The following is a 227,586-nucleotide window of genomic DNA, read 5'->3' on the forward strand; positions in this document are numbered from 1 at the left end:
ATGGCGGGGTGGAAGCTGGATAGGTCCAATTCCAGCCGATAGGTCTCGGACAGCGCCTCGTCCAGCGTGAATTCGATGACGTCGAAGTCCAGCCCGCGGCCGGAAGGCGTGAAGGTGAAGCGCAAATCGGATTGGCGGGGCATGGCGGCTTCCTGAGCAAAGGCGCGGCGAATCGCGCGCTACCGCTCTAATGCAACATCCGTGCCAGCTTTCGCTTCACGCTTTTAACCTCAATGGAATCAACGACATACATCGAATCCCGCAACGCGATGCCAACCGACCTTGCCCGCTTTTCGCAGAAAACAGCGCGTTTGCCGTGAATACCGGGCCAGATTTGACTCGATAATTTTTAAACCCTTGATTCATAAGCATTAATAGGCGGGTCAAATCTGGCCCGATCGGGTCAAATTTGGCCCGCGCACGCGGAGATCTGCTTCTCAAGCCATCTCCACACGCCATCCCCACTCGCCATCCCCACTCGCCATCTCCAACGGCCATCTCCACACGCCATGCGCGTTCCGCATGGCCCCGTTCAAAACCGGCATATCCGCTACGCCTCTTTCGTCCCTACCATGAGTTCCACCGATGCGGCGCATGCCGCCGGCCAACAAGACAACAACACAAGGGGCAGGACATGAGTGAAACCGTCCAGGCGGTGCTGCGGGCCGGCACGCTGACCGGCGTGCGCGATAACGACGGCGTATGCCGCTACAGCGCAATTCCCTATGCGCAAGCGCCCGTGGGCCGTTTGCGTTTTGCCCCGCCCGAACCCGCAACGTGGCGCGCAGACCGCGACGCCACCCGCCCGGGACCCGTTGCGCCGCAGATTCCGTCGCGCTTGCGCGGCGCGATGGGCGACTTCGACGTGCCGCAATCCGAAGACTGCCTGCATCTGACCGTCTGGACGCCGGGCGCCGACACCGCGCGGCGGCCCGTCGTGGTGTGGCTGCATGGCGGCGCATGGCAAAGCGGTGGCGGCGCGCTGGACTGGTATGACGGCGCGCGCCTTGCGGCAAGCGGCGACATCGTGGTCGTGGCCGTCAACTATCGGCTGGCGGCGCTGGGATGGTTGTATGTGCCGGGCGAAACGGCCAACGTCGGCCTGCTGGATCAAGAGGCCGCCATCGATTGGGTGTTGAACAACATTGAAGACCTGGGCGGCGACCCGGAACGCATCACGGTGATGGGTCAATCGGCGGGCGCGTCATCGATCTGCGCGATGCTGGCGCGGCGGCCGCGCTTCTCACGCGCCATTCTGCAAAGCGCGGCGCTGGGCCGGGGCTTTCGCACGGCCGCGCAAGCCGAAACCTTGGGCCGCGCTTTCTTGCAAGCGGCCGGCGTTGACTCGCTGGAAGCGGCGCGCAAACTTCCGGTGTCCGCGTTGCTCGCCGCGCAGCAAGCCCCCGCGGTGGCCGAGGTGTTGCAAGCCGAAGGCAGCCGCCGCAGCCAATTCTGCCCGGTGCTGGATGGCCACGTGCTGCCGCAAGACATTGCGCCCGCGTTGAAGACCGCAGCGTCCCGCGCCGATGTGCTGGTGGCTTACACCCGCGACGAGATGGCCGCCTTTCCCGGCCACGCGGCGGATGCGGCCGGCCTCGAAGAAAGCGAGCAGGTGTTCGGCGCCCCCTCGCGACGCTGGGCGTCAGAGGCCGCCGGCCAGGGCCGGCAGGCGTGGCTGGCGCGCTTTGACGTCGCACCGACAGCGCGCTTTGGCGCCTGCCATTGCATCGAACTGCCATTCGTCTTCGGCACCATCGACGCCTTCGCCGCCGCGCCCATGCTCGCGGGCTTGGCCAGCGCCCGTGCCGCGCAACTGACACGGCAGACGCAGAACGCCTGGATCGCATTCATCCGCGGCGAGACGCCAGGCTGGCCCATGGCGCCGCATCAGCAGATCCTGGGTTGAACGCGGGCGGCCAGGGGCATCAGCCTGCGGCCATCGTTTGAGTCCATTGTTTGAGTCCACCGCTTGGGGTCCATCGCTTGGAGTCCATCGCCTGAATTCACAGCCGCCGTACACACCAACAACACAAGGGGAATTCCATGATCAAGCACATCGCGCTGACGCTGGCGCTGCTGGCGCCATTGGCCGCGCACGCCGCCTATCCCGACAAGCCCGTCAAGATCATCGTGTCCAACCCGCCTGGCGGGCCAGTGGATGTGATGCTGCGCGTATTGGCCAGCAAGCTGGGCGCCGCCTGGGGGCAGCCGGTGGTGGTGGAAAACCGGCCGGGCGCCTCGGGCATCATCAGCACCAGTGCGCTGGTGAAGTCCGCGCCCGACGGCTATACGCTGGGCATGGTGGTGGCGTCCACCGTCACCATCGTGCCGTTCGCGGTCGACAGCCTGCCGTTCGATACGCAGAAAGATTTGCAGCCGGTGTCGCTGGTGGCGCGCACGCCGTTCATCTTCATTGTTCCGAAAGACAGCCCCATCAAGACCTGGGATGACTTCGTCCGCGAAAGCAAGACGCGCAACCTGAGCGTGGGCTCGTTCTCCATCGGCACGGCGTTTCATCTGGTGTGGGAACAAACGGCGCGGCGCGCCGGCATCAAAGCGTTGTACGTGCCATCGTCGTCATCCGGCAAGACGCAGAACGATTTGATCGGCGGGCAGTTGGACGTGGGGCTGGATGCGCCGTCCAGCTCCAAAGGCCTGATCGATAGTGGCCGGCTGCGCGCGCTGGCCATCACCAGCCCCGAGCGTTTCGGCGGCCTGCCTGACACGCCCACGTTGAAGGAGTCGGGCCTGAACTACGCGCCGCAACCGTGGATCGGCCTGATGGCGCCTGCGGGCGTGCCGGCAGACCGGGTCGCCCTGATCCAGAAATCAGTGTCGGAAATTCTGAAGGAACCCGCCATGCGGGCGCAGATGGAAACGCTGGGCATGATTCCCATCGGCAGCACGCCGGATGTACTGGCCGCCACGATTAAAGCGGATCGCGCCGAGATGGCGCCCTTGATCAAGGAGCTGGGCATCAAGCTGCAATAAGACTGGGCGCCTTCCCGTCAGCGGCATGGCGCCTTGCCCGCTACGGGATTGCGCCATGTCCGCTAGGCGATTGCGCGATGTCCGTTAGGCGATTGCGCCTTGCCCGCCGCCATCGCCGCCATCGCGAAAATTCCATCGGCCGGAATCAAACCGCGCTGATTTTAAGCATCCGTAACAAACACGCCGGCGGCGTGGCGCTTGGGTAAGATCCTCACCCAATAACAGGTTAACAACCACGAGGAGACCCCCATGCAAGCACGCAAGACGCTGTTCCGCCTGGCGCCGTTGGCGCTGGCCGCTCATCTGCTGATGGCCGGCCCCGCCGCCGCGCAAAGCGCGCCCGGCACGCAAGGCCCGTTGCCGCCCGCGCCCAATGCAGCGCTGTCCGAACAGATCGACCAACGCGCACGCGCCATTGAAGACAAGCTCATCGCCTGGCGCCGCGACATCCATCAACACCCTGAGCTGGGCAATCAGGAAACGCGCACGTCCAAGCTCGTCGCCGACCATCTGCGCGCGCTGGGCATGGACGTGAAGACGGGCGTGGCGGGCACGGGTGTGGTCGCCGTGCTCAAGGGCGGCAAGCCCGGCCCCGTAGTGGCGTTGCGTGCCGACATGGACGCGCTGCCCGTAAAGGAACAGGTTGACGTGCCTTTTGCGTCCAAGGCCAAGGGCACGTATCTGGGCAAGGAAGTGGACGTGATGCACGCCTGCGGCCACGACACGCACACGGCCATCCTGATGGCCACGGCCGAAGTGCTGGCCGGCATGAAAGACCAATTGCCTGGCAGCGTGAAGTTCATCTTCCAGCCCGCCGAGGAAAGCCCGGCCGATTTCGAACCCGACGGCAAGAAGATCTGGGGCGCGAAGATGATGGTGCAGGAAGGCGTGCTGGAAAATCCCAAGGTGGACGCCATCTTCGGCCTGCACGTGTCCAGCGCCTATCCGGCTGGCTGGCTGTCGTGGCGCAGCGGCCCCGCCATGGCCGCGGCCGACCAGTTCTGGATCGACGTGACCGGCAAGCAGACGCACGGCGCGCGGCCGTGGTCGGGCATCGACCCCATCGTCGTCAGCTCGCAGATCATTCTGGGCTTGCAGACCATTCCCAGCCGCCAGATCAACAGCATGCTGGAGCCGGCCGTCATCACCGTGGGCGCCATCCATGGCGGCAATCGCATGAACATCGTGCCGGACAGCGTGGCCATGACGGGCACCATCCGCACGTATGACGAAGGCATGAAGAAGGACATCCACCAGCGCATCGCCCGCACCGCCGACATGATCGCGCAAAGCGCAGGCGCCAAGGCCGATGTGCGCGTGGTCGAGCTCTACAACGCCACCGTCAACAACCCCGCGCTGACCGAAAAAATGGGCTCGACGCTGCGGCGCGTGGCGGGTGAAGGCAACTACGGCCTGCAACCGAAGTCCACCGCGTCGGAAGACTTTTCGTTCTATCAGGAAAAAGTGCCGGGCATGTTCTTCTACCTGGGCGTCACGCCCAAGGGTACGGACGTGGAGAAGGCCGCGCCGAATCACTCGCCGCGCTTCTATGTGGATGAATCGGGTTTGATCAACGGCGTGCGCGCCTTGTCGAACCTGACGGTGGACTACATGGCGCGCGCGCAGCAAGGCGGTTGAACTTGCGCGGGCAAGACGTCGGAGATACGTCGTACGAGATGTAGTGCAACGTGCAGTACGACGTGTAGTGCGGCGGGCAGTACGGCGGGTACTGCTCGCTGCCCGCTGCGCCATCGTGCGGCGGGCGGGCATAACGCATAAGCAAACGGCTACAAATTCTTTGTCAGCCGATGTGCGGTTTTCTACAGTACGCCCCTTTGCCGCCCGCGCGGCGGCTCTGTAGAACCCACGCCATGCCGATCTCCCGACGAACATTCATGCTTGCCAGCGCGCTGGCGCTGCCCTTGGCGCGGCCGCGCATCGGACGCGCATCAGCGTGGCCCGACCGCCCGATCCGGCTCGTCGTCACCTTCCCGCCGGGCGGCGCAAGCGACATCGCGGCGCGCATCGTCGCGCCCGTTCTGGCCGAACGCTTAGGCCAGCCCATCGTCATCGAGAACAAGCCGGGCGCAGGCTCCACCATCGGCGCGAACCTGGTGGCGCAAGCGCCGGCCGATGGCTACACGCTGCTGATGTCGAACTCGGCGCCCTTGTCGATTTCACCCGCGCTGCTGCCGCAAGGCGGCTATGACGCGATTCGCAGCTTTCAGCACGTGGCCTATCTGGGCGCGGTGCCCACCGCGTTTGTGGTGCACCCGTCGGTGCCCGTGTCTGACTTCGCGCAACTGACGGCGTGGATCAAGGCGCAGGATGCGCCCGTGCAGTACGGCAGCGGCGGCCTGGCGTCGGTGGGGCAGATCGTCGGTGAACTCTATGCCCAGCAAACCGGCGCGTCGCTCCAGCACATTCCGTACAAAGGGTCGGGCGCGATGCGCAATGATCTGCTGGGCGGCCAGATCCGCTTTGCGGTAGATGCGCTGCCGCAGAATCTGCCCTTCCTGAAGTCCGGCCAATTGCGGCTGTTGGCGGTAACGACCGAGCAGCGCGTGCCGCAAGCGCCCGGCATTCCCGCGGTGGGCGAACTGGGCTACCCGGGCTTGATTGCGGAGAACTTCATCGGCGTGTCCGGTCCGGCCGGCCTGCCCGACACCGTGTCGCAACGCTTGAATGACGAGATATCGCACGTGCTGGACACCCCCGGCATCCGCAGCAAACTGGAAGCACAGGGCTTTGTGCTGGGCCACAAATCGCCCGCGGAATTCACCGACTTCGTGCGCCGGCAAGCCCAGGCCTGGGCGCCGGTCGTGCGCGCCACGGGAGCCAGCCTGTGAGCGCCCGCCGCATCCTCGTGCTGTTCGGCCACGCGGGCCGGGGCGGCTTTAACGAAGCCGCGGTAGAAGGCGCGGCGCGCGCCGCTCAGGCTGGCCTGCCCCTACAAGTGGAATGGATCGCGGACAACGACATCCCCACGCGCACGCAACGGCTTGCGCAGCTGTGCGGGAGCCGCCCCGACCTGGTCGTCGTGCATGGCGGCCAGGGCGACGCGCCGGTGGCGGACGTGGCCCCGCGCTTTCCCGGCACGCAATTCGCCATCACGCAAGGCCATCACACCGCCGCCAACGTGGCGTCGTACGAAATCCTGCAAGAGCACACCGCGTTTCTTGCGGGCGTGTTGGCGGGTTTGCGCGCGGCCAACGGGCGCGCCGCGCATCTGTCGGGCGAGCGCGTCCGCCCGGGCCTGAAGGGCCGCGCCGCCTATGCGGACGGCGTCAGGCGCGTGACGGGCCAAGACCCGCTGACCGCATTTTGCGGCAATCAGCACGACCCCGAATTGGGTGCGACGTGGACCCGCGCGTTGGCGGGACGCGGCGCCCGCGTGGTGTTCGCGATGATGGACGGCGGGCGCGATGGGGTCACGCGCACGTGCCGCGATACCGGCGTGTGGCAGATCGGAAACGTGCTGGACTGGGTGGCCCGCGACCCGCAGGTCTATCTGGCTTCGGCCCTGGCCGACTCCGGCCTGTGCGTCGAACGTGCGGTAGCCGACCATGCGGCGGGCGCGTTGGCGGTGGGCCGCGTCACCCGTTACGGATTGGAAGAGGCGGCTGCGCTACGGCTGGTGCTGGGCGCCAAGGTGGGCGCGGAAGAACGCCGCACGCTGGATGCGTGGGCGGACAGGTTGGCCTCGGGGGATATCCACGTGGCGACGGACTACGCGGGCGCAGAGTTTGCGTTGTCGGCGTAGGAGTAGGCGGTGACGGTCGCGGTGACGGTGGCGATGGCGGTAACGGTAACGGTGACGGTGGCGATGGCGGTGACGGTGGCGGTGACGGTGGCGGTGGCGGTGGCGGTGGCGGTGGCGGAATGCTGCCATTATCGCCACGCCGCCTTCGCGGCTGCCCGCATTGCGGCCATTCCGCATTGACGCCCGCGCGGGCGCTGGATAAAGTGGCCGGCAACCTTGCGCCATCGGTGTCGATGGCGTTTTCTTTGATGCAGGGCTTGCGGTGCGCCGCAGCCTCACACGGGACTCTCCATGAACAACATCCGCGTCGGCATTGCCGGCTTCGGCGCCATCGGCCAGGCCGTGGCGCAATCCCTGGATGCCGGCCTGCCCGGCCTGACGCTTGCCGCCATCGGGGTGCGCGATCCCAGCGCCGCCCCCACCGTCGCGTGGAAGAACGCCGCGCCGCGTTTCACCACCATTGACGCCTTGCACGAATACTGCGACGTGGTCGTGGAATGCGCCCCCGCTGCGGTATTCCGCAACATCGCCGAACCCGTGCTGCGCGCCGGCAAGAAGCTGGTGGTGCTTAGCTCCGGCGCGCTGCTGCGCAACGATGACCTGATCGAACTCGCCCGCCAGCATCATGGCCAGATCATCGTGCCGTCGGGCGCCATCCTGGGGCTGGACGCCATTACCGCCGCTGCCGAAGGCGTTATCCATTCCGTCACGATGATCACCCGCAAGCCGGTGCAGGGCCTGCTGGGCGCGCCCTACCTCACCGACAACAACATCGACATCGCCGGCATCACCGAACCGCGCCTGATCTTCCGCGGTTCGCCGCGCGAAGCCGCTATCGGCTTTCCCGCCAATCTGAACGTGGCGGTCAGCGTGTCGTTGGCCGGCATCGGGCCTGATCGCAGCACCCTGGAAATCTGGGCCGACCCGTCGCTGGAACGCAATGTGCACCGCGTGGAAGTGGTGTCTGACGCCGCCACGTTCTCGATGGAAATCCAGAACATTCCGTCCGCCAATCCGAAGACGGGCCGCATCACTGCGCAAAGCGTCGTCGCCGCCTTGCGCAAGCTGTCCGGGCCGTTGCGCGTAGGCACCTGATCAGGCCGCCGCCCGCAGCGGCGTTCCGGCGGCGGGCGGGGCCATCGGGCCGGCCGTCCAGCCGCCCGCGCCATCCAGGTCCAGCCGATGCGTATGGAACGGGTCCAGCGTGCTGCGATGCCCCACGCTGACCAGCATGCAATCAGGTAAGGCGCTGCGCAGCAGGCTGTACAGCATGTGCTCCAGCCCTTCGTCCGTGGCGGATGTGGCTTCGTCCAGGAACACAATGGCGGGCCGGTTGAACAACACGCGCGCAAACGCCACGCGCTGCTGTTCGCCAATGGACAAGATGCGCGACCAGTCCGCCACCTCGTCCAGGCGCGCGCTTAAATGCCCCAGGTTGACCTGGCGCAGCGCATCGGCCAGCCGCGCGTCATCTTGCGGCATTGCCACCCCCGGGTACGCCACCGCGCTACGCAAGTCGCCCAAGGGCAAGTACGGCCGCTGCGACAAGAACAAGGCCTGCGCGCCTTCCGGCCGGCGCACATGGCCTTGCGCATACGGCCACAGGCCGGCAAGTGCGCGCAGCAACGTCGTCTTGCCGCTGCCCGACGGACCTTTGATCAGCAAGGTCTGACCGGGACGCAAGCGCAGGTTCAAGGTGTGCAGCAAGACGCCGCCGTCGGGCCGGCGAACGGTGACGCTATTGATGTCCAGGCCATCAGGCAAGGGTTCCGTCTGCACCGACGGCAAGGCGCGCGCCGCTTCATTGGCGTCAAGAAACCCATTCAGACGATCCAGCGTGGCGCGGTATTGCGCAAAGGTGTCGTACGACGTGCGAAAGAACGACAACGCGTCCTGCACCTGCCCGAACGCTTGCGACGTTTGCATCACGTCACCCAGCTTGATCGCGCCGCTAAAGAAACGCGGCGCTTGCAAGATGAATGGAAACACCACCGCCACCTGGCTCACCGACAGGTTGAAGCCATCGAACTTCAAGCCCCGGTAAACGCGCGCCCACAAGTTGGCGATGTAAGCGGTGAAACGCGTCCACAGGTTGCCGCGCTCGACGGCTTCGCCTTGGTAGAACGCGACGTTCTCGGCGTTCTCGCGCAAGCGCACCAGCGCATAACGGAAGTTGGCCGTAAGCCGCTCTGACAGGAAATTCAGTTTGATGAGCGGCCGCCCGATCTTGAAGGCGAACCAGGTGGCGACGATCACATACAGGAATACGACAAACACCATGGCGCGCGGAATCTCCACGCCCGCCACCGTCAACGGGCCTGACAAACCCCACAAGATGCCCGTGAACGCCACCAGCGACACCAATGCGCTCAACGCGCCAATTGCCAGCGTGCGTGAACCCGTCACGAACATCGTGATGTCTTGTTCGATGCGCTGGTCGGGGTTGTCGACCGGTTCGTTAACGAAGTGGCCACGGTAGTACGCGCCCGCGCCCAGCCAATCGCGCGTCAGGTGGTCGTTGAGCCAAACGCGCCAATGGATATCAAAGGCCTGGCCCGCGTAACTGTCGGCCAGTGTGCGCACCACGTGAACCGTGGCCAGCACGGCGAAGATGCCCAGAAAGCGCCAGAACGCGCTCTGGTCCAGCGCTTGCAGCGCGCTGTAGAAGCCGTTGTACCAAAACGAGAACAGCACCGTCATGCGCACGGCCGCCATCGCCAACAGCAGCAGCAACGCCAGCGTCAGTAACGGACGCCAACTGCGGCGCGGGGTCAGATAGGGCCAGGCCAGGCGCCAGAATTTGCGCCCCCAATCGGTGGTGCGCGCGAGCACCACGGCAATCACCGCCATGACAACCGCCGTGATGCCGAACGCACGCGCCAGCCAGATGGCGCTTTCCATCAGTTGTTGCTGCCAGTTCAGATCCATGGACACCCCCATCGTCGTTTTTGGTTAGACGAGGCCGGCGTGGCAGGTTCCGAAGAAAATGCCGTTTTAAGCCAGGCTTAAGCGTTCTGGCAGGGCAACTGAATGCGCAGTGAAAGGCTGCACGGCAATCAGCGTGCGGCCAGGTCCAGGTTGGCGAACATATCGGCCAAGGTGGGGACGGAACGGGCGGGCCAGATGGCGCTCAGGTCGAAGCTGGGCAGCGTCTGCCCGTCGCGCACGTCGCAGAAACGCACGCCGCCAAAATTCATCGTGCGTATCCAGCTGGGCAACAAGGCCACGCCGCAACCGCCCGCCACGCAAGACAGCACCGTTAGCGTGCGGTTCGCCTCTTGCGCCACGTGCACATCGTGGCCGCCCTTACGCATGGCATCCAGAATGCCCGCATAGAACGCGGGCAATTGCGCTTGCGGGTACATCACCAAGCCGGCCTTTGCGATTTGCGCCATCGACACCTTGCCGTCTTCGGCAACGTCGAACTCGTCTGGCACGGCGGCTACCAAGCGGTCGCGCAGCAGTTGCCGTTCGCGCATGCGCCCGCCCACCGCCACCGGCGTGTGCATCAGGCCGATATCGATCTCGCCCGTCTGCAAGGCTTCGGCTTGCTCGGCGTTGCTCATCTCTCGCAAGATGACGCGCACGCCCGGCGCTTGGCGGCGCATCTCGCGCAAGGCGCGCGGCAAGGTATCGAATAGCGCTGACGACACCAGCCCCACCGTCAGCTGCCCGGCGCTGCCCCGCCCGATCTCGCGCGCCCGGTGGGCGGCTGCGTCGATGCGCGCCACGCTAATGCGCACGTCTTCCAGAATCGCCAAGGCCGCGGGCGTGGGCGCGGCGCCCTGGCGCGAACGCTCGAACAGGCGCACGCCCAGGTCTTTCTCCATGCGGCCCAAGGCCTGGCTCAGCGCGGGCTGCGCGATGCCCAGCCACTCCGACGCGCGGCTGACGCTGCCATGGTCCACCACTGCCAGGAAGTACCGCAGGTGCCGGGTTTCCATATCGTTCCGATATATATAAAGCCTATTTAATGAATGGAAAACTATACCCCGAGTTCCTAGAATCCCGGCTAACAGAAGCGCGCTGGCCCACGCCCGACAAAGCGAATAGACGCCCCAGGCACCGCCCGCCACAGAGAAAAGAGAAGCGTCCGGCCACGCCCGGCGCTCAAACCAGGAGACCGCTTTGCCCTTGCATTCGACCGGCCTCGCCGTCGACACCCACGCGCACGTGTTCCGGCCCGGTTTGCCCCTGGCGGACGCGCGACGCCACACCCCCGATTACGACGCCACGCCCACGCAGTATCTGGCCCTGCTGGATGCGCACGGCCTGTCTCACGGCGTGCTGGTCCAGCCCAGTTTTTTGGGCACCGACAACCACCACATGGTGGACGCGTTGCGCGCGGCGCCCGACCGGCTGCGCGGCGTGGCCGTGGTGTCCCCCGACATTACCGACGCCGCGCTGCAAACGCTGGCCGACGCCGGCGTTGTGGGCATCCGCCTGAACCTGATCGGCCTGCCCGTGCCCGAACTGCACACGCCCGCCTGGCAAGCCTTGCTGGCCCGCGTGAACGCGTTGGGCTGGCATGTTGAAGTCCATCTGCAAGCCCAGCGCCTGCCGGACGTCATGCCCGCCCTGCTGGCGGCCGGATGCCGCGTGGTGGTGGACCACTTTGGCCGGCCCGACCCGGCGCTGGGTGTGTCCGACCCGGGCTTTCAGTATCTGCTGCAACAGGCGGACCGCGGACGTGTCTGGGTCAAGCTGTCCGCGCCGTATCGCAACTGGCAGGCTCCGGCCTGCGCAGCCTCGGGCTGGCAGGCCACGCAACAACTGCTGCAGGCCTTTACCCCCGAACGTTTGATGTGGGGCAGCGACTGGCCCCACACCGAGCATCGCCACGTGGCGTCCTACCCTGCCGCCCGGCAGTGGCTGGACGCGTGGATCGACGACCCCACGCAACGGCGCATCGTGCTTGCCGATACGCCGTTGCAGCTATTCCAATTCCAAGGAGACAAAAAATGAACCCTCTGCTCAAACGCCTCGGCGTGCTGGTCGCAGCCGGCCTGTTGGCGGGCGCCGCCAGCTCGGCGTCTGCCGCCTATCCTGACCGCGCCATCACGCTGGTGGTGACCTATCCGCCCGGCGGCACCGTGGACGTCGTGGCCCGCTTGATCGGCCCCAAGCTCGCGGCCGAACTCGGCCAGCCCGTCGTGATTGAAAACCGGGGTGGCGCAGGCGGCATGATCGGCGGCGCGGTGGTGGCCAAGGCGCAACCCGACGGCTACACGCTGATGCTCGACGCCTCCAACCATGCGCAGAACCCCGCGCTGCATTCCAAGATGCAGTTCGACACGCTGACCGCGTTTGCGCCCGTCTCGCTGCTGCTGCGTGTGCCGAACGTGCTGGTGGTGACGCCTTCGTATGAAGTGAAAACGGTGGCTGACCTGATCAAGCTGGGTCAGCCCGGCGCCAAGGATCATGTGTACTTTGCGTCGGCCGGCCCCGGCTCGGCACAGCATCTGGCGGGCGAATTGTTCAACCTGCTGGCGAAAACCCAGCTGCAACATGTGGCCTACAAGGGCGGCGGCCCGGCCATGATCGACGTGATGTCGGGCCAGGTGCCCGTCATGTTCGCCAGCATGGGTTCGGCGTGGCAGCACGTGAAGAACGGCAAGCTGCGCGCCGTGGCCGTGGGCGGCCTGGAACGTTCGAAGACCGCACCCGATCTGCCCACCATTGCCGAGTCCGGCGTGCCGGGCTACGAGACCTATGAATGGAACGCGGTGTTCGCCCCCGCGGGCACGCCGCCCGCCATCGTCGACCAGGTGTCGCAGGCGCTGGCCAAGGTGCTGAAAGACCCGGCCATTGCCGAGCAATTGGCGGGCATTGGCGCCGAGCCCATCGGCTCGACCCCGGCCGAGCTCGATACGTTTCGCCGCGCCGAAATTGCCAAATGGCAGCGCGTGGTGAAAGAAGCGAATCTGAAATTGGACTAAGCCGCGCGGGCGTTCACGCCCGATGAACGGAGTTTGCAATGGCGCCCTGCGGGGCGCCATTTTTTCGCCGGGTGACGCACGGCGCTATCATTGCGCCTTGGGCAAACGCATTGCAGACCGCACATCGCAGAGAGCAGCAAGATGGACAAGATTCGACTCGACAAATGGCTATGGGCCGCGCGCTTTTACAAGACGCGCAGCCTGGCCGTGCAAGAGATCGGCAAGGGCCGGGTCTTGGTGAACAACCAAGCCGCGAAGCCCGCGCGCGAAGTCGCACCCGGCGACCGCGTCACGATCCGCAAAGAAGACCCGGCGCTACAGGTGCAGGTCGTGGCCGTCAGCGGCGTGCGTGGCCCCGCCCCCGTCGCGCGCCTGCTCTATGAGGAAACCCCTGACAGCATCGCCGCCCGCGAACGCGCCGCCGAAATGCGCCGCCTGGCGCCGGAACCGGCGCTAGGCATCGAAACCGGCCGCCCGACCAAGCGCGACCGCCGCCTGATCGATCAGATGCGAGGCAAGTGATGAAGCGCAGTTCAAGCGGCGGGCTCGTCTATTCCACCGAAAGCGGCCGCATGTGTCCCGAGTGCCGCCAAGCGCTTGCGCAATGCCAGTGCAAACCAGCCGCGCGCGCTGTGCCTGCGGGCGACGGCGTGGCGCGGGTCTCGCGCGAGACCAAAGGCCGGGGAGGCAAGAGCGTCACGCTGGTGCGGGGGCTGGCGCTGGAACCGATGGCGCTTGCGCTGCTGGGCAAGGAATTGCGCACGGCCTGCGGGTCGGGCGGCACCGTGAAAGACGGGGTGATCGAAGTGCAGGGAGACCACTGCGACCGCATCATCGACGCACTAACCACCCGCGGCCACCGCGCCAAGCGCGCCGGCGGCTGAACCTGACGAGACAACCATGAATGATCTGGCGGTAAGCGGCGTGGCCAGTTGGCACGCCCACGTGTACTTCGATGCGGCCAGCCGCGATGCCGCGTATGCGTTGCGCGAACGGGTGATTGCGCAGTTCGACGGCAAGATGGACATGGGGCGCTTTCATGAGCGCCCCGTCGGCCCGCATCCGCAATGGAGCTACCAGATTGCGTTCACCCCGGCGCACTTCGCCGAGATCGCAACCTGGTTAACGCTGAACCATGGCGAGCTGGATGTGTTCATGCATCCCAACACCGGCGATTCGCTGCGCGACCACCGCGACTGCGCGGTGTGGATTGGCCGCAGCTACACGCTGAATCTTCAGGCGCTGGGGGGCTGAACGCCCGCGCCCAAGCCGCTTTACAGCGCCCGCCCCACGATCAGCGAATCCAATGCCATATCGGGTTCGCTGCTTTTGCCTTCATACGGCAGGCGGCTCAGCACGTAGCGCATGGCGTTGAGCCGCGCACGCTTCTTGCAGTTCGACTTCACCACGATCCACGGCGCGTCCGCGGTGTCGGTATGCGCAAACATTGCTTCCTTGGCGCGCGTGTAGTCGTCCCATTTATCCAGCGACGCCAAGTCCACCGGGCTCAGCTTCCATTGCTTGAGCGGGTGCACCTTGCGTTGCAGGAAGCGGCGGCGCTGCTCTTCCTGGCTGACCGAGAACCAGAACTTGATCAGGTGGATGCCGCTGGACACCAGATGGCGTTCGAAGTCAGGCACCTGACGCAGAAAATCCAGATACTCCTGCTGCGAGCAAAAGCCCATCACGCGTTCCACACCGGCGCGGTTGTACCAGGACCGGTCGAACATTACGATCTCGCCCGCCGTGGGCAAGTGCTGCACATAACGCTGGAAGTACCACTGGCCCTTTTCGGTATCAGACGGCTTTTCCAATGCAACCACGCGTGCGCCCCGCGGGTTCAGGTGTTCCATCATGCGCTTGATGGTGCCGCCCTTGCCGGCCGCGTCGCGCCCTTCGAACAGAATCACCACGCGCTGCCCGGTCGCCTTGACCCAGGCTTGCAGCTTCAGCAATTCCACCTGGAGTTGATACTTCTGTTTTTCATAATTGCGGCGCAGCATGCGGTGGCGATACGGATAGATGCCTTCGCGCCAATCGGTGGCCAGCTCTTCATCAGGGTTGCGGCGGCTGCCCGGCACTTGCGTGTTGGCGTCCAGCAGCGCGCGATGCACGGCGCGCGCATCGTCCGCCGACAGTTCCTCGATCACCGAACGCAGCGCGTCGTGCGCTTGCGTATCCGCGCCGATGGTGTAGCGGCGCGCAATGTCCGACAGCACCGACACCGCTTCCTGACGCGCCGCGTCTTCGCGCGCCGCCACTTTCTTGCGCGCCTGCAATACCGGTTCGATGGCGGGTTTGGCCGGCGTGCGGCGCGAAGCCGTGCCGCTGTCTGCGCGCACCGTGCGTTTGGCGGCGCCCTGCGTGCTGCGTGCGCGCGGCTTCGGGCTGATGGCGGTGTCTGATTCGGCGGCTTGCGGTGTCTTGTCTGTCATGTGTCCAGTCCTTGCTGCGCTTGTCGTTTTGCCCACGCCGGCCGGCCAGTCGCCGGCGACCTGCGAGGCAAAGGCAACACCCTAACGCGCGCCTTCAGGCGTGGATTTGACGAGAATCAAACGTTGTAACATCTATTGCGATTTCATTGCAGCGGCGCCGTCCGATACACTGCCCGATCCGCCTTCCGCCTTTCGCCTTCATCCTTGCCATGTGGTCACGCATCAAGCGGTTCTTGATCGGCCCGCCCCCGCCCGAAGATCCTTTCCGCAAAACCGTGCGGTTCGACGACACCGGTTTCACGCGCCAGTGCGAATTGGCGCGCGCGATGGGCTTGCAGGAGTTCTGGCCGTGGAGCGATGTCGAGGAATTCGGGTTCGCCTTCAGCAAGGCGATGTTCCCCGACCCCTGGTATGGCGACTACATGGAAAGCCTGTGGTTTCTGCGCTTGCGCTGCGAAGACGGTGATCTGATGCGCGTGGATCTGGAAGAAGACCAGCTCGCCATCGACCAGTTGCCGCCCGCCCTGCTGCGCCATCTGCCCGGGCTGGATGTGGACGTGCTGCGCGAAGGCCTGGCCGTGGCGCGCCGGGGGCTGCGGCACTTCGATGGCGAAGGCGTATGGGTGGCATGGCGGCGCACGCCGGCCCCTACACCCGATCCAGACCCTGCTTGAGGTCCGCCAGAATATCTTCCGGCGTCTCCAAGCCCACGGACAAGCGCAGCAGGCCTTCGGACAAACCATACTTCTCGCGGTCTTCGGCCGAATAGCTGGCATGCGTCATCGACGCCGGATGCTGGATCAGCGTTTCCGGGTCACCCAGGCTGACGGCGATACGCGCAAGCTTCAGGCTGTTCAGCAGATTGCGCCCCGCCGCCAGTCCGCCCTTCAACTCAAACGCCACCAAACCGCCGCCCGCCGCCTGTTGACGCAGCGCGATGTCTGCACCCGCCGTACCGGCCAGCCCCGGATAGAACACATCCGCCACTGCCCGATGCTCGCGCAACAGCTTGGCCACCTGCAAGGCGGATTCGCTATGGCGCTGCACGCGCAGTTCCAGCGTCTTGATGCCGCGCAGCACCAGGAACGCGGTGAACGGCGACAACGTCGCCCCCGTGAAGTAGCGCAGGCCTTGCAGGCGGATGGCGTCAATGTGCTCTTTGCGCCCCACCACCGCACCCGCCAGCAGGTCGCCATGGCCGCCCAGGTATTTGGTGGCCGAATGCAGCACGATGTCCGCACCATGTTCCAGCGGCCGTTGCAGCACGGGCGTGGCGAAGGTGTTGTCCACGATGGTCAGCAATCCCTTGCCGCGCGCAATGGCGGACACGGCGGCGATGTCGACCAAGCGCAAGTTCGGATTGGCCGGCGTCTCGAAATACACAGCGCGCGTCTTGGGGCCGATGGCGGCGGCTACCGTCTCGGGGCGCGTGAAGTCCGCAAACACGGCCCGCACGCCAAAGCGCGTCAGCCCCTGTGTGAACAGGGTGAAAGCGGTGCCGTAGACAATCTGGTCCACCACGATTTCGTCGCCGCTTTGCAGCAGCGAAAACAGCGTGGCCGAAATGGCCGCCATGCCTGAAGCCGTGACCACGCCCGCCTCGGCGCCTTCCAGCGATGCCAGCCGCTCCTCCAGCAGCGCCTGCGTGGGGTTGCGCGTGCGTCCATAAACATAGCCCTGCTTCTCGCCCAGACGAATCTGGTCGAAGGCTTCGATACTGTCCTGCGTGTAAGTCGACGTCAGGTACAACGGCGGCGACAAGGCGCCTTGCTCATCCAGCGGGTCATAACCCAGGTGTATGGCGCGCGTGGCGAAGCCTGGCTTGAAGGTGTCAGACATGTGAACTCCTGTCATCAGATGGCGCAAAGGCATCCCGCCCTTGCAAGAAATTGCACGCTCCCGGCGCTGTCCGCAGGCGTTGACGGGTGCAGATCCACTCGTTACATTGCAAAGCAATGTCCCCAATTTTTGGTGCGCCATGACGTCGCAGGAATCGTCCCCGGAGAGCTCGCCGCCGTCGCCCAAGGGCGGGCCACGCCGCCTGCGCATCGCCCTCGCGGTGGGCGTGGTGGTGCTGATCGCCGCTGCGGTGACCGGGCTGAACCACATGCGCGACCGCGAACAGGAACGCGTGGCGACCGGCGAAATCCGCAAGGTGGCCGACACGCTCAACCTGATGGTCAGCGGCGCCGAAAGCGAATCCGGCGAACTGCCGCCCATCGACCCCACGCCTAAGGCCACCGGCTTCTACGGTGAGATGGAGCGCGCCTTCAAGACCATTGCCAGCGAACGCCTTGCGCAGCACAAAGCCTATGTGCAAGAGCTCAAAGCCATCGGCATGCCCCGCCTGCTGGATGCGCACCGTTTGGCGCATGACGCCGGCCTGATCGAAAGCCGCATGATTCTGGAACAGGCCGAACGGCTGGTGCCGAAGTACCGGCAGCAAAGCCTGCAAGTGTTGAACAACATGCCCGCGCTGATCCGTTCGCTGGCCATCCGCGAACCGGAAAAGCAGAAGATGCTGCACACGCTCGATACGTCGCTGGCGCAACGCAACGACAGCCTGGAACAGGTCTGGCGCCTTGAAGCGCGCATCCTGCAAGAGTTCGGCCAGATGATCACGCTGCTGGATGACAACCGCCAATACTGGTATGCCGACCACGACGAACTGATGTTTGTGCGCGATGCCGACCTGACGCGCTTCCATCAGCATCAGGCCGCGATTGGCCAGATGGCGACGGAGCAGGAACAGCTGGGCAAGCGGCAATTGGCCAACGTGTTTTCGGCATTGCGCTAGGTGCGCGCGCATCATTCGCCCCGCGCTAGCGCTTGTGGTCGGCCCGGCGTGACAGCCATTCGCCGGTGAACTGCACGATCGACACCAGCGCGATCAGAATCACGATCACTTCAAACATCACGCGCGTTTCATAGCGTTCGTAGCCGTAGCGGATGGCCAGATCGCCCAGGCCGCCCGCGCCCACCGCACCCGCCATCGCCGACGCGTTGATCATCGCGATGATGCTGACCGTCATGCCGCCAATGATGCCGGGCAAGGCCTCGGGCAGCAGCACGTGGCGCACAATGTGCCAGCGCCGGCATCCCATGGCGCGCGCCGCTTCCACCAGCCCGTGGTCCACATCGTTCAGGCTGACCTGCGCGATGCGGGCAAAGAAAGGCACCAGGTTGGCCGACAGCGGCACAATGGCCGCCCACGTGCCCAATGTGGTGCCCACCAGAAAACGGGTGAACGGCAACATGGCCACCAGCAGAATGATGAACGGGATGGCGCGGAACGTGTTCACCGTAATCGACAGCGCCTTGTTGAAACGCGGCTTGGGGTACAGGTTGCCGGGCGCGGTCACCGTCAGCACCACCGCCAGCGCCAGGCCCGACACGATGGCGATGACGGCGGACACGCTCACCATCGCCAGGGTCTGCAAGAACGCTTGCAGGTATTTATCAAGCATCGGCAGCGACATAACCCAGCACCTTGATCTGATCGGCCACCAGCGCGGCGCGCGCGGCCTCTTCCTGTAATGCGCCCGCTGGCACGGAGACCAGCAGGCTGCCTTGCGCGTGGCCGCTTAAGCGGTCCAGGCCGCCATGCAGCAGCGTTGCGCCCGGCCCCATCGCGGCCAAGGCTTGCAACGACACGCCTTCTGGCCTTCCCTGCCCCGTGAAGCGCAGCCGCAAGATGGCGACGCCATCGCGGCCTTGCAGATCGGGCACCAGACGCGCCGCCAGGTCCGCCGGCAGCTCGTGCTGCAAGGGGCGCAGCAAGGCGCGCGTGGCGTCCGCCTGGGGGTTGCCGAACACGCGCCAGACGTCGCCCAGCTCAACCTTGCGGCCGCCGTCCAGCACCAGCACCCGATGGCAGACTTCGCGGATTACCGCCATGTCGTGCGTGATCAGCACCACCGTCAGCCCCAGCTTGCGGTTGATGTCCTGCAATAGCGTAAGAATGGATTGCGTGGTCTCGGGGTCGAGCGCCGACGTGGCTTCATCGCACAGCAGGATTTCGGGCTCATGCACCAGCGCGCGCGCAATGCCCACGCGCTGCTTCTGCCCGCCCGACAGCTTGGACGGGTACACGTCGGCCTTGTCGCGCAGGCCCACCATGTCCAGCAAGGCCTCAACGCGGGCCCGCGCGGCGGCGGGCTTCACGCCGGCCACACGCAGGGGCAGCGCGACGTTTTCGGCAACCGTCTTGGCGGACAGCAAATTGAAGTGCTGAAAGATCATGCCGATGCGGCGGCGCAGGCCCACCAGCGCATCTTCATCCAGCTGGCCCACGTCCACGCCATCCACCTCGACGCGGCCTGCGGACGGGCGTTCAAGCATGTTGATGGAACGCAGCAGCGTGGACTTGCCCGCGCCGCTGCGCCCGATGATGCCAAACACCTCGCCGCGCGCCACGGAGAACGACACGTCGGCCAGCGCCGTCACCACGCCTTGCGCGCTTTGGTATCGCTTCTGCAATCCGTCAAAGACGATGTGCGCGTCAGGCGCGGAATGGTCACCGGCCGCCCGCGACGTCGCGGGTTGGGAAAATTCGTGTTGCATCATGGCCTTGCCCGGCTTAGAAAACCGGGATCACCGAGCCTTCGTACTTGCTCAGAATGAACTGGCGCACTTCCTCGGAGTGGTACGCCTTGACCAGCTCGGGCACCCACGGCGCGTTCTTGTCCTTTTCGCGCACGGCAATGATGTTCACGTAGGGATTGTTTTCTTTCTTCTCCACGGCAATGCCATCACGCGTGGCGATCAGGCCGGCCTGGTACGCAAAGCTGTTCACGATGGCGGCCGTGTCCACATCCGGCAATGAACGCGCCAGCACCACGGACGCGCTTTCCACGAAGTTCAACTTCTTGGGGTTGGACGTGACGTCCGCCAGGGTCGCCGTGCCGGTAGCCGGGTCAAAGCCGTCTTTCAAGGTGATCAGGCCCTGGTCGCGCAGGATGACCAGCGCGCGGGTCTGGTTGCTGGGGTCGTTCGGAATGCCCACCTTGGCGCCGTCCGGCAGTTCTTTCAGCGACTTGTATTTCTTGGAGTAGAAGGCGATGGGCGAGATCAGCGTGTTCGCCACCGGCACGATCTTGTAGCCGCGCTGCTTGATCTGGTCGTTCAAAAAGGGAATGTGCTGGAAGGCGTTGGCTTCCAGGTCGCCGTTGTTCAGGGCCTCGTTGGGGCTGGCGGTGCCGGTAATGATCACGGGCTCCACCGCCAGGCCATTCTTCTTGGCGACTTGCGTCACCACTTCCCAGATCTGCTCGTCCACGCCGCCACGCACGCCCACTTTCAGCGGCTTGGGGTCGGCCGAGAAGGCGGGGCCATGGAACATCGCCGCCGACGCCAGCACCGCGCCCACCAGCGCTTTCAGAAAGACGCGCGTGCGCTTGACGGATGGCGATGCGCCGTGCTCGGACGCCGCAGCTAGAAAACGGGTAGTCATGATGGAATCGCCTCTAAGTCAATGCAGTTATGAGTGAGACGATTCTAGGGACGGCCCTGGCGGCCACGAACGAATACTTCGTTGAGTCCTTATTACAGGGATCTTTGGATATGGCCGGGCGGCATAAGCGATGCGCGCGGCCAGGGTGCGCGGAAGGTTGGCGCGTGGTTCAGGTCAGCACGTGCTTCAGGTCAGCGCTGGGTTCAGGTCAGCACGTGGCTCAGGTCAGCGCTTCTTAGTCAGCGATTCGCTTAGAAGGGCTTGACCACCACCAGCGTCACGATGACCGCGCAAGCGATGACGGTGAACGGCGCATACAGGTCGATCATCGGCGGGCGCTTCAGATTGCCCTTCACCATGCGGCGCAAGGCGGCGCTCTGAATACCTAGCAACGCCGACAACGCCAGCGCGAAGCCCAGCTTGACCCAGATCCAGTTCATGGCGAACCAGCCGAAGGTGATCGCCAGATGCAGGCCGATCAGCCAGGTGATGACCATGGCGGGGGTCGTGACCCACAGCGTCCAGCGGCGCAGCGCGCCTAGCATCTTGCGTTCTTTGGGCGCCTCGTCACCGTCTTGCGGTTGCGACGACAAGAGGAACAACGAGACGAACAGCGAGCCGACAATCCACGCCACGACAGCGGCGACGTGGGCCATTTTTAATAGTTGATAAGTCATGGCCGGCATTATCGCCGGACGCTCGGCGCGGGCAAGCGGGGCGCTGAACGCCGGTTTGCGTCAGCGCAAACCGGACGGAGCGGTCAGGCGCCGGTGGCGGGCGTATGGGAAGCGGCGGTAAATTGCCGGTGGCTGGCGTATGGAAAGTGGCGGTCAATTGCCGGTGGCGGAGGCCGGGGCACCCGCCGCTGCCGGCGTCGACACGGCAGGCGTCGCAGGCGTGGCCGCCGGGGTCGCCGTCGGGGTGGTGGTCGTCGGCGAAGGGGTCGCCGGGGTCGTGGCCGAGGTCGCAGCCGGGGTCGCAGCCGTCGAGCCGGATTCCGTATTGCCTGCAGTGGACGGCGGCGTGGCATGCGGCGCTTCGGCTGCCGGCGCGGCCTTGTCCGGCGCGGCTTCCGGGGCCTTTGCCGCCCCAGGCGCCGGAGACGGGCCGTTCGCCGCAGCCGGGTTCAAGGTATCGGCCGGCGCATCCGGCGACACGACCGGGTCGGCGGGAACCAGCGGTTTGGATTGCGATCCGCGGGCGCGGCTGGGCGTTGGCACATGCGGGGCGGCGGCGGCTTCGGCATCCGGCAGGAAGCGCTGCAACAGCTGGAAGAAGCCTTCGTAGAACTTGGGCCGCGACACGGTCTGGCTGGCCGTCTTCACCAGCGAATCGTCGCTAGAGCCAAACGGCATCGACACCTGACCCAGCACGCTCACGCCCACGCTGGCCGAACTGGTGGTGCGCTTGATCGAGTAGCGGTCCTGCACGGCATTGGCGAACACGGTTGCGCGCTGGTTGGCGCTGCCATCGGAGGCGCAATCGATATTGAAATTGATCTGCGTGTGCTGCCCGTCTTCGCCCTGGAAATTCTTGTGTCCGGACACGCGCGCCGGATCGAAGCGGTCGATGTTGTAGCCCTGGCTCAGCAAGGCGCGGCGGCCCGCGTCGCAGGCCGTGTTGCTGGCGGTGGGAAAGGTCCGGGAAAACACGTCGTTCTGCGCGAAGTCTTCTCTTTCGTAGGCGGCCTTGGGCGACGCGCAACCTGCCAAAATTGCCGAAATGCACACGAGCAGGGGGACAGACAAACGACGGGTAACGCAGGGCATGAGGGGTCCAGCTGTTGGCGTAAAGGGGGCATTATCGGCCACGAAGGGGGCATCTGGCGAATGGCCCGCTACGGGCGGTGATGGGTTGAAACAGGTTTAACGGGGCCAGGGTGCGCCGCCATGCTCCGACCCTATTTTCCGCCCCTGTATTCCGCTCCTCTTTCGCCCCAGTTTTGCCAGCCCCCGACGCCCGGGTCGAACACCGGTCCCGAGCGGCGCTGCCCCCCCATTCCGCCCTACGCCGCCCCGCTACCCAACGCTGTCCAAGCCCCGCCGCCCACCCACGCTCTCTACGCCACGCTTTCTGTTCCCGCCCTACGCCACCCGGACGCAGCGCACCTCATGCCCCGCCGCCACCGGCACGATGTCCGGCACGCTCGCCAGGCATCGCGCTTCCGCCAGACTGCAACGCGGCGCAAACGAACACCCCGGCGGCAAGGCGGCCAGGTCGGGCGGGGAGCCTGGAATGGTTTCAAGCCGTTGCCCTTTTTGCATGGCCCCATGCGCGCGGCCCTTCAGCAACGCCAGCGTGTACGGATGGCGCGGGGCGCGCAACAGGTCGGCCATGCTGCCCTGCTCCACAATGCGCCCGCCATACATCACGGCCACGCGGTCCGCAATTTCGGCGGCGGCGCCGATGTCATGGGTAACGAACACAATGGCCAGCCCGAGCTCGCGTTGCAGTTCGCGCAGCAACAGCAGAATCTGAATCTGCACGGTGGCGTCCAGCGCGGTCGTGGGTTCGTCGGCCAACAACACCTTCGGGTTACAGGACAGCGCCAGCGCAATCATGGCGCGTTGGCGCATGCCGCCCGACATCTCATGCGGGTACGCCTGCAACCGGCGCTCGGGGCTGGGAATGCGCACGCGTTCGAATAGCGACAGCGCCCGCGCGCGCGCCTCCGCGGCGCTCTTGCCGGTATGCCGGCGCACCATTTCCTCGATCTGGCGGCCCACGGTGTAGACCGGGTCCAGCGCCAGCAGCGGCTCCTGGAACACCATCGACACCACCGGGCCGCGCATGGCGGCCAGCTCGCGCGCGTTCATCGCCAAGACGTCGCGGCCGTCCACCACCATTTCACCGCGGATGCGTGTGCGGCGCGGCGGATGCAAGCGCATCAGCGCGCGCAGGGTCACGCTCTTGCCAGAGCCCGACTCCCCGATCAGCGCCACCGCTTCGCCCCGCCCCACTTCCAGGTTCACGCCGTTTAACGCATGCACGGTCTTGGCGCCCGCCTGAAACGCCACTTCCAGGTTGCGGATGCTGACCAAGGGGGATGTCGTCGCGGTCATGCCAGCGCTCCTGATGCGGCGTAGCCGGAATCGGGTTGATGAATCAGGCAACGCACGGCGTGGCCGTCTAGCTGCGTCATGGCGGGCGCTTGTGCGGCGCAGGCCGCGCGCGCCAACGCGCAACGCGTATGGAAACGGCAACCCGGCGGCGGATCAATCGGGTTGGGCGGGTCGCCCGACAAGGGCGCCGATTCCGTGCGCTGCCCGGGTTCCATCGACGGCATCGAACGCAGCAGCGCCTGCGTGTAGGGATGACGCGGCGCGTCGAACACCTGATCCACCGGCCCCAGCTCCACGACTTCGCCCAGGTACATCACCATGACGCGGTCAGAGATGTAGCGCACCACATTCAGATCATGGCTGATGAACATATACGTCAGCCCGAAATCGTCTTTCAGGTCCAGCAGCAGGTTCAGCACCTGCGCTTCGACGGACTTGTCCAGCGCCGACACCGCCTCATCCAGAATCACCAGCCGCGGATGCAAGGCCAGCGCGCGCGCGATGTTCACGCGCTGGCGCTGGCCGCCCGACAGTTCGTGCGGATAGCGGCCGGCAAAGCGTTGCGCGTCCAGCCCCACGCGGCCCAGCAGCCCGCGCGCCACCGCAATGGCGTCGCGCTTGGCGCTGCCATGCACCAGCGGGCCGAACGCCACCGAGTCTTCGATGGTCATGCGCGGGTTCAGTGACGAATAACTATCCTGGAACACCATCTGCGTCTGCCGCCGGAATTCGCGCAGCGCCAGCGCGCGCGACCCCACGGCCATGCCGTCAAACACCAGCTCGCCCTGATCCTGCTTGATCAGCTGCATGACCAGCCGCGCGGTAGTCGACTTGCCGCAACCGGATTCGCCCACCACGCCCAGCGTTTCCCCTTTCTTCACATCGAAGTCCACGCCGTCCACGGCGCGCACGGCGTTGCCGCCCCGGCCGCGCGATAAGGGGTCGCGCTTCAACGGAAAATGTTTGATCAAACCGCGCACGCTCAGCAAGGGCTGTGCGGGGCCGCCCACGTCTTCATGCGTGACGCGCGCCGCGTCGATGACAGCGTTCATTCCTTGACCTCCATGGCCGAGCGCAGTCCGTCGGACAGCAGGTTGAAGGACATCGACGTGATGAAGATCATCACGCCCGGCAACGCCGCCACCCACGGCTGCGTGTAGATGGCGGTGCGCAAGGTGTTCAGCATCAAGCCCCATTCCGGCTCAGGCGGACGCACGCCCAGCCCCAGGAACGACAGGCCCGACGCCAGAATCATCGACACCGAAATCAGGCTTGTGGAATACACGAAGATGGGCCCCAGCACGTTGGACAGCACATGCGCGCGCACGATGGTGAAGGGCGATGCGCCGGATGCGCGCGCCGCGTCCACATAATCGCTGCGCCGCACCTGCGTGGTGACGCTTTCGGCCACGCGCACAATCTGCGGCACGAACACGATGGTCAGCGACAGAATGGCGTTGAAGATGCCCGCGCCCAAGGTGCCTGACAGCGCAATGGCCAGCAGCACCGACGGAAACGCATAGAACACGTCCACCACCCGCATGATCAGCGTGCTGGTCCAGCCGCCCGCATAGCCCGCCAGGATGCCGATGGCGCTGCCCACGACGAACGCGGCAATCACCGGCACGATGCCCATGAACAGCGACAGGCGCGCGCCCAGCATCAGGCGGGACAGCATGTCGCGGCCAAGTTCGTCGGCGCCCAGCGGGTAGCCTTCAGTGCCGATGGGCCGCAGGCGTTTCAGCATCGACGCCTGGAACGGGTCGGCCGGTGTGATCCACGGTGCCAGGATGGCGATGATGATCAGCGCCAGGATGACGCCGCCCGCGGTCAGCGCCAGCGGGTCGCGCCGCAAGCGGCGCAACACGTTGGACCAATAGCCCGGCGACCGCGCCACGGGGGCCGTGACGGCCGCCGCGGTCAGGCTGGCAACGGATTCCGTCATATCAGCTCCTTTCGATACGAGGGTCGAACAGCCCTTGCAGGATGTCGACCGCCAGGTTCAGGATCACGAAGAACAACGCCAGCACCAGAATCGTTCCCTGCAACAAGGGCAGGTCGCGCTGGAAGATGGCGGCGTTGAGCAGGAAGCCCGTGCCGGGCCACGAGAACACCGTTTCGATCAGGATGGAGCCGCCCAGCAGATAGCCCAGTTGCAGGCCCATCACGGCCAGCGCCGTGGGCGCGCAGTTCTTGACGACATGCAGGAACACGCCCAGGTCGGTCAGCCCGCGCGCGCGCAAGCCCACCACGAATTCCTGCGACAGCGTCTCGGCCACCAGCGCGCGCACGGTGCGCGCGATGATGCCCATCGGAATCACCGACATCGTCACGGCCGGCAGGATCATGTGGCGAAAATGCGCCCAGTCCGCCGTCCACTCGCCTGACCCGCCCGGCCCCGCGCCGGTCGGCGGCAGCCACATCAGTTGCGTGGAAAAGATGATGACCAGCACCATGCCCAGCCAGTAATGCGGCACGCTGACGCCTATGACCGACACGAAGGACGCCACGCGGTCCATTACCGAATTGCGGTAGTAGCCGCCCACGAACCCCAGGAACGCGCCCACGATGAAGCCCAGCAAGGTCGCCAGACATGCCAGCCGCAAGGTGTTGCCCACGGCCTTGAAGACCTCGGCGGCCACGGGCCGGCCAGTGGCAATCGACGTGCCCAGATCGCCATGCAGCGCGCGCCATAACCAAGCGGCGAATTGCTCCACCAGCGGGCGGTCAAAGCCGTAGAGCTGCATCAGCTGCCGTTGCAGGTCAGCAGACGCGTCAGGCGGAAGAATGGAGACCAGCGGATCGCCGGGCGCCAGATGAATCAGCAGAAAACAGAGCAGCGCGACCCCCACCATGATGGGCAGGGCGTACGCGATGCGCCGGATAAGGTAAGACAGCATAGGCGTCACCGGCTAGGGCGCTGGACGCCGCAGCGCGGCGTCCAGCGCGTTCAAGATCAATCCATCGACATCGTGGCGATATCGATGAACCAGCTCTTGGGCTGCACCACGCCCTTGACCTTCGGCGAGATGGCGCGCGGGCCGACGTCATGCGCAATCCACACGAACGGCGCTTCTTCCACCACGCGCGCGTGCAGCTTGGCCAGCGCCGCGTCGCGCTCGGCGGGTGCGAAGGTGGTGCGCGCATCCTTGATCAAGCCGTCGATCTCGGCGTTACCGAAGTAGCCCCAGTTGTTGGAGGCCGGCGGAAAGGTCTTGGTGCTGACAAAGCGCACGATGGCAAAGAACGGGTCCATGGCCGCGAAGCTGACGTTGATGGCGTCGCTGCCGTTGGCCGACGGGTCCTTGGCGCCCTTGCGCCAATTGGTGAACAGCGTGTTCCACTCGACCACGTCAAAGCTCACGTCGAAGTAGCAGTCTTTCAGGTTCTGCTGCACGAACTCGTTCATCGGCAAAGGCTGCATCTGGCCGGAGCCGGACGCGGAGGTCTGCACCTTCACCTTCACGGGCTTGGCCTTGGAGAAGCCGGCTTCCGTCATCAGCTTGCGGGCCGCGTCCGGGTCGTACTTGATGTCGAATTTGGGGTTGCCCCACCACGGATGGCCCGGCGGCACCGTTCCCTTGGGCTCGGCCATCATGCCGCCCAGCAGCTGCTTGAGTTCGCCGCGGTTCACGCACAGGTTGGCGGCCTGACGCACGCGCGCATCCAGCCACGGCGAGCCTTCCTTGAACGACAACTGCCACGGCCACACGTGCGGCTGCTCGTTGGAATAGATGATGAAGCCGCGGCCCTTGATCGTGTCGAACGCATCGGGCGCGGGCGCTTCAATCCAGTCCACCTGCCCGGACATCAGCGCCGCGGTGCGCGAGTTGGCTTCCGGCAGGGGCAGCATCACCACGCGGTCGATCTTCGGCCGGCGTTTTTCATCCCAGTACTGGTCGTTCTTGACGACTTCCAAGCGCTCGCGCGGCACGAACTTGGCCATCTTGAAGGGGCCGGTGCCGGACGCGTCCGCCGCAAACGCGGCCCAAGCCTTCTGCGAACGCTCGGCGGCATCGGTCACCGACGCAGGCACGTCCGCCAGCTTCTTGTTCCAGTGCGCGGGCGACGCCATGTACAGATTGGTCAGGTTGATCGGCAGAAAGGAATCCGGCTCGGTGGTGACTAGCTCTACCGTCAGGTCGTCGATCTTTTTCGCCGACTTCAGCGTGGGCATGCGCGAGGCCGTTACGCCCACCTGGCTGGCGTCGAACTGCGGGGCGCTCTTGTCCAGCACCTTGCCCACGTTCCACACCACGGCGTCCGCATTGAAGTCGGAGCCGTCGTGAAACTTCACGCCGGGTCGCAGCTTGAACACCCACTTCGTCTTGTCCGCCGCATCCACCTCCCACGACACGGCAAGGTCCGGTATCAACACGCTGGGGCCGTCCTTCTGCGACAGGTCCCATTGCGTCAGGCCGTCGTACATCGGAATGCCGGTGAAGCGATTTCCCTCGAACCCCTGGTCTGGCTGACCCAGCGTGCGGGGGATGTCTCCCGCGGTCATGCCAATGCGCAAGACCTTTTCGGCGTGCGCCGACGCGGGGGCAATGGCGGCGGCGCCGGCCGCCGTCAGCGCAAGCGCGGCGGCGAGGGATTTGATGCGGAAACTCCGTGTCTGCATTGTGGTTCTCCAATGTCTTGCATGGCGAGGAGCCGGATGAAGGAACCAACCCCGAACGCGCATTCCCCGCGAGGGTGTCAAGCGCGTGAACAGAGTTAGTACACAGAATTTGTATAAGCAATATCTGTGCCATTTTGAGAACTTCGCAGCGGTGTCAGGGATAGTCCCGAGCGGCCCGGCACGGTGCACGCGACGTCACACACGCGGGCGCGGGCAGCAGCACTGGCGGAGCGCTATCGGTCAGAGGGAATACCAGCATGCGGCGCAGGCGCGCCGATGGCGCAGAGAAGGTACGCCGCAAGCCAGTGGAGAGCGCCTGGCTGCGGCGTAGCGCGCCTGAACGGCACCAACGCAGCGCCGCGTGCGCCGCCTTGGTGCAGCCTGCACGTCAACGCATCATGCGACCCGCGCTTGCGCCAACATGGCGCGCAGCAGGACGTTGCATCCCGCTTCCAGGTGATCGGGGCGCGCGTCCTCGATTTCGTTGTGGCTGATGCCGTCCTTGCACGGCACGAAGATCATCGCGGTAGGCGCGACGCGGGCCACATACACCGCGTCGTGCCCGGCCCCGCTGACCACATCCATTGCCGACAAGGACAAATCGCGCGCGCCGTCCCGCACCGACTGCACCAGCGCAGGCGCAAAAGGTTGCGGCGCGAAATACACCACCTGCTCGACGTCCGCCTGCACGCCCCGGTTATCGGCCGCGGTTTGCACCGCCGCGCCCAAGGCGGCGTCCATGGCGGACAGCGTCACGTCGTCAGCCGCGCGCAAATCTACCGTCAGGCGCACTCGGCCGGGGATGACGTTGCGCGAATTGGGAAACACATCCATCCAGCCCACCGTGCCGCGCGCATCGGGCGCATGCGCCAGCGCAATCTGGTTCACGGCCAGCACCAATTCCGACGCCGCCAACAAGGCGTCGCGGCGCAGCGGCATCGGCGTGGGGCCGGCATGCGCTTCAACGCCCGTCAGCACCACGTCGTACCAGCGCTGCCCCAGCGCGCCGGTCACGACGCCGATCACGGTATCGGCCGCTTCCAGCACCGGGCCTTGCTCGATGTGCGCCTCGAAATAGGCGCCCACTTCGTTTGGCTTGGACGGCGGCACGGCGGCCTTGCCGTTGTAGCCGATGGCGCTCAGGGCATCCCGCACGCTGACGCCCTCGCGGTCTTCTTGCGACAGCGCATGCTCCAAGGTGAACGCGCCCGCGTACACGCCTGAGCCCATCATCACCGGCACAAAGCGCGAGCCCTCTTCGTTGGTCCACACGGCCAGCTCCAGCGGGGCGTCGGTCTGGATGTTTTGGTCGTTCAGCGTGCGCAACACTTCCAGACCCGCCAGCACGCCATAGTTGCCGTCGAACTTGCCGCCGGTGGGCTGGGTGTCGATGTGGCTGCCCGTCATCACGGCGGGCAAGTCGTTGTTGCGGCCCGGACGGCGCGCAAAAATATTGCCGATGGCATCCACGCGCACCTCACAGCCCGCCTCGCGCACCCAGCGCACGAACAGGTCGCGCCCCTGGCGGTCAAGCTCGGTCAGCGCCAGCCGGCACACGCCGCCTTTTTCCGTGCCGCCGATCGCGGCCAAATCCATCAAAGACTGCCACAAGCGTGCGCCATCCACGCGCAGGTCGGCCAGCGTTTCAGGTGCGGGGGCAAGGCTCATGGGGACTCCTGGTGACAAGTCGGCCGCGACACCTCGCGGCAAAGGTTCGCCCGATTCTGCGCTGTGTACCAGCCCGATGCAAACGCCGCCCTACAAGGGATTCCCCTCACCTTCCTCGCGCGTCAGACTCTGCCGATAGCTGCTGCAGCCCGCCGCCAGCAGCCCCACACACAGCACCGCGGCCCCGCCAATCAACAGCGACAGCGACTGCCCCACCGCGCCGGGATTCATGAACAAACGGTCGGTCAGCAAAGCCACCGCCGTCGTGCCCAGCCCCAGACCGATCAGGTTCGATATCAGCAGGAACAGCGCCGACACCTGCGCGCGAATCTGATTCGGCGGCAAGATCTGCATCGCCGCGGTCGATGTAGGCATCGGAAACGACGCAAAGAACATCGCGGGCAGCAACAGCGCCACCGACACCCCCACGCTGTCCACCTGCGTGAACGCCACCGCCGGCAACGCCATGCCCACGGCGCCGATCACCCCTGCGCGCAGCGGCGCATCGCGGTAGCCGCGTTTGGCCAGCGCATCCGTCAGCCAGCCTCCGCAGAACACCCCGGCGGTGTTGGCCACCAGCACCACCACACCCAGCATGTACCCCACGTCCACGGGCGACATGCCGAACTTGCGCATGTAAAAGGCGGGCGTCCAGCCCAGCAGCGCGAACAGCACCATGGCGTAAAACGAAAAGCCCAGGTAGTGGCAAAAGAAAGTGCGGCGGTGGCGGCCCAGGAAGCGGAAGGTATCGCGGATGGTTGGCTTTTTCGCCTGGCCATCGGCGCTGCGGCGCAGGCCCAGCCGCTGCGGGTCGCGCACGGTCAATAGAATCAGCAACGCCACCAGCAAGCCCGGCAAGCCCACGATGAAGAACGTCACCTGCCAGGGCCGCATGGCGCCTATCCATGGCACCACCACGCTGTCCACGCTCTTGAGCAAGTTGATGACGTAGCCGCCAATCAAAAACGCCATGCCGCCGCCGATGAACGAGCCAATCGAATAGATGCCCACGGCGCGGCCCAGCTTGTCGCGCGGAAACATGTCGCTCAGCATGGAGTAGGTGGCGGGCGACAGCGCGGCCTCGCCCACGCCCACGCCGATGCGCGCCAGGAACATGTGCGCGAAGTTGCGCGACAGGCCACAGGCGGCCGTCGCCAGGCTCCAGAACGCCACGCCGATGGCGATGATCTTCGGGCGCGAATAGCGGTCGGCCAGCAGGGCGACGGGGATGCCCATTACCGCGTAGAACAGCGAAAACGCCAAGCCGTGCAACAGGCTGAACTGCGTGTCTGACAGCTGAAGATCGTGCTTGATCGGTTCGATCATCAACGCCAGGATCTGTCTGTCGACGAAGGAAAATATGTACGCTAGCATGCATATCACGACGACGTACCACTCGTAGGCGTAGCTTCGTTTCGTCACTTGCGGCAGCGTGGCGTCAGTCATTTTTTTCCCTGGTAGTTGTCCGTCTTTTGTAGGTCTTTGCGCAGCCAGGCTCTATACGCCGGACGCAATGACTGTTCCCACCGCGCAGGAAAGCATGTTCAACGACACCTATCCGCTGAACCGCCATTGCTTGCTGAACTCGGGCAACGCCGCCGAGGTCAAGGATCAGGTCAGCCAACATCTTTGGTCGCATCGCATGTGCGTCGCCCAGGGAAAACCCTTGCAGTCGCGTCTGTACGGCGTGTTCTTCGGCAACGCGGCGCTGTTTGATCTGCACTACGGCGCCGAAGTCGAGATCGACGCCGGCGACATCGCCAGCTACTACCTGATCCGCATCACGCTGCAAGGCTCGGGGCTGGTGACGCTGGGCAAGCGCAGCGCGTTGATGCAGGCGGGCAGCCTGACGATTTCGTCGCCATCCGAGCCCAGCGTGATCAGCATTGGCCGAGACTGCCGCAACCTGATCCTGCGTGTCGAGCGCCAAGCGCTAGAGCACCAACTGCAACGCCTGCTTGACCGCCCCATCAAGCAGGCGCTGGTATTTGATCTGGAAGTGGATGCCGACGCGCCGGGCCTGGCCGCCGTGCGCGAAACGCTGGACTATCTTTGCCGGCTGTACCAGCACCCTGCCATTGATGGCGTTACGCAGACGCTGGCGGCGGGGTTTTCCGACTACCTGCTGGCCTTGCTGCTGACCCAACTGCCCCATAACTATTCCGAATCGCTGCGCGCCCAGCGCGGCCAGCCGCTGCCCCAGCATGTGCGGCGCGCGCGGGAATACATCGAGCATCATCTTGACGAGGCCATCTCGCTGGCGGATCTGGCCGCGCATTGCGGCGTGTCGGTGCGCACCTTGCAGAACGGCTTCACGCAATTCTTGAAGCAAAGCCCCAGCGACTATGTGCGCAACCAACGCCTGACGCTGGTGCATGCCGCGCTGGAAGCGGCGCGCGCGGGCGACAACGTCACCGACATCCTGCTGCGCCACGGCGTCACCAGCTTCGGGCATTTCGCCACCCATTACCGCAAGCGTTACGGCTGCCTGCCGTCGGATACCTTGCGCCAGCACAGGGCGTAGCGTAAGCGGCGCCTGCTCGGCCTGCGCGGCCCGACCTACGCGGCCCGCCCTATTCCCTTGCCGGATTGGAATGGCGGTTGCGCGTTTGGCGCAGCGTCGCGTGGCGCCCCGCCGCTAGGATCAAGGCTCTATCGAAGGAGCTTTGATCATGCGAATCAGCGTAATAGGCGGCGGCCACGGCTGCTACGCGGCGGCGGCCGAACTGGCGGAACGCGGGCACGAGGTGCGCTGGTGGCGCCGCGACGACGCCGCCTTCCAGGGCTTGCGCGACGCAGGCGCGCTGACCGTCACCGACTATCGCGGCACGCGCCACGTGCCGCTGGGCAAGGGGCCAGGCCAACTGGCACTGAGCGCCTCGCTGCCAGACGCGGTGGCTGACGCCCAAGTGCTTGTCGTGCCCCTGCCCTCGACCACGCACGACGCGCTGGCGCCGCTGCTGGCGCCGCTGTTGCAAGACGGGCAAGTGGTGTTCCTGCCGCCCGGCACGTTCGGCAGCTACGTCTTTGCGCGCGCCCAGAAAGACGCCGGCAATACCGCGCGCGTGGCCTATGCCGAAACCGGCACCTTGCCCTATCTGGCGCGCAAGCACGGGAACACGGTCGTGATCAGCGGCTACGCCACGCGGCTGCCCACGGGCGTATTCCCCAGCTGCTTGTCGGACGACGCGTTGGCGCGGTTGAAGCAGGCTTACCCCAGCATCGAACCCATTGAAGACGGCCTGTCGGGCGCGTTGATGAACGCGGGCCCCATCATCCACCCGCCGCTCATCATGATGAACGCCGGGCCACTTGAACATTTCGATAAGTGGGACATCCACAACGAAGGCACACAAGCGTCCATCCGCCGCGTCACCGACGCGCTGGACGCCGAACGCATCGCCATCCGTGTCGCGCTAGGCTACGCCGCGCCGCACTTCCCGCTGGCCGACCATTACGCCACCGAGGGCGACGAATGGATGTACGGCCGCGGCGCGCACGGCAAGCTCACCGACAGCGGCGACTGGCGGGAAACCATCGACCTGCACACGCATCGCTACATGCTGGAAGACACGCGGCTGGGCCTGTCTTTCCTGGTGTCGATGGGCCGTTGGGCCGGCGTGCCGACCCCGGTTGCGCAGGGGCTGCTTAGCGTCGCCAGCGCCATCACCGGCCGCGATCTTTATGCCGAAGGCCGCACGCTGGAACGCCTGGGGCTGGATCGCCTGTCGCGCAGCGGCATGGCCGAACTGCTGGCGCAAGGATGCTGAACATGGACGACAGAATCTGCGTGGTCGGCGCGGGGCGCATGGGCGAAGGCATTGCCTTGTCTTATGTGCATGCGGGGCGGGACGTGACGCTGATCGACATCAAGCCCCGCAGCGCGGCTGAGCAAACGGAGCACGACGCGCGCGTGCGGGCCAATCTGCAACGCGAACTGGCCACGATGACGCGGCTAGGCCTGCTGGACGCCTCACAAGCTGACATCGCAATGCGCCGCGTGCGCCTGTGCGGCCGCGATAGCGCGGCGGCTGACCTGCATGCGGCACGCATCGTCTTCGAAGCCGTGCCCGAGCGGCTGGACGTCAAGCGCGATGCCTTCCTGTGGCTGGGCCAAGCCTGCGCGCCCGACGCCGTCATCGCGTCCACCACATCCACGTTCCTGGTGACCGAACTGGCGGAACTCGTGGCGGGCCCCGAACGATTCCTGAACGCGCATTGGTTGAACCCGGCGCATCTGATCCCGCTGGTAGAAGTGAGCCGCGGCCCGAAGACCTGTGACGACGCGCTGCACCGCCTGCTGGACGTCTTGCGGCAAGCCGGCAAGGCGCCGGTGCAATGCGCCCCTGCTGCGGGCTACATCGTGCCGCGCATTCAGGCCTTGGCCATGAACGAAGCTGCCCGCATGGTCGAGGAAGGCGTGGCCAGCGCCGAAGACATCGACACCGCCGTGCGGCTGGGCTTCGGCCTGCGCTTCTCGGTGCTGGGCTTGCTGGAATTCATTGATTGGGGCGGCGGCGACATTCTTTACTACGCGTCGCGCTACCTGTCCGCCGAAATCGGCCCGCGCTTCGCCGCGCCCGATGTCATCGCCCGCAACATGGAGCAAGGGCGCAACGGCTTGCGCGATGGCCAGGGCTTTTACGACTACGCCGGTGTCGACGTGGACGCCTACAAGCTGAAACGCCTGGGTGAACTGTGCCAACGGCTGGAGGTGATGGGGCTGCTGCCGCGCTTTGATGCAGCGCGTGCCCGCCGCCCCCACGAAGCAGGGTCTTGACGCCCCGCTCGGACACTATTTGATCAGCACTTCCAGAATCTGATACGCCAGCCGTACGCGCGCTTCGTTCGGATAGTTCTTGTTGGCCAGGATCACGACCCCCACCTTCCTGGCCGGCACGAACGCCACGTAACCGCCGAAACCATTGGTCGACCCCGTCTTGTTGATCCACACATCATCGCGCGGCGCGGACGGCGGCGTCAGCGCGGTGGCCGGGTGGCTATGGCTATTCAGCGTGCCGGCGTTTGCCGCCAGCAGCGCGTCCAGCGTGGCGGGATACGCCAACTGCTCCCACGCCAGGTCCTGCACCATGTCGCCCACGCGGTAGTACCCCACATGCGTCTGGCGAATCGCGCGATGAATGGCATCGTTGCCTGCGGCGTTCATGTTGGCATCGACGAAATGAATCAAGTCGCGCGCGCTGGTCTTCACGCCATACGCCTCGGCCGCCAGCACGCCCGGGTTCACGCGCACGGGCGCATCCTGCTTGTTGTAGCCCTGCGCGTAATCGCCCATCTTCGCCGCCGGCACGTCGATGTAGGTGTGCGACAAGCCCAGCAACGGAAACAGCGTCTTCTCCATGGCCTGCGTGAACGGCTGATCCAGGCTCTTGGCCGCCACCACGCCCAACATGCCGATACTGGGATTCGCGTACGTGCGTTGCGTGCCGGCCGCGTACTGCGGCGTCCAGGCTTTCAGATAGGCGATCAGCTGCGCATCATTGCGCACCGCGTCCGGCACCTGCAACGGAAAGCCGCCGCCCGTGTGCGTACCCAAATGAATCAGACTGAGCTTGGCAAATTCCGAACCCTGCAACGCAGGCACAAAACGCGCCGGGCTGTCGCCAAGCGACAGCTTGCCCAGCGCTTCTGCATAGGTGGCCAAGGTCGCCGTGTAGGTCTTGCTGATCGAGCCAACTTCAAACAGCGTGTCGGGGCTGACCTTCGCCTTTGTCTGCCGCGAGGCCACACCGTAGGGATGGAACTCGTGACGGCCGTCGCGAGTAATGGCGATCACCAGGCCCGGCACGCCGTGCTCCTGCATCAGCGCCTGCGCTGCGGCGTCGATCTTGCGGTTCGTGTCGGACGGCGTCGCAGCCTCGACCTTGCGGCCGGTGTCGGACGGCGCCGCCATCGCAGGCGGCGCGAACGCCATCGATGACAAAACTGTCATTGCCAAGAACATCGTGCGTCGCATCGCAGGAAAGCGCATTCTTATCGTCCTATTTTGATCAGGCAGCCACGTGCGCCGCCGGCAACATAGTACTAACCCTGAATCAAATGCGACAGAAACTTGGCTATTCTGTACCCCGTCGTTTTAAAACCGCGTAGAAGAGACTGGCCCTTGCGGCCAGCGCCGACGGAGCAACCGCCCCGGAAACTCTCAGGCAACAGGACTGCGCGAGTCTAGACAATCTGGAGAGAGGCGCCGTGCGCGCCCACCGAAGGGGAACCCGCCGCCGTCAGCGCCGCGGGTGAAGCTCTCAGGTACAGAGACAGATGGGGTGCTGCGGCCTACATGGGCCGCTGCCACACCGTCTGGAGCCATCATGCCCCGCATCGCCATCATTGGCGCCGGTATCACCGGCGTCACGTCCGCCTATGCCTTGTCCAAACTGGGTTACGACGTCACCGTCTACGACCGCCAGCGCTACCCCGCCATGGAAACGTCCTACGCCAACGGCGGGCAGCTATCGGCCAGCAACGCCGAAGTCTGGAACAGCGCCGCCACCATCCTGAAAGGCCTGCGCTGGATGCTGCGCAAGAACGCCCCGCTGCTGCTGAACCCCAAGTTCAGCTGGCACAAGTATTCGTGGCTGGCGCAGTTCATGGCGCAAATTCCGAACTACCGCGACAACACCATCGCCACCACCCGCCTGGCCATCGAAGCCCGCCAACACCTGTTCGACATGGCCGACGCAGAAGGCATCGATTTCGACCTGGAACGCCGGGGCATCCTGCACATCTATCACGACGCCGCCAGCTTCGACACCGCGCGCCGCTCGAACGCGCTGCTGGAAGCAGGCGGGCTTGAACGCTACGCGGTGTCCAGCAGCGAAGCGCGTGACATCGAACCCACCCTGCAAACCGGTTGCTACGGCGGCTTCTACACGCCCTCCGACGCCACCGGCGACATTCACAAATTTACACGCGGCCTGGCCGCCGCCTGCGAACGCCGCGGCGTCACCTTCGTGCAAGACGCCGACATCGACACCATCAGCCGAGACAGCCGCGCCCGCGAGAGCCGCCCCTATACGCTCGACATCCTGCGCAACGGCGGCACACAACGCGAGCAACACGAAGCGCACGCCATCGTCGTCTGCGCCGGTGCGGCCAGCCGCAAGTTCGCCAGGCAACTGGGCGACTCGCTGAACATCTATCCGGTCAAGGGCTATTCCATCAGCGTCCACCTGGACGACGCAGAAAGCCAGGCCGCCGCGCCGCGCGTCAGCCTGCTCGACGAAGCCGCAAAAATCGTCACCAGCCGCCTGGGCGACCGCTTCCGCGTGGCCGGCACGGCGGAATTCAACGGCTTCAACATGGACATCCGAGCCGAACGCGTCCAACCCCTGATCGACTGGACCCGCAAGCACTTCCCCAACGTGAAGACCGCCCGCGTGGTGCCCTGGTGCGGCCTGCGCCCCATGACCCCCAACATGATGCCGCGCGTCGGCCCAGGCAAACGGCCCGGCGTGTTCTACAACACCGGCCACGGACACCTGGGCTGGACGCTGTCAGCAGCAACGGCGCAGATGCTGGCGGCGAGTGTGGGGCGTGCGTTGCCGGTGGGGTGAGGGATGGGGATTGCGGTAAGCCGAGGCTAGCGGGCGGGGCGGGAGGGGGGCATGATCGGTGTTCACTTCTCTGCGCCACGGCGGTCATGACCGAATTAAGACTACAAGCGGTCCACCCGTCTGACAGGAGAATCCGGTCATGAAGTACTCAACCCAGGTCAAACCCATTTCCTATCTCAAAAGCCACGCTGCCGAGATCGTTGCCACTCTCACGAAGACACGGGAACCCATGCTGATTACTCAAAACGGTGAAGCCAAGCTTGTCGTCATGGACGTCCAAAGCTATGAAGAGCAGGAGCAGACAATCGCCCTGCTTCAACTGCTTGCCCACGGACGCCGGGATATCGAAGACGGACAAGTCGTCTCGGCTTCGGAAGTGTTCGCAAGAATCGATGCCTTGGACAAGGCAGACGAAGCGTGAAATACAAGATTGTCTTTCTTCGTTCCGCGGAAGACGATCTGCTGGAAATCCGACGCTACATCCGACGGCACTTTTCACAACGCACGTGGTTAAACGCCTACGCCAAAATTCGAAGGGCGCTTGAGAATCTCGAAGCATTCCCTTTGTCCGGACACGCACCACCCGAACTGCCCGCCACGCATTTCCTTGAAATTCTGGCTGCCAACAACCGCGTGATTTCCGAGGTTATTGGCACAACTGTGTACGTCCACATCCTCTGCGATGCCCGGCAAGACTTCACGACGCAACTGTCGCGCCGGCCGATCCGCTCTCTTCGCAAATGATCATCCCCCGCGGAAGGCATTGCACCTTCCGCAGGGGGCCACACGCTAGCCGCGCGTGATCAATACCGCCACGTCACGCCGACGGTTCCGGCGTTCTCGCGATTGCCGCCGCCGTACTGGCCGCTGTACGTAATGCCGATCGTGGCGGAACGCGATACGGCTACGTCCACGCCCAGTTCGGCAAACGCGGCGTTGCGTGCCAAGGGCGCACCCGCCACCGTGAACGGCTGGCTGCCATCAAACGCCAGGGTCGAGCGCGCGGTGACGTCGCCAAATGCATGGCGCCAACCGGCCGCGGCGCGCAACACGCCTTCCGTCTTGCCAGCGGTGAAGGCTGTCTTGCCGCGCAGGCCCAACGTGGTGGTGGTCAGCGAATTGCGGCTGCTTTGACCGCTTAACGCCGCCAAGCCGCCCGACTCCTGGAAGCCGCGCGTACGCGTGTCCGACCACGCAACGCCCGCAAAGGGTTCCAGTTGCGCGCGTTCGGCCACCGGCAGTGCATAGCCCAGTTCGGTGAAGATCTGGCCCGTGCTGGCGCCGTAGTCCGCCGTCAGCTTCTCAGCTTGGCCCGCCACGGCGACATTGCGCGTGGTGGAAACGTTGTGCCACGTATAACCCGCGCCCACCAGCCAATTGATCTTGCCCGGACCCGCCGAGAACGCCTTGCCGCCATAGACCGTGGCGCTGTAGCTATCGACATCCGCTTTCGAAGAATTGGCGTCCACGCGGATGCGGCTGTCGGTATAGCCCAGCGCCCCACCCAGGCGCCAACCGCCGCCCACGGCGTGATCGGCGCCGACGAACACGCCGCCGGTGCGCTGATCCACGCGCGATGCGTTGTCGTTGCCATTGAGCGTTTGCCAGTTGCCGACCAACTCTGCCCACGCCGGCTGCGCCTTCGATCCCGGCAACGCAGACGCAGGCGTAACACCCCCTGCCTGCGCCGTGGCCGCACCCGCTTCCAAACCTGCGTCCAAATTCGTGCGCAGGCTCTTGAAGGGCAGGTTCCGCGACAAGCCGTTAAGGTTATTCAGGCTGGACGCCACGCTGGCGTGGGTTTCGCCAGACAGGCTGTTGAACACGCCAGCAGGCGCACCTTCCGGCAGCGTCAGCACGTACTGGTAAAGCGGGTTCGCGCCCGACAGGCTATCCAACGCGTTTGCGGTGGCGCGCTGGTTCGGTGTCGCCGCCGCATCGGCAAAGCGCATCGGACGCGTTTCCGGCGTCGTCGGCTTGCTTGGCGTTTCCGGCGCCTCGGGCGTCAGGGGCGTCGACGGGTCGACCGGCACCTGCTTGCGGTCCAGCCGCAACGTGACGTCCTGGGTGTCGTAGCCCAGATTGGCCTCCAGATACGCGAACGACGAAGAGGCCGATTCGAACGTGCCGTTCACGCGGTTGGCGCTCAGGATGGTGTAGGTTCGCTCGCCGGCCAGGTTGCCATCAGGGCCGACATGCAGCACCGACCCCGCCAGATTGGCGGCGCCGCTGACCACGATGCGGTCGCTGTTATTCGACGTCGGGTCGGCTTCAACGCGGTACACGGAGCCCGCTTCCAGCGTCAGGTCGCCTGCGACGTGCAAGGTGCCGATGGAGTTGCCCGGCGCAATCGTGGCGCCCGAACGGATGACCGTCGAGCCCACGGTACCGGTGCCTTGCAAGGTTGCGTCACGCGCCACGGTGATCGTGCCGCCCAACTTGCCTTGGCCATTGATGCCGACAGACAGCACGCCTTGGTTGACCGTGGTGGCGCCGGTGAACGCGGAACTGTCGCCCGTCAAGGCCAGCATGGCTGCGCCGGTCTTGGACAACGCTCCCGCCCCCGTCAACACGCCAGAGTAGGAAGACGTCTGAGCGGCATCCAACTGCAAGGCACCCGGCGCGCTCACGTCCACATTGCCCGACAGCGCGCCAGCCGATGCGGCCAGCGTGCCGCCCGCGACGCGCCAATCTTGCGCGCTGCGTCCGGTCAAGGTCAGCGTGCCCGCGCCCGTCTTGGTTGATGCACCCGCGCCCGTGATGTCGCCGGCAAACGTTCCGTTCTGCGCCTGGTCGAACACCAGACTCGCCTGGTTGAGCACATTGCCGCGAATCGAATCGGTATTGCCTACGAGCGTGCCCGCCTCGACGCGCGTGTTGCCATACGCATTGACGCCGGTCAGCACCAGCGTGCCTGCGCCCAGCTTGACGAGGTCGCCCGTGCCGGACAGCGCTTGGTTGACGGTAAAGCGATTGGCTGCCGAAGCAATATCAAACGCCCCGCCCTGCGCACCCCATTGCACGCCGCGCGACGTCTGCGAGAAGCTCTGCCCCGTCACGCGCAGCGTGCCGCCATTGAAGATGAGCCCGCCCGCGCCATCGCCCAAATTGGCATCCTGCGCCACGCTGAGCACGCCGCCGGACAAGCGTGTGCCACCGGTGTAGCTATTGACGCCCTCCAACACGAGCGTGCCGTCACCTGTCTTGTCGACCGCGCCCGCGCCTTGAATCGGCGCGCCGATCGTGGCCGAGGTGCCGGCCAGCACGCGCAGCTCGCTGCCGTCGATGGACGTCTGCAAGGCGCCACCGTTGGCGTGCTGATTGAGCTGCCAGCCGTCGGACACAAACTGCAAGCCCTTGAACGATTGCGGGCCGTCAATGCTGACCGTGCCAGCAGGTCCGTTGAACACGGCATGCTGTTGCCCCCACGCGCCAGACCAGTTGGCTTGGCTATCGGACTGCCATTGCATGCTGCCAGCGCCCCAGGTGCCAGAGCCGCCGTTCCAGGTCAACAAGGTGTCGGGCGCGGCATTGGCGGCGGCAACACGCAGATCGACAAAGCCGGTGCGCGAGGTGTCAACAGACACCTGATCCCAGGCGTGACCCGCTGGCACCGCTTCCAGCACCAAGCCCGAGCCGCTCAACGCGCCGCCGTAAGTGAACAGGCGGTAGTAACCCAGGGTGGGCTGATTATTCGGCCGGACCTGCAACTTGGCGCTCAGCTCGAGATTGCCGGTGACGGACGTCGTGCCGGTGGTGCCGGCAGAGGCGCCATCCAGGCCGGGATCGCCCAGGTAGTAGCGCACCGTCGACCCTTCTTTCAGCGAAAGATCGCCGTTGACGCGCAGCTTGGTATAGCCGGAACTGACCAACATGCCGCCCGCCAAAACCTCCGTCGTGCCGACATTGCCATTGCCTTGAATGCGGCCGCCACGGTTCACAGTGACCGTGCCGCCAAGTGAGCCGCCCCACATCATCAACTCGCCGCCATTGATGACAGTCGTGCCGGTAAACGCGGAACCGTCTGCGTAGAACCACGCTTTTCCAGCGCCAAGCTGCTTCAACGTGCCGCTGCCGGTCAGCGTGCCAGTGAACGAAATATCATCGGAATGGTTCAGGCCAAGTTCCGCGTCTTTTGCCACATTGATCAGCTCAATGCCGAGCGTCCCACGAGTTCCGCCGTCACCAAAATGCAGGCCGCCCTGTCGAATGTCGACGCTTCCATTCAGCGTTCCCACCCCGCCCAGCACGGTCATTTTTCCGGTGCCGGTTTTGATCAGCGTGCTCTCGTAGACGGAAATCACACTATCTACCGCGAACGCATCACTACGATTGAAAATCAAGGTCGAACCCGACCCAGTAATGATGCGCCCACCGCCAGCTCGGCCCGACGTTCCGCCATTGCCGATTTCCAGCGTGCCCCCGCCCACGACGGTGTCGCCCAAGTAGGTGTTGTCTGCTGTAAGCACTACGGTTCCGGTGTTGGTCGTATTGAGCAGTCCCGAGCCGCTTATCAAATTATCAACAACCACGTGTCCGGTGTACTGGAGGGTAAGTTCACCGTTGTTGATCACGGCACCCGTGCCAAGCGGACGGCTGCCGGCTTGAAATCCGATTCCGTCAAAGGCGACCACATTCGAGCCGGCATCGATGGTTGTCGTTCCGCTGTAACTGTTTGCGCCGCTGAACGAGAGCCGCGATTGCCCTGTCACATGAATGTCTCCACTGCCCGAGACATCCCCCAACACGCCACCGCTGAACTGATCAAATACCAATGACCCGTTGTTCACGACACGGGAAGCGCCGGGGTTGCCGACCGGCCCTTGATTGGTGAACTTCAACGTGCCCTCGGAGATGGTGATGGGCCCCAAGTAGCCCTGCGAGCCAGACAGCGTCAGCGTACCCGCCGAGATTTTTTGCAGTTCGCCGCGCCCTGTGATCTCACCCGCAAAGCTGCCTTGCTCAATCACTAGAGGCTGTGCAAGGCCCACGTTGGTCATCACGACCCCGTCGCCCTGCAGGTTCTTGATGTGTCCGCCGCCCGCGGCAAAGTTGAGCGCGGCGTTTGCCAAGACCCGTGTCTCCGACGCCTGCCGCGTCAGGTCGCTCAGCGCTTGGCTGCCAGAGACGCTTTCAAGCCAACCGCCTGCGACGATCACGCTGGCGTTAGCGCCGACCGTCACGGGACTCGTTCCCGTCAGCCGCACAATGCCCTGTTGATTCGCCAAACCAAATTGGGCGGTGCCTTGCACATTCAGGTTCGTGCCGACTTCAAGCATGCTGGTCGATTGCGCGGCCACCGTGCTGGTGGTGCCAGCTTCGAAGATCAGGTGTTGCATGGGCGCAAGCGTCACCCTCGCGAAGGGCTCCACCAGCAGCATTCCCCCTCGCAAAACAATGTCGTCATTATCCAGAGCCTGGCTGGGGATAATGCGAACATCTCCGGCGTTGAGTACCGTCGCTTGCGCCATCATCGGGCTGAGCAACGCCGCACTGCCCGCCACCCAGAAAGGCGCAAGAATTTTCGCGATTGCGGCTGCCAGCGGACGCGGAGTCAGCGCCGGCGCTCTCGATCGTTTGGAAACACCCTCAGTCAATCTATTATTCGAAACGTTCTTATTAATTGTTTGCATACCGGGATTTTTTTATAACCAGATCGTTGTTCATTCAGGCAGTGCCTGATACCGTGTCAATCCAATTTCGCAAGCGCTGGGATAATAGCCTACAAAACGACACGTTTATTATCATTACGATACATGGCGGCCGAAATCACAGACGTGGGGTGGCAGATGCCCGGTGCATCGCCTGCGATGGCTGGAGCGCTATCGCTTAGCGCTGAAAGCTAAAAATCGGAAAAAGCCCTACCCCTGCAGCGCCTCAAAAAACAATTCCGCGTCTGATTCATCCCCAAGCACCATGGCGGCTTCACGTATTGCTGCCTTGCGATACTCGGGTTTCAGTTCCCAATCATCGTCGCGCAGGTCTTCATCGGCGTGGTGAAACACCACACCGATCGCCGCTGCCGCCGCCACGAACGTCAGCAGGTCGGGCGCGAACTCATCCGCGTTCCAAGAACCCGCGCCGTGGCGCGCAAACAATATCTGCCCGGTCTGGGTATCCAGAATGAACGGGTCGGCGTTCATATCGGCGATGACCAGCCATTCATCCCGCCAATCAGCAACGCGCTGCCCGTTTGACGCATCCCATCGATAACCCGCTTGCAGGTTCCATAAACGATGCAGCGGCGGAAAACTGATGGCGGTCTCTGACAATGTGATGCCTACCGGGCCGACGTTCTCGTGATAGGTCTTGCCCCACGGGCCGATCTGCTCGTAGAACTCCGCCAAGGGTTCGGGCAAAGGAATATCGCCCGACCACGCGCTGCGGGGTTGCGGGCGCAGTTCGCCGAACAGGGAAAATTGTTCTCGGACTTTGGGAATGGAAATCATGGCGGCGATGGGCAAATGCGGAATGCGAATGCCGGGGATTATCGCCGCTCGGTGACGTTGCCAGAAACTGAAGGGGCCGCCATCAGTAAGTTGTAGGGGTTGATTGCGCCGCCGTCATAGATGCCATAGTGCAAATGTGGCGGCGTGCCTTTGGCGTTGCCGGTATTGCCCACGTACCCCAGCACATCGCCTGCGGCGACCAATTGTCCGCGCTGAATGTCCGCATAGCCGTCCAGGTGTGCGTAGTAATGCCGCTGGCGGCCCGGCCCCAACACCCACACCACCTGCCCGCCCAGATTGTTGGTGCCGACCTGCATGACGACGCCTTCCGTCGTGGACAGCACGGGCGTCCCGCGGGCTGCGAAGATGTCGATGCCTTCATGCCGCCGCCCGCCCGCGCGCGCTGCGCCCCACGTGTCGGCCAGGCGCGCAGGCGTGACGCCCTGCACCGGAACCGGCAAAGCGGCAGGCGCTTCCTGCCATGCCAGCCGCGCCATATGCCAAGGCGCACGTGCCGCATCCGGCAACCGCGGCCACGCCCAAACTGCCAGCGCGGCAACGAAAGCCAGGACGACGACACGCCGCAGAAAACGCCATAGGGGATGTGCATTCATGAAAGGTTCGACGCGAGGCGGTCCGCGGGGTTCCCCACCGGACTTCTACGCCGTCATCACACGAACACCAAACAAACCGGCGTCGACACCTGGGCGACCACATCCGGGTTGCCCAAGCGTCCGGTCGCAGCGTCTACGCGCAAGCGCAGGATCGAATCGCCTTTTTGGTTTAGCGCATACACGCTGCCGCCGTCTGGCGACAGGCTTAGCGCGCGCGGGAAGCGTAGCCCTTCGGTCCAGGTTTGCAGCGGCGTCAGCGCGCCATCTGCGCCGATGCCAAAGACGGCGATGCTGTCGGCCTGCGGGTGGTCGTTCTGAACGCGGCGCGTGGACGCGTACAGGTAGCGGCCCGACGGGTGGATCAGCAACGCCGCCGCATTGGCCGTGCCGGTAAAGCCTGCGGGGGTGGCCGGCACGGTGTGGCGCGGTTCCAGGATGCGGCCTGCACGGGCGTCGTATCCCAAGCAGGCGATGGTGGCGTTCAGCTCGTTGACGACATACAGCAGCCAGCCGCCAGGATGCAGCGCGAGGTGCCGGGGGCCGCTGCCGGCCGGCAATGGCGTGCGGCTGGCAAGCGTCAGGCGGCCGTCTTTCAGGGTGAACAGATTGAGGCGGTCGCTGCCTAGGTCAGTGGCCAGCACGCGTTGGCCGGTGGGGTCGAACAGCACCATGTGCGGATGCGCGGATTCCTGTTCGGGACGCGGGCCGGAGCCGGCCTCTTTGACAATGCCCGAGACCGTGCCCAATGACCCGTCGCGTTGGATCGGGAACACGTTGTAGGTGCCGCCCAAGTATTGCGCGGTGACCAGATGGCGGCCGTCGGGCGATACCGCCAAGTGTGCGGGCGCGGTGCTGGCCAATGATAGCGGCTGCCGGTTCAGCAAGTGCAAGGTGCCGTCGTTGGCGTTGATGGCATAGGCTTCCGCAGTGCCTCGGGGCAGGCCTTCCCAGTGATCGATTTCATTGATGGCGTAAAGAAAGCGCCGTGACGGGTGCACCGCAAGAAACGATGGGTTGACGCTTGGCGCCACTTGAACCAGACGCCATTCGTCACCGCGCAGTGCGAAAACGTGTATGCCGATTGACGGCGGACCGCCTGCGGTGCCGCCCGGCGCGTCGTGCGTGTACGTGCCTACGTAGGCGAAGCGGACGGCGTCGGGCGCGACCGCTGGCGCGCCCACCGCAGACAGCCACGGGCCTATCGCCCCCGCGGCCGATATGCCGCCGGCGAACTGGATGAAGGATCTGCGCGGCGCACTCGAAAGAGAGTTCATGACACATTCCGGCAAGGCAAGCCGCGCGCCATCATGGGCGCACCGACATTGCGTGGTGGAAGATATTGTTGGGATCGTAGCGGCGCTTGACCTGTTGCAGGAAGGGGTACAACCCGCCGTCGCCGTAATACAGCTGCGGCCAGAACGGATAGGCCAGCATGTCGCGGTCGGGGTAGTTGATGTAGCAACCCTGATAGCGGCTGCCGGGATACGGCGTGCCTGCGTAGGCCGCGCCCTGCCCCGGGCCGGTATAGACATCGCGATAGAAATCCGCCATCCAGCGCAAGTGCATGGCGTCGTGTTCGAGGTTGTTCCAATAGGTTTGGTACTGAAGCTTCATGACGGAGTCGCGCTGATGAACGGCCGTATCTCTTAAGCGTTCAGGCCGGTTGATGGCGCCGCCATACGAATCCACCTGCAACAGCGACTGCCGCAGATCGGCGCCGGGCATGTCACGCGTCAGGTGCGCGTAAATGCGCGCGGACTCGTGCGCCGTGAAGTTGCCCTTCATATAGGCCGATTTGTATTTGCCGCGCTGGTTCGGCCCCGAGCCGTTCAGCGTTTGCGTGGCCGCGAGCCAGTCATAGCGGATGACGGTGTGGGGTTCGCTACAGAGCAAGTCGCCACCCAGGCGCGGACGCGGCAGGCCGGGCGTGGCGGCGCGCGCGGCAACGGGCGCACATGGGCGAAAGCGGTCAAGAAAGTCTTGCAGCACGCTCAAGTTACGGCACGTGCCATCCGGATTGCAGAACTGCACAACCATCACGATCTGCCCGGCTGACTGGTGCGTGAGTTTAAGCAATGCAAACATGCCCCAGGTGTCGGCATCCCTGCCCCGCGTGTCCCAGTAGTTGCCGTAGATATCCAGCAGCTGGGCAAAGCGGGCGGGCGTCATGCCCGCCCAGTCGAACGCAACGGTGGCGATAGCCACTTCGCGCGGCGCTTGCGGCAGCGTGGCGAAACCGTAGCTGGTGATGACGCCAAAGTTTCCGCCGCCCCCGCCCCGGCAGGCGCGAAACAAGTCTGCATCGTGCGTGGCGTTGACGGTACGCGGCACGACTTGGCCGCTGGCGTCCACGGTCAGGATGTCGACGGCGCTTAACCAATCGGACGCCAACCCTTGCAGGCGTGACAACAAGCCGTAGCCGCCGCCGCTGATGTGGCCGCCCGCCCCCACCGAATAGCAGGAACCGCCGGGCAACGACACGCCGTAGCGCTTGTACAAGTCTTGATCGCCATTCCAGTTTTGTGAGCCGGCCGCAATGCGGAGCAAGCCGTCGGCCGATGGCGGCACGCGGTCTAGCAGGCTCAAGTCCAGGATGGCGCCGCCCGGGTTGTTCGAGACGAAGTCTTCGTAGCAATGGCCGCCGCTGCGCACCGTCGGGCGCATGCCCGCGGCGACGATGCGGGACAACACAGCGGCCGCGTCGTCGGGGGTTTCACAGAGTTCGATGCGGGCGGCGGCCTCGGCGGGCTGCGCCGGCCACCGCAGGTTGAAGCCCTTTTTAAGGGTGATGTAGCGGGGATCGCCTTGCGTCACGCTGATGCTCATCTTGACTCGCCTCCCGGGCCGCATGCTTGGCCACGACGCGTCAAGGATAGGCCGGGAGCCCGCCGAAGATCTGTAAGAGGAGTCCGATTTTTCAATCGTTATATGCATGGACGGCCGATGCGCCGGCCTCCGCTGCCTCGCCCGGCCCCTTGCCGCCGCTACTGATACCGCTCGCGATATCCCACCGGCGACATGCCGCAGTACTTGTTGAAGATATCTCGAAACGCTTTGGTGTCGTTGTAGCCGACTTCATACATGACTTCGGCCACGCTGATGCGCGAACTCTCCAGGCGCTTCTTCGCCGCTTCCACGCGCACACGCTGCACGTATTCGACGATGCTGTTGCCGGTGGCTTGGCGAAAGCGGCGTTCCAATGTGCGGCGGCCCAACGCGTGACGATCCGCCAGATCTTCGACCGTGATTTTTTCTGTATAGCGCCCTTCGATATACGTCTGCACGGCGCGCACGACCTCGTCAGCGTGCGCCTTCTGGCCCATGAACACGGCGAACGGCAATTGGCTTTGCCGGCTCCAGTCCAGCTGGAAATACTTGGCGCACCAGATGGCGGTGTCGCGGTCGGTGTATTTTTCGATCAGGTGCAAGACCAGATGCGCAGCGGAGAACGCACCGCCGCTGGTGTAGACGCCGTTCTCGGCCATGACGACGCGGTCGCTCGTCCACTGCACATTGGGGAACAGGCTGGCGTACAGATTCTGCGCCACCCAATGCACCACCGCCTGTTGGCCGTCCAGCACGCCGCCCGCCGCCAGCAGCGCGGCGCCCATGCACAGGCTGGCCACTTCGCCGCCGTTGCGGTGATGGCGGGCCAGCCATTCGATCAGTTCGCGGTTGGACAACACGGCGTCGGACACCGCGCCCAGCAAGGGCGGCGCAATGCAGATATCCACGTCTGGCGCATCGGCCAACACCATATCGGCCTGCACCCGGATGCGCCCGTCATCCAGGCTGACTTCGCGCGTAAGCGCCAGCGTGCGCACCGTGAACTGGGGCGGGCGGCCATGCGCGGCAAGGTATTCGTTGGCCACCAGGAAACCGTGGCGCGCAGTTTCCAGCGAGGCGATATTCGCACCCGTCGGCAGAAGAAAGGCGACGTTTTTCATGCCGATAAGCATACGCCTGAGAGGTGTCGCAATCCACCCGCAAGAATGTCGCAAATCCCTATCTGAAACGGCCGCCAATCCCGATAAAGTGGCATCTACCGGCTGTCAGGCCGGGCGGGCGCCGGCCATGACCAGCGGGCGCGGCCGGCGCCCGTAGAACAACAAGGATCAAAGGAGTGGAAGATGGAAAAGTACATAGATGGTTACCTGCTTGCCGTGCCAAAAGCGAACCTGCCGACGTATACCGAGATGGCCAACAAGGCCAAGGCGGTGTGGCTGGAACATGGCGCGCTGGATTACCGCGAATGCGTGGCCGACGACATCGATAAGGAAGGGTTTGCGTCGTTTTCGAAGGCGGCGGGCGCGCAGGACGGCGAAACGGTGGTGTTCGCCTGGATTCTTTACGAGAACAAGGCTGAACGCGACCGCATCAACGAGAAGGTGATGGCCGACCCCCGCTTGAACGACATGGCCTGCGAGGGCGTGTTCGATTTCAAGCGGATGCACTGGGGCGGGTTCAGCACTTTGGTCGCCAAGTAAAAAATAAAACGGGCAGCGTGTCGATTTCGGCACTGCCCGTTCGTCGTAGTAGCAGGAGGACCCGCCCCCGCATTGCATTGTGGCCGGCCCGGTCCGTCCCCCACCAGTCATTCAACAATTCTGGAGACACACCATGGCTACCCCTGCAACGCAACCCATTCCCCAAGGCATGCACACCGTCACCGCGCACATCGTGTGCGAAGGCGCGGCGGACGCCATCGCGTTCTACAAGAAGGCGTTCAACGCCGAAGAGCTGGCGCGCCTGCCCGGCCCCAATGGCAAGATCATGCACGCGGCCATTCGCATCGGCGATTCCGTGGTGATGCTGATGGATGACTTTCCCGAATGGGGCAGCCTGGGGCCGAAGGCGCTGAAGGGTTCGCCCGTGACGCTGCACCTGTACGTCAAAGACGTGGACGCCGCCATGAAGCAGGCGACGGATGCGGGCGCCACCGTGGCGATGCCCGTGGCCGACATGTTCTGGGGCGACCGCTATGGCCAGGTGATTGACCCCTGCGGCCACCGCTGGTCGATCGCCACGCACAAGTTCGATTATTCGCCCGAAGAAATCCAGCAGAACATGGCGAAGATGGGCGAGATGAGCGGTTGCGGCGACGCGGCTAAAAAATAAGCGCCGCCCCACGGCCGGCACGACGCCGTCCCGGCCGTAGATAGCCGCTTACTGAGGCGTGTACGGCCCCAGGAAGTCGAGCTTGCCGATCTTTACGCCCGCGTTGCGCAAGATCGCATACGCGGTTGTCACGTGGAAATAGAAGTTGGGCAGTGCGAAGGTCAGCAGATACGTATCGCCCTGGAACTCGGGTTTGAAGTCGCCGAAGTTCACGACGATTTTGCGGGATTCCGCGCCTTCCACCTGCTCGGGCGTCACCGTTTTCAGGTAGGCGATGGTGTCGGCGATGCGCTGCTGCAACTGCGCAAACGTGGTTTCCTCGTCCGGAAACTTGGGCGCCTGGCCTTGCGACAAACGCTGAACGGCAAATTTTGCGGCGTCGCTGGCGCGCTGGATCTGGCCGGACAAGGGATACATATCAGGCGCAAGCCGCGCGTTGACGAGTTCGGACGGATCGAGCCCGGCGGCGGCGGCGTGCGCCTCTGCTTTTTCCAGCAACGAAGCCAGCACGGACATGCCGCGGATGAAGACAGGCACAGACGCCTGATAGACAGAAAGAGTCATGGCAATGGATTCCAAAATTGGCCCGCGCTTGGGGCCGGCCTGAACGGCGCCCACGCGGGCGCTATAGGGATCAGGGATGCGCAGATCTTACTGCCGCGCCATGCCGAATCCCGGGCGTGGCGGCCGACATCAGCATTCTCAAAAGACGAACAATCGACGAAAAAAACGACGACATTCCGAAGCATCGCCGCGGCTATGGCGCGGCCTGCCCGGCCCCCGCGCGGCGCAGGCTTTGAAAGAACCGCCAGACCAGCGCCGACGCATCCGGCCCGCCGCGCGCGTGGTACTTCACCGTGGCATCGCCGCCACTCCAGGCGTGTTCCAGCCGCGTGATCTCGCATAGCCGCAGCACGGTCTTGCGGCCGCGCATCATGTCCAGCCGACGATACGCCTTTTCGGTGCCCAGGCCCAGCACGCGTTCCATCGGCGTATCTTCCGGGCGCAAGCCATTCAGGGCGCGGAATTGTTCGAACAATTGCTTGGCATTGCGGGGGGCTACCGCCGGGTCCAACTGACCTTGCAGGATCAGCGCGGGCATGCCCAGTTGGAACACGGCGGGGTCCGCCACGCCTTCCAGGATGGGCAGCAAAGGCTTGACCGACCCGCGCCGCATCGTGCTGATGCCGTTGGCGGCGGTGTGCGCGTCGCCCACGACCGGGCCGGAATGCATGGCCACGGCGGCAACCAGCGACGGATGCCGCAAGGCGACAAGGGCCGCCATGCCGGCCCCTGCCGACATCCCGGCGACGTAGACACGTTCGGGGTCCAGCCCATGGCGCGCGACCTCGGACCGGATCAACGCCGCGATCAGATCAGCCTCGCCGCCGCCATGCGGGTCATCGGGCTGAAACCAGCGCCAACAACGCTGCACTTGGCGCGTCATGGACTGTTGCGGATACAGCACCATGAAGCCGCCAGCGTCCGCCCATTGGTTCATGCGCGTGCCACGCGCAAACGACAGCGACGTCTGCCGGCAGCCGTGCAGCATCACGACAACCGGCAGACCGGTCTTGGCCGCGGCAGCGGGCGTGTAGCGCGCAAAAGCCAACTGCCGCCCTGCCCCATCAGAGAACTGCCGCGACGCTTCCCAGCGCCCGCCGCCCAGCGATGAAACTGCGGGCATACGTGACGGGGTGCTGGCGGATGCTGTGCTGGTGGATGCTGTGCTGGCAGATGACGGATTGCCCGCCGCTGGCTTGGCCGTCGTCTTGCGCGCCGCAGGGCGCTTGCGGGCGGGCTTGGGCGACGCCATGCGTAACGCGGCGCGCTGGAGCTTGCTTAATTTCTTGGCGGCTTTGAAAAACAGACTGGTAAAACTGCGTGCCATTGCTAGGCCTCGGCCAGTAAACCTTCTCTTAGAACCTCGGGGCCGGGCCGGGACCGCCTGTCAGCAAGTGCAGACAGGACATCAATGCGACGGCGATGGTAAGGATGGACAATACCCTGAGCACTTTACTGGAGTCGGGACGCGTCAACACCGCTGTCATGCGTGTGATGATGTAAGCCCCTACCATTAAGCCAATTGCCGGAATCATGGTGCCTCCCCTTGGAGATCTGTTTGCGGACGGGCTCGTGCGCTGCCGCGTGTGCGAGCCCAGAAAAAAGAACGTCTGCACCGCCTCTTGGGGCGGATCATTTTGTGCGTGAAATGTATCACACAGTAACTTTCGCGCCGCACCTCAAACGGTGATCAACGCCGCCTCGCTTGCCCTACATCAAGCGGGCCGCGCATCCTGGGCAACGATAGGCGCCGTGCACTTGAGCACGTGCCGCAAAGCGCCTAAGGTGGACACTTCGCATCAACAAGACGCATTCATGTTCCCCAACGACAGACCCCAGACTCTGGGCGAAGAAATCGCCAACACCATCAGCCATGGCGTGGGCGCGGCCGCCGCCGTCGCCTCTGCCCCCATCCTCATGATTGCCGCCGTGCGTCAGGGCGACGCCGCGTTCATCGCGGGCGCGGCGGTCTTTGCGGTGTCGATGTGCCTGCTGTATCTGGCCTCCACCATCTATCACGCGCTGCCGCGGTGCCGCGCCAAACAGATTTTCAATGTGCTGGACCACTCGGCCATCTACCTGCTGATCGCCGGCACCTATACGCCGTTTGCCTTGGGTGCGCTGCGCGGGCCTTGGGGATGGACGCTGTTCGGTCTGGTGTGGGGGCTGGCGCTGGTGGGCGTGGGGCTGAAGGCCAGCAAGCGCCTGAACCGGCCCGCCATTTCCACCGGCTTGTATCTGGCGATGGGGTGGATCGTCGTCATTGCGGTGAACCCGCTGATCGAACGCGTGCCCACGGGGGGACTGTGGTGGCTGGTTGCGGGCGGCCTGGCATATACGGGCGGCGTGGTGTTTTTCGTGTTCGACAACCGCTGGCGCTACAGCCATTTCATCTGGCATCTGTTCGTGCTGGCCGGTACGGTCTGCCACTTCTTCGCGGTGCTCTGGTACGCCGCATAACGCACGCGTCGTGGCGTCCTCCGCATAACGCACGCGTCATAGCGTCCGCCGCAACGCGCGCCGCTACCCCAAGCCCTGGCGCAGGAACTCGGTTGGCGAGCGGCCCAGCACCCGGCGGAACATCGTTGAGAACGCCGCGGGGCTCTGGTAGCCGAAGTCCAGCGCAATAGCGGTTACTGCTGCGCCCGCCGCCAGCCGCGCCAGCGCCTGCACCACGCAGGCGCGCTGGCGCCATTCCGAAAACGACATCCCCGTTTGCTGATGGAAATAGCGGCTGAACGTGCGCGCGCTCATGTGCAGGCGGCCGGCCCAGGCGTGCGGAGGCTGACGGGCATCGGGCGCGGCGATGAAGGCGCGGCACAAGGGCGCCAGCCGCTTGTCGCGCGGCACCGGGATGTGCAAGGGCAAGACGCAAGCCCGGTCCACCTCGTGCACCAGCAGCGCGGCCAGCGCGCCGTCGCGGCCCGCCAGCTCGTAGGCGGCGGGCATATCCACCGCGTCCAGCAATAACTGCCGCAGTAGCGGCGACACCTCGATCACTTCACACGCGGTGCGCTGCGCGCGCGCCGCCCCCGGTTCCAGGTACGCGCTGCGCGTGCTGACGTCCAGCATGCGCACCTGATGCGTGACGCCTGCCGGTATCCACACGGCGCGTTGCGGCGGCACCACCCAGTTGCCGTCACGCGTGGTCACCTGCATGACGCCGGTTGCGCCATACAACAGTTGCGCGCGCCGATGCGAGTGCGCAGGCAGCAGCGTGCCGGGTGGATAGTCGTTGCCGATGGCGACGACCGCGCGGTCCAGGGAATCGTAGTGGTCGATATGCGTATTGCGCATGGCAGACGATGACGCGTTGGCCGAAACGCAAACATTATTGTCCAATCCTCGAAAGCAGGCCACGCCGCGCCGCCGTATCGTCGTTTCTTTCCCGCGATCGGACGAACGGCATGCTGTATGTGATTTTGGCGATATTTGGCTGCGCAAGCGGCGTTACCACGGTGCTGTTTGGCTTTGGCGGCGGCTTTGTGGTGGTGCCTGTGCTGTATGGCGTGTTGACGGCCACGCATGGCGCGAACGACGCCATCGGCCAATCGGCCATGCATATCGCGGTGGCCACTTCCACCTGCGTGATGATCGTCAATTCCCTTGCCGCCACGCGCAAGCATCAGCGCGCAGGCAATATCCTGCGCGCCTACGTGTGGCCGCTGGCGGGCTTTATCGCCGTGGGCGCCTTGCTGGGCGCATGGGCCGCCACGCGCGCCAGCGGCGATCTGGTGCGCGTGGCGTTCATTGTCTATCTGGGCGTGACGATTCTGGACTGCGTGCTGCGCCAGGGCTTCATGGCGCAACACGATGCGCAAGCCCCCCGGCCGCTGGGCCAAGGCGTGGTGGTGGGCGGCGGCGTGGTCATCGGCGCCATCGCCACGTTTCTGGGCGTGGGCGGCAGCGTGATGACCGTGCCGCTGTTGCGCCGCCGCGGCTTGCCCATGGCCAAGGCCGCCGCGATGGCCAACCCGTTGACGCTGCCCGTTGCGCTGGCGGGCACCGTCGCCTACATGGCGGCCGCGCGCAACCTGCCCGCGGCGCTCGCGCCCTGGATCGTGGGGTATGTGGATTTGCTGGCGTTCGCCGCTCTGGCGCTGGGGTCGCTGATCGGCATCCGCCTGGGCGCGCCGCTGATTCCGCGCATTCCCGACCGCTTGCATGCGCGCGTCTACATCCTGCTGCTGGCGCTGGTGATGCTGAGCATGCTGCTGATTTAAGCGGGTGACGGCAAGCGAGGGCGGCTGCAAGCGGCTGACAACAAGCGGCATACTTCAAGCGGGTCACTTCAAGCGGGTCACTTCAAGCAAGTGACAGCAAGCGAAGCGAGCCGCTCATCCGACCACGCCGCACCGCGAATTTCCGCGCGTCGCGCGCGGTTATCTGGCTCGGCCCCCACACCTAAGGAAACATCGCGGCCAGCAGCGACTACGAAACCGCGCAAAACGTTTCCGCGCCGCCTCCAGGGGCCGCCCTCCTGGCGCGGCAGCCCATATCGTGGTCTGCCGACACAGGAAAACACATCGCGAAACTTGTCCCGCGCCCGGTCACGTCGTCATCATGGTCGGACACTTAACCGGAACAAGGAGGTTTCATGCAGCGTTCCACTTACGCATTCCTATCCGCCGCGATGTTGACGACGGCGTTGTCCGGTGCTCCCGCCCTGGCGCAAAACGCCAGCCAGCCGCCGGCGGCTCAACCGCAAATGGCCCCCGCCATCGCCCAGCCCACCGACCAGCAGTTGCAGCGCTTTGCCTCGGCGTCGCAGAAGGTGTCGGGCGTGGTTGACGAGTACCGTCCCAAGGTCGAGGCCGCGAAAACGGACGACGCCAAGCAAAAGGTAGTCCAGGAAGCGGACGCCAAGATGGTGCAGCTGGTGCGTGCCGACGGGCTGACCGTCGAAGAATTCAATGGCATCGGCCAGGCCGTGCAGCAAAACCCGCAACTAAAGCAGCGGGTCATGAACTTGAGCCAGGGCGCGCCCAAGCAGTAAGGCTGGACCGGGGATTGTCCGGCCTGCGCCACGCGCCCCTCGGGGTACGTGGCGCTTTTTATTGCCCGCGCCGTCTGGCCGCGTCTGGCCGCGTCTGGCCCCGTCTGGCCCCGTCTGGCCCCGTCTGGCCCCGTCTGGCCTGTACGCAGCGTCATCGCAACGCTTGCCGCTCGCGCGGCCTGCCCCGCCCATGGCGCGATCGCAGTATGCTGGCTGCGGTTCTCACCCCGAAGACACCTTCAAGGAGCGCGGTATCTTGACCCCGGACCTTACCCTGTACGACCTGGCGGGCGCTGATGCGTCGCTACGCTTCAGCCCGCATTGCTGGAAGACGCATATGGCCTTGGCTCACAAGGGCCTGTCCGCCAAGACGGTGCCGTGGCGCTTTACGGAAAAGGAAGCAATTGATTTTTCCGGGCAGAAGCTTGTGCCGGTGCTGGTGCACGACACCCACGTCGTCAGCGATTCCTGGCAGATTGCCTGCTATCTGGAAGACACGTTTCCAGAACGCCCGTCGCTGTTTGGCGGCGCGGGCGGGCGCGCGGTGAGCCTGTTTGCGAACAGCTGGGCCGACACCACGCTGGTGCCGGTGCTGGCGCGCCTGCTGCTGCCCGCCATCCATGGCCTGATTCACGAGAAAGATCAGGACTACTTCCGCGCCTCGCGCGAGAAACGCTTCGGCAAGCTGGAAGACCTGCCCGCGGGTTACGCCGACCAGGTCGCCGCATTGCGCGCCGCCCTGCTGCCGCTGCGCCATCTGCTGGGCAAGCAGCCCTACCTGTCGGGCAGCCAGCATGCCTATGCCGACTACGCGGTGTTTGGCATGTTCATGTGGGCGCGCTGCACGAGTTCCCTGGAACTGCTGGCGGAAGACGACCCCGTGTACGCGTGGCGCGAACGGCTGCTGGATGCCTTTGACGGCCTGGCGCGCCGCGCGCCGACCGCAGCGGCGTAAGCAGCGCGGCCAGGGCGAGCCGCGCACCGGGCAATGGCAATCGGGGTAATCAGCGCACCGGGCAATCAGCGCGATCAGGTCTTCAGGCGATAACCCGTCTTGAAGATCCAGCGCACGCCGATCAAGCATGCCAGCAGGAACACAAGGGTCATGCCCACGCTGACCCCGACGCTCACGTCCGACACGCCGTAGAACGCCCACCGGAAACCGCTGACCAGATAGACCACCGGGTTGAACAACGTGGCGGTCTGCCAGAACGGCGGCAGCATCTTGATGGAATAGAAGGTGCCGCCCAGAAAAGTCAGCGGCGTGATGATCATCAGCGGAATGATTTGCAGCTTCTCAAAGCCATCGGCCCACACGCCGATGATGAAGCCGAACAGGCTGAACGTGACGGCCGTCAGCACCAAGAAGCCCAGCATCCAGATCGGATGCGCGATCTCGAACGACACGAACAGCCGCGCCGTCGCCAGCATGATCAGCCCCAAAATGATGGACTTGCTGGCGGCCGCGCCCACATAGCCCATGACGATCTCCACGTAGGAAATCGGCGCGGAGTGGATTTCGTAGATGGTGCCCGAAAACCGCGGCATGTAGATGCCGAACGACGCATTGGCGATGCTTTGCGTCAACAGCGACAGCATGATCATGCCCGGCACGATGAACGCGCCGTAGCTCACGCCGTCGATCTCGACCATGTGCGAGCCGATGGCCGAACCGAACACCACGAAGTACAGCGACGTGGAAATGACGGGCGACAACACGCTTTGCATCAGCGTGCGCCAAGCGCGGGCCATTTCAAACAGATAGATAGCGCGAATGGCGTAGAAGTTCATGATTGACCGTGTACCAGGCTGACAAAAATATCCTCGAGCGAGCTTTCCGATGAATTCAGGTCGGTGAATTCAATCTGGAGCCGGCTAAGGTCGTGCAGCAGCTGGGAAATCTGGCCGCCGCCCTGGTTGTCGTAGGTGTAGACCAGCTTGTAGCCGTCGGCCGACAAGTCCAGCTGATAGGCGTCAAGCGCGGTGGGAATGCCCGGCAGCGGCGCAGTCAGCGTCAGACTCAGCTGGCGCTTGCCCAGCTTGGCCATCAGCGCGTTCTTTTCTTCGACCAGAATGATCTCGCCCTTGCGGATCACGCCGATGCGGTCGGCCATTTCCTGCGCTTCTTCGATGTAGTGCGTCGTCAGGATGATCGTGACGCCGCTCTCGCGCAGGCGCCGCACCATTTCCCACATGCCGCGCCGCAGTTCGACGTCCACGCCTGCCGTGGGTTCGTCCAGGAACAGAATGGCCGGCTCGTGCGACAGCGCTTTGGCGATCATCACGCGGCGTTTCATGCCGCCCGACAGCGCCATGATGCGGCTGTCTTTCTTGTCCCACAGCGACAAGTCGCGCAGCACCTTTTCGATATACGCGGGGTTGGCCGGCTTGCCGAACAGGCCACGGCTGAACGTCACCGTGTTCCAGACGCTTTCAAAGGCGTCGGTGGAAATTTCTTGCGGCACCAGGCCGATCTTGGAGCGCGCGGCGCGAAAGTCCGACACGATGTCGTGGCCATCGGCCAGCACCCGGCCGTCGCTGGGGTTGACGATGCCGCAGATGATGCTGATCAGCGTGGTCTTGCCCGCGCCGTTCGGCCCGAGCAAGGCGAAGATCTCACCACGTTGAATTTCCAGGTTGACGCTTTTCAGCGCCTGGAATCCCGAGGCATACCGTTTGGATAAACCCTGAACTGAAATGACAGGCTGCACACGCGCCCCCAACTTGATCGATAGTCAGGGATTTTACCCGCCACGACGGGGGCCGCTTGGTCGACGTGGCGGAACGCTGTGTTCGCGATTCGGGAATTACCGGCCCCAGCGCAGCACCAGCGGGTCCAGCCGGCGGGCGGTTTCCAAGAGGCCCTGGCGGACCTCGTCGCGCATGGCGGGGAACGGATGCCGGGGCGCGTCGCACGCGATCACCCCGCCCGCCTTCATCAGCGCCTTGGCCGTCAGGATGCCGCCCTGGCGGTTCTCGTAGTTGATCAGCGGCAGCCAGCGTTCGTACAGGCGGTAGGCCTCGTCGCGCTGGCCCGCCCGGTGCGCCGCGATGATGGGGCGGATGCCGTCAGCAAAACCGCCCCCCGTCATCGAGCCCGTGGCGCCTGCGTCCAGGTCCGGCAGCAAGGTAATGGCCTCTTCGCCGTCCCACGGCCCTTCCACGGCCGCGCCGCCCAGCGCAATCAGGTCGCGCAGCTTGGACGCTGCCCCAGCCGTTTCAATCTTGAAATACGACACCTGTTCAATCTCACGCGCCATGTTCGCCAGCAGCGCCGCCGACAGCGGCGTGCCGGCCACCGGCGCGTCCTGGATCATGATGGGAATATCCACCGCGTCCGACACCTGCTGAAAGAAGGCTTCGACCTGCGATTCGGATACGCGGATGGTGGCGCCGTGATACGGCGGCATGATCATCAGCATGGCCGCGCCCAGGTCCTGCGCGCGGCGGCTGCGCGCGGCGCACACGCGGGTGCTGAAGTGCGTGGTGGTCACAATCACCGGCACGCGGCCCGCCACGTGTTCCAGGATGGTGCGCGTCAAGACGTCTCGTTCGTCGTCCGACAGCACGAACTGTTCGGAGAAGTTGGCCAGGATGCACAGCCCGTCCACGCCCGAGTCGATCATGAAGTCCACCGCGCGTTTCTGGCTGGGCAGGTCCAGCTCGCCCGACTCGGTGAACGGCGTGGGCACCACCGGGAATATGCCGCGGTAGCGCGGCGCCTGCGCAGCCGCCGACGCCGGCATCGGCGCCGACGTTGTGGAGGTCGCGGGCGTTGTTGTCGTCGTCATGGCGGGCCTATTCGATGATGTTGAAATCGTTCAGGTATTCGGTCTTCAAGGTCAGGCCCAGGCCCGGCTTGTTGTCGTCCAGGTCGATAAAGCCTTCCTTGGCGACGGGCTCGCCGTCGAAGATGTAGTAGAACAGCTCGTTGCCCACTTCCACGTCGAACATCGGGAAGTACTCGCTCATGGGTGACGCCAGCGTGCTCATCGTCAGATGGTAGTTGTGCATCTGCCCCGCGTGCGGAATGACCGGCACGCTATAGGCCTCGCATAGCGCATTGATCTTGTGCGCCGCCGTGATGCCGCCCACGCGGTTGGTGTCGTACTGCACGACAGACACGGCCTTGCGGTCCAGCAGCTGTTTGAACCCGTACAAAGAAAACTCGTGCTCGCCGCCCGAAATCGGAATCGACGTCAGCTGGTTCAATTCGGCATAGCCGTCGATATCGTCAGCAATGACGGGTTCTTCCAGCCAGCGTGGTTCGAATTTTTCCAGCTTGGGCAGGATGCGCTTGGCGTATTCCAGGTTCCAGCCCATATAGCATTCCAGCATCAGGTCGGTGTCATAGCCGATGACTTCACGCACCGCCTCCACCGACTTCAAGTTCTCGGACACGCCCTTTTGCAGATGCGCCGGCCCGTAGCCAAAGCGCATCTTGAACGCGGTGAAGCCTTGGTCCAGATAGGCCTGCGCCTCGTCCTGCATGGCCTTCAAGTCGGTGCGGTAGAGCTTGGAGTAATAGACCGGAATCTTTTCCTTCGTGCGCCCGCCCAGCAGCTTGAAGACGGGCTTGTTCACGGACTTGCCCAGAATGTCCCAGATGGCCAGGTCCACGCCCGAAATCGCCGCCATCGTCACGCCCTTGCGGCCCCAGGCGTGGGTGGCGCGGTACATGCGCTGCCACAGGTATTCGTAGTCCCAGGGGTCCTGGCCCACCACCAGCGGCGCCAGGTATTGGTCGATGATGGCCTTGGCCACGCGCGGGGCCAGCGCCACATTGCCCAGGCCCACGATGCCGTCGTCGGTTTCCACTTCCACCACGGTCCAGCCGTGAAAGCGGAAGGTGCTCATGGTTTCCTGCTTGGAATACAGCAGGTCCATGGCGTTAGAGCAGAAATTGCCTTGCGGCGGCACGGTCTTGCCGGTCCATTCGAAGACGCGGGCGCGGACGGATTTGATCTTCATGGGGAATCCAACCTTATTGGGAAAGGGAACGATGCGACCGGCCCATGCGGCAGGCGATCAGAAAGGCCTGCCAGGTGGCGTCCACATTCGCGCGGCCCTGGCCCGCGATGTCGTACGCCGTGCCGTGCGCGGGCGTGGTGATGGGAATGGGCAGGCCGCCCTGCACGGTCACGCCGCGCGAAAAGCCCAGCAGCTTGATGGCGATCTGCCCCTGGTCGTGATACATGGTGACAATCGCCTGGAACTCGCCGGCCTGCGCTTTCAGGAAGATGGTGTCGGCCGGGAACGGGCCTTGCACGGGCAAGCCTTCTTCATTCAGCTGGCGCACGGCGGGCGCGATGATGTCGACCTCTTCGCGGCCGCACGTGCCGCCGTCGCCGCCATGCGGGTTGAACGCCGCCACCGCCACGCGGGGCGCGTCGATGCCGTTGGCCTGCAATGACCGGTAGATGAGCCTTGTCGCCGCCTTGATGCCGTCGATGCTGAGCGCGGCCGCCGCGTCCTTCAGCGGAATGTGCGACGACACGCGAGACGTCCACAGATCGCCCAAGGTATTGAATTCACAGAAATAGCCGGTGACGCCCAGGTACTGCGCAAAGTGGTGCAGCTCGTCGTCGTGCTGCAAGCCGCCCTGCTTCATGGCGTACTTGTTCAGCGGCGCAAAACAGATCGCGTCGACATGGCCATCGCGCGCGGCGTCCATGCAGGCGTTCAGCACGCGCAGCACCGATGCGCCGCCGGGCGCCTGCGCCTGGCCCACGGTCACCTGATCGGGCCGCACCGTGTCCATCGCCAGCCAGGCGGGCAGATGGGTATCCGCGCGGTGGCGCACGGCCTCCAGGCTGTCCACGGCTTGGGTCGCGACGGTCACGCCCGCCACGCGCTGGCCGGCTTTCCACAGCCAGGCATCGCCCACCAGCACGATGTTGGCGTGCTCGCAGGCGTCGGGGCGCGCCAGCAGGCGGGCGATCAATTCAGCGCCGATGCCGGCGGGGTCGCCCAGGGTCAGGGCAATTACGGGGAGTTGCTGCGGCGTCATGCTGGTGTCATTCCACGGAAATGTTGTTCTTCTTGATGATGCCGGCGTAGCGCTGGTTCTCGGTCTTGTGGAACTGCGCAAACTGTTCCTGGCTCAGCGGGGTGATGTCTGCGCCAATCGCCAGCAAGCGCGTCTGCGTTTCGGGCAGCGCCAGGATCTGGTTGACGTCGTCATGGATGCGTTTCTGGATGCCGGCAGGCGTGGCGCTGGGCATGTAGATGCCGTACCAGGCGCTCATTTCCACGCCTGGCACGCCGGCTTCGGCCATCGTCGGCACGTCGGGCAGCTGCGCATTGCGGCGGGCGCTCAGCACCGCCAGCGCGCGCACCTTGCCGCTCTTGATGTGGGGGATGACCGACGACGCGGTTTCAAAGGCGATCTGCACCTGCCCGCCCATCAGGTCGACCATGGCGGGGCCGCTGCCGCGATACGGGATGTGCGTCATCTGCACGCCGGTGGCGTCCTTGAACAGTTCGGCCGCGATGTGCTGCGTGCTGCCCGAGCCGCTGCTGGCGAAGTTGTATTCGCCCGGCTTGCTCTTTAACAGCGCGATCAATTCCTGCACGGTCTTGGCCGGCACCTGGTTGTTCACGACCAGGATGTTGGGCACCGCGCCCACGAATACCACCGGAGTCAGGTCGCGGTCGTTGTCGTAGCCCAGCTTCAGCAGATGCGGCGCGATGGCGTGCGCCGTGGACACGCCCATCACCATCGTGTGGTTGTCGGCGGACTTCGCGGCCAGATCCGCCGCCAGCGTGTTCGACGCGCCGGGCTTGTTCTCGACGACCACGGTCTGTTTCAGCATCGGCCCCAGCCGGTCGGCCACGGCGCGCGCCATGGCATCCGTGCCGCCGCCCGGGGCCGAGCCCACCAACAGACGCAAAGGTTTCGTGGGCCAGCCGGCAGCTGGGGTTTGGGCGGCGGCTGGGGCCGGCGCCATTGCCGACAGGCACAGGGCGCCCGCCGCCATCGCGGCCAATACGCGGATCTTCATGGTTGTCTCCTTGGGGTTTTCTTTGCCGCTGACGGGCATTTCTTATGGGTTCATCTTAGGGATTCGGTTCGTTTCCGTAAAATGAAACTTTTGCACCAATCGTTCACCACAGGCGATCAATCATGGAACGCACCCTGAACGTCCCCGCGCTGCTGTCGCGCTTGCGCATGCGGCAAATCGTGCTGCTGCTGGCGATTGACGAACGCGGCACGCTGCGCGCGGCCGCCACCCAGCTGAACATGACCCAATCGGCCGCCAGCAAAATGCTGCACGAGCTTGAGCTGGCGCTGGGCCAGCCGCTGTTTGAACGCGTGGGCCGTGGGCTGGCGCTGACACCGGCCGGCGATTGCGTCATGGGCTATTTCCGCGGCATGCGCGGCACGGTGTCATCGCTGGCGCGTGAACTGGACGAGCTGCGGCTGGGCAGCGCAGGCAAGCTGTTCATTGGCAGCATCATGGCGGCGTCGCCCGGCCATCTGACCGACGCGCTTTTGCGGTTAAAGCAAACCTATCCGCTGCTGGCCGTGGAAATTTCTACGGGCACCAGCGATCTGCTGATTGCGCAACTGAATGAGGGCAAGCTGGATGTAGTAATTGGGCGCATGCTGACCGCGTCCGACCGCAACTACGTGTTCCGCCCGATCGGCGACGAAGCGCTGTCCGTGATCGCGGCGGTGGATCACCCGCTGGCGGGCCAGAAGCGCGTGAGCTTCGAGGCGATGCAGGACTACGCCTGGATACTGCAACCGCAGGGCAGCCCCATGCGGGACGTGATCGAACAGGAATTCCGGTCACACCGCATTGCCCTGCCCCCGGGGCTGATTGAATCCGCGTCCATCCTCACAACGACCAACCTGGCGATGAAGTCACAGATGCTGGGCGTGATTCCGGAATCCGTCGCCAGCCGCTACGCGCGCCACGGCTTATTGACCATCCTGCCGTATCAGATCCAGCAGTCGCTGACCGCATTTGGCAGCATCGTTTCGCGCGACCGCCCGCTGACCGCAGCCGGACAGCATTTTGTCGACTTGCTGCATGAAGATAAGCGATGATAAATGCGCGTTCGGCGCAATTTTGCCTGCCTGGCGCAGTACAATCGCCGATTGCGCTTTTTGCGTTTTTCTCTTGAGGTCTATCCGTGAGTGCTCTGCCCGCGTGTCCGAAATGCCAATCCGAATTCACCTACGAAGATGGCAGCACGTATGTCTGCCCGGAATGCGCGCATGAATGGTCGGCCCAAGACGCCGCGCCCGCCGACGACGATGCCCGCGTCTACCGCGACTCGGCCGGCAACGTGCTGCAAGACGGCGACACCGTCACCGTCATCAAGGACTTGAAACTCAAGGGCTCGGGCGGCGTGGTGAAAATGGGCACGAAGGTCAAGAGCATCCGCCTGGTGGATAGCGACCACGACATCGACTGCAAGATCGACGGCTTCGGGCAAATGAGCCTGAAGTCGGAGTTCGTCAAAAAGGTCTGACGCAGCGCCGCTCGCCTTGCCGGTGTTGCCCCGCTCGCCCTGCGCCAGTTGTAAGCCTTACGCCACTTGCCCGGCATGAACGCCGGGCAAGCGCGGGCCACCCGCAATCACATGTCTTCGTCTTCTTGCTGCTTGGGCATCAAGTACGCCGTCAGTGTGCTGGACAGCCCCGCCATGACCCACAGCACAAAGAACGACACGGTGTAAAAGCCCACGCGCCCCGTGGGCACATGCCCGAAGATCGCCACATCCAAGGGGTCGATCAGCGCGAATATCAACGCGCTGCCCATCGCGGCCGCCAGGAACGACGGCCACAAAATCCACATCAATGAACGCAGGCCCATCTGTGCTCTCCCTGCTTTAAGGCTTGGCTTGCGCGGCGCGCGCGCCCTCGCTCGCCTTGGGTGCGGCCTGTTCGATCACCAGGCCGCGCTTGACCACGCCCTCCTGAATCGGCTCGTGGGTGAAGTTGCTATACGCGAAGTAGATCGTGATGAAGCAGCCGATCATGGCGGCGGCAGGACCCGCCATCAGAATCCAGGGCCACGGCTCCTGATACCAGGGCTTGGGCTTGGGCTGGAGCGTCGTTGCGGTTTGGGCGAGGGTCATGGCAGTGTCCTTCAGGCTTAATCAGGTACGTAAAAACTGGCGGCTTCATCGGTCTCGATGGAGCGGTTTTCGCCGTCGTGGCCGCGCGCGCGCAGCGTGATGGAATGCGCGCCGGGTTCCGCGCCTGCCGGCGCGCGAATCACCATCGGCACCAGCTTGTTGGACGCGGCCTCCACTTCCACGGTGTCCGAGCCTTGGCGGCCCGCCATCACCGCCAGCCCCGGCATGCCGTCGGCCGACAGGCGCAGCCGCATTGGGGTGTCCGACGTATTGATGATCTGCAAGCGGTAAACGTTTTCGATCTGTCCGCCCGCCACTTCACGGCCCAGCGCGCCACGGTCGCGAATGACGTCCACCCGCAGCGGGTTGCGCATCGCCAGCGACGCCACGAACGCCACGGCCAGAATCAGGATCAGCGTGCCGTAGATCAGCACGCGCGGGCGCAGCAGATGCGAGCGCGCGCTTTGGGTGCTAAGACCATCGAGCATTGCGCGTTCCGACGTGTAGCGGATCAGGCCGGGCTCGTACTGCATCTTGTCCATGACCTGTTCGCAAGCATCGATACAGGCGCCGCAACCGATGCACATGTATTGCAGGCCTTCGCGGATATCGATGCCGGTGGGGCAGACTTGCACGCACAGGCTGCAATCCACGCAATCGCCCATGCCGGCGGCCTTGTGGTCCACCTTGCGCGAACGGCCGCCGCGCGGATCGCCCCGGCGCTTGTCGTAGGTGACGACGAAGGTGTCCGGGTCCACCATCACGCTTTGAAAGCGCGCGTAGGGGCACATGTATTTGCACACGGATTCGCGCATGAAGCCCGCGTTGCCCCACGTGGCAAAGCCATAGAACAGCATCCAGAACCATTGCCACGGCCCCAGTTGCAGCGTGAAGAGTTCATGCCCCAGTTCACGGATGGGTGCGAAATAGCCGATGAAGGTGGAACCCGTCCACCATGCCAGCGCAATCCACAGCACATGCTTGGTGACTTTCAGGCGCGCCTTGCGCAGCGTCCACGGCGCTTCGTCCAGGCGGATGCGCGCAATGCGGTCGCCTTCAACCTTGCGTTCGATCCACATGAAGATTTCTGTGTAGACCGTTTGCGGACAGGCATAGCCGCAGAACAAGCGCCCTGCCACCGCGGTGAACAGGAACAGCGCCAGCGCGGATATCACCAGCAGCACCGCCAGGTACACCACGTCTTGCGGCCACAACACCAGGCCAAACAAATAGAACTTGCGCGCGCCCAGGTCGAACAGCACGGCCTGCCGGCCGTTCCATTGCAGCCACGGCAAGCCGTAGAAAATCAGCTGGGTGATAAACACGAACGCGATGCGCCAGCGGGCGAAATTGCCACTGACGGATCGCGGATAGATCTTGCTGCGCACCCCGGCGAGCGTCTGCTCCAGCGTTTCGGCCCCGGGGCGCGGCGGACGCGTATGCGGGCGCCAGGGCGGCGGGTCGCCGCCAGGCGGCGTGCCGACGCTTGCGGTTGACCCATCTTCCATATGCTGCTCCGTCCTGTAAGTCCGATGATGTGAGAGGCGCGCAAGGCGTCCTCCCACTTAAGTCCTGCTGACTGCCTTGCAGCCCTGCCCGCCGCGTTACTTGGCCACGGCCGCCGTGCTGGCCGCCGCCGTATCCACCACCGCCGCTTGCGCGCCGCCTTCCGGCTTGTTCGACAAGCCCCAGACCCAGGCCGTCAGCACCTTGATCTGCTCGGGGTTCAACACGTGTTCCTGCGCCGGCATGCGGTTGTCGCGGCCATCCAGAATGGTCTTGACGATCGATGCTTCGGAACTGCCGTACAGCCAGACGTCGTCGGTCAGGTTGGGCGCGCCCACGGCCTGGTTGCCCTTGCCATCCACACCGTGACAGGCCACGCAGAAGTTGCCGAATTCGCGCTTGCCGCGGAATACGCGCACCGGGTCCGCCGTCAAGCCGGACAACGACCGCACGTACTGCGCGATGTCGCCGGCCATCTTGGCGTCGATGGCGGCCTTCCAGGGCGGCATCACGCCATGGCGGCCCTTCTTGATGGTCTCCATGATGATTTCCGGCGTGCCGCCGTGCAGCCAGTCGCCATCCGTCAGGTTCGGAAAGCTGGGGCCGCCTTTGGCGTCGGAACCGTGGCATTGCGCGCAGTTGTTCAGGAACAGGCGTTGGCCGATTTCACGGGCGCCCGGGTCCTGCGCAATCTGCGGCACCGTCATGGTTTCAAAGCGCGCGTAGATCGGGCGCACGGCCTCGGCCATCTTGGCCTGATGCTGCGCCACTTCTTCGGTGCTGCTGTAGCCAAGCTGGCCCTTGTACGAACCCAAGCCGGGCATGAAGAACAGATAGCCCAGCGCGAACAGGCAGGCTAGCAGGTACATCCACGTCCACCAGGTGGGGACGGGGTTATTGAGCTCGGTCAGGTCGCCGTCCCAGACGTGGCCGGTGTCTTCGACTTGGCCGCTGGCGGGCTTGGCGCCCAGCCAACGGCGCTGCGTGTACAGCAGCCACAGGCACCAGACCACGCCGCCCACGGCGACGACCGAGATGAAATACCCCCAGAAGCCATTAACGAAATCGCTCATGACCGATTCGCTCCATCTTGTTGTGCCTGGCCGAACTCATCGGGCAGGGCGAACGGCAACATGGCCGATTCGCGGTTGGCGCTCTGGCGGCCACGTGAGCAGGCCCACCAGACAATGCCGAAAAAGGTCGCCATCGAAATGGCGGTAACGATTGCGCTCAGGTAACCCAGCATGATCAGCCTCCCGTGGCCGCTTGCGCGGCAGGTTGCACGGCGGATTCCGCCTGCTTGGCTTCCGCAGCCTGCTTGGCCTTGCGCACCCCCACTCCCAAGCTTTGCAGGTACTCGACCAGCGCGTCCTCTTCCGTCTTGCCTTCAATGGCCTTGGGCGCGTCGGCGATCTGCTGATCCGTGTACGGCACGCCCAGCATCCGCAGCGCACGCATGCGCTCGGCCACGTTCTCGCCGGTGATCACCGTCTTTTGCAGCCACGGGTAGGCAGGCATGTTCGACTCGGGTACCAGCTTGCGCGGGTCGCGCAAATGGATGCGGTGCCAGTCGTCGGAGTAACGCTCGCCCACGCGCGCCAGATCGGGACCCGTGCGCTTCGACCCCCACAGGAACGGATGGTCGAAGACCGATTCCGCCGCCGTCGAGTACGGCCCGTAGCGCTGCACTTCGGCGGCCAGCACGCGCACCTGCTGCGAGTGACAGCCGACGCAGCCTTCGCGGATGTACACGTCGCGGCCCATCAGCCGCAGCGGGCTGTAGGGTTCAACGCCCGCCACCGGCTGGGTCGTGCTGTGCTGGAAGAACAGCGGAACGATCTGGACCAGCCCCGCGAAGGACACCACCAGGATGCTCGCGATGATCATCCAGCCAATGTTCTTCTCAAGCGTCTGGTGAGAAAAGAAGCCAGTTTTCTTGTTGGCCATGATGTCCTCTCGTCAAACAGTGGCCGGCACGGCGGGCGCGACGGCGACCGGCGGGCGAGCGGCATGGGGATCGTCCAGCGGAATGGCGGGGTTGACCGGCTGCGCACCGCGCACCGTCTTCCACACGTTCCAGGCCATGACGAACACCCCCGACAGGAACAACGTGCCACCCAGCAAACGGATCAGGTAGTACGGAACGCGCGTCTTCAGTTCTTCGACGAAGCTGTAGACCAGGGTGCCGTCGGCGGCGGTGTCGCGCCACATCAGGCCCTGCTGCACGCCGGCGATCCACATGGCGGCGATGTACAGCACCACGCCGATGGTGGCGATCCAGAAGTGCAGTTCGATGGCGCGCACGCTGTACATCTTTTCGCGGCCATACAGGCGCGGGATCAGGTAGTAGAGCGAGCCAAACGAGATCATCGCCACCCAGCCCAGCGCGCCGGAGTGCACGTGGCCGATGGTCCAGTCCGTGTAGTGCGACAACGCGTTGACGGTGCGGATCGACATCATCGACCCTTCGAACGTGGACATGCCGTAGAACGACAGAGCCGTGACCATGAACTTCAGGATCGGGTCGGTGCGCAGCTTGTACCAGGCGCCTTGCAGCGTCATGATGCCGTTGATCATCCCGCCCCACGACGGCGCCAGCAGAATCAGCGAAAACGTCATGCCCAGCGATTGCGTCCAGTCAGGCAGCGACGTGTACAGCAGATGGTGCGGGCCCGCCCACATGTACGTGAAGGCCAGCGCCCAGAAGTGAACGATGGACAGGCGGTACGAATAGATCGGGCGGCCTGCCTGCTTGGGCACGAAGTAATACATCATGCCCAGGAAGCTCGTCGTCAGGAAAAAGCCCACCGCGTTGTGGCCATACCACCACTGCACCATGGCGTCCTGCACGCCGGCGTAAGCCGAGTACGACTTCCACATCGACACCGGCATTTCGATGTTGTTGAAGATATGGAGAATGGCGATGGTGAGGATGTACGAGCCGAAGAACCAGTTGGCCACGTAGATGTGTTTGGACCGGCGCTTAATGATCGTGCCGAAGAACACGATGGCGTAGGCCACCCAGACCAGCGTGATCAGGATGTCGATGGGCCATTCGAGTTCGGCGTATTCCTTGCTGCTGGTGAACCCCATCGGCAAGGTGATCGCGGCGGCCACGATGACGACCTGCCAGCCCCAGAACGTGAAGGCCGCAAGCTTGTCGCAGAACAGCCGCGCCTGACAGGTGCGTTGCACGACGTAGTACGACGTCGTGAACAGCGCGCTGCCGCCGAACGCGAAGATGACCGCGTTGGTGTGCAGCGGGCGCAGGCGGCCGTAGCTGAGCCATGCGGTGTCGAAATTCAACTGAGGCCAAATCAGCTGCGCGGCGATAAAAACGCCCACAGCCATGCCGACAATGCCCCACACCACCGTCATGAGCGCGAACTGCCTCACGATCTTGTAGTTGAAGGTATCGGCCTTGCTTGCGATTGCGGCGCAATCGTTCATCACCCTTCCCCTAAAGTAACAAATAGCTCCAGGCTTGAATGATGGGACTAGTCACCGGAGTCGGCGTTGATATGGATCAAGCGCCAGAGGGCTGGTGCGGGAACGCTGCGCCTGCGCAACGCAGCATCAGCTGCGGCTGGCAGGGCCGCTGTCGTCGTCGCGCAAGATGGCGGTGCCGGCGTTGTCGGTGTCGTCGTACTGGCCGTTGAAAACGGCCCACCAGAGCGACACGCCTATCGCCAGCACGAACAGCAAAGACAAGGGCAATAGCAGGTAGAGGATGGTCATGGCGCGGCTTCCAGCGCAGCCGGCGACGCGATGGCGCCCGACCAGTCGCGGCGGCACAAGCGCCACGAGTTATAGGCCACGGCCAATGACGACACCAGCATCGTGATGGCGGCCAGCCACGGCTGCACCCAGCCCATCAGCGCAAGCGGCGTCATGAGCAGGTGCCAGATCAGCGAGCCATACAGGTTCTGCCGCGCCTTGTGGCGCGCCTGTTGCAAGAGTTCGTCCAGCGCGGCGTCCGGCATCGAGGGATGCGCGGCCAGCGCCGAGTGCGCGGAGGCCATCGCGGTAGGCACCGCCATCGACATCGCGCACGGGCAGCTCATGACCAGCAACGCCACCATCACCGGAATGCTGTGCGCGGCATCGATATACGCCCAGCCCGCGGCGGCGGCCAAGGCCAGCGCCACCTGGATCATGACGAAGCGTGACGCCAGCCGGTCGGCGCGCGCGCCAAGGTCCAGCCGCTGCGCCTCGACGCGCTGATGGCGCTGCCCGCCCGCCGCACCGCCAAACGATTGGCGGGCGCACAGTTCCAGGTAGCGGGCCGTCAGCAAAAAGGCCACGAACATCGTGACCGAATCAAAATAGACTTCACCGCGCCCCGTCCACGTGGCATGAACGCTGGGGATGAACGCGGCGACAATGCCAAGCGCCACCGGCACGTCCATGCCGGCGCGCCCGTGACGCAGGTTGTCGCCGGCATGGCGCCAGATGGGCCACGCTGAATACAGCACCACGGGAATGGTCAGCGCGAAGCTGGCCCAGTTCATCAGCACGATGGCCCAGTCCAGCGTTTCCAGCGCATCGGCGGGCATGCTGTCGTGACGCAGGTAGCCGGGCCACGCGAACATCATCACCTGCATCATCGCCAGCCAGGCCAGCGACAGGCGCACCAGGGCATGGCGGCGCTGCTGGCGGTCGGTATCTGACAGGCAGGCCGGGACGGCGAAGATCGATTTTGCTCGCATGCGCCGATGGTAACGAGCGCCCCCGCCTGCCGCCTTGATCTGGATCAAGCCGCTTTTTATGGCTTGCCCGCGAACCGGATCAGGGGCGTTGCTGGCGCAGCACGCTCACCACCGCGCGGATCAGCGTGGCCAGTTCGTCTTCGGTGATCGTCAGCGCGGGCGTCAGGTACACAACGTTGCCAAAGGGGCGCACCCAGACGCCTGCTTCGACCAGCCGCCGCTTCAAGGCTTCGCGGTCAGTGATGCCATCCAGCTCCACCACACCGATCGCGCCCAGCACGCGCACATCGCGCACCCAGGGCAGGTCGCGGCACGGTTCCAGGCCCGTCGCCAACGCCCGCGACAGCGCCTGCGCCTGCGCCAGCCGGGGTTCGGACTCGAACAGATCCAGCGAGGCATTGGCCGCCGCGCAGGCCAGCGCATTGCCCATGAAGGTGGGGCCGTGCATCAGCGCGTGCGCCGGGTTGTCGGACCAGAACGCGTCGAACACCCGGTTGCTGGCGACGGTGGCGGCCAGCGGCAGCGTGCCGCCCGTCAGCGCCTTGGACAACGTGATGATGTCGGGCTTGATGCCGGCCTGCTCAAACGCGAACATCGAGCCCGTGCGCCCGAAGCCGGTGAAGATTTCGTCGAAGATCAGCAGCAGGCCGTGGCGGTCGGCCAGGCGGCGCAAGCGGCGCAGCACTTCGGGGTCATGCAGCAGCATGCCGCCCGCGCCCTGCACCAGCGGTTCGACGAGGATGCCCGCCAATTGCGGCCCGCGCGTTTCCAGGAACTGGTCCAGCGCCGCCAGGGCGGCGTCATCGCGCGGCAGGTCCACGATGTCGTGCTCGGCCAGCATGCCCCGGTACAGGCTGTGCATGCCGTCGTCGGGATCGCACACGGCCATGGTGCCGAACGTGTCACCGTGATAGCCGCCCCGAAACGCCAGGAAGCGGCTGCGGCCGCGCTCGCCTTGGTTCAGCCAGAACTGCACCGCCATCTTCATGGCGACTTCCACCGCCACGGACCCGGAGTCGGTATAGAAGACGCGGTCCAGCCCCGGCCCCAACAGCCCGGCCAGCCGGCGCGCCAGCGTCAGCGCGGGCTCGTGGGTCAGGCCGCCGAACATCACATGCGGCATGGCGTCCAGTTGCGCGCGCACGGCCTGAGCGATGTGCGGGTGGTTGTAACCGTGACAGGCCGTCCACCAGGACGCCACGCCATCGATCAAGCTGCGCCCATCGGCCAGTTCCAGCCGGCTGCCGTGGCTGCGCACGACGGGCAGCGGCGGCGTCACCGTTTTCATTTGGGCATAGGGGAGCCAGATGTGGGGCTGGCCCTGGGCCACCCAGTCGGGCGTGTGCATGTTTGAGCTCCGAAAAAGCAGGCGCCGCCGCAGGCATTCCCGGCGCCTGGGACGCCGGAAAGCGCCGCGCGCGCCTCCACTACAATGGCCCGCATTCTACGGCTTGGCGCGGGCATTGCCCTTGCCCGGCCGCTGCCGGAACGATTGATGTCTAAGCTGGATTCCCTGTTTTTCTCTGCGTTGGCCGACGCCGACACCCGCCGCGTACGCCGCCGCCTGCGCACCGCCACGGCCGCGCCGCCCGGGCGCATCGTGCTCAATGGCGCCCCCGTGCTGAACTTTTCCAGCAACGATTATCTGGGCCTGTCCAAGCACCCGCTGCTGATCGAACGTGCGCGCGAATGGGCGGCCCGCCATGGCGCGGGCGCGCAAGCGTCGCGGCTCGTGTGCGGCAATCTGGACTTGCACGAACAGGTGGAAGCCAAGCTGGCCCGCCTGAAAGGCACCGAGGCCGCGCTGCTGCTGGCGTCAGGCTGGCAGGCCAATGCCGCGGTGCTGCCCGCCCTGCTGCGCGCCGCCGCGAGCCAGGGCGACATCGAGCTCTACGCCGACAAGCTGAACCACGCCAGCCTGCATCAAGGCTGCCAGGCGGCTGGGGTCAAGCAGATCCGGTTCCGGCACAACGACCTGGACCATCTGGAAAGCCTGCTGGCCGCCAAGGCGGCCACCGGCGCGGGTACGAGCAAACCAGTGACCCGCTTCATCGTCACCGAAAGCGTGTTCAGCATGGACGGCGACCGCACCGACGTCGTCCGGCTGTCGGACCTGGCCGACCGCTACCAAGCCTTTGTCTACCTGGACGAAGCGCACGCGACCGGCGTATTAGGACCCGGCGGCATGGGGCTGGCAGGGCTGGCTCCCGGGCGTATCGATCTGGCGATGGGCACGTTCAGCAAGGCGCTGGGCGGGTTCGGCGCGTATGTGGCCGGGTCGCGCGCGCTGTGCGACTACCTGATCAACACGTGCTCCGGCTTTATCTACACCACGGCATTGCCGCCCGCCGTGCTGGGCGCCATGGACGCCGCATTGGACCTGGTGCCGGCCCTGGATGCCGAACGCGCCCGGCTGGGCGCGAACGGCGACCGGCTGCGCGCCGCGCTGCAAGACATGGGTTTGGACACCGGCAATTCCTCCACGCAGATCGTGCCGGCCATCGTGGGCGACGAAGCGCGCGCGCTGGACATGGCGGCCAGCCTGGAACGCCGTGGCCTGCTGGCCGTGGCCATCCGCCCGCCCACGGTGCCCGCCGGCACCAGCCGCTTGCGCCTGACGCTCAGCGCCGCGCACCGCGACGCCGACGTCGCGCAGCTGATCGACGGCATCAAGGCGGTGCTGGCATGAGTACCCTGCGCACCACCCTGCTTTTCGTTCACGGCTGGGCATTCGACGCGTCCATCTGGACGCCGCTGCGCGCCGCCCTTGGCGACTGGCCGCAAGCGGTTTATGACGCGGGTTACTTTGGCGCCGGAGAAGCGGCCGCAGAGAGCCGATCGGTCACCGGCGCCGTCAGGGATTCCGTCATCAGTCCCGTCGCCAGCCCTGCCGGCGATCTCGTCATTGCCGCCGACACCGGCCCCGTCATCGCCATCGGCCATTCACTGGGCGTGATGCGCCTGTTGCGAGACCTGCCGTCGAATTGCGTAGGCGTGGTGTCGATCAACGGCTTCCCCCGCTTTAGCGCCGCGCCGGACTTTGACGCCGGGGTGCCGCGCCGCATGCTCGACCGCATGATGAAACGCTTGTCGGCCGAACCGGCCGCCGTCGTACAAGACTTTCGCGCACGTTGCGGCGAGGCATCCGCATGGGGTGAACCGCGCCTGGCACCGCTGGCCCGCGACCTGGAACGATTGCGCGACGACGACCAACGCAGCGCGTTGGCGGCGCTGGCCGTGCCGCTGCTGATCCTGGCCGGCAAAGAGGACCCCATCGTTCCCCCCGCCATGACGCAAGCCGCGTTCGGCGGCCGCGTGGGTGACGAACGGCACGAGCTGGAACAAGGCGGCCATTTGCTGCCAGTGTCGGCCGCGCTCTGGTGCGCGCGCCATATCGCCGGCTTCATCGCCCGCGTGGCGCCAGCGGCTTGATGCCTTGCGCAAGGAAAGCCCTTCTATGCCAGCCGTAACACCCGCCTTGCCGCCCGCCGTTACTCAAGCCCCGCCACGCAACGCCCGGGTCGGCGCCCGCTTCGGCGCCGCCGCCCATCGCTATGACGGCCATGCGCCCATCCAGCGCATCACCGCCGAACGGCTGGCCAGCGATATCGCCCGCTTGAACTTGCCCGCGCGTCCTCGCATCCTGGAAATCGGTTGCGGCACCGGGTTGCTGACCCAGGCTCTGGCGCGCCGGCTAGGTGCGGCAGACTGGACCATCACCGACATCTCACCCGCCATGCTCGCCACCGCCCAGCGCGGCCCGGCGCTACCTGGCTCGGCGCGCTACCTGGTGCTGGATGGCGAATACCCCCAGGCGCTGGATGGCGAGTACGACCTGATCTGCTCCAGCCTGGCCGTGCAATGGTTCACGGACCTGAACGCCGGCCTGGGCCGGCTTGCTGCGCGACTGGCGCCCGGCGGCTATCTGGCCGTGGCCACGCTGGCGGCAGGCACCTTCGCCGAATGGCAGGACGCACATCGGGCGGCGGGTTTCGTCGCCGCCACGCCCCCCTACCCGCCGTGCCCGCTCATCCGTCCCGCCATGAGCAATCTGGCCGGTGGCGTGCGCAGCGAACGGCTGATACAAAATCATCCTGATGGCCTTGCATTTCTGAAGGGCCTGAAAGGCATGGGCGCCACCACGCCCGCCCCCGGACGCCCGCCGCTTTCTGCGGCGGCGCTGCGACGGGTGTTGGCGGCGTTTGACGAACAAGGAGCCACGGTGACGTATCACCTGGCCTACGGTATGTGGAAACAATCGACGCAACGCCCCGCCGGGGTTTTCGTGACCGGCACTGACACCGGCATCGGCAAGACGCTGGTGTCCGCCATCCTGGCGCGCGCCTGGAATGCCGACTACTGGAAGCCGGTGCAAACCGGCGTCTCCGAAGAACCGGGCGACACCGGCACCGTCGCCCAGCTGGCGCAACTGCCGCCCGAACGCCTGCACCTGCCGGCATACGTGCTGCAAGCGCCGCTGTCGCCCTGGGCCGCGGCCACACTGGAAGACACCGTCGTCGACGCCACCACCATCGTGCCGCCCGCCACCACCGCCCCCCTGATTGTGGAAGGCGCGGGCGGCCTGTACGTGCCGATCGACGACACGCACATGATGATCGACCTGATCGCCCGCCTGGACATGCCCGTGGTGCTGGCCGCGCGCAGCGGGCTGGGCACCATCAACCACACGCTGCTCAGCGTAGAAGCCCTGAAGCGTCGCGGCATCCCGATTCTAGGCGTGGTGATGAGCGGCCCGCTCTCGGCCGGTAACAAGGAAGCCATCGAACGCTTTGGCGGCGTCCGCGTCCTGGCCGAAATCCCGCCCCTGGCGCACGTTGACGCAGCAGCCGTCGCAAAGCTGGCGCAAAGCATCCCGCCGCTGGAGGAATGCCTGGCCGCGCTAGGCGCAGCGCCGGCGGTGGCGGATTAAGGGGACTGCATCACCCCAACGCCCCCCCTGCCCGTAACGCCTCGGCCCGTTCCGGCGATATCCCTGCTTCCGCCAGCACCGCCTCGCTATGCTCGCCGAACGCGGGTGCGGCGCTTGGGGCGCCGGGCGCGGTGCGGCCGAACTTGATGGCTTGGGCGAAGCCGCGGTAGCTGCCGACGACGGGGTGGGTGAAGGTCGAGATCATGTTTTCGGCTTGCACTTGCGGGAAGTCGAACATGTCTTCCACGCCGCGCGCGGCGGCGCAAGGCACCGCTTCGCCGAACCAGGCTTCCCATTCCAGCGCGCTGCGGGCGCGCAACGCCTCGTGCAGGCGCGGCACGATTTCGTCGCGGTGTTCGGCGCGCTTGCGCACCGAGTCGTAGCGCGCATTTGCGGCCAGATCTGACAAGCCGGTTTTCTCGCACAGGGCCTGCCAAAAATGCGGCGTGTTCGCAGAAATGTACAGATAGCCCTCGCCCGTGGGGTGGATACCCGTGATGCCGCCCGAGCGCATGTCGCGCCCGATGTGGCGCGGTTCGCCTTCGGCCCAGATCAGTCTTGCCGATTGCAGGGCCAGCGCGCTGCGCAGCAACGACACGCCCACGAACTGGCCACGCCCGCTGCGTTCACGTTCGTAGAGCGCCGACGCCACGCCCGCCGCCACCATCGACGACGCGTAGTAATCCACCACCGATCCGTACAGGATCTCGGGCGGCCCATCGGCCTTGCCCTGCAACGTGCACATGCCCGTCATCGTTTGCAGCACCTGGTCGTAGCCCGCCTTGTCCTTCAAGGGGCCGGACTCGCCATAGCCCGACACGGCGCAATAGATCAGGCGCGGGTTCAGCTCGGCCAGCTGTTCATAGGCGATGCCAAGACGCGCCGGCACGCTGGGCCGAAAGTTGTGGACCAGCACATCCGCCTGCCGGGCGAGCTCATGCAGCACGGCCAGCGCGTCGGGATTTTTCAGGTCCAGCACCAGGCCGCGCTTGCCCCGGTTCACGCCCAGAAAGGCGCGGCTTTCAGCGTCGAGCGTGGACGGATATTTGCGCAGGTTGTCGCCCGAGGGCGGCTCGACTTTGATGACGTCCGCGCCCTGGTCCGCCAGCAAAGTGCAGCCATACGGGCCGGCGATGTAGGCGCTAAGGTCCAGCACGCGCACGCCCGCCAAGGGGCCGCCTGTGCCTTGCGCCGCGGTGGTTGCTGCGCCCGGCATCATTGCGCCTCCGCGTTGACCAGACCCAGCCCCGAGGCCGCGCGCAAAATCGCTTCGGCGCGGCGCAGGAAGGGGCCGTCGATCATGCGGCCGTCCACGACGAACGCCGCAACGCCCTTGGCAGAGGCCTCGCGCGCCGCCAGCACCACGCGGCCCGCGTGGGCGATTTCTTCGTCTGTGGGGCGAAACGCCGCATTGGCCAACTTCACCTGTTTGGGGTGAATGCAGCTCTTGCCCAGGAAGCCAAAGCTGCGCGCCAACGCCGCTTCGGCGCGATAACCCGCTTCATCTTCGATATTGGCAAACGCCGAGTCATAGGCGAATACGCCCGCCTCGGCCGCGGCCATGCGCAAGGCGAACATGGCTTGCTGCACGGCGGCAGGTTCGCGCCGGCCAATGCCTGCCGGCTCGAACAAGTCGCCCAAGCCCAATTGCAATCCGGCCACGCTGGGGTGCGCCGCCGCCAAACTTGCCGCCCGCCGCAACGCGCGCGGCGATTCGATGTTCAGCAGCAAGCCCACCGCGTCATTCACGCCATTGGCGATACGCGCCTGTTCAATTGCGCTGGCTGCCGCCACCACATCTTCTTCGCGCTCCGCCTTCGGCAGGTTCACCAGATGCAGCCCCGGCCGCACAACCGCCTGCACGTCCGCATGAAAGTGGCCGGAGTCCAGCGCATTGACGCGCACGATCAGCGTCTTGCCCGACGCCGCCGCTTCCGGCCCCGCGAGCATACGGGCCAGATGGCCGCGCGCCTCGTCCTTGCGCGAGTCGGCCACGGCGTCTTCCAGGTCGAACGACAGGGCATCGGCGTCGCCATTGAAAGCCTTGGCGAACAACTCGGGACGCGATCCCGGAACGAACAGTTTGCTTCTCATGCGTGAACTCTTTGGGAAATGGGAATCGGGGCCGATAACGCGCTTACTGGATGGAGATATTGCGGTCGCTCGCCACCTGTTTCCACTTGGCCGCATCCGCCTGGACCAGGGCCGCAAACTGCGGCACGGTCAGTTCGGCCGGCACCGCGCTTTCCTCGGCGAACATGGCGCGCATCTTCTGGTCATTCACGATGCCGCGGATTTCAGCGTTCAGCTTGTCCACCAGGGGCGCTGGCGTGCCTGCCGGGGCCAGCACACCCCACCAGAGTTCCACCGAGTAACCGGGCTGGCCTTCGCCTATCGTGGGCAGCGCCGGATAGAACTGCGAACGCTCAGGCGACGTCACGGCCAGCACGCGCAGCTTGCCGCCCTTGAGCAGTGACGCCGTGGATGCAAAGCTGCCAATCACAAAGTCCACGCGGCCACCCGCCAGGTCATTCAGCGCGTGCGACATGCCCTTGTAGGGCACATGCGTGAAGGATGTTTTCTCGCCGCCGGCCAGAATTTCGCTGGCCATCTGGTTGACCGAGCCCAAGCCGGCGCTGCCGTAAGTCAGCTTGCCGGGTTCCTTGCGGCCAGCGGCCAGCAGATCGGCCATGGACTGATACGGCGAGTCCTTGCCCACCACCAGCGCCATCGGGCTGCGCGCCAGCATCGCCACGGGCGCAAAGCTGCGCACCACGTCGTACTTCAGATTGGTCTGCACGGCGGCATTCGTCGTCAGCGTGGACGACGACAGCATCAGCACCGACCCATCCTTGGGCGCGCGCGCCACGTACTCCGCGCCAATCGCGCCGCCCGCACCGGGGCGGTTTTCGACGATGACGGTGGTGGACAGCTTGGCGCCCAGCTTCTCGGCCAGCACGCGGGCGAAGACGTCATTGCTGCCGCCAGGCGGAAACGGCACCACCATCGTGATCGTGGCCGGTACGGCGGGCGCGGCTTGCGCCACAGACACGCCCGGCGCGCCCAGCGCCACGGTCAACGCCAACGCGGGCAATAAGGCGGCGCGTGCGCCGGCCAGGATCTTGTTCATGCGGTGTCTCCTCGGTTGCGGTCTGGCCGGCATGGCATGCCTGGCGTTCAGCCGCTTGTCGTTGTGGTTGAAGCGGATACTAGGACGGCGCTCTGGTGATATAAAGCGAGGATTCTTAAAACACTACGTGAGGATTTCTGATGAAGATCGAGTCTTTCCGTACGCTTAACGCCGTGCTGCGCGGCGGCAGCTTTGCGGCGGGCGCGGCGGATATGAATCTGTCGCCCAGCGCGGTCAGCCTGCAAATGAAGCAGATGGAGGAATACTTCGGCCAGCCGCTGTTTGACCGTTCGGCGCTACAGGTGCGCCCCAACGCGTTTGCGGCCGAGGTGGACGCGGTGTTGCAAGAGGCGCTGGCGCGTCTGGACGAATTGCGCCGGCGCAGCACGCCGGCCGTTGAGGGCCGCGTCCGCCTGGGCACCATCGAACCGTTGCAGGTCACGCTGCTGCCTCCGCTGCTGCGCAAGCTGCGCGAACGCTATCCGCTGCTGGACGTGCGGCTGGTGCGCGGCCGCGCCACCGAGCTGACAGAAAAATTGAAGCAAGGCGAGATCGACGCGGCCATCATCACGCAGCCGGAAACGGGCGGCTCGCGCCGGCTGGCGTGGACGCCGCTGTTTCGTGAAACGCTGGTGCTGATTGCACCGCCCGATTCGCGTGAGACGCGCGTGGCGGAATTGTTCCAGCAGTACGAGTGGATTCGTTTCGACAAGACCACCATCGGCGGGCGCCTGGCCGCGCGCTATGTGGCGCAACACGCGCCGCACGCGCGTTGCCGCATCGAAATGCAATCGCTGGCCGCGTTGACGGCGCTGGTGTCCGCCGGGCTGGGCGTGTGCGTGTTGCCGGAACCCGGGGCCAACTTGCTGAACGTGCACCCGGTGCGCGTGCTGCCGCTGGGCAAGCATGCGCCCTATCGCCAGATTTCATTCGTCTGCCGCCAGACCGACCAGGACAACCGCCTGGTGCAAGCGCTGCTGGAAGGCGCAAGGCCGTAATACCAAAACCCTACGCCCCGCCTTCCACCTTGGCCATGTCGATGAACGCCCGCAACGCTGACGACACGCGCCGTTGCCGCGGGTAATACAGCATGAAGCCGGGAATAGTCGGGCACCAATCTTCCAGCAGCCGCACAAGTTTGCCGGCGGCCAGCAATTGCGTCACATAGGTTTCCGGCACGCTGCCAATGCCGATGCCGTCCACTGCGGCGCGCACCTCGGCGTGCACATCGCTCAGCGAAATGCGGCCAGGCACATCCAGCTCGATCGCCACGCCGTCCTTTTCGAATTCCCACTTATAGAACCGCCCGCTGGCAAAGCGATAGCGCACGCATTCGTGCTGCATCAAATCATTGGGATGCCGGGGCGGTTCGCGCCCTTCCAGATACGCGGGCGACGCCACGACCGCCGTGCGCAGGCGCGGGCCGATCTGCACAGCCACCATGTCTTCGGGAACGGCCTCCAGCAGACGCACTCCCGCATCAAAGCCCGAGGCCACGATATCGACAAAGTTATCGTCTTCACCGATTTCCAGCCGGATATCCGGGTACGCCGTTAAAAAGCGCGCCGCAAACGGCATCAGCAACATGTAGGACGCCGCGCGCGAGGTGTTGATGCGCAGCGTGCCAGACGCCGACCCGCGAAACTGGTTCATTTCTTCGAGCGCATCGCCCAGGTCATGCAGCACGGGCAGCATGCGCTCGGCCAGCCGCTGGCCCGCGTCGGTCAACGCCACGCTGCGCGTGGTGCGGTTGAACAGGTTCACGCCCAGCCGCTCTTCAAGGCTGCGAATAGCGTAGCTGACGGCGGAGGTCGACAAGCCCAGTTCCTCGCCCGCGCGGCGAAAACTACAGTGGCGGGCGACGGCGGCGAACGCGGCCAGGTGGGACAGGTTATCGGGCAGCATGATTGTGCTATTTGATCGAACAAAGCATGCGGAAATTCTAGCTTGATCCGGCATTTCCACCGGAATATTGTGAACACCTGCTTAACAAATTCAGTCGAGATACCCCATGATTCAAGCCCGTGGCTACGCCGCCCATAGCGCCGACGCCCCCCTCGTACCGTTCAGCTTCACCCGCCGCGAGCCGGGCGACGACGACGTGCTGATCGAAATTCTGTACAGCGGCATCTGCCATTCCGACTTGCATCAGGCGCGCGGCGACTGGGGCAATTCCGTGTACCCCATGGTGCCGGGCCACGAAATCGTGGGCCGCGTCACGCAAGTGGGCAAGAACGTCAGCAAGTTCAAGACGGGCGACTACGCCGGCGTGGGCTGCATGGTGGATTCCTGCCTGCATTGCAAAGCCTGCCGCTTGAACCTGGAGCAATACTGCGAGGAAGGCGCAACGCTGACCTACAACGACAAGGAACGCGGCAGCGACCAGCTCACCTTCGGCGGTTACTCCGACCGCATCGTCGTGAAAGAACACTTTGCGGTGAAGGTGTCCGACAAGCTCGACCTGAAGGCCGTGGCCCCGCTGCTGTGCGCGGGCATCACGACCTATTCCCCGCTGCGCCACTGGAAGGTTGGCCCGGGCCAGAAGGTGGGCGTCATCGGCCTGGGCGGCCTGGGCCACATGGGCGTGAAGTTCGCCCACGCGATGGGCGCGCATGTCGTCATGATCACCACGTCCGCCGACAAGGGGCGCGACGCCAAGCGGCTGGGCGCTGACGACGTGCTGGTGTCGCGCGACGCCGAAGCGATGGCGGCGCACGCCGGCACGTTCGACTTCCTGCTGAACACCGTGCCCGTCAGCCACGACGTGAACCCGTACCTGGCGCTGCTGGGCTTGAACGGCACCATGGCGCTGGTCGGCGCGCTGACGCCGCTGGACCCCATCCCGGGCGCCAACCTGATCATGGGCCGCAAGTCGATTGCGGGCTCGGCCATCGGCGGCATGGAAGAAACGCAAGAGATGATGGACTTCTGCGCCGAACACGGCATCGTCAGCGATGTGGAAATGGTGCCGATCCAGTCCGTCAACGAGGCCTATGAACGCCTGATCAAGAACGATGTGAAGTACCGCTTCGTCATCGACATGGCGTCATTGGCCGAGCAACCGTTGGCCGCTTAAGCTTGCGTTCTGCGCAGAGCTTGCCCTCTGCGCAGAGCTCGCAGCTACACAGAACTTGCAGCTGCGCAGGGTGAAAAAAAGGGTGCCCGAAGGCACCCTGAATCCACCCTACAACAGCACCTACAACTGCAAAGCAATCAATTCAATCAAGCGCGCAAGGCTGCTTACGCCGCCTTCTGCGCCTTGCCGTGTTCAAACTGCGCCTCTTCCGTCGAGCCGGTCAGCGCAGTCGTCGACGACTGGCCGCCTTCGATCGTCTGCGTGACGGCGTCGAAGTAGCCGGTGCCCACTTCGCGCTGGTGCTTGACCGCGGTGAAGCCCAGGTCGGCGGCGGCGAATTCCTTCTGCTGCAATTCCACGAAGGCGCTCATCTGGCGGCGGGCGTAGCCGTGAGCCAGTTCGAACATGCCGTAGTTCAGCGCGTGGAAGCCTGCCAGCGTGATGAACTGGAACTTGTAGCCCATGGCGCCCAGCTCGCGCTGGAACTTGGCGATGGTGCCGTCGTCCAGGTTCTTCTTCCAGTTGAACGACGGCGAGCAGTTGTACGCCAGCAGCTTGCCCGGGAATTGGCGATGGATGGCGTCCGCAAACTTGCGGGCGTATTCCAGGTTGGGCGTGGACGTTTCGCACCAGATCAGGTCGGCGTACGGCGCATAGGCCAGACCGCGCGAGATGGCCTGGTCGATACCGGCCTTGGTGCGGAAGAAGCCTTCCACGGTGCGTTCGCCGGTGATGAACGGGCGGTCGTTTTCGTCGACGTCGCTCGTCACGAGGTCGGCCGCGTCGGCGTCGGTACGGGCCAGCAGCACGGTGGGCGTGCCCATCGTGTCGGCCGCCAGACGGGCGGACACCAGCTTGGCCACGGCCTCGCGGGTGGGCACCAGCACCTTGCCGCCCATGTGGCCGCACTTCTTCACGGAAGCCAGCTGATCTTCAAAGTGCACGCCCGAGGCGCCGGCGTCGATCATGGCCTTCATCAATTCGAAGGCGTTCAGCACGCCGCCGAAACCGGCCTCGGCATCGGCCACGATGGGAGCGAAGTAATCGATGTAGCCCTCGTCGCCCGGGTTCTTGCCTTCCATCCACTGGATCTGGTCGCAGCGGGCCAGCGAATTGTTGATGCGGCGAACCACTTGCGGCACCGAGTTGGCGGGGTACAGCGACTGGTCGGGATACATTTCGCCGGCCAGGTTGGCGTCACCGGCCACTTGCCAGCCAGACAGGTAAATCGCCTTCAGGCCTGCCTTGACCTGCTGCATGGCCTGGTTGCCCGTCAATGCGCCCAGCGAATTCACGAAAGGCTCGCTATGCAGTTGCTCCCACAGACGGGTTGCGCCACGCTGGGCCAGCGTGTGCTGCACGCTGATGGAGCCGCGCAGGCGGATGACATCTTCGGCGCTGTAGTCGCGCTTGACGCCCTGCCACCGGCTGTTCTCGGCCCAGTCTTTCTGCAGATTGCGGATTTCGGTTTCGCGATTGCTCATGGTGATGCTCCTGGTCAGTGATGAGAAGACTTCAAAAGATTCGCGTCTTGCATTGCGTGAATCGTTGGACAAAGTCTATGCCTCTGCTGCGGAGCAATGCAGGCTGATGTCTTATAGAAGATGAAAAATGTTTTGCTTATAAATCATTGACTTATAAGTACGGTTTCGCATTACGAAACGATATTGTTATCTGTGAAATGCGCCCTCGTTGCACAGCAGCAGGAACTTTCACATGACGAGGCTTACATTTCATAATGCGAAAAAATGGCCGTTTTCGAAGCGCCTACAATGCCTCCATTCCGATGATTTCCATGGTTTCGCTATGACCCTGTCTCACGGCCCGTTGGGCCAGAGCGTGGCCTACGCCTCGCAATACGACCCGTCCCTGCTCTTTCCCATTGCGCGTTCGCACAACCGCGCGGCGCTGAATCTCACCGCCGGCAGCCTGCCCTTTACGGGCGTGGACTTGTGGAACGCCTATGAGCTGTCGTGGCTGGACGCCAAGGGCAAGCCGCGCGTCGCCATGGCGACGTTCTCGGTGCCGGCCGACAGCCCCAACATCATCGAGTCGAAGTCGTTCAAGCTCTACCTGAATTCGTTCAACCAGACGCGCCTGGTGAATTCGGCCGCCTTGCGCGGGCGCCTGGAACGTGACCTGAGCGCCGCCGCGGGTGCGCCCGTGGGCCTGGATTTTTTCCTGCCGCAGCGCTTTTCTGAATTGCAGATGGGTGAGATGGACGGCATCTACATCGACAAGCTGGATATCGAAATCGATACCTATGAGCCCGCGCCCGAGGTGCTGCGCACGCGGCCCGGCGATGTGGTCGAGGAAACGCTGGCGTCGCGCTTGTTGAAGTCAAACTGCCCGGTCACCGGGCAACCCGATTGGGCCAGCGTGCAGATCCGTTATCGCGGCGCGCCCATCGACCGCGAATCGCTGCTGCGCTATGTGGTGTCGTTCCGCCAGCACGCTGAATTCCACGAGCACTGCGTGGAACGCATCTTCAGCGACATCATGCAAGCCTGCGCACCAGAACAACTGACCGTCTACGCACGCTATACGCGCCGCGGCGGGCTGGACATCAACCCCTGGCGCAGCAACTTCGAAAACGCGCCCCCGGCCGACGTCCGCACCGTCCGCCAGTAAGCGCGCGTTGCCCGCCGCCCGGCGGGCGGCATCAACGCGCCGCGTCACGCTGACAAGCAGTTACAGAAAGCCTGCTTCGAATCGATATCGTTTATTGTTGCCCCGGCATCCAGGCGGGCCTTCGGGCCCGCCGCCACATCCGAACCGCAGTCATTCAACTCCCCACAGGAGGCCGTAATGCAAGTCCGTGATTGGTTTGTCGAGCGTCAACCCGAATTTGCCCAGTGGCGGCAAGACATCCATGCCCACCCCGAATTAGGCTTTCAGGAACATCGCACGGCAGAAGCCGTGGCGTCCAAGCTGGCGCAATGGGGGCTGGAGGTGCATCGCGGCGTAGGGCGCACCGGCGTGGTGGGCGTGCTGCGTGGCGAACGCGCAGGCAAGCGCAGCATCGGCCTGCGCGCCGACATGGACGCGCTGCCCATGCAGGAGAAAACCACGCTGCCCTACCGTTCCACGCACGACGGCAACTTCCATGGCTGCGGACACGACGGGCACACGGCCACGCTGCTGGCCGTGGCGCTGCACCTGTCGCAAAACCGCGATTTCGCGGGCACCGTCAACTTCATCTTCCAGCCCGCCGAAGAAACGCTGGCCGGCGGCGCCGCGATGCTCGAAGACGGCCTCTTCACCCGTTTTCCCTGCGACGAAATCTACGGCCTGCACAACAACCCCATGGTGGGCAAAGGGCGCGTCGCCGTGCGTGAAGGCGCGCTGCTGGCAGCCTGTGACGGCTTCACCATCCGCGTGCATGGCGTGGGATGCCACGGCGGCATGCCGCAGCAAGGCAACGACCCCGTCGTCATCGCCAGCCAATTGGTGGGCATGCTGCAAACCGTGGTCAGCCGTTCGCTGGACCCCTTGGTGGCGGGCGTGCTCAGCGTGGGCATGATGAACGGCGGCACCGCGCGCAACGTCATCCCCGACCTGATGGAATTGCAAGGCACGGTGCGCACGCTGAGCATCTCGGCGCGCGAAACCGCCTTGCGCCGCGTGCGTGAAATCTGCGACGGCCTGGCGGCCAGCCACGCCACCCGCATCGATTGCGAATTCGACCTGGGTTGCCCGCCCACCATCAATGCGCCCGGCCCCACCGCCACGGTGGCCGCCGCCGCCGCGCGCGTAGTCGGCCAAAACCTGGTTGACGCGCAGATCACGCCGCTGATGGCGTCTGAAGACTTTTCGTATCTGCTCCAGGCGTGCCCCGGCGCGTATTTCTTCGTCGGCCAAGACGGCCACTTCTGCCACCACCCCGAGTACGACTTCGACGACGACATTCTGCCCATCGGCGCAAGCGTCTTTGTTGAAATCGTGCGCGACCGGCTGAGCTGACCCGCTCCCGCCTTTTTCGCGTCTCGGGTTTGGGCTGACCGCCCTTCCCCCCTTCTTTTGAATTCCCGGAGCGTGGCGCTTAAACGCCGCGCGCCGCGCCCCCTTGCGCGTTCGCCGCGCTTGCAGGAGTCCCTGATGACATCTGATTCCGCTTCCTCTTATACCGTTTCGGCCAGCATGCGCCGCCGCGTGGTTATCGCGTCGGTGCTGGGCAATGCCTTCGAATGGTTCGACTTCGCCATCTACGGCATGTTCGCCACGGTGATCGCGAAGCTGTACTTTCCCACCGGCGACAACGAAACGTCGCTGCTGTTGGGGCTGGCCACGTTTGGCGTGGCGTTTGCCGTGCGCCCGATCGGCGGGTTGGTGCTGGGTTTGTATGCCGACCGCTACGGACGCCGCCGCGCGCTGTCTTTGATGATCTTGATGATGGCGGGCGGCACCGCCATGATCGGTGTGCTGCCCACTTACGCATCCATAGGCGTGGCCGCCAGCGTGCTGATGCTGGTGGCGCGGCTGATTCAGGGCTTTTCGGTCGGCGGCGAATACGCCAGCGCCAGCGCCATGCTGGTGGAATTCGCCCCGGCAGGACGCCGCGGCCTGTATGGCAGTTTTCAGATGTGCTCGCAGTCGCTGGCGTTTTCGATTGGGGCGGGCGTGGTGCATCTGCTGTCGTCCAACCTGTCAGCGGCCGACCTGGAAAGCTGGGGTTGGCGCATCCCGTTCCTGTTTGGCGTGCTGATTGGCCCCATCGGCTATTACCTGCGCACGCAGGTGGATGAAACGCCCGAGTTCCGGCGCTTTCAAGACCAGCGCGTCAAACCCCAACAAACCACGTTCCGCACCTTGTTTTCACGCTATCCGCGCGAGCTTGTCGGATCGTTCTGCATCGTTGTCACCGGCACGGCGTCCAACTACGTCATGCTGCTGTACCTGCCCATCTTCGCCGTGCGGGAATTGGGCCTGACGATGGGCGACGCGCAACTCAGCAGTGCGCTGGCCGGGGCCTTGCTGCTGGTGCTGTGCCCCTTGTCGGGCGCGTTGTCTGACCGGCTGTCGCGCCGTGCGCTGATGCTGCCGGCCACGCTGGCCTTTGGCATCGTCACCTGGATCATGATGGCGCGCGTGCTGCACAACCCGTCCTTCGCCACGCTTGTGCAAGCGCAACTGCTGGCGGCGGCGTGCATGGGATTCATGTGGGGGCCGACGCCCGCGCTGATGACCGAAATCCTGCCCGTCAACCTGCGGTCCACGGGCGTATCGCTGTCGTACAACCTGGCGGTGATGTTGTTCGGGGGCCTGGCGCCGTTCCTCAACACGGCGCTGATCCAGTACACCGGCGACCGCATGGTGCCGGCGTATTACGTCGGCTTGTGCGTGGTCATCGGACTGGCGGGCTTGTTGTCGCTGGGACGGTTCAGGGACGCGCCACCGCGCCCCCAGCCGTCATCGGCTCGGCGCGGCGCGCCTGCACCGCAATCCATTGCGCCAGGAAGGCAGCAGCCGTGAACGCCACGCCCGCGCCCACCCACGGCCCCTGCCGCATGCCGGCGTCCAGCAGCAAACCAAACGCCAGCGGGCCCAGCGCCGAACCTACGTCCATGCCTGAATACACCAGGCCGTAGACAGACCCCGTCGACCCCTTGGGCGTTACGCGGCGGATCAGCATGTCGCGCGACGGCGCGGCCACGCCCGAGCAGAAGCCGGCCAGCGCCACCACCGGTGCCGCAAACGCGGCCGGCACCAGACCCAGCGCCAGGACGACAAGCGTCAGGCCCGCCAGAATCAACGCCACCATCACCGTGCGTTCGGTGCGCGGGTTGGCCGACACCAGGAAGCCGCCCGCCGCCATCCCCACGGCCGACGCCACCATATAGCCAGACAAGGCCGAGCTGGCGGCCACCTTGGACAAGTCGTACAGCTGGCCCAACAGCGGAATCGTGTAGTTCTGCACCGACGACAGCGCAATCGACGTGCACGCAAAGAACAGGAACGCGCCCCACAATGCGGGCTTGGACAGCAAGGTGGCCAGCGTGGTCAACACGCTTTCCTGGGGTTTGGCGGCAGCCGGCTTGGCGGATTTGGCGTCCGGCTGAACCTCCAGCGGCGACGGGCCGCCGATGAGATTTCGGCCGATTACCGTCAGCAGCAGCACCGCCGCCACCAGCCCCGCGGCGCTATAGGCCGCCACGCGCCAATCGGCCAGCAAGGTGATCGTCGTCATGAAGACCGGCGTCAGCGCCCAGCCCAGGTTGCCCGTCAGCCCGTGCGCCGAAAACGCATGGCCCAGACGCGGCGCGGTAATCCGATGGTTGATGATGGAGTAGTCCGCCGGGTGGAACACCGAATTGCCCACGCCGCCCACCACGGCGGCGGCCACCAACATCGTGTAGCCCGTGGCCGACCCGATCAGCAGGCCCGACACCACAAAGCACGCCAGCCCGAACCACAGCACCGGCCGCGCGCCGATGCGGTCCACCACAAAACCCGACGACGCCTGGCCGATGCCCGACACCACATAGAACGTGGACACCAGCAAGCCCAGCCGGGCGAAGTCCAGCCCGAACTCGTTGCCCAGCGACACGTACAGGGAAGGCAAGACCAGTTGGAAGAAATGCGACGAGGCGTGCGCAACGCCAATCAGCAGGATGATTTTCCAGTCGCGCCGGCGGACGTCGGCATCCGAGGGCAAAGCAGTGGCAGCGGTGTTCATTGCAGAAGGCCGCGGGCAGCGGCGGAAGGCGCCCGCCAAAGGCGGTGCAAGGTTGTCTCCGGCAACGTCCGGAAGATCCGGGCGTTGAGTGCTTGGCGATGTGGTCCGGCGGGCCGGCCGATCGCTCTTGAAATATGACGGCGGCCGTCTTGCGCGAGCCGGGCCGCCGGCGTGTTGCGAAACCAAGGGTTGGGGCAAAACAAACATGGCCGGTACTTTCGTACCAGCCATGGTCATGCATTTACAGCGCTTTCTCGCGGATGGCGGGCCAGGCGCGTTGCAGGTAATACAACATCGACCACACCGTCAGCACCGCCGCCACGATGATCAGCACATCGCCTAACAGCTTGGTGCTGACGCCGTAGATCGGCTGGTTGTACAGCAGGCACGGAATCGCCACCATCTGGGCGGCGGTTTTGAACTTGCCCAGCCGGTGCACGGCCACGCTGGCGCTGGCGCCGATCTTGGCCATCCATTCGCGCAACGCCGAAATGGTGATTTCGCGGCCGATGATGATCAGCGAAATGAAGGCGTCGACGCGGCTCAAGTCCAGCAGGACGATCAGTGCGGCGCACACCATCAGCTTGTCGGCAACCGGATCCAGGAATGCGCCAAAGGCCGAGGTCTGGTTCCAGCGGCGGGCCAGCCAGCCGTCGAACCAGTCGGTCAGCGCGGCGATGATGAATGCCCAAGCGGCAAAGCTGTCACGCGTGGGGACCGACATCCAGCTCTCGGGCAGGTAGAACAGCCCGACCACCAGCGGAATCATGGCGATGCGCAGCCATGTCAGGATAATGGGTACGTTAATTGGCATAGTGTCCGTATGCTACATCAGCCGGGTGACGCTGGCTGTATCGGCGCCTTGGCATGACCGCCCGCTGGCCGCATGGGCGAACCGGGCTACCCACGCAACGCCTCGTAAATGCGTTCGGCCAAGTCCTGGGAAATGCCATCCACCGACGCCAGATCTTCGATGCTGGCCGACGCCACGCCCGAAAATCCGCCGAAACGGGCCAACAAGCGTTGACGCCGGCGCGCGCCCACGCCTTCGATTTCCTCCAACCGCGACACATTGCGCGTCTTGGCGCGCCGCGCGCGCATGCCGGTGATGGCGAAACGGTGGGCTTCGTCGCGCACCTGGGCGATCAGCATCAGCGCGGCCGACTCGCCGCCCAACGCCACCGGGGGCCGTTCGTCGGCGAACACCAGCGTTTCCAGGCCGACCTTGCGCCCTTCTCCCTTGGCCACGCCCACCAGCGTCTGGATGTCCAGCCCTAATTCCACGAACACCTTGCGGGCCACTTCCACCTGCCCCTTGCCGCCATCGATCAGCACCAGGCCCGGCATTGGCGCGTCGCCATCCGCCACCTTGGCGAAGCGGCGCGTCAGCACCTGGCGCATGGCGGCGTAGTCGTCCCCCGGCGTGATGCCGGCAATGTTGTAACGGCGGTACAGGGATGGCTGCATGTCGTGGTGTTCGAACACCACACAGGATGCCTGCGTCGCTTCACCCGCCGTGTGGCTGATGTCGAAACATTCGATGCGCAACGCGTCCAGCGCGGCTTCATCGGTATCCAGGTCCAGCGCTTCGGCCAGCGCCAACGTGCGGCCGGCGCGCGCGCCCGATTCGGTCAACGCGCGGGCCAGCGCCATTTCGGCATTCTTGCCCGCCTGTTCCAGCCACGAACGGCGCGCGCCCTGCGGACGCGTCAGCAAGCGCGACGGCCGCCCGCCCGCCTGTTCGACCAGCAGATCGATCAGGTCCGGGTCGGGCAAGGCGTGCGAACAGACCAGCACGGGCGGCATGGCGTTGTCGGTGTAATGCTGCGCCACAAAGGCTTCCAGCACTTGCGGGGCGGCCTCGCCCTCGGCGTGCGTCGGAAAGAAGGGCTTGTCGCCCAAGTGGCGGCCGCCGCGCACCATCGCCAGATTGACGCAGACTTTGCCGCCCGCCACCGCCACGGCGATGATGTCGGTGTCTTCGCCGCTGGTGTTCTCCATGGTCTGCTGATGCAGCACGCGCGCAAGCGATCCCATCTGGTCGCGCAGCGCCGCGGCTTCTTCAAAGCGAAGTTCGCCCGCCGCCTGCTGCATGCGGGCTTCGATTTCGCCCATCACGTCCTTGGCCTCGCCATTCAGGAAGCGCACGGCGCGTTGCACGTCGCGTTCGTATTCGGCGGCCTCGATCGCGCCCACGCACGGCGCCGAGCACCGCCCGATCTGATGCAACAGACAGGGCCGCGAGCGGTTGGCAAACACCGTGTCTTCACAGGTGCGCAGCCGGAAGACCTTTTGCAGGATCTGGATGGTTTCGCGCACCGCCCAGGCGTTGGGAAACGGGCCGAAATACTGGCCGCGCTTGTTGGTTGCGCCCCGGTAGTAGGCGATGCGCGGCCATTCGTGGCCCGTGATCAGCAGGTAGGGATAAGACTTGTCGTCGCGAAACAGGATGTTGTAGCGCGGCTTCAGGCTCTTGATGAGGTTGTTTTCCAGGATCAGCGCTTCGGCTTCCGAGCGCGTGACGGTGACCTCCAGCCGCGCCACCTTCGACACCATCTGGGCGATGCGGGGGCTGGCCAGGTTCTTCTGGAAATACGACGAGACGCGCTTCTTCAGGTCGCGCGCCTTGCCGACATACATGACTTCACCGGCCGCATCCAGGTGCCGGTAGACACCTGGAAGATGCGGCAGATCAGCCAGGAACGATTTGAGATTGAAGTCGTCGGGCATTCTGATAACGGCTTTCGGCCTGCAAGGTGTCCCAGTCGAGCGCATCGAAACGCGGCATGAGGCGGCGGATGCGTTCAACCGATTCCGGGGCATGGTCGAACTTCAGGCGCGACAGCAGATCGTCGGCCAGATCGGGGCGGTTGCACACCAGCACCATATCGCAACCGGCGCGCAGCGCGGCGTTGGCGCGGTCCAGGATGTCGCCCGCCACCGATGCGCCTTCCATCGTCAGGTCATCCGAAAAGACCACGCCGTCATAGCCCAGGCGCTTGCGCAGAATGTCCTGCACCCAACGCTTGGAGAACCCGGCGGGATGCTTATCAACCTTGGGGTAGATCACGTGCGCAGGCATCACGGACGGCAGCACGGCGTCGCCCAGCCAAGCGTATGGTGCGGCGTCGTCTTTCAGGATGTCGTCCAGGCCGCGCGGGTCCACGGGAATTTCGTGGTGCGAATCCGCCTCAACAAAACCATGGCCCGGGAAGTGCTTGCCGCAAGCCGACATGCCGGCCAGCGCCAAGCCTTGAACCAGCGCGCGCGACAGCATCGTCACCACGCGCGGGTCGGAATGGAAGGCGCGATTGCCGATGACTTTGCTGACGCCGTAATCCAGATCGAGCACGGGCGTGAAGCTCATGTCCACCCCGCAGGCGCGCAGCTCGGCGGCCAGCACATAGCCGGCTTCCGTGGCCAGGCGCATGGCCTGAAGGGGGTCGCGGTCCCACAGCGCGCCCAGGTCGCGCATCGCGGGCAAGACGGTGAAACCGTCTTCGCGGAAGCGCTGCACGCGGCCGCCTTCGTGATCCACCAGGATCAGCAGCGGTTCCTTGCGGGCCTTGTGAATCTGGCGCGTCAGCTTGGTCAGCTGCTTGCGGCTTTCGAAATTGCGGGCGAAAAGAATCACGCCGCCCACCAGCGGATGGCGCAGGCGCGTCTTCTCTTCTTTTGTCAGCGTGAAGCCCGCCACGTCGACCATCACGGGGCCGGGGGGCAGGACTACCTTGGATTTTTTCTTGGCCATGAGGCTGTCCTTCTGTCTAGGTATGGCAAGCGGGCGTCGCGCGGGGCGGCGGCTCAGGGCTTGCGTTCGACCACCACATACGCGGCGGCCATGTCGGATTCGTCGGTGATGGATACATGCGCCGCGCCGAAACGCTGCGTATACCAGTCAAGCAGCTCGGGCGCGATGACGAGCACCGGGCGGCCGCCCGGCGCGTTCAGCGTTTGCACACGCCGCCACGTCATGGGCATGCGCATGCCCAGGCCGATCGCTTTGGAAAAGGCTTCCTTGGCCGCAAAGCGCGTCGCCAGAAAGCGCAGGCCGCGCACCGGGTCACGGGCGCGGCGCGCATGGAATTTCTGCAACTCTTCCACGCCCAGAATCTTTTCGGCGAAGCGGTCACCGTGGCGTTCCAATGCGCGCTCGATGCGGTCGATGCGCAGCAAGTCCATGCCGATGCCGGCGATGGCGCCAGCGGGCGCGGGGGTCTTGGGCGTGTCAGACATGAGCATCAACCAAAAACAACGCCGCCGAAAAAGCGGCGCGGGGTTCCATCATGCAGCCTGCGGTCACAGGCCGCGCAGCGCTTGCAGCCGGGCCTGCACCATCAGCGCTTTCATGTCGCGCACCGCCTTTTCCCAGCCATCAAACACCGCCTGCGCCACGATGGCGTGGCCGATGTTCAGCTCGGAAATACCGTCAATGGCGGCAATGGGCGATACGTTGCCCACATGCAGGCCGTGTCCGGCGTTCACGCGCAGGCCATGGCGCAAGCCTTCGGTCACGGCCAGGCGGATGCGCTGCAACTCGGCCTGAACGGCGTCGCCCTCGGCTTCGGCGTAGGCGCCGGTATGCAGTTCGATGACCGTCGCGCCCGCCTTGGCCGCCGCGGCGATCTGCACCGGGTCCGCGTCGATGAACAAGGACACGCGGATACCGGCTTCGGTCAGCAGGGCCACGGCGTCCGTCACCGGCCCCATGGCGCCCGCCACTTCCAGGCCGCCCTCGGTCGTGAGCTCGGTACGCTTTTCAGGCACCAGGCAGACGTCGTTGGGTTTGACGGCGCAGGCAATTTCCAGCATTTCCGCCGTGATGGCGCATTCCAGATTCATGCGCGTGCGCAGCTGCGGACGAATGGCGTAAACGTCCGCGTCTTGAATGTGGCGGCGGTCTTCACGCAGATGCAGCGTGATCAGGTCGGCGCCGGCATCCTCCGCGCGCAGCGCGGCGGCCACCGGGTCCGGGTACACCGTATGGCGTTGTTGCCGCAACGTGGCAACGTGATCGATATTTACACCAAGTTCTATCATTGAGCGGTCGTCGTCACTTTGGTCGGTTCTTTCGTGGTTTCTTCCCAGCCGCCGCCCAACGCCTTGTAGAGCTCCACGCGGTTGATCAGCGCGGCCAAACCGGTTTGCACCAGCGAAAGCTGGGCATTGAAGAAGTCTACCTGAGCGGTCTGCACTTGCAGGTAGCTGTCGATGCCATTGGTATAGCGCAGATTCGACAATTCCAGCGTGCGCGAAGACGATTCCTGCAACGCGCGTTGCGCATCCAGCTGCGCGCCATACGTGGCTTCGCCCGCCAGCGCGTCCGACACTTCGCGGAACGCCGTCTGGATGGTTTGCTCGTATTGGGCCACGGCGATGTTGTCGCGCGCCTTCGCCAGATTCAGCCCTTCGCGGATACTGCCCCCGGCAAACAGCGGCGTCGTGATCGACGGCGAGAAGCTCCAATACCCTTGGCCGCCCTTGAACAGATCACCCAGCGACGGACTGGCCACGCCCAGCAGGCCGGTCAGCGAAATCGTCGGGAAAAACGCCGCGCGCGCCGCGCCGATGTTGGCGTTGGCGGCCTTCAACTGGTTTTCTGCGGCCAGAATGTCGGGGCGGCGCTCGAGCAGGTCGGACGGCAGGCCGGAAGGCACCGTCGCAAGCAGCTGGTCGCGGCCGAACGTGGCGGGCGCGGGCAGGTTTTCCGGCAACGGCGTTCCCACCAGCAGCACCAGCGCGTTCATGGCCTGCGCCCTGGCGCGGGCCAATTGCGCCAGGTCAGACGACGCCGTATCCAGCAGCGACTTCGACTGGTTCAAATCCAGTTCCGAGGCCACGCCGCCATCGAAACGGCGCTTGACGAGGTTGTAGGACTCCTGGCGCGAAGCCAGCGTGCGCTGCGTCAGGTCCAGCTGGACTTCGGCCGCGCGCAGGTTGAAGTACGACTGCGCCACGGAACCCACCAGCGTGATCTGCACGCTCTTTTGCGCCTGCTCGGTCGACAGATACTGCTGATACGCCGCTTCGGACAAATTGCGCAAACGGCCGAACAGATCGATTTCGAAGGTCGTCAGGCCGATACCGGCCTGATAGGAACTGGAAATCGAACTGGAATCGGGGCCGCCTGCCCGCATGTTGGCGGGCAAGTGCTGGCGCTGGCCCTGAATGCCGGCGCCGATGCTCGGCCACTGCGCGCCGCGCTGCACGCCGTACTGCGCACGCGCCTCTTCGACACGCTGAACGGCCACGCGCAGGTCGCGGTTGTTCTCAAGCGACAAGGCGATCAGGCTTTGCAGGCGCGGATCGCGGAAGAACTCGCGCCAGCCCAGGTCGGCCGCGGGCGTGCCGTCTTGCGGCATCACCGACGTTGACGGCTGCGTGCCCAGCGTTGAAGGGTTGTTGTACGCGCCGTACTGCACCTTGGGCTGGTCAGGCCACGTGCCGGTGACCGGCGCATCGGGGCGCTTGTAGACAGGCGCCAGCGAGCAGCCGGCCAACGCCACCGCCACGAAGGCGGACAAAGCGGTCTGTTTGATCATCAGGGCTTTCATGCCTTGCCCTCCGGGCCACCGTTGGGTTGTGCGGGAGTTTGCGCAGCGTGGGGCGAATCAGCGGTGGGTTCGCCAGCCGCCTTCTTGGCCGCCTGCTCTTCCTCCCAGGCCTTCAGTTCAGCGCCCAACAGACGCGGGCGGGTCTTGAACAGGCCCAGCACCACGACGAAGAACGTCGGCACGAAGATGACGGCGAACGGGGTGGCGGCCAACATGCCGCCCAGCACGCCCAGACCCACTGCGCGCTGGCTGGCGGCGCCTGCGCCGGTGGCCATCGCCAACGGCACCACGCCCAGAATGAACGCCAGCGACGTCATCAGAATCGGCCGGAAGCGCAGCCTTGCGGCTTCCACCGCGGATTCATATAGCCCCATGCCCCGCGCGTACTGATCCTTGGCGAACTCCACGATCAGAATGGCGTTCTTGGCCGCCAGGCCGATCACGGTCACCATGCCCACCTGGAAGTACACGTCGTTCGACATGCCCAGCGCGCTGACCAGCGCCACCGCGCCCAACATACCCAGCGGCACCACCAGCATGACCGAGATCGGGATGGCCCAGCTTTCATACAGCGCGGCCAGCACCAGGAACACGATCAGCAGCGACAGGCCCATCAGGATCGGCGCCTGGTTGCCCGCTTGGCGTTCCTGATACGACAGCCCCGTCCATTCGTAGCCGAAGCCTTGCGGCAACTGCGCGACGAGGCTCTGCATTTCCTCCATGGCCTGGCCGGTGGTGTAGCCCGCCGCGGCGCTGCCGCCGATACGCATGGACTCGTAGCTGTTGTAGCGCACGACCTGAACCGGGCCTTGCACCCATTCCGCCGACACGAACGTCGACAGCGGCACCATCCCGCCTTGCGTGTTGCGTGCGTTCAGCTTCAGAACGTCAGACAACTGCATGCGGTACGGCGCATCGGCCTGGACCCAGATGTTCTGCATCCGGCCCATGTTCGGGAACTTGCTCAGGTAGGCCGAGCCCACCGCCGTCGAGATCAGCGAGGCCGCCTCGTTGAAGTCCACACCCAACGCGGCCGCCTTGTCGCGGTCGATGTTCAGCGTCAGTTGCGCGCCAGCGGCCAAGCCCGTGATACGGACTTGCGACAGCACCGGGCTCTTCATTGCCGCGCCCATCAACTGCGCGGTTGCCGCGGCCAACGCTTCCGTGCCGCCCGAACCGCGGTCTTGCAAGCGCAAGTCAAAGCCGGTGGCGTTACCCAGAGACGAGATGGCGGGCGGCACCAGGGTGAACACCATGGCGTCATGCACCCCCATCAACTGCTTCTGGAAAGCGTTGAAGGCAATGGCGCCGGCGGAGTCCTGGCGTTCTTTGCGGTCTTTGAAGTCTTTCAGCGTGGTGAACGCAATAGCGGCGTTCAGGCCGTTGCCGTTGAAGCTGAAGCCCTGCACGGCGATGATGTTTTCCACCGCGGGAATATTGCGGAAATATTCCTCGACCTGCTCGATGACCTCGACCGTACGGTTGGCGCTGGCGCCCGTGGGCAGCTCGATGTTGCTGATCACGTAGCCCTGGTCTTCTTCGGGCAGGAACGACGACGGCAGGCGCAGGTACAGCCAGCCCAGCAGCAGCACCAGCACCAGGAAGGCCAGCATCATGCGGCCGCCCTTGTGCAGAATGCGCGACACCCAATTCTGATAACCGTGGGTGGTGGCGTCGAACTTGCGGTTGAACCAGCCGAAGAAGCCCTTTTTGTCTTCGTGGTGGCCCTTGGCCACCGGCTTGAGAATGGTGGCGCACAGCGCCGGCGTGAAGGTCAGCGCCAGCAGAGCCGAGAAGAAGATGGACACGGCCATGGCCACCGAGAACTGACGGTAGATCACGCCCACCGACCCGCTCATGAAGGCCAGCGGCAGGAACACCGTCACCAGCACCAGCGTGATGCCGACGATGGCCCCGCTGATCTGCGGCATGGCTTTCTTGGTGGCCTCTTTGGGCGGCAAGCCTTCGGTGGCCATGATCCGTTCAACGTTTTCGACCACCACGATGGCGTCGTCCACCAGAATCCCGATGGCCAGCACCATCGCGAACATGGTCAGCACGTTGATGGAGAACCCCAGCGCCAGCATCACCGCGAACGAACCCAGCATGGCCACCGGCACAACGAGCGCCGGGATCAGCGTGTAGCGCACGTTCTGCAGGAACAGGTACATCACCAGGAACACCAGCACCATGGCTTCGGCCAGGGTGTGCAGCACCTGCTCGATGGACACCTTCACATAGGGTGCGGTGTCGTAGGGGATGGCGTACTGGATGTTGCCCGGGAAGTACTTGGACAGCTCTTCCATCTGTTGGCGCACGCCCTGGGCGGTGGCCAACGCGTTGGCGTCCGGCGACAGCACGACGGCGAACGCGGCCGTGGGCTTGCCGTTCAAACGCGCCCCGAACTGGTAGTTGTCGGCGCCTACTTCGATACGGGCGACGTCGCGCAGCAGCACCTTGGAACCATCGGTGTTGGCGCGCAGGACGATCTTGCCGAAGCCGTCCACGGTACTCAACTGGCCGTTGGCGGTGACGGTGGCCGTTATGCGTTGGGAATCCGGGTTGGGCGGCGCGCCGATGCTGCCGCCGGAGATCAGGACGTTCTGGCCGGAAATCGCCTGGTTGACTTCGGCCATGCTCAGGTTGAAGCCCACGAGCTTGGCCGGGTCGACCCAGACGCGCATCGCGCGCGGCGCGGCGAACAACTGGAACTGGCCCACGCCGGCCACGCGCGACACCGGGTTCTGCACGTTACGCGTGATGTAGTCGGCCAGTGCGGTCTGATCCAGCGAGCCGTCTTCGGACGACAACGTCACGATCATCAGGAAGCCGGTACTGGTCTGCTCGTATTTCAGGCCCTGTTGCTGCACGGCGCCCGGCAACTGCGCAATCACGTTGGACACGCGGTTCTGTACGTCCACCTGCGCCAGGTCAGGGTCGGTGCCCGGTGCGAACGTGGCGGTGATGGTCGAGGTGCCGTAAGAGTCGCTGACCGACTCGTAGTAGATCAGGCCCTTGGCGCCGTTGAGCTTGTCTTCGATGATGCTGGTGACCGATTCCGCCACTTCCTTGGCCGATGCGCCAGGGTAGGTTGCGGTGATCGTGATCGCGGGCGGGGCGACGTCGGGGTACTGCGCCACCGGCATGTTCGGGATGGCCAACACCCCCGCCAGCAGAATGAACAGGGCAACTACCCAGGCAAAAATTGGTCGATCAATGAAAAATTGCGGCATGTGGGCTGACTCTGAAAGCGATGCTCACCAAAGGGGAACGCGGCGCTGGTTGCGCCGCGTGCCGCTCAAGATTTCTGGCCTGCTGCCTTGTCCTGCTGGGCAGGTTCGGCAGGTTTGGGCGATTGCTCGGGCGCGGCCGGCTTGCCGCCGGGTTGCGCCGCGGGCTGTCCGCCTTTCGCGGGGGCCCCGTTCTTGTTCCATTGGCTGACCTGCACCGGCGCGCCGGGGCGGATTTTCTGGAATCCTTCCACCACGACAACGTCGCCGGCCTTCAGGCCGCTGGTGATCAACCAGTTGTTCTTGATGGCGCCGCCGGTCGTGACAGCCAACTGCTCGATCTTGTTGTCCTTCACCAGCATCAGGCTTTGCGAGCCGTCGGCCGTGCGTTGCAGCGCCTGCTGCGGCACGACCAGCGCCTTGTCATCCACGCCCTGCTCCAGCCGCACGCGCACATACATGCCGGGCAACAGGATGCCGTCGGGGTTGGGCACTTCGGCGCGCAGGTTCACCTGGCCCGTGGACGGGTCCACGGTGATGCCGGTGAACAGCAGCTTGCCGGCATGCTCGTATTCGGAACCATCTTCCAGCACGACGGTGGCGCGAGCGGTGTCTTTGCCCACTTGCTGCAACTGGCCGCTGGCGAATGCGCGGCGCAGCGTCGCCAGTTCGGACGTGGACTGCGTGAAGTCAACATAGACCGGGTCCAGCTGCTGCACGGTCGCCATTTGCGTGGCGGACGTGGCTTCCACCAGCGCGCCTTCGGTGACCAGCGGCTTGCCGATGCGGCCCGTGATGGGCGACGTGACATCGGTGTAGCCCAGGTTGATGGCCGCGTTGTCCTGGTTGGCCTTGGCGGCCGCCACCGACGCATCCGCCTGGCGGAACGAGGCCACGGCGTTGTCGTATTCCTGCTTGCTGACGGCGTTGGCCTTGACCAGCGGCGCGTAGCGGTCAGCCAGCAGCTTGGCGCTGAACAGATTGGCCTGCGCCTGCTTTAACTGCGCGGTCGCTTGATCGTACGCCGCCTTGTAGGGCGCCGGATCAATCTTGAACAGCAGTTGGTTTTCTTTGACGTCACCGCCTTGCTCGAAGGCGATTTTCTGAACGATGCCGGTGACACGCGAACGGATCTGCGCATCACGCACGGCGTCCACGCGGCCGGGCAATTCAGAAACGATAGGCGCACGCTCGGGCTGGACGGTAATAACGCTGACCTGGGGCATGCCGGGATTCATCTGTGGCTTTTCGCCGCAGCCCGCCAACATCAGCGCGAGTACGCCACCGGAAACAGCCAGACCTGAAACACGTTTAGGCGAAAACCGCATTGAAACCCCCGCGCGTAGCGTAGTGACCCGTGAATAGCCCAATAATGTAACTCAGTTATTGGGGAAATCACGTATTTTCAAGCTGCTCAACGATGCGCGGGAGAGACAAATCCGTAACAGCCTCAGCAGTTGGGAAGCGCTCTGAGATTGCCCAGGAACACGTAGCCCACGCCGTGCACAGTATGCAGCGGCAAACGGGTGCCTGTCTGTAGAACTTTGCTGCGCAGCCGGCAGATCGCCACATTGAGCGTGCGCATGTTGGTGCTTTGGCGCACGGCCATCAAGGCTTCGCGGCGCAATTCGCGATGCGGGCTCTGCAACAGGCAGACAAAGCAGGCGCGTTCGATTTCGGTCAGGTCGATACGCGCGCCGCTGGGCGCAAGCAGCGTCCACCCTTGATACATCAGGCTCCACCAGCCGTCGACCCGGTCGGACGCGAGCGTTGCCGGGGTACTGACGGTGATGGACGGCGGCACGCGGCCGCCGCGTGGCGGGGAGAGTTCAGGACGGGCAAGCGCAGGATGGGCAAGCGCGTGAGGAGCAAGTACGACAGGAGCAAGTACAACAGGAGCAAGTACGTCTGGGGCAATCATGGCAGGTCTCCATCGGGCGGGTTCCGCCTGGCGTGGCGGCAGCCCGAACCCGGAACAAGGTTGCTGTTTGTCCCCGAAGACTACCGGCGCGAACGGCTTCTGGCTGCCGAATGGGCCAATTATCAGACCAGTCTTACGCGCCTTGCTTTTCTGCCGATGCCCTGTCTTTTCTGTGCGCCCTGTCTGTTGATGGCCACCCTGCCTATTTATGCGTGCCGTTGCGATGAATATCGTGCGTCACAAAGCAGCTGTTCTCAGTGGGCCGCGCCAGAATGCCGGGCTTGGCCAGCGTTTGACGGATATCGGCCAAACCAGATTCCCAGTGCTCGCGCATGGCCTCGGTGCCGAACTCGTAGTCCTTGGAGTAACGCTCCAGGTGCTTGGATTCGTAGATAAGGTTGATGATGTTGGTGGCGGGCGTGTGCGACAGCTTGCGGATGTCGGCGAACTCGGGCGCGTTGCGCTCGGACTCGGGCAGGCGTTCAAGCAGGCGCTGCAAGCCATGGCGCAGCTTCAGCACCCGCCGCAGCTGATCCGTGACAAGGCGGGTTCGGCTGGAATACTGAATGTCTTTTTGGCGCTCGGCCACTTCTTCAAGCGAGGTCGGCAGCCCGCCGCGCGCCGGCCATAAATCAACCTGAAACGCCAAGGTGTCGCGCATGTTGTCGGTGGTCAGCACCTGCGCCAGCGGCGTGTTCGACACGATGCCGCCGTCCCAATAATGTTCGCCATCGATCTCCACCGACGGAAACCCCGGCGGCAACGCGCCTGAAGCCATGATGTGCTCGGGGCCCAGCTTATCGGTCTGGCTGTCGAAATACGCAAAGTTGCCACTGCGCACATTCACCACGCCGAAGCTTGCGCGCACCTTGCCGCTATTGAGCACATCGAAGTCGACGAACTGGCGCAACGTGGCCGCAAGCGGCGTGGTGTCGTAAAAGCTGGTGGACGCAGCCCCCCGGCCGCTGGCCCAGTATGGCGGCGGAAAGCGCGGCTTGAAAAACCCCGGCTGCCCGGAAAACAGCGCCTGAAACGCAGACAGCTGGCCGTTCATGGCAGGCGAGCCAAAGCCAAAGGGGATGCCTTCGAACATGCCCGCCAACGTGTCGCCCCACGGCACCGAGGCAAAACCGGCCGGGCGGCAAATGCTTTCCCAGAAGCCCCTCAGCCGGTCAACGCGCTCGTCTTCGGGCGAACCCGCGATGATGGCCGCGTTGATCGACCCGATGGAAATGCCGGATATCCAGTTGGGCCGAATGCCCGCTTCGTGCAAGCCTTGGTACACCCCCGCCTGATAGGACCCCAGCGCGCCCCCGCCTTGCAGGACGAGGGCAACGGTTTCGTACGGAGGCGTGTCGCCGGTATCGGTGGACGGGGCCTTGCGGCGAGTGGTCATTCGGCTACCTCTGGCTAGGGTTTGCTTTTGTCCGGCAATTGCGGCGCGGCGACGCCGGCCCGGAAAGGATACTTGGCGAAGATTTGCGCCACCGCCTTGTCCACGTTCTGCGAGGTGTTGGCGGTATCGGGATTCTGCACTTCACCCACCGCCACGCCTTCCCACACCAGCTGCTTGCGGCGGGGGTCGACCAAGTCGATGTTCAGCGTGCCTTCGGTGTATTGATAGACGTCGTCGCCCCAGCCGTAGCCGGGCCAGCCGCCGTAGAACCCCGTGCGGTAGCCATAGTAAGGCCCCATCGGCGGCGCGGCTGGCGTGACCTGGGTTTTTTGCTGGAGCTTGGCGCCGAAGTTGACGAGCAGATCGGGGTTGGCGGCGCTGTACGTATAGCCGCGCATTTCCATCTGGCCGCGCGTGGCGTCCTTGAGCCGTTCGGTCAAGAGGCTGCTATAGCCCGACTTGTCCGTGCCTAGCGGGTTCATGAAAGCGAACGTGCGGTATTGCGCAAAATCCGCCTGGTGATCGTAATCGCCTTTCACGGTGGGGCCGGATGCGCAGGCTGCAAGCAATGCCGTCATGGAACCGGCCGTCAACCATTTCAACGCTGGAAACGCTTTCATGTCGATTTCTCCGAGAGCTCAAGGCTTGAACATAGTGCCGCGAAGGCTGCAAAGTTTCAACAGAATCTCATTCGCATCCCCTCGCCTGCTGTCCATTACACTCGCAGCTGATTCATCCCCCTGACACAGACCCAAAACAGCATGTTGGAACTCGACGGCTCAATCTGGTTTCGTTCCGGCGCCCAGACCTGGGGCGGAAAGAACCGCATCGACCTGCTCTCCCAGATCGACGCCACCGGCTCAATCACGGCCGCTGCGCGCGCCGTGGGCATGAGCTACAAGGGCGCGTGGGACGCCATCGACGCCATGAACAACCTGGCGGGTGAACCGCTGGTGGTACGGGCCGCGGGCGGCAAAGGCGGCGGCGGCACGCAGCTGACCGACCGCGCCCGCCGGCTGATCGGCACCTTTCGGGCGTTGGAAGCCGAACACCGGAAGTTCATGGACAACCTGACGCGCGCGGGGCTGGACGCCAGCGGCGACATCGACCTGATGAGGCGTTTCATGCTGAAGACCAGCGCGCGCAATAAATTCCTGGGCACCGTCATCGAGATCCGCACAGGCGCCGTCAACGACGAAATCCTGTTGCGCATCGCGGGCGGCCATACCGTCACCGCGACCATCACCCGTGAAAGCACCACGGAATTGGGCCTGGAGCCGGGCAAGGAAGCGATTGCGCTGGTGAAGGCGTCCAACGTCATCGTCGGCGCACCCGGGCCAGGGTTACGCCTGTCAGCCCGCAACCAGTTGTTGGGCACGATCAGCGCGGTGCGTCCGGGCGCTGTCAACAGCGAAATCCTGATTGCCATGGACGGCGGCGCGACGATGGTGGCGATCGTCACCAACGACAGCGCGACGGAACTGGGCCTGGCCGAAGGCGAGCCCGCCGTGGCGATTTTCAAGGCGTCCAGCGTGATTCTGGGCGTGCTGGACTGACGCGCGGCGCGTCTGCGGTCTGATCGACGATTTTCCCAAGGGTCTCAGATTGATCTTCTGCCCCCCCCTTCGGACCCAGGCCTAAGATCACACCCGGGAACAGCCTCCCCAGCGATCAAACCCCCGGGTCATCCGCGCGGCGGCGCACCTTGCCGTCGCGCACTTCGAACACTTCATCGGCCAAGGCGTCGACATCCGCCGGGTCATGCGTGATCAGCAGCATCGGCACGTCAAGCTGCCGCTGTAGCGCATTCAGTTCCTGGCGCATCTTGCCGCGCAGTTGTGAATCCAGCGCAGAAAACGGTTCGTCCAGCAGCAGGATGTCGGGCTGCAACGTCAACGCGCGCGCGAGCGCCACGCGCTGCTTCTGCCCGCCGGAAATCTCATTCGGATAACTGCCGATGATGGCGCCCAGCTCAAACGCATCGACCCAGCGCTTGGCCTCGGGCGCAACGCCGCGTTTGGGCGGGTTGAGCCAGCCGCGCCGCATGCCGAACGCGATGTTCTGCGCCACGGTCAGATGGGGAAACAGCGCGTAGTCCTGAAACAGATAGGCCACGCGCCGCGATTGCGTTGGCAGGCTGACGCCCGCTTCGCTATCGAACAGCACGCGCCCGTTGATATCGATACGGCCGGCATCCGGCCGCAGCAAGCCCGCCACGGCGCGCAAGGTCAGGCTCTTGCCCGCGCCCGACGGCCCGAACAAGGCAATGCGCTTGGACGAAGACGTGAACGCCACGTCCAGATCGAACTGCCGGTCGCCCGACACCATGCGCTTGGCGACCTGGATGTGGATGCTCATCGCCCGCCCCCGTTGCGTTGGCCCGCCCCGATGGGCACCAGCTTGCCCGCCACCAGCAACACGATGACGCAGGTAACGGACGTGACCAGCACCAGCAGGTTTGCGGTGCGGTCGTCGCCTGCCTGCACAGCTTCGTAGATGGCCACCGACAACGTCTGCGTGCGGCCGGGCAGGTTGCCCGCAATCATCAACGTGGCGCCGAACTCGCCCAAGGCGCGCGCGAACGCCAACAGCACGCCTGCCGCAATACCGCGCGCCGCCAACGGCAAAGTCACGCGGAAGAACACGCCAGCTTCGGGCACACCCAACACCCGCGCCGCATTCTCAAGCTGCGGGTCCACGTTTTCAAACGCCGCGCGCGCCGACTTGAACACCAGCGGAAACGCCACGACGGATGCCGCGATCACCGCGCCCTGCCAGGTGAACACCAGTTCAATGCCCCAGCCCGCCAGCGTTTCACCGATGACGCCGCGCCGGCCCAGCAAAACCAGCAGGTAATAACCCAGCACGGTAGGCGGCAACACCAGCGGCAGCGTCAGGATGGCGTCCAGCAGATCGCGGCCCGGCCAGCGCCAGCGCGACAAGCCGAACGCCGCGGCGGTGCCGGCCACGGTCGCCAACAATGTTGCCCAGCCCGCCACTTTCAACGAAAGCAGCAGCGGCACCCAAACCGGATCTGTCATCAGTTCAACGCATCAGCAATATCAGGGCTTCTGAAAGCCGTAGCGCGACAGAATAGCCTGCCCTTCGGGCGACAGCACATAGGCGACGAAGCTTTCGGCTTCTTTCGCTGCGGCTTCACGCGTGGTCACGGCGATGGGATACGTCACAGGCGTTTGCGACGGCACGCGCACCGCCACCTTGACCTTGTCAGGCATGACGGCGGCATCGGTGGCGAACACAAAGCCCGCATCCACTTCGCCGCGCGACACGTAGTCCAGGCTTTGGCGCACGTTCTGCGCCAGCACGCTCTTGGCTTGCACCGCCGTCCACAACCCGGTGGCTTCCAGCGCGCCTTGGGTGTAGCGGCCCACCGGCACCGAGGCCGGGTTGCCATAGGCGATGCGCTTGATGTCGTCGCGCGTCAGGTCTTTCAGCGCGGTGATATTGGCCTTGCTGTCCGTCGGCACGATCAGCACGATCTGGTTGGCAGCGAAGTCCACGCGCGATGCCGGCTTGACGGCCTTTTCTTCCACGGCCTTGTCCATCGCCTTCTGGTCGGCCGATGCGAACACATCCGCGGGCGCGCCCTTCACGATCTGCTGCAGCAGCACATCGGACGCGCCGAAGTTCAGCACGACCTTGGTGCCGGGATGCGCTTTCTCGTAGCCTTGCGCCACTTCCTTGAAGGCGTTGGTCAGGCTGGCGGCGGCAGACACCACCAGGTCGCCAGCGTGGGCGCTCGCGCCCCACAACGTGGACAGCGCCAGGGACAGCGCCAAAAGCGGGCGTTTGCAGGACATGATTTTCTCCTCGGGTATCGCCATATCGGTAACGAAATATATAGAGGTATATAACGCTCGTCAATTTGGGTCCCGGGCGTCGCTTGCGCCAGATCAAACGGGCAAAAAAGGGGAAAGATCAGCCGCGCGCGACCGTTGTGACGTGCACCGATTCCGGCGCCAGCGCGTCTTGCAGCCAGGCCAGCGCCAGCTCGGGCCGCGCCGTGCCGCACATGAAGATGTCCAGCGCCGCGAACTGGTGCTCGGGCCAGGAATGGATGCTGATATGCGATTCGCTCAGCATGACCACGCCCGTCACGCCCGCGCCTTCGCCAAAATGGTGGAAATGCGCGCTCAGCACATGCGCGCCGGCGGCCTGCGCCGCAGCGATCAATTGCGCTTCCAACGCGGCAGCATCCGTCAACCGCAAGGCGGGCACGCCGCGAAAATCCGCCAGCACGTGGCGGCCCGGCGTGGCATGCAACGTCGTCACTTGTGCGATCCGCCCGATGACCAGCCCGAACTGCCCGACGAGCTGCTGCCCCAGCTGCTGCTACTGCTGCTGCCCCCGCCTCCGCTTACGATGCGGGCGCCGGGCGAACTGGCCCCCGTAGCGGCCAGCACCACCACCACGGCATACACGGCATACAGGAACTTGCCCATCGGCCTACTCGTCCTTTCCAGAAAACTTGTCCGCCAGCTTGGCGGGGAACCACAGGAACGCCAGCCCGATCAGCACGGCAATGAAGCGGCCATTCAAGATGTTGCTCATGTTCAGGAACACCATGCCGATGGTCGCGGTCCAGGCCCATTTGGCATAGCCGCCCCGCTTGCCGGCCATGGGCAGCGATTTCTGCTTGGCCAGTTGCGCATCGCCAAACCACTCCGCCAACTGCGCCGGGGCGATGGGCGCGGACGCCGACCAGCCCAGTTCGTTCGCTGCGAGTTCACGCGTTAGCTTCAGCGTGCCGGCCTTGTAGTCGGTAATCTTCGTGGTGTCGCCCGCCTTGACGCGCCAGTTGAACGCGCCCAAGGGCATCTCGACCCGCGAGGTGTAGTCGTACAGCTTCTGGTACAGCTTTGACCGCCAGCGCACGCTGGTCGCGTTGTTCAGGCTGGGCCAGGTGTCGCAGACCTGCACGCGTTCCCAGCCTTCGTCGGTTTCCACCAGCCAGATAAAGCCCTTGGCCGGGTTGAACAACAGATACTCGATCCAGTCGGACGGTTCGTCGGGATCGGGGTCCGCGCATTTCATCAGGCCGATCAGCGTGAAGCTCGCGCCGTCGATCTTGGCCACCGCGCCCAGCGACAGCGTCGTGGTGATCGCCTTGACCTTGCGCCCTTTCTCAATGACTTCGGCCGTGGGGCCCGAGCAATCCACCGCCGATGCGCACGACGGGCAGACGACGTGGGTGGCCATGGCCGCCACGAAGCTGATCGGCGCGCCGCAGTTGGGGCACTCCAGCGCCTTGATCTGGCCACGGAAGCGGCCCGCGGTTTCCTCGACCTGCTCGTTGGTGCGCAACGACCCCGCCTGCATGGCGGACAGGTCGAAGGCTTTGCCAATATAAAGTTCAGGTTCGGGCGCGTCGGAAAAATCCAGCGTCAGGAACGCGTCCAGGCTGCGGTAGTCCGCCACCTTTGCTTCCCAGCCATCGCCCGGCACGAAGGGCAGCTCGCCCTGCGCGCCGCCCGCCTGCGCAGTGCGGACATCGGCGGCAACAAAGCGCTGCCCGTCCAGCTTGAGCTCGTCGCCTGGCGAAATGTCGGTAAACGCCGGCATGCCTTGCAGGGACTTGACCTTGCGGCGGCGCGTCACGGCGTACTGGCCCGAAGCGTCCGACAACCAGCCGTCGGAACCATCTTCGAACCACACGTACCACTCGTTCCAGAAGCCCTCGTCAAAGCGCAGCTGGATGCGGCCGATGACGTCAAAGCGCTTGCTGTCGAACTTGCCCGTCGCGCCCAGGCACAAGGGCGAATAGTCTTCCAGCACATCGGCCATTTCGCCAATGCGCTTGACCGATTCGGCATCCTTCAACAAGGTGCTGCGGCAAGCGCCGCAGACCGCCATGACGGATGCGGTGGACGTGAACTTGACCGGGGCGCCGCACTGCGGACACAGAACCTGCTGCATAAGTCCTTAGCTGGTAAGTTTCTTCAGCACGTCGGCCTTGGCCGAATCGTAGTCCGCGGCGGTGATCAGCCCTTTGTCCAGCAAGTCCTTCAGCTGTTGCAGGCGCGCGACCGGATCGGCGCCCGCCGCGGCAGGCGCCGCTTGCTGCGCGGGCTGCGGCGGTTGTTGTTGCGGGGCTTGCTGCGGCTGGCCCTGCCCCACGCCCAACCCCGCCGCCATCGTCTGGCCCAGCGCGGCGCCGGCCGCCAGGCCCGCGCCAATGCCGGCGATGCCGCCTTCGTTCTGCGCCGCCAGCGGAATCGACGTGGCGGTCTGGTACTGGGTGAATTTGCCCAGGTCGCCCGCCATGCCCATCGAAATCCGCGTGTCCAGCGCCTTTTGCAGCTCTTCGGGCAGGGACACGTTTTCAACGGTGAAGTTGTCGAGCTTCACGCCATAGCGGTCAAACACCGGGGCCAGTTGCTCGCTGATGCTTTGCGACATCAGCCCCTGGTTGCCCGCGATGTCCAGGAACGGCACCTTCGAGCCGCCCAGCGCCGTCGTCATCGCGGCGACCACCATGTTGCGCAGCTGCGCTTCCAGGTCGTCCACGGTGTATTCATCACGGGTGCCGCTGATTTCCCGGTAGAACTTGGCCGGGTCGGAAATCTGATACGAATACACGCCGAATGCGCGGAGGCGCACCATGCCGAATTCGCTGTCGCGCAGCGTCACCGGCTGCGCCGTGCCCCAGCGCCGGCCCAGTTGCAGGCGTGTGCTGAAAAAGATCACGTCCGACTTGAAGGGCGACTCGAACAGCTTGTCCCAGTTCTTCAGGTACGTCAGGATCGGCAGCGTCTGCGTCGTCAGCTTGTACATGCCGGGGCCGAACACATCGGCCACCTTGCCTTCGTTGACGAACACCGCCATCTGCGATTCCCGCACGGTCAGGCTGGCGCCGTACTGGATTTCGAAATCCTGCATCGGATGGCGCCAGGCGAGCACGCCGTCGCGATCCTCGTTCCATTGCAGGATGTCAATAAACTGCTTGCGAATAAATGAACCGAGACTCATGGCAAGTTCTCCCGTGTCAGATCGAAATGCGCGCCGGCCGTCAGGTCAGGCAGGCGGCGTTGACGACGCCGGCGGCCAGCGAGATCGAACCGATCAGGCCGCCCATGGCGATATTGTTTTGTTCGATGGCCTCGTTCATGCCGCGTACGGCCTGGGCGATCACGACATACACGACGATCTGCACCACCATGGCGGCGGCGCCCCACACCAGGAACATCACGAAGCTGGCGTGCACGGCAATGCTGGAGCACAGCGTGAAGCTGAAACCGACCAACGCGCCGCCGTAAGACAGCACCGCGGCGATGTTGCCTTCGCGGATCAGGTCGAATTCCTTGTAGCGGGTCACGGCGGTATAGACCGCGGTGAAAACGCCCAGCATGACTAGCGCCGAGACGATATAGATCAGATAGGTCACCGCCGGATGCATCGCTTCTCCCATTGCCACCCTCCTAATTGCGCGCAGTATATACGCGGCGTTCGATATACTGCGAACGCATTTTTCGCCCCGGACACCTCATGCGCGACCGCGTTCTCATCCTATCGGTATTGATCGTTGCTTCCTGCGGTTTGGGCTATGAGCTCATCAGCAGCGCGCTGGCCAGCTATTTACTGGGGGATTCCATCCTTCAGTTCTCGTCCGTCATCGGCTGCTATTTGTTCGCGATGGGCATCGGTTCGTGGTTGTCAAAATATGTAAAAGACGAAGACGTTTTGAATCGGTTCATCGACGTCGAACTGCTTGTCGCGCTGTTGGGCGGCGTGTCCGCCGCCGTCTTGTTCCTGGTGTTCGCCTGGCTGTCCGCCCCCTTTCGCGCGGCCTTGTATGTGGGCGTGTTCGTTATCGGCCTGATGGTCGGCATGGAAATTCCGCTGGTGATGCGCGTGTTCAACCAGCGCAAGGCCGAATTCCGCGAGATCGTCAGCCGCGTGCTGACCTTTGACTACCTGGGCGCGCTGGCCGTCTCCCTGATCTTCCCGCTGCTGCTCGCCCCCAAGCTGGGCCTGCTGCGCACGAGCTTTCTGTTCGGCATCCTGAACGCCAGCGTCGCGCTGTGGACGACGTGGCTGTTTCGCGCCGAGGTCCGCCGGCCCGGCGAGAAAGCCATCCGCGCCTGCGTGGTGATCGGCTTTCTGGCGCTGGGCTTCATCTATTCCACCGCAATGACGGCCTGGGCGGAAAAGGGTTTGTACGGCGACGACGTGGTGCACGCCGAAACCACGCCGTATCAGCGGCTGGTGGTCACGCGCTGGCATGACGACCTGCGCCTGTACATCAACAACAACCTGCAATTCTCGTCGCGCGACGAACATCGTTATCACGAGTCGCTGGTGCATCCGGGTTTGCAGACGCTGCCCTGGGCGCGCAACGTGCTGGTGCTGGGCGGCGGCGACGGGCTGGCGGTGCGCGAAATCCTCAAATACAAGAACATCGAACACGTGACGCTGGTGGATCTGGACCCGGCGATGACGGGCTTGTTCTCGCGCTCGGAACCGCTGGTGGCGTTGAACCAGGGCGCGCTCAAAGACCCGCGCGTCACCGTCATCAACGACGACGCCGGCCGCTGGCTGGAAACGCACGCCGAGGTCTATGACTTCATCGTTGTGGATTTTCCGGACCCGTCCAACTTCGGCCTGGGCCGCTTGTACTCGGTGCCGGTCTACCACCTGATGGCGCGCCACCTGGCCGAAAACGGCTACATGGTGATCCAGTCGACGTCGCCCTACTTCGCGCCGCGTTCGTTCTGGAGCGTGGACGCCACGTTGAAGGAAGCGGGCCTGAACACCTGGCCGTACCACACCTATGTGCCGTCGTTTGGCGACTGGGGTTTCATTCTGGCCAGCAAGCGGCGCGACTACACGCCGCCTGACAAGATCACCGTGCCAACGCGCTATCTCGACCCGGCCACCACGCGCGAACTGTTCCACTTCCCCGCCGATATGCCGGCGCTGGCGATGCCGCCCAACCGCTTGAATGAGCAGTCGCTCGTGCGCTATTTCGACGAGGACTGGCGCAAGGTTATCCGCTGATGCGCCGCCGCAGCTTCCTGCTGGGCGCGGCCACGGCAGCGGCCGCCGGCACCGCGGGCTGGTACCGGTCGCGCATCGTCGAGACCCCGGCCAGCGTTCACTACCCGGGCATGCAAGCCGGACACGCCTTGCGCGATGGCGCGGCGTTGCCCGCGCCGTCGGCCCACTATGCACACCAAGTCGCCATCCTGGGCGCAGGGGTGGCCGGCCTGTCATGCGCGTGGAAGCTCGCGCGCGAAGGCTTTACCGATTTCGTGGTGGTGCAAGGCCCGGAATTCGCAGGCAATGCGGCGGCGGGCAAGCGCGATGAGCTGGACTATCCGCTGGGCGCGCACTACCTGCCGCTGCCTTCAATGGCGTCTACCCATGTGCGTGAAATGCTCGCCGACTTCGGCATCATCGAACGCGGCGCGGGTGACGTGCGCCCGACGTACGACGAAGCCATGCTCGTCCATTCGCCGCAGGAACGGCTGCTGCGCAACGGGCGTTGGGAAGAAGGCCTGCTGCCCATGACCGGGCTGCCGGACGAAGACGTGGCGCAGCATCACCGCTTTCTGGCGCTGATCGACCGGCTGCACACGCAGGTGGGCAACGATGGCCGCAAGGTGTTCAGCATTCCGCTTGTGCTGTCATCGCACGACCCGGCGTGGCGCGCGCTGGACGCCATCCCCTTCAAGCAATGGCTGTCGCGCGAGGGCTATACCTCGCCCGCGCTGCACTGGTATCTGAACTACTGCTGCCGCGATGATTACGGCGCGCAGTACGACGTGGTTTCGGCCTGGGCCGGCCTGCACTACTTCGCCAGCCGCGACGGCCACGCCGCCAACGCCGGCGAAGGCGCGGTGCTGACGTGGCCGGGCGGGCTGGCGGTGCTGGCCGAGCGCATGCGCGACGCCATCACCCAGAAGCTGGGACACAGCCGCTGGCTGATTCCGGGTACTGCGGTGCGCGTGGACGACACGCCCGCCGGCCCGCGCGTGACGTGCATCACGGGTACGCAGGGCGCGGCCAGCCCCGCCGCCAGCCCCGCCGCCAGCCCCGCCGCCAACCCCACCGCCTACACGCTGCAAACCCGGCGCACCGTCTGCGCCATGCCCTTGTTCGTGGCGCAGCGCATCCTGCCCGACATCCGCGCCTACGGTTACGACCCGGCCATACACACGTCGTCGCACGCGCCGTGGCTGGTGTCCAATTTCGTGTTGGAAGGCTATCCGCTGGAAGCGCCCGGCGAACCGCTGTCGTGGGACAACGTCGTCTACCAAGGCCGGGCGTTGGGCTATGTCGTGTCTACCCATCAGCTGCTGCGCGTTGCGCGCTCACCGCGCACGGTGTTCACCGCGTATCACGCGCTAAGCGGGCAAGCGCCGCAAGCCGCACGGCAATGGCTCAGCACGGCAAGCCCCGAGGCCTTGCGCGACGAGGCGGCGGCTGATCTTGTTGCCGCTTACGGCAGCGAGTTCTGGCGCAACGCGCGGCAATTGGACATCACCGTGCGCGGCCACGCCATGGCCTCGCCGCTGTGCGGTTATTTATCCAACGCGGGCTTGGCCGCGCTGCGCGAAGTCGATGGCCCGGTGCTGTTCGCGCATGCGGACCTATCGGGCTATTCCGTATTCGAAGAAGCGTCGTGGTGGGGTGTCGTGGCGGCGGGCCGCATCCTGGGGCAAAAGCCGGCCACTTGACGGGGCATGCCAAAGCTGGCGGCGCGTCCCCAGGAAGCCCCCCCCATGCATGCCGACACTACGGGCCGGCACTACGGGCCGACACTACGGACCGGCACTACGGGCCGGCACTACGGGCCAGCACTACGGCCCGGCACGCTGAGCCCGCAGCAATACGCGACGCCAACACGCCGCTGCAATACAATCCCCGGCCTTGACGCTTCGAATAAAAAACCATGGGAAAGCACGTCATTGTTCTGGGCGCGGGCATCGTCGGTGTCTGCTGCGCGTTGGAGCTGTTGCGCCGTGGCGCCACGGTCACCTTGGTCGACAAGCGGGAACCGGGCATGGAGACGTCAATGGGCAACGCGGGCGTGCTGGCGCGCAGCTCGCTGATGCCGTTTAACCACCCGGGCTTGTGGCCGCAACTGCCCCGGCTGCTGAAAAACAATACCGTCCAATTCCGCTATCGCCCCGCTTTCCTGGCAAAGCATCTGGGCTGGGCGGCGCGCTTTCTGCTCAACGCCCGGCCCGCCGTCTTCCGCGAAACCGTCAACGCGCTGGACGGGCTGATCCGGCTGTCGGCCCCTGAACACCTGAAGCTGCTGGACGAGGCCGGCGCGCGCCATCGCCTGCGCGATACGGGCTGGGTGTTCCTGTACCGCAACGAGGCCGCGTGGCAGGGCAGCGAGCTGGCGCGCAAGACCTTTGCGCAATACCAGGTGCCCACCCAGACGCTCAGCCCCGCCGAGCTTGCCCAGATGGAACCGGCGCTTGCGCCCATCTTCCATCGCGCCTTGTGGATTCAAGGGTCGTACTCGGTGGATGATCCGCATGCGGTGGTGGCCGCGTACGCCGGCCTGTTCCTTCAAGCGGGCGGCACGCTCAAGGGCATGACGGCCACCGCCCTGCGCCGCGACGGCCAGCGCTGGACGGTGCAAGGCGCGCAAGACTCGGAATCGCTATCCGCGGATCAGGTGGTGGTGGCGCTGGGCCCGTGGTCCAAGACGCTGCTGAACACCACCGGCATCGACTTGCCCATGGCGTTTGAACGCGGCTATCACATGCATTACCGCGGCGCGGACGGCGCGCGCGTCAGCCGGCCGGTGTATGACACGGGTGGCGGCTATGTGTTGTCGCCCATGGCGCGCGGGCTGCGTTTGACCACCGGCGTCGAACTGGATGCCTGCGACGCGGCCCCTCGGCCCGTGCAGTTGGAGCTGGCGGAACAGCGTGCGCGCGAAGCCTTTCCGTTAGGCGAACGGCTGGATGCCGCCCCTTGGCTGGGCCGCCGCCCCACCCTGCCCGACAGCCGCCCGATGATTGGCGAAGCGCCCCGCCATCCCGGCCTGTGGCTGGCGCTGGGGCATCAGCACATCGGCTTCAGCACCGCGCCTGGCAGCGCGAAACTGCTGGCGGAATTGATGATCGATGGCCGCGCTACGGCCTTGCACCACGCGTTCCGCCCCGGCCGCTTTTTGTAAATTGCCCGGCTGCTTTGTGTAAATTGCGCGGGCTGCCGGCTCAAAAGCCGGTCAGCCCGGGGGCAATATTCAACCCAGCAGCAACGCGTCGTCCGACAGCTTTTCACCGCGCACGCGTTCGAACATTTGCAGCAGGTCAGGCACGTCCATGCCGCGGCGCTCGTCGCCCGACACATCCAGCACCACCTGGCCCTGATGCAGCATGACCGTGCGGTCGCCCACGTCCAGCGCCTGACGCATGCTGTGCGTGACCATCATCGTCGTCAGCTGGTTTTCGGCGACGATGCGCGCCGTCAGCTGCAACACGAAATCTGCCGTGCGCGGGTCCAAGGCGGCGGTGTGCTCGTCCAGCAGCAGGATGCGCGAAGGCTGCAACGCCGCCATCAGCAAGCTCACCGCCTGACGCTGGCCGCCTGAGAGCAGGCCGATGCGGTCGGTCAGCCGGTTTTCCAGGCCCAGGCCCAAGGTGGCCAGACGTTCGCGAAAGCCATCTTTCATTGACGCCTTCACCGCGCGGCCAAAGCCGCGCCGCACGCCGCGCATCTGCGCCAGCGCCATGTTTTCTTCAATGGTCAGGTCTTCGCAGGTGCCGGCCATGGGGTCCTGGAACACGCGGGCCACGCGGCCCGCGCGCGCCCACACGGGCTGGCGCGTGACGTCCACGCCATTGATGTCGATGCGGCCGGAATCAATCGGCAGGTCGCCCGATACGGCGTTCAGGAACGTGGACTTGCCCGCGCCGTTGGAACCGATCACGGTCACGAACTGGCCCGACGGAATTTCCAGCGACAGGCCGCGCAACGCGCGGGTTTCGATGGGCGTTCCCGCGTTGAAGGTAATTTTCAGATCTTTTGCGGACAACATATCAGCGCCCCTTCTTGCCGACCAGGCGGCGCTTGAGCATCGGAATGACCAGGGCGACCGTGACCAGCACCGCGGTAACGAGGTTCAGGTCTTGCGCCTTCAGGCCGATGAAATCGCTATTCAACGCCAGCGCGATGAAGAAGCGGTAAACGATGGCGCCGATGATGACGGCGAGTGTCGCCAGCACCAGTTTGCGCGACGGCAGAATGCTTTCGCCGACGATCACCGCGGCCAGGCCGATCACGATGGTGCCGATGCCCATCGAAATATCAGAGCCGCCTTGCGTCTGCGCAAAGAGCGCGCCCGCCAGGGCAACCAGCGCGTTCGACAGCGCCATGCCGCCCAGAATCATGCGGCCCGTGTTCACGCCTTGCGCACGGGCCATGCGGCCATTGGAACCGGTGGCGCGCACGGCCAGCCCGGTCTGCGTGGCGAAGAACCAGTCCAGCGCCAGCTTGGCCAGAATCACAATCACAATCAGGATCAGCGGACGCGCGACGTAATCGGAAATCCAGCCCGGCTGCAAAATGGTGAACACCGTGGGTTCGGTGATCAGCGGAACGTTGGGCTTGCCCATGATGCGCAGGTTGACCGAGTACAGCGCAATCATCATCAGGATGCTGGCCAGCAGATCCATGATCTTCAGCTTCACGTTCAGCCAGCCCGTGACCAGCCCTGCGGCCGCGCCGGCGAAGGTGGCGATGATGGTGGCCGAAAACGGATCGGTGCCAGACGCGATCAGCGTGGCACAGACGGCGCCGCCCAGCGGGAAGCTGCCGTCAACGGTCAGGTCGGGGAAGCGCAGCAGGCGAAAGGAGATAAACACGCCCAAGGCCACCAGGCTGAAGATCAGCCCGATCTCCAACGCGCCTAACAACGAGAACAATGACATGGGTTAAATCCAATCAGGGTAAGGATGGTGCATATTAAAGACTTGAAACGTCGGGTTTCTTGCGTTTGGGGGTCAGTTTTACCCCAGCTTTCGCAACAAACGTTTCCCGGCGCGCCATTTTCGCTTTTTTTCTGCCAAAGCGCCGCCACGCCTGCGGACAGGGCCGCAAGCGCAGGTGGTCAAACGCGTCGGTGAAAAAAAACCCCGCGCACACCTAGCCGGCATGGCGGGGTTGGTGCGGCGCCGTTTTACTTCACAACCACGGCGGCCGACTTGATGATGGCGTCAGACAAGGTCACGCCTTGCTTGGCGGCGGCGCCCGGGTTCACGTAGAGCTCAAGCTTGGAGACCACTTCCGACGGGATGGCGCCGGGCTTTTCGCCCTTCAGGATGCGCACCACCACTTTGCCCGTCTGCACGCCCAGGTCGCGGTAGTTGATGCCCAGCGCAGCGATGCCGCCGCGCTTGACGCTGTCGGTGTCCGAGGCGATCAGCGGAATCTTGGCGTCGTTGCCCACCTTCACCAGCGATTCATACGCCGACACAACGTTGTTGTCGGTGTTGGTGTAGATGACGTCGACCTTGCCGATCAGGCTGCGCGCGGCAGAGGCCACGTCAACCGAACGCGGGGCGGCGGCTTCCACCAGGCTCATGCCCGACTTCGGCAGAATTTCCTGGAGCTTCTTCACGACCACCACCGAGTTGGCTTCGCCCGGGTTGTAGACGATGCCCACGCGCTTGGCGTTGGGAACGATTTTCTTGATGAGGTCAACCTGCTTGTCCAGCGCCAGCAGGTCGGACACGCCGGTCACGTTGGTGCCCGAGGCGTCCATGCTGGCCACCAGTTGGGCGGCAACGGGATCGGTCACGGCGGAATACACCACCGGCACATCCTTCGTGGCGGCCACCACCGCCTGGGCCGACGGCGTTGCGATGGCGACGATGGCGTCAGGGCGGTCGCCGACGAACTTGCGGGCGATCTGTGCGGCGGTGCCGTTGTTGCCCTGCGCGCTTTGGTATTGCCACTTCAGGTTCTTGCCGGGTTCATAGCCGGCTTGCTTCAGCGCGTCTTGCACGCCGTCGCGCACGGCATCCAGCGCCGGGTGCTCGACGATGGCGGTCACCGCCACCGATTTCTGCTGCGCGGACACCGGCGCGGCGATAGCCATTGCCAGCGCCATGGCGCCAGCCGTCAGAAAATGTTTTTTTCCGATCAGCATTACTTTGCTCCTTGAACCCTTGGTATATGTTCGTCGGGTATTTGTTCGTGGTTACGGCGGCGCCGGCGGCTTCCCGACGGCTTACGCTCGCCGTAAAGCCGTATAGTCTAACTTGCCGCCACGCAAAAGAATTTGGGGGGAATCCCTGAAATGGTGCATGCCGGAAGTGGCGCGCCCCACGCCGGGGCACGCGGCGCCAATATACTAAATCCGCGCGGCCGCCCTTGCCCCAAGGCCGGCCGCCGTATCCAAAGGCCACATCATGATCAAACGCGCATTGGGCCGTTCCGGCCTGCAAATTCCCCCCCTCACGTTCGGCGGCAACGTCTTTGGCTGGACCGTTGACGAGGCCGGCACGTACTCATTGCTGGACGCGCTGGTGGACGCCGGGCTGAACTTCATCGACACCGCCGACGTGTACTCGCGATGGGTGCCCGGCAACCAGGGCGGTGAATCCGAAACGCTGATCGGCAAATGGTTAAAGCGCTCTGGCAAGCGCGACCGCGTCATGATCGCCACGAAGGTCGGCATGGAAATGGGCCCGGACGCCAAAGGCCTGGCGCCTGCCTACATCCGCCGCTCGCTGGACGCATCGCTGGCCCGGCTGCAAACGGATTACGTGGACCTGTACCAGTCGCACAAGGATGATCCCGACACCCCGCTGACCGACACGCTGGCCGAATACGCCAAGCACATCGAGTCGGGCAAGGTGCGCGCCATTGGCGCGTCAAACTACACGGCGGTGCGCCTGTCGGAAGCGCTGATCACCGCCGAACGCCATGACCTGCCGCGCTACGAAAGCATCCAGCCGGAATACAACCTGTACAGCCGCGAGCCCTTTGAATCCGGCCTGCAAAGCCTGGTGAAGACGCAGCAGATGGGCACCATCAACTACTACGCGCTGGCCAGCGGCTTTCTCAGCGGCAAGTACCGCAGCGCCGCCGACGTCAGCAAGAGCGCGCGCGGCCAGAAGATTGTGGACACGTATCTGAACGAGCGCGGCTTTCGCATTCTGAAGGCGCTGGACGAGGTCTCGGAAGACGCCGGCTGCACGCCTGCACAGGCGGCGCTTGCCTGGCAGATTGCGCAGCCCGGCATCACGTCGCCCATCGTCAGCGCAACGTCTATCGCCCAGCTTGACGAACTGGTCAAGGCCGCCAGCCTGACGCTGACGCGTGACCAGTTGGCCAAGCTCAGCCAGGCGAGCGACTGGCGATAACGCCTGGGCTAAAAGCGCTGCGTCAGCGTGAGCAGCGCGGTGCGGCCTTCGCCATAGAAGACCGAGTTGTAAAAGCCCATCGAGCGGTAGTACTTCTTGTCGGCCAGGTTGCGCACATTCAGCTGCAACTGCGTCTTGTCCGTGAAGTTGATCTGCGCCATCAGATCAAACAGCGCGTAGGGCTTTTGCACGATCGAACCGGACGTCAGCCCGTAGTACGTCTGTGCGCTGGTCTGGCTTTGCCAGCGCACGCCGCCGCCCACCGTCACCTTGTTCAACGCGCCAGGCAGGCGGTATGCGGTGCTCAGCTTCAGCAGCTGTTCGGGCTGGGTCGTCTGCACCTTCTTGCCGTTGTTGTCCTTGGACTGGCGATACGTATAGCCCAGGAAAACATTCCAGCCCGGCATCACTTCGCCCGCCACTTCGGCTTCGAAGCCGCGCGTGCGCGTGCCGTCCAGGATGTAGTACCAGCCGTCGTCGTGCGCATAGTCGTAGCCGCCGTACTCGGCCACGTCCTTCTGGTCGGTCTGGAACACGGCAACGGATGCGTTGACGCGGCCATCCAGATACGCCGCCTTCAGGCCCATCTCGTAGTTGTGGCCATAGGCCGGGCCGGCCATGTCCCACGTCTGCGTTTTCACCATCTGCGGCTGGAAGATGTTGGTGTAGCTGGCGTAGGCGGTGTAGGTGTCGTTCAGGTCATACGTCACGCCCACATACGGGGTGACCTCGGAGTACGTGTGCGAATAGCCCGTCACGCCCCCGCTGGTTTCGGTGGATTCCCAACGCGTCCAGCGCGCGCCGGTCAGCAGATGCAGCCGCTCAGTCAGGCCCAGGCGCAGCGTGCCGTAGATGCCCGTCTGCTTGTTGCGGTTGGTTTGCGACAGCGCCAGGATGTCCCAGTTGGGCGCGGGCCAATCGCCCGTCCAGTGGTGCACGTCAGGGATGGGATAGGTGTCCTGGTCTGTCGTGTCCCAGCTCTGGTTCCAGGCCTTGATGTCGGAATGCGAGAAGCCCACGTTGAACTGATGCTGCCGGCCAAACGCGTCGAAGCCGCCGTCCATCGAGCCGCCTACCACGTTCTGGTCGCTGCCGCCCACGAATTTGCGCAGCAATGGCGGCGTGGAAAAGCCATCGATGGTGACGGGCACGTCTGACGTGAACAGCAGCGGCGCGTCGAACTTGTTTTCCAGGCGCGTGAACGACAGGCGCGCGTTCCAGCCATTGGCAAAGCCGTGGTCCAGCTGCGCGAAATACTCGTGCGAGTCCGTGTCCCAGCGCGACCACTTCGCGCCCATGGCCTGGCCCTTGGGCCAATCGATGGGTTTGCCGTCGGCATCGAGCGCGGGCAGCCCGCCCCAACTGATGCCGCTGGGCCGCGTGCGTTGCACCGACGCGCCCAGGCTGACCGTGGTGGCGTCGGCAATGTCCGCTTCGACAATGCCGTAGAGCACGTCGCGCTTTTTCTTGTAGAGGTCCATCGTGTCGCCCCGCCGTTCTTTCGCGCCGACGATGCGCCCGCGCACCGAGCCTGATTCATTGAACGGCGTGGACAAATCCACTTCGCCACGATAGGTGTCTTCGGTGCCGGCCGACAGCTTGATGTCGCCCTGAAATTCGCGGGTGGGACGCTTGCGGATGAAGTTGACCGAGCCGCCGGGGTTGCCCGTGCCGCTCATCAGGCCGGTCGCGCCGCGGATGATTTCCACGTGGTCGTAGATGACCGGGTCCAGGTTGCCATCGCCGAATTGGTAGATGCCGTTCAGCGGCTTGACGACACCGTCGAACTGGAACGTGTCCATGGAAAAGCCGCGCGAGTAATAGGTCAGGCGCTCGGACTCCGCCTGCTGCACATTCATGCCGGTGGCGTTTTCCATGACGTCGCGCACGGACGTGATGGAACGGTCGTCCATTTGCTGGCGCGTCAGCACGCTGGTGGATTGCGGGGTTTCACGTTGCGACAGCACCAGGCCGTTGGCCGACCGCATCCAGTCTGCCGTGTATTCGCCGGTGCCTTCGGTGGTGGCGCCTGCGCCCAGCACCACCACGGGCGCCAACTGCGTGGCCTGCGCGCCACCCACGCGCTGCAATTGGTAGTCGCCATCGGCGCGGCGCAACACTTCCAGGCCCGTGCCTGCCAACAAGGCCGCAAAGCCCTGGTCGACGTCATAGCCGCCTTGCAGGCCGGCCGTCTCCATGCCTGAAGTCAGCGCCGGGTCGAACGACAGCAGCACCTGCGTCTGCTGGGCAAAGCTGGACAACGCAGCGCCGAGTGCGCCGGCCGGTATGGTCACGGAATGGCGGATGGTATTGGCGGCGCGCGCTTGCGCCTGCGCCGTCGTGGGCGACAGCGCAGCGCCCGCCATGGCGGCCAGCACCAGCGCGGCAAACGCCTTCATGCGCAGGCCCGCCGGCGCGGCGCAATGAGAGGGGAAAAACGGCAGAGACATTTCGTTGGGTTCCAGGCGAAGAGAATCGAGGCTTCACCCGTATGCCAATCGAGAATGCAAAAGTGACAGGGCCGCGCAGAAAATTATTGGAATCACCCTCGCGGGCGGATCGTTACCCAGTAGCGCGTGAACCGATCGACGCGCACAGGCAGCGCACGTTCGACGGCGGCCAGGATGCGGTCGGTGTCGCCCAGCGGGTACGAGCCCGAGATGCGCAAGCCCGCCACGGCCGGGTCGCACACGAGCCTGCCCGGCCGATGCCGGCTGAGCGCGTCAACGAAGGCATCTAGCCGCATCGCGTCGGCGTACAGCGCGCCTTGCACCCAGTCGTCCGCGTGCGGCGCGGGGCGCGCGGCTTGTACCGCGCGGGCATCGAAGTGCGTGCCGGCGCCGGCGTCCACCACGCGCGCCGCGCCCGCGCCGCCTGAGACCGGTGCGATTCTGACTGCGCCCTCGGTCACCGCCACCCAGGCCTCGTCGCCCAACAAGCGCACGACAAAGCGCGTGCCGAGCGCGGTGATGCGGCCCAGGGGCGTGGCCACCACCAAGGGCCGCGCAGGCGCGTGCAGGTCGGGGTGGGACGCGATGTGCACTTCGCCCCGGCGCAACACAATCTGGCGTTGCACGGCGTCAAAGCGCACGTCGGCCGCGCTGTCCGTGTTCAGGCTCAGCACGGTGCCATCGGCCAGCGTGGCGACGCGCCCTTCGCCCACTGACGTGGTGAAGTCGGCGCTCCAGGCGCGCCACGGCAAACCCGCCGCCGCCAGCCCGCCCGCTCCCAGCACCAGCGACAAGGCCTTCAGCGCCTGACGCCGGCCGCGGGAGGGCGTGCGGTCCAGCGCCGCCAGACCGGCTTGGGGGTCCACCTGACCGAATTGGCGTCCCAACATTTCCACGCGTTCCCATGCCAGGCGATGCAAGGGGTCGGCGTCGATCCAGCGGCGACAGGCCGCGCCGTCGGCCGGCGTGGCCTCTTCGGCGCCCAGGCGCACAAACCAGTTGCTGGCTTCGCGGATGACGGCGGGCGGTAATTCCACCCGCCCCGTGGCGCGCGCGCTCACCACGCCGCCAGGCAATGCTGCATGGCGCGCGCCAGATACTGGCGCACCGAGCTCACCGACACCGCCATGCGTTCGGCGATCTCGCCGTGGCGCAGCCCTTCCAGCTGCGACAGCAGAAACGCCTTGCGCACCTTGGCGGGCAAGCCGTCAAGCAGCCGGTCGATTTCCAGCAGCGCTTCCAATGCCAGGGCGCGCCGTTCGGGTGACGGCGCGTGCGCGTCCTCAACCAGCGCCAGGCTGTCCAGATACGCACGTTCGATATCGCGGCGGCGAAACAGATTCACCATCAAGCCGTGCGCAATGGTCGTCAGATACGCGCGCGGCTCGCGCAGGGCGCGCGTGTCGTCCTCGCGGACCAGCACTTTCAGATAGGTGTCGTGGGTCAGGTCGGCCGCATCGAATGGGCAGCCCGTCTTCCTGCGCAGCCAGTCGCGCAGCCAGGATTGATGCTGGATGTAGAGCCCTTCGATGGGGGCAGGCGTACCGCTTGGATTCATGGCGTTCGACGGACCGGAATGCAGATTTACTAATGATAACGATTATCAATAGTAATCTGAATCCGGCCCGGCAAACACATCAATCCAGCTTCACTCCGGAATCCTTGACGACTTTCGCCCAGCGATCCACCTCGCTATCGACGAACTTACCGAAGTCTGCGCCCGTCAATGTCGGCACCGCGGAACCGTTGCCGGCCCAGGTTTCCTTGATCTTCGGCGCGTTCAAGGCCTTGGTGATTTCCACCGCCATCTTGTCGACCGCTTCCTTCGGCGTGCCGGCCGGCGCCCAGATGGCGTACCAGGTCGACACGACGTAGTTCGGCACGCCCGCTTCGGCGGCGGTGGGCACGTCGGGCAACGAAGCCGAGCGTTCGGTCGCGGCCACGGCCAAGGGCTTGATGACGCCCGCGCGTATATGGCCTGACGACGACCCCAGCCCGTCGAACGCCAGATCCACCTGGCCGCCGATCAGCGCCGACAACATAGGCCCTGCCCCCTGATATGGCACATCAACTAACTTGATGCCGGTCTGCATGGCAAACAACTCGCCCGCCAGGTGGTGCGTGCTGCCTTTGCCGGCCGTGCCGTAGTTGATTTCGCCCGGGTGCTTCTTGGCGTAGTCGATGAATTCCTGCAAGGTCTTGACCGGCAGCTTGCTGGCGTTGATAACCACCACCTGCGGCGGCTGCGCCACCAGCGCAACGGGCACGAAGTCCTTCTGGATGTTGTAGTTCAGGCTTTTGTACAGCGACGGGGCCAACGCGTGATGCGCGCCGCCCATGAAGAAGGTGTAGCCGTCGGGCCGGGCCTTGGCGGCCACGCCCGCGCCCACCGTGCCGCCTGCGCCGCCCTTGTTGTCGATCACCACCGTCTGGCCAAGCTGCATGGTCAGTTGCTGGGCCAGCGGACGGGCAAAGGTATCCGTGCCGCCGCCTGCGGGGAACGGAACGATCAGCGTGATGGGGCGCTCAGGCCATTGCGCGGCGGCCACACCGCCAACACTCAGGGCTGCCACGGCGAATACGGCTGCGGCGGTCGTGCGAACTCTCATAGTGTCTCCTCTTGCTGCATCATGGGGACGGCGCGGTTATGTGCGTCTCGTCTCTTGGATTTTTTATGGAATGAAGCTGCCAGGACTGCGTTCACATTGAATGGGGATGATCTCCTTGGGATAAAAAAATGCCGGCCCCTGGGGACCGGCATCCTCGCCTGGCGTCAAAGCGCCTTGTACGTTTCGCGCAGCACGTTCTTCTGCACCTTGCCCATGGTGTTGCGCGGCAGTTCGCCAACGATGTGCACGCGCTTGGGCACCTTGAAGTTCGCAATGCGTGACTTGAGCTCAAGCTGCATCGCCGCCGCATCCAGCGACACGCCGTTCTTGGGCACCACCACCGCCACCACCGCTTCGCCGAAGTCGGCGTGCGGCACGCCGATCACCGCCGATTCCGCCACGCCGGGCATGTCGTCGATCAGCGTTTCGATCTCTTTGGGGTAGACGTTGAAGCCGCCCGAGATGATCAAGTCCTTGCTGCGGCCCACGATGGACAGATAATCGGCCGGCACGTCGCGGCCGGCCGATACGCCGCCCCAGCGGCCGACGTCGCCCGTCTTGAACCAGCCGTCTTCGGTGAATTCTTCGCGGGTCTTTTCCGGCATGCGCCAATAGCCCGAGAACACATTGGGGCCGCGCACCTGCACGTTGCCGATTTCACCCGGCGCCAAGGCGATGCCCGCATCATCCACCACGCGCACCTGCACGCCCGGCAGCGCGCGGCCGACAGTGCCGGCCAAACGCTCGCCCAGCTTGGCGTCGTAGGGGTTGGACGTCAGCATGACGGTTTCGCTCATGCCGTAGCGTTCCAGAATGGCGTGGCCGCTGCGCTGTTCGAAGTCAGTAAACGTTTCGGCCAGCAACGGCGCCGATCCCGAAATGAACAGGCGCATCTTCGCGCACACGTCGCGGGTAAAGCGCGGGTCGGCCAAGAGGCGCACGTAATACGTCGGCACGCCCATCATCACCGTGCTTTGCGGCAGGTAATGCAGCGCTTGATCCGCGTCCAGCTTGGGCAGCCAGATCATCTTGGCGCCGGCAAGCAGCGCGCCGTGCGAGGCCACGAACAAGCCGTGCACATGGAAGATGGGCAGCATGTGCAGCAGCACATCGTCTTCGCGCCAGCCCCAGTATTCATGCAGCACCTGCGCGTTGGCGGCCAGGTTGCCGTGCGACAGCATGGCGCCCTTGCTGCGGCCGGTGGTGCCGGACGTGTACAGAATGGCGGCCAGGTCATCGGCCTGGCGCACTACGGTCTTGAAGGTTTGCGGCAGGCTGCCCGCGGCTTCCAGCAAGGTGCCGGTGCGGTCTTCATCCAGCGTGTAGACGTGCGCGCAGCCCGCTTTGTCGGCGGCGCGTTGCACCCAGTCGCGGTTCTTGCTGGCGCACACCACCACGGCCGGCTCGGCATTGCCCAGGAAGTATTCGATTTCGGCTTCGCGATACGCCGTGTTCAGCGGCAGGTACACCAGCCCAGCGCGCAACGTGGCCAGATACAGCAGCAGCGCTTCGGGCGATTTTTCCACCTGCACCGCCACGCGCGAGCCGTCGGGCAAGTCCAGCGAGGTCAGCAGGTTGGCCAGGCACGCGGTGGCGCGGTCGATGTCATCCCAGGTGTATTGCAGGTCGGGCGTTTCCAGCGCGACTTTGCTGCGGTCCTTGGGAAAGCCGCCTTGCAGGACGGCATAGAGGTTGGCGTTGCTCACCTTGGTCAGTCTCCGGAAAAGGAAGGGTCTACGCCGGCCAGGAAAGCGCGCACGCCTTCCTTGTGGTCCCGGCTGTCGGCATAGGAGAAATAATCTTGATATTCGGCTTCGGTCAAGGCGCCGCCTTGGGCGAGCCTTGCGGACAAGCGTTTATTGATACGGGCGGCGATTGGCGCGCCCTGGGCGATGCGCTCGGCGCTGCGGCGGGCGGCATCGGCCACCTGCTCATCCGGCACGATGCGCGTCAACAGGCCCAGCGCTTGCGCTTCTTCCGCGCCGAACACGCGGCCTTCAAGCAGGATGGCGAGCGTGGCGGCGCGCCCGGCCAGCGCCAACAGGCCGCGCATTTCGTCAGGCGCCATGGGAAAGCCCAGCCGGTTGATCGGCACGCCAAAGCGGGCGGATGCGCCGGCAATGCGCAGGTCGCACTGGCTGGCGATTTCCAGCCCGCCGCCCACGCACACGCCTTCAATCTGAGCAATGACAGGGTGCGGGCATTGCGCCACGGCTTGCAGCGCGGGCGCCAGGATGTCGCGGTGATAGCGCTGCACGCCGGCCATGTCGGCGCGCTGCTGCGGGAATTCGCGGATGTCCGCGCCCGCGGCAAAATTGCCGCCTTCGCCGCGCACGATCACGCAGCGCAGGCTGTCATCCGCGGCCAGCTGCGTGAACACGTCGCGCAGTTGCCCCCACATGCCTACCGTGATGGCGTTCAGCCGCCCCGGGTGCGATAGCGTCACCCAAGCAAAGCCCCCGTCACGTTCCAGCCGCACACGGCCGGCGTCGTCTTCCTTCATGTCCCCTGCCCTTCTTATGGATGGATGGCGCCGTGTATCCGGCGTTCAGGCCACGCGTCCCACGCTCCGGCTCACCTGGGGCTTGCCTTCGCCTAGACGCGCCAGGTTGGTGTCGAGCTCGTCCAGGTCATACAGGTAATTGACCATCAGCGCGCACGACTGCTTCAGGCCCTTGGGCGAAGTGTCCGCCGCCCAGTTCAGGCGTTCGATGCGCGCGCCGTTGCCCAAGTGAAAGCGCGCCACGGCGTCCACCGGCAAGCCGTTCTTCATGGATTGCAGATACGCTGCCGCCAGCTTGAAGCCCGCGCGCTTGACGACATCAGACGCCTTGCCCTGCGCGGCCGTGGCCAGGCGGGCGACCCAGCGCTGGCCGTCCGGCACGCCTTCGCGCTTGCGGTCTTTGGCGCGCGACTTGTCTTCGCGCACGATGGCTTCCACGGCGTCGGCATCCAGCTTGCTCAGCCAATCCGAGAACCCGGGAATCGGCGACAAGGTCGCAAACGCCTTCAGCTTGGGCAACTCTTCCAGCAGTTGCTCCACCACGCGTTTGAGCAGGAAATTGCCAAAGCTGATGCCCTTCAAGCCCGGCTGCGTATTCGAAATGGAATAGAAGATGGCCCAGCGCGCCTTGTCCAGATCCTGCGGCGGCAGCGTGCTGTCCAGCAGCACCTGCACGTTATCGGCCATCTGGCTGGCGAAGGCGACTTCCACGAAAATCAGCGGCACGCCCGGCATTTGCGGATGGAAGTACGCATAGCAGCGGCGGTCGGGCGACACGCGGCGGCGCAGGTCATCCCAGGATTTGATCTCGTGCACGGCTTCGTACAGGATCAGCTTTTCCAACAGCGACGCGGGCGAATCCCACGTCAGCGGACGCAGCTCCAGCAGGCCCACGTCGAACCACGCCGACAGCAGCGCTTCCAGTTCCTTGTCCAGCCCCTGAATGCCGGACACCTGCTTGCGCCAGCGCACCATGTCGGCGCGCAGTTCCACCAGGAAGCGCAGGCCCTGCGGCAAGCCGTTGAATCGCTTGAAAAGACGCGTGCCTTCGCCGCCGTCGCCGGCATACGTTGCGCGCACCTGCGCCAAGGCGGCCAGCATCAGCCGGCGGTCTTTGCCGTCGGCGGCGCTGTATTGCTCGCACCAGCGGCGCGCCAGCTTGTTGGCGGCGACGTCGGTCAGGCGCGCTTCGAACAGGCGCCGGACTTCGGATTCGCTGGGCAGGCGGCCGCGTTCCCACAACCGGCCCAGCCGCGTCATCAGGCTGGCGCTTTCGGCCGCCGTTGCGGCGTCAATCAGTTCGGCCTCGGGCTCAGGCGTGCGTGCGCCCCGCGCGGGCGCGAGATTGGCGGGGTCGGACATGGGCGGGCTCCTGGATAACGATGGGATCGGATAACGCCGGATCGGCGGCGTCTTCATTGGCCAACACGCGCAGCGCTTCCAGCTGCCGCATCAGATGAGTGTGGGCAAGCGCCTGCGCGGCGTCGCTGTCATGCGCCTTCAGCGCTTCGAAAATGGCCAGGTGTTCGGTGCAGGATTGTTGGATGCGCCCGGGGCGCGCCAGGCTGCGGTGGCGCGACAGGCTGAGCACCTTGCGCAGATTGCCAACCATATCAGACAACCATTGGTTGCCGGCCAGCGCCTGCACGGCTTCATGGATCAGGTAGTTGGTTTGGTAGTAGGCGTCGATGCGGCCGGCCTGGGCGTGGCCCGCCAGCTCGGCGTGCAGCGGCTCCAGCGCCGCGAGTTCCGCGTCGGTGGCCTTGCGGGCGGCCTCGAAGGCGCAGCGCCCTTCCAGCATGGCCATCAGCGGGAAGATGTCTTCCAGGTCTTGCGTGGACAGCTCATTGACGAAGCAGCCGCGGCGCGGTTCCAGCCGCACCAGCCCTTCGGTGGCCAGCACCTTCAGGGCCTCGCGCAGCGGCGTGCGCGAAATACCCATTTCGCCCGCCAGCCGAAGCTCGTCGATCCATTCGCCATTGCTTAACGCTCGCGCATGGATCATGGCGCGCAGGCGATCCGCGACTTCCAGGTACAGGGCTTGACGGACGATGGGTTGGCTCATGGATGAACGGCTTGAACTACGCCGTAATTCATAATTATGAATAAGGCCATGATAGAGCCCGCCACGGAAAAAGGTAAACCCCCTTCCGCCCCCGTACCTACCCTAATAGGGAAACACGCCCGGCAGAACGCCGGGCGATCGCCTTAGAAATGCAGCACGCCGTCCACGGCGTGACTGGTCAGCGCCCGCGCCCAGCGTCGCGCCGGCAAGCCGTACTTCGATTCCACCACCTCGGCCCGCGCCAGCAGATCCGCCGGGGTCACGGCCAGACGCGGCCCGGAGAATGCCAGCACGATCTGGTTGCCCGCGTCGACCTCGGGCAGCAGCACCACGCGGTCGTCAAAGGCCTTGGACAGGTTGTCGATGTTCTTGCCAAAGCTCTCGTGGCGGCCGAACAGGTTCACGGCCAGCACGCCGACGTCGCCCAACACGCGGCGGCAATCGCGGTAGAACTTCACGCTGTCGCGCACCGGCCCTTGGGCGGCCGCGTCGTACAAGTCCACCATCAACACCGGGCAACGCCCCGCGTTCATGGGGTCGGCCACCCAGGCGCCTGCGTCCGCGTGCTCGACCTCGAGTCGGTTGGCCCCCGGCAGCCGGAAGAACATGTGGCAGGCCGCCGTCACGCGCGGGTTCCACTCCACCGCCAGCAAAGGGCTGCGCGTGTGCTTGACGCAGAACCGCACGAGCGACCCCGCGCCCAGGCCCAGCATGCCGATGGCGCCTTCCTTGGGCGGCTCCAGAAACAGCAGCCAGGCCATCATCTGGCCGGTGTATTCCAGCACCAGTTCCGACGGGTTCTTGATGCGCATGGCGCCCTGGACCCATTCGGTGTTGAAGTGCAAATAGCGCACGCCGTCCACTTCGGACAGCGTCGGCTGATCAAGTTCAGAGGGGAAGTTCGATTTATGCATGGCGGGATTGTAGGGCGGACGCCGCGCGGCGTCAGGCGCGGCGGCCCCGCTTACGCCGCTACTGCCGCGCCGCCTTCCCAGATTCGTTCCAACAGTTCCGTGCACGACGCCTCGGCATGCAGCGCCGCCGCCAGCCGCAGCACGCGCTTCAGATACAGATGCGCATCGCATTCCCACGTGATGCCCATGGCGCCGTGGGTCTGGATGGCGTTTTGCACGGTGCGGCGGCCGCCTTCCACCGCCAGCAGCGGCACATAGAGCGCATCGAGATCCGCGTTTTCGGAACCGGCGTCGTGCGACGCCACCGCAGCCATGCCGGCCAGCCGGGCATCATCCAGCGCCATCCAGTCGTCCGCCAGCCGATGCTTGATGGCCTGGTTGGCGCCGATGGCGCGGTCGAATTGCCGGCGTTCCCGGGCGTAGTCCGCCGCCATATCCAGGGCCGCCGTAGCCGCGCCCAACAGTTCGGCCGAACGCAGCAGCGTCAGCCGGGTTCGCAAGCGGCGCGCGGTTTCCGCGCCAATGGGCAGTTCGATGCGATCCAGCACGTCGGGCCGCGCGGCCACCGCCACCGGCATCGTCGGGTCCAACCCTGCCAAGCCGCCAACGGGCGCGTAGCGTTCCAGCAGCAAGGCGTTCGGCCCCGTGCAGCGTACGGACAACGCCGACACCCCCTCGCCCGCGCCTTCGATGAAGATCGACCCATCGGGGCGTACCGACGCGTCCGCAAAATAGCGGTCGCCCTGCATCACTTCACGCGCCCATTGCGCCGCCAGCCCGTTGATGCCCGCATCCAAGAGCGTAGGCAGCACGACCATGTTGGCCGCCAGCGGCAGGCTAAGCAGATGACGGCCAGCCGCCTCAGCCACCACCCACGCGTCGGACAAACCCAGACCCAGACCCATCCCCAAGCCATCCTGTCCGGCGGAGGCCAACAGCGCCGGCCAGCCTTGCTCGGCCAGCTCGCGCCATTGCGCCAGACGTTCAGCGTGCGTGCGCTCCGCCGCTTGCCGCGCCCATGACAGCGGATGGCGTTCCGACAAATAGCGGTGCGCCGCGTCTTGCAGCATGCGCTGGTCTTCAGTCAGCAGAAAAGTCATGGTGATGTGCGTAGGGGTTTCAGATCGGGTTTCAAAGCTTGGGCAAGCCCAGCATCTGCTCGGCAATGATGTTGCGCTGGATCTCGGAGGTGCCCGCCAGAATGGTCTCGGCGCGCGACCACAGGTAGGCGTGCGTCAGCGTGGCGGCCTGCTCGTCGGCGCCGTCGGTCAGGCAGGCGGATTCGCCCAGCAGCTGCATCGACAATTCCAGCAAGCGCTGATGCGCTTCGCTCCAGTGAATCTTGGTGGACGAACCCTCAGGCCCGGGCGGATCGCCCCGCATGGCGCCCGCCAACGCGCGCTGCGACTTCAACGCCAGCACATGGCTGTCCGCCGCCAGCCTTGCCCACTTGTGGCGCACCGAAGCGGACGAGGCCGGCACATGACCATAGGCGTCGGGGCGCAGCGCCAACTGGCGCACCGTGCCGAGCTCTTGCGCAAAGCGCACCAGACGCGGGATGAAGTAGGTGCCGCGTTCAAAACTGGCCGCCGCCATCGCCACCTTCCAGCCCTGGTTCTGTTCCCCCAGCAGCAAGTCCTGCGGCACGAAGACATTTTCGAAGAACACTTCGCAGAACTCGGCCTCGCCCGTGATCTGGCGGATGGGCTCAACCCGCACGCCGGGGCTGCGCATGTCTACCAACAAGAAGCTCAAGCCTTTGTGCTTGGGCGCTTGCGGATCGGTGCGCGCCAACACGAAGCACCACTGCGCGCGGTCGGCGAACGAGGTCCATATCTTGTGGCCGTTCAGCCGGTAGCCGCCGTCAACGGGCTCGGCGCGGGTGCGCACGGATGCCAGATCGGACCCCGCGCCCGGTTCCGAATAGCCCTGGCACCAGACTTCGCGGTTGGACAGAATGCCGGGCAGGAAGCGGGCCTTTTGCGCGTCGGTGCCAAAGTGCAGCAAGGTCGGCGCCAGGATGCCGTGGCCAATCAGGTTCACGCCCAGCGGCGCGCCAGCGCGCGCGTGCTCTTCATGGAACACGGCTTGGCGAGACAGCGGCAAAGCCTGTCCGCCGTGCGCCTTGGGCCAGCCCAAGCCCGACCACCCGTTGGCGCACAAGGTGTCTTCCCAGGCGCGGCGAAAGTCCAGGTCGCGCGGGGCCGCGCCGCCCGGCCAGTCCCGGGCGAACCGGGCATAGGCCGAGGCCAGCCACGCGCGCAACGACAGCCGAAATGCGGCGTCGTCAGGCGTTGCGCTATCGCACGCGGGGTTGCCTATGGGGATGCATGCGGGGATGCATGCGGGGTTGCACGCGGGGTTGCCTGCGGGGTCGCCTGCGGGGTTGCGTGCGGATTGCACTTCACTCATTCCTGCTACTCCAGGCGAATATTCGACTCGCGCGCCACCTTGGCCCACGTAGTCACGTCCTGCCGGATGAAGGCGGCAAACGTCTTGGGGTCGCTGCCGATGATGTCCAGCCCCAGCCCCACAAACTGCGCCTTCACATCGGGCTGCTCCAGAATCTGCGCCAGGTTCTGGTAGAGCTTGTCGATCACCGGTTGCGGCGTGCGGGCCGGCGCCACCAGGCCCAGCCACGGCATCGCGGAATAGCCCGGCAGGCCCGAGCCCGCCACCGTGGGCAGATCCGGCACAGAGGCCGACGGCCGCGTTGTGGTGACCGCCAGCGCGCGCAACTTGCCGTCCTTGACGAAGGGGCCGGACGAGGCCCAGGCATCGAACATCACCTGGATGCGCCCGGCCACCAGGTCATTGAGCGCGGGCGCGCTGCCCTTGTACGGAATGTGCGCCATCTGCACGCCCGCCATGCTGTTGAAGAGTTCGGCCTCTAAATGCGTGGAGCTGCCCGTGCCCACCGAGCCATAGCTGACCTTGCCCGGGTTCGCCTTCAGGTAGGCGATGAGTTCGCCCACGTTCTTGGCCGGAATCGACGGATGCACTTCCAGCACGTGCACCACCGACGCCACCTGGCTGACCGGCGCGAAGTCCTTGATAGGGTCGTAATTGACCTTGGCGTAGATGCTGGGCGCAATCCCCAGCGACGAGGCCGCCATCAGCAGCGTGTAGCCATCGGGCTCGGCGCGCGACACATAATCAGACGCGATCATCGTGCCGCCGCCCGGCTTGTTTTCGACGATGACCGTCTGGCCCAGCTTCGCCGTCAGCCGCTCGGCCAGCAGCCGGCTCATGATGTCGGCCGCGCCGCCCGGTGAAAACGGCACCACGATGCGCACGGGCCGGCTGGGATACGGGTCCTGGGCGTACGACGGGTTCGCGACGCCAATGCAGGCCAGCGCGACGCCGGCCAATAGTCTCTTCATCATGCTTGTCTCCTCCTGGGGATGCGCTGCGCGGGTTGCGCGATGGCGCTACGGGGTTGTGGGCAGGATCAGGGCGTCCAGTACCGCAACGCCTTGTCCCGCCTCTTTGATCAGCAACGGGTTCACTTCAATTTCCGCCACGTGGGCGGGCGCGGCAAGCAGCGCATTGCCAATTGCCACAATGCTGCGGCACGCCGCCGCCAGATCGGCGCGGGGCTTGCCCCGATAACCGTCCAGCAGCGCAAACGCCTTGAGTTCATGCAGCATCTGCAAGGCGATGTGCTCGTCCACCGGCAGCAAGCGATGGCTGGTGTCTTGATAGATCTCGGTCAGCACGCCGCCCAGGCCCACGGTCAGCACGGGCCCAAAGACGGGGTCGCGCGTGGCGCCCACGATCAGCTCTGCCACGCCGCGTTCCATCTTCTGCACCATCACGCCGTCGATGCGAGCGCCCGGCTGCGCTTGCGCAGCGGCTTGGCGCACCCGATCGAACGCGGCGCGCACGGCGTCGTCGCCGGACAGCCCCAAGGCCACGCCGCCCGCTTCCGTCTTGTGCGCGATGTCGGCGCTTAGAATTTTCAAGGCCACGGGGTAGCCGGCTGCTTGCGCCTGGGCCACGGCTTCATCGGCATCGCGGGCGCAATGCACACGCGCCTGCGGCAAGCCAAACGCCGCAACGTAGGCGCGCGCGTCGGCTTCGTTGCAGGGCAACGGCGGCGCTGGCATGGCCTTAAGCGGCGGCATCGGCGCAATGCGCGGCTTCCCACGCGCCTCGCACCACAACAGATACGGCGCCAGCGCGGACACGGCCAGGCCCAGGTCATCGAACACGGCCACTTCGGCCTCGCGCAAGGCGGCGCGGCTTTGCGCAAGCCCCGTGTCGACGGCGATGAACAGGCGTTGATGCTGGCGCGAGGCCTCGGCCAGCGCATCCGCCATGCGGTCGAGCATGTAGCCGGGCGCATAGACGACGACTGCGTCAATCGCGTCGGTGGTGGCCAGCGCCTGCAACACCGTGCGCACAAAGTCGGGGTCGTTGACGACATTGCCGGTCACGTCCACCGGGTTGCCCACCATGCCGTAATCGGGAATACCGCCGCGCAACACGGCTTGCAAGGCCTCGGGCAGATCAGGCAAGTCCAGCCCTGCGCCGATGAATTTATCGGCCAGGATGGCGCCCAATGCGCCCGACATCGTCAGCACCGCCACGCGTTTGCCCGCGCTGCGATGGCGCAGCGTGGCCAGGCTGGCCAGGTGCGCCATCTGGGCGAAGTCCGATGCCTCGATCACATTCAATTGCCGGAACGCCGCCGCGTACACGCGCCGGTCGCCCGCCAGCGCAGACGTATGCGAACGCACGGCTTGCGCGCCCTTGTCCGTATTGCCGGCCTTCAATGCAATCAGCAGTTTCCCTTGGCGTTCAAGCTCGCGGCAGGCGCGCACAAAGCGTTCGCCATCGCGCAGTTGCTCGATGTAGCCCAACACGATTTCCGTCTGCGGGTCGGCCGCCAGATATTCCAGATACTGCGAAAAATCCAGGCACGCTTCGTTGCCCGTATTGATGAAGTGCGAGAACGGCAAATCCAGCTTGCGCGCGATGGCGTACACCGCTGCGCACACATTGCCGCTTTGCGTCAGCAGGCTGACCACGCCCGGCCTGCTCTGGGCAGGCGCGGTCTTGAAGACAGACGCAAACGCCGTGTGCGCCTGCGTGTTCAGGTTGGCAAAGCCCATGCAGTTGGGGCCGGCCACCGCCATGCCGCTATCCGCCACGAAGGCTTCCAGTTCGTCTTGCAAACGCTGGCCCTCGCCGCCCGCTTCCGCGAAGCCGGCGGCGTACACGATGGCCGCGCGCACGCCCTTGGCGTGGCAGCGGCGCAGCATGGGCGTGACTTCTGCCGCCGCAATCGCCAGCACTGCCAGGTCCACGGGTTCCGGGACGGCTTCGATGTTGGGCCAGCAGCGCTTGCCGAACACTTCCTGGTACTTGGGGTTCACGGGATAGATCCCGCCCGCGTAGCCAAAGCGCGTCAACAATTCCAGCGGCATGCCGCCGATGCGCCCCGCGTTGGCGCTGGCGCCGATCATGGCGATAGACCCCGGATTCAGCAGACAATCCAGCGCGGCCCTCATGCCGTTTCGCCCTTCTTGTTGCGCTGAATGGCTTGCGCCAGACCGCGCTCTCGCACCGCTTGAAACTCTTCGCTCAGGTGCGACAGCTGGTGCGTGTCGAAGTGCGCCGACAACGCCGTGCGGAAACCCTGCGCATCGGCCGTGCGGTTCAGCGACCGCTTGATCAGCCGCAGCCCAAACGGCGGGGCCTGCGCAATGCGGCGAGCCAGCGCCAAGGTGGCTTCATCCAGTTCGGCTTCCGGCACCACGCGGTTCACCATGCCGATGCGCAAGGCTTCCTGCGCGTCGACCTTCTCGCCGGTGTAGAGCATTTCCTTGGCCTTGCGCAGCCCCATCACCCAGGGATGGATCAGCACTTCGGTGGCGGCGGCCGCCAGCGTGTGGCCCACCGGATCAGAGAAATACGCGGTGTCTGAGCAGACCACCAGGTCGCACATATTGGCGATCATGAAGCCGCCCGCCACGCAGGCGCCTTGCACCTGGGCGATGGTGGGTTTCGGGAAATCCCAAATGCGCAGGCAGTAGCCGTAGTAACGGCGCGACTCATAGTCCCAGCGTTCTTCCACGGTGAAGTCGGCACGCTTGGCCTGCGCTTCCTTCAGGTCATGGCCCGCCGAGAAGTGCGCACCGCGCCCGGCCAGCACCACGACCCGCACGGCATCGTCTTGCTCGGCGCGCGTCAGGGCGTCATCCAGTTCGTCCAGCATCTGCTGGCTTTGGGCGTTGCGCGCAGATTCGCGCGCCAGGCTGATGCGGCATACCGAGTCGAGCCGTTCGACGGCCAGGGTGGCGTATTCCATAGTCTCCTCAACGCTTGCTATGCCCGCGCTCGACGGATGGCGCGGATCGATTGAATTGAATTAACGCACCTCAAATCCTAGAATACAAAATATTCAATCAACTTTTCCCACAATATGAACAAATCCACGGCAACCGGCGGCACCCAAAGCATGCGGCGCGCGCTCGGCCTGCTGCGCGTGCTGGCGCAGCACCAGGAAGACGGGCTGGATCTGCAAGGGGTGATGAATGCGACGGGGCTTGAGCGCTCTACCGCGCATCGGCTGCTGAGCTGCCTGCTGGAAGAACAATTCGCCGAACGCGACGGCAGCACGCGCCGCTACCGGCTAGGCGTGGATTCCATGCAGCTGGGTTTTGCGGCGTTGCGGCGCACGCCCTTGCTGGACGCGCTGCGCCCCTTCGCGCAAAAACTCGCGCGGCTGTCGGGCGACACGGTCTTTCTCGTAATTCGCCAGGGCGACTACGCGCTGTGCCTGCTACGCGAAGCCGGGTCGTTTCCGGTGAAGGTATTCACGATTGACCAGGGCGAACGCCGCTTGCTGGGCGTGGGCGCGGGCGGCCTGGCGCTGATGGCGAGCCTGCCCGATGAAGACATCGCTGCGCTCTATGCGCGGCATGCGGCCAGCTATGCGCAGATTGGCGTGTCCAGCAGCGCGTTGATGAAGGCCGTGAAACAGACGCGCGCCACCGGCCATGCCGAAATTGTGGACACGATCACGCCAGGCGTGTCCGGCGTGGGCGTGGCGTTTCCGGTGTCGGAACTGACCTGGGTAGCGTTCAGCTTCGGCGCCATCAGCAGCCGGCTGGACGCGCCAAGACGCGCGGAGATGGGCGCGTTGCTGCATGCCGAATGCCTGGCCTGGGCGAAGGACTATCTGGGGGATGCGTAGAAATGCAGGCAACGCGTAGAGGTCCGGCGCGGCTCGTACAAGTCCGAGGCGACGCGTAGACATCCGGGGCTAAGGGTAGAAATTCCGGGCGCAGCCAAAAAAGCGGCCTGCGCCATTACTGGCGCAGGCCGCTTGGGATCAAACGCTTAAATACGTTCGAAGATCGCGGCGATGCCTTGGCCGCCGCCGATGCACATCGTCACCAGCGCGTAGCGCCCGCCCACGCGTTGCAGCTCGTGCAGCGCCTTGACGGTGATGATCGCGCCGGTGGCGCCGATGGGGTGGCCCAGGCCAATGCCGCTGCCGTTCGGGTTGACCTTGGCGGGGTCCAGCTTCAGCTCGCGCGACACGGCGCACGCTTGCGCAGCGAAGGCTTCGTTGGCTTCGATGACGTCCAGCTGGTCCACCGTCAGGCCGGCGCGCTTGAGCGCGGCTTGCGTGGCCGGTACCGGACCGATGCCCATGATGTCGGGGTCGACGCCCGCGTGCGCGTAAGCCACCAGACGCGCCAGCGGCTTGATGCCGCGCTTGGCGGCAACCGACGCGTTCATCAGCACCACGGCGCCCGCGCCGTCGTTCAGGCCCGACGCATTGCCCGCCGTGACGGTGCCGTTCTCTTTCTGGAAAACCGGCTTCAGTGCGGCCATGGTGGCGGCCGACACGTCGCGGCGCACGTGCTCGTCGGTGTCGAACACCACTTCGCCCTTGCGCGTCTTTTGCACGACGGGAACGATCTGGTCGCGGAAGTAGCCCGCGTCGATGGCGGCGGCAGCGCGGCGATGCGATTCGGCGGCCAGCGCGTCCTGGTCCTGACGGCTGATGCCAAACTTGGCGGCCACGTTTTCGGCGGTAACGCCCATGTGCATGCGGCCGAACGGGTCAGACAATGCGCCCGTCATCATGTCCAGCATGACGCTGTCACCCATGCGGGCGCCCCAGCGCTGCGACGGCACGATGTACGGCGCGCGGCTCATGCTTTCGGCGCCCGCGCCGATAGCGATATCGGCATCACCCAACAAGATGGTTTGCGCCGCCGACACGATGGCCTGCAAGCCCGAACCGCACAGGCGGTTGACGTTGAAGGCCGGGGTTTCCTTGGCGATGCCCGCATTCATGGCGGCCACGCGCGACAGGTACATATCGCGCGGTTCGGTGTTGATGACGTGGCCGACCGCAACGTGGCCGACCTCGTCGCCCTGGACGCCCGCGCGTTCCAGCGCGGCGCGGATGACGGTGGCGCCCAGGTCGCACGGCGGCACGTCTTTCAGCGCGCCCCCGAAATCGCCAATAGCGGTGCGGACGGCCGAAGCGACGATGACTTCATTCATGGTGTTTCCTCCTTGTAATGCGCACCATCATACTGCCGCCTACCCCCTCTCTGCCTAGCCGCCCGACGGGCGTCCCGCTTTGCGCGCGGCGCGTTGTGCGATGAAATTTTCCACCGCCTCCGCGTGCGCGGGCGTCTTGTGCGCCAACGCCTGATAGGCGGCCGACAGCTCCAGCAAGTGGTCCAGGCGGGCATGCTGGCTTTCGCGCAACAGGCGCTTGGTCAGGCGCACGGCGTCCGGCGAATTCGCCGCCATGCGGCTGGCCAGCGCGTGCGCGGCAGGCAGCAATTCGGCCGCCGGCACCACGCGCGACACCAGCCCCCAGTCCAACGCGGTTTGCGCGCTGATGGCGTCGCCGGTGAACGACATCTCGGCTGCGCGCGCCATGCCGATCAAACGCGGCAGGAACCAGGCGCCGCCGTCGCCAGGAATCAAACCCAGCTTCACGAAGCTCTCCGCGAACGATGCGCCTTCGGCGGCGATGCGCACGTCGCACATGCAGGCCAGGTCGCAGCCCGCACCGACGGCGGCACCGTTCACGGCGGCGATCGTCGGCACTTCCAGCGCGTGCAACGCCAGCGGCAAACGCTGGATGCCGTGCCGGTACTCCTGACGCAACGCGGCGCTGCCGACGTCAGGGCCAATCTGCCGCTGCATGTCGTGGATGTTGCCGCCCGATGAAAACACATCTCCCGCCGCCGTCACGATCAGCACCCGCACGGCGGGGTCGCGTTCGATGCGTGCGAACACATCCAGCATCTGGTCCACGATGGCGCTGCCCGTCAGCGCGTTGCGCGTAGCCGGGTCGTCCAGCGTCAACGTTGCCACGCCCTGCGCGTCTCGTTCGTAATGCACAAGTTCCGTCATGCCCGCTCCTGATAGTGAAAGGGTGAATCACCGCAGCGTAGGCGCGGGCGTCGCTTGCCGTCCAATATTAGTTTTCGCGCGGGTGATACGAGATTCGTATCGAAACGCCCAAAAATAATATTGGACGCACGCCGCCCCACGCCGCGATAGTCCGCTTTCGAGCCGCCTTTGACATAGCGGGACCGCACCGGAGCGACGCATGATCGACACGCTGGAACTCACCGCCATCCCCGCCGCCGATGAAGCCTTGCGCGCCGAGGTGCGCGACTTTCTGGCCGAGACGCTGGACGGCCTGGAACCCGATGAACGCGCGCGTTCGTGGATGGGGTTCGATGCAGGCTTCAGCCGCCAACTGGCCGAACGCGGCTGGCTCGGCCTGACCCTGCCGCGCGAATACGGTGGCGCGGCGCGCGGGCATTTCGCGCGCTTCGTGCTGTCGGAAGAATTGCTGGGCGCGGGCGCACCGGTGTCGGCGCACTGGATCGCCGACCGCCAAAGCGCGCCCCTGATCCTGAAGTACGGCACGCCCGCGCAGCAGGCGTTCTACCTGCCCCGCATCTGCCGCGCCGACGCCTTCTTCTGCATCGGCATGAGCGAACCCGGTTCAGGCTCGGACCTGGCCAGCATCCGCAGCCGCGCCGAGTCCACTGCGAACGGCTGGCGCTTGAATGGCAGCAAGATCTGGACAACCAACGCGCACCGTTCGCACTACATGATTGCGTTGGTCCGCACATCCGGCACGGCGGAAGACCGGCATCAGGGCTTGTCGCAAATCATCATTGACCTGTCGCTGCCCGGCGTGTCGATCCGCCCCATCGAAGACCTGGCGGGCGACGCGCATTTCTCGGAAGTGTTCTTCGACAACGTGGAGTTGGCGGACGACGCGCTGATCGGCCAGGAAGGCGCGGGCTGGGCGCAGGTGAATGCCGAACTCGCGTTTGAACGCAGCGGGCCAGAACGTTTGTATTCCAGCATCGCGCTGCTGGAATGCTGGCTGACGCATTGCCGCCGCCGTTCGGGTCCGGCGCACCGCGCGGATGCTCCGCACCACACGAACGATCATGCCGTGCTGGGCAGCATCCTGTCGCAAATGGCGGTGCTGCGCGCGATGTCCCTGGCGGTGGCGGGCAAGCTCGCGGCGGGGGCCAGCCCGGCCGTCGAAGCCGCACTGGTGAAGGACTTGGGAACCGAGCTGGAACAACAGATTCCGCGTCTGATCGGCGACGCGCTGGGCCGCCATCCCGATGCGCCGATTCCCGTGCCGGTATTGCGCACCTTGGCGTACCTGGAGCAGGTGGCGCCCACATTCTCGTTGCGCGGCGGCACGCGCGAAATCCTGCGCGGCATCATCGCGCGCGGGCTGGGACTTCGATAAGGACGATCACGATGGACACCTTGCTTGGCGACGCCGCCGAACGCCTGTTCGCCCACACCTGCACGCCCGCGCTGTTACGCGCCGCGGAACAAGGCCATAGCATTGCCGCCGCCTGGCAGGCCTGCGAAGACGCAGGCTTTGCGGATGCGCTGGTGCCCGAAGCGCAAGGCGGCGCGGGCCTGGATTTGGCCGATGCGCTGCCCGTGGTATGGGCGGCCGGGCGGCATCTGTGCCCCTACCCCATCGCGCACACCGTGCTGGCGCGCGCCTGGCTCGCACGTGCGAGACACCCCGTGCCTAAGGGGTCCATCGCCATCGCCGCGCAGGGTTTGGCGATGCAGCAGGATCGCATTACTGGCGTGAACGTGCCGTGGGTGCGCGTGGCCGATCACGTTCTGGCGCAGGTTGACGGGCACGTCTTGCTGCTGCCTGTTGCGGCCGGATGCATCGCGCCCAACGGGGTGCACGGCAGTCTGGATGGAGAGGCGTCTTGGAGCTTACGTACCGCCGTCCGCGTGGATGGCGAAGCGTCTGTGGCGCCCCGTACCGCCGTGCGCGTGGATGGCGAAGCGTCTGTGGCGCCCCGTACCGCCGTGCGCAGGACTGGCGAAGCATCCGAGGCCTTGCTTGTTGCCCACCGTGAGCATGGCGGCACGGCGTTGGAGGAACTCGCCGCCATCGCGTATGCCGGACTGATGGCCGGCGCCATGGACCGCGTGTTGGCGATGACGCTGGACTATGCCAACCAACGCACGCAGTTCGGCAAAGCCATCGGCCGCTTTCAGGCGGTGCAGCAACAGATCAGCGTGATGGCGGAACACGTGTGGGCTGCGCGCATGGCGGCGCAATTGGCGTTCCAGGGGCGCGGCGGCCAACCGCAAGCGTTAATGGCCGCAGTGGGCAAAGCGCGCACCAGCCAGGCCGCGCCGCTTGTCGCCGACATTGCGCACGCGGTGCATGGCGCCATCGGCATCACGGCGGAATTCAACTTGCAGTGCTACACCAGACGGTTGCGCGACTGGCGTCTGGCGGGCGGGTCGGAATCGTATTGGCACGCGCGGATCGGCGCAGCGGCGTTGAATAGCCATCGGGATGCGCTGACGTACTTGCGTACGGAACTGCAAGGCGCAGCGGCCTGATACCGGCCGGCCTGATACCGCTTGGTCTGATACCGTCCTGCCTGATTCCGAAGGGATAGCACCGATGCCGAATCCGATACGCGGGCCGTATCATCGTGGGCAACCCTCGCCCCGGACCGCCCCCATGGATTTTCGCCATCTTCAGCAGTTCCTGGTTCTTGCCGACACGCTGAACTTTCACCGCGCGGCCGAAAAGCTGCACGTGTCGCAGCCGCCGTTGTCGGTGTCGATCCGCAAGCTTGAAGAGATGGTGGGCGTGCCCTTGTTTGTGCGCGGACGCCAGGGCGTGCAGCTGACCGAAGCCGGCCTGGCGGCGCGCGACGAAGCGCGCCGCGCGCTGTTCCATGCCGAGCAGTTTCGCCTGGCGGCGCGCGCGGGCGCGGCGGGCGAAGGCGGCACGGTGCGCGTCGGCTTCGTGGGTTCCGCCACGCATGGCATCCTGCCCCGCATTCTGCCCGCGTTTCGCCAGCGTTATCCGGGCGTGACGGTGGTGCTGCGCGAAGCCACGTCAATCCGCATCATGCAGGACCTGGCCGAAGACGCGTTGGAAGTCGGCATCGTGCGCGTGCCGGTGGCCATGGGCTCGAACGTTCGCCTAACCCCTCTGACCACCGAGAACTTTGCGCTGGCCGTGCCCAAGGGCCATCCGCTGGCGCGCCGCGGCCGCATCCGGCTGGCTGATCTGGCGGACGAGGCCTTCATCATGTACACCGCCACCGAAGCCGCGGGGCTACGCATGGCGGCGATCAACGCTTGCCAGTTGCGCGGCTTCACGCCCCGCATCACGCAGGAAGCCGTGCAGGTGCAAACGCTGCTGAGCCTGGTTGAAAGCGGCTTGGGCGTGGCGCTGGTGCCGGCCGGCAGCCGGCGCCATCCCGGCCCCAATGTGGTCTACAAGACGCTGGCGGACTTTCCGGCGGACGCATCCATCGGCATTTCCCTGGCGTGGAACCCGGATATCGAGCGCAGCGCCGCCCGCAACCTGCGCGAACTGGCAAGCCAGTCGTTCCGTGACAAGGGTGTCAAATAAGCGGCGCCGCGCTTGCGGCAAGATGGCCCGCAGGCTTAGGATGGAGCATGGTTGCGCCGCGGCGCCCCGTCAGACCAAGGGCGCGACGCGCGGCCGGCGTTTGAACCTTGTCAGCGATCCGGGAGCACATCGTGAAAACAGTTGCTGAGATTCTTAGGGAAAAGTCGAACAATTCCGTCGTGACGGTTTCACCGGATTCTTCGGTGTTCGACGCCATCAAGACCATGGCCGAACGCAGCATCGGCGCCGTCGTGGTGGTGGAAGGCGACACCGTGCTGGGCATGCTCTCCGAGCGCGACTACGCCCGCAAAGTCGTTCTGCAAGACCGCTCGTCGCGCAGCACCAAAGTGCGCGACATCATGACCGACTCCGTCTATTACGTAAGCCCCACCGACACCCGGGAACACTGTATGGCCATGATGACGGAACGGCATTTTCGTCATCTTCCGGTCATCGACAACGAAAAGCTGATTGGTCTGTTGTCCATTGGCGACTTGGTCAAGGACATCATGAGCGAGCAGAAATTCATCATCCACGAACTCGAACGCTACATCAGCGGCGGCCACGGCTAGCCCGCCGCCAGTATCCGCGCAGCCGGCACAATCAGCCCCATGCCGGCTGCCAGCAACAGCACGAACACCATGCGCTTGACGGTCTTCATCGACCCGGCCGTGCTGTAGCGGCGCGCCACCCACGTCACGCCTATCACCACCGGCAACGCCTGCAAGCTCAGCCAGAATGACGACGCCATGAACGCGCCCTGCCCGGTCACCAGCGTCAGGCGCACCACGGCATTCAGCGAAAACAGCACCAACAGGCTGTTGCGGATGGACGCCAGCGGCAAGGGCTGGCGGTATAGGTGATACACCATGGGCGGCCCGGCGCTTGAAAACAAGCCGCCCAGCACGCCGGAAATTCCGCCGAAAAATACGAATGATGCTTTGGACGACAAGCGTTCCAGCGGCTTGGCGCGCGCCACCAGCAAGATGGCGCAGGCCAGAATCGTGACGCCCAACAGCAGTTGCAGCAAGACGGCCATTGACCCGCTGATCCACGTCAGCGCGGCAACCCCGACGCCCACGCCCACCAAACTGGCGATCATGGCCGGCCGCATCAGCGACCAGTTCACTTGCGGCTTGGCCCGCGCCAGCGTTACCGCGGCGTTCACCAGCGACAACACGCTGACCACGTTGGCCACTTCCGACACCGACGCCAGCTGGAACACACCCGACAAACCGAGAAGCACGAGTCCGAACGCAAAGCCGGTCATGGTCTGGGCATAGGTGGCGAGCGCCACGCAGGCCAGGAACAGCAAGTGATGGGAGAGGCTCATGCGCTTGAAGGGTTTGGGGTCGCGGCGATGATATCACCGGGGTGCTGGCCACCCGCCCGAGGCGGGCGGGTCAGCATGCCGAATCACATATCTTGTCACAACTGGAAGCGTCCCTGAACCCGGCCACTGCGTGCTGCCGCTATTCTTGCCGCCCTGTCCGTCCTTGCCGGAAAGCTCGCGCTCAGAATGACGCCCCCATGACGCCTAAACACACCACCATCAACACGGTAACCCTGACCTGCTCGACTTGCGGCAGCGCGGCGTTCACCAAATTGGCTCCCAATGAATACCGCTGCAACCACTGCCATGCGCTGACGCTGGTCGAGGATGACGTTGCCCAGCGGCTGGAAAAGATTCTGCGCGGCATGCAGCAGCCCACGCAGCACACAGCGATCAAACCCGGGGCGCTGGCTGCGATCGCTTTCGTAGTGGTGGCCGCGGTGGTCGTGCCGCTGGTGATATCGCTGGCGTCTTCAAACCGGACGTCTACACCCTATCGTGCGCCTGCCGTCACGCCGCCCATCGACGCCTCGCTGGTGAAGCTGACCGATGTGCGCGAGATCCCGGTGCGCAGCAGCAAAGAGCTGGTCATGATCATGCGCAACGAAACGGGCAAGAAGATCGACCCGCCGCGCGTCACGGCCACCTTCTTTCAGGGTGAGCTGACGCTGACGTCGTCCTGGGCTTCGCCCTCGGCGCGTTCGCTTCAGCCGGGCGAGTACGCGCCCCTGCGGATCTCGGCGCCGGACAAAGCCTATACGCGCTACACGCTACAGGTCGCCACCCCTACGCCCGCCCGCGGCAAGCCCAACGATGTGGTGGCCAGCCGGGTGCAGCTGGTTAAGAACGATGGCGCGTACCGGCTGGTGGGATTGCTGAAGAATCAAGGACATGGCGACGCCAACGGCACCCAGATCACCGTCATCCTGTATGGCGAAGATGGCGCCATGATCGGCACGGGCAACGGCTACGCCACCGCCGGCACGCTGGCCCCGGGCGCCATGTCGGCGTTCGATGCCCGCTGCGAAATGTTCGGCGACGGCAAGGTCGCGTCCTACGACTACATGGTGCAAAGTGAAAGCTGATCGTCGCGGCGCCCAGCCGCTGTCCTGGCCGGCCAAGGCCGTATTGGTGCTGATCATTCTGGCGGCCGCCGGGTTTGCATTGATGAAGTACACCGCCGCCGGCCCCTGGGCCATGAGCCAACTCGGCATGCAAGACGGGCCGGGCCATGACGCGCAGAGCATGGAAGCGGCAAAGGTGGAGACTGCAAAGGCGGAAGCGCCCAAAGAAGCCGCCCCCGCCACCCGCATGGTGCGGGTCAGCCCGGCGGATGTGCGGGTGATCGACCATGTGCGCCTGACCACCGAAGAACTGCTGGACCCCGGCTTTGCGCTATTCGACACCAAAGCGCTGACCTTGTCCGCGCCGCGCCGGCTGCTGGATGAAATCGACCGCCCGGTCATGTACGCGGAAGTCGTCAACACCAGCCCGGACTATGTGGCCCTGTCGCCCAAGGCGCAGATCACCGTGTTCGACGGCTCGACCCCGCTGAAGGTCCGGCAGGACTGGACCTTGCCCGCCTATCTGTATCCGGGCGAGCGCGTGCCGGTAGCGCTGGTGGGCGGCAACTACGAACGCTACACCGAGTTCAAGACCGACTGGATGCCCGCCAAGCGCGCCGCCCTGCCCGGCCCCCGGCCCAAGCTGGACATTTCCGTCGACAACACCGAGGCCGGCGTCGGCACCGGCACGCTGAACTTCAGCTACCGCTACCGTTACAAGTACGTCACTGTGACAGGCCGTGTGCGCAATGAAGATCAGGCGGAAGTGAACAACGTGCGGGTCTGGGTCAGCCTGTATGACGCCCAGGACAAGCTCAGCGGCGCCACCTTCAAGGAACTGCGCCTGCCCAAGCTGCAACCCGGCGAAAGCGCCCCGTATGAAGTCGTCGTCAAGCAGTACGGCGGGAATTTTGCGCGGGTTGGCGTGGTGTACGACGTCACGGCGCGCTAGCTCGCCCCTGCCCCCGCCCGTGGCGCGGCCCCTGTGCCGCGCCTGCGCCACCCTGCTCCGCGTCGCCGTATCGCAACAGCTATCGGCTCAGGTCTTATATAAGATATAAGACATTTGCTAGCGTCTTCTGTTGCCTCTACAATTCCGGTCGAAAACCATTCTTCCAACCCGACTTTGAGCAGGCCTCACATGCTGGATAACTACCGCCAACACGTTGCCGAACGCGCGGCTCTGGGGATTCCCCCGCTGCCCCTTACGGCTAAACAAACCGCTGAACTGATCGAACTGCTGAAGAACCCGCCCGCTGGCGAGGAGCAGAATCTGGTCGAACTGCTGACCCACCGTGTGCCGGCCGGCGTGGACGATGCCGCCAAGGTGAAGGCGTCCTACCTGGCCGCCGTGGCGCTGGGCAAGGAAGCTTGTGCGCTGATCAGCCGTGCCAAGGCGACGGAACTGCTGGGCACGATGCTCGGCGGCTACAACATTGGCCCGCTGGTCGACCTGCTGGACGATGCTGAAATCGGCACCATCGCCGCCGATGCGCTGAAAAAGACCCTGTTGATGTTCGACGCCTTCCACGACGTGAAGGAAAAGGCGGACAAGGGCAACGCCAACGCCAAGTCCGTGCTGCAAAGCTGGGCCGACGCCGAATGGTTCACCAGCCGCCCGGAACTGCCGGAAAGCCTGACCATCACCGTCTTCAAGGTGCCTGGCGAAACCAACACCGACGACCTGTCGCCGGCGCCTGACGCCACGACCCGCCCCGACATCCCGATGCACGCCCTGGCGATGCTGAAGAACAAGCGCGACGGCGCCGCGTTCGAACCGGAAGAAGACGGCAAGCGCGGCCCGGTCAAGTTCATTGAATCCCTGAAAGAAAAGGGCCACCTGGTCGCCTACGTGGGTGACGTGGTTGGCACGGGTTCGTCGCGCAAGTCGGCCACCAACTCGGTGCTGTGGTTCACGGGCGAAGACATCCCGTTTGTGCCGAACAAGCGCTTTGGCGGCGTGTGCCTGGGCAACAAGATCGCCCCGATCTTCTACAACACGATGGAAGACGCCGGCGCGCTGCCGATCGAACTCGACGTTTCCAAGATGGAAATGGGCGACGTCGTCGAACTGCGCCCCTACGAAGGCAAGGCGCTGAAGAACGGCGAAGTCATCGCTGAATTCGAAGTGAAGTCCGACGTGCTGTTCGACGAAGTGCGCGCCGGTGGCCGCATTCCGCTGATCATCGGCCGTGGCCTGACCGCCAAGGCGCGCGAAGCGCTGGGCCTGGCGCCGTCGACGCTGTTCCGCCTGCCGAAAGATCCGGTCGACACCGGCAAGGGCTACACGCTGGCGCAGAAGATGGTTGGCCGCGCCTGCGGTCTGCCGGATGGCAAGGGCATCCGCCCGGGCACCTACTGCGAACCGAAGATGACCTCGGTCGGCAGCCAGGACACCACCGGCCCGATGACCCGCGACGAGCTGAAGGATCTGGCTTGCCTGGGCTTCTCGGCTGACCTCGTGATGCAGTCGTTCTGCCACACCGCCGCCTACCCGAAGCCCGTGGACGTCAAGACGCACCACACGCTGCCGGAATTCATCAGCACCCGTGGCGGCGTGTCGCTGCGTCCGGGTGATGGCGTGATCCACTCGTGGCTGAACCGCATGCTGTTGCCCGACACCGTCGGCACCGGCGGCGACTCGCACACCCGCTTCCCCATCGGCATTTCGTTCCCGGCCGGTTCGGGCCTGGTCGCCTTTGCCGCCGCCACCGGCGTGATGCCGCTGGACATGCCGGAATCGGTGCTGGTCCGCTTCAAGGGCAAGCTGCAACCCGGCGTCACCCTGCGTGACCTGGTCAACGCCATCCCGCTGTACGCCATCAAGCAAGGCTTGCTGACGGTGGCCAAGCAAGGCAAGAAGAACATCTTCTCGGGCCGCATCCTGGAAATCGAAGGCCTGCCGGACCTGAAGGTCGAGCAAGCTTTCGAACTGTCGGACGCTTCCGCTGAACGTTCGGCCGCCGGCTGCTCGGTGTTCCTGAACAAGGAACCGATCATCGAATACATCAACAGCAACATCGTGATGTTGAAGTGGATGATCGCCAACGGCTACGAAGACGAACGCACGCTGGGCCGCCGCATCAAGGCCATGGAAGCCTGGCTGGCTGACCCCAAGCTGCTGGAGCCGGACGCCGACGCCGAATACGCCGCCGTCATCGAAATCGACCTGGCCGACGTGCACGAGCCCATCGTGGCCTGCCCGAACGACCCGGACGACGTGAAGACGCTGTCGGAAGTGGCTGGCGCCAAGATCGACGAAGTGTTCATCGGCAGCTGCATGACCAACATCGGCCACTTCCGCGCAGCTTCCAAGCTGCTGGAAGGCAAGCGCGACATCCCGGTCAAGCTGTGGGTGGCCCCGCCCACCAAGATGGACGCCACGCAACTGACCGAAGAAGGCCACTACGGCGTCTTCGGCACCGCGGGCGCCCGCACGGAAATGCCGGGCTGCTCGCTGTGCATGGGTAACCAGGCACAAGTGCGCGAAGGCGCAACCGTCATGTCGACCAGCACCCGCAACTTCCCGAACCGCCTGGGCAAGAACACGAACGTGTACCTGGGTTCGGCCGAGCTGGCCGCCATCTGCTCGAAGCTGGGCCGCATCCCGACCAAGGACGAGTACATGGCCGATATGGGCGTCATCAACAAGAGCGGCGACCAGATCTATCAGTACCTGAACTTCGACAAGATCGCAGACTACAAGGACGTGGCGGACGTGATCGAGGTGTAAGCCTTGCACGCTAGCCAGGCGTCTTAGCCCTGCTTGCAGTACGAACAACGGCCCCGGAGCAATCCGGGGCCGTTTGCTTTGGGGGTGTTTGCTTTGGGGGTGTTTGCTTTGGGGGCCGGGTTTCCAAGGGCAGGTTTCAGCCGTTGCCCCCTGAACGCTCGAGCAAGCCTCCGAACAGGAAACTTTTCCGGCGATACGTTTTCATACAATCGCGGTACCTTGTGACACTTGCCCGGCGCAGCATCCCGTTTGCGCCCTGACCCAAAGGAGGAAGCCCGCCAATGACCCGGCTTTTGCTGCCGCCGCTGCTACTGCTGGCGCTTGCCGGTTGCGCCACGGCGCCGCCATCGAACCCCGAGAATATTTGCGCGATCTTCCGAGAAAAGCCGGACTGGCACGACGCCGCCCTGAAGGTGCAGCAAAAATGGGGCGCCCCCGTTCCCGTGCCCATGGCGATGATGTACCAGGAGTCTTCCTTCAAACAGGACGCCGTGCCGCCCCGCTATTACTTCCTGGGCATCATCCCCTGGGGCCGCGTCAGCTCCGCGTATGGCTACGCCCAAGCCAAGGACGAAACCTGGGCCGACTACAAAAAAGAAGCCGGCGGCTGGGGTTCCAGCCGCGACAACTTCGCCGACGCGCTGGACTTCATGGGCTGGTACATGAGCAAGTCGCAACGCATCAACGGCGTGTCCAAGTGGGACGCCTACGGCCAGTATTTGAACTACCACGAAGGCTGGACCGGCTACCGCAACCGCAGCTACGACCGCAAGGCATGGCTGAAAACGGTGTCGCAAAAAGTGCAGGCCCGCGCCGAGAAATTCACGTCCCAGTACAAGAGTTGCGAAGGAGATTTAACGCGCGGGGGGTGGTTTTGGTGAGGGGTTGATCAACGCTATTCAAGAAGCCGCCTGACCTCCCGCTGCTTTCCCGCAAACAAAAATCCCGGCGCCAGGCCGGGATTTTTGTTGCGTTCCGGCCAAAGCCGGATGCGATCAGAAGTCCATGCTGGCTGACAGCAGGAACGTGCGCGGGCCGCCCAGCACCAGGTAGCCGTTGCCGGGGTATCCGCCCACCGACGACCAGTAGTTGCGGTTGGCGATGTTTTCCACGCGGGCGCGCACCGTGACCAAGTGGCCGCCCACGTCCGTCATGTAGCGCACGCCGGCGTCAAAGCGGGTCCAGCCGGGCACCTTGAGGGTGTTGGCGTCGTTCGCGTAAGACGAACCGGTGTAGACGACGCGGCCGTCCACGGCCAGGCCTTGCACGCCGGGGATGTCCCATTCCACGCCCATGTTGGCCTGGAAGCGCGGCACGCCGATTACGCGGTTGCCGTCCAGCGACGCGTTGCCGGTGGAACGCTGCTCGGCATCCAGCCAGGTCAAGCCGCCCAGAACGCGCACGCTCTTGATGGGCTCGCCGTAGACGGTCAGTTCCGCGCCTTGGTGGCGGTCTTTGCCGGACGTGGTCAGCTCGTTGCTGGCGTTGTACATCGCGCGCGGCTTGTCGGTGGAGAACAAGGCCAGGCCGGCGCCCAGCCCGTCACCCTCGTACTTCACGCCGATTTCCTTTTGCTTGGAGACGTACGGTTGCAGGCTTTGGCCGACGTTAGGCACGGGCTTGCCGTTCGCGTTGGCCGGCGCGGTCGGCCCGGCGACCAGGGCTTCGATGTAGTTGGCATACAGCGACACGCTGGGCGCCACCTTGAAGACGATGCCGGCGGCCGGCGAGTTGCGGCTGGCGTCATAGGCGCCGCTTTCTTTGCCCGTGTTGTAGGCGTAGTCACGCTGCGACAAGCGTTGATGGCGGATGCCCAGGGTCAGCAGCACCTTGTCGTCCAGGAACGACAGCGTGTCGCCCAGGGCGTAGCTGCTCATGCGCGTACGTCCTTGCAAGGCGGGGTTATCAATATCGTTGCCGCGCAATGCACCCGCGCTGAAGGCGGGCTTGTCGTAGGAGACCGGGTCATAGATGTTGGTCGCAAACGTGTTTGCGAAATCCATGATGTAGGCGTTCTTCTTTTTCAGATCAAAGAACGATGCCGACGCAACGATTTCGTGGCCGACCGGGCCGGTGCGCACTTTGGCGCGCAGGCCGAATTCGCCCGTGTTGACGCTATCTTCGCGGGTGTTGTCGAAGCGATAGAAATTGCCTGCACCCGTGCTGCCGTTCGTCAACGTGACGTTGCCCAGCGAGTTCGCTTCATCGCTGCGGCGGAAACCATACGCCGCCCAGCCGGTCAGCTTGTCGCTGAAGTCATGTTCCGCGCGCAAGGTGCCGAACACGTCCCGTTCGTTGGAGTACGACCACGGTTGCGCGTAGTTGGAGCTGGCGTCCGGGGCGTCGGGAACCGTGGTGACGCCGGCGCCCAGCGTCACGTTCGGACGCGCGCGCTTGAGCTTGTTTTCCTGCCAGCCGATATCGCCCGACAAGCGCGTGTCCGCCGAGCGCCAGTCTATGCCCAGCGACACCAGGCTGGTGCGGGAATGTTCATCATCAATGGCCGTATCGCCGCTGCGTTGCGCGGCGTTCAGGCGGATGCCCGTGCTGTCGTCCGGGCCAAAGCGGCGGGCGATGTCGGTGGAAAGCTGAAATTGGCCACCGCTGGAAATACCGGTCGTGACACGGGTCAGCGGATCGTTCGGCGCGCGCTTGGGCACCAGGTTGATCACGCCGCCAATACCGCCGCCGCCGGGGGTCGCGCCGGTCAGGAATGCCGACGCGCCGCGCAGCACTTCCACGCGTTCGAACAGTTCAGTGGCGATGTACTGGCGCGGCAGCAGGCTGTACAAGCCGTTGTAGGCGACATCGTCCGAGCTCAGGATGAAGCCGCGAATGAAGTACGACTCCTGGAAGTTGCCGAAGCCGCGCGCCACGCGTACGCCGGAGTCGTTTTGCAGCACGTCGCCGACGCTGCGCGCCTGCTTGTCCTGGATCAGCTCATTCGTGTAGCTGGTGATGCTGAACGGCGTGCTCAAGTTGTCTTGCGTGCCCAGAATACCGACGCGGCCGCCGGTGGCGACTTGGCCGCCCGCAAATGGGGCCGCCAGGCCACCTGCCGACGCATCCGCGCTGGCTTCGACCTTGATGGCTTCCATGGATACGGTGGCGTCGCCAGGTTGGGCAGCCGGGGCCGTCTGGCCATAGGCCGCGCCCAGGCACGGCAGCGTGGCCGCTACGCAAGCTAGAGTTCTGATTTTCATATCGGGATCGATCGGCAAAAAAAGGCGCGTCACCGCGCGAAGAAACACCAAATCCCGATGGGGTCACGCGCGGAAAACGGCTTATCTGCTTGCACTACCGCAAGGCTGTAAAACGGCCCTGCCGAGCCCGTTCACCATGGGGTATTGAGGTCTGAAGACGAAAATGTTATCAAACCGAGAATCATTCTCATACCATTTCCAACGTAGAAAAACCCACCCGTTGCCCTGCCGCAACAAGCAGGGTTCGTTAAGGTCAAGGTCAGGATCAGGCGGCTAAATCGGGCTGCGGCAGGCGCAAATCCCCGGCGTTGCAGGCAGCGGGAGGCGGCATCGCCCCCTGCCGCCCCGGCGTCGCAGCGGCGGCAGGCACGCCCAACGGAACCTCAACCGCGCAGCCAGCAATCAGCACGAAATGCGCCGGCACCCGGCCTGCAATCAAGACCAGCACGCCGTGATCGTCCTGGTCAGAGGCCGAAGCCACCAGGGCTGAGCCGGCCGGGACCACGGCGAAATCCGGGTCTCCGCCCGGACGCTTGGGCAATGGCGGCGCGCCGGTCAAGCAATGTCTGGCACGGACGCCAAGATCCCCCTGCACCGCGAACATCCAGGCATTCCACCCGGGGGCCAGCGGCACCAGCTGCGTCGCCCCAGGACGCAGCCAGGCGTCCAGCAGCATCAGGGGTTCGGGCGTCGCCAGGGGCGACTGCCAGCCCTCGTGGCTGCCGGCCGCCACGCGGATACGGCCCGCGCTGGTCTGGATCACCGGCATTTCCCACCCGCGCAGCAACGCAATGGCGGGCGGCGCAGCGCGCTGCCGGTCGGGCAGCTTGAACCCGATCCGCAGCCCGTGCAGCCGGTCTTGCCCCGTCGGCTGATGCACGCGCAATATCCCTTGGCCCGCCTGCGTCCAATGCAGATCGCCCGCCCGGATTTCGTGGTCGTCCTTAGTGCTGTCCAGGCTTTGCATGACGCCCTTGGAGTCTTCCAGCAACAGCGTCGCGGCGCACAGGCCGGCGGCCGGCTCAGGCGCCGTGGCAGGCCCCGTCATGACGAAATGGTCCACGCTCACCACGGGTGACGCACTGCGGGAAAAATCGGTGTGGCGAAACGAACGGATGGTGCAGGCCTCGCCTGCGGACTGGACCGGGCTGGCGACGACGTTGCTGAGATGAATAGTCAAAAAAGTGCTGCCTGGGGAGGTGGTAACGCTGGCTGACGCCAAGCTTATGAGTTCCACCTGGCGGACAGTAGAGGCCAATTTCAGGAATATTTGTCCTGCCTTGCAGGACAATTCGCGCTCTTTTCCTTCGCACCACGCTAAAACCCCCATGCAAGCGCACCTTCACCACGTCGACGACCTGCTGCTCTTTAGCGAGGTCGTTGAAAAAGGCGGCTTCTCCGCCGCCGCGCGTGTGTTGAATATGCAACGTTCAAAGCTCAGCCGGCGCGTGGCCGAGCTGGAAGCGCGCCTGGGCGTCCGGCTGCTTCAGCGCAATACGCGCCGGGTATCGCTGACGCCGATGGGGGAACAGATCTATGTGCATGCGCAGACGATGGCCCGCGAAGCCCGGACGGCGTTCGATCTGGCGGCGTCCATGGGCGACACCCCCAGCGGCCTGCTGCGCATCACCGCGCCGTCTCCGCTGGCTGTGACCTTGTTGGGGGACATGGTGGCCCGCTTCTGCATGGCGCACCCCGGGGTGCGGGTGCTGTTGGACACGCGGGACGAAATTATCGACCTGGTCGGCGAAGGCTATGACCTGGCGTTTCGCGCCATGGGCTCGGCGCTGACGGATTCCCGGCTGATCGGCCGCGAACTGGCGCTGGTGCCGCTGACGCTGCTTGGCGCGCCGGCGCTGGCCCAGGCGCGGCCGCGCCACCCCCGCGACCTGGCCGCCCTGCCCTTGCTGGCGCACGCCACGCAAGACAACCGCCACACGTGGCGCTTTACCGGGCCGGCCGGTGAAATCGAGACATTGGAATTCCAGCCGCGCTGCCTGAGCAGCAACATGGCCACGTTGCGCTCGATGGCGCGCAGCGGGCTGGGCGTGGCGCTGCTGCCGCACTACCTCAGCGCAAACATGATCGCCAAGGGCGAACTGGTTCCCATCCTGCCCGGCTGGCAGGCCGCGCCCTCACGCATCTACGCCATCATGCCCGCCCGCCGCGGCGAACCCCTGGCGCTGCGCCGCTTTCTGGAACTGGCGGCGGCGGAGCTGCCCGCGCTGCTGGCTTGATGCGCTCGCCTGATCGCCGTCGCATAAGCGCGCGCGCCTAATCCAGCTTGATGTGATTCGCCTGAATGACGGCGCCCCACCGCTCGCGGTCTTCCGCCACATAGCGGTCGGTTTCCGCCTGATCACGCGGCTCCTGGATCACCAGCCCCAAGGTCTGGAAACGTTCGCGGAAATCCGGTTGGGCCATGACGCGCGCCACCGCCTCCTGCAAGGCCCGCCCCTCGGCGGCCGGCGTCGCTTGCGGCACGGCGATGCCAAACCAGGTAGCGGCGCGGAACCCCGGAAACCCGCTTTCCGCCACCGTCGGCACATCGGGCAGCACGGGCAGGCGTTCAGCCGTCGTTACCGCCAAGGCCTTGATTTTGTTCTCTTTCACCAACGGCAGCGACGTGCTGATCACGTCCACCATCAGTTGCGTGTCGTTGGCCATCAACGAGCTCAGTGCCGGCGCGCTGCCGTTGTACGGGATGTGCGCAATGTCGACGCCGGTGCGCGACTTGAGCAATTCCGTCGCCAGTTGCAAGGGGTTGCCGATGCCAACCGACGCGTAATTCAGCTTGCCCGGACGCGTCTTGGCGTAGCTGACGAATTGCGCCAGCGTGGTGGCCGGCACCGCATTGTTCGCGACAACCACCAGCGGCAGTTCAGCCACCACCGACAGCACGCGGAAATCACGCGCGGCGTCGTAGGCGATCTTCTGATACAGCAGGGGGTTCAGCACCATGCTGGCATTGCTGGCCAGAAACAGGGTGTAGCCATCGGGCTGGGCGCGGGCCACCTGGGTCGCCGCGATCATCGTGTTGGCGCCCGGCTTGTTCTCAACCACGACGGGCTGGCCGAGTTCGCGCGACAGGCGCTCGGCCAGCACGCGCGACAACTGATCCGCGGCGCCGCCCGGCGTGTAAGGCACCACCAGTTTCACCGGGCGGTCAGGAAACGCCGCCCACGCCTGGGGCGCAATGGCCGCGCAAGCCAGCACGGCGGCCGCGGCGCGGCTCAGCCAACGATTCATCTTCAACATGCTTGTCTCCCGAGTCTTGAACGACTCTTGTAGTGGGTACTGCTGGGGTAAGGGCGTGACGTTCGCCGCTACAGTTCGCCGCTACACCTTGCGCGCCTGCCCCTCCCAGAACTCGGCGCGCAGGCGGCGTTTGGCGATCTTGCCGTTGTCGTCGCGCGGCAAGGCCGGGCGCAGTTGCAGGTCGCGCGGGATCTTGTAGCGGGCGACGCGGCCAGCCAGCCATTGCAGGGCGTCCTCGACATTCACCGTGGCGTCCGGCGCGGGTTGAATCAAGCCCAGCAAGCGTTCCCCGAACTCGGCATCCGGCACGCCAAACACGGCGCAATCGGCCACGCCCGGGTACTGCGTCAGGTGGTGCTCGATTTCGGCGGGATAGATGTTCACGCCGCCCGAAATGACCAGGTCCGATTCGCGGTCGCAAACGAACAGATAACCGTCTTCGTCCACATAGCCCAAGTCACCCAGGCCGATCAGGCCGTCGCGCTCAACGGCCTGGCGTGCCTCGGGGTGGTTGCGGTAAGTGAAATCGGCGTACGCCGGCTGGCGCACGTAGATGCGGCCAACCTCGCCGGGCGCGCATAGCGACCCATCTTCGCGATAGACGCGCACCTGCGCCGGCCCGATGGGCCGCCCCGCGCTGCCGGGCTTGGCCAGCGCCTCGTGGGAGTCAATCACGGTCACCATGCCCGCCTCGCTGGACGCATAGGTTTCATGCACCACGGGGCCTAGCCAATCGATCATGGCCTGCTTGAGTTCGGGCGCGCACGGCGCTCCTGTCGACGCCACGAAACGCAACGACGACAAGTCGAACGACGCTCGCGTGCGCGCATCCAGCTTCAACAGCCGCACATACATGATGGGCACCAGATAGATGGTGTCGATGCGATGCCGTTCGATCAGGCGCAATACCTCGATGGGATCAAAACGCGCGGTCAGCACCAGCGTGTCGCAGACGCGCAGCGCCACCTGGGCGAACACGCTGGGCGCGCTGTGATAGACCGGCGCGGGCAGCAACGCGCGGCATCCGGGGCGCAATCCGTAGGCTTGTTCCACCACGGCTTCGACGGCCGCCAGGTGCTCGGGCAGACGCGCCACCGGAAACGGCTGGCGCACCACGCCCTTGGGCCGGCCGGTTGTGCCAGAGGTATAAGCCATGTGCCCGCGGGGCGCGACGAGCGGCCCGTCGTAGCGCGGTTGCGCGTTGCGCCAGGTCTCGTAGTTGTTGGCTTCAAAGTCGTTGGGGTCAGAGGCGTTCGGGTCAGACGCGTTGGGGTCAGACGAGTTGGAGTCAGACCCGTTGGCGGCTAACGCCGGGTTGCCGCCAACCGCATTTCCGCCGCCCATCACCCGCAGCGCGGGCAGCCCCTTGGGCAGCGCGGTCCAAACTTGCCGCCACAAATCGTCTTCGGCAATCACCAGCTTGGCGCCACTGTCGGTCACCAGAAACGCCACTTCCTCGGCGGTGTAATGCCAGTTGATCGGGCAGTAATAGCAGCCCAGCCGCTTGCAGGCCTGGATGATTTCCAGATACGGCATGCCGTTGCGCAGCAGCACCGCAATCACATCGCCTTCGCGCACGCCCATCGCCGCCAGGCCGGCCGCCACTTGCTCGCCGCGCGCCACCAGTGCGTCACGGGTCAATTCAATGCCGCCCGCAATGATGCGCCCGCTCATGCCGGCTTCCCGGCGCGCTGCGCCTTGTCTTGCGCGGTGCGCGCCTCGATGGCGGCGCGGGCGGCCGCCCAATCGGCGTCGCTCCATTCGAAGTACTGCTTGAAGTACGCGCCGTTTGCCAGGTAGTCGCCGCCGTCCAGCGCAATCGTCTGCCCGTTGATCCAATCGTTGCCCGGCCCCAGCAGGAAGGCGGCCAATTCGCCGATGTCGTGCCCGGTGCCCAGACGGCGCATCGGGTTTTGTTGGGTCAGCGCGTCCTGGCCATCGCCGTTGGGCCGCAGCCTTGCGGTTGCGCCTTCGGTGGGAATCACGCCAGGCGCAATGGCGTTCAGGCGGATACCGTGGCGGCCCCATTCCACCGCCAGCGACTTCGTCATGGCGTCGATACCCGCCTTGGACATGGCCGACGGCACCACAAACGGCGAACCCGTCCACACCCACGTCACCACGATAGACACCACCGCGCCGTGCGTGCCGGTCTCGATCCAGCGCTTGCCCACCGCCAGGGTCATATAGAAGGTGCCGCGAAACACCGTGTCGGCAATCGCATTGAAGCCGCGCGCCGACAGTTTTTCGGTCGGGCTGATGAAGTTGCCCGCGGCATTGTTGATCAGGCCGTCCAGGCCGCCATGCTCGCGCCAGATGCCGTCCACCATGGCGTCCACGGCGTCGGCGTCGCGGATGTCGACGGCATGCGCATGGGCTTGGCCGCCGTAACGGGCGCGCAGCGTGGCCGCGGCGGCTTCAACGACCGACAGCCGGCGTCCGCACAGGTGCACGGTGGCGCCCAGCGAGGCCAGTTGTTCGGCCATGGCGTAGCCCAGCCCGGTTCCTCCGCCGGTAACCAGGACGCGCTGGCCGCGGAACAGATCCGCGCGGAACATGCTTTGAGCCATGAGTTGTCTCCCTGATGTCGTTATGAATTGGCTTTGGACCGAGAGTATCAACGTCAAATTGCCGCGACAATCCTTCGGCTTGCGTAAACTATGTTTCCTCTCAGGCAACAATCGATGACGCCCATGTCCGCCTTGCCCGCGCTAGACCTGAACCTGATCCAGCTGTTCGTCACCATCGTCGAAGCCGGCACGCTCAGCGAAGCGGCCTTGCGCCAGGGGGTAACGCGGTCGCACGTCAGCCGGAATCTGCAAAAGCTGGAGCGCACGTTCGGCGCCCAGCTGATCCGGCGCACCACCCGCCGCCTGGAACTGACGCAGCAAGGCACGGTGCTGTATGAGCACGGCGCGCGCATGTCGCGCGAGGTGGAATCGGCGCGCCATGCGTTGCAGAAGCTGGGCGCAGAACCCACGGGCCATGTCCGGCTGTCCTTGCCCACCGGGCTGGGCGAGCTGGACGCGCTGCGCCCGCTATTGGTGCGATTCGCGCTGGAGCACCCCAGCCTGAGCCTGCGGGTGCTGTTCTCCAACCGGGTCAGCGACCTGATTTCGTCAGAAATCGACGTGGCGCTGCGGGTGATTTCGACGCCGCCGCAGGACTACGTGGCGCGCGAGCTGGGCGAGGTGAAATGGCATCTGTGCGCCGCGCCTGGCTACTTGCAGCGCGCTGGCAAACCCGTTCACCCGCGCGACCTGGGCCGGCTGGATTTTCTTTGCCCGCCCGGCCCCAAGCCCCAGACCACGCTGCGCCTGACCCGCAAGGGCCAGGTCTACGAAGCCAAGCTCGCGCCCCGCCTGCAATCCGAATACTTCCCCTTTCTGGCCCAGGCCGCGCGCGACGGCGCCGGCATCGCGCTGCTGCCCGCCTATATCGTGCAGCCCGATCTGGAAGCCGGGCGGCTCATTGAAGTGCTGCCGGCCTACAAGGCGCAAGGACCGGGCGACAAGCTGTTCATCCTGACCTCCCCCACGCCCTACCCGTCGACCGCCCAACGCGCGCTGGTCGACTTTTTGAAATCCGAACTGGAACCGCTGCTGCGCGGCTTCCTGGCCTGATCTGAAATTTTCCTGACCCCATCCACGCCGCATTCCGGCCTGATCTGAAATTTTCCTGACCGCCGCCACGCCACCGTAGAACTTCCCTGTTAAAAACGCGGGGTCTTGCAGGCTTGGCTCATGTCCGCCAAAGTAGGGGTTTTGCAGTGCGGGGAGTGCCATCCCGGTGTCTTGCCGGAACTAGGACGGAACTTTGACGTGCGCCCCAAGTCTTATATAAGATATAAGACATGCAGCCGCGCAAGGGCTTGTCTCCCCTACAATGACAACCGCGCAAAATCGCCAGAAAATGCCGCCTGCGCCTGGGCACATACAGTCGGGCAAAACAACGGAGTCCATCATGCCGCACAACACTCTAGACACCCTCAAGAACTTCAAGATCGGCAATAAATCCTGTCAGTACTATTCGCTGCCGGCGCTGGGCAAGTCCCTCGGCATTGATGTGCAGCGGCTCCCGGTTTCTATCCGCATCGTGCTGGAATCCGTGCTGCGCAACTGTGATGGCAAGAAGGTCACTGAAGAGCACGTGAAGCAGCTGGCCAACTGGCAAGCCAATGCCCGCCGCGAAGACGAAATCCCCTTCGTCGTGGCGCGCGTGGTGTTGCAGGATTTCACGGGCGTGCCGCTCCTGGCTGACATCGCCGCCATGCGCTCGGTCGCCGACAAGATGGGCAAGAGCCCCAAGAGCATTGAGCCGCTGGTGCCGGTTGACCTGGTCGTTGACCACTCGGTCATGATCGACTACTTCGGCACCAAGAACGCGCTGGACTTGAACATGAAGCTGGAATTCAAGCGCAACCAAGAGCGCTACCAGTTCATGAAGTGGGGCATGCAGGCGTTCGACACGTTCGGCGTCGTGCCTCCGGGCTTTGGCATTGTCCACCAGGTCAACCTGGAATACCTGGCGCGCGGTGTGCACCAGGACAAAAAGAACAACGTCTATTACCCCGATTCGCTGGTGGGCACCGATAGCCACACCACGATGATCAACGGCATTGGCGTGGTGGGCTGGGGCGTGGGCGGCATCGAAGCCGAAGCCGGCATGCTGGGCCAGCCCGTGTACTTCCTGACCCCCGACGTGGTGGGCGTGGAACTCAAGGGCCAGTTGCGCGGCGGCGTCACCGCCACCGACCTGGTGCTGACCATTACCGAAATGCTGCGCCGTGAAAAAGTGGTGGGCAAGTTCGTTGAATTCTGCGGCGAAGGCACCGCCAGCCTGACCGTGGCCGAACGCGCCACCATCGGCAACATGGCGCCGGAGTACGGCGCCACCATGGGCTTCTTCCCCGTTGATGAACGCACCATCGACTACTTCCGCGGCACCGGCCGCACGGAAGCCGAAATTGCCGCCTTTGAAGCCTATTTCAAGGCGCAGAAGATGTTCGGCATTCCGGCCGCCCAAGACATCAACTTCACCAAGCTGCTGACGCTGGACCTGTCCACCGTGGCCCCGTCGCTGGCCGGCCCCAAGCGCCCGCAAGACCGCATCGAAATCGGCAACGTCAAGAACACGTTCATCGATCTGTTCTCCAAGCCGATCGCCGAAAACGGCTTCAACCAGCCCGCCGAAAAGCTGGCCGAAACCTTCACCACCAGCACCGGCACCAAGATCAAGAACGGCGACATCCTGATTGCCGCCATCACGTCTTGCACCAACACGTCGAACCCGAACGTGCTGCTGGCCGCGGGCCTGTTGGCCAAGAAGGCGGTGGAAGCCGGCCTGAAGGTGCCCAAGCACATCAAGACGTCGCTGGCCCCCGGATCGCGCGTCGTCACCGACTACCTGACCAAGACGGGCCTTCTGCCCTACCTGGAAAAGCTGGGCTTTGATGTGGCCGCCTACGGCTGCACCACCTGCATCGGCAACGCGGGCGACCTCACGCCGGACCTGAACGAAGCCATCACCAGCAACGATCTTGTCTGCTCGGCCGTGCTGTCCGGCAACCGCAACTTCGAAGCGCGCATCCACCCGAACATCAAGGCCAACTTCCTGGCCTCGCCCCCGCTGGTCGTAGCCTACGCGCTGGCCGGCACCGTCACGCGCGATCTGATGACCGAGCCGGTTGGAAAGGGCAAGAACGGCGACGTCTGGCTGGGCGACATCTGGCCCACGTCCGAAGAAGTCGAAGCGCTGATGAAGCACGCGCTGGACCCGAAGGTGTTCGAGGCCAACTACGGCCAGGTCAAGAGCAACCCGGGCAAGCTCTGGGAAAACATCAAGGGCGTGAGCGGCGACACCTACAACTGGCCCGACTCCACCTACATCGCCGAGCCGCCCTTCTTTGAAGGCTTCGACATGACGCCGGCCGCGATGCCCACCGTCAAGGGCGCACGCGCGCTGGGCGTGTTCGGTGATTCCGTCACCACCGACCACATCTCGCCCGCCGGCTCCATCAAGGAAAGCTCGCCCGCCGGCAAGTGGCTGAAGGAAAACGGCGTCATGAAGGCTGATTTCAACAGCTACGGCTCGCGCCGCGGCAACCACGAAATCATGATGCGCGGCACGTTCGCCAACGTGCGCATCAAGAACCTGATGATCCCGTCCTTGCCGGACGGCAGCCGCTTCGAAGGCGGCGAGACCCTGTTCCAGCCCACCGGCGAACAGATGTCGATCTATGACGCCGCCATGAAGTACGTGGCCGACGGCACGCCCACCGTGGTGTTCGGCGGCGAAGAGTACGGCACCGGCTCGTCGCGCGACTGGGCGGCCAAGGGCACGCAGTTGCTGGGCGTGAAGGCCGTGATCACCCGCAGCTTTGAACGCATCCACCGCAGCAACCTCGTCGGTATGGGCGTGTTGCCGCTGCAATTCAAGGGTACGGACAGCGTGCAGTCGCTGGGCATCACCGGCGAAGAAACGTACGACATCTCGGGCCTGGAAAACGGCATCAAGCCGATGCAGGACGTGACGCTGACGATCACCCGCAAGGATGGTTCGAAGCAGGACGTGACAGTGCTGCTGCGCATCGACACCCCGATTGAAGTTGACTACTACCAGCACGGCGGCATCCTGCCCTTTGTGCTGCGCCAGTTGCTCGCGGCCTAAGTTCTGCGCCCGTCACGGCGTCGCGCCACGCTGAGCGCGATGCAAAAAGCCCCGGAGCCTTACGGCTCCGGGGCTTTTTTACTGGCCGAAACTGGCCGGCCTCAGCCGCCGGACGACTACGCGCCAGCCGCGTGAGGGAATCGGCCTAGTCGTCGAACTGATACGCGTCCATCGCCAGCGCGCCGTACGAGATCTCGTCGTTCAGGCGCTTGGCCGATGCGCCCGCCGCGCCGCCCGCCCCCAGCGCCACATACAAAGGCATCAGGTGATCGTCGTGCGGATGGGCCTGCAACGCGCCCGGCGCTTGCGCCTGCCAGTCCAGCAGCGCCGGCACATTATGCTCGGCCAGATTGCGCGCATACCACTCCTGAAACGCCGGCACGTATGGCGCCGCCGGTGCATTTTGCGGCATGCGTACATGGCGCAGATTGTGCGTCAGCGAACCGGAGCCGATGATCAGGATGTCTTCATCACGCAGCGGCGCCAACGCCTTGCCCAGCGCCAACTGGCCCGCCGCATCCCGGCCCATGTCCAGCGACAACTGCACCACCGGCACGTCCACGTCGGGATACAGGTAGCGCAACGGCACCCAGGCGCCATGGTCCAGCGGGCGGCGCGGGTCGCGGTCGGCGGCGATGCCCGATTCGGCCAGCAGCGCCTGCACGCGCGCGGCCAGCTCGGGCGAGCCCGGCGCGGCGTATTGCAGCGTGTAGAGTTCCGGCGGGAAGCCGCCGAAGTCGTGCCAGGCCACCTGTTGATCACGGGTGGACAGCGCCAGGCCTTCGCCCATCCAGTGCGGCGACACCACCAGAATGCCGCGCGGCTTGCGGCCTTGCGCCGCACTCCAATCCGCCAGCACGGGGCCGGTCAGGCCCGGTTCAACGGCCAGCATGGGCGAGCCGTGGGAAACAAAAAGCGTAGGCCAACGCATGGCGAAGCCTCCAGAGAATAAGTTGATAAAAGCATTTTCGATCGTTTCCGATCAGCAATAAACCCCCACAGCGGGGATGATCTGTTGCCATTCCAGCATCAATGTGCCGAAGCGGCTGCCTCGGTCGCCGTATGGCTCTATTACCTGCTAATGCCCCGCCGTCATGCCGGGGCGCGCGGCGGGCGTTAAACTACGTCGTTACACACTTACTGGACGTCCCTCGAAGTTATGGCCCGATCCCGCAGCCAATCCGCTCCCCGCATGACCCGTGACGCTACCCGCCTGGTTGCGCTTGCCCAAGCGCTGAACCGCTCGGGCAGCCGCGTCGAAGACGTGTTCTGGGAGAACCAGCTTGGCGAGGCGATTCCCAAGCTGCTGAAGGCCGGGCAGGATGCCCCGCTGGAAGCGGCCCTGGACCACCTCGCGCAAAGCGACATAGGCGCTTACGAGGTCTTGATCGAGCAGGCCGAAACCCTGTCTGAATCGATGAAGATCGAAAAAGACGGCGTCCAGTACGACGTATTGCTGATCGTCGCGCCCATCGTCGCCTGGACCCGGTACGCCATTCCCACCGGCCCCGTTTCCGCCACCGCCCAACAGGCGCTACTGGCTCAATTGCACGGCCACGTGTTGTCCAGCCAGGCCCGCACGGCGTTGATGCCCATGCTGGTCAGCGTGGACCAGATGCCGCGCACCTTCGGCGAAACCTGGCAGTGGTTGCAACGCCTGGGCTCGCAGGCGCTGGGCGCCGAAGCGACCAAGCCGACGCTGAACACCGAAATCGAAACCGCCAACATGCTGGCCGACACGCGCTACATCATCGGCGCGGTGGCAGTGCCCGAAAACGCGCCGATCTTCCGCTGGCAGGAAAGCATGGGCGATGCCGACGCCACCCGCGACGCCTGCCAGGCGCAATGGGCGGCGCAAGCCCAGCCCACGCTGGCCGCGTTGCTGCCGGGCTGCGGTTTCGAAGCGCTGTTGCCCGACGCCTATTACGTCAGCAACCGCGAAGCCGACCGCCGCGTGCGTCCCCTGTCGCTACGCGCCGCCATCAGCTGGCTGGAAGGCGCGGTCAGCCTCGAAGCCTCGCAATTGCGGGCGGTCGTGGCCGGCTGCGGTGAAAGCCGCATCGACGAATACCGCATCAGCTTCACAGCGCGCAGCAGCAACGACGTCTACTACGGCTGCGTGTGGCCGCTGTACGGCCGCGAAGAAGAGCTGCCGTCCGACGAAGGCCAACCCGATGTGGTCGACGAAATCGCCGCACTGCTGAAGGAATATGGGGTCACCGACGTGCGCCGCATTCCCGGCGTGCTGCCGGCCGAATACTGCGAAGATTGCGGCGCGCCCTACTTCCCCAACCCCTTGGGCGAGCTGGTGCACGCCGAACTGCCCGAGGACGCCGAGGCCGCGCCCGCCAAGTTCCACTAAGCGGCCATGCAAGCGGACATCTTCTGCCGGGTCGTCGACAACTACGGCGACATCGGCGTGTGCTGGCGGCTGGCCCGCCGGCTTGCGCAAGGCCGTGGCTGGGATGTCCGCCTGTGGGTTGATGACCTGGCCAGCTTTGCGCGCATCCAGCCGGGCATCATCGTATCAGCCCCCCGCCAGCAGTTGGGCGGGGTCGACATTGTGCATTGGTCCGACACGCCTGACCCGGCGCTCGCCGCCCGCGACGTCGTCATCGAAGCCTTTGCCTGCGACCCGCCGCCCGCGTTTTTGGATAGCATGCGCCAGGCGCATCCCGCCTGGATCAATCTGGAATACCTGAGCGCGGAGGCCTGGGTGGAAAGCTGCCACGGCCTGCCCTCGCAGCGGCCCGACGGGCTGGTCAAGCACTTCTTCTTTCCTGGTTTCACGCCAGCCACTGGTGGCCTGCTGCGCGAACCCGGCCTCTCTGCCGAGCGCGACGCGCTGCAAGCGTCGATGGACCAGCAAAACGCCTTTCTGCGCGCACTTGGCGTGGACGAGGCCGTGCTGTTGCGCCGGCAAGACGGCGCCCGCACGGTGTCTCTGTTTTGCTACCCCTCCGCGCCTGTCGATGCGCTGGTGCACGCCTTGGCGGCCGACTCGCGCGCAAGCGTCCTGCTTGTGCCAGAAGGCATCGCCCCCGGCCTGGAAGCGGCGTGTTCGACGCCCGGCGCGCCGCTGCTGGCGCGCCTGCCGTTCGTGGCGCAACCGGATTTCGACCGCTTGCTGTGGAGTTCGGACCTGAATTTCGTGCGCGGCGAAGATTCCTTCATCCGCGCCGCCTGGGCCGCCCGGCCGCTGGTGTGGCAGATCTACCCGCAAGACGAAAACATCCATCTGGAAAAGCTGGACGCCTGGCTGGCCCGCTATCCGGCCCCGGATTCTGCCCACGCGCTCATCCGCGCCTGGAACCAGCCGGAAACCGGCCAAACGCAAGCGGCTGCCGCCGCAGCGCTTGCGCCCGCCGCCTGGCAAGCCTGGGCCAACGCCGCGCGCGACTGGGACGCCAGCCAGGCCGCGCGCCCGGATCTCGCTGAAAATCTGGCCGACTTTTGCGCAGACTTGGCCAAGAAACGTTAGAATAGAGAGTTTTCTGAGTCGCCCTGAATGTGTCGGGCCTCAACTATGACGCCTCCCGGGGTGTGCATGAAACGTCGCGAGCTTGGGTAGCCATCAGCAACACGCTACCGAGCGCCAGCGGTTTTTTGCAAGCACGGCGAGTGCACCTATCACCCCCGGAGTTTTATCGATGAAAACCGCTCAGGAATTGCGAGTCGGCAACGTGGTCATGGTCGGCAAGGACCCCCTCGTGGTCCAGAAAGCCGAATACAACAAGTCTGGCCGTAACGCTGCTGTTGTGAAGCTGAAGTTCAAGAACCTGCTGACCGCCTCGGCCAGCGAATCGGTCTACAAGGCCGACGAAAAGTTCGAAGTCGTTCAACTGGATCGCAAGGAGTGCACCTACTCCTACTTCGGCGACCCGATGTACGTCTTCATGGACGAAGAGTACAACCAGTACGAAATCGAAGCCGAAAGCATGGGCGACGCCCTGAACTACCTGGAAGAAGCGATGCCCGTGGAAGTGGTCTTCTACGACGGCCGCGCCATCTCGGTTGAACTGCCCACCACGCTGGTCCGCGAAATCACCTACACCGAACCCGCCGTCCGTGGCGATACGTCGGGCAAGGTCACCAAGCCGGCCAAGATCAACACCGGCTACGAACTGAACGTGCCGCTGTTCTGCGCCATCGGCGACAAGATCGAAATCGACACCCGCACGAACGAATACCGCAGCCGCGTCAACAACTGATCCGGCAGCAGGTACGAAAAAGCCAGGCCCTGTATTCAGGGGCCTGGCTTTTTTTATGCGGGTTCACATCACCGCTTGACTGCGCCGCGGCGCCTGCCAACGGTGACTAGGCGGTGACTAGGCGGTGACTAGCCGGTGACTAGCCGCGGCGCCGGGTGGCGCTTGCCCGCTTTTACTGCAAGCGTTCGTCGTCCAGAAAATCCGGCACGGCCATGACGTCGATACCGTCTTCGGCCAGCGCTTGGCGTTCTTCAACCGTGGCCGTGCCGCGAATGGGCCGCTCATCGGCGTCGCCATCGTGAATGCGGCGCGCCTCTTCGGCAAAGCGCGGGCCCACATTTTCGGTGTTGCGCAACAGCGCACGCACCTGCTTCATCACCAACGCCTGCACCGCCGCCATCTTCTCGGCGTCGGACGCGCCAGCCGGCACGGCGGGCGCTTGGGCCGCCGGGGCGTGCAGGTGCGACACATTCAAGCGCGGAGCCGACAGGCGCTTGGTGATGGTGGCCGAGCCGCAAACGGGGCACGTGACCAAGCCACGCGCCGTTTGCGCGTCATAGTCTTCGTGCGAACCGAACCAGCCCTCAAAAATGTGGCTGTGTTCGCACTGGAGATCGAAAACTTTAAGAGCCATGGTGGCTATATGGGGTCCGGGCGCAAGATATCAAGCATCCCGCTAGCAAGCGCCATTCCCGCAACGATGGAATAAAGGGTGCGGGCTTGCAAGAAAAAACGGGCCCGAAGGCCCGTCTTCGTCTTGGCGTAAGCCTGCGCTTATTTGCCGCGCTTGGACGCCGGGCTGGCGTCGATTTGCGCCTGCTGCGCCTGCAGGGAATCGATCTGGCGTTGCAGATCACGCAGTTGCTGACGCACATCCTTTTGCTGATCGGCCAACGCGGTGGCTTCCTGGCGCGACTGTTCCTGGCGCGCCGCCACTTGCTCTTCCTGCTGCATGCGCAGCGTGCGGTCGGCTTGCAGCGTGCTCAGTTGCGCGCTGCGGGTGGCCAAGAGCTTCTCGGCATTGGCGTATTCGGCTTGCAGCTTGATGCGCTTGATGTCCACTTCGGCCAGCTCGGCCGATTGCGTGGCGAAGGCGCGATAAGTCGCCTCGGCCTGCTTTTCCGACACCGTTTTCAGCACGCGCCAGAAATCCTTCTGCTGGAACAGCGCGACGTAATACGTCAGATCGTCCGGCTTGAACAACAGGCTGGCGCCGTACGTGCCGTTGTAGGCAGTGCGCAGCTCAGAGACCTGACGATTCTGGATCAGGCCTTGCAATTCAGCCACGGTCGATGACGGCCGCGCGGCGGCGGGTGCAGGCGCGGCGGGCGGGGTCACCGGCGTTGCGGCCGGCTGCTTGTCTTCGACCTGCTTAACCGTGGGCCGCGGCGCTTCGGATTGCGCGCTGGCGCAAGCCGCCAGGCCGGACAGCGCCGTGCCCAACAGCGCCATGCGAGTGGCGGCACGGATAAATTGGACGTTCATGCCTTCCCCAAAAAAATCGTTGCGGAACTATAGCAATTTATTTCGCTCGCGGCTGTTCCACTTACATTGCCGGCAAGCAATTTGTCGCCCGATACGGGCCTTTCCCTATTGCGTGATCAAGATGCCTCGACGATTCCTTCCGCCGTTTCGCCTTGGCCGCCGCCCAGATGCAGTTTGCGCATCTTTTCCCACAGCACTTTGCGGCTGATGCCCAAGGTATTGGCGGTGTCTTGCCGGCGCCATCCATTGACATCCAACGCGGCCAGGATACGGGCGCGTTCGGCGCGCTCCGCATCGGTGAAGACGGGCGGTTCGCACAGCGTGCTGGCGCCGCCCAACGCCCCCGCTGCGCGCAGCGGTTCGGCAATCTGATCAAAAATGCGTTCGATACGGGGCTGGTCCCAGGTTTTGAACTGCTTCTGCATGATGGCCACGCGTTCGGCCACGTTGGACAATTCACGCACGTTGCCCGCATAGCGGGTACGCGCCACGCGCTCCAGCAGCCACGCCGGCGGCTCCCCTTCCCCGCCCAGGCGCTCAAGCAGCGAACGGAAAATAGCCACCTTTTCTTCGCCGCCACGCTGTTCCAGGTTGGGAATACGCAGCTCGATCACCGCCAGGCGGTAATACAGATCGGCGCGGAATTCGTCTTGCCCCACCAGCACGCGCAAGTCTTTATTGGTGGCCGCGACCAGCCGGAAGTCCACCGGCACTTCCACGGTGGAACCCAAGCGTGTCACGGTGCTTTGCTCCAGCACGCGCAGCAGCTTGACCTGTTGGTACAGCGGCAGATCACCGATTTCATCCAGGAACAGGGTGCCGCCGTTGGCCTGTTCGAAATACCCTTTGTGCGCGCCCACCGCGCCCGTAAAAGCGCCTTTCGCATGGCCGAAGAAATGCGCTTCGAACAAACCTTCCGGAATCGCCCCGCAATTGACGGCCACAAACGGCCCGTCAGACCACGCCGCGCGGTCGTGCAGCAGACGCGCGATGCGCTCCTTGCCCACGCCGGTTTCGCCGTGGATCAGCGCATTGCTGCGGCAGTCGGCAAACATCTCGGCTTCAGCCAACAACGCCCGCATGGGCTCAGACACCGCGATCAGCGGCTGCTCGCGCTTGGGCGCGGTGCGATTGAACTGGTCCAGCGTGCCAAGCAGTTCGAACAGCAGCTTGCGCAGGTCTGCCGTGGTGAAGGACAGCGGCAAGGTGTACGAGTATTCGGGCGGGTAATAGCGCGAGTCGCGCCCGCGCGTTTCGGCCGACACCCAGATGACCGGCATCGCCTGCACCGATAGCCAGTCATAGCCGCTGAAGCGGTTGTCGCCCATCACCGAAACCGACACCAGCGCGATGGCCGGCCGCGTCGGATCGCGCGGCGGCGGAAACGCGGTGCCGGCGTCCGCCCGCACCAGCGTCACGTCCATGCCCGCCAGGCAGCGCTCCGCACGGCTGGCAATATCGGAAGTGCCTTCCCAGACGTACACATCGAACTCGTCGCGCGCGAATTTTTGAGTCATCAGTACACCAAGCGAGGCTGCCCGCAATCCACGGACAGCAGCGAAACGTCGGTCTGGCCCACGCTCAGACCCAGCAGGTCCAGCAGTTGCTGCAACAGGGTGGACAGCGGCGCCAGCACGGGTTGCAACAGGTTCACCACAATCGACAGCACGCCGCTTACCTGCGAGCTGCCGCTAAGCGCCAACGAGGCGACGGAATTGATACGGCACTGGCGGATGGCGCTGGGCGTCAAGCCCAACGCGCACACGACGTCGTTCACGGGCGCCAGCAACAACGAGCTCAGGACATTGCCGACCAGTTGCAACGTGCCGCCCAGCACGCCCGTCAGGCCGCCCGTGGTCAGACGCGCGCTTAACTGGTTCAGCGCGGTCGTGGACCACTGCAAATTATTGACCACCTGCGTGATGGAGTTGCCGGCGCTGCTGCCGCCGCCGCCCACCAAGTCTGTCGCCAACGCCGTGCGCTCGGCTGCCGACAGCGGCGTGCCGGTGTTGAAAAGATCGCCCAGAATGCCGCCGATCAAGGCGTCTGACAGGTTTGACGCCAGCGCGCCCAGGTTGATGGACGTGGCCGTCACGGTCTGCGTGGACGGCGTGCCGGGCGGTTCGGTCAGCGTCACGGACACGGGCGCCGTTGAATTGAATACCGGCAACGTCACCTTGGCCGTCAACGGCAAGATGCCCAGCACGTTCAGCACCTGATAGCGCTGGATCGCCGAAAACGAACTGACCTGGCAGCTATTGGTCAGCGACACGAAGTTGGCGGCGGTTTGATCGGTGCTGGACGTCATGCCCGGGAACCGACCCAGGCAGATGTTCGCCACGGACGACGTCACCGCGATCGTGGCTTGCGACTGCGTCAACGGCGCCTGGCACAGGTTCGTCAGCGTACCCGTGGATTGCGCCACGTCTACGATGATGGGCAGGTCCACCTTCGTGCCCAGCGTGTTCGCCAACAACGGCCCCACCAGCGGAATGTTGCTGGTGTTCACGCGGATGTACACGCGTATGCCCGCGCTGGTGGCCTGCGTGCCAATGCCGCCCACCGCCAATGTGGGCGGTTCCACCACGCGCACGCGCGCGTCCACGCCTAACAGCGGCACGCTCAGGCCCAGGTTGATCAGGTTCTGGCCATTGGCCACAACCAGCGCGGTTTCCAGCAGATTGAGCGCGTTGAGATTCGCCGACAATGCGCCCGTGGCGTCGCCCCCCACCACCGACAAGTTCAGCACGCCGCCATTGCCGAACAGTTTGACTGGCAGGTTCAACGGCATCACGGCCAGCACCGTGTTGATGGCGTTGCTGATCAGCCCGACATTCGCCCCGGCCGTGCCGCTTTGGTTGACGACCGTCAGCGTGGCTTGCAGCAACTGGCCCAATGTCAGGTTGTTGACCGCGGCCAGCTCGGCGGGCGTACCCACGCCGGTCGCCACCGACAGCGGCAAGCCCAGCGCCTTGAGCAAACCCGACGGCGTGATGTTGACGCTGGCAAGCCCCGCGGCATCCAGCACGTCCAGCTGGGCGGGCGTGGCGCCCACACTCGACAGCAATTGCGACAGCAGGCCGCCGCGTTGCAAGCGCAGCAAGCGCGAGCCCACCATGAACGCCGCAACGGGCTGGGTATTGGTGGCCACCGCGTTCACCGACACCGTCGTCCCCAGGCCCAAGACGCCAAACAGGCTTCTCAAGTCCTTGCGGATGGTCAGGCGCACCGCGTTGAGCGTCTGCGTGCCGGTGGGATCGAACACATGCATGCCCGTGGCGTCGGCGCGGGTGGAGTCCCAGAGCTTGCATTCCACCGTGACGTCGGCCGCCGCGAAGGTATCGAAAATGTTGGGCACATTCGCCAAAGCCGACGTGCGCCCGGCCGTGACGGCGCGCGCGCAGTCGGCGGCCGAGCCCATGCCCAGCACCTGCACCGCAGACAGCGCGGCCAGGTCGGCCGCCTTCTGCATCTCGCGCTTCATGTAATAGCCATAGCCCAGCTGCGCCACGCCCAGCAACAGAATGCCCACCAGCACCGCGAACACCACGGCGATGGTCATGCTGCCGCGCTGAAGCTGCGGCGAAACACGAAGAGGAAGGGCTGGCATGACGTTAGCAACCTTGGAGGAGATTCGCGCGAGGGCGCCACGGGTCCACGCTTAATTGGTGTTCTTTGTCTGCACGCGCTTTTGAAAATATTCCGGGATGGGATGCGAGAAGCTTTCCAGATAGCGGTTCCACGCCGCGGTGGACACCGGCCCCAGGACGGGTAACGCGCCGCCCGCCCGCCGGCCGTCCGCCTGCGCCGCGAGCAACGCGCGCGTGACATCGCCGAAGTTTTCTTCAACCGCCGCAGGCGCCGCCGCCTGCGCGGCTGCCGCTTGGGGGGATGCCGCCGAAGCAGCGGGAGCAGCGGGAGCACCCTGGGCCGCCGGCTGCGGCATCGGCGTCTGCACCTGCTGCACCACCGGCCGCTGCGGCAGTTGCGCTTGGGGCAGCGTGGACGCCGGGGCCGCGGCCCCGGCTGCCGGCGCGCCGCCCGTCATGTTGCCAGTGAGCGGCGCGTTCGATTGCGCCAGGCATGCCAGCGGCGCCAACGCGGCCAGCGCTGCGGTCAACGTCAAAGATCCCGCGCGACGGGAATAGGACATGCGGAAACGAGACATGGTTGGCTTCCTGAAATCGCAGTTAACGCACGATGGGGCCATTGCTCAGCCCTTCCATCATCGGACTCATCATCGGCATGACAATGCCGCCGCCGCTGGACACCCGCGTCGCGGCCGAGTCCGCCGATACGGCGGACACCGCCGGCACGGCCCCGTTCGATGCCGACGGCGGCAGCATGCGCTGGCTGCGGATGTCACTGGCCAAGCGCAGCACCTGGCCGCGCGCCTCATCGCCCAGCCTGGCCTGATCCATCAAACGCTGGGCGCGCACGGGCTCGCCCTCCACCAGCAACAGCACCGCCAGATTGGCCAGCACCTTGCCGTTATCAGGCGCCAGTTCGGCCGCCTGCCCCAGCGGCACACGCGCCCCCGACGGGTCACCGGCGCGCAAGCGCGCATAGCCCAGGTCGCCCAGAATGCGCGGGTCCATCGGCGACAGCTTCGCCGCGCGCGCAAAGTCGTCAGCCGCCTGATCGAACTGCCCGCGCGACCCTGCAATCAGCCCCAAGCCATGCCAGCCGTCGGCGGCCTGATCGGTGCCGAGCAGCGCGCGATACGCCTGCTCGCTCATCGCCACCTGCCCCGTCTGCCGCAACGCTTCGGCCCGCAACACCGCCACGCGCGGGTCATTGCCAAATTTCTGCTGATAGGCGTCGATATACGCCAGAGACGCAAAGTAACGCTCCTGGCGCTGCGCTTCCGAGATCAGCGACAGCATCATCTCGGGCTCTTTCGGACGCCGCTTGTTGTCGGCCTCTTCCTCTTTCTGACGCGCCAGCGCCTGATCCTGCTGTTGCTGCTGGATCAGTTGCCAGGCGGTCTCCGCGCTGTTGCTCTTGCATCCGGCAAGCCCGGCAACGGCCGCCATGGCCGCCGCCATCAAGGTCCAACGCAGGGCGCCCTCTTGTCTTCTCATACCGCCAGCCATCACAAGCCCCCCAAGCGCGACATCCCGCGCAATACCGCAATGAACCCTGCGCCGCCCGTCACGATCAACAGCGCGGGCAACAGCGTCAAAATCATGACCCCCGTCATCTTCACAGTGGTCTTGCCCACTTTTTCCTTCAGTTGCAGCCGGCGTTTATCGCGCAGCCGCTCGCCAAACCGGTTCAGGGGTTCCTGCACCGCGCCGCCATGCTGGTCCACCTGCGCGATCAGGCGGCAGATGGCGGACAGGTCGTCGTTATCGAAGCCCGTGGCCAGGCGCGCCAGCGATTGTTCGCGCGTGCGGCCGCGCACATAGAGTTCAGACGCCAGCCGCAATTCAGACGACAACACCGGCAGCACCTGCGCGAATTCCTTCACCAGCACCTGCATGCTTTGATCAATCGACAACCCCACGCCTTGCAGCAGACGCAGCAAATCAATCAGCAACGGCAGCTCGTCGGCCGCCATGCGCCGCCGCCGCGCCATGCGCCGTCTGACAATCCATTTGGGCAGCATGTAGCCAATCGCAAAACCGAAGAAGGCGGCGATGAACACGCCCATCGATGAGTTGATCAGGTGCTTCTTCACGTCCAGCACCACCGCCAGCACCGGGAACAGGATGGCCAGGCCAAAGCGCGCCGCGACAAAGCGCGAGCGCGCGGTGCCGATGTCGGCGTAGCCCGCCATGTCGACCATCTTGCGGTCTTCTGCGGCCAGCAGCGCGTCCGCCAGGCGGCCTTCGCTAAGACGTTTGCCGAACGCGTCGGCCGCGCGCGTGGCCGAGGCGAACTTGCCTTTGCTGGCGTCCGCCGGCACGGCCGCCGCCGATGCGCCCGCATTCTTGCGCGTGGCCAGCGCCTGCTCAACCACCTGCTGGCTGCGCCCTTGCCCGCGCAGGCGCCGCGTCATGCTGATGCCCAGCACCAGCATCGCACCAGCCACCAGCATCAGCGCCAACGCCAGCACCGTCGAGGCATTCAAGGATTGCAGGATATCCATCGTCGCCTCCCTCTTAAATGGACTTGGCCATGCGGTACAGCCAATAGCAGCCGCCCAGTTGCAGGCCCACCGCGGTCAGCAGCATCTTGAAGCCCACCGGGTCTTCCCACAGGCCCATGAACAACTTGTTGTTGGCCACGATGATGAAACCGGCAATGCCCACGGGCAGCAAGGCCAGAATCCACGCCGACAAGCGCACTTCGGCCGAACTGGCAGTGAGCTCGTCGCGGGCTTGGGACACGTCGCGCATGAAGGCCGCCATGCGTTCCAGCACCTGGTCGCTGCGCCCGCCGAAGCGCATCGCCAGCGACACCACCGCGGCAATCATGTAGAGCTCTTTCAAGCCGTACATGCGCGACACCTGCACCAGCGCGGCATCCAATTCCTTGGCCGAGCGGCTCAGGCTGGCCGCGGTTTCCACCACTTCCAGCAAGGGTTGGTCCGTGGTGGCGGCGGCCGTCTGGAACGCCGACCCCATGCTGTTGCCGATGGTGATCAGGCGCACGATGTTGTCCAGAAACGCGGGCAGCTGCGAAATCATGCGCCGCTGGCGGCGGTCGGCGCGCAGCCACAACATGAAGTACGTCAGCACGGCGAGCATGATGCTGGTCACCACGCCAGACAGCGGCCCCAGGAACAGCCAGGCCAGGATGCCGCCCGCGATGACGGGTAACGTGATCCGCAAATAAAAGCCCGGGCTTTGGCGTACGCCCGCCAGCAGCAGCATGCGGTCCCAGCTTGAAATGCCGCTGCGCAGCGCGCTGCCTCGCACCTCTTCCGAGAACGTAGCTTCCGCCGGCGTGTCACGGCCGCGCTTGAGCTGGTTGTCGAGAAAATCAGAGCTGGCCTTGCGGCGCGCGCCGCTATTGGCGTGACGCCACAACAGCACCGCCCCGACGGCTAGCAGCAGCGCCATGCCTCCCAGGATCAGAGCGTCTTGCATCAGCGCCTCCGGCTCCAGAATCCGCCGCCGCCACCGCCATCGTTGTCCCCTTGCGGGTTGTCGTTGGTGCGCGCGTCGTTGCGCATCTTGGCCAGCTTGGGCGTGTGCGGGTGTATGCCCAGCCAGTTCCAGCGGTCCTTCTCTTCGCCTTCCAGCGTGGTGAAGGTTTCGTGGCGGTACAGTTCCTGCGTCGAAATGACGTTATCGCCCATGCCCGTGACTTCGGTCACCGACAGCACGCGCCGCTTGCCGTTGGACAGGCGGCCAATCTGCACAATGAAGTCCAGCGCACTGGCGATTTGCCGGCGCAAGCTGTCTTCGCTGCCCTGAAAGCCCGCAAAGCCCGCCAGCATTTCGATCCGGTACAGGCATTCGCGCGGCGAGTTCGCGTGAATGGTGGCCATGGAGCCTTCGTGGCCGGTGTTCATGGCTTGCAGCATGTCCATGACTTCCGCGCCGCGCACTTCGCCCACCACCACGCGGTCAGGCCGCATCCGCAGGCTGTTGCGGATCAGCTCGCGGATGCTGACTGCGCCACTGCCGTCAAAGCCGCCCTGGCGCGATTCCAGCCGCACCACGTGCGGATGGTTAAGCGACAGTTCGGCGGTGTCTTCCACCGTCACCACGCGTTCCGTTTCGGGAATGAAAAAGGCCAGCGCGTTCAGCAGCGACGTTTTGCCCGAGCTGGTGCCGCCCGACACCAGCACGTTGCAGCGGTTCTTCACGGCTTCATGCAACAGCCGGTAGATCTCTTCGTCGAACGTGCCCAGCGTCAGCAGGTCGGCGGGTTTAAGCGGGTCTTGGCGAAATTTTCGGATCGACACCATCGGGCCATCAACGGCCAGCGGTTCGATCACCACGTTCAAGCGGCCGCCATCGGGCAAGCGCGCGTCCACCATGGGGCTGGACTCATCCAGCCGGCGGCCGATGGGCGCCAGAATGCGGCGCACGATGCGCAACACATGCTGGTTATCGGTAAAGCGCAGCGTCTCGCGCGCCAGCACGCCGCGCCGCGACACGAACACGTTGTCGTAACCGTTGATCAGGATGTCTTCTACCGCGGGGTCGGCCAGCAGGTCTTCCAGCGGCCCCAGGCCCGCCAGTTCTTTCGTCAGCGCTTCGGCGATCTGCCGCATTTCGCCTTCGTTGATCGGCACGCGGCGCAATCGGACAAAGCTGGCGACTTCGATATCAACAAATTCCTGTATCGCCGAACGCGCCCAGCGTCCGAACTCCGCCCCCAGTTCCTCGATACGGGACAGCAGGTGCTCGTACGCCGCCGTTTTTACTTCCTGGAAGCGGTTTGACGACGAGAACCCTTTGTCGCCATCGCCGCCGAACTCTATGGTCGCTGTCATGATCATGTCGGATTCCGCCGCCGTCCCTGAATCTTGCCGTTAACCAACGATCATGCGGCGGTGCACGCCGGGCAGCCAGGTGGCCAGCCAGCTTGCCCGCCCGCCGGGGGTGTTCTCTTCCGCGCTGAGCCTTTCCGCCAGGGTCTGCACGGCGCGCACGTACACATCGCGCTCGGCCTCTTCGTGCAGCAAATGGCCCTGGTTCGTGCACACCATCAGCGCCAGCGTGCGGTCGGGCAAGGTGCCCACCAGGTCCAGCTGGAACCGGTCAGCAATCTGTTGCGCCGTCATGCCATAGCGTTCGTCGTAACGGTTGACGATCAAGCCCAGGCTGCGGCGGTCGACGTGCAGTTGCTCAAGCTCTTGCAGCAAGCCAGCCAGCGACACCAGCGCACCCACACTCTGGTCGGTCACGATCCAGTTCTGTTGAGACGACCGCGCAAGACCCGCCACGAATTCCGGATTCGTGAAGCCGCCTGCATCGGCCACAACCACGCCGAAATGCTGGCGCATGCGTTCAAACACCAAGAGCGAATCGGATTGCGAGACGTCACGCATCTGGTTCAAATCGCGCGGCAGGGCCAGCACGCTGAGTCCGTTGGGCGTGTGCGCCATGGCCGATCCCAATAAGGTGGAATCCAGGCGGCGCAAGTTGCGCGCGGCTTCGGCAAAATCGAAGTCGCTGCCGATATTCAAATACAGCTGGCAATCCCCCACGGGCCAGCCCAGGTCCATTAGCGCCACGCGGCTGGACAGCGGCAGCATCGCGCCCGCCTGCTCTGCCGGTTTGGCGGGCTTGGCGCCCGCTGCGGCGGCGCGCGCCGCATGCATGTGTTTGAGCCGGTCTTGCACCATGCCGGCCAGATGCACGGCCAGCGTGCTGGTGCCGACGCCCGGCCGCGCGCCCAGCAACAGGACGCTGCGGCGCGAGCCGTCCATACGCCCGCCGCCCGCCGGCGCATCCAGCAAGCGCAACACTACTTCCTTGACTTCCTCGGGCGCCACGGTGGGGTCGACAAAATCGCTGACGCCCGCGCGCAAGGCTGCGATCGCGCCTTCTGGCTGGCTCAAGAGGCCCACCGCCACACGCGGCACAGTAGGCGCAATGCGCGCCAGCAAGCGCGCCAATTCCGCGGACTTGAACAACTTCCCAGGTTCGCCTTCGCTCAAGGTGAAGTCCAGAAACACCACCTGGGGGGCAATTTCGGTCAAGCGCCGCGCCAACTCTTCCACCCCAGGCGTCTCCTGGGTCAACATGCCCATGTCACCCAGGGCATGTCCAAGCTGCGCGGCAACCCCATCGCCTTTTGAGCAAAACAGGAACCGCTTCCCGTTTTGCAGGCCCACCCACTCGCTGGCATGTGTCTTCATATTGCTCACCGTGAAAAACCCGGCATTTGTTCGCCGCCGACGGGGCCCATCAGGTAATAGCCCCAGGCATTGAATGTGGAATCGGCCCGTTCCTGGCGGCCCCCGGGTAGTGGCAGCGTCACCCCGCGCGCAATCGGGCGCACGAGACGCGGCGTCACCACAATGACCAGCTCGGTATCCTCCTGGGAGTAATCGACGCTGCGGAAAAACGCGCCGATGATGGGCAGATCGCCCAGCATCGGAACCTTGTTGACCATCGCCTTGGTCTGCCGCGACACCAGGCCGCTGATGACGAAGCTTTCGCCGTCGCCCAGTTCCACCGTCGTGTCGGCGCGGCGCGTACGCAGCGCCGGGATAATGGTGCTGGCTTCCGAGCTGGTGGCGATGGCGATGCCGTTGCTGTAGTCCAGCTCGCTGGCTTCCGGCGCGACCTTGAGCGAAATCCGTTCACGCGACAGCACGGTCGGCGTCACCGTCAGGCCGATACCGAAGGGCTTGAACGTCACCGTAGTGGTTCCCAAGCCGCCGGCTTCCGGAATCGGCAGCTCGCCGCCGGCCAGGAAGCTCGCGCTTTGGCCCGTCAACGCCACCAGCGTGGGTTCCGCCAGCACGCGCGCCATGCCGTTGCTTTGCAACAGGCGCAGCCGAGCGGAGAAGTTGTTCGAGTCGTAGAACAGCGAGAAGCCCGAGGCGATGGCGCCGCCCGGCGTGAACCCCAGCGGCGCACCCAGCCCCGACGGCGAGGTAGCGCTGGTGCCGGCCCACGGGCCATTGCTGGCGGCGAAGTTGATGCCCGCCTGCTTCATCACCGAGCGCGACACTTCCACAACCTTGACTTCCACCTGCACGACGCCGCCCGTGCCGGCGGTGGATACGTCAACGACATTCTTGTCGCCGACGGCCGCGGCAGCCGCCTTGGCGGACGCGACCTGGCCCAGCGGCGTTTCGGCATGCCCGGACACAATCGCCTGGTCGCCCGCGATATCGACGTTGGCGCCGCTTTCCAGGCCACGGCTGGCCAAGGCGGCCTGCACGCTGCCCGCCACGCGCACATTCCAAATCTGCGGCGCGGCGTTGTTGCCGGTCCAGATTTGCAGCTGGGTGGTGCCCGCCTTTTTGCCGTAAAGCAGTATGGACCCCGCCCGCTTGCCCGATGCGGGCAAGATCTTCACGTCCGCCACTTCCGGGTCGCCGATGGCGATACGGCTGGGCGCGCCGCCATCCAACATAAGCGACTGCTGGCCGCGCACGGCCACCGCGATGTCACGGACTGGCGCACTCGCACCCGCCGCAGGCGTGGCGGTTTGCGCCAGACTGGCGACACCGTAAGTCATCGCCGCTGCGGCCGACAGGACGCAGATCAAGGTGGTGCGCTGATGTTTCTTCATTGTGCTGGATCTACTTGTTTTGAAAGGTCCAGCCGCGGGCGGCACCTGGCCACGCGCAGCTACGGTCAATAACGCACGCGCTCGGATTTATCTCCCCGCACGATTTCAACGGTTCTTCCGCCGCCCCCGCCGCCGGAACCCGCCACGCGGTTGGGCGTCGTACGGACGGTTTGCGTCGTGCCATCCAGCTGCACCAGGCTGTCGCCTGCGAACGCGCGGTTGGGTCCGGTCAGCAAGGCCTCACGTTGCGCGGGCGTCAAGTCGGCTCGCACGGGCAAGACCGCATCGCGTTTGGCGAAGAGCGTCGTATCGGGCACCGCGTCATCCCCCACGGGTCGCAGCGCCAATTGCAGCCGCCCTGCGCGGCTGGCCAATATCAAGTCGTTGATCTGGTCCACCGGCACCGCCAGCACGGCGGTCTTTGCTGGCTGGCCCGGGCCTTGTTGCAGCATGGATTTTTCTTCCGGCCCGTCGACAGACTGCCGGCCATACGCCAGCACGCGAATTTGCGATTGAAGCAGGCGCGCCTGGCCGCCCGGCACTTCTTGGCTTTTCTCGACCATGAAGAACACGTCGACCAGATCGCCGGGCGCAATACGGTTGCCGCCGCCTATGACTTCGTCGACCGCCACCGCCACCGCGCGTTCGCCCGGCTTGAGCTGCTTGGCCAGCCCCTGCGCCAACAGGCTGGGAACGATGGGATCGCCCACGGCGATATCCACCCGCGTGACGGCGCCTTCCAGCGGCGTCAGGGAATCAAAGCTGTTGGACAAGGACACCTGCCACTGCGCCACCATCAGCATCTTGCTGGCGTCGATGCGGGTGCCGGCCGGTATCGCCTCCCTGGCCACCACTACCGGGTGGAACGTCACGGGCGGCGCCGCCGGTTCCGGCGCGGCGGCGACGGGCGGGGGAGGCGCGGGCGGCGCGCTGGAATGCGACGCAAGACGCCATGCCAGGAAGGCCAGCACAATGCCCGCCACCAACAACACGCCCGCGATGATCTTGCTAAGACTGCTCATGGTGTCCCTTGCGATATCTGCACGATGGCTTTCGATGACAACCGGGTGGGCACCCAGTTCTTGTTCGTGCCGGGCAGCATGACGATGAACGTCTGCAGCGTCGCCAGCAACGGCCAGGACTGGGTGTTGTAAGTCATGGATACCGTGGCGCAGTTGGCCGTCTGCCCGCCCGAGCCGGCCCATGCGCAGGGCGCGCGCGTCGTCGCGCACGCTACCGCGGAACCCGTCGAGAACACGCTCATGGCGGCGACGCAGGCATCGCCCTGCACGTTGCTGCTGCCACTGATCTGCGCATACACCGCGGCGCGCGCGCCTTCGGTCGCGGCTGATGCCAGTTGCTGCTGCATCCAGAACAGCACGCCATAGCCGACCACGGCGCAGACGAACATCAGCAGCATGGTCAGGGTCAATGAAAATTCCAGGGCGGCGATGCCCCGCTGCCGCATCAGGCGGGCTGACAGCGCAAGCGACCGGCGGGGCGATGTGGGCAGCGGCATGTCACCCCCCTACGCCCAGGGTGTTGCCCAGGTGCACGGTGGCGCGGGCGCTCAGCACACTTGAGGCGGGCATCAACGCCGCTTGCAACAGAGGAACGTTCGGGATCAGCGGATTCGCGCCATAAGCGTAGGACACCGTCACTTCAATCTGGTCGGGAGCCAGCGGCTGGCCGCTGCACGTGCCGCCCGCGCTGCTGCTCAACGCGCCGCCGCTGCCGCATACCGCCACTTTGATCGGCGCCGACGACATCGATGAGATCCATTGCGCGATGTCTAGCGCGGTATCACGGCCCGCGTTTGCGCGCGCGGTAAGAGAGGTGGTGCCGGCCTGCCATTGAAGCACCTTGCGTGCTCCGTCCTGGGCGGCGAGCGTCACTGAATTCTGTGCAAGGAATGCCAGCCCAAACGTCAGGATGCCGTAGAGCACCAGGAAGAACACCACGAATACCAAACCGAATTCAAGGGCGTAAACGCCACGCTGAGGGCGGCGAGCCCCAAGTACATCCCGTAGGGAATCTTGCGTGTCCGGTCGGACAGCGCCCAGTACTGCGAACACACGACATAGATCAGGGCGTGCATTCCCGCCAGCAGGCTGGCTCCCACCAGCACCAGCATCAGCGGAGCCAGGCCCAGCAGCAGCCCAAGGATGGCGATCGCCTTGATATCGCCCGCGCCCATCAGGCGCCGGCCCCAAAACGGCAAGAAGAGAAAAGCGCTCAGAAAGCCTGCCAGTGTCATGGGCCACCCCGTCCAGCGTGGGGGATACAGCCATCCCGGCAGCAGGGCGGCGGCGGCCAGCCAAAGCAGCTGCGCCGCAAACCCAGCCACGATCAACGTGTTGGGGACTCGGCGATAGCGCAGATCGTTGTAGATCAGCGCCAGATTCCAGCATGCGAACAGCAGCCACCACAGCACTTCCCCTGGATACAAGGCAGGACCTTCTGATCAAGCAGATTCAACGGCAAGCATGTCCGTCCAGACGAACACGCCACATAGTCAAGCGGTGCCACGGCAGATCAGGCACGTACCGCAACGGCGCGAGCCATCGCGGTACGCGACCTGGGGGTTACGTTCTTGCCGCGTTGAGCTTGGCGCCGAGATCCGTGAACATGGAGCTGAGCGCGTCGCTAAATGTGCCCACGGCAGCAATGAGGGCAACTGCAACCAACCCAGCGATCAGCCCGTATTCCAGGGCGGTGATGCCATCTTCGTCGTTCCAGAACTGCGCAAGTTTCGCTTTCATGTCGAGCTCCTAGTCTCGATTGATAATTGAGCTGCGCCGCTACGCGGTACCAGCCCCCTAAGCCCGGAACTGCTTGCTGACAGGTGTATTCCCCACCCGCCGCAAACCGGGTCCTGCTAACCCGGCCCCAGTGTCGAGCCCGGCAATTTGCCTGGCTCGGCCACCGGCGCCGATTCAATGAAAGAGTCGATCCGTTGCGCCATACGCGCGCGGAACCGGCGAGACGCCCGCTGTAATTGCCAACGCATGATCAGCAGCGTGACGGCGGACAGTACGAAAGCGATGTAAGGCAGCATGAGCCCGCCAATTTGCAGGCTGGAATAGTCACGCGGGGTGCTGCAGATAACGGTGCCGGCGGCCGCGCCGGTGTAATGCATGCCGCACACGGCTACGGCCATCAAAATGGCGGCTCCGGCGCGCTGAAACTCATTCTGCGTATTGAAAGCCAGCCACAGCGCGGCTGGCGCCGCAATCACTGCGATAAGCACTGATAAAACAACGATCGGAAAATTCCAAAGCAGCACAGCCGGCATGCGCATGGCGCCCATGCCCAGATAATGCATGGCGGCAACGCCCAGGCCTGCGGCCGTGCCACCGATTACGCAGCGTGAAAATGTGAAGCGGTCGCGTCCGACAAACCAGAATGCCCAGCCAGAGAAACCCGCGGCCACGATAAAGCTGAGTACCGTCAGGCCGACTTGGTAGCCCACTTCAAACGGCAGGTTCTGCGCCTGCATGCCAATGAAATGCATGCTCCAGATACCGACGCCGCCCATCGCCACGGCGCCAATGATGATGTAACCAAAGCGGATTTCGCCGTCCTGGGTTTCGGTGCGGATGCCGGCTGCGGCCAGCAACGCCACGTACGAGCCGAGTACGGCCGTCAGGAACGACAACGCCACCAGGCCGGCGTTGAAAGAAAGGGGAACGATGTCACCCGGGTTCATGAATGGCCCCGGCGAAATAATCTGTAATTGCAGTGCGCGGCTGCGGCGCCGTCGCAAGAGGTATTACGATCTAGCTCGTCCATTTGGTGGACCCCCGAGTAGTCCGAATAGCCGATAGTATTGATGCGTTTATATAGTCTTATCTATTAACATTTAATACACATCAGGGTTTATACCAATCTTCTGGATACTGCGACCACAGACATGTAACGAATACAGCAAAAATAGTAGGAATCTTATTAAAAACCGCTAGTTAACCCTCACTTCTCTTATATGTTTGCGTACCCAGGCATTTCTCAATGTTGTTATCCTGCCGTTTCCACGCGGTCACAATGAAATAAATTGTCATTATCCCCACTCGCTGGCACCATACCGCCAGCGGCGCAGGTAAATTTTTACTTCCAACGTTATGTCCCTTTATAAATTCAATATTTAGAGAATATCGAATACCAGACGGGATAGCGCCTGCGGAAATGAGAGAAACACAAGGCATGAGACGTACCGTACCGGCAAGTTCGCTTACCCTCGCCCTGATTTGCCTCCTTGCTTGTAGCGCTGCCGCACGCGCGGACGGACCGCTACGAGGCAATCCCGTTGACGCCCTGCCCCAGCTGGAACGGCCGCCGGGTGCGGTGCAACCGCCGCCCGTGGTGCAAACCGCCACCCCCGAACAATTGGCGTTGCAGGCGCGTCTGGCGCAGCGCATCGTGCCACTGAATTTCGACGTCAGCGGCGTGCACGCCATACCGTTTGAAGAAGTGTCGGGAATACTCAGCCCGCTGTCAGGGAAGGAAATCAGCCTGGGCGAACTGGTGCAACAGGTGGATAAAATTACCCAGCTGTATCGCGACAAAGGCTATCCCCTGTCATTTGCGCTGGTGCAAAACCAGACCTTCGCCAACGGGCTGGTTGTGGTGACGGTGGTTGAGGGGTATATCGGAAACGTTCGCATCGAAGGCGATATCGGCAATGCGCAAGACCGGCTGGAAACGCTGGCCGGTCCGCTGAAAGCAGACCGCCCGTTAAAACAAGCCACGCTTGAACGCCAATTGAATTTGATGCGCACCGTACCGGGCGTCAAATTCACGCCGGCGCTGGATTTGCCGCGCCGGGCAGACGGCGAAACTGAATTGGTGCTGACCGCCACCCGCCATCCCGTCAGCCTGACGGGCGGCGTTGCGGACTTGGGCACAGGCATGCAGCCCATCGTCAATATGGCGGCCAACAGCCTCACGCCATTGGGTGAGCAGGTCAAACTGACGGCAGCCGTCCCTTTTAATAGCGGCGACGTGAAATACGTGATGGGTGAGGTGTCAGTGCCCATTGGCGCCGACGGCCTGGCGATCAAAGTTGATGGCTATCACTACGACGCCAAGCCCCAGGACGACGCCGTCGAATACCTGGGGTTTGAGCGCCGTGTAAAGAACGACCGTATCGGTATTGGCGTTAGTTACCCCTTCTTGCTGAACAACACGCGCTCGCTGACGGGCACGCTGGGCATGTACGCCGCCAACTCCAAGGACCGCTACGATTCGCGCTCCACAGACCTCTGGCTGCAGCAGGACGCCCGCGTTCGCGCCGCCACTGCGGAGCTGCGGTACTACCAGGTATCGGAAGCCGCCGCCACGGACGTGACCGTCAGCGTCTCAAAGGGGTTCGACGCGGCGGGCGCCAAGAAAGATATCTCGACCAACTATGGATATTCGGCAACCCCGATCCTGGACCTGGACTTCACCCGCTATAACCTGAGCGCCAAGCAGATCTTTGCGTTACCCGGGCAATTTGGCCTGACGTTGTCGGGCGCTGGCCAGTATTCCAGCAATATCTTGCCGTCGTCGGAACAAGTGTCTTATGGCAGCTGGCGCTATGCCATGGGGTATCCACAAGGCGACCAAAGTGGCGACAAAGGCATCGGCGTATCCGCTGAAATCAACCGCCGTTTCGCCACGGGTTGGGAATACCTCTCGGGGGTTCAGCCCTACGTGTTAGTGGACTATGCACGCACCTGGTACAACAACAAGGGGCTGCAAGCCCTGAACAATCGTCACCTGTCTTCGGTGGCGCTGGGCCTGCGTTTCACGGACGACAAATACTATCTGTTCGATTTCAACGTCGCGAAACCCGTAGGTTCAGCCACCGTGAACGACGGCCGCGACGTCCGGTTCAATGCCAACTATTCACTTTTCTACGACGCGTTCTGATCCGACGCCGCGAATGCCCGATTAAAAACGCCTGCCGAAGCAGGCGTTTTTTTATTGATGCGTCAATCAATCATACGGATTAACCCCATCGCGTTACGGCGTTTGCGCACACCACGTTACGTAACGCGCCCCGTAACGTAACGGCTAATAACCCGTCATTCGTAACATTCGCAGGCTTCCCGTGGTCGCAAAAATGGGAATTTCCCAGGCCTAGTACAAACCCTTCAATCCCCATCTATCCTATTGATATAAAAGGATTTTTCCTAAAGCCGAAAACTGAATTTGCACTTAACACGCCCCGTTTGAAAAAAATTGGCACGGTTTATGCATGGAGAGACGTATCGGGCAGTTTCAGCGCCTGACTTATCCCACTAGGAGCTCGCCATGTATCGCAACGTCGAAGCAAACCGTATTCAACGCGTTCTGACCTCTACCCTGTTGGCCGCAGCTCTGATGAGCGCACTGGCTGCCTGCGGCGGTAACGGTGGCAGTAAGAAGTCAGCCAGCCTGCCTGGCACCGATATTCCGACCAACCCGGGCGGCACCAACCCCACCAACCCGGGTGGCACCAATCCCACGAACCCGGGCGGTACTGACCCGACCAATCCCACCAACCCCACGAATCCCACGAACCCCGTCACCGCCGGCTTGTTGCAAACCACGCTGGGTAATACCGGTAACGCCGTGGACAACACCCTGCCGCTGAACTTGGGGACGACGCTGGGCGGCGTGGGTAAAGCGCTGGACCCCACCGTCGCCCCCATCGCCAACACCGTCGTCGGTCTGACCCAGCAAGTGGGCGCCACGACCGGCCTGGGCCAACCTGTGGACGGCGTCACGAAACAAGTGGGCGGCCTGGTCAGCGACCTGGGCGGCTCCGTGAAGAACTCGGGCCTGCCTGGCGGCTTGGACGCGGGCGTCGGCGGCCTGGTTGATGGCTTGGGCAAGACGGTCTCTAGCGTAGGCGGCCTGCTGAACGCCGACCCGAACAATCCGATGCCGCTGACGACCGTGCTGGGCAACGCGACGAACGCCGTGGGCGCGCTGACCGCTGGCCTGTCGGGCCAGGGCGGTTTGCTGAACCCGGTGACTCAGGTGGCGGGCGGCGTGACGGGCGGCCTGTTGTCTGGCCCGTCGACCCCGTTGCTGGAGCCTGCGCTGAGCAATACCGGCAAGGCCGTCGACAACGTCTTGCCGCTGGGGCTGCAACCGGCGTTGGCGGGTGTGGGCGCCGCGCTTGACCCCACCGCCAGCCCGCTGGCGGGAACGGTGGTCGGCCTGACGCAACAAGTGGGTGATACGACCAAATTGGGCGCGCCGGTCGCCGGCCTGCTCACGAGCTTGGGCGGCACCGTCGCCAATGCAGGCAGCTCGCTGCCGGGCAACACGGCCGGCTTGAACGGTGTCTTGCAAGGCCTGGGCGGCGCGGTAGCCAGCGCCGGCGGCTTGCTCACCGCCACGCCGGGCAACACGAATCCGCTGGGCGCGACGCTGACGCACGCCACAGGCGCTGTCGCATCGCTGACGGGCGGATTGGGCTTGAACAACGTGACGGGTGGCGTTACCGGAGGCGGCACGGGCGGCTTGCTCAGCCCCATCACCGGCATTCTCGGTGGCGTGGGCGGGGTGGGCGGCACGCCGGCCAACGGTGGCGTAGCCGGCTTGCTGGCGCCGGTGACGGGTCTGCTGAGCGGCGTGACCGGCGCCGTGGGTGGCGCAACGGGCGGCGCAACCGGGGGCACCGCAGGCGGCACGGCCAACGGCGGCTTGCTGGGCGGCCTGCTGGGTGGGGTGACAGGCGGTGCGGCGGGTGGTGCGGCGGGCGGCGCAACCGGTGGCGCCTCGGGCGGTGCGGCCAATGGCGGCCTGCTGGGCGGTGTCGTCGGCGGCTTGGTCGGCGGCGTCTCCGCCGGGGTGAGCACCGGGACGGGCGCCAGCGCTGGCGTAAGTGCTGGCGGCGCGGCGGGCGCGGGTGCGGGCGGGGCCGCTGCGGGCAACGCCAACAACGGCGGCTTGCTGGGTGGCCTGCTGGGCGGCGTCACCGGCACCACCACGAATGGAACCACCAACGGCGGATTGTTGGGGGGTTTGCTGGGCGGCCTTTCGGCCAAGAAGTAATCGACTGACCAACGCTTGGGAGTGACACCATGCTTCAAGAAAACCTTCTACACCATGAGCATGTGACCGTGATGCCTGAATCTCGCACGAGTGACCTGCGGCCGGGAATGCTTGACGACATCGCCCTGATGTTGGGCCGTCAGTTCTCGGTGTACAACGCCGCATGCCAGTCCGCGCTGGCGGAAAAGCTGGGTATCCCCCTGGCCGACCTGAAAGCGCTGGAACTGGTGATGGAATTCGATGCCCTGCCCACCGGGCAGCTTGCCCAGCTGATGGGCATCAGTTCAGGCGGCGCCACCGCCTTGATCAACCGGTTGGAGGCGGCGGGTTATGTGCAACGCGGCCGCCACCCGCTGGATCGCCGGATGATCGTGATCCGGCCGGTTGAGGAACGGTGCCAGCACCTGTTGCAAGAACGCCAGTGGATTGCCGACGCGGTGATGTTGATGGCGCGCCGCTATGACACAGGCGAAATGGAAACGGTTCATGCCTTCCTGGCGCAATGCGTGCGCACCTTGCGGCATGACACGCTGGTCTGGCTGGAGACGCGCAGCGCGCATCACGACGATCTCTGAGCCCGCCCCGCGCAAGTTTTACCCCAAAGCGTTTTACGCGCCCTGATCCCCCAGGATCAGGGCGCGTTTTTCATGAGCCAAACTGCAAGCGCGGCACCGCATCGAGCAAGCGGCGCGTGACCGCATGGCGCGGCGCGTGCAGCACCGTGTCGGCCGGGCCCACGTCGACGATCTGCCCGCCATCCATGACCGCGATGCGGTCGGCCAGATATTCCACCACGCCAAAGTTGTGAGTGATGAACAGGTAGGCAATGCCCAGCTCGTCTTGAAGTTCGCGCAGCAGATCCAGAATCTGCGCTTGCACCGACACATCCAGCGCGGACGTGGGTTCATCGCAAATCAGCACGCGAGGCTCAACCGCCAGCGCCCGCGCAATGGCGATGCGCTGGCGCTGTCCACCCGAAAATTCATGCGGATAGCGTGTCAGCGTATTGGCGGGCAGGCCCACGCGTTCGATCAGCTGCGCGGCATGCGCGGCGCGCTCTTTCTGGCTCATGCCGCGGCGCAGAGACTCCAGGCCTTCGTCAAGAATATCGCCCACGCGCATGCGGGGATCGAGCGAGGCATACGGGTCCTGAAAGACGATCTGAATGTCTTGGCGCAGGTCGCGCAAGGTGCGGCGGTCAGCCGTCAGCACATCCTTGCCTTGCAGCATGGCCCGGCCCGAAATCCGCGCGCCGTCGATCAAGCGCAGCAAGGCCTTGCCCGTGGTCGTCTTGCCGCAACCGGATTCCCCCAGCAGCGCCAGGGTTTCCCCGGCACGCAGCGAAAACGTGACCCCGTCCACGGCCTTGACCCACGACACGATCCGCCGCAACGGACCTTTGCGTATGGGGTAATGCACTTTCAGATCTTGCACGTCCAGCACCACCTCGCCCGCCTCGCGCGGTTTGGCGCGACGGTGCTCGTCACGCGCCATGGCTTGACGGCCTTGTTCGGTGAGCGGCACGCCGCGCTTTTCGAAAGTGGGAATGGCTTCGAACAATTGGCGCGCGTAGGGGTGCTTGGGCGCGCGGAAAAATTCCTCGGCGCTGGCGCTTTCAACGATTTCGCCGCCGCGCATCAGCGCCACATGGTGCGCCACATTCTTCACCACCGCCAGGTCGTGCGTGATGAGCAGCACGGCCATGCCCATTTCGCGCTGGATGTCGGCCAGCAGATCCAGCACCTGCGCCTGCACGGTGACGTCCAGCGCGGTGGTGGGTTCGTCCGCGATCAGCAGCAAGGGTTCGGCCGCCAGCGCAATGGCGATCATGACGCGCTGCTTTTGTCCGCCCGAGAACTGGAACGGGTAATCATCCACGCGCCGCTCAGGCTCTGGAATGCCCACGCGCCGCAGCCAGTCGATGGCGCGTGTGCGTGCGGCGGCGCCGCGCAAAGGCGTGTGCGCCGTCAGCGTTTCGATGATCTGGTCGCCCACCCGCATAACCGGGTTCAGGCTGGTGGACGGCTCTTGGAAGATGATGCCGATGCGGCCGCCGCGCACGCCACGCATGGCGCTTTCGGGCAGCCGGTTCAGGTCTTCGCCGTCCAGATCGATCTGCCCGCCGACAATGCGGCCGGCATCGGGCAGCAAGCGCAGCAGCGCCAGCGCGGTAATGCTTTTGCCGCAGCCGGATTCTCCAACCAGCGCAAACGTTTCGCCCTGCGAAATGGCGAGTTCCAGGCGTTTGACGGCATGCGTCATGCCGCTTTCGCCGGCAATGTCCACTTCCAGGCCGCGGACTTCAAGCAACGGAGCCGGGGCGTTCATGGTGCGTCTCCAGACTTCGAGGCGCGCGGTTCGGCGCCCAGCGCCGGCGCCGAACGACGCCCGATCAGGCCGCCCCACCCGCCCAGCCGCGCCATCCGGCTGGGCTTGTAGCGGCGGGTGCGCGGGTCAAAGGCGTCGCGCACGGCGTCCGCGAACAGGTTGGCCGCCAGCACCAGCGCCAGCATGAAAATGAAAGCCGTGAGCAGGCTCCACCAGATCATCGGGTCGCGCGACATCTCAAGGCGGGCGCCGTTAATCATCGAACCGAACGAATTCATGCTGGGGTCCACACCAATACCCAGGTACGACAGCACGGCCTCATAGAGCACCAGCCCCGAAAATTCCAGCACCACGGTAATCAGCACCAGATGGGCCACGTTGGGCAGCAGGTGGCGCGTCATGATGCGCCAGTGCGACACGCCAAAGGCGCGCGCCGCCTGCACGTATTCCAGTTCACGCAGCTTCAGCGTTTCAGCGCGCAACAGGCGGCACAGCCCCGCCCACCCCGTGAACCCCAGGATCATGCACAGCAGAAACAGGCGCAAATCCGCGCGCGCCACCGAGGTGTCGAAAAGATCCGCGTGGTTATCGATGTACACCTGCATCATCAGCGCGCAGGCGGCCACAAGCAGCACACCGGGAATCGACGTGATGGTCGTGTACAGATACTGAATGGCGTCGTCGACCTTGCCCTTGAAATAGCCCGCCGCGATGCCGAAGATGATGGCGGGCGGCAGCATGGCGATGGTGGTCAGGCTGCCGATGACCAGCGCCGTGCGGATGCTTTTGAGCGCCTGCCACAACACGTCGTTGCCGATGCGGTCAGTACCCAGCGCGTGGTAGCCGCTGGACAAGCCCGCCAGCGCGCCTGCGAACAGGCACAGGCCGGTGAAAGTGATCACCATGGCGCGCCAGGGGATATCGGACTGGCCAAGCAGCAAGGCGTCTGCGGCGGCCGATGCCGACTTCTCGCGCCGCACCAGGCCCGCGAACAGGATGCCCGCCCCCGCCACCGCCACGGCCAAGCCCCCCGCCAGCCCCACGCCCAGCCGCGTGAGCACATCGCTTGTGCGTTCCTGTTTGGGATCGGTCAGGTGCGTGGCGGCGCCGCGCAAGCGCGGAAAGTCGCGCACCGGCTGGTCATTGACCAGCATGGTTTCCTTCAGGAACAGATAGGCCGCAAGCGGCTGTGAATAGTTCTTTTCAGGTTGGGTCAGTACGGTGCCGGTCAGGAGTCCGTCCAGCGCCGACTTCACGGCGGGGGCATAGACGGGCGGCGCGTCAGCGGCGGCGCCCGGCGCGGGCGGCAACAGCGGCCGGTAGTGCACCGAGTCCAGCAGGCCCACTACCGAGAAGGCAACGAGGATGACAGCGGAACACATCGCGGGCGTATCGCGCGCCACGCGCGCCCAGGTGGCGCGCAGGTTGGGGCTGCGGCGCACATGCCACAGGTAGGCCAGCGCGCTCAGCACCATCAGCCACAGCGCGACATCGGTCCACAGGAAAACGATCTTGGGCATGGCGGCTACTCGAATCGGACGCGGGGGTCAGCCAGCGTGTAGGAAATATCGGCCAGGATCAGGCCCACGATATAGAGCGCCGCGCCCAGGAACACCATGGCGCGCACCACCGAAAAGTCCTGCGCGTTGATGGCGTCGATCGTGTAGCTGCCCAGCCCGGGTATGCCGAAGAAGGATTCCGCGATCAGGCTGCCCATGAACAGCAGCGGCAAGGCGGCAACCGTGCTGGTCAGGATGGGCAGCATCGCGTTGCGCAGCACGTGGCGGAACAGCACCACGCGTTCGGCCAGGCCCTTGGCGCGCGCGGTGCGCACGTAGTCCTTGCCAATTTCCTCCAGGAACAGCGTGCGGTAAAAGCGCGCTTCAGGCCCCAAGCGCGACACAATCGCCACCAGCACGGGCAGCGCCAGGAACTTGACGACGTCCAACCCGCCTGAAAACCCCGAGAACGGCACCAGCCGCATCAGCTTGGCGAAGACCCACTGGCCCGCAATGATGTAGAACAGGCCAGAGATCGAAAGCAGCAGCACGCAGACGACCACGCCCCAGAAGTCCAGCCGCGTCGCCCGGAAAAACACCAGCGTCAACGAAAACACGATGCTGACGAACAGGCCCAGGATGAAGGTGGGCACCGCCAGCGCCAGGCTGGGGCCCATGCGCGTCTTGATCTCGCGGCTGATGTCGCGGCCGCTATCGGACGCGCCGAATTTCATGGCCAAAAGCGGCACCGAGCGCTGATAGAAGACGGTATCGGTCAGTTGCGACGCGCCCTCGGCGTTGGCATTGAAGAACAGCGGTTTGTCGTAGCCCCGTTCGGCCTTCCATTTTTCAACCGCGTCCTGGCTGGCGCGCTGGCCGCCAATGGCCAGCCGCGCCATGTCGTCCGGCGTGTTGACGGCGAAGAACAGGATGAAGGTGAAGAGGTTCACGCCGATCAGAATCAGCACGCCATACAGCAGCCGGCGGATCACATAGCCGATCATGATTGATGCTCCTTACGGACGGCGGGGCCAAACGCCGTCTGGCGTTCACGCCGCTTGAGCGCGATGTACGACGGCCAGATCGCCAGCGCCAACAGCAGTATCAGTACGCCGATCGGCCACCAGATCGGCGAGTTCCATTCGTCAATCTTCCGCTCGCGCAGCGCGGGGTCCAGCTTCATGTACTGAAGCGTGTTGCGCACCATCTGCGTGGGTTTGGCATTGCCCACCCACTGCTGATAGGCCCCCGCCGACATCGGGTAGTAGCCGAACATCCACGGCGCATCGCGTTGCACCACGGCCACCATCTTGGCGATCAGCTGTTCTTTTTCGGGGCCATCGTCCAGGAACTTCATCTGCTCGAACAGCTTGTCGAATTCCGGGCTGGCGTAGTTGGCGGCATTTTCACCGCCCGTCTTGGCCTTGGCGTTGGGGCCATAAAGCAGGAACAGGAAATTCTCGGCGTCGGGGTAATCGGCCACCCAGCCCCACAGGAAAATCTGCGCCGCGCCGCGCCGCATCTTGTCCTGGAAGCGGTTGTAGTCGGTGGAGCGTAAATCCAGCTGCACGCCCAGCTTGTTCAGTTGCCGGCGCATCCAGTCGAACTGCGGGTTGGAGCCGCCGCCCTGCATGGCGTCGTAGTACAGCACCAGCGGCGCGCCGGTCTTGGCGTTGCGGCCGTCGGGGTAGCCCGCTTCGGCCAGCAGGCGCTTGGCCACGTCCAGCGATTTGCGCACCGGCTTACCATCGACCAGGTCATAGACAACGGGGTTCACGCCTTCGGGCGGTTCGCGGTAGCCCAGCACGCCGGGCGGCACCGGCCCTTGCGCCACGGACGCCTGGCTGTTTTCGAACACCGCAACGTATTCTTCCCAGTCGAACACGATGCTGATGGCCTGGCGCAGCTTGCGGTTCCTTTCTTCCTGCTCGGGCGTGTCGCCCTTGCCCACCACCGGGTCCTGCCAGTTGAAACCCATGTACCAGATCGAGGTTTCGACGGTGGTTGGCAGCCGGATGCCGCGGTCGCGGTACAGGCGCGCCTTGTCTTCGCTGTCGCCCGCCGCCACCAGCATGGCCACGCCGTACTCGCCGCGTTCAATCTGCGGCACGTCGTAATAGCCCTGCATGAATTTGCCGCTAAGCGGGATGGCTTCCTTTTCCAGGCTGAACACCGCGCGGTCAATGAAGGGCGTGGGCTTGCCGCAGTCTTCCAAGAGGCCAGCCGCCTTGTCGCCGGGTTCACCTTCGCAGGGATAGGGTTCACCGTGGAAGTTGGGGTTGCGGACCAGCACGTGGCGGCGGTTCGTCAACGACTCCGCCATCATGTACGGCCCCGTGCCCACCGGCCACGTATTCAAGGACAAATCGTGTTCGGCCATGCCCGGCTGGTTGTAGAAGCGGTCGGCTTCCCACGGCACGGGCGCGGTGAAGGTCATGGCCAGCCAGTATTTGAACTGCGGGTACTTGCCCTTGACGCGCACGCGCAGCGTGTGGGGGTCCAGCGCCTGCACACCGGTGAAGCCATCGGGTTCGCGCAAGTCGAGCCAGGGCGGCGTGCTGCCGCCGGGCATGTCGCGCCGCAAGGCCTGGTCGCGCTTGCGCAGGCGGTCGCCGTATTCCTGCATGCCTTGAACGTGATCCGCCATGACGGAAAAAATGGGCGAAGCCACGCGCGGGCTGGCCAGGCGGCGGAAGGCGTAGACGTAATCGTCTGCGGTCAGTTCACGCGTGCCGGTGCGCGGGAAATCGGGAATGTAGAACTTGTCGTCCAGCTCGCCGCTTGCCAGCGGGTAGTAGTCGTAGCTGCCGTCTGTCTTGCGGGCAAAGGCCGGATGCGGCTGAAAGCGCACGCCGGGCCGGATCTTGATGTCGTAAACGCTTTCGGCGATCTGGTCGCCCGGCGCATCGGCGGGCAGTTCCTTGCCTTGCGCATCCAGATAGACCGGGGGATCAATGGACTGCGCCGCGCGCGGCACCAATTCGTACGGCCGCTTCAGATAGTGATAGCCGTACAGCGGTTCATAGATGTTGTAGGTATAAGGCGTTTCGTCGCCGGAATAAGAGTTGGCCGGGTCCAGATACTTGGGCGAGCGCGACGCGAACGCTGAGAAAAACGTGTTCTGGCTTTCCGCGCCGGACGGATACGGGCTATTGATGGGGCTTTCTTGCGAGCAGCCCGTCGTCGCCAGCAACAGCAGCATGGCTGTCGCCCAGAGCCGCTTCAATGCACGCATGGAAACCTTCCCTTCAAATCGTTGCGACAGAGGATAGCAAACGCGGGACAGAGCCAGTACCCAGGCATCCCCCTACCGGCCGGGCTCATCCGCACTGGCGTTGGCGCCAGCAGTCGTAGCGCCATTTCCAGGGCTGCATGGCGTTTTGATCGACCCATAATCCGCGCTTGGCGTCCTTGGCCTGACGTTGCAGGTCGGGCATGGCCTTGTCGCGCAGATAGTCGCCTTTTCTGGCCGTGTAGGCCCAGGCGTAGCCGGATTCAACTTGCAGGCGGTTGGCCGAACGGCCGTCGTCCAGGATCAGCGCGCACACGTCGCGGCCGTACTGGTCTTGTTCGTAGCATTGGGCGGTCAGCGTCTTGCCCGCCACCAAGCCGGCCAGATTTTTGCGCGACGCCTCGGCATAGGGCTGGCCGGGCTGGTCAGCGCCATGGCCTTCTTCTGGGGCGTCGATGCTGTCCATGCGGATGCGGCGCTGGCCGTCGGGCGCGCGCAGCGTGACGGTGTCGCCGTCAGAGACGTTGACGATGGGGCCGGTCAGCGTATAGCTGCCTTGCGGGATGCCGCCCGCCAACGCGGGGCCGGGGCCGGGGCGGGATGTGGATGGAGAGGAGGACGGGGATAGGGATGGCGGCGAAGACCCGGCCGATGGGGGGCGTTGCGGATCGCGCCCGTCAGATTGCAGCCAATTGACGAGGGCGCCCGCCGCCGCAAGGATCACGGCGACGATCAAGGCGGTCAGCTTGCTGCCGCCGCGAAAAGGGGGTTTGCCACGCACCGGCCACACTCCACGTTAGAAACGCAGGAAGTTTGCCACAGCCGGCCCCGTTTCCACCGGCGCGATGAGAGGAAAATGTCCCGCTTGGCCGGGTGCGCCTACGCCGCGCCCGCGCCTACAGCCAGCCCGACTTGCGGAACCGCCAGTACAGCACCGAACAGATCGTTGCGATGACGCCCAGCGTAATCGGATACCCCCAGGGCGATTTCAGCTCGGGCATGAATTCGAAGTTCATGCCGTAGATGCCGGCAATCGCCGTCGGCACCGCCAGAATGGCGGCCCAGGAGGCGAGCTTGCGGGTGGTGTCGTTCTGCGCCGCCTGCCCGATCATCAGGCTGGCTTCAAAGGCGAAGGCCAGCGATTCCCGCAAGGCATTGAACAGTTCGTCCACGCGCAGCACCCGGTCGGCCACTTCGCCGAAGTACGGGCGTGCATGCTCATCCACCGCCGACATCTCGACGCGCGCCAGCCGGCGGCAGATCTCGGCCATCGGCGACACCACGGTGTGAATGCGCAGCAGGTCGCGGCGCTGCCGGTAGAGCCTGCGGATATCGGTATCTTTGGCGCCGCGGATCAAAAGCTTTTGCTCTGCGCCTTCGACCACGCTTTCGATCTTGCCGGCCGCGGCCACATAGCGGTCGACCAGCCAGTCCAGCACTTCGGACGCCACGTAATCGCTGCCGCGCTTGAGCAGGTCGGGCGACGCTTCCAGCCGTTCACGCAAGGGGCTGTGCGCCGCCGTCGCCCCCCGGCGCACGGTGACGAGAAAGCCGTCGCCGATCAGTAGCTGGGTTTCGCCGAAGATGGGCCGTTCGGCTTCGACCTCGACCGTGATGGTCACGATAAGGACCATGTTGCCGTAGTCGATGATCTTCGGCCGCCGGTGCGGCTCCAGCATTTCTTCCTGGTTCTTGCCGCAGGCGCCCAATTCGCCGGTAATCCGGGCCAGCAATTCCGGCGTGGGATTGCGCAGGCCTATCCACAACATGCCGGGCGGTTGGCCTTGCGGCTGGCTGTTGTACCGGGTGATGTGCTGCCCCACCTCGTCGATGGGAACTTCGCGGTCGCGGCGCCCATTTACATAGGCAATCGACGCGACCACCTCGCCCTTGTGGGCGTCGGCAAAACTATCTTCGGCGGACATGGACTTCCTTTGGCAACGCGATCCCTACCGGACAACTTATACGCATCGGCCGATGATAGCCCAGGCTACGAGAACAGGCTGCGCACCCGCTTGGTGACGTCGATGCTGGGCGCCTGGGGTTCCTTGGGCGGGCCGCCGCCCGGCAAATCCGGCAGTGCGGGCGGCTTGGGCAGATGGTCAAACAGCGGCAGCATCGCATTCGTGATGTAGCGCGTGCGCGAGCCATAGACATGGCGGTCGCCCATGCCCGTTTGTTGATGCACGTAAAAGCGTTGCGGCACGATGAGCTGCAAGCGTTCTTTCGCGCGCGTCATGGCCACGTAAAGCAGGCGGCGTTCTTCCTCGATTTCCTCGGCGGTGCCGGTGCTCATGTCGGACGGGATGCAGCCGTCGACCACGTTCAGCACGTACACGGCCTTCCATTCCTGGCCCTTGGCGGAATGGATGGTGGACAGGATCATGTAGTCCTCGTCGCGGGACGGCGCGCCGGACTCATCGCTGGTGGCGTCAGGCGGGTCCAGCGTCAGCTCGGTCAGGAAGCGTTCGCGCGACGGATAGCCCGCCGCCAGCCGCACCAGCTGGTCCAGGTCGGTCTTGCGCACACGGGCGTCGTCATACAGGCGTTCCAGCTGGCCGGCATACCAGCGCAGCGCAAGATCGACATCCGCGGGCCAGCGCAGGCCGGGGTCGCACAATGCTGCGTAGGTGTCGGCAAACGCGCCCCACTCTTCTTGGGCGGCAGCGCCCGGCTTGAATTCGCGCAGGGCTTGCAGCGGTTCGGCGGACGCGGACATGGCGTCCATCAGTTTGCCGGCGGTGGCGGGGCCAATGCCCGGCATCAGCTGCGCCACGCGAAAGCCCGCCATGCGGCCGCGCGGGTTTTCAGCCCAGCGCAACAACGACAGCAAATCCTTCACGTGCGCGGCTTCCAGAAAACGCAGGCCGCCGAATTTCACGAAGGGGATGTTGCGGCGGGTCAGCTCAAGTTCCAGCGCGGCGCTATGGCTGGCCGTGCGAAACAACGCCGCCTGCGATTTCAGCGTGGCGCCGCCCTCGCGCTGCGCCAACACCTGATCGGCCACCCAACGCGCCTGGCCGGCTTCATCGCTGACGGTCACCAGTTCTGGCAATTGCGATGACGCGCGATCGGTCCAGAGGTCTTTGGCGTAGCGCTCGGTCGCCAGCCCGATCACCGCATTCGATGCGTTCAGGATGGGCTGGGTGGAACGGTAGTTGCGGTCCAGCGTGATGACGCGCGCGGGCTTGGGGAATTGCGTCGGGAAGTCCAGGATGTTGCGCACCGTGGCCGCGCGGAACGAATAGATGGATTGGGCGTCGTCGCCCACCACCGTCAGCCCGCGCCCGTCGGGCTTCATCGCCAGCAGAATGGCCGACTGCAAGCGGTTGGTGTCCTGGTATTCGTCCACCAGCACGTGGTCAAACCGCGCCCCCACGTCGGCCGCGATGCCTGGGTCGGACATCATCTCGGCCCAGTAGAGCAGCAGGTCGTCGTAGTCCAGCACCTGCTGATCCTGCTTGGCGGCCACATAGCCGCGAAACAGATTCTTCAGTTCGTCTTCCCATTGGGCGCACCACGGGAATGACGTTTTCAGCACGTCGGCCACCGGCGTCTGGCTGTTGACCACGCGCGAATAAATGGCCAGGCACGTGCCTTTCAAGGGAAAGCGGGATTTCGTGGACGACAGGCCTTGCTCATGCCGGACCATGCCCATCAGGTCTTCGGCATCGCCGCGGTCATGGATGGTGAAGGCTTCAGACAGGCCGATGCGCAGCGCGCAGTCGCGCAACAAGCGCGCACCGATGGCGTGGAACGTGCCGGCCCACGGCAGCGACGGCGCCTGTTGCGAGCCGCGCAGGTTCATCACCCGCTGCAACACCGAACCTACGCGGCGATCCATTTCCTGCGCGGCGCGGCGTGAAAAGGTCAGCAGCAACATGCGTTGCGGGTCTGCGCCATTCAGGATCAGGTGCGCGACACGATGCGCCAGCGTGTTGGTCTTGCCCGAACCCGCCCCCGCAATCACCAGCAAGGGGCCGTCATCGCCAGAAGCGCCCGCCACGCCGAATTCGGCAGCCTCGCGCTGCGCGGAATTCAAGTCGGCCAGGGGGTCGGGACGGCTGGGAGTAGAAGCGGAATTCTGTTCGGACATGACGCGTTGTGACGGCGCTGGAGACGGCTGGGCGGCAAAACCTGACCGGCAGGCTGGGCTGAATTGGCGGCCAATGACTGGCTATTTATCCAGCTATCATAGCGTAGCCGGCCCCGCCGCCGGCACGATACGAACCCGATACCCCCCCATGCGCCTTCTGACCGGCACCGCCTCCTGGACCGATCCCACCCTGCTTGCCTGCGGCCGCTTCTATCCGCCCGAGGCCCGCAGCGCCGAATCGCGGCTGCGCTTTTATGCGTCGCGCTACCGGCTGGCCGAGGTCGATTCCAGCTACTACGCCCTGCCCTCGGCCGACAACGCTTATTTGTGGGACCAGCGCACGCCGGACGATTTTGTCTTCAACATCAAGGCCTTCCGGCTGTTCACCGGCCACCAGACGCCGCTTGCCGCCCTGCCGCGCGACATCCAGCGCGAACTGGACGATTGGCCCGAGCCCATCATCTATCACGGCCAGATGCCGGAAGACTTGCGCGATGAGCTGTGGCGCCGCTATCAGCTGGCGCTGGAACCGCTGCGGATGCCAGGCAAGCTGGGCGCGGTGCATTTCCAGTTTCCGCCCTGGGTCCGGCGCGATGCGCGGGGCCGCGCGCATGTGGCCGACTGCGCGCGGCGCATGCAAGAGCATCTGATTTCGGTGGAGTTCCGGCATCGCAGCTGGTTTGACAGCGCAGCCGCCATCGCGGACACATTGGCGTTTGAGCGCGATCTGGGCGTGGTGCACACGGTGGTCGACGCGCCGCAGGGCTTTGAGAACACGGTGCCCGCCATATGGGAATGCACGCACCCCGACCTGACCTTGCTGCGCCTGCACGGCCGCAACACGGATGCGTGGAATGTGTCGGGCACGGCGTCGTCGGGGCGCTTTCAATACGAGTACACCGAACGTGAATTGGCGGAGCTGGCGGAACGCTTTTCGCGGCTCGCCACGCAAAGCACGCAGGCGCACGCCGTGTTCAACACCAACTTTGAAGACCAGGGCATGCGCAACGCCGCCGCCTTCGCGTCGGCGCTGCTGCCGTTTTGATGCTGATGGCCACCGCTCAAGCCGCGGCCGGCCTGCGCGCCACTTCCGCCAGGCTTTCCAGCAGCACCTCGAACTTGCGCGCGATATCGTGCTCGGGCACACAGGCGTACCCCAACAGCAGCCCCGGCCGCCGCCCTTCGTCATTCACGTAATAGCGCGACAGCGCCCGCGTCAGCACGCCCTTGCTGCGCGCCACGTCCACCACGCGCAGGTCGTCCATATCGGGCGGCAGCGTCAGCACCAGATGCAAGCCCGCCATGCTGGCGTCGCGATGCAGCCATTCCGGCCCCAGGCGGCGTTCAATCAAATTGACGAGCATCGCGCGCCGCCGGCCATACAGCATGCGCATGCGGCGGATGTGCGCGGCGTAATGGCCTTCTGAAATAAAGGTCGCCAGCGCCGCGTGCGTCATCAAATGCCCTTCCCGGTAGAGCTCGGCGTGCGCGGCCTGGAACGCGGCCGTCAGCGGCTTGGGCAGCACCAGATAGCCCACGCGCAGCCCCGGGTACAGCGTCTTGCTGAACGTGCCCATATAGATGACGGGCGCGTCTGGCTCCAGGCCCAGCAGCGATGCAATGGGCCGGCCCGAGAAGCGGAACTCGCTGTCGTAATCGTCTTCGATGATCCAGCTGCCGCACTGCCGCGCAACCGCCAGCAACTGGCGGCGCCGCGTCAACGACATGACAGGGCCAAGCGGATATTGATGCGACGGCGTGACGAAGATGAAGCGCGGCGGCGTGCCCACCGTGTCGGGCAGGCGCATGCCTTCTTCGTCCACGGGCAAATGCACGGTGTGCAGGCCATTGGCTTGCAGGATGGTGCGGGCGCCCCAGTAGCCCGGGTCTTCGACCCACGCCGTTTCGCCGGCTTCGCCCAGGATGCGGGTGGTCAGGTCGATGGCTTGGTGCGAGCCTTCGGTGATGATGATCTGTTCCGGGTCGCAATCAATGGAACGCGTCAGCGCCAGATGCTGGGCCAGGGCCTCGCGCAGCGCAGGCAGGCCGCCGCCGTAGGCGTAGGTGAGCAAGTCGGGCGACGGGTTGCGCCACAGCGCGCTGAAAATGCGGCCAAACTTCTTGTGCGGGAATTCGGTCAGGTCAGGCACGCCCGGCATGAACGCCCCCCATTGATAAGGCGAGGCCGACACGCCATCGACAATGGCCGCACCGCGCGGCGACAACGCCGGGCCGGGCTGCGCTTGCGGCGGCTGGCGCAGGCGGCGGCCGCTGGCCAGATACGAATCCGGCACCGACGCGTTGACGAAGGTGCCGTTGCCCTGGCGGCTGCGCGTATAGCCTTCGGCCAGCAGCTGGCTGTAGACGTGAACAACGGTGTTGCGGGCGATGCCGAGTTCGGCGGCCAGGTCGCGTGAGGCGGGCAGCCGCGAGTCCGCCGCGATGGCGCCATCGAGGATCGCTTCACGGATTCCGCGGTACAGGCGCTTGTTCATCGGCTCAGTAGAGCCATCCGCCAAGCGCAGCAGCAGCAAGTCACCAACAATGGACCGCAATTGGTTCTACCTGTTTTATCAAAGTGGTTCCCACAAATGGGGCCATCGTAGCATTAAATAAGGTTTTTCCCGCCCATCACGTTCCCCGAGGCAGAGATGAAGAATCAGGACCTGAATACCCGCCGTTCCCTGGCCACGCCGCGCGGCGTTGGCGTCATGTGCGACTTCTACGCCGTGCGCGCCGAAAACGCCACGCTGTGGGACGCCAACGGCAAGGAATACATTGATTTCGCAGGCGGCATCGCCGTGCTGAACACCGGCCATCTGCACCCCAAGGTCAAGGCCGCCGTGTCCGCCCAGCTGGACAACTTCACGCACACTGCCTACCAGATCGTGCCGTATGAAGGCTACATCTCGCTGGCTGAGCGCATCAACCGCCTGGCCCCCATCGATGGCCTGAAAAAGACCGCCTTCTTCACGACCGGCGTCGAAGCCGTTGAAAACGCCATCAAGATCGCGCGTTCGTCGACGGGCCGCTCGGGCGTCATCGCCTTCTCGGGTTCGTTCCACGGCCGCACCATGCTGGGCATGGCGCTGACCGGCAAGGTCGCTCCGTACAAGCTGTCGTTCGGCCCGATGCCCGGCGACATCTATCACGTGCCGTTCCCCAACGCCACGCAGTCCATCAGCGTTGCCGACTCGCTCAAGGCGCTGGACTTGCTGTTCAAGTGCGACATCGATCCCAAGCGCGTGGCCGCCATCATCATCGAACCGGTGCAAGGCGAAGGCGGCTTCAACATCACCCCGCCTGAACTGATGACCGCGCTGCGCAAGCTCTGCGACGAGCACGGCATCCTGCTGATCGCCGACGAAGTGCAAACGGGCTTTGGCCGCACCGGCAAGCTGTACGCAATGGAACACCACTCGGTGCAAGCCGACCTGATCACCATGGCCAAGAGCCTGGGCGGCGGCTTCCCGATTTCGGGCGTTGTCGGCCGCGCCGATGTCATGGACGGCCCGGCCGCTGGCGGCCTGGGCGGCACCTACGCCGGCAACCCGCTGGCGGTTGCCGCCGCGCACGCCGTGCTGGACGTCATCGCTGAAGAAAAGCTGTGCGACCGCGCCAACGTGCTGGGCGAGAAGCTGCGCGCCCATCTGGAAGGCCTGCGCGCCAAGGTGCCGGCCATCGCCGATGTGCGTGGCCTGGGTTCGATGGTGGCGCTGGAACTGAACGACGCCCAAGGCAAGCCGGACGCCGAAGCCGTCAAGCGTGTGCAAGCGCGCGCGCTGGAGCAAGGCCTGATCCTGCTGAGCTGCGGCGTGTACGGCAACGTACTGCGCTTCCTGTACCCCCTGACAATTCCCGACGCGCAATTCGACCGCGCGCTGGTTATCCTGTCGGAAGCGCTGGCCGTTTGACGTTCAGGGCCTGAACCCCGATAGCCGGTGGGCAGGCATGGCAATTGCGGGCGTGCAGCGGTTTACCGCCACGCCCGCAGCCGTTTCCTGACCCCGCTGCATTTCATTCAAGGAGACTCCGATAATGACCGCTTTGACTCACCCCCTGTCGCGCCCTGAACTGCTGCGCGACGCCTGCTACATCGACGGAAAGTGGGTTGGCGCCGGCAATGGCGCGTCGATTCCGGTGGACAACCCCTCCACCGGCAAGACCATCGTGTCCGTGCCCAAGCTGGGCCGCAAGGAAACCGAACAAGCCATCGCCAGCGCCCAAGCCGCGCTGCCGGCCTGGAGCGCCAAGACCGGCAAGGAACGCGCCGCGATCCTGCTGAAGTGGGCGCAACTGATGATGCAGAACCAGCAAGACCTGGCCGCCATCATGACGTCCGAGCAGGGCAAGCCCGTGACCGAAGCCGCCGGCGAAATCGCCTACGCCGCGTCGTTCCTGGAATGGTTTGCCGAAGAAGCCAAGCGCATCGACGGCGACGTGCTGCAAAGCCCCAAGGCCGGCCAGCGCCTGCTGGCGTTGAAGCAGCCCATCGGCGTAACCGCCGCCATCACGCCGTGGAACTTCCCGGCCGCCATGATCACCCGCAAGGTCGGCCCCGCGCTGGCTGCCGGTTGCACCATGGTCGTCAAGCCTGCTCAGCAAACCCCGCTGACCGCGCTGGCGCTGGCCGTGCTGGCCGAAGAAGCCGGCGTGCCGGCAGGCGTGTTCCACGTCATCACCGGCAGCTCGCGCGACATCGGCGCCGCCCTGTGCGAAAGCGACGTGGTGCGCAAGCTGAGCTTCACGGGTTCCACCGAAGTCGGCCGCACGCTGATGGAGCAATGCGCCCCGACTATCAAGAAGCTGTCGCTGGAACTGGGCGGCAACGCGCCCTTCATCGTGTTCGACGACGCCGACCTGGACCGCGCGGTCGACGGCATCCTGGCGTCCAAGTACCGCAACGCAGGCCAGACGTGCGTGTGCGCGAACCGCATCTACGTGCAGGCCGGCGTGTATGAAGAAATCGCCAAGCGCCTGGTCGCCAAGGTCAACGCCATGAAGGTGGGCGACGGCTTTGCCGATGGCGTGACGCAAGGTCCGCTGATCGACGCCAACGCCGTGGAAAAGGTGCAGGAGCACATCGCCGACGCCACCTCGCACGGCGCCAAGGTCATTGCTGGCGGCAAGCCGCATGCGCTGGGCGGCACGTTCTTCGAGCCGACCGTCGTGCGCGACGTGACGCAGTCGATGCGCTTTGCCACCGAAGAAACCTTCGGCCCGGTCGCGCCGCTGTTCCGCTTCGAAACGGAAGAAGAAGTCATCGGCATGGCCAACGACACCATCTTCGGTCTGGCCGCGTATTTCTTCACGCGCGACTACGCCCGCATCTGGCGCGTGTCCGAAGCGCTGGAATACGGCATCGTCGGCATCAACACCGGTTTGATTTCGAACGAAGTCGGCCCGTTTGGCGGCGTGAAGCAATCCGGCCTGGGCCGCGAAGGCTCGAAGTACGGCATCGAGGAATACCTCGAAATCAAGTACCTCTGCGTCGATCTGGGCGCCTGACGCCCAATGGGTGCGCGGCGCCCTGCCGCGCACCGGGGATAAGCCGGCAGGTCACCAGACCTGCCCCGCTTATCCCCAGCAACTGTGGACAACCCGGCAGATAACTCCTGCATAGCCGGAAAATGTCCTTTCAATCCAGTGACTTATAAATCACGATCAATTGCCGCTCAGGCGTGATAGATTTGCGCGTTCCCTGGATGACACCGAATGAGCAGAACTTTTACCCTTGAGGACACCCGCAAGCTTGCCGCCGTGCTGGCCGAAACCGCCCTGACGGAAGTCATGCCGCGCTTTCGGAACCTGCCGGAAGGCTCGGTGCGGGGCAAGAGTTCGCCGCGCGATCTGGTCACCGACGCTGACGAAGCCGCCGAACGCATGATCGGCGCGCGGCTGGCCAAGCTGCATCCGGGCGCCGTGCTCATTGGTGAAGAGGCGTCCGCGCGCAACCCGGCCTTGCTGAACATGCTGGTCGACGCCGACCTGGCCTTTCTGATTGATCCTATCGACGGCACCCGCAACTACGTGGCGGGCCTGCCGCTGTTCGGCATGATGATCGCGGCCTGCCATCGCGGCGACGTCATCGCGGGCGTAATCTACGACCCGGTCAACCGCGACAGCGCGCTGGCCGTGCGCGGCGAAGGCGCCTGGATGGAATACGAGAACGGCCGGCGCGTGCCGCTCACCGTGGCGCCGCCTGCGCCTTTGGAAGACATGGACGGCCTGATCGCCACGGGCGCCCTGCCCGAGCCGCTGCGCACCACCGTCAACAGCCATCTGTCGCGTCTGGGCAGCACCGCGTCGCTGCGTTGCGCCGCGCATGAATACCGGATGCTGGCCGCCGGGCATTGCCACATCGCGCTGTACAACCAGTTGACGGCGTGGGACCACGCGGCGGGCTGGCTGCTGCACCGCGAAGCTGGCGGATACGCCGCGCGCTTTGACGGATCGCCCTACAAGCCCACGCATCGCACCGGCGGGCTGCTGTACGCACCGGACGCCGGCAGCTGGCACGCCGCCCGCAAGGCCTTGCTGGGCGAGGCCATCGAGCTGGCAGACGCGGGTAATCCCTAGGAATTATCCACAGTTCCTGTGGACAACCCTTTGGAAAGGTCTGTAACAGCGGGAAAAATCCCTTACAGGGCAAGCACTTGCTTAGACCGGTCAAAAACCGGCCGGTTACAAGGCGTCCAGCGCCACCGCGCAAGGCTGTTCCACCTTCAGGGTCAACAGGCTGTCAGCGCGGGTACGGCCCAGGTTGATGGCGGCGATCGGCAAGCCATTTCGCGCCGCCGCCGTCACGAAGCGGTAACCCGAATACACCATCAGCGATGAGCCCACGACCAGCACCGCGTCGGCGCTCATCAAGCCCGCGTTGGCGCGGTCGACCCGTTCACGCGGCACGGTTTCGCCGAAGAACACCACATCCGGTTTGACGATGCCGCCACAGCGCGGACACGGCGGCACGGTGAATTGCGAGAAATCTTCGCCGTCCAGATCCGCGTCGCCGTCGGGCGCATCGGTGGCGTCCAGCGATGTCCAATAGGGGTTGCCCTGCTGCAAGGCCTCTTGCCAGGGCTGGCGGCCGCCGCGCCAATCGCAGTTCATGCAGCGCACTTCATCCAGCCGGCCGTGCAGGTCCACGACCTCGCGGCTGCCCGCGGCCTCATGCAGGCCATCCACGTTTTGCGTGACCAGCACGCTGATGCGGCCTTGCGATTCCAGCCGCGCCAGCGCCCGGTGCGAGTCGTTGGGTTTGACGTGGCCAAAGCGGCGCCAGCCGACCATGCTGCGCGCCCAGTAGCGGGCGCGCGCCAGGTCGTCACCCATGAACGTCTGCAACGTCATGGGCGGCTTGCGCTTCCATTCGCCTTCGGTGTCGCGGTAGTCGGGGATGCCGGAATCGGTGCTGACGCCCGCCCCCGTCAGCACGAACAGCCGCGGGTGGCGGTCGATGAAGCCGCGCAAGGCGGCCAGGTCCGAGACTCGTGTGTCCATCCTGACTCCTGTGTGCCGGTCTGACGCCGCCCGCAGGGGCAGCGCCCGCGTGGACGGCGCTTAGCCGCCCAGCCCGCAGTCGGGCATGTCGCTGACCAGGCTGGCCTGCGTGACGTTGCTGCCCGGCGGCACGCTGCGCGTGAGCCAGACGTTGCCGCCGATGGTCGAGCCCTTGCCGATCGTGACGCGGCCCAGAATGGTGGCGCCCGCGTAGATCACCACGTCGTCTTCAATCAGCGGGTGGCGCGGCAGGCCCTTCTTGAGCTCGCCATTTTCACCGGGCGGGAAGCGCTTGGCGCCCAGCGTCACCATCTGATAGAGCCGCACGCGGTCGCCGATGATGGCAGTTTCGCCGATGACGACACCCGTGCCGTGATCAATAAAGAAGCTGCGGCCGATGGTGGCGCCCGGGTGGATGTCGATGCCGGTGTCGGCATGCGCGATTTCGGCCACGATACGGGCCAGCATCGGCACGTTCAGCCGATACAGCACGTTGGCCAGACGATGATGAATCATCGCCGCCACGCCCGGATAGCAAAGCAGCACTTCGTCAACGCTGTGCGCGGCCGGGTCGCCTTGATAGGCGGCGGTCACGTCCAGGTCGAGTGCAGCGCGCACGCGCGGAAGCTCGGCGCCGAACTGGCGCACGATTTCGATGGCGCGTTGCTGGGTCTGCGCCGGGTCCGCGTGTTCGTGGCGGCCCACGTATTGCAGCTCAAGACAGACCTGATGCAACAACGCGTCCAAGGCCGCGCCGATGGTGTGGCCCACATAGAAGTCTTCGACTTCTTCGCGCAGGTCGATGGGGCCCAGGCGCATCGGGAACAAGGCGCCACAGAGGTCTTTGATGATCTGGCGCAGGCTTTCCTGCGACGGGAACTCGCGCAGGCCCGAGTCTTCGCGCAAACGGCCACGCGGGCCGCGCCACGCCACGCGGGCGTCGCGCAGGCCGGACACGATGCTGTCCAGGTTCCAGTGGGCGGGCGGGATGTAGGTGGGGCCGCTCATTGCGACTGCCCCTGACGGGCGCGGTGTTGTCCGCGACCTCCGGCATACAGATGGATTTCAAACATGGGAGAGCCTCACTGACGGTGCACGGCGCGGGCGGATGCGCCGCCTGCGCCATGCTGCTACGCAATAATGCCGTCAACTGTAACCGCAGGCGCCCGGTTTCCGGAATCCCTCCGACATGGCATTGGGGTTATGCGGCGGCCCGCCCCGCCGAATCGCGGGTGGCCAGCCCCGCGACGTCGCCCGCCGCTTGGCCGGTATTGGCTTCGGCGTCATACCCTTGCGGATTGCCCTGCTGCCAGCGCCAGCCGTCCGCGCACATCGCCGCCACGTCATGCGTGCTGCGCCAGCCCAGCAGCGACGCCGCCAGCGCCGGGTCGGCCCAGGTCCGCGCCACGTCGCCCGCGCGCCGTCCCTGCCGGTTCAGCGGAATCCGGCAGCCGCTGGCTTCTTCGAACGCGCGCACCAGCTGCAAGACGCTCGTGCCCTGCCCCGTGCCCAGATTCACCGCGGCAAAGCCTGTGTGCGTCATGCAGTGCGACAAGCCCAGCACATGCCCCCGAGCCAGATCCATCACGTGCAGATAATCGCGTTCGCCTGTGCCATCGGCAGTGTCGTAGTCGTCGCCGAACACGCGCAGATATGGCTGGCGGCCCACCGCCACCTGCGTAATGAAGGGGAACAGATTATTGGGCAGATCACGCGGGCTTTCGCCGATGCGGCCGCTCGCGTGCGCGCCGATGGGATTGAAGTAGCGCAAGGTCAGCGCACTGAAGGCCGGGTCCGCCACGCAGACGTCGCGCAGCATCTCTTCCACCATCAGCTTGGTGCGCCCATAGGGATTGGTGGGCGCCAACGGATGCGATTCATCGAAAGGCAGATATTGCGGTTCGCCATAGACCGTGGCCGACGAGCTGAACACCAGCCGCGTGACCCCGGTGTCACGCATTGCGCGCAACAGCACCATGGACCCGGTGACGTTGTTGTCGTAATACTTGAGCGGGTCCGCCACCGATTCGCCCACCGCCTTGCAGCCGGCCAGATGCAACACCGCGTCTACCGGCGTGCCGCTGGCCGCCGCACCGGCCAGCACCGATTCAATCAACCCGGGCGTGCGGATATCGCCTTCGATCAGCGGTATCGGCACGCCGCACAGTTGTTCGACCCGGCGCACGGCCTCGCGGCTGCCGTTGCTGAAGTTATCCAGCACCAGCGGCCGCTGGCCCGCCGCCACCATCGCCACCAGCGTGTGCGTGCCGATGTAGCCCGCCCCGCCCGTCACCAGCACATGCAGGTCCGGCATGCCCGTCTCCGTCAAAGGTGCGCGGCCATGCCTGGCACCCATGCATGGCGCGGGCGCGGCGCCTGCGCGTGGCCGCGATAGCGGTCGATCCAGTACGAGGTAGACGCGTCATGCCCCCAGTCCACCACGCCGGCCGACACCGGCACCGCCAGTTCACGCTCAATGCCCGTGGCCAGCCGCTTGCCCAGTTCCACCCCCCATTGGTCAAACGGGTTGATGCCCCAGACCACGCTTTGCACAAACACTTTGTGTTCGTATAGCGCCAGCAGCGCGCCCAGACCGCGCGGGTCCAGTTGACGCAGCACGATCAGCGTGGACGGCCGTCCGCCCGGATGCACCATGTGCTGCGCAAGGCTCAGCGCGCGTTCCTGGTCGTCGATATGCGCCACGTCTTGCAGCGCTTGCTCCAGGCACTTGCCGCGCAACAGCGCTTGACGCTGCGCCAGGCAATTGGCCAGCAGCAGGCGGTGCGCGTCCGGGCTGTCGGTATGCCCTTGCAGGCTGGCGATGAAGTCCACCGGCGCGCCGTCTTCGCTTTGATGCAGCCATTGGAAGAAGGTGTGCTGGCCATCGGTACCCGGCATGCCCCAGATGATGGGCGCAGTCGGCACGCCGACCGCCGTGCCATCGCCCGCCACGCGCTTGCCCAGCGACTCCATTTCCAGTTGCTGAAGATAGGTCACCAGATGCAGCAGACGCGCGCTGTACGCGGCGATGTTCAACGAGTTGTGGCCCAGCACGCTGCAATTGACCAGCCCGGCCAACGCCAGCTGAATCGGCGCATTCGCCGCAAACGGCGCTTGGCTGAAATGCTGGTCCATCGCTTCGGCGCCCGCGCGCATGCCGATCAGCACATCGGCGCCCACGGTCAACGCAATCGACAGGCCCGCCACCGACCACACCGAATAGCGTCCGCCCACCCAGTCGCACATCTTGAACACCTGGCTGGCCGGCACGCCCAGCGCACGCGCCGCCGGCGCGTTGGCGGTAACCGCCGCCAGATGTTCCGATACGTCGGCCACACCGCCTTGCTTGAGCCAGGCAATAGCGGCGCGCGCGTTGTGCAGCGTTTCAGAGGTGGTGAAAGATTTGGACGACACCACCACCAGGCAACGCCGCGGGTCCAGCCCGGCGATGGCGTCGTGAAACGCATGGCCGTCGATGTTGGACACGAAGCGAATCTGGCGGCGCTGCGACGGGCCGCCGAACGCCTGAATGGCCAGACGCGGGCCCCAGTCGCTGCCGCCGATCCCAATATGCAGCACGGTTGAAAAATCTGCCGTCTGATCCACGCGGCGCACGAAGTCCGTCATGCGCGAATATTCGCAAACGGAATCGGCGTCCTGGCCGTCCGGTTGCTCGCGCGTGCGGCCAGCGCGCAGCGCCGTGTGCCACGCCGGCTTGCCTTCCGTCCAGTTGACCGGATCGCCGGCGAACAGCGCGTGGCGGGCATCCGCCAACCCGCGCGCTTGCAACAAATTCAACGCCGCTGCCTCCAGCGCCGGAGACTGGCGCTGCATGGTCAGGTCCACGCACAACCCGGCCGCTTCGATCACTTTCAGCGTGCTGGCATCCAATTCGGCAGTTTGCGCGGCCTGCGCAAACGCCTGCCACTCGGGGCTCTGCGCCAGGCCGGAATTCGCCCTTAACGCCTCAATCGCATAGTTGGCCTTACCCATCGCGTGATGCTCCTTAGAACGGTAAACGAACATGAGGTGCAATGCGCCGGAACGCGTTGCGGAAGTCCTCCTCAATACGGGCCAACGCGGCCACGGTGTCTCCTTCAAAACGCAAAACCACCGTCGGCGTCGTGTTCGATGGACGCGCCAGGCCGAAGCCGTCGGCATAGTCCACCCGCACGCCGTCCAGATCGTTGATGGACACGGCGCCCGGGAATTCCCCTTGTGCGCGCAATGTCTCCACCAGTTCGAACTGTTCGCCTTCAGCGGTGTCCAGCTTGATTTCGGGGGTCGCGCAAGACTGCGGCAGGCTTTCAAGCAAGCCTGACGGGTCCGGCGCAGACGACAGAATTTCCAACAGCCGTGCAGCGGCGTAGATGCCATCGTCAAAGCCGTACCAGCGCTCTTTGAAAAACATGTGGCCGCTCATCTCTCCAGCAAGTAGCGCTCCCGTCTCGCGCATCTTGGCTTTAATCAGGGAATGCCCTGACTTCCACATGGTGGCCCGCCCCCCTGCTTCGACGACGGCGCGCGCTACGTGGCGGCTGCACTTGACGTCGTAAATGATCTCGGCGCCCGGGTTGCGCGCCAGCACATCGCGCGCAAACAGAATCAGTTGCCGGTCGGGCCAGATGATCTGTCCCGATTTGGTGACAACGCCCAGGCGGTCGCCATCGCCGTCAAACGCCAGGCCGACTTCGCAATCGGAATAGCGCAGGCAATAGATCAGGTCTTGCAGGTTTTGCGGGTCGGCAGGGTCCGGATGATGGCCGGGGAATGAGCCATCCACCTCGCAGAACAGTTCCGTCACCTCGCAGCCCAAGGCGCGAAACAAGGCGGGCGCCACCGCACCCGCCACGCCGCTGCCGCAATCGATGGCGATCTTCATCGGACGCGCCATGCGGATGTCGCCCACCAGCCGCGCCGCGTAGCAGGGCTGGATCTGCATCTGCGTGCGCCCGCCCGGCACGTCGGCCGATTCAATCGGCAAGCGCATGGCATCGCGCAACGCGGTGATGCCTTCGCCGTACAGCGACGCGCCGTCCAGCACAATCTTGAAGCCATTGTGCGCGGGCGGGTTGTGGCTGCCCGTCACCGCAATGCCCGCGCCCGTGTCCATCAAACGCGTGGCGAAATACACCATTGGCGTGGTCGCCATGCCCAGGTCAATCACGTGCATGCCCGCCGAACGCAAGCCCGCTTGCAGCGCCGCCGCCAGCTCCACGCTGCTTAACCGGCCATCGCGCCCCACCACAATCGAACGCGCGCCCAAATCCCGCGCCTTGGTGCCCACCGCCATGCCCAGGCTGTGCGCGAAGCGTGCATCGAGTTCGTCCGGCACCGTGCCGCGTATGTCATAAGCCTTGAAAACCGCATCCAGAATTTGCGGGGTATCCCAGCCAAAAGTTCCGTGCATGCCAGTTTCTCCGGGTGGCGTTATTTGGGGCCGTTCTGTTTGAAATCGCCGTAATACGCCGCACGGGAGTATCGATAGCTCCCATACTTGGACCGGAAGCCAAAGCGTTCCGGCATGAGTTTCAAGCCGTTGAACAACACGCCATCCACGGGCGCGCCTGCCTGGATGAGCCGCTTGGCGGTTTCGCGGATTTCGCCCACGGTGTTCATGCCGGAGCGCACCACCACCATGACCGCCGCCGCATGCGTGCCCACCACCGCCGCATCGGGGGACGACAGCACGGGCGCGGTGTCCAGAATCACCATGTCGTATTGCGAAGACAGCTCGCGCAACGTGGCGCCAAACACCGGCGAGGCCAGCAGTTCAGACGGGTCGAACGTCACCGCACCCGTGGCGATGAAGTCCACGCCTTCAGACACGCTGTGCTTTCTGACGCGCGCCAGCGGGATCGTGCCCGACAGCACTTCGAACAAGCCGTCTTCCTTCGGCACGCCGAAGTAGCGGTTCAGCTGGCCCTTGCGGAAGTCGGCGTCGATCAGCAGCACGCGCTTGCCCACGCCGCCCTGGATGAACGCGAAGTTGGCCGACAGGAACGACTTGCCCACGCCCGCCACCGGGCCGGTGAACATGACCATGTTGTTGGCCGACTGGCGCAGCGACGCTTGCAGCACATTGCGGAACGACCGCAGGCTTTCGATGGGCGGCGCATTGCCCTGGCTTTGCGCCAACAGCGCAGGCACCGTCGCGTTCTTGCGGCGGCTGCGGCGCCACAGCTTGTCCTGCATATCGCTGTAGGGAATGGCGGCCAGCACCGGCAGGCCCGTATAGCGTTCGACGTCTTCGGGTTCGGACAGGCCGCCGAACAACGCGTTGCGGACAAAGGCGCACAGCATGCCGAAGATCAGGCCGATGGCGGTGGCCACACCCAGAATGATCGCGGCCTTGGGGCGCACGGGGCGGTCGGGCTGCACGGCGGCATCCAGGATGCGCACGTTGCCCACCTTGCCGGCACGGATCAAACGCAGTTGCTGCGCGTTGTTCAACAGGCCCGTGTAGAGCTCGGTGTTCACGCGCACATCACGCACCAGGCGCACCACGTCTTGCTCCAGATCGGGCAACTGCTTGATGTTGTTGCCGATGCGGCTGACGTCGCCCGACAGCGATGCAATCTGGCGGTCGATGGCGACGATGCTCGGGTGCGTGGGCGCAAAGCGCGTGATCAGTTCCTGGCGCTTGGAACGCAGCTCCATCACCTTTGTTTGCGCGTCCACCGATTGCGCCAGGATCAGCTTGGCTTCTTCGCTCAGGTCGATCGTGCCGCGCTTGTTGCGCAAGGCGTTGTACTTGGTTTCGGCCGCGTCCAGCTCACCCTTCAGGATAGGCAGCTGCTGCTCCAGGAAGCCCAGCGATTTCTCCGCTTGCGCCGACTTCCGGTTCACGTTTTGCTGCACGTATTCCTGGCCGATCTGGTTCAGCACCGCGGTGGTCAACGCCGGGTCGTTGCCTTCCAGCGTGACGCCGATCACGCCCGATGCGCGGCCGCGTTCAAAGATGCCCAGGTGCGATTGCACGTCTTCAATCGCCGCCAGGCGCGAGCTGCGCGACACGGTGAACTCCGTGCCAGGCCGGCCTGCCAACGCGTCGATGTGCACGTCCATGGCGCCGCCGCCGGGCAACAGGAAATGTTCAGGCTTGCCCACGGTGCCATTGAACGTGGCGCCCGTGAATTTGTCGGTCAGCGTGTAGCGGCCTTCGCCCAGCGTCGTCACGCGAAACGGCTTGCCCAGCCATTCATTGGGCACATCCAGCTGCGAGATCGCAATGGATTCTCCGCCCCACGCGTAACCGCCACGCGGCAGGCTGGACGGATACGGCAGCGCTTCATAACGCTGCGCAAGCCATTCACCCACCACCGGGAAGTAGCGGGGCTTGGCATGGATGTAGAGCAGGAATTTATCGACGGCGGGTCCCACCACCATGCGCGAACGCAGCACTTCCATTTCGCCGGAGGTTTCGGCCTTGGTGTCGAACATGGCGGACACATCGCCCAACAGGCTGCGCGCCTGGCCGTTCGGCATTTCCTCTTCAACCTGCACGATGATGTCGGCGGAATACACCGACGGGGTCACCATCACGTAGGCCAAGGCGCCCAGAAAGGCGAGCAAGGTGATCGCGATGATCATCCATCGGTTGGAGACGATCGCATCCACATGGGACGACAACGGGGTTTCCTGCTGGCGAGCCGGGACGTTCGGCTCGAATGATTCGATGGGCAACGACATGCAGCTCTCCAGACGTGGGCGCCGCCGCGGATGCGGCGCCCCCAAAGGCGTGGTTTTGGAGCCTTGCGGCCCCGAAAGGCGGACTTAATTGATCGACTTCACGGTCTGTACCGTTTGTGCGCTCGGGAACAGGTTGCTGATGAAGCGGTTCCACCGCACCAGCGCCGCCGTATCCACGAACACAACGTCTTTGGGCTCCAACTCAAACTTCGCTCCTACCGCCAAGCCCTGCGGCGACTTGGAGTTCAGGTGAAACACCTGGGGCTTAGCGTCTTCGGTACTGCGCACAACAAAGATTTGCGACGCGTCGGCCGAGAGCTGGTTAGGTCCTCCCGCCATGCCCAGCGCCTCGGTCAACGACATCCGTCCGTCGCGCATCACTACGGTGGTGGGCAGGAACACTTCGCCCATCACGAACACCTTGCTGTCGTCTCGCGGCGTGACACGCACGATGTCGCCCGACTTCAGCATCACTTGATTCAGGTCTTGGCCACGCTCGATCAGTGCGGGCAAATTCACGCGGGTACGGCGGCCATCGCGAATGACATAGACGGCGCTGCGATCAGCGGTGGGCAATAAACCTCCCGCGCGGTTGACCGCTTCGAGCAGAGTCATCGGAATGTCGTTGATGGCAACCGTGCCCGGCAACTTCACTTCGCCTTCGACGTAGACACGCTTGCTTCGATAGCCCAGCACGCGTACCGTGATCTGCGGATCTTGGATGTACTTGCCGGAACTATTGACTATGAGATTGCGCGCCTGAAGTTCCGTCAACCCCGCCACTTTCAGCAATCCTGCATACGGAAATTGGATGTATCCAGTGGATGAGACCGTATAGCCCGGAATGCCCGAGGCGGTATCTCCCATGATTAGTTCGGTCACCCCAGTTCCGATGGCGTAGGTTTGCGTCGGAAGCACGAGCTCGGGGTGATCCCACACGACGATGGAGAGGATGTCTCCGGGTCCAATGCGGTAGGGTTCAACGGAACCGACAAGACGGTCAACGCCGTCGTTGTTGATCAATGCCTGGCGGGCGCGTAAGTCGTCCACCACGAGAGCCGGCGTGATTTCCTTGATCGGCGCCACGGAGTTCGGGTCCAGCGGATCAACGAGATGGCCGGCGCTGAAGGTCATACCGGGTGACAGGGCGCAAGCGCCTAGCGAGGACACGAGCGCGATAGCGGCGATGGCCCGGCTCAACGTTCCGAAAAATGTCGTCATGGCAAATCCACTGTGAATGACTTCGTTGCTTGGAAAGGAGCCCGATGCGTAACGGGTTGCGACATTCCACTCTCTTTTTCAAGCCCCGCACATTCGACGGATGCCCTAAGCCTTCTCCTACATCGTTTGGAGGTTTCGGGTACGCCTTGCACTCAATAAGATTTCGTCGGTAGCCACATGTTTTGCGGCACTGCACCGTTGTTGTCGCCGCAAGAAAGACTCCCCCCGAACAGGAGTGCGCGATGGACCCGTCCCAATCGGACACGTCGGCAAGATTCAGTGGAGCAAGCTATCTATACCGCCTGCTCGACGCCGCGATCGTCATCACCTGCGGCCTGACTGCCACCGGCTTGAAATTCTCGGACGATGCATTGGCGGACCCGCCGCAAATTCATCTGTTCCTGGTGTATTTGTGCGGGCTGGGCGTGATTGCCCTGTTCCCCGCCTTCCGCCTGTATGTGTCCTGGCGGGGCCGGCTGCTGACGGATCTCGTCGTGCGCAGCCTGGCGGCGTGGGCGACCGTGTTCGCACTGGGCATTCTTGTCAGTTTTCTCATGCATCAGACCGCCGCGATATCGCGCATATGGGCGGCTACCTGGTTTGGCATGGCGGCGCTGACGCTGGCCGGCGTGCGCATTGCGGTCTACGCCGTGCTGGGCGCGGCGCGTGATCGCGGACTAAATAAGAAGCACGTGCTGCTGGTGGGCTTTGGCGCGCTGGGCCATGACCTGTGGCGCCGCGTCGAACAGTACCGGGGCGCGGGCTATGAAGTGGCGGGCATCTATGCCGAACCGCATGAAAGCCTGCCGCCGCAAGTGCGCCGCCTGCATGATCTGGACAACCTGCACAGCTTCGTCCACGAACACAATGTGCGTGAAATCTGGATCGTGCTTCCGATGGAGGCGGGCCAGGAGCTGCGCGAAGTGCTCTATCACTTGCGTAACGACTTGGTGGATATCCGCTGGATTCCCGATGTGATGTCGATTCAGCTGCTGGGCCATCGCATCGGTGAATTCCTGGGGCTGCCCGCCATTCAACTGAATAGTCTGCCGGCGGCTGGCGTGCGCGGCTGGGCCAAGGAAGTGTTTGACCGCAGCTTCGCTTTTTGCGCGCTGATCGGCTTATCGCCCGTGATGCTGTCCATTGCGCTGATGGTGAAGCTGACCTCACGCGGGCCGGTGTTCTTTACCCAGCCGCGGCTGGGTGTGGATGGCAAGGTCTTTCACGTCTACAAATTCCGCACGATGACGGTGCATCAGGAACACGGCACCGTCACCCAGGCCACGCGTAACGACTCGCGCATCACCCGTATCGGCGGCTTTCTGCGCCGTACCAGTCTGGATGAGCTGCCGCAGTTTCTGAACGTGCTGATGGGCGATATGTCCGTCGTGGGGCCGCGCCCGCACGCGCTGGAACATAACGAAATGTACAAGGACCTGGTGCAGCGCTACATGATGCGCCACCGCGTCAAACCGGGCATCACGGGCTGGGCGCAGGTGAATGGCTTTCGTGGCCAGACGGACACGCTGCGCAAGATGAGCGACCGCGTCGAGCATGACATCTATTACATCCAGCACTGGACGTTCCGGATGGACCTGCTGATCATCGCCCGCACGGCCGTGTCGGGATGGACGGGCCGCAATGTCTACTAAACCCTTGGGATGGCCCGCCCACAGCGCTGGGCCGCACAACCCGTCCGCAGGCGTGCTGCCGCAGGCGGACTTCCGCCGGGCGGTGGAGATGCTGCCGCTGGTCTCCATCGACCTGCTGCTGCGCGACGCCGACGGCCGCTACCTGACCGGCTTACGCACCAACCCGCCCGCGCGCGGCGCCTGGTTTGTGCCGGGCGGACGCATCCGCAAAAACGAATCCTTGCGCGACGCGCTCGCCCGCATCGCCCGCGAAGAGCTCGGCCTGCCCATCGAGGCAGACGCGTGGACGCCGCGCGGCGTGTACGAACATTTCTATGGCACCAATTTCGCGGGTGAAGCCGGACGCTCCACCCATTACGTCGTCCTCGCCTACGAGGCCGAGCTGTCGCTGGATACCGCAAGCCTTCCCCAACGCCAGCACCAGGGCTACCGCTGGCTGCCCGCACAAGAGATCGCCGCCGACCCCGGCGTGCATCCGTACACCCAGGCCTACTTCAAGGAGTGAGCGCCATGACGAATCCCCCTCCCCCCTACCGGGCTGTCATTCTTTGCGGCGGCTCCGGCTCACGCCTGTGGCCGCTGTCACGCGAACTGTTGCCCAAGCAGTTCATCCGTTTGACCGATGCCCGCAGCCTGTTGCAAAACACGCTGTTGCGGCTGGGGTCGGCGGGCGCTGAGGCCAAGCCGATGCTGGTGTGCAATGACGCTCACCAATACATTGCGGCCGAACAGGCGCTGGAGCTGGGCATCAAGGACGCCGAGGTGATTCTTGAACCCTTTGCCCGCAACACCGCGCCCGCCATTGCGGCCGCCACGTTGCGCGCCATGCGTGATGGCGAAGACCCCATCATGCTGATCATGCCGTCGGACCATGTGCTGGAAGACGGGGAGGTGCTCAGCGCCGCGTTCGCCCAGGCCTATGAGGCCGCGCGCCAGGGCGCCCTGGTCACCTTCGGCATCACGCCGACTGCGCCGCTCAGCGGCTATGGCTACATCCAGTCGGAAGAGCCCGGCGTCATGGCGCCCGCGCGCCGCGTGCGCCGCTTTGTGGAAAAGCCGTCGCCGGAAGTGGCGCAGCGCTTCATCGACGATGGCGGCTACTACTGGAACAGCGGCATGTTCGCGTTCCAGGCGTCTGTGTTCCTGTCTGAAATGGCCCGCTTGGCCCCGAAGATGCTTGAGCAGGTGCAGGCGGCGGTGGCCACCGGCCACGGAGACAACGGGCTGTTCCACCTGGACGGGCCGTCGTTCGAAGCCTGCCCCAGCGATTCGATGGACTACGCCATCATGGAACGCACGGACAGCGCCGTCGTCATCCCGCTGGCCGCGTCCTGGAGCGACGTGGGCGCGTGGGACGCCGTCTGGGGCATCGCCCAGAAGACGGTGGAAGGCAACTCCACCACCGGCGACGTCATGGTGGAGGATTCGCGCAATTGTTTGATCCACTCCACCAGCCGGCTCGTCGCATCGGTGGGCCTGGACGACATTGTGGTGATCGAAACGGCCGACGCCGTGCTGGTGGCGCACAAATCGCGTTCGCAGGATGTGAAGCGTCTGGTCGAGATCTTCAAGACGCAGCATCGGTCGGAATTGAACCATCACCGCGAGGTGCAGCGGCCGTGGGGGTCCTATGACTCGGTGGGCCATGGCCCGCGCTACCAGGTCAAGCGCATCACGGTAAAGCCGGGCGCACGCCTGTCGTCGCAGATGCATCACCACCGGGCGGAGCACTGGATCGTGGTGTCCGGCACGGCGCGCATCTACAACGGCGACAAGCAGTACCTGCTGACGGAGAACCAGTCGACTTACATCCCGCTGGGCGAAACCCACAGCCTGGAAAACCCGGGAAAGATCCCGCTGGAAATCATCGAAGTCCAATCGGGCGCATACCTGGGCGAGGACGACATCGTCAGATTCCAGGACATGTATGGCCGCGTCTGAACGGGAGAAACCCGAAGAACCTTTCTGGCGGCCCGGCATGGCTCGCGTTTGCCTGCCTTTGGCGGGTGTGTTCTTCGCGGTGCTGATCACCGTGGGGAACTTGCCCGGCCTGGCTGCCGAGATGTCAGACGCCTTTGGCGACAAGCGTCTGCATCTTCTGGCTTACGCCTTCCTGACCGGTTTGATTTACCTGTCGGTCAACCGGCGCCCGGCCCTGGTGGCCATGCTGATCGTGACGGCGTTGGGTGCATTGGACGAATCAATCCAATCCTTTTTTCCCTATCGACAGGCTGAACTCTTAGACCTTTTGGCCGATATCTTGGCGGCTGGTGCAACAGTAATCTCATTGCACATTGGTACCGCAGCCTTCGGCTCCTTTCGTGCAGTTACTAAGTCTTAAGGATACAACCATGCCAAAACGGGCACTGATTACCGGCGTTACCGGACAAGACGGCGCCTATCTGGCGGAGTTCCTGCTGGCCAAGGGCTATGAAGTCCATGGCATCAAGCGGCGCGCTTCGCTGTTCAATACCGCGCGTATCGACCATCTTTACCAAGATCCGCACGACCAGCCCCGCAATTTCGTGCTGCACCACGGCGACATGACTGATTCATGCAGCCTGATCCGCATTGTGCAGTCGGTGCAACCCGACGAGATCTACAACCTGGCCGCCCAAAGCCATGTGGGGGTCTCGTTCGAAGAGCCGGAATATACGGCCAACGCCGACGGGCTGGGCACGCTGCGTTTGCTGGAAGCCATCCGCATCCTCAAGCTGGAGGAGAAGGCCCGCTTCTATCAGGCGTCGACGTCGGAACTGTATGGTCTGGTGCAGGAAACGCCGCAGAAGGAAACCACCCCCTTCTATCCGCGCAGCCCCTACGCCGCCGCCAAGCTCTACGCCTACTGGATCAGCGTGAACTACCGCGAAGCGTATGGCATGTATGCCTGCAACGGCATCTTGTTCAACCACGAATCGCCCAAGCGCGGCGAAACCTTCGTGACGCGCAAGATCACCCGCGGCCTGGCGCGCATTGTGCTCGGCCTGCAGGAATGCCTGTACCTGGGCAACCTGTCTGCGCTGCGCGACTGGGGCCATGCCCGCGACTACGTCGAAATGCAGTGGCTGATGCTGCAACAGGACACGCCCGAGGACTACGTCATCGCCACCGGCATGCAGTACAGCGTGCGCGAATTCATCAATACGGCGGCGCGCGAGCTGGGCATTCTGTTGGCGTGGGAAGGCGAAGGCCTGGAAGAAACGGCCACCGTGCTGTTCTCGCCGGTGCACGACGTCAAGCCCGGCCAGGTCATCGTGCGCGTCGACCCGCGCTACTTCCGTCCGACCGAAGTGGAAACCCTGCTGGGCGACCCCACCAAGGCGCGCGAAAAGCTGGGCTGGTCGCCGCGCACCACCTTTGAGCAGCTGGTCAAGGAAATGGTGGAGAGCGACCTGAAGGATGCGCGCCGCGACGCGCTGGTCGAGCAGAACGGCTACGAAATCTACGCCTACAAGGAGTAGCGCGCCATGACGAACCTGGACCAACGCGTGTTTGTCGCCGGCCACCGTGGCATGGTGGGCGCCGCCATTACGCGCGAGCTGCGCCGCCGCGGGTACGAGCAGGTGCTGACCCGCAGCCGCGCCGAGCTGGACCTGGAAAACCAGAACCAGGTGCACCGCTTCTTTTCGACCACGCCGGTCGATGTGGTGTACCTGGCCGCCGCCAAGGTGGGCGGCATTCTGGCCAACCAGAACCATCCGGTGGATTTTCTGTACAAGAACCTGATGATCCAGTGCAACGTGATCCGCGCCGCCTATGCGGCCGGCGTGCGCAAGCTGCTGTTTCTGGGTTCGTCATGCATCTACCCCCGCGAAGCCCCGCAGCCGATTCACGAAGACGCCCTGCTGACAGGCCCGCTGGAATCCACCAACGAGCCCTACGCCATCGCCAAGATCGCGGGCCTGAAGTTGTGCGAGGCCTACCAGCGCGAGTATGGCGCGCGCTTCATCTGCGCCATGCCCACCAACCTGTATGGGCCGCACGACAACTACGACCTGCACAGCAGCCATGTGCTGCCGGCGCTGATCCGCAAATTCCATGAAGGCCGCGAAGCCGGTCAGGAGAGCGTGACGATCTGGGGCACGGGATCGCCGCTGCGGGAATTTCTGTACGTGGACGATCTGGCCCAAGCCTGCGTGATGCTGATGGAACATCCGGATGCGACCGGCATGTACAACATCGGCGCCGGCAAAGACATCTCGATTGCGGACCTGGCGGCGCTGGTGGCGCGCGTAGTGGGCTATCAAGGCCGCATCGTCTACGACACCAGCAAGCCCGACGGCACGCCGCGCAAGCTGATGGATTCGTCGCGCGTGCAGGCGCTGGGGTGGAAACCCGGCATCTCGCTGGTAGACGGCATCACGCTGGCCTACGGACATTTTCTGCGTGAACGCGCAGACCAATCCCAACAGGCGCTGCCCGTGGCCTAAGGGCCGCGCCAGCTTCAACCACAGGCTTCCCGATGCTTGGATTCGTCAGAAAACACATCGCCGGCAATGCTTCCTTCTGGGGGCTGGTGGAGTACGGCATCGGCCCGGTCGCGGCGCTGGTGGCCTTGCCCATTCTGTTCCGCCAGTTGGGCACGGTGGGCTTTGGCCAGTATTCGATGATCATCGCGCTGGCCGGGTTCGGCAACGCCGCCAACCTGGGCGCGGCGGTCACCGCGACCAAGCTGGTGTCCGAACGCCTGCACGAACCCGGCGGCGCTTACCGCGCGGCCGGGGTCAGCATGTCGTTGATCGGTTGCGCGCTGGGCGTGGTGACGCTGGCCGCGGTGCTGTTGTGGGCGGTGGTGGGCCTGGCTTGGCCCGCCGCGACTTTTGGCGGCGTGGCCGTGACCTTGCTGGCCATGCCCGCACTGGCCATCTACCTGACCCAGCAATATGACCAGCTTTTCTCCGGCTGCCTGAAAGGCCGGGAAGATTTTCGTGCGACGGCCTTGTGCGAGCTATTCAGCCGCACCGGCACGATGGCGCTGGCCTGCGCCACGGCGGCGCTGACGGCGTCGCCCACATGGACCGGGGTCGCGCAAGCGTTCGGGCTGCTGGTGGCCGGCACCGTGAAGATGCGCGTGTTCTCCCGCGCCTATGGCCGCGTGCTGGTGCGCCCGGTGCGCGACCGCGCCGCCATGTCTGCCGCGTTCAAGTTTTCGCGCTGGTCGTGGCTGAACAGTTTGAGCGCGCTGGCCTTCGGCTCCGTCGACCGCGTGCTGGTGGGCAGCATGATGGGGCCGGCCGCGCTGGCCATCTACACCGTAGGCGTGCAAGTGGGCCAGATCATTCACACCGCGTCCGTCGCCATCTTCCAGAAAGCGATGCCGCGCGTCAGCCGCCTGTCGGTGTCGCCGCCCTATGTGGGCGCGGCCGAACGCGAGATCCGCCGCATGATGATGTGGAACCTCGCGCTGTCGGCCAGCGCCACGCTGGCGGTGCTGGCGGTGAGCCATCCGCTGTTGAATCTGCTGTTGGGCGACAACGTGGCCACTGGCCACCTGGGCACCTTTCAGTTGCTGATTGTGGCGTCGGGCTTGTTGTCGCTCAACGCCGCCGCGCACTTCTCGCTGCTGGGCCTGGGCAATTCCCGCGCCGTCGCCATTCTGAATGGTCTTGGCGGGCTGGCGATGCTGTGCGTCATGGCAGGACTCGTACACGCGGCCGGTGAACACGCCGCGGCTTGGGGCCGCATGGCCTACGCGGCGATCACGCTGGCCGGCGTGGCCCTCGCCATCCGTCAATCCCGCCCCGACTTCCCGGGCGCATTGCCTGCGGCCACCCGATAACACCTACATGTTGAGGTCTTACATGCGCAAGCGTCATAACGAGTATTCACGTCAGCTCATCGACTTCGTTCGCGAGCTTCGTCCGCCCGCGCCGATCGCCGGCGGCCTGTTGCCCAAAGTGACCATCGTGACCCCCTCGTTCAACCAGGCGAAATTCCTGGAACGCACCATTTTGTCGGTGCTGAACCAGGGCTATCCGCGTCTGGAATACATCATCATCGACGGCGGTTCCACCGATGGCAGCGTGGACATCATCCGCAAGTACGAACGCTACCTGACCTACTGGGAAAGCACCCCTGACCGCGGCCAGTCGCACGCCATCAACAAGGGATTCGAACGCGCCACGGGCGATTACGTGGGCTGGCAGAATTCCGACGATCTGTACTTCCCGGGCGCGCTGCGCAAGCTGGGCGCGGCCGCAGCCAAGGGCCGTGCGCCGATCGTCAGCGGCAACCTGTTCGTGGCGGATGCCGACAACAAGATCTTTCGCAAGATCCACTACACGCCCGTCAACCGTGGCACGTTGACGGTGGTGAAGGCGTCGATCCCCAACCAGTCGGCCATCTTCCGCCGCGACCTGCTGCGCAAGTACGGGCTGCTTCAGGAAAGCATGCGCTACTGCATGGACCTGGAGCTGTGGAGCCGGCTGCTGCGCGAAGGCAAGAACCTGATCGTGCCTGATGCGCTGGGCGTCTACACCGCGCACGACGAAACCAAGACGGCGCTGATGCAGGACGTGCTGCTGGAAGAGCGCGAGCAGATCGTCACCCGCATCCGGCGCACCGAGCCGGGGCTGGGCCGGCTGTTCGAACTGTCTTGCCGCGCGTCCAAGGTGGCGGCGCACGCCCGCCAGGGGGACTTGTCGTACCTGTTCGAAAAGCTGACCACGAAAATTTTCGGACGCGACGACTGGGCCGCACACTAGGATGACGCCGACATGAGCCCGCACCGCCGCTTGTCCACCCTGCATCTGCTGGGCCTGTTCGCGTTCACCGCGCTGGCCTTGAACGACGACCGCTTCATCCTGGGCGTGGGCAGCTTCAAGCTATCGCCCTTTGATGTGCTGTTCGTCGCCATGCTGGCCGTCAAGGCGCTGCGGCTGGCGGAACCCAGCGCCTACGCCTTGCCGCGCGGGCTGCTGGGCGCGCTGCTGGGCCTGCAGGCCATGTCGGTGATTTATCTGCTGCTGGTCTCCATGCATCACCCCGGCATTGAAACGGGCGACGTGGCGCGCGACCTGCGCATCGTCTTCTATTTTCTGTGCACGCCGTTCCTTTGCTACAAGGACATCGACAGCCCCGCCGCCTATGCCGTGCTGCAAAAGTACATTGTGGCGGCCTGCCTGGCGGTCGCCACGCTGATGCTGCTGGAACAGGCGCAGGGCTTCAGCGTGTCGAACCCGCTGCGCAATGTGCGGCTGGGGGTGTGGGCGATTCCGTTTGGCGTGGTGTCACTGCTGTACTTCCGGCGCACGTTGAACGTGTCCGGCCCCAAGGCTTACGCGTTGACGGTGTATATGCTGCTGGCGCTGGTCTTCTCGCTGAACCGCAGCCAGTACCTGCAATTGGCCGTGTCCGTGCTGATTGCGGTGCTGCTGGGTTCCAGCGCCGAAATCCGGCGGCGCGCCATCATCATCTTTGCGCCGGCGGCGCTGGCGGGCGTACTGGTGTTTGCCAGCATCGGCTACCTGGATGTGCTGACCAACCGCATTTTCAGCGTGGAAAAGCTGGACGAAGATTCCAGCTACGGCGCGCGCATTCAGGAAATGCAGGGGCAGATGGACTTCTTCGCCGAAAGCCCCGTGTTCGGCAAGGGCGCGGGCTTTCGCAGCTGGGTCATGGGCGAAAACGGCTTTGAACTCAGCACCTTCGCGCACAATTCCTGGGCGTTCTATCTGATGAAGTTCGGCGTGGTCGGCACCATCATGATCATGTTGCCGCCCTTGCTGATTCTGCTGCTGACGCTGCTCAGGCGCTACGCGCATCCAGGGCTGGAGATGCACCGGCGCTATTTGCTGGCCACCGCCCCGATCTACATCTTTATCGATTCGCTATCCGGCGGGCTCGCCTATGCGCCCAAGACCGCGTTCACCGGATTCCTGCTTTGCTACTGCCTGTCGCTGATGCGCAATGCGCAGATCATGCCCGTGCCTCAGGCAGAGGCCACCGCTACGCCGCTTACCCCCAGCCACCGTCCGAGCGCTGCGCGCCGGGCGCCACCGCGAGTAATCCCCCATGCCTGATGTCCTGTTTGTCGCGCCGGACCTGCACGGCGGCGTCGGAAGATGCGTCGCCTTCATCGTGGATGCCTTACCGGAACAGGGTGTCGATTCGGCCCTGTTCCTGCTGCGTTCGCGCAACCGTGAGTACCCCGTCGCCAACCCGAAGGTGACGCGCGCCTTGCCGATCATTGAATCGCCCACCAAGCTGCGGCTGATGCTGCCCGTGGCATTTTTCCGGCTGATGGCGCAGATCCGCCGCGAAAAGCCCGCCATCGTGTGTTCGCATGGCTTGTTGTGCAACATGCTGGTGGTGGTGGCCAGAAAGCTCTTGGGCGGCAGCTTCAAGACCGTGGCGTTCGAACACAGCAGCCCGGCCATCCACTACGGCGCATCGCGGATGCGGCGCCTGAAGTGCTGGCTTGTCAGCCAGACCTATCGGCGGCACGACGCGGTGGTGGGCGTGTCGCGTGGCGTGAAGGAAGACCTGGTCAGCATGTTCCCGCCGTTACGCGGCAAGGTGCAAACCATTTACAACGGCGTGCCGCTGGACAAGGTGCGCCGGCAAGGCGCGCAGCGCCCCGATGGCGATGGCAATGCGCCCTACCAGGTGGTGGCGGTGGGCCGGTTGGAAGCGGTGAAGGACTACGCCACGTTGATCGACGCGGCGGCGATCCTGGACGACCCGGGCATCGCCTTCACCATTCTGGGCGAAGGTTCCGAACACGACGCCTTGCAAAAGCGCATCGACGAGCGCCCCTCGCGCACGCCGGTCACGCTGGCTGGCCATATCGACAACCCCTTCCCCGTGATTGCCGGCGCCGGTGCGTTTGCGCTGACGTCCATCCGCGAGAGCTTTGGCAATGTGCTGGTGGAAGCGCTGTGCCTGGGCGTGCCGGTGATCTCCACCGACTGTCCGCATGGCCCCGCCGAAATTCTGGACGCCGGCCGCTACGGCCTGCTGGTGCCCGTGGGCGACCCCCATGCGCTGGCCGAGGCGGTGCGCCGTCTGGCCTACGACGGCGAAATGCGCGAACAACTGGCCGCCCAAGGCCCCGAACGCGCCGACGCCTTTTCCCTAGAGCGGCACTGCCGCAACGTCATCGCGCTATTCCAGCCGCTGATGCAACGCGGCACGCCCTGAACAGGACAGCATCATGCAGAAAATTCCGGTTTCCGTGGTCGTCATGACGAAGAATGAAGAACGCAATATCGCCAAGTGCTTGAAGGCGCTGGTGGAGTTCGACGAAGTCTTCGTGGTGGACTCCAACAGCACCGACGCCACCTGCGCGATGGCGACGGCGCTGGGCGCCCGCGTTTCGAACTTCCAATGGAATGGCAAGTATCCGAAGAAAAAGCAGTGGTGCCTGGAGCAGTTGCCATTCTCGCACCCGGTGGTGCTGTATGTGGACGCCGACGAAGAAATGACGCCCGCGCTTGCCGCCGAAATCCGTGACGTGCTGCCGCGCTTTGCCGCGGGCGCGGGCGGCGCATTCGTGCCGTTTGATTACGTGTTCTGCGGCAAGAAGCTGGAGCACGGCCACCGCGTCTACAAGCTGGCGCTGCTGGCGCGCGACCAGTCCCGCTTCCTGGATTACGACGATCTGGACGTGGCGCACATGTGGGAAGTGGAAGGCCACTATCAGCCGCAAGTTCAAGGCGAAACGTTCGCGCTGCGCCAACGCATGGTGCACAACGACCACGATTCGCTGTTCCATTATTTCGACAAGCACAACCGCTATTCGGACTGGGAGGCGAACCTGCGCACCAAGGGGCTGATGAACGATCCGCGCGAAGCCAACGTGGGCGCGCGCGCCTTGCTCAAGCGCATATTCCAGGCCCTGCCCTTCAAGGCGCCGATCTCGTTCCTGCATTCCTATGTGTTCAAGCTGGGCTTTCTGGATGGCAAGGCCGGCTACGACTACGCCGTTGCGCGCGCCATGTACTACTGGCAGATCCGCATCAAGACCGAAGAATTGCAGAAGGCGCGGCTGGCGCAAGTGGATACGCAGGCCGACACCGTAGCGGGGGCCGCCAAATGAGCACCCTTCAGCAGCTGGATCGCTTTGCGCTGGCCCCGGGCCAGCGTGGCCGCTCCGCGTTGACGGTGCAGCTGTGGTGGACGGTGCAGAGCACGTTGTTTCGCTGGTCGCCCCAAGTGGCGTATGGATTTCGCCGCTGGCTGTTGCGTTGTTTTGGCGCGCAGGTGGGCCGCAAGGTGCTGATCCGGCCGACCGCCACGGTGACGTATCCGTGGAAGGTGGAAATCGGCGACTACGCCTGGATCGGCGACGACGCGGTGATCTACAGCCTGGGACCCATCCACATCGGCGCACACGCGGTGGTGTCGCAACGCAGCTATCTGTGCGCGGCCGACCACGACGCAGGCCAGCCGGATTTTCCGTTGCGCGAACGCGCGGTGCGGATCGAGGATGGCGCCTGGGTGGCAACGGACGTCTTCGTGGGGCCGGGCGTGACGATCGGCCGTGAAGCCGTGGTGGGCGCGCGCAGTTCGGTGTTTCGCAACATGCCGCCCGCGATGGTGTGCCACGGCAACCCCTGCCGCCCCGTGCGCCCCCGCATGGCGACAGCGCCATGAAGATACTGATCTACGGCATCAACTACGCGCCCGAACTCACCGGCATCGGCAAGTACAGCGCCGAGCTGGCCGAATGGCTGGCCGCGCACGGGCATGAGGTCAGCGTGGTCACCGCGCCGCCCTATTACCCGCAATGGCAGGTGCATGACGGTTATCGCGCGGGCCGCTACCACAAGGAAGACCGGCGCGGCGTCACCGTGCGCCGGGCGCCGCTGTGGGTGCCGGCCAAACCAGGCGGGCTGAAACGCCTGATACACCTGGCCAGCTTTGCCGTATCCAGCCTGCCGTCATTGCTGCGTGCCGCGGCGGGCCGGCCGGACCTGATTCTGGTGGTGGAGCCCGCGCTGTTCTGTGCGCCCGCCGCGTGGATCACCGCGCGCTTGTGCGGGGCGCGCGCGTGGCTGCACATTCAAGACTACGAGGTCGACGCCGCGTTTGAGCTGGGTTTGCTCAAGGGCGCCGGCTTGCGGTCGCTGGTCAAGCGTGCCGAACGCTGGCTGATGCGCCGCTTTGACCGCGTGTCGACGATATCGAACCGCATGCTTGACCTGGCGTTGGCCAAGGGCGTGGACGCTGACCGCGCGGTGCTGCTGCCCAACTGGATCGACGTCAACGCCATCACGCCGCGTGCAGACAGCGGCGACTTCCGCGCCGAACTCGGCATACCTGCCGATGCGGTGGTGGCGCTGTACTCGGGCAATATGGGCGGAAAACAAGGCTTGCAAACGCTGGCTGAGGTGGCGCGGCGGCTGAGCCACGACACGCGGCTTTGGTTCGTGTTCTGCGGCCAAGGCCCCGAACGCGCCCCGCTTGAAGCCGCCTGCGCAGGCTTGCCGCAAGTCATCTTCCTGGACTTGCAACCGGCCAATCGCCTGGGCTCGCTGTTGAACACCGCCAACATTCATCTGCTGCCGCAACGCGCCGGCGCGGCCGACCTGGTCATGCCGTCCAAACTGACCGGCATGCTGGCCAGCGGCCGCCCGGTCGTGTGCGGCGCAGCGCCCGGCACCGAGCTTGCCGGCGTGGTCGCGCATTGCGGCCTGCTGACGCCCCCCGAAGACGCCGACGCCATGGCCGAAGCCGTGCGCAAGCTGAGCTGCAACGCGCAGATCCGCGAAACGCTGGGCGCCGCCGCGCGCCAGTACGCGTTGAATCATTTGCATGTGGACGCCGTGCTGGCCGCGGCCGAGCGTGAATTTGAAGCCGTGGTGCAAGGCCGCGCGAAACCGCTGGACCCGCGTGCGCGCGAAGGCGATATCTAAACGTCTGTGCCGTGTCTGATGCCGGCCGCGGCGGTTGCGGCCGTTGCGGTCGTTGCGGCCGTTGCGGTTGTCGCGGTTGTCGCGGTTGTCGTAGCCGTCGCAGCCGCTGCAGCCGTCGTGCACTGGGCTGCAAAAACTCAGACCGTCATCGCGAGCAACCCGCTCCTGCACAGTCCGAACGACATCCGAATGATGAGTGAGGCGCCTGTGCGCCCTGCGTCCTTGCGTACGTCGCGGCGCGCCTCACCACTTCGTCCTTGCAAACGTCGCGGCGCGCTTGGCCACTTCGTCCTTGCGAACGTCGTGGCGCGCTTGACCCCTCTTGCGGTTCATTCCTTTGCCGGCGGCACATTGTTGCCGCTGCGCACCAACCCCATCTGCACGGCGATATACGCCGCCTCTGCCTGGTTCCGCGCGTTCAGCTTCCAGTACAGCGTGCGCGCATGACTCTTTACCGTCGCCACCGAAATGCCGACCTGCTGGCCGATCTCGCGCATGGTTTTGCCCTGCACCAGCAGTTGCAGGATTTCTTCTTGCCGTTGCGTCAGCTCCCGTAGTTCCTGCGTAGGCGCATGCGCTGCGCCCTGGGGCCGTCCGGCGGGCTGGGGATAGCATTCACCGCCCGCCATCACGAGGCTCACGGCTGCGGCCAGCGCGTCCGGGTTGGAGGCTTTGGGCAGATAGCCCGCAACCCCCGCCCGCGCACACGCGCCCATCACGGCGGGGTCCAGAATCGAGTAAAGCACCAGCACCAGCCGGGGCATGAAAAAAGCCATCGCCTGCGAGATAAGCCCTATATCCTGCTCGGCCACGCCACTACAACCCACGACCAGCAATTCCACTGGGCGGTTGATCGAGCTGGACATGTTGAGCAGGTGAGCTGGCGAGATAGCCAGGATGTCGTCGGCGTTCCGTACACGTTCCAGAACATGCTGGATTGCGACGCGAAGCAGAGCGTAGTCTTCGATCAGTACGGTTGTCATCCCGGGAAGAACCTTGTGACACATGGCCCATACACGGTTCCCACGGTGTTGGCGCATCACGCTGCGATGGCA

203 protein-coding genes and 1 riboswitch are annotated in these 227,586 nt (G+C 64.8%); of the genes, 77 read left to right on the forward strand and 126 right to left on the reverse strand.

The genetic code is table 11. From position 1 onward, the window contains the following. The first annotated feature begins 634 nt into the window (after positions 1–634). The 7 genes from ACFZAI_RS23585 to ACFZAI_RS23615 all read left to right on the forward strand — a co-directional run bounded on the left by ACFZAI_RS23585 (position 635) and on the right by ACFZAI_RS23615 (position 7,849). Entirely contained in the window at positions 635–1,906 is a 1,272-nt protein-coding gene (locus ACFZAI_RS23585; RefSeq protein ID WP_391569199.1) for a carboxylesterase family protein, read from the forward strand. Between the two features lie 137 nt (positions 1,907–2,043). Further along, positions 2,044–2,991: a Bug family tripartite tricarboxylate transporter substrate binding protein gene (locus tag ACFZAI_RS23590; RefSeq protein WP_391569200.1), complete on the forward strand. Its 948-nt coding sequence runs from the start codon at positions 2,044–2,046 to the stop codon at positions 2,989–2,991. Between the two features lie 249 nt (positions 2,992–3,240). Beyond that, positions 3,241–4,629 carry an amidohydrolase gene (locus ACFZAI_RS23595; RefSeq protein WP_391569201.1) on the forward strand — a complete coding sequence of 463 codons (1,389 nt, stop codon included), beginning with the start codon at positions 3,241–3,243 and terminating at the stop codon, positions 4,627–4,629. Between the two features lie 233 nt (positions 4,630–4,862). Further along, entirely contained in the window at positions 4,863–5,840 is a 978-nt protein-coding gene (locus ACFZAI_RS23600; protein WP_391569202.1) for a Bug family tripartite tricarboxylate transporter substrate binding protein, read from the forward strand. Next, positions 5,837–6,754 carry a BMP family ABC transporter substrate-binding protein gene (locus ACFZAI_RS23605; RefSeq protein WP_391569203.1) on the forward strand — a complete coding sequence of 306 codons (918 nt, stop codon included), beginning with the start codon at positions 5,837–5,839 and terminating at the stop codon, positions 6,752–6,754. The genes ACFZAI_RS23600 and ACFZAI_RS23605 overlap by 4 nt, the downstream gene beginning before the upstream one ends. Positions 6,755–6,763: 9 nt before the next feature. Then, positions 6,764–6,934, forward strand: coding sequence for a hypothetical protein (locus ACFZAI_RS23610; protein WP_391569204.1), 171 nt, complete (start codon positions 6,764–6,766; stop codon positions 6,932–6,934). Positions 6,935–7,045: 111 nt separating this feature from the next. Then, positions 7,046–7,849 carry an aspartate dehydrogenase gene (locus ACFZAI_RS23615; RefSeq protein WP_391569205.1) on the forward strand — a complete coding sequence of 268 codons (804 nt, stop codon included), beginning with the start codon at positions 7,046–7,048 and terminating at the stop codon, positions 7,847–7,849. On the opposite strand, the gene ACFZAI_RS23620 is transcribed toward ACFZAI_RS23615, so the two are convergent. Together ACFZAI_RS23620 and ACFZAI_RS23625 are read right to left on the reverse strand one after the other, a co-directional pair. After that, entirely contained in the window at positions 7,850–9,682 is a 1,833-nt protein-coding gene (locus ACFZAI_RS23620) for an ABC transporter ATP-binding protein/permease (protein WP_391569206.1), read from the reverse strand. It lies immediately after the preceding gene. A gap of 128 nt (positions 9,683–9,810) precedes the next feature. Beyond that, on the reverse strand, positions 9,811–10,698 hold the full coding sequence (locus tag ACFZAI_RS23625) for a LysR family transcriptional regulator (RefSeq protein WP_391569207.1): 888 nt from the start codon (positions 10,696–10,698) through the stop codon (positions 9,811–9,813). Between the two features lie 184 nt (positions 10,699–10,882). Between ACFZAI_RS23625 and ACFZAI_RS23630 the strand changes: the two genes are divergently transcribed. The 5 genes from ACFZAI_RS23630 (at position 10,883) to ACFZAI_RS23650 (ending at position 13,947) form a co-directional block, all read left to right on the forward strand. Continuing rightward, positions 10,883–11,719, forward strand: coding sequence for an amidohydrolase family protein (locus ACFZAI_RS23630; protein WP_391569208.1), 837 nt, complete (start codon positions 10,883–10,885; stop codon positions 11,717–11,719). Next, positions 11,716–12,693 (forward strand): tripartite tricarboxylate transporter substrate binding protein, encoded by a 978-nt coding sequence (locus ACFZAI_RS23635; protein ID WP_391569209.1) that lies wholly within the window; start codon positions 11,716–11,718, stop codon positions 12,691–12,693. The genes ACFZAI_RS23630 and ACFZAI_RS23635 overlap by 4 nt, the downstream gene beginning before the upstream one ends. A 141-nt stretch (positions 12,694–12,834) precedes the next feature. Next, on the forward strand, positions 12,835–13,215 hold the full coding sequence (locus tag ACFZAI_RS23640) for an RNA-binding S4 domain-containing protein (protein WP_391569210.1): 381 nt from the start codon (positions 12,835–12,837) through the stop codon (positions 13,213–13,215). After that, a complete protein-coding gene (locus ACFZAI_RS23645; protein ID WP_391569211.1) occupies positions 13,215–13,577 on the forward strand; it encodes a translation initiation factor Sui1 in 363 nt (120 codons plus the stop codon). The genes ACFZAI_RS23640 and ACFZAI_RS23645 overlap by 1 nt, the downstream gene beginning before the upstream one ends. A 16-nt stretch (positions 13,578–13,593) precedes the next feature. Further along, positions 13,594–13,947, forward strand: a complete 354-nt coding sequence (locus ACFZAI_RS23650) for a DOPA 4,5-dioxygenase family protein (RefSeq protein WP_391569212.1) — start codon at positions 13,594–13,596, stop codon at positions 13,945–13,947. Between the two features lie 20 nt (positions 13,948–13,967). Here ACFZAI_RS23650 and ppk2 read toward each other — a convergent pair whose 3' ends face one another. Next, positions 13,968–15,128, reverse strand: a complete 1,161-nt coding sequence (gene ppk2 / locus ACFZAI_RS23655) for a polyphosphate kinase 2 (protein ID WP_391569213.1) — start codon at positions 15,126–15,128, stop codon at positions 13,968–13,970. 209 nt (positions 15,129–15,337) lie between these two features. Here ppk2 and ACFZAI_RS23660 point away from each other — a divergent pair, with 209 nt between their 5' ends. Beyond that, entirely contained in the window at positions 15,338–15,802 is a 465-nt protein-coding gene (locus ACFZAI_RS23660) for a hypothetical protein (protein WP_391569214.1), read from the forward strand. Here the strand turns inward: ACFZAI_RS23660 and ACFZAI_RS23665 are convergent. Then, a complete protein-coding gene (locus ACFZAI_RS23665; RefSeq protein ID WP_391569215.1) occupies positions 15,777–16,967 on the reverse strand; it encodes a trans-sulfuration enzyme family protein in 1,191 nt (396 codons plus the stop codon). The genes ACFZAI_RS23660 and ACFZAI_RS23665 overlap by 26 nt on opposite strands. A 139-nt stretch (positions 16,968–17,106) precedes the next feature. Between ACFZAI_RS23665 and ACFZAI_RS23670 the strand changes: the two genes are divergently transcribed. Then, entirely contained in the window at positions 17,107–17,925 is an 819-nt protein-coding gene (locus ACFZAI_RS23670) for a hypothetical protein (RefSeq protein ID WP_391569216.1), read from the forward strand. A 25-nt stretch (positions 17,926–17,950) separates the two neighbouring features. On the opposite strand, the gene ACFZAI_RS23675 is transcribed toward ACFZAI_RS23670, so the two are convergent. The 12 genes from ACFZAI_RS23675 to ACFZAI_RS23730 all read right to left on the reverse strand — a co-directional run bounded on the left by ACFZAI_RS23675 (position 17,951) and on the right by ACFZAI_RS23730 (position 31,380). Beyond that, positions 17,951–18,607, reverse strand: coding sequence for a methionine ABC transporter permease (locus ACFZAI_RS23675; protein WP_391569217.1), 657 nt, complete (start codon positions 18,605–18,607; stop codon positions 17,951–17,953). Beyond that, positions 18,588–19,694 (reverse strand): methionine ABC transporter ATP-binding protein, encoded by a 1,107-nt coding sequence (locus ACFZAI_RS23680; protein WP_391569218.1) that lies wholly within the window; start codon positions 19,692–19,694, stop codon positions 18,588–18,590. Before ACFZAI_RS23680 ends, ACFZAI_RS23675 begins: the two co-directional genes overlap by 20 nt. 13 nt (positions 19,695–19,707) lie before the next feature. Next, entirely contained in the window at positions 19,708–20,469 is a 762-nt protein-coding gene (locus tag ACFZAI_RS23685) for a MetQ/NlpA family ABC transporter substrate-binding protein (protein ID WP_391569703.1), read from the reverse strand. A gap of 362 nt (positions 20,470–20,831) precedes the next feature. Beyond that, the gene (locus ACFZAI_RS23690) at positions 20,832–21,257 is read right to left on the reverse strand and encodes a CopD family protein (protein ID WP_391569219.1); all 426 of its coding nucleotides are present in this window, start codon (positions 21,255–21,257) and stop codon (positions 20,832–20,834) included. A 153-nt stretch (positions 21,258–21,410) separates the two neighbouring features. Continuing rightward, complete coding sequence (locus tag ACFZAI_RS23695) at positions 21,411–22,349, reverse strand: DUF2242 domain-containing protein (RefSeq protein WP_391569220.1); 939 nt, start codon at positions 22,347–22,349, stop codon at positions 21,411–21,413. A 315-nt stretch (positions 22,350–22,664) separates the two neighbouring features. Continuing rightward, the gene (locus ACFZAI_RS23700) at positions 22,665–23,642 is read right to left on the reverse strand and encodes an ABC transporter ATP-binding protein (protein WP_391569221.1); all 978 of its coding nucleotides are present in this window, start codon (positions 23,640–23,642) and stop codon (positions 22,665–22,667) included. Beyond that, positions 23,639–24,694, reverse strand: coding sequence for an oligopeptide/dipeptide ABC transporter ATP-binding protein (locus tag ACFZAI_RS23705; RefSeq protein WP_391569222.1), 1,056 nt, complete (start codon positions 24,692–24,694; stop codon positions 23,639–23,641). Before ACFZAI_RS23705 ends, ACFZAI_RS23700 begins: the two co-directional genes overlap by 4 nt. Continuing rightward, complete coding sequence (locus ACFZAI_RS23710) at positions 24,691–25,587, reverse strand: ABC transporter permease (protein ID WP_391569223.1); 897 nt, start codon at positions 25,585–25,587, stop codon at positions 24,691–24,693. The genes ACFZAI_RS23705 and ACFZAI_RS23710 overlap by 4 nt, the downstream gene beginning before the upstream one ends. A gap of 1 nt (position 25,588) precedes the next feature. Beyond that, positions 25,589–26,542, reverse strand: a complete 954-nt coding sequence (locus ACFZAI_RS23715) for an ABC transporter permease (protein WP_391569224.1) — start codon at positions 26,540–26,542, stop codon at positions 25,589–25,591. A gap of 56 nt (positions 26,543–26,598) precedes the next feature. Further along, complete coding sequence (locus ACFZAI_RS23720; protein WP_391569225.1) at positions 26,599–28,266, reverse strand: ABC transporter substrate-binding protein; 1,668 nt, start codon at positions 28,264–28,266, stop codon at positions 26,599–26,601. A gap of 396 nt (positions 28,267–28,662) precedes the next feature. Then, positions 28,663–29,934 carry a Zn-dependent hydrolase gene (locus ACFZAI_RS23725; protein WP_391569226.1) on the reverse strand — a complete coding sequence of 424 codons (1,272 nt, stop codon included), beginning with the start codon at positions 29,932–29,934 and terminating at the stop codon, positions 28,663–28,665. Positions 29,935–30,024: 90 nt separating this feature from the next. Next, positions 30,025–31,380, reverse strand: coding sequence for a spinster family MFS transporter (locus ACFZAI_RS23730; RefSeq protein WP_391569227.1), 1,356 nt, complete (start codon positions 31,378–31,380; stop codon positions 30,025–30,027). Between the two features lie 67 nt (positions 31,381–31,447). On the opposite strand from ACFZAI_RS23730, the gene ACFZAI_RS23735 reads away from it, so the two are divergent. The 3 genes from ACFZAI_RS23735 to ACFZAI_RS23745 all read left to right on the forward strand — a co-directional run bounded on the left by ACFZAI_RS23735 (position 31,448) and on the right by ACFZAI_RS23745 (position 34,714). Continuing rightward, positions 31,448–32,458, forward strand: a complete 1,011-nt coding sequence (locus tag ACFZAI_RS23735; protein WP_391569228.1) for a helix-turn-helix domain-containing protein — start codon at positions 31,448–31,450, stop codon at positions 32,456–32,458. Positions 32,459–32,606: 148 nt separating this feature from the next. Beyond that, complete coding sequence (locus tag ACFZAI_RS23740; RefSeq protein ID WP_391569229.1) at positions 32,607–33,704, forward strand: NAD/NADP octopine/nopaline dehydrogenase family protein; 1,098 nt, start codon at positions 32,607–32,609, stop codon at positions 33,702–33,704. Continuing rightward, on the forward strand, positions 33,698–34,714 hold the full coding sequence (locus ACFZAI_RS23745; protein WP_391569230.1) for a 3-hydroxybutyryl-CoA dehydrogenase: 1,017 nt from the start codon (positions 33,698–33,700) through the stop codon (positions 34,712–34,714). The genes ACFZAI_RS23740 and ACFZAI_RS23745 overlap by 7 nt, the downstream gene beginning before the upstream one ends. 15 nt (positions 34,715–34,729) lie before the next feature. On the opposite strand, the gene ampC is transcribed toward ACFZAI_RS23745, so the two are convergent. Next, positions 34,730–35,911 (reverse strand): class C beta-lactamase, encoded by a 1,182-nt coding sequence (gene ampC / locus ACFZAI_RS23750; RefSeq protein ID WP_391569704.1) that lies wholly within the window; start codon positions 35,909–35,911, stop codon positions 34,730–34,732. Between the two features lie 121 nt (positions 35,912–36,032). Next, positions 36,033–36,123, forward strand: a riboswitch (glycine riboswitch). A 140-nt stretch (positions 36,124–36,263) separates the two neighbouring features. On the opposite strand from ampC, the gene ACFZAI_RS23755 reads away from it, so the two are divergent. The 3 genes from ACFZAI_RS23755 to ACFZAI_RS23765 all read left to right on the forward strand — a co-directional run bounded on the left by ACFZAI_RS23755 (position 36,264) and on the right by ACFZAI_RS23765 (position 38,252). Continuing rightward, positions 36,264–37,508 (forward strand): D-amino acid dehydrogenase, encoded by a 1,245-nt coding sequence (locus tag ACFZAI_RS23755; protein ID WP_391569231.1) that lies wholly within the window; start codon positions 36,264–36,266, stop codon positions 37,506–37,508. 139 nt (positions 37,509–37,647) lie between these two features. After that, a complete protein-coding gene (locus ACFZAI_RS23760; protein ID WP_391569232.1) occupies positions 37,648–37,929 on the forward strand; it encodes a type II toxin-antitoxin system Phd/YefM family antitoxin in 282 nt (93 codons plus the stop codon). Beyond that, positions 37,926–38,252, forward strand: a complete 327-nt coding sequence (locus tag ACFZAI_RS23765) for a type II toxin-antitoxin system RelE/ParE family toxin (RefSeq protein ID WP_391569233.1) — start codon at positions 37,926–37,928, stop codon at positions 38,250–38,252. The genes ACFZAI_RS23760 and ACFZAI_RS23765 overlap by 4 nt, the downstream gene beginning before the upstream one ends. A 59-nt stretch (positions 38,253–38,311) precedes the next feature. Here ACFZAI_RS23765 and ACFZAI_RS23770 read toward each other — a convergent pair whose 3' ends face one another. Beyond that, entirely contained in the window at positions 38,312–42,847 is a 4,536-nt protein-coding gene (locus ACFZAI_RS23770; protein ID WP_391569234.1) for an autotransporter domain-containing protein, read from the reverse strand. Between ACFZAI_RS23770 and ACFZAI_RS23775 the strand changes: the two genes are divergently transcribed. Next, a complete protein-coding gene (locus ACFZAI_RS23775; protein WP_391569235.1) occupies positions 42,846–43,190 on the forward strand; it encodes a hypothetical protein in 345 nt (114 codons plus the stop codon). The genes ACFZAI_RS23770 and ACFZAI_RS23775 overlap by 2 nt on opposite strands. Positions 43,191–43,369: 179 nt before the next feature. Here ACFZAI_RS23775 and ACFZAI_RS23780 read toward each other — a convergent pair whose 3' ends face one another. The 5 genes from ACFZAI_RS23780 to ACFZAI_RS23800 all read right to left on the reverse strand — a co-directional run bounded on the left by ACFZAI_RS23780 (position 43,370) and on the right by ACFZAI_RS23800 (position 48,530). After that, on the reverse strand, positions 43,370–43,972 hold the full coding sequence (locus tag ACFZAI_RS23780) for a hypothetical protein (RefSeq protein WP_391569236.1): 603 nt from the start codon (positions 43,970–43,972) through the stop codon (positions 43,370–43,372). 23 nt (positions 43,973–43,995) lie between these two features. Beyond that, positions 43,996–44,571 (reverse strand): M23 family metallopeptidase, encoded by a 576-nt coding sequence (locus ACFZAI_RS23785; RefSeq protein WP_391569237.1) that lies wholly within the window; start codon positions 44,569–44,571, stop codon positions 43,996–43,998. A gap of 56 nt (positions 44,572–44,627) precedes the next feature. After that, positions 44,628–45,845, reverse strand: coding sequence for a lactonase family protein (locus ACFZAI_RS23790; RefSeq protein ID WP_391569238.1), 1,218 nt, complete (start codon positions 45,843–45,845; stop codon positions 44,628–44,630). 31 nt (positions 45,846–45,876) lie between these two features. Then, positions 45,877–47,397, reverse strand: a complete 1,521-nt coding sequence (locus tag ACFZAI_RS23795; RefSeq protein ID WP_391569239.1) for an FAD-binding protein — start codon at positions 47,395–47,397, stop codon at positions 45,877–45,879. A gap of 158 nt (positions 47,398–47,555) precedes the next feature. Next, the gene (locus ACFZAI_RS23800) at positions 47,556–48,530 is read right to left on the reverse strand and encodes a GlxA family transcriptional regulator (RefSeq protein WP_391569240.1); all 975 of its coding nucleotides are present in this window, start codon (positions 48,528–48,530) and stop codon (positions 47,556–47,558) included. Positions 48,531–48,701: 171 nt separating this feature from the next. On the opposite strand from ACFZAI_RS23800, the gene ACFZAI_RS23805 reads away from it, so the two are divergent. Both ACFZAI_RS23805 and ACFZAI_RS23810 read left to right on the forward strand, forming a co-directional pair. Next, a complete protein-coding gene (locus tag ACFZAI_RS23805; RefSeq protein ID WP_391569241.1) occupies positions 48,702–49,058 on the forward strand; it encodes a DUF1428 domain-containing protein in 357 nt (118 codons plus the stop codon). A 133-nt stretch (positions 49,059–49,191) separates the two neighbouring features. Beyond that, positions 49,192–49,689 (forward strand): VOC family protein, encoded by a 498-nt coding sequence (locus tag ACFZAI_RS23810; protein ID WP_391569242.1) that lies wholly within the window; start codon positions 49,192–49,194, stop codon positions 49,687–49,689. A gap of 48 nt (positions 49,690–49,737) precedes the next feature. Here ACFZAI_RS23810 and ACFZAI_RS23815 read toward each other — a convergent pair whose 3' ends face one another. Together ACFZAI_RS23815 and ACFZAI_RS23820 are read right to left on the reverse strand one after the other, a co-directional pair. Next, positions 49,738–50,253: a DUF1993 family protein gene (locus ACFZAI_RS23815; RefSeq protein WP_391569243.1), complete on the reverse strand. Its 516-nt coding sequence runs from the start codon at positions 50,251–50,253 to the stop codon at positions 49,738–49,740. A 193-nt stretch (positions 50,254–50,446) separates the two neighbouring features. Next, positions 50,447–51,580 carry an alpha/beta hydrolase family esterase gene (locus tag ACFZAI_RS23820; RefSeq protein WP_391569244.1) on the reverse strand — a complete coding sequence of 378 codons (1,134 nt, stop codon included), beginning with the start codon at positions 51,578–51,580 and terminating at the stop codon, positions 50,447–50,449. 488 nt (positions 51,581–52,068) lie between these two features. Here ACFZAI_RS23820 and ACFZAI_RS23825 point away from each other — a divergent pair, with 488 nt between their 5' ends. Beyond that, entirely contained in the window at positions 52,069–52,713 is a 645-nt protein-coding gene (locus tag ACFZAI_RS23825) for a hemolysin III family protein (protein WP_391569245.1), read from the forward strand. 63 nt (positions 52,714–52,776) lie between these two features. Here the strand turns inward: ACFZAI_RS23825 and ACFZAI_RS23830 are convergent, their stop codons facing one another. Next, positions 52,777–53,550, reverse strand: coding sequence for an AraC family transcriptional regulator (locus ACFZAI_RS23830; protein ID WP_391569246.1), 774 nt, complete (start codon positions 53,548–53,550; stop codon positions 52,777–52,779). 110 nt (positions 53,551–53,660) lie between these two features. Between ACFZAI_RS23830 and ACFZAI_RS23835 the strand changes: the two genes are divergently transcribed. The 3 genes from ACFZAI_RS23835 (at position 53,661) to ACFZAI_RS23845 (ending at position 56,204) form a co-directional block, all read left to right on the forward strand. Next, positions 53,661–54,476 (forward strand): sulfite exporter TauE/SafE family protein, encoded by an 816-nt coding sequence (locus ACFZAI_RS23835; protein ID WP_391569247.1) that lies wholly within the window; start codon positions 53,661–53,663, stop codon positions 54,474–54,476. A gap of 374 nt (positions 54,477–54,850) precedes the next feature. Continuing rightward, a complete protein-coding gene (locus ACFZAI_RS23840) occupies positions 54,851–55,249 on the forward strand; it encodes a DUF4168 domain-containing protein (protein ID WP_391569248.1) in 399 nt (132 codons plus the stop codon). A gap of 256 nt (positions 55,250–55,505) precedes the next feature. Next, complete coding sequence (locus ACFZAI_RS23845; protein WP_391569249.1) at positions 55,506–56,204, forward strand: glutathione S-transferase family protein; 699 nt, start codon at positions 55,506–55,508, stop codon at positions 56,202–56,204. Between the two features lie 74 nt (positions 56,205–56,278). On the opposite strand, the gene ACFZAI_RS23850 is transcribed toward ACFZAI_RS23845, so the two are convergent. The 6 genes from ACFZAI_RS23850 to ACFZAI_RS23875 all read right to left on the reverse strand — a co-directional run bounded on the left by ACFZAI_RS23850 (position 56,279) and on the right by ACFZAI_RS23875 (position 62,253). Further along, on the reverse strand, positions 56,279–57,040 hold the full coding sequence (locus ACFZAI_RS23850) for an ABC transporter permease (protein WP_006220442.1): 762 nt from the start codon (positions 57,038–57,040) through the stop codon (positions 56,279–56,281). Continuing rightward, positions 57,037–57,960 (reverse strand): ABC transporter ATP-binding protein, encoded by a 924-nt coding sequence (locus ACFZAI_RS23855; protein WP_391569250.1) that lies wholly within the window; start codon positions 57,958–57,960, stop codon positions 57,037–57,039. Before ACFZAI_RS23855 ends, ACFZAI_RS23850 begins: the two co-directional genes overlap by 4 nt. Before the next feature lie 96 nt (positions 57,961–58,056). Next, on the reverse strand, positions 58,057–58,995 hold the full coding sequence (locus tag ACFZAI_RS23860) for a dihydrodipicolinate synthase family protein (RefSeq protein WP_391569705.1): 939 nt from the start codon (positions 58,993–58,995) through the stop codon (positions 58,057–58,059). Between the two features lie 52 nt (positions 58,996–59,047). Beyond that, a complete protein-coding gene (locus ACFZAI_RS23865; RefSeq protein WP_391569251.1) occupies positions 59,048–60,220 on the reverse strand; it encodes an L-rhamnonate dehydratase in 1,173 nt (390 codons plus the stop codon). 13 nt (positions 60,221–60,233) lie between these two features. Further along, positions 60,234–61,259, reverse strand: coding sequence for a 4-hydroxythreonine-4-phosphate dehydrogenase PdxA (locus ACFZAI_RS23870; RefSeq protein ID WP_391569252.1), 1,026 nt, complete (start codon positions 61,257–61,259; stop codon positions 60,234–60,236). Between the two features lie 7 nt (positions 61,260–61,266). Next, on the reverse strand, positions 61,267–62,253 hold the full coding sequence (locus ACFZAI_RS23875) for a Bug family tripartite tricarboxylate transporter substrate binding protein (protein ID WP_391569253.1): 987 nt from the start codon (positions 62,251–62,253) through the stop codon (positions 61,267–61,269). Positions 62,254–62,375: 122 nt separating this feature from the next. Between ACFZAI_RS23875 and ACFZAI_RS23880 the strand changes: the two genes are divergently transcribed. Both ACFZAI_RS23880 and ACFZAI_RS23885 read left to right on the forward strand, forming a co-directional pair. Next, complete coding sequence (locus tag ACFZAI_RS23880) at positions 62,376–63,305, forward strand: LysR family transcriptional regulator (RefSeq protein ID WP_391569254.1); 930 nt, start codon at positions 62,376–62,378, stop codon at positions 63,303–63,305. Between the two features lie 86 nt (positions 63,306–63,391). Next, complete coding sequence (locus ACFZAI_RS23885) at positions 63,392–63,733, forward strand: zinc ribbon domain-containing protein YjdM (RefSeq protein WP_054422110.1); 342 nt, start codon at positions 63,392–63,394, stop codon at positions 63,731–63,733. 107 nt (positions 63,734–63,840) lie between these two features. Here ACFZAI_RS23885 and ACFZAI_RS23890 read toward each other — a convergent pair whose 3' ends face one another. The 10 genes from ACFZAI_RS23890 to ACFZAI_RS23935 form a co-directional block, all read right to left on the reverse strand. Continuing rightward, positions 63,841–64,077: a hypothetical protein gene (locus ACFZAI_RS23890; protein ID WP_391569255.1), complete on the reverse strand. Its 237-nt coding sequence runs from the start codon at positions 64,075–64,077 to the stop codon at positions 63,841–63,843. Positions 64,078–64,093: 16 nt separating this feature from the next. Beyond that, positions 64,094–64,342 carry a FixH family protein gene (locus ACFZAI_RS23895; RefSeq protein ID WP_391569256.1) on the reverse strand — a complete coding sequence of 83 codons (249 nt, stop codon included), beginning with the start codon at positions 64,340–64,342 and terminating at the stop codon, positions 64,094–64,096. Between the two features lie 17 nt (positions 64,343–64,359). Further along, positions 64,360–65,850 (reverse strand): cytochrome c oxidase accessory protein CcoG, encoded by a 1,491-nt coding sequence (gene ccoG / locus ACFZAI_RS23900; RefSeq protein WP_391569257.1) that lies wholly within the window; start codon positions 65,848–65,850, stop codon positions 64,360–64,362. Positions 65,851–65,946: 96 nt separating this feature from the next. Then, on the reverse strand, positions 65,947–66,921 hold the full coding sequence (ccoP, locus tag ACFZAI_RS23905) for a cytochrome-c oxidase, cbb3-type subunit III (protein ID WP_391569258.1): 975 nt from the start codon (positions 66,919–66,921) through the stop codon (positions 65,947–65,949). After that, positions 66,918–67,094: a cytochrome oxidase gene (locus ACFZAI_RS23910; RefSeq protein WP_054422115.1), complete on the reverse strand. Its 177-nt coding sequence runs from the start codon at positions 67,092–67,094 to the stop codon at positions 66,918–66,920. The genes ccoP and ACFZAI_RS23910 overlap by 4 nt, the downstream gene beginning before the upstream one ends. A gap of 2 nt (positions 67,095–67,096) precedes the next feature. Then, positions 67,097–67,795, reverse strand: coding sequence for a cytochrome-c oxidase, cbb3-type subunit II (gene ccoO / locus ACFZAI_RS23915; RefSeq protein ID WP_391569259.1), 699 nt, complete (start codon positions 67,793–67,795; stop codon positions 67,097–67,099). Positions 67,796–67,807: 12 nt separating this feature from the next. After that, positions 67,808–69,298 carry a cytochrome-c oxidase, cbb3-type subunit I gene (gene ccoN / locus ACFZAI_RS23920; protein WP_391569260.1) on the reverse strand — a complete coding sequence of 497 codons (1,491 nt, stop codon included), beginning with the start codon at positions 69,296–69,298 and terminating at the stop codon, positions 67,808–67,810. 126 nt (positions 69,299–69,424) lie between these two features. Beyond that, positions 69,425–69,586 (reverse strand): cbb3-type cytochrome oxidase assembly protein CcoS, encoded by a 162-nt coding sequence (ccoS, locus tag ACFZAI_RS23925; protein ID WP_391569261.1) that lies wholly within the window; start codon positions 69,584–69,586, stop codon positions 69,425–69,427. After that, positions 69,583–70,557, reverse strand: coding sequence for a hypothetical protein (locus ACFZAI_RS23930; protein WP_391569262.1), 975 nt, complete (start codon positions 70,555–70,557; stop codon positions 69,583–69,585). The genes ccoS and ACFZAI_RS23930 overlap by 4 nt, the downstream gene beginning before the upstream one ends. A 79-nt stretch (positions 70,558–70,636) precedes the next feature. After that, positions 70,637–71,905 (reverse strand): adenosylmethionine--8-amino-7-oxononanoate transaminase, encoded by a 1,269-nt coding sequence (locus ACFZAI_RS23935; protein ID WP_391569263.1) that lies wholly within the window; start codon positions 71,903–71,905, stop codon positions 70,637–70,639. Between the two features lie 147 nt (positions 71,906–72,052). Here ACFZAI_RS23935 and ACFZAI_RS23940 point away from each other — a divergent pair, with 147 nt between their 5' ends. Genes ACFZAI_RS23940 through bioD form a run of 3 tightly spaced genes read left to right on the forward strand, consistent with a single transcriptional unit; the run spans position 72,053 to position 75,487 of the window. Next, positions 72,053–73,246 (forward strand): aminotransferase class I/II-fold pyridoxal phosphate-dependent enzyme, encoded by a 1,194-nt coding sequence (locus tag ACFZAI_RS23940; RefSeq protein WP_391569264.1) that lies wholly within the window; start codon positions 72,053–72,055, stop codon positions 73,244–73,246. Beyond that, positions 73,243–73,989 carry an alpha/beta fold hydrolase gene (locus tag ACFZAI_RS23945; protein WP_391569265.1) on the forward strand — a complete coding sequence of 249 codons (747 nt, stop codon included), beginning with the start codon at positions 73,243–73,245 and terminating at the stop codon, positions 73,987–73,989. The genes ACFZAI_RS23940 and ACFZAI_RS23945 overlap by 4 nt, the downstream gene beginning before the upstream one ends. Positions 73,990–74,014: 25 nt before the next feature. Continuing rightward, entirely contained in the window at positions 74,015–75,487 is a 1,473-nt protein-coding gene (gene bioD / locus ACFZAI_RS23950) for a dethiobiotin synthase (RefSeq protein ID WP_391569266.1), read from the forward strand. A gap of 10 nt (positions 75,488–75,497) precedes the next feature. Here bioD and ACFZAI_RS23955 read toward each other — a convergent pair whose 3' ends face one another. From ACFZAI_RS23955 to ACFZAI_RS23965, 3 genes are read right to left on the reverse strand one after another with little or no spacing between them, the layout of a single operon-like run. Beyond that, entirely contained in the window at positions 75,498–76,703 is a 1,206-nt protein-coding gene (locus tag ACFZAI_RS23955; RefSeq protein ID WP_391569706.1) for a CaiB/BaiF CoA transferase family protein, read from the reverse strand. Then, entirely contained in the window at positions 76,703–77,581 is an 879-nt protein-coding gene (locus ACFZAI_RS23960) for an HpcH/HpaI aldolase/citrate lyase family protein (protein WP_391569267.1), read from the reverse strand. The genes ACFZAI_RS23955 and ACFZAI_RS23960 overlap by 1 nt, the downstream gene beginning before the upstream one ends. 43 nt (positions 77,582–77,624) lie before the next feature. Further along, on the reverse strand, positions 77,625–78,617 hold the full coding sequence (locus ACFZAI_RS23965; RefSeq protein WP_391569268.1) for a tripartite tricarboxylate transporter substrate binding protein: 993 nt from the start codon (positions 78,615–78,617) through the stop codon (positions 77,625–77,627). Between the two features lie 140 nt (positions 78,618–78,757). Between ACFZAI_RS23965 and ACFZAI_RS23970 the strand changes: the two genes are divergently transcribed. Further along, positions 78,758–79,615: a LysR family transcriptional regulator gene (locus tag ACFZAI_RS23970; protein WP_391569269.1), complete on the forward strand. Its 858-nt coding sequence runs from the start codon at positions 78,758–78,760 to the stop codon at positions 79,613–79,615. Between the two features lie 10 nt (positions 79,616–79,625). On the opposite strand, the gene ACFZAI_RS23975 is transcribed toward ACFZAI_RS23970, so the two are convergent. Then, a complete protein-coding gene (locus ACFZAI_RS23975) occupies positions 79,626–80,522 on the reverse strand; it encodes a LysR family transcriptional regulator (RefSeq protein ID WP_391569270.1) in 897 nt (298 codons plus the stop codon). 106 nt (positions 80,523–80,628) lie between these two features. Between ACFZAI_RS23975 and ACFZAI_RS23980 the strand changes: the two genes are divergently transcribed. Further along, positions 80,629–81,693: an NAD(P)-dependent alcohol dehydrogenase gene (locus tag ACFZAI_RS23980; protein ID WP_391569271.1), complete on the forward strand. Its 1,065-nt coding sequence runs from the start codon at positions 80,629–80,631 to the stop codon at positions 81,691–81,693. A gap of 164 nt (positions 81,694–81,857) precedes the next feature. Here the strand turns inward: ACFZAI_RS23980 and aceA are convergent, their stop codons facing one another. Next, positions 81,858–83,177, reverse strand: a complete 1,320-nt coding sequence (aceA, locus tag ACFZAI_RS23985; protein WP_391569272.1) for an isocitrate lyase — start codon at positions 83,175–83,177, stop codon at positions 81,858–81,860. A 322-nt stretch (positions 83,178–83,499) separates the two neighbouring features. Between aceA and queF the strand changes: the two genes are divergently transcribed. From queF to ACFZAI_RS24000, 3 genes are all read left to right on the forward strand, one after another. Further along, positions 83,500–84,324 (forward strand): NADPH-dependent 7-cyano-7-deazaguanine reductase QueF, encoded by an 825-nt coding sequence (gene queF / locus ACFZAI_RS23990; protein ID WP_391569273.1) that lies wholly within the window; start codon positions 83,500–83,502, stop codon positions 84,322–84,324. 177 nt (positions 84,325–84,501) lie between these two features. Continuing rightward, positions 84,502–85,656 carry an amidohydrolase gene (locus ACFZAI_RS23995; RefSeq protein ID WP_391569274.1) on the forward strand — a complete coding sequence of 385 codons (1,155 nt, stop codon included), beginning with the start codon at positions 84,502–84,504 and terminating at the stop codon, positions 85,654–85,656. A 135-nt stretch (positions 85,657–85,791) separates the two neighbouring features. After that, positions 85,792–87,165 carry an MFS transporter gene (locus ACFZAI_RS24000; RefSeq protein WP_391569275.1) on the forward strand — a complete coding sequence of 458 codons (1,374 nt, stop codon included), beginning with the start codon at positions 85,792–85,794 and terminating at the stop codon, positions 87,163–87,165. Here the strand turns inward: ACFZAI_RS24000 and ACFZAI_RS24005 are convergent. The 12 genes from ACFZAI_RS24005 to ACFZAI_RS24060 all read right to left on the reverse strand — a co-directional run bounded on the left by ACFZAI_RS24005 (position 87,074) and on the right by ACFZAI_RS24060 (position 102,090). Beyond that, entirely contained in the window at positions 87,074–88,369 is a 1,296-nt protein-coding gene (locus ACFZAI_RS24005) for an MFS transporter (protein WP_391569276.1), read from the reverse strand. The two genes, ACFZAI_RS24000 and ACFZAI_RS24005, sit on opposite strands and share 92 nt — an antisense overlap. Before the next feature lie 241 nt (positions 88,370–88,610). Further along, positions 88,611–89,183: a CDP-diacylglycerol--glycerol-3-phosphate 3-phosphatidyltransferase gene (pgsA, locus tag ACFZAI_RS24010; RefSeq protein WP_391569277.1), complete on the reverse strand. Its 573-nt coding sequence runs from the start codon at positions 89,181–89,183 to the stop codon at positions 88,611–88,613. 86 nt (positions 89,184–89,269) lie between these two features. Next, positions 89,270–91,099 (reverse strand): excinuclease ABC subunit UvrC, encoded by a 1,830-nt coding sequence (gene uvrC / locus ACFZAI_RS24015; protein ID WP_391569278.1) that lies wholly within the window; start codon positions 91,097–91,099, stop codon positions 89,270–89,272. Beyond that, complete coding sequence (nagZ, locus tag ACFZAI_RS24020; protein ID WP_391569279.1) at positions 91,062–92,120, reverse strand: beta-N-acetylhexosaminidase; 1,059 nt, start codon at positions 92,118–92,120, stop codon at positions 91,062–91,064. The genes uvrC and nagZ overlap by 38 nt, the downstream gene beginning before the upstream one ends. A gap of 53 nt (positions 92,121–92,173) precedes the next feature. Then, positions 92,174–92,605, reverse strand: coding sequence for a holo-ACP synthase (acpS, locus tag ACFZAI_RS24025; RefSeq protein ID WP_175171319.1), 432 nt, complete (start codon positions 92,603–92,605; stop codon positions 92,174–92,176). A 63-nt stretch (positions 92,606–92,668) separates the two neighbouring features. Continuing rightward, positions 92,669–93,409 carry a pyridoxine 5'-phosphate synthase gene (locus ACFZAI_RS24030; RefSeq protein WP_391569280.1) on the reverse strand — a complete coding sequence of 247 codons (741 nt, stop codon included), beginning with the start codon at positions 93,407–93,409 and terminating at the stop codon, positions 92,669–92,671. Beyond that, complete coding sequence (locus ACFZAI_RS24035; protein WP_391569281.1) at positions 93,406–94,923, reverse strand: efflux transporter outer membrane subunit; 1,518 nt, start codon at positions 94,921–94,923, stop codon at positions 93,406–93,408. The genes ACFZAI_RS24030 and ACFZAI_RS24035 overlap by 4 nt, the downstream gene beginning before the upstream one ends. After that, the gene (locus ACFZAI_RS24040) at positions 94,920–98,156 is read right to left on the reverse strand and encodes a multidrug efflux RND transporter permease subunit (protein WP_391569282.1); all 3,237 of its coding nucleotides are present in this window, start codon (positions 98,154–98,156) and stop codon (positions 94,920–94,922) included. The genes ACFZAI_RS24035 and ACFZAI_RS24040 overlap by 4 nt, the downstream gene beginning before the upstream one ends. 65 nt (positions 98,157–98,221) lie before the next feature. Continuing rightward, a complete protein-coding gene (locus tag ACFZAI_RS24045) occupies positions 98,222–99,481 on the reverse strand; it encodes an efflux RND transporter periplasmic adaptor subunit (protein ID WP_391569283.1) in 1,260 nt (419 codons plus the stop codon). 122 nt (positions 99,482–99,603) lie between these two features. Beyond that, the gene (locus tag ACFZAI_RS24050; RefSeq protein WP_391569284.1) at positions 99,604–99,957 is read right to left on the reverse strand and encodes a helix-turn-helix domain-containing protein; all 354 of its coding nucleotides are present in this window, start codon (positions 99,955–99,957) and stop codon (positions 99,604–99,606) included. Positions 99,958–100,276: 319 nt separating this feature from the next. Beyond that, a complete protein-coding gene (locus ACFZAI_RS24055) occupies positions 100,277–101,470 on the reverse strand; it encodes a DUF3734 domain-containing protein (protein WP_391569285.1) in 1,194 nt (397 codons plus the stop codon). 14 nt (positions 101,471–101,484) lie between these two features. Continuing rightward, positions 101,485–102,090 (reverse strand): DUF4136 domain-containing protein, encoded by a 606-nt coding sequence (locus ACFZAI_RS24060; protein WP_391569286.1) that lies wholly within the window; start codon positions 102,088–102,090, stop codon positions 101,485–101,487. Between the two features lie 141 nt (positions 102,091–102,231). Between ACFZAI_RS24060 and ACFZAI_RS24065 the strand changes: the two genes are divergently transcribed. After that, positions 102,232–103,026: a TOBE domain-containing protein gene (locus ACFZAI_RS24065; protein WP_391569287.1), complete on the forward strand. Its 795-nt coding sequence runs from the start codon at positions 102,232–102,234 to the stop codon at positions 103,024–103,026. 115 nt (positions 103,027–103,141) lie between these two features. Here ACFZAI_RS24065 and ACFZAI_RS24070 read toward each other — a convergent pair whose 3' ends face one another. The 8 genes from ACFZAI_RS24070 to ACFZAI_RS24105 all read right to left on the reverse strand — a co-directional run bounded on the left by ACFZAI_RS24070 (position 103,142) and on the right by ACFZAI_RS24105 (position 108,887). Next, a complete protein-coding gene (locus ACFZAI_RS24070; RefSeq protein WP_391569288.1) occupies positions 103,142–103,828 on the reverse strand; it encodes an ATP-binding cassette domain-containing protein in 687 nt (228 codons plus the stop codon). Beyond that, complete coding sequence (modB, locus tag ACFZAI_RS24075; RefSeq protein WP_391569289.1) at positions 103,825–104,511, reverse strand: molybdate ABC transporter permease subunit; 687 nt, start codon at positions 104,509–104,511, stop codon at positions 103,825–103,827. Before modB ends, ACFZAI_RS24070 begins: the two co-directional genes overlap by 4 nt. Positions 104,512–104,532: 21 nt before the next feature. Then, positions 104,533–105,291 carry a molybdate ABC transporter substrate-binding protein gene (gene modA, locus ACFZAI_RS24080; protein ID WP_391569290.1) on the reverse strand — a complete coding sequence of 253 codons (759 nt, stop codon included), beginning with the start codon at positions 105,289–105,291 and terminating at the stop codon, positions 104,533–104,535. Positions 105,292–105,409: 118 nt separating this feature from the next. Then, the gene (gene speD, locus ACFZAI_RS24085; RefSeq protein ID WP_391569291.1) at positions 105,410–105,763 is read right to left on the reverse strand and encodes an adenosylmethionine decarboxylase; all 354 of its coding nucleotides are present in this window, start codon (positions 105,761–105,763) and stop codon (positions 105,410–105,412) included. Beyond that, positions 105,760–105,933, reverse strand: coding sequence for a hypothetical protein (locus ACFZAI_RS24090; RefSeq protein WP_391569292.1), 174 nt, complete (start codon positions 105,931–105,933; stop codon positions 105,760–105,762). Before ACFZAI_RS24090 ends, speD begins: the two co-directional genes overlap by 4 nt. A 4-nt stretch (positions 105,934–105,937) precedes the next feature. Continuing rightward, the gene (locus tag ACFZAI_RS24095) at positions 105,938–107,407 is read right to left on the reverse strand and encodes a DUF4178 domain-containing protein (protein ID WP_391569293.1); all 1,470 of its coding nucleotides are present in this window, start codon (positions 107,405–107,407) and stop codon (positions 105,938–105,940) included. Positions 107,408–107,413: 6 nt separating this feature from the next. Beyond that, the gene (locus ACFZAI_RS24100; RefSeq protein ID WP_391569294.1) at positions 107,414–108,460 is read right to left on the reverse strand and encodes an SPFH domain-containing protein; all 1,047 of its coding nucleotides are present in this window, start codon (positions 108,458–108,460) and stop codon (positions 107,414–107,416) included. A gap of 40 nt (positions 108,461–108,500) precedes the next feature. Then, positions 108,501–108,887, reverse strand: a complete 387-nt coding sequence (locus ACFZAI_RS24105) for a DUF350 domain-containing protein (RefSeq protein ID WP_391569707.1) — start codon at positions 108,885–108,887, stop codon at positions 108,501–108,503. An 89-nt stretch (positions 108,888–108,976) separates the two neighbouring features. Here ACFZAI_RS24105 and ACFZAI_RS24110 point away from each other — a divergent pair, with 89 nt between their 5' ends. From ACFZAI_RS24110 to ACFZAI_RS24120, 3 genes are all read left to right on the forward strand, one after another. Then, on the forward strand, positions 108,977–110,488 hold the full coding sequence (locus tag ACFZAI_RS24110) for a polyamine aminopropyltransferase (protein ID WP_391569295.1): 1,512 nt from the start codon (positions 108,977–108,979) through the stop codon (positions 110,486–110,488). Further along, complete coding sequence (locus ACFZAI_RS24115; protein ID WP_391569296.1) at positions 110,488–112,170, forward strand: NAD(P)-binding protein; 1,683 nt, start codon at positions 110,488–110,490, stop codon at positions 112,168–112,170. The genes ACFZAI_RS24110 and ACFZAI_RS24115 overlap by 1 nt, the downstream gene beginning before the upstream one ends. A gap of 215 nt (positions 112,171–112,385) precedes the next feature. Beyond that, on the forward strand, positions 112,386–113,633 hold the full coding sequence (locus ACFZAI_RS24120; RefSeq protein WP_391569297.1) for an NAD(P)/FAD-dependent oxidoreductase: 1,248 nt from the start codon (positions 112,386–112,388) through the stop codon (positions 113,631–113,633). 69 nt (positions 113,634–113,702) lie between these two features. Here ACFZAI_RS24120 and ACFZAI_RS24125 read toward each other — a convergent pair whose 3' ends face one another. The 3 genes from ACFZAI_RS24125 to ACFZAI_RS24135 all read right to left on the reverse strand — a co-directional run bounded on the left by ACFZAI_RS24125 (position 113,703) and on the right by ACFZAI_RS24135 (position 116,609). Continuing rightward, entirely contained in the window at positions 113,703–114,497 is a 795-nt protein-coding gene (locus ACFZAI_RS24125) for an ABC transporter ATP-binding protein (protein WP_391569298.1), read from the reverse strand. 1 nt (position 114,498) lies between these two features. Then, a complete protein-coding gene (locus ACFZAI_RS24130) occupies positions 114,499–115,389 on the reverse strand; it encodes an ABC transporter permease (RefSeq protein WP_391569299.1) in 891 nt (296 codons plus the stop codon). 248 nt (positions 115,390–115,637) lie between these two features. Further along, the gene (locus ACFZAI_RS24135) at positions 115,638–116,609 is read right to left on the reverse strand and encodes an ABC transporter substrate-binding protein (RefSeq protein WP_391569300.1); all 972 of its coding nucleotides are present in this window, start codon (positions 116,607–116,609) and stop codon (positions 115,638–115,640) included. A 262-nt stretch (positions 116,610–116,871) separates the two neighbouring features. Here ACFZAI_RS24135 and ACFZAI_RS24140 point away from each other — a divergent pair, with 262 nt between their 5' ends. Continuing rightward, a complete protein-coding gene (locus ACFZAI_RS24140; RefSeq protein ID WP_054426452.1) occupies positions 116,872–117,828 on the forward strand; it encodes an aldo/keto reductase in 957 nt (318 codons plus the stop codon). Between the two features lie 8 nt (positions 117,829–117,836). On the opposite strand, the gene ACFZAI_RS24145 is transcribed toward ACFZAI_RS24140, so the two are convergent. The 14 genes from ACFZAI_RS24145 to ACFZAI_RS24210 all read right to left on the reverse strand — a co-directional run bounded on the left by ACFZAI_RS24145 (position 117,837) and on the right by ACFZAI_RS24210 (position 134,685). Next, positions 117,837–120,278: a TonB-dependent siderophore receptor gene (locus ACFZAI_RS24145; RefSeq protein ID WP_391569301.1), complete on the reverse strand. Its 2,442-nt coding sequence runs from the start codon at positions 120,276–120,278 to the stop codon at positions 117,837–117,839. A gap of 92 nt (positions 120,279–120,370) precedes the next feature. After that, positions 120,371–121,339, reverse strand: a complete 969-nt coding sequence (locus ACFZAI_RS24150; protein ID WP_391569302.1) for a FecR domain-containing protein — start codon at positions 121,337–121,339, stop codon at positions 120,371–120,373. Continuing rightward, complete coding sequence (locus ACFZAI_RS24155) at positions 121,336–121,836, reverse strand: sigma-70 family RNA polymerase sigma factor (RefSeq protein ID WP_391569303.1); 501 nt, start codon at positions 121,834–121,836, stop codon at positions 121,336–121,338. Before ACFZAI_RS24155 ends, ACFZAI_RS24150 begins: the two co-directional genes overlap by 4 nt. A gap of 79 nt (positions 121,837–121,915) precedes the next feature. Beyond that, a complete protein-coding gene (locus tag ACFZAI_RS24160) occupies positions 121,916–122,887 on the reverse strand; it encodes a Bug family tripartite tricarboxylate transporter substrate binding protein (protein WP_391569304.1) in 972 nt (323 codons plus the stop codon). A 164-nt stretch (positions 122,888–123,051) separates the two neighbouring features. Further along, complete coding sequence (locus tag ACFZAI_RS24165) at positions 123,052–124,593, reverse strand: malonyl-CoA synthase (RefSeq protein ID WP_391569305.1); 1,542 nt, start codon at positions 124,591–124,593, stop codon at positions 123,052–123,054. 5 nt (positions 124,594–124,598) lie between these two features. Continuing rightward, positions 124,599–125,390 carry an enoyl-CoA hydratase/isomerase family protein gene (locus ACFZAI_RS24170; protein WP_391569306.1) on the reverse strand — a complete coding sequence of 264 codons (792 nt, stop codon included), beginning with the start codon at positions 125,388–125,390 and terminating at the stop codon, positions 124,599–124,601. A 45-nt stretch (positions 125,391–125,435) separates the two neighbouring features. Then, a complete protein-coding gene (locus ACFZAI_RS24175) occupies positions 125,436–126,752 on the reverse strand; it encodes a malonyl-CoA decarboxylase domain-containing protein (RefSeq protein WP_391569307.1) in 1,317 nt (438 codons plus the stop codon). Beyond that, the gene (locus tag ACFZAI_RS24180) at positions 126,703–127,455 is read right to left on the reverse strand and encodes a GntR family transcriptional regulator (protein WP_391569308.1); all 753 of its coding nucleotides are present in this window, start codon (positions 127,453–127,455) and stop codon (positions 126,703–126,705) included. The genes ACFZAI_RS24175 and ACFZAI_RS24180 overlap by 50 nt, the downstream gene beginning before the upstream one ends. A 143-nt stretch (positions 127,456–127,598) precedes the next feature. Continuing rightward, a complete protein-coding gene (locus ACFZAI_RS24185) occupies positions 127,599–128,369 on the reverse strand; it encodes a spermidine synthase (protein ID WP_391569309.1) in 771 nt (256 codons plus the stop codon). Positions 128,370–128,419: 50 nt separating this feature from the next. Further along, the gene (locus tag ACFZAI_RS24190) at positions 128,420–129,469 is read right to left on the reverse strand and encodes an acyl-CoA dehydrogenase family protein (RefSeq protein ID WP_391569310.1); all 1,050 of its coding nucleotides are present in this window, start codon (positions 129,467–129,469) and stop codon (positions 128,420–128,422) included. A gap of 31 nt (positions 129,470–129,500) precedes the next feature. Continuing rightward, entirely contained in the window at positions 129,501–130,781 is a 1,281-nt protein-coding gene (locus tag ACFZAI_RS24195) for an acyl-CoA dehydrogenase family protein (RefSeq protein ID WP_391569311.1), read from the reverse strand. A gap of 5 nt (positions 130,782–130,786) precedes the next feature. Beyond that, positions 130,787–131,755 (reverse strand): tripartite tricarboxylate transporter substrate binding protein, encoded by a 969-nt coding sequence (locus ACFZAI_RS24200; protein ID WP_175171340.1) that lies wholly within the window; start codon positions 131,753–131,755, stop codon positions 130,787–130,789. Positions 131,756–131,800: 45 nt separating this feature from the next. Then, positions 131,801–133,885, reverse strand: a complete 2,085-nt coding sequence (locus tag ACFZAI_RS24205; RefSeq protein WP_391569312.1) for an acetate--CoA ligase family protein — start codon at positions 133,883–133,885, stop codon at positions 131,801–131,803. Then, positions 133,882–134,685: an enoyl-CoA hydratase gene (locus ACFZAI_RS24210; RefSeq protein ID WP_391569313.1), complete on the reverse strand. Its 804-nt coding sequence runs from the start codon at positions 134,683–134,685 to the stop codon at positions 133,882–133,884. Before ACFZAI_RS24210 ends, ACFZAI_RS24205 begins: the two co-directional genes overlap by 4 nt. A gap of 114 nt (positions 134,686–134,799) precedes the next feature. On the opposite strand from ACFZAI_RS24210, the gene ACFZAI_RS24215 reads away from it, so the two are divergent. After that, a complete protein-coding gene (locus ACFZAI_RS24215) occupies positions 134,800–135,573 on the forward strand; it encodes an IclR family transcriptional regulator (protein WP_391569314.1) in 774 nt (257 codons plus the stop codon). A 146-nt stretch (positions 135,574–135,719) separates the two neighbouring features. Here ACFZAI_RS24215 and bktB read toward each other — a convergent pair whose 3' ends face one another. Both bktB and ACFZAI_RS24225 read right to left on the reverse strand, forming a co-directional pair. Beyond that, on the reverse strand, positions 135,720–136,901 hold the full coding sequence (gene bktB / locus ACFZAI_RS24220; RefSeq protein ID WP_391569315.1) for a beta-ketothiolase BktB: 1,182 nt from the start codon (positions 136,899–136,901) through the stop codon (positions 135,720–135,722). A 54-nt stretch (positions 136,902–136,955) separates the two neighbouring features. Next, a complete protein-coding gene (locus tag ACFZAI_RS24225; RefSeq protein WP_391569316.1) occupies positions 136,956–137,768 on the reverse strand; it encodes a crotonase/enoyl-CoA hydratase family protein in 813 nt (270 codons plus the stop codon). Positions 137,769–137,967: 199 nt separating this feature from the next. On the opposite strand from ACFZAI_RS24225, the gene ACFZAI_RS24230 reads away from it, so the two are divergent. The 4 genes from ACFZAI_RS24230 to ACFZAI_RS24245 all read left to right on the forward strand — a co-directional run bounded on the left by ACFZAI_RS24230 (position 137,968) and on the right by ACFZAI_RS24245 (position 141,884). Next, on the forward strand, positions 137,968–139,143 hold the full coding sequence (locus tag ACFZAI_RS24230; protein ID WP_391569317.1) for an acyl-CoA dehydrogenase family protein: 1,176 nt from the start codon (positions 137,968–137,970) through the stop codon (positions 139,141–139,143). Positions 139,144–139,154: 11 nt separating this feature from the next. After that, entirely contained in the window at positions 139,155–140,282 is a 1,128-nt protein-coding gene (locus tag ACFZAI_RS24235; protein WP_391569319.1) for an acyl-CoA dehydrogenase family protein, read from the forward strand. A 124-nt stretch (positions 140,283–140,406) separates the two neighbouring features. Then, complete coding sequence (locus ACFZAI_RS24240) at positions 140,407–141,312, forward strand: LysR family transcriptional regulator (protein WP_391569320.1); 906 nt, start codon at positions 140,407–140,409, stop codon at positions 141,310–141,312. 131 nt (positions 141,313–141,443) lie between these two features. Beyond that, positions 141,444–141,884, forward strand: coding sequence for a CBS domain-containing protein (locus tag ACFZAI_RS24245; protein ID WP_391569321.1), 441 nt, complete (start codon positions 141,444–141,446; stop codon positions 141,882–141,884). Here the strand turns inward: ACFZAI_RS24245 and ACFZAI_RS24250 are convergent. Next, positions 141,881–142,645 carry a TSUP family transporter gene (locus ACFZAI_RS24250; RefSeq protein ID WP_391569322.1) on the reverse strand — a complete coding sequence of 255 codons (765 nt, stop codon included), beginning with the start codon at positions 142,643–142,645 and terminating at the stop codon, positions 141,881–141,883. The two genes, ACFZAI_RS24245 and ACFZAI_RS24250, sit on opposite strands and share 4 nt — an antisense overlap. A 197-nt stretch (positions 142,646–142,842) precedes the next feature. Between ACFZAI_RS24250 and ACFZAI_RS24255 the strand changes: the two genes are divergently transcribed. The 4 genes from ACFZAI_RS24255 to ACFZAI_RS24270 all read left to right on the forward strand — a co-directional run bounded on the left by ACFZAI_RS24255 (position 142,843) and on the right by ACFZAI_RS24270 (position 148,323). Further along, positions 142,843–143,730 (forward strand): FxLYD domain-containing protein, encoded by an 888-nt coding sequence (locus ACFZAI_RS24255; protein WP_391569323.1) that lies wholly within the window; start codon positions 142,843–142,845, stop codon positions 143,728–143,730. After that, the gene (locus ACFZAI_RS24260) at positions 143,720–144,661 is read left to right on the forward strand and encodes an FxLYD domain-containing protein (RefSeq protein WP_391569324.1); all 942 of its coding nucleotides are present in this window, start codon (positions 143,720–143,722) and stop codon (positions 144,659–144,661) included. The genes ACFZAI_RS24255 and ACFZAI_RS24260 overlap by 11 nt, the downstream gene beginning before the upstream one ends. Before the next feature lie 189 nt (positions 144,662–144,850). Further along, positions 144,851–147,442: a bifunctional aconitate hydratase 2/2-methylisocitrate dehydratase gene (gene acnB, locus ACFZAI_RS24265; RefSeq protein WP_391569325.1), complete on the forward strand. Its 2,592-nt coding sequence runs from the start codon at positions 144,851–144,853 to the stop codon at positions 147,440–147,442. A gap of 281 nt (positions 147,443–147,723) precedes the next feature. Beyond that, positions 147,724–148,323 carry a hypothetical protein gene (locus ACFZAI_RS24270; protein WP_391569326.1) on the forward strand — a complete coding sequence of 200 codons (600 nt, stop codon included), beginning with the start codon at positions 147,724–147,726 and terminating at the stop codon, positions 148,321–148,323. Between the two features lie 114 nt (positions 148,324–148,437). Here ACFZAI_RS24270 and ACFZAI_RS24275 read toward each other — a convergent pair whose 3' ends face one another. Together ACFZAI_RS24275 and ACFZAI_RS24280 are read right to left on the reverse strand one after the other, a co-directional pair. Next, a complete protein-coding gene (locus tag ACFZAI_RS24275; protein WP_391569327.1) occupies positions 148,438–150,645 on the reverse strand; it encodes a TonB-dependent receptor in 2,208 nt (735 codons plus the stop codon). 265 nt (positions 150,646–150,910) lie between these two features. Further along, on the reverse strand, positions 150,911–151,825 hold the full coding sequence (locus ACFZAI_RS24280) for a pirin family protein (RefSeq protein WP_391569328.1): 915 nt from the start codon (positions 151,823–151,825) through the stop codon (positions 150,911–150,913). A 148-nt stretch (positions 151,826–151,973) separates the two neighbouring features. Between ACFZAI_RS24280 and ACFZAI_RS24285 the strand changes: the two genes are divergently transcribed. Beyond that, a complete protein-coding gene (locus ACFZAI_RS24285) occupies positions 151,974–152,882 on the forward strand; it encodes a LysR substrate-binding domain-containing protein (RefSeq protein ID WP_391569329.1) in 909 nt (302 codons plus the stop codon). Between the two features lie 37 nt (positions 152,883–152,919). Here the strand turns inward: ACFZAI_RS24285 and ACFZAI_RS24290 are convergent, their stop codons facing one another. From ACFZAI_RS24290 to ACFZAI_RS24300, 3 genes are all read right to left on the reverse strand, one after another. Continuing rightward, complete coding sequence (locus tag ACFZAI_RS24290; RefSeq protein ID WP_391569330.1) at positions 152,920–153,903, reverse strand: Bug family tripartite tricarboxylate transporter substrate binding protein; 984 nt, start codon at positions 153,901–153,903, stop codon at positions 152,920–152,922. A gap of 81 nt (positions 153,904–153,984) precedes the next feature. Next, on the reverse strand, positions 153,985–155,577 hold the full coding sequence (locus ACFZAI_RS24295; RefSeq protein ID WP_391569331.1) for an AMP-binding protein: 1,593 nt from the start codon (positions 155,575–155,577) through the stop codon (positions 153,985–153,987). Beyond that, a complete protein-coding gene (locus tag ACFZAI_RS24300; protein WP_391569708.1) occupies positions 155,574–156,461 on the reverse strand; it encodes an SDR family oxidoreductase in 888 nt (295 codons plus the stop codon). Before ACFZAI_RS24300 ends, ACFZAI_RS24295 begins: the two co-directional genes overlap by 4 nt. A 135-nt stretch (positions 156,462–156,596) precedes the next feature. Here ACFZAI_RS24300 and ACFZAI_RS24305 point away from each other — a divergent pair, with 135 nt between their 5' ends. Both ACFZAI_RS24305 and acnA read left to right on the forward strand, forming a co-directional pair. Continuing rightward, positions 156,597–157,526, forward strand: a complete 930-nt coding sequence (locus ACFZAI_RS24305) for a LysR family transcriptional regulator (RefSeq protein WP_391569709.1) — start codon at positions 156,597–156,599, stop codon at positions 157,524–157,526. Between the two features lie 340 nt (positions 157,527–157,866). Continuing rightward, the gene (acnA, locus tag ACFZAI_RS24310) at positions 157,867–160,572 is read left to right on the forward strand and encodes an aconitate hydratase AcnA (protein WP_391569332.1); all 2,706 of its coding nucleotides are present in this window, start codon (positions 157,867–157,869) and stop codon (positions 160,570–160,572) included. A gap of 145 nt (positions 160,573–160,717) precedes the next feature. Here acnA and ACFZAI_RS24315 read toward each other — a convergent pair whose 3' ends face one another. Next, positions 160,718–161,503, reverse strand: coding sequence for a DODA-type extradiol aromatic ring-opening family dioxygenase (locus ACFZAI_RS24315; RefSeq protein WP_391569334.1), 786 nt, complete (start codon positions 161,501–161,503; stop codon positions 160,718–160,720). A gap of 228 nt (positions 161,504–161,731) precedes the next feature. Between ACFZAI_RS24315 and ACFZAI_RS24320 the strand changes: the two genes are divergently transcribed. The 3 genes from ACFZAI_RS24320 (at position 161,732) to efp (ending at position 164,783) form a co-directional block, all read left to right on the forward strand. Next, complete coding sequence (locus ACFZAI_RS24320) at positions 161,732–162,934, forward strand: DUF2863 family protein (RefSeq protein ID WP_391569335.1); 1,203 nt, start codon at positions 161,732–161,734, stop codon at positions 162,932–162,934. A gap of 6 nt (positions 162,935–162,940) precedes the next feature. Then, positions 162,941–164,053 (forward strand): elongation factor P maturation arginine rhamnosyltransferase EarP, encoded by a 1,113-nt coding sequence (gene earP, locus ACFZAI_RS24325; protein WP_391569336.1) that lies wholly within the window; start codon positions 162,941–162,943, stop codon positions 164,051–164,053. Positions 164,054–164,222: 169 nt separating this feature from the next. Further along, positions 164,223–164,783, forward strand: coding sequence for an elongation factor P (gene efp / locus ACFZAI_RS24330; RefSeq protein ID WP_006225610.1), 561 nt, complete (start codon positions 164,223–164,225; stop codon positions 164,781–164,783). 172 nt (positions 164,784–164,955) lie between these two features. Here efp and ACFZAI_RS24335 read toward each other — a convergent pair whose 3' ends face one another. From ACFZAI_RS24335 to ACFZAI_RS24415, 17 genes are all read right to left on the reverse strand, one after another. Continuing rightward, the gene (locus tag ACFZAI_RS24335) at positions 164,956–165,417 is read right to left on the reverse strand and encodes a DUF1178 family protein (protein WP_391569337.1); all 462 of its coding nucleotides are present in this window, start codon (positions 165,415–165,417) and stop codon (positions 164,956–164,958) included. A gap of 140 nt (positions 165,418–165,557) precedes the next feature. After that, positions 165,558–166,268, reverse strand: a complete 711-nt coding sequence (locus ACFZAI_RS24340) for a DUF2968 domain-containing protein (protein WP_391569339.1) — start codon at positions 166,266–166,268, stop codon at positions 165,558–165,560. A 116-nt stretch (positions 166,269–166,384) separates the two neighbouring features. Next, complete coding sequence (locus tag ACFZAI_RS24345; RefSeq protein ID WP_391569340.1) at positions 166,385–167,785, reverse strand: sigma 54-interacting transcriptional regulator; 1,401 nt, start codon at positions 167,783–167,785, stop codon at positions 166,385–166,387. Continuing rightward, entirely contained in the window at positions 167,785–169,878 is a 2,094-nt protein-coding gene (locus ACFZAI_RS24350; protein ID WP_391569341.1) for a TadG family pilus assembly protein, read from the reverse strand. The genes ACFZAI_RS24345 and ACFZAI_RS24350 overlap by 1 nt, the downstream gene beginning before the upstream one ends. A 51-nt stretch (positions 169,879–169,929) precedes the next feature. Further along, positions 169,930–170,436 carry a DUF3613 domain-containing protein gene (locus ACFZAI_RS24355; RefSeq protein WP_391569342.1) on the reverse strand — a complete coding sequence of 169 codons (507 nt, stop codon included), beginning with the start codon at positions 170,434–170,436 and terminating at the stop codon, positions 169,930–169,932. 22 nt (positions 170,437–170,458) lie between these two features. Next, positions 170,459–171,352: a tetratricopeptide repeat protein gene (locus tag ACFZAI_RS24360; RefSeq protein ID WP_391569343.1), complete on the reverse strand. Its 894-nt coding sequence runs from the start codon at positions 171,350–171,352 to the stop codon at positions 170,459–170,461. An 11-nt stretch (positions 171,353–171,363) separates the two neighbouring features. After that, on the reverse strand, positions 171,364–172,362 hold the full coding sequence (locus tag ACFZAI_RS24365; protein WP_391569344.1) for a type II secretion system F family protein: 999 nt from the start codon (positions 172,360–172,362) through the stop codon (positions 171,364–171,366). 13 nt (positions 172,363–172,375) lie between these two features. Then, on the reverse strand, positions 172,376–173,305 hold the full coding sequence (locus ACFZAI_RS24370) for a type II secretion system F family protein (protein WP_391569345.1): 930 nt from the start codon (positions 173,303–173,305) through the stop codon (positions 172,376–172,378). Then, positions 173,305–174,669, reverse strand: coding sequence for a CpaF family protein (locus tag ACFZAI_RS24375; RefSeq protein WP_391569346.1), 1,365 nt, complete (start codon positions 174,667–174,669; stop codon positions 173,305–173,307). The genes ACFZAI_RS24370 and ACFZAI_RS24375 overlap by 1 nt, the downstream gene beginning before the upstream one ends. 33 nt (positions 174,670–174,702) lie before the next feature. Then, on the reverse strand, positions 174,703–176,043 hold the full coding sequence (locus tag ACFZAI_RS24380; protein ID WP_391569347.1) for a pilus assembly protein CpaE: 1,341 nt from the start codon (positions 176,041–176,043) through the stop codon (positions 174,703–174,705). Continuing rightward, the gene (locus tag ACFZAI_RS24385; RefSeq protein ID WP_391569348.1) at positions 176,040–177,422 is read right to left on the reverse strand and encodes a type II and III secretion system protein family protein; all 1,383 of its coding nucleotides are present in this window, start codon (positions 177,420–177,422) and stop codon (positions 176,040–176,042) included. Before ACFZAI_RS24385 ends, ACFZAI_RS24380 begins: the two co-directional genes overlap by 4 nt. A 65-nt stretch (positions 177,423–177,487) precedes the next feature. Next, positions 177,488–178,444 (reverse strand): Flp pilus assembly protein CpaB, encoded by a 957-nt coding sequence (gene cpaB, locus ACFZAI_RS24390; protein WP_391569349.1) that lies wholly within the window; start codon positions 178,442–178,444, stop codon positions 177,488–177,490. Continuing rightward, complete coding sequence (locus tag ACFZAI_RS24395; RefSeq protein WP_391569350.1) at positions 178,441–178,941, reverse strand: TadE/TadG family type IV pilus assembly protein; 501 nt, start codon at positions 178,939–178,941, stop codon at positions 178,441–178,443. The genes cpaB and ACFZAI_RS24395 overlap by 4 nt, the downstream gene beginning before the upstream one ends. A 1-nt stretch (position 178,942) precedes the next feature. Further along, entirely contained in the window at positions 178,943–179,383 is a 441-nt protein-coding gene (locus tag ACFZAI_RS24400; protein ID WP_391569710.1) for a TadE/TadG family type IV pilus assembly protein, read from the reverse strand. Continuing rightward, on the reverse strand, positions 179,350–179,871 hold the full coding sequence (locus ACFZAI_RS24405) for a prepilin peptidase (RefSeq protein WP_391569351.1): 522 nt from the start codon (positions 179,869–179,871) through the stop codon (positions 179,350–179,352). The genes ACFZAI_RS24400 and ACFZAI_RS24405 overlap by 34 nt, the downstream gene beginning before the upstream one ends. Positions 179,872–180,007: 136 nt before the next feature. Further along, the gene (locus ACFZAI_RS24410) at positions 180,008–180,184 is read right to left on the reverse strand and encodes a Flp family type IVb pilin (protein ID WP_391569352.1); all 177 of its coding nucleotides are present in this window, start codon (positions 180,182–180,184) and stop codon (positions 180,008–180,010) included. Between the two features lie 116 nt (positions 180,185–180,300). Then, positions 180,301–181,131: an MHYT domain-containing protein gene (locus ACFZAI_RS24415; protein WP_391569353.1), complete on the reverse strand. Its 831-nt coding sequence runs from the start codon at positions 181,129–181,131 to the stop codon at positions 180,301–180,303. A 491-nt stretch (positions 181,132–181,622) separates the two neighbouring features. Here ACFZAI_RS24415 and ACFZAI_RS24420 point away from each other — a divergent pair, with 491 nt between their 5' ends. The 3 genes from ACFZAI_RS24420 to ACFZAI_RS24430 all read left to right on the forward strand — a co-directional run bounded on the left by ACFZAI_RS24420 (position 181,623) and on the right by ACFZAI_RS24430 (position 186,025). After that, positions 181,623–183,332, forward strand: a complete 1,710-nt coding sequence (locus ACFZAI_RS24420; RefSeq protein WP_391569354.1) for a ShlB/FhaC/HecB family hemolysin secretion/activation protein — start codon at positions 181,623–181,625, stop codon at positions 183,330–183,332. Positions 183,333–183,716: 384 nt separating this feature from the next. Continuing rightward, complete coding sequence (locus tag ACFZAI_RS24425; protein WP_391569356.1) at positions 183,717–185,450, forward strand: collagen-like triple helix repeat-containing protein; 1,734 nt, start codon at positions 183,717–183,719, stop codon at positions 185,448–185,450. Between the two features lie 71 nt (positions 185,451–185,521). After that, entirely contained in the window at positions 185,522–186,025 is a 504-nt protein-coding gene (locus tag ACFZAI_RS24430; protein WP_391569357.1) for a MarR family winged helix-turn-helix transcriptional regulator, read from the forward strand. 70 nt (positions 186,026–186,095) lie between these two features. On the opposite strand, the gene ACFZAI_RS24435 is transcribed toward ACFZAI_RS24430, so the two are convergent. From ACFZAI_RS24435 to ACFZAI_RS24465, 7 genes are all read right to left on the reverse strand, one after another. Then, on the reverse strand, positions 186,096–187,778 hold the full coding sequence (locus ACFZAI_RS24435; RefSeq protein WP_391569358.1) for an ABC transporter ATP-binding protein: 1,683 nt from the start codon (positions 187,776–187,778) through the stop codon (positions 186,096–186,098). Beyond that, positions 187,775–189,298 carry an ABC transporter permease gene (locus tag ACFZAI_RS24440; RefSeq protein ID WP_391569359.1) on the reverse strand — a complete coding sequence of 508 codons (1,524 nt, stop codon included), beginning with the start codon at positions 189,296–189,298 and terminating at the stop codon, positions 187,775–187,777. The genes ACFZAI_RS24435 and ACFZAI_RS24440 overlap by 4 nt, the downstream gene beginning before the upstream one ends. Positions 189,299–189,303: 5 nt before the next feature. Then, positions 189,304–190,281 carry an ABC transporter permease gene (locus ACFZAI_RS24445; protein WP_391569360.1) on the reverse strand — a complete coding sequence of 326 codons (978 nt, stop codon included), beginning with the start codon at positions 190,279–190,281 and terminating at the stop codon, positions 189,304–189,306. Continuing rightward, positions 190,278–192,512 (reverse strand): ABC transporter substrate-binding protein, encoded by a 2,235-nt coding sequence (locus ACFZAI_RS24450; protein WP_391569361.1) that lies wholly within the window; start codon positions 192,510–192,512, stop codon positions 190,278–190,280. Before ACFZAI_RS24450 ends, ACFZAI_RS24445 begins: the two co-directional genes overlap by 4 nt. A gap of 85 nt (positions 192,513–192,597) precedes the next feature. After that, positions 192,598–193,290 (reverse strand): thermonuclease family protein, encoded by a 693-nt coding sequence (locus ACFZAI_RS24455; RefSeq protein ID WP_391569362.1) that lies wholly within the window; start codon positions 193,288–193,290, stop codon positions 192,598–192,600. 115 nt (positions 193,291–193,405) lie between these two features. Continuing rightward, on the reverse strand, positions 193,406–194,434 hold the full coding sequence (locus tag ACFZAI_RS24460) for a magnesium and cobalt transport protein CorA (RefSeq protein ID WP_391569363.1): 1,029 nt from the start codon (positions 194,432–194,434) through the stop codon (positions 193,406–193,408). A 65-nt stretch (positions 194,435–194,499) separates the two neighbouring features. Beyond that, positions 194,500–196,605 carry an ATP-dependent helicase gene (locus ACFZAI_RS24465; RefSeq protein WP_391569364.1) on the reverse strand — a complete coding sequence of 702 codons (2,106 nt, stop codon included), beginning with the start codon at positions 196,603–196,605 and terminating at the stop codon, positions 194,500–194,502. A 148-nt stretch (positions 196,606–196,753) separates the two neighbouring features. On the opposite strand from ACFZAI_RS24465, the gene ACFZAI_RS24470 reads away from it, so the two are divergent. Further along, a complete protein-coding gene (locus ACFZAI_RS24470) occupies positions 196,754–197,650 on the forward strand; it encodes a DUF72 domain-containing protein (RefSeq protein WP_391569365.1) in 897 nt (298 codons plus the stop codon). A gap of 16 nt (positions 197,651–197,666) precedes the next feature. Here the strand turns inward: ACFZAI_RS24470 and ACFZAI_RS24475 are convergent, their stop codons facing one another. Continuing rightward, positions 197,667–199,160, reverse strand: a complete 1,494-nt coding sequence (locus ACFZAI_RS24475; RefSeq protein ID WP_391569366.1) for a PLP-dependent aminotransferase family protein — start codon at positions 199,158–199,160, stop codon at positions 197,667–197,669. 96 nt (positions 199,161–199,256) lie between these two features. On the opposite strand from ACFZAI_RS24475, the gene ACFZAI_RS24480 reads away from it, so the two are divergent. From ACFZAI_RS24480 to ACFZAI_RS24490, 3 genes are all read left to right on the forward strand, one after another. After that, the gene (locus ACFZAI_RS24480; RefSeq protein ID WP_391569367.1) at positions 199,257–200,519 is read left to right on the forward strand and encodes a 4-aminobutyrate--2-oxoglutarate transaminase; all 1,263 of its coding nucleotides are present in this window, start codon (positions 199,257–199,259) and stop codon (positions 200,517–200,519) included. A gap of 124 nt (positions 200,520–200,643) precedes the next feature. After that, positions 200,644–202,113: an NAD-dependent succinate-semialdehyde dehydrogenase gene (locus ACFZAI_RS24485; protein ID WP_391569368.1), complete on the forward strand. Its 1,470-nt coding sequence runs from the start codon at positions 200,644–200,646 to the stop codon at positions 202,111–202,113. A 207-nt stretch (positions 202,114–202,320) separates the two neighbouring features. Beyond that, complete coding sequence (locus tag ACFZAI_RS24490) at positions 202,321–203,184, forward strand: inositol monophosphatase family protein (protein WP_391569369.1); 864 nt, start codon at positions 202,321–202,323, stop codon at positions 203,182–203,184. Between the two features lie 105 nt (positions 203,185–203,289). On the opposite strand, the gene ACFZAI_RS24495 is transcribed toward ACFZAI_RS24490, so the two are convergent. From ACFZAI_RS24495 to ACFZAI_RS24525, 7 genes are all read right to left on the reverse strand, one after another. Then, positions 203,290–204,108: an NAD-dependent protein deacetylase gene (locus tag ACFZAI_RS24495; RefSeq protein ID WP_391569370.1), complete on the reverse strand. Its 819-nt coding sequence runs from the start codon at positions 204,106–204,108 to the stop codon at positions 203,290–203,292. Between the two features lie 60 nt (positions 204,109–204,168). Beyond that, positions 204,169–205,116, reverse strand: a complete 948-nt coding sequence (gene epsC / locus ACFZAI_RS24500; protein ID WP_054426518.1) for a serine O-acetyltransferase EpsC — start codon at positions 205,114–205,116, stop codon at positions 204,169–204,171. Between the two features lie 193 nt (positions 205,117–205,309). Next, the gene (galE, locus tag ACFZAI_RS24505) at positions 205,310–206,422 is read right to left on the reverse strand and encodes a UDP-glucose 4-epimerase GalE (RefSeq protein ID WP_391569372.1); all 1,113 of its coding nucleotides are present in this window, start codon (positions 206,420–206,422) and stop codon (positions 205,310–205,312) included. Between the two features lie 11 nt (positions 206,423–206,433). Then, positions 206,434–208,101: a glucose-6-phosphate isomerase gene (pgi, locus tag ACFZAI_RS24510; RefSeq protein ID WP_391569373.1), complete on the reverse strand. Its 1,668-nt coding sequence runs from the start codon at positions 208,099–208,101 to the stop codon at positions 206,434–206,436. A gap of 13 nt (positions 208,102–208,114) precedes the next feature. Continuing rightward, positions 208,115–209,518, reverse strand: coding sequence for a phosphomannomutase/phosphoglucomutase (locus ACFZAI_RS24515; protein WP_391569374.1), 1,404 nt, complete (start codon positions 209,516–209,518; stop codon positions 208,115–208,117). Positions 209,519–209,538: 20 nt separating this feature from the next. Next, positions 209,539–211,800, reverse strand: coding sequence for a GNVR domain-containing protein (locus ACFZAI_RS24520; RefSeq protein ID WP_391569375.1), 2,262 nt, complete (start codon positions 211,798–211,800; stop codon positions 209,539–209,541). 84 nt (positions 211,801–211,884) lie between these two features. After that, complete coding sequence (locus ACFZAI_RS24525; RefSeq protein ID WP_391569376.1) at positions 211,885–213,021, reverse strand: polysaccharide biosynthesis/export family protein; 1,137 nt, start codon at positions 213,019–213,021, stop codon at positions 211,885–211,887. A 242-nt stretch (positions 213,022–213,263) separates the two neighbouring features. On the opposite strand from ACFZAI_RS24525, the gene ACFZAI_RS24530 reads away from it, so the two are divergent. Genes ACFZAI_RS24530 through ACFZAI_RS24590 form a run of 13 tightly spaced genes read left to right on the forward strand, consistent with a single transcriptional unit; the run spans position 213,264 to position 226,531 of the window. Continuing rightward, positions 213,264–214,673, forward strand: a complete 1,410-nt coding sequence (locus tag ACFZAI_RS24530; RefSeq protein WP_391569377.1) for an undecaprenyl-phosphate glucose phosphotransferase — start codon at positions 213,264–213,266, stop codon at positions 214,671–214,673. A 52-nt stretch (positions 214,674–214,725) separates the two neighbouring features. Continuing rightward, entirely contained in the window at positions 214,726–215,178 is a 453-nt protein-coding gene (locus tag ACFZAI_RS24535; RefSeq protein ID WP_391569711.1) for a GDP-mannose mannosyl hydrolase, read from the forward strand. A 5-nt stretch (positions 215,179–215,183) separates the two neighbouring features. Continuing rightward, positions 215,184–216,614, forward strand: coding sequence for a mannose-1-phosphate guanylyltransferase/mannose-6-phosphate isomerase (locus tag ACFZAI_RS24540; RefSeq protein WP_391569378.1), 1,431 nt, complete (start codon positions 215,184–215,186; stop codon positions 216,612–216,614). Positions 216,615–216,651: 37 nt separating this feature from the next. After that, positions 216,652–217,014 carry a VanZ family protein gene (locus ACFZAI_RS24545; RefSeq protein WP_391569712.1) on the forward strand — a complete coding sequence of 121 codons (363 nt, stop codon included), beginning with the start codon at positions 216,652–216,654 and terminating at the stop codon, positions 217,012–217,014. Between the two features lie 10 nt (positions 217,015–217,024). After that, positions 217,025–218,134 carry a GDP-mannose 4,6-dehydratase gene (gene gmd / locus ACFZAI_RS24550; protein ID WP_391569379.1) on the forward strand — a complete coding sequence of 370 codons (1,110 nt, stop codon included), beginning with the start codon at positions 217,025–217,027 and terminating at the stop codon, positions 218,132–218,134. Between the two features lie 6 nt (positions 218,135–218,140). Then, the gene (locus ACFZAI_RS24555; protein ID WP_391569380.1) at positions 218,141–219,103 is read left to right on the forward strand and encodes a GDP-L-fucose synthase family protein; all 963 of its coding nucleotides are present in this window, start codon (positions 218,141–218,143) and stop codon (positions 219,101–219,103) included. Between the two features lie 32 nt (positions 219,104–219,135). Beyond that, positions 219,136–220,452 (forward strand): oligosaccharide flippase family protein, encoded by a 1,317-nt coding sequence (locus tag ACFZAI_RS24560; RefSeq protein WP_391569381.1) that lies wholly within the window; start codon positions 219,136–219,138, stop codon positions 220,450–220,452. 22 nt (positions 220,453–220,474) lie between these two features. Next, the gene (locus tag ACFZAI_RS24565; protein WP_054426529.1) at positions 220,475–221,377 is read left to right on the forward strand and encodes a glycosyltransferase family 2 protein; all 903 of its coding nucleotides are present in this window, start codon (positions 220,475–220,477) and stop codon (positions 221,375–221,377) included. Between the two features lie 12 nt (positions 221,378–221,389). After that, positions 221,390–222,694 carry an O-antigen ligase family protein gene (locus ACFZAI_RS24570; RefSeq protein ID WP_391569382.1) on the forward strand — a complete coding sequence of 435 codons (1,305 nt, stop codon included), beginning with the start codon at positions 221,390–221,392 and terminating at the stop codon, positions 222,692–222,694. Beyond that, positions 222,687–223,814, forward strand: a complete 1,128-nt coding sequence (locus tag ACFZAI_RS24575; protein ID WP_391569383.1) for a glycosyltransferase — start codon at positions 222,687–222,689, stop codon at positions 223,812–223,814. The genes ACFZAI_RS24570 and ACFZAI_RS24575 overlap by 8 nt, the downstream gene beginning before the upstream one ends. A 13-nt stretch (positions 223,815–223,827) precedes the next feature. Then, positions 223,828–224,712: a glycosyltransferase family 2 protein gene (locus ACFZAI_RS24580; RefSeq protein ID WP_391569384.1), complete on the forward strand. Its 885-nt coding sequence runs from the start codon at positions 223,828–223,830 to the stop codon at positions 224,710–224,712. Beyond that, positions 224,709–225,269 (forward strand): putative colanic acid biosynthesis acetyltransferase, encoded by a 561-nt coding sequence (locus tag ACFZAI_RS24585; protein WP_391569385.1) that lies wholly within the window; start codon positions 224,709–224,711, stop codon positions 225,267–225,269. The genes ACFZAI_RS24580 and ACFZAI_RS24585 overlap by 4 nt, the downstream gene beginning before the upstream one ends. Beyond that, a complete protein-coding gene (locus tag ACFZAI_RS24590; RefSeq protein WP_391569386.1) occupies positions 225,266–226,531 on the forward strand; it encodes a glycosyltransferase WbuB in 1,266 nt (421 codons plus the stop codon). Before ACFZAI_RS24585 ends, ACFZAI_RS24590 begins: the two co-directional genes overlap by 4 nt. Positions 226,532–226,860: 329 nt before the next feature. On the opposite strand, the gene ACFZAI_RS24595 is transcribed toward ACFZAI_RS24590, so the two are convergent. After that, entirely contained in the window at positions 226,861–227,514 is a 654-nt protein-coding gene (locus tag ACFZAI_RS24595; protein WP_391569387.1) for a DNA-binding response regulator, read from the reverse strand. Positions 227,515–227,586: the final 72 nt, after the last annotated feature.

Source organism: Achromobacter sp. NPDC008082, assembly GCF_042957345.1.
Lineage (GTDB): Bacteria > Pseudomonadota > Gammaproteobacteria > Burkholderiales > Burkholderiaceae_B > Achromobacter > Achromobacter kerstersii_A.

Excerpts from the sequence above, each read along its gene's own strand:
- ccoN (WP_391569260.1), bottom strand. The coding sequence starts at position 69,298 with ATGAACGATTGCGCCGCAATCGCAAGCAAGGCCGATACCTTCAACTAC.
- ACFZAI_RS24480 (WP_391569367.1), top strand. The coding sequence starts at position 199,257 with ATGAAGAATCAGGACCTGAATACCCGCCGTTCCCTGGCCACGCCGCGC.
- ACFZAI_RS24445 (WP_391569360.1), bottom strand. The coding sequence starts at position 190,281 with ATGATCGGCTATGTGATCCGCCGGCTGCTGTATGGCGTGCTGATTCTG.
- ACFZAI_RS23805 (WP_391569241.1), top strand. The coding sequence starts at position 48,702 with ATGGAAAAGTACATAGATGGTTACCTGCTTGCCGTGCCAAAAGCGAAC.
- ACFZAI_RS23585 (WP_391569199.1), top strand. The coding sequence starts at position 635 with ATGAGTGAAACCGTCCAGGCGGTGCTGCGGGCCGGCACGCTGACCGGC.
- ACFZAI_RS23770 (WP_391569234.1), bottom strand. The coding sequence starts at position 42,847 with ATGCAACACCTGATCTTCGAAGCTGGCACCACCAGCACGGTGGCCGCG.
- ACFZAI_RS24125 (WP_391569298.1), bottom strand. The coding sequence starts at position 114,497 with ATGTTGTCCGCAAAAGATCTGAAAATTACCTTCAACGCGGGAACGCCC.
- ACFZAI_RS23930 (WP_391569262.1), bottom strand. The coding sequence starts at position 70,557 with ATGCGAGCAAAATCGATCTTCGCCGTCCCGGCCTGCCTGTCAGATACC.
- ACFZAI_RS24370 (WP_391569345.1), bottom strand. The coding sequence starts at position 173,305 with ATGCAAGACGCTCTGATCCTGGGAGGCATGGCGCTGCTGCTAGCCGTC.
- ACFZAI_RS24105 (WP_391569707.1), bottom strand. The coding sequence starts at position 108,887 with ATGCATCCGGCGGTGACCTATCTGATCTATATCGTCTCGGCGCTAGTC.
- ACFZAI_RS23635 (WP_391569209.1), top strand. The coding sequence starts at position 11,716 with ATGAACCCTCTGCTCAAACGCCTCGGCGTGCTGGTCGCAGCCGGCCTG.
- ACFZAI_RS23680 (WP_391569218.1), bottom strand. The coding sequence starts at position 19,694 with ATGATGCAACACGAATTTTCCCAACCCGCGACGTCGCGGGCGGCCGGT.
- ACFZAI_RS24190 (WP_391569310.1), bottom strand. The coding sequence starts at position 129,469 with ATGACTTTTCTGCTGACTGAAGACCAGCGCATGCTGCAAGACGCGGCG.
- ACFZAI_RS24540 (WP_391569378.1), top strand. The coding sequence starts at position 215,184 with ATGACGAATCCCCCTCCCCCCTACCGGGCTGTCATTCTTTGCGGCGGC.
- aceA (WP_391569272.1), bottom strand. The coding sequence starts at position 83,177 with ATGAGCAATCGCGAAACCGAAATCCGCAATCTGCAGAAAGACTGGGCC.
- ACFZAI_RS24235 (WP_391569319.1), top strand. The coding sequence starts at position 139,155 with ATGGACACCTTGCTTGGCGACGCCGCCGAACGCCTGTTCGCCCACACC.
- ACFZAI_RS24285 (WP_391569329.1), top strand. The coding sequence starts at position 151,974 with ATGCAAGCGCACCTTCACCACGTCGACGACCTGCTGCTCTTTAGCGAG.
- ACFZAI_RS24495 (WP_391569370.1), bottom strand. The coding sequence starts at position 204,108 with ATGGACACACGAGTCTCGGACCTGGCCGCCTTGCGCGGCTTCATCGAC.
- ACFZAI_RS24120 (WP_391569297.1), top strand. The coding sequence starts at position 112,386 with ATGGGAAAGCACGTCATTGTTCTGGGCGCGGGCATCGTCGGTGTCTGC.
- ACFZAI_RS24435 (WP_391569358.1), bottom strand. The coding sequence starts at position 187,778 with ATGAACGCCCCGGCTCCGTTGCTTGAAGTCCGCGGCCTGGAAGTGGAC.
- ACFZAI_RS24565 (WP_054426529.1), top strand. The coding sequence starts at position 220,475 with ATGCGCAAGCGTCATAACGAGTATTCACGTCAGCTCATCGACTTCGTT.
- ACFZAI_RS24320 (WP_391569335.1), top strand. The coding sequence starts at position 161,732 with ATGGCCCGATCCCGCAGCCAATCCGCTCCCCGCATGACCCGTGACGCT.
- ACFZAI_RS24170 (WP_391569306.1), bottom strand. The coding sequence starts at position 125,390 with ATGAAGGAAGACGACGCCGGCCGTGTGCGGCTGGAACGTGACGGGGGC.
- ACFZAI_RS24375 (WP_391569346.1), bottom strand. The coding sequence starts at position 174,669 with ATGATCATGACAGCGACCATAGAGTTCGGCGGCGATGGCGACAAAGGG.
- ACFZAI_RS24035 (WP_391569281.1), bottom strand. The coding sequence starts at position 94,923 with ATGAAAGCCCTGATGATCAAACAGACCGCTTTGTCCGCCTTCGTGGCG.
- ACFZAI_RS23815 (WP_391569243.1), bottom strand. The coding sequence starts at position 50,253 with ATGACTCTTTCTGTCTATCAGGCGTCTGTGCCTGTCTTCATCCGCGGC.
- ACFZAI_RS24110 (WP_391569295.1), top strand. The coding sequence starts at position 108,977 with ATGCGCGACCGCGTTCTCATCCTATCGGTATTGATCGTTGCTTCCTGC.
- ACFZAI_RS23725 (WP_391569226.1), bottom strand. The coding sequence starts at position 29,934 with ATGAGCCTTGCCCCCGCACCTGAAACGCTGGCCGACCTGCGCGTGGAT.
- ACFZAI_RS24525 (WP_391569376.1), bottom strand. The coding sequence starts at position 213,021 with ATGACGACATTTTTCGGAACGTTGAGCCGGGCCATCGCCGCTATCGCG.
- galE (WP_391569372.1), bottom strand. The coding sequence starts at position 206,422 with ATGCCGGACCTGCATGTGCTGGTGACGGGCGGGGCGGGCTACATCGGC.
- ACFZAI_RS23945 (WP_391569265.1), top strand. The coding sequence starts at position 73,243 with ATGAGTACCCTGCGCACCACCCTGCTTTTCGTTCACGGCTGGGCATTC.
- ACFZAI_RS23860 (WP_391569705.1), bottom strand. The coding sequence starts at position 58,995 with ATGCCGGCGTCGGCGGCTGCGCAGGCGCCGCGCTACCGCGGCATATTC.
- ccoO (WP_391569259.1), bottom strand. The coding sequence starts at position 67,795 with ATGGCCAACAAGAAAACTGGCTTCTTTTCTCACCAGACGCTTGAGAAG.
- efp (WP_006225610.1), top strand. The coding sequence starts at position 164,223 with ATGAAAACCGCTCAGGAATTGCGAGTCGGCAACGTGGTCATGGTCGGC.
- ACFZAI_RS23875 (WP_391569253.1), bottom strand. The coding sequence starts at position 62,253 with ATGAAGATCCGCGTATTGGCCGCGATGGCGGCGGGCGCCCTGTGCCTG.
- ACFZAI_RS23590 (WP_391569200.1), top strand. The coding sequence starts at position 2,044 with ATGATCAAGCACATCGCGCTGACGCTGGCGCTGCTGGCGCCATTGGCC.
- ACFZAI_RS24440 (WP_391569359.1), bottom strand. The coding sequence starts at position 189,298 with ATGCCCAAGATCGTTTTCCTGTGGACCGATGTCGCGCTGTGGCTGATG.
- ACFZAI_RS24060 (WP_391569286.1), bottom strand. The coding sequence starts at position 102,090 with ATGAAAGCGTTTCCAGCGTTGAAATGGTTGACGGCCGGTTCCATGACG.
- ACFZAI_RS23890 (WP_391569255.1), bottom strand. The coding sequence starts at position 64,077 with ATGGGCCTGCGTTCATTGATGTGGATTTTGTGGCCGTCGTTCCTGGCG.
- nagZ (WP_391569279.1), bottom strand. The coding sequence starts at position 92,120 with ATGGCCAAGAAAAAATCCAAGGTAGTCCTGCCCCCCGGCCCCGTGATG.
- ACFZAI_RS24585 (WP_391569385.1), top strand. The coding sequence starts at position 224,709 with ATGAGCACCCTTCAGCAGCTGGATCGCTTTGCGCTGGCCCCGGGCCAG.
- ACFZAI_RS24530 (WP_391569377.1), top strand. The coding sequence starts at position 213,264 with ATGGACCCGTCCCAATCGGACACGTCGGCAAGATTCAGTGGAGCAAGC.
- ACFZAI_RS24180 (WP_391569308.1), bottom strand. The coding sequence starts at position 127,455 with ATGAGCCAACCCATCGTCCGTCAAGCCCTGTACCTGGAAGTCGCGGAT.
- ACFZAI_RS23800 (WP_391569240.1), bottom strand. The coding sequence starts at position 48,530 with ATGCTTATCGGCATGAAAAACGTCGCCTTTCTTCTGCCGACGGGTGCG.
- ACFZAI_RS23685 (WP_391569703.1), bottom strand. The coding sequence starts at position 20,469 with ATGTTCCATGGCCCCGCCTTCTCGGCCGACCCCAAGCCGCTGAAAGTG.
- ACFZAI_RS23935 (WP_391569263.1), bottom strand. The coding sequence starts at position 71,905 with ATGCACACGCCCGACTGGGTGGCCCAGGGCCAGCCCCACATCTGGCTC.
- ACFZAI_RS24175 (WP_391569307.1), bottom strand. The coding sequence starts at position 126,752 with ATGTCCGACCCCGCCAATCTCGCGCCCGCGCGGGGCGCACGCACGCCT.
- ACFZAI_RS23955 (WP_391569706.1), bottom strand. The coding sequence starts at position 76,703 with ATGCCGGGCGCAGCAACCACCGCGGCGCAAGGCACAGGCGGCCCCTTG.
- ACFZAI_RS24300 (WP_391569708.1), bottom strand. The coding sequence starts at position 156,461 with ATGTTCCGCGCGGATCTGTTCCGCGGCCAGCGCGTCCTGGTTACCGGC.
- ACFZAI_RS24215 (WP_391569314.1), top strand. The coding sequence starts at position 134,800 with ATGAACAAATCCACGGCAACCGGCGGCACCCAAAGCATGCGGCGCGCG.
- ACFZAI_RS24425 (WP_391569356.1), top strand. The coding sequence starts at position 183,717 with ATGTATCGCAACGTCGAAGCAAACCGTATTCAACGCGTTCTGACCTCT.
- queF (WP_391569273.1), top strand. The coding sequence starts at position 83,500 with ATGACCCTGTCTCACGGCCCGTTGGGCCAGAGCGTGGCCTACGCCTCG.
- ACFZAI_RS23760 (WP_391569232.1), top strand. The coding sequence starts at position 37,648 with ATGAAGTACTCAACCCAGGTCAAACCCATTTCCTATCTCAAAAGCCAC.
- ACFZAI_RS23775 (WP_391569235.1), top strand. The coding sequence starts at position 42,846 with ATGGGCGCAAGCGTCACCCTCGCGAAGGGCTCCACCAGCAGCATTCCC.
- ACFZAI_RS24005 (WP_391569276.1), bottom strand. The coding sequence starts at position 88,369 with ATGAACACCGCTGCCACTGCTTTGCCCTCGGATGCCGACGTCCGCCGG.
- ACFZAI_RS24240 (WP_391569320.1), top strand. The coding sequence starts at position 140,407 with ATGGATTTTCGCCATCTTCAGCAGTTCCTGGTTCTTGCCGACACGCTG.
- ACFZAI_RS23645 (WP_391569211.1), top strand. The coding sequence starts at position 13,215 with ATGAAGCGCAGTTCAAGCGGCGGGCTCGTCTATTCCACCGAAAGCGGC.
- ACFZAI_RS24575 (WP_391569383.1), top strand. The coding sequence starts at position 222,687 with ATGCCTGATGTCCTGTTTGTCGCGCCGGACCTGCACGGCGGCGTCGGA.
- ACFZAI_RS24270 (WP_391569326.1), top strand. The coding sequence starts at position 147,724 with ATGACCCGGCTTTTGCTGCCGCCGCTGCTACTGCTGGCGCTTGCCGGT.
- ACFZAI_RS23715 (WP_391569224.1), bottom strand. The coding sequence starts at position 26,542 with ATGCTGTCTTACCTTATCCGGCGCATCGCGTACGCCCTGCCCATCATG.
- ACFZAI_RS24185 (WP_391569309.1), bottom strand. The coding sequence starts at position 128,369 with ATGCATAAATCGAACTTCCCCTCTGAACTTGATCAGCCGACGCTGTCC.
- ACFZAI_RS23755 (WP_391569231.1), top strand. The coding sequence starts at position 36,264 with ATGCCCCGCATCGCCATCATTGGCGCCGGTATCACCGGCGTCACGTCC.
- ccoP (WP_391569258.1), bottom strand. The coding sequence starts at position 66,921 with ATGAGCGATTTCGTTAATGGCTTCTGGGGGTATTTCATCTCGGTCGTC.
- ACFZAI_RS24410 (WP_391569352.1), bottom strand. The coding sequence starts at position 180,184 with ATGAAAGCGAAACTTGCGCAGTTCTGGAACGACGAAGATGGCATCACC.
- acnA (WP_391569332.1), top strand. The coding sequence starts at position 157,867 with ATGCCGCACAACACTCTAGACACCCTCAAGAACTTCAAGATCGGCAAT.
- ACFZAI_RS24420 (WP_391569354.1), top strand. The coding sequence starts at position 181,623 with ATGAGACGTACCGTACCGGCAAGTTCGCTTACCCTCGCCCTGATTTGC.
- ACFZAI_RS24135 (WP_391569300.1), bottom strand. The coding sequence starts at position 116,609 with ATGCTGATCGGAAAAAAACATTTTCTGACGGCTGGCGCCATGGCGCTG.
- ACFZAI_RS23830 (WP_391569246.1), bottom strand. The coding sequence starts at position 53,550 with ATGCGCAATACGCATATCGACCACTACGATTCCCTGGACCGCGCGGTC.
- ACFZAI_RS23690 (WP_391569219.1), bottom strand. The coding sequence starts at position 21,257 with ATGACTTATCAACTATTAAAAATGGCCCACGTCGCCGCTGTCGTGGCG.
- uvrC (WP_391569278.1), bottom strand. The coding sequence starts at position 91,099 with ATGCCCGACGACTTCAATCTCAAATCGTTCCTGGCTGATCTGCCGCAT.
- ACFZAI_RS24360 (WP_391569343.1), bottom strand. The coding sequence starts at position 171,352 with ATGAGAAGACAAGAGGGCGCCCTGCGTTGGACCTTGATGGCGGCGGCC.
- ACFZAI_RS23600 (WP_391569202.1), top strand. The coding sequence starts at position 4,863 with ATGCCGATCTCCCGACGAACATTCATGCTTGCCAGCGCGCTGGCGCTG.
- ACFZAI_RS23710 (WP_391569223.1), bottom strand. The coding sequence starts at position 25,587 with ATGACGGAATCCGTTGCCAGCCTGACCGCGGCGGCCGTCACGGCCCCC.
- ACFZAI_RS24580 (WP_391569384.1), top strand. The coding sequence starts at position 223,828 with ATGCAGAAAATTCCGGTTTCCGTGGTCGTCATGACGAAGAATGAAGAA.
- ACFZAI_RS23665 (WP_391569215.1), bottom strand. The coding sequence starts at position 16,967 with ATGTCTGACACCTTCAAGCCAGGCTTCGCCACGCGCGCCATACACCTG.
- ACFZAI_RS23730 (WP_391569227.1), bottom strand. The coding sequence starts at position 31,380 with ATGACTGACGCCACGCTGCCGCAAGTGACGAAACGAAGCTACGCCTAC.
- ACFZAI_RS23835 (WP_391569247.1), top strand. The coding sequence starts at position 53,661 with ATGCTGTATGTGATTTTGGCGATATTTGGCTGCGCAAGCGGCGTTACC.
- ccoS (WP_391569261.1), bottom strand. The coding sequence starts at position 69,586 with ATGACCATCCTCTACCTGCTATTGCCCTTGTCTTTGCTGTTCGTGCTG.
- ACFZAI_RS24290 (WP_391569330.1), bottom strand. The coding sequence starts at position 153,903 with ATGTTGAAGATGAATCGTTGGCTGAGCCGCGCCGCGGCCGCCGTGCTG.
- ACFZAI_RS23795 (WP_391569239.1), bottom strand. The coding sequence starts at position 47,397 with ATGAGCATCAGCGTGACGCAAGGCGATCCCCGCTACATCACCCTTAAA.
- ACFZAI_RS23625 (WP_391569207.1), bottom strand. The coding sequence starts at position 10,698 with ATGGAAACCCGGCACCTGCGGTACTTCCTGGCAGTGGTGGACCATGGC.
- ACFZAI_RS24515 (WP_391569374.1), bottom strand. The coding sequence starts at position 209,518 with ATGCACGGAACTTTTGGCTGGGATACCCCGCAAATTCTGGATGCGGTT.
- ACFZAI_RS24450 (WP_391569361.1), bottom strand. The coding sequence starts at position 192,512 with ATGCGTGCATTGAAGCGGCTCTGGGCGACAGCCATGCTGCTGTTGCTG.
- ACFZAI_RS23675 (WP_391569217.1), bottom strand. The coding sequence starts at position 18,607 with ATGTCGCTGCCGATGCTTGATAAATACCTGCAAGCGTTCTTGCAGACC.
- ACFZAI_RS23640 (WP_391569210.1), top strand. The coding sequence starts at position 12,835 with ATGGACAAGATTCGACTCGACAAATGGCTATGGGCCGCGCGCTTTTAC.
- ACFZAI_RS24275 (WP_391569327.1), bottom strand. The coding sequence starts at position 150,645 with ATGAAAATCAGAACTCTAGCTTGCGTAGCGGCCACGCTGCCGTGCCTG.
- ACFZAI_RS23740 (WP_391569229.1), top strand. The coding sequence starts at position 32,607 with ATGCGAATCAGCGTAATAGGCGGCGGCCACGGCTGCTACGCGGCGGCG.
- ACFZAI_RS23720 (WP_391569225.1), bottom strand. The coding sequence starts at position 28,266 with ATGCAGACACGGAGTTTCCGCATCAAATCCCTCGCCGCCGCGCTTGCG.
- ACFZAI_RS24055 (WP_391569285.1), bottom strand. The coding sequence starts at position 101,470 with ATGACCACTCGCCGCAAGGCCCCGTCCACCGATACCGGCGACACGCCT.
- ACFZAI_RS24030 (WP_391569280.1), bottom strand. The coding sequence starts at position 93,409 with ATGATAGAACTTGGTGTAAATATCGATCACGTTGCCACGTTGCGGCAA.
- ACFZAI_RS23785 (WP_391569237.1), bottom strand. The coding sequence starts at position 44,571 with ATGAATGCACATCCCCTATGGCGTTTTCTGCGGCGTGTCGTCGTCCTG.
- ACFZAI_RS24095 (WP_391569293.1), bottom strand. The coding sequence starts at position 107,407 with ATGCAGCAGGTTCTGTGTCCGCAGTGCGGCGCCCCGGTCAAGTTCACG.
- acnB (WP_391569325.1), top strand. The coding sequence starts at position 144,851 with ATGCTGGATAACTACCGCCAACACGTTGCCGAACGCGCGGCTCTGGGG.
- ACFZAI_RS24340 (WP_391569339.1), bottom strand. The coding sequence starts at position 166,268 with ATGAACGTCCAATTTATCCGTGCCGCCACTCGCATGGCGCTGTTGGGC.
- ACFZAI_RS23745 (WP_391569230.1), top strand. The coding sequence starts at position 33,698 with ATGCTGAACATGGACGACAGAATCTGCGTGGTCGGCGCGGGGCGCATG.
- ACFZAI_RS24250 (WP_391569322.1), bottom strand. The coding sequence starts at position 142,645 with ATGAGCCTCTCCCATCACTTGCTGTTCCTGGCCTGCGTGGCGCTCGCC.
- ACFZAI_RS23595 (WP_391569201.1), top strand. The coding sequence starts at position 3,241 with ATGCAAGCACGCAAGACGCTGTTCCGCCTGGCGCCGTTGGCGCTGGCC.
- ACFZAI_RS24295 (WP_391569331.1), bottom strand. The coding sequence starts at position 155,577 with ATGAGCGGGCGCATCATTGCGGGCGGCATTGAATTGACCCGTGACGCA.
- ACFZAI_RS24195 (WP_391569311.1), bottom strand. The coding sequence starts at position 130,781 with ATGAGTGAAGTGCAATCCGCACGCAACCCCGCAGGCGACCCCGCAGGC.
- ACFZAI_RS23840 (WP_391569248.1), top strand. The coding sequence starts at position 54,851 with ATGCAGCGTTCCACTTACGCATTCCTATCCGCCGCGATGTTGACGACG.
- ACFZAI_RS24470 (WP_391569365.1), top strand. The coding sequence starts at position 196,754 with ATGCGCCTTCTGACCGGCACCGCCTCCTGGACCGATCCCACCCTGCTT.
- ACFZAI_RS24415 (WP_391569353.1), bottom strand. The coding sequence starts at position 181,131 with ATGAACCCGGGTGACATCGTTCCCCTTTCTTTCAACGCCGGCCTGGTG.
- ACFZAI_RS24225 (WP_391569316.1), bottom strand. The coding sequence starts at position 137,768 with ATGACGGAACTTGTGCATTACGAACGAGACGCGCAGGGCGTGGCAACG.
- ACFZAI_RS24595 (WP_391569387.1), bottom strand. The coding sequence starts at position 227,514 with ATGACAACCGTACTGATCGAAGACTACGCTCTGCTTCGCGTCGCAATC.
- ACFZAI_RS23705 (WP_391569222.1), bottom strand. The coding sequence starts at position 24,694 with ATGAACGCTGTCATCGACGCGGCGCGCGTCACGCATGAAGACGTGGGC.
- ACFZAI_RS23880 (WP_391569254.1), top strand. The coding sequence starts at position 62,376 with ATGGAACGCACCCTGAACGTCCCCGCGCTGCTGTCGCGCTTGCGCATG.
- modA (WP_391569290.1), bottom strand. The coding sequence starts at position 105,291 with ATGTCCTGCAAACGCCCGCTTTTGGCGCTGTCCCTGGCGCTGTCCACG.
- ACFZAI_RS24315 (WP_391569334.1), bottom strand. The coding sequence starts at position 161,503 with ATGCGTTGGCCTACGCTTTTTGTTTCCCACGGCTCGCCCATGCTGGCC.
- ACFZAI_RS24560 (WP_391569381.1), top strand. The coding sequence starts at position 219,136 with ATGCTTGGATTCGTCAGAAAACACATCGCCGGCAATGCTTCCTTCTGG.
- ACFZAI_RS24570 (WP_391569382.1), top strand. The coding sequence starts at position 221,390 with ATGAGCCCGCACCGCCGCTTGTCCACCCTGCATCTGCTGGGCCTGTTC.
- ACFZAI_RS24130 (WP_391569299.1), bottom strand. The coding sequence starts at position 115,389 with ATGTCATTGTTCTCGTTGTTAGGCGCGTTGGAGATCGGGCTGATCTTC.
- epsC (WP_054426518.1), bottom strand. The coding sequence starts at position 205,116 with ATGAGCGGCCCCACCTACATCCCGCCCGCCCACTGGAACCTGGACAGC.
- ACFZAI_RS23615 (WP_391569205.1), top strand. The coding sequence starts at position 7,046 with ATGAACAACATCCGCGTCGGCATTGCCGGCTTCGGCGCCATCGGCCAG.
- ACFZAI_RS23790 (WP_391569238.1), bottom strand. The coding sequence starts at position 45,845 with ATGAACTCTCTTTCGAGTGCGCCGCGCAGATCCTTCATCCAGTTCGCC.
- ACFZAI_RS23735 (WP_391569228.1), top strand. The coding sequence starts at position 31,448 with ATGACTGTTCCCACCGCGCAGGAAAGCATGTTCAACGACACCTATCCG.
- ACFZAI_RS24335 (WP_391569337.1), bottom strand. The coding sequence starts at position 165,417 with ATGGCTCTTAAAGTTTTCGATCTCCAGTGCGAACACAGCCACATTTTT.
- ACFZAI_RS24205 (WP_391569312.1), bottom strand. The coding sequence starts at position 133,885 with ATGAGGGCCGCGCTGGATTGTCTGCTGAATCCGGGGTCTATCGCCATG.
- ACFZAI_RS23850 (WP_006220442.1), bottom strand. The coding sequence starts at position 57,040 with ATGAACTTCTACGCCATTCGCGCTATCTATCTGTTTGAAATGGCCCGC.
- ACFZAI_RS23695 (WP_391569220.1), bottom strand. The coding sequence starts at position 22,349 with ATGCCCTGCGTTACCCGTCGTTTGTCTGTCCCCCTGCTCGTGTGCATT.
- ACFZAI_RS24545 (WP_391569712.1), top strand. The coding sequence starts at position 216,652 with ATGGCTCGCGTTTGCCTGCCTTTGGCGGGTGTGTTCTTCGCGGTGCTG.
- ACFZAI_RS24070 (WP_391569288.1), bottom strand. The coding sequence starts at position 103,828 with ATGAGCATCCACATCCAGGTCGCCAAGCGCATGGTGTCGGGCGACCGG.
- ACFZAI_RS24465 (WP_391569364.1), bottom strand. The coding sequence starts at position 196,605 with ATGTCCGAACAGAATTCCGCTTCTACTCCCAGCCGTCCCGACCCCCTG.
- pgi (WP_391569373.1), bottom strand. The coding sequence starts at position 208,101 with ATGGGTAAGGCCAACTATGCGATTGAGGCGTTAAGGGCGAATTCCGGC.
- bktB (WP_391569315.1), bottom strand. The coding sequence starts at position 136,901 with ATGAATGAAGTCATCGTCGCTTCGGCCGTCCGCACCGCTATTGGCGAT.
- ACFZAI_RS23970 (WP_391569269.1), top strand. The coding sequence starts at position 78,758 with ATGAAGATCGAGTCTTTCCGTACGCTTAACGCCGTGCTGCGCGGCGGC.
- ACFZAI_RS23865 (WP_391569251.1), bottom strand. The coding sequence starts at position 60,220 with ATGAAGATCAAATCCGTCCGCGCCCGCGTCTTCGAATGGACCGGCAAG.
- ACFZAI_RS24485 (WP_391569368.1), top strand. The coding sequence starts at position 200,644 with ATGACCGCTTTGACTCACCCCCTGTCGCGCCCTGAACTGCTGCGCGAC.
- ACFZAI_RS24590 (WP_391569386.1), top strand. The coding sequence starts at position 225,266 with ATGAAGATACTGATCTACGGCATCAACTACGCGCCCGAACTCACCGGC.
- ACFZAI_RS23660 (WP_391569214.1), top strand. The coding sequence starts at position 15,338 with ATGTGGTCACGCATCAAGCGGTTCTTGATCGGCCCGCCCCCGCCCGAA.
- ampC (WP_391569704.1), bottom strand. The coding sequence starts at position 35,911 with ATGCGACGCACGATGTTCTTGGCAATGACAGTTTTGTCATCGATGGCG.
- ACFZAI_RS23700 (WP_391569221.1), bottom strand. The coding sequence starts at position 23,642 with ATGACCGCGACGACATCCCCCTTGGTCAGCATCCGCAACCTGGAAGTG.
- ACFZAI_RS24000 (WP_391569275.1), top strand. The coding sequence starts at position 85,792 with ATGACATCTGATTCCGCTTCCTCTTATACCGTTTCGGCCAGCATGCGC.
- ACFZAI_RS24140 (WP_054426452.1), top strand. The coding sequence starts at position 116,872 with ATGATCAAACGCGCATTGGGCCGTTCCGGCCTGCAAATTCCCCCCCTC.
- ACFZAI_RS24100 (WP_391569294.1), bottom strand. The coding sequence starts at position 108,460 with ATGAGTCTCGGTTCATTTATTCGCAAGCAGTTTATTGACATCCTGCAA.
- ACFZAI_RS23975 (WP_391569270.1), bottom strand. The coding sequence starts at position 80,522 with ATGCTGCCCGATAACCTGTCCCACCTGGCCGCGTTCGCCGCCGTCGCC.
- ACFZAI_RS24145 (WP_391569301.1), bottom strand. The coding sequence starts at position 120,278 with ATGTCTCTGCCGTTTTTCCCCTCTCATTGCGCCGCGCCGGCGGGCCTG.
- ACFZAI_RS24490 (WP_391569369.1), top strand. The coding sequence starts at position 202,321 with ATGAGCAGAACTTTTACCCTTGAGGACACCCGCAAGCTTGCCGCCGTG.
- ACFZAI_RS24200 (WP_175171340.1), bottom strand. The coding sequence starts at position 131,755 with ATGATGAAGAGACTATTGGCCGGCGTCGCGCTGGCCTGCATTGGCGTC.
- ACFZAI_RS24355 (WP_391569342.1), bottom strand. The coding sequence starts at position 170,436 with ATGTCTCGTTTCCGCATGTCCTATTCCCGTCGCGCGGGATCTTTGACG.
- ACFZAI_RS24305 (WP_391569709.1), top strand. The coding sequence starts at position 156,597 with ATGTCCGCCTTGCCCGCGCTAGACCTGAACCTGATCCAGCTGTTCGTC.
- ACFZAI_RS23870 (WP_391569252.1), bottom strand. The coding sequence starts at position 61,259 with ATGACGCCGCAGCAACTCCCCGTAATTGCCCTGACCCTGGGCGACCCC.
- bioD (WP_391569266.1), top strand. The coding sequence starts at position 74,015 with ATGCCAGCCGTAACACCCGCCTTGCCGCCCGCCGTTACTCAAGCCCCG.
- ACFZAI_RS24430 (WP_391569357.1), top strand. The coding sequence starts at position 185,522 with ATGCCTGAATCTCGCACGAGTGACCTGCGGCCGGGAATGCTTGACGAC.
- ACFZAI_RS23670 (WP_391569216.1), top strand. The coding sequence starts at position 17,107 with ATGACGTCGCAGGAATCGTCCCCGGAGAGCTCGCCGCCGTCGCCCAAG.
- gmd (WP_391569379.1), top strand. The coding sequence starts at position 217,025 with ATGCCAAAACGGGCACTGATTACCGGCGTTACCGGACAAGACGGCGCC.
- ACFZAI_RS23620 (WP_391569206.1), bottom strand. The coding sequence starts at position 9,682 with ATGGATCTGAACTGGCAGCAACAACTGATGGAAAGCGCCATCTGGCTG.
- ACFZAI_RS24555 (WP_391569380.1), top strand. The coding sequence starts at position 218,141 with ATGACGAACCTGGACCAACGCGTGTTTGTCGCCGGCCACCGTGGCATG.
- modB (WP_391569289.1), bottom strand. The coding sequence starts at position 104,511 with ATGACAGATCCGGTTTGGGTGCCGCTGCTGCTTTCGTTGAAAGTGGCG.
- cpaB (WP_391569349.1), bottom strand. The coding sequence starts at position 178,444 with ATGAGCAGTCTTAGCAAGATCATCGCGGGCGTGTTGTTGGTGGCGGGC.
- ACFZAI_RS24230 (WP_391569317.1), top strand. The coding sequence starts at position 137,968 with ATGATCGACACGCTGGAACTCACCGCCATCCCCGCCGCCGATGAAGCC.
- ACFZAI_RS24210 (WP_391569313.1), bottom strand. The coding sequence starts at position 134,685 with ATGGAATACGCCACCCTGGCCGTCGAACGGCTCGACTCGGTATGCCGC.
- ACFZAI_RS24395 (WP_391569350.1), bottom strand. The coding sequence starts at position 178,941 with ATGCCGCTGCCCACATCGCCCCGCCGGTCGCTTGCGCTGTCAGCCCGC.
- ACFZAI_RS24160 (WP_391569304.1), bottom strand. The coding sequence starts at position 122,887 with ATGAGAGTTCGCACGACCGCCGCAGCCGTATTCGCCGTGGCAGCCCTG.
- ccoG (WP_391569257.1), bottom strand. The coding sequence starts at position 65,850 with ATGGAAGATGGGTCAACCGCAAGCGTCGGCACGCCGCCTGGCGGCGAC.
- acpS (WP_175171319.1), bottom strand. The coding sequence starts at position 92,605 with ATGTCTGACACGCCCAAGACCCCCGCGCCCGCTGGCGCCATCGCCGGC.
- ACFZAI_RS23910 (WP_054422115.1), bottom strand. The coding sequence starts at position 67,094 with ATGCTGGGTTACCTGAGCGCAATCGTTACCGCCATTTCGATGGCGACC.
- ACFZAI_RS24155 (WP_391569303.1), bottom strand. The coding sequence starts at position 121,836 with ATGAATCCAAGCGGTACGCCTGCCCCCATCGAAGGGCTCTACATCCAG.
- ACFZAI_RS24090 (WP_391569292.1), bottom strand. The coding sequence starts at position 105,933 with ATGGGCAAGTTCCTGTATGCCGTGTATGCCGTGGTGGTGGTGCTGGCC.
- ACFZAI_RS24350 (WP_391569341.1), bottom strand. The coding sequence starts at position 169,878 with ATGCCAGCCCTTCCTCTTCGTGTTTCGCCGCAGCTTCAGCGCGGCAGC.
- ACFZAI_RS24365 (WP_391569344.1), bottom strand. The coding sequence starts at position 172,362 with ATGGATATCCTGCAATCCTTGAATGCCTCGACGGTGCTGGCGTTGGCG.
- ACFZAI_RS24255 (WP_391569323.1), top strand. The coding sequence starts at position 142,843 with ATGACGCCTAAACACACCACCATCAACACGGTAACCCTGACCTGCTCG.
- ACFZAI_RS23965 (WP_391569268.1), bottom strand. The coding sequence starts at position 78,617 with ATGAACAAGATCCTGGCCGGCGCACGCGCCGCCTTATTGCCCGCGTTG.
- ACFZAI_RS24115 (WP_391569296.1), top strand. The coding sequence starts at position 110,488 with ATGCGCCGCCGCAGCTTCCTGCTGGGCGCGGCCACGGCAGCGGCCGCC.
- ACFZAI_RS23995 (WP_391569274.1), top strand. The coding sequence starts at position 84,502 with ATGCAAGTCCGTGATTGGTTTGTCGAGCGTCAACCCGAATTTGCCCAG.
- ACFZAI_RS23820 (WP_391569244.1), bottom strand. The coding sequence starts at position 51,580 with ATGGCACGCAGTTTTACCAGTCTGTTTTTCAAAGCCGCCAAGAAATTA.
- ACFZAI_RS24040 (WP_391569282.1), bottom strand. The coding sequence starts at position 98,156 with ATGCCGCAATTTTTCATTGATCGACCAATTTTTGCCTGGGTAGTTGCC.
- ACFZAI_RS24460 (WP_391569363.1), bottom strand. The coding sequence starts at position 194,434 with ATGTCCGCCGAAGATAGTTTTGCCGACGCCCACAAGGGCGAGGTGGTC.
- ACFZAI_RS23810 (WP_391569242.1), top strand. The coding sequence starts at position 49,192 with ATGGCTACCCCTGCAACGCAACCCATTCCCCAAGGCATGCACACCGTC.
- ppk2 (WP_391569213.1), bottom strand. The coding sequence starts at position 15,128 with ATGACAGACAAGACACCGCAAGCCGCCGAATCAGACACCGCCATCAGC.
- ACFZAI_RS23650 (WP_391569212.1), top strand. The coding sequence starts at position 13,594 with ATGAATGATCTGGCGGTAAGCGGCGTGGCCAGTTGGCACGCCCACGTG.
- ACFZAI_RS23825 (WP_391569245.1), top strand. The coding sequence starts at position 52,069 with ATGTTCCCCAACGACAGACCCCAGACTCTGGGCGAAGAAATCGCCAAC.
- ACFZAI_RS24520 (WP_391569375.1), bottom strand. The coding sequence starts at position 211,800 with ATGTCGTTGCCCATCGAATCATTCGAGCCGAACGTCCCGGCTCGCCAG.
- ACFZAI_RS24385 (WP_391569348.1), bottom strand. The coding sequence starts at position 177,422 with ATGAAGAAACATCAGCGCACCACCTTGATCTGCGTCCTGTCGGCCGCA.
- ACFZAI_RS24045 (WP_391569283.1), bottom strand. The coding sequence starts at position 99,481 with ATGCGGTTTTCGCCTAAACGTGTTTCAGGTCTGGCTGTTTCCGGTGGC.
- ACFZAI_RS23960 (WP_391569267.1), bottom strand. The coding sequence starts at position 77,581 with ATGAGAAGCAAACTGTTCGTTCCGGGATCGCGTCCCGAGTTGTTCGCC.
- ACFZAI_RS23940 (WP_391569264.1), top strand. The coding sequence starts at position 72,053 with ATGTCTAAGCTGGATTCCCTGTTTTTCTCTGCGTTGGCCGACGCCGAC.
- earP (WP_391569336.1), top strand. The coding sequence starts at position 162,941 with ATGCAAGCGGACATCTTCTGCCGGGTCGTCGACAACTACGGCGACATC.
- ACFZAI_RS24345 (WP_391569340.1), bottom strand. The coding sequence starts at position 167,785 with ATGACTCAAAAATTCGCGCGCGACGAGTTCGATGTGTACGTCTGGGAA.
- pgsA (WP_391569277.1), bottom strand. The coding sequence starts at position 89,183 with ATGCCAATTAACGTACCCATTATCCTGACATGGCTGCGCATCGCCATG.
- ACFZAI_RS24065 (WP_391569287.1), top strand. The coding sequence starts at position 102,232 with ATGTTGGAACTCGACGGCTCAATCTGGTTTCGTTCCGGCGCCCAGACC.
- ACFZAI_RS23980 (WP_391569271.1), top strand. The coding sequence starts at position 80,629 with ATGATTCAAGCCCGTGGCTACGCCGCCCATAGCGCCGACGCCCCCCTC.
- ACFZAI_RS23895 (WP_391569256.1), bottom strand. The coding sequence starts at position 64,342 with ATGACCCTCGCCCAAACCGCAACGACGCTCCAGCCCAAGCCCAAGCCC.